Origin of the sequence: Paraburkholderia tropica, from assembly GCF_900109265.1 — a bacterium.
In the GTDB taxonomy this organism is placed as follows: Bacteria; Pseudomonadota; Gammaproteobacteria; order Burkholderiales; family Burkholderiaceae; genus Paraburkholderia; species Paraburkholderia tropica.
This window is the reverse complement of record NZ_FNZM01000005.1, coordinates 112,623-342,829: the sequence shown is the minus strand read 5'-3', so window position 1 is coordinate 342,829 and position 230,207 is coordinate 112,623. Positions and strand designations below refer to the sequence as shown.

The following is a 230,207-nucleotide window of genomic DNA, read 5'->3' as shown; positions in this document are numbered from 1 at the left end:
CGCCGACATGGACTACGGCATGCGCAATTCCACCTTCGTGCCCTTCTTCGGCGTGCCCGCGTGCACGCTCACGGCGGTCGGGCGTCTCGCGAAAGTGGGCCATGCGCAGGTCGTGCCGTTCATCGGCGAGGTGCTGCCCAATTACAAAGGTTATCGGCTGAAAATCTTCAAACCTTGGGACAATTACCCGACCGGCAACGACGAGGAAGACGCGCGCCGCATGAACGCCTTCCTCGAAGAGCAGATTCCGCGCATTCCCGAGCAGTATTACTGGGTGCACAAGCGCTTCAAGACGCGGCCGCCCGGCGAACCGAGCGTCTACTCGTAAGCGTCTCGCCACGACCGAAGGCGCGCGGGCGCGGGTCCGCGCGTCGCTTACAATAACGGCATGAAACTCAAATTCACCAAGATGCACGGCGCGGGCAACGACTTCGTCGTGCTCGACGGCTACAGCGAAGACCTCGCGCTCACGCCCGAGCGCGTGCGCGCGCTCGCCGACCGCCACTTCGGCGTCGGCGCCGATCAGTTGCTGCTGGTCGAAAAGCCGACCGTCGACGGCGTCGACTTCCGCTATCGCATCTTCAATTGCGACGGCGGCGAGGTCGAGCATTGCGGCAACGGCGCGCGCTGCTTCGTGAAATTCGTGCGCGATCGCAAGCTCACCACGGCGGACCGCATCCGCGTGCAGGTGCAGAACGGCATCATCTCGCCCGCCATGCAGCCGAACGGCGAAGTCGTGGTCGACATGGGCAGCCCGGTGTTCGAACCGGCGCGTCTGCCGTTCGACGCGAGCGGTCTCGAAGGCCGCCGCGAAGGCAACGACACGCTCTGGCCGATCGACGTGAACGGCGAGACGCGCTGGATCTCGGCCGTGTCGATGGGCAATCCCCATGCGGTGCAGGTCGTCGATGACGTCGAGGCGTATCCGGTGCTCACGGAAGGTCCGCTCGTCGAAACGCATGCGCGCTTCCCGAACAAGGTCAACGCCGGTTTCATGGAAATCGTGTCGCGCACCGAAGTGCGTCTGCGCGTGTTCGAGCGCAGCGCGGGCGAAACGCTCGCGTGCGGCACGGGTGCGTGCGCGGCGGTGGCGGCGGGCATTCGCCGCGGTCTGCTCGATACGCCCGTGAAGGTGCACACGCACGGCGGCACGCTCACGATCGACTGGGACGGCGCGCGCGACGAAAACGCATCGCTCTTCATGGCCGGTCCGGCCACGACCGTCTTCGAAGGCGAGATCGAGCTGACGGTCTGAGTCGGCTCGGGCCGCCCGAGCCACTGCGGCACACGCAACACCCATCGGCAGTACACATCAGAAGCACCGCAGCATCGCATCACGCATGGCGCGCCGCCGCGCGCCGCTTCTTCACCGAAAGCGTCTACAACATGAACGATCGCGAAGTCGCCGACTACCTGCTCGCCCACCCCGATTTCTTCGTCGAGCACGCCGAACTGCTGGCGACGATCAAGCTCGGCAATCCGCACGGCAAGGCCGCCGTGTCGCTGCAGGAGCGCCAGATGGAAATGCTGCGCGAAAAGAACAAGCACCTCGAACTGCGCCTCGCCGAGCTGCTGCGCTACGGCCACGAGAACGACGGCATCGCCGCGCGCTTCGTGCGCTGGACTTCGCAGGTGGTCGCCGAGCGCGATCCGCATGCGCTGCCGCGCACGATCGCCGGGCAATTGCGCGCCGAATTCGACGTGCCGCTCGCGGCCCTGCGCGTCTGGGACGTCGCCGACGCCTATGCGCAAGCGGACTTCGCGAAGCACACGGGCGAGGAAGTGCGCCTGTTCGCCAACAGCCTCGACGTGCCGTATTGCGGCGCGAACACCGGCTTCGAAGCCGCGCAGTGGCTCGCCGCCGCGCCGGGCGCCGAAGGCGAGGAGCAGCCGACGCAGTCGGTCGCGATCGTCGCGCTGCGCCGCCGCGCGAACGACGAGGAAGGCGACCCGAGCGGCGACGCGTTCGGGCTGATCGTGCTCGGCTCGCCCGATCCGCGCCGCTTCCACGACGGCATGGCCACCGATTTCCTGCGCCAGATCGGCACGCTCGCGAGCGCGGCGCTCTCGCGCCTGCTGCCGCACTGACGCAGCCGCACTGAATTCGCACTGAAGCCGTGAACGCGCCCGATCCGATCGCCGACTACCTTGCCGAGCTCGAGCACGTGCGCCGCCTGTCGGCGCACACGCTGCGCGCCTACGCGCACGAACTCGACGAGCTGAAGAAGCTCGCCAAGGGCCGGCCGCTCGAACGCGTCGAAGCCGCCGAGGTGCGCGGCGCGGTGGCGCGCGCGCACGCGGGCGGCCTCGCGGCGCGCTCGATCGCGCACCGGCTGTCGGCGTGGCGCGCGTTCTATCGCTGGTATGCGGGGCGTGTCGAGCTCGACGCAAATCCCGTCGCCGCCGTGCGTGCGCCCAAGCGCGCGAAGACGCTGCCCAAGGCGCTGTCCGTCGACGACGCCACGCGCCTCATGGAGGCGCCGAATCCCGCGAGCACAGGCGCGGACAGCCTCGAAACGCTGCGTGACCACGCGATGCTCGAACTGTTTTACTCGTCGGGCCTGCGCCTCGCGGAACTGGTCGGACTCGACGTGCGCTACATCCGCCGCGACGGTTACGAGTCGTCGAGCTGGTTCAAGCGCGACGCCGCCGAAGTCGAAGTGCACGGCAAGGGCAACCGCCATCGCGTCGTGCCGGTCGGCAGTAAGGCGCTCGCCGCGCTCGACGCCTGGCTCGCGGTGCGCGACGCCTGGATCAAGCACGACGACGCGCCGCTGTTCGTCTCCGTGCGCGGCAACCGCATGGCGCCGGGCGTGGTGCGCGAGCGCGTCAAGCGCGCGGCGCTCGCGGCGGGCATTCCGGCGAACGTGCATCCGCACGTGCTGCGGCACTCGTTCGCCACGCATCTGCTGCAATCGAGCGGCGATCTGCGCGCCGTGCAGGAACTGCTGGGCCATGCGAGCATTTCGGCCACGCAGGTCTACACGTCGCTCGATTTCCAGCATCTCGCCAAGGTCTACGACAACGCCCATCCACGCGCGAAGAAGCGCGATTAGGGGCAATCAGACGGAGGCAATCAAGCGGCCTCCGCCGCGACCGGCCCGAACACTCCGGCGCGCGCGTGATCCTGAGCGACACGCGGCGCGCCCGCAAGCGGCAGGCGCAACGCCCGCCGCCGCATCACCTTTAGCGAAGCCATCATGAATATCGTCACCCTCAAGCCGTCGAAAGAAAAATCCCTGCTGCGCCGCCATCCCTGGGTCTACGCGAACGCGATCGACCGCGTCGAAGGCAAGCCCGCGTCCGGCGCCACGGTGATCGTGCGCGCCCACGACGGCCGCTTCCTCGCGCGCGCCGCCTACAGCCCGCATTCGCAGATCCGCGCGCGCGTCTGGAGCTTCGACGAAAACGAACCCATCGACCACGCGTTCTTCAAGCGCCGCGTGCAGCGCGCGCTCGCCCATCGTCAGGCGATGGTGCGCGACACCGGCGCCGTGCGTCTGATCTTCGGCGAGGCGGACGGTCTGCCCGGCCTGATCGTCGACTGGTACACCGAAGACGTCGCGCAGAACCCGCGCGGCCAGCTGGTCTGCCAGTTCATGGCGGCGGGCGTCGAGGCGTGGAAGGACGCGATCGTCAACGCGCTGACCTCGGCGACCGGCTGCCCGAACGTCTACGAGCGCTCGGACGTCTCGATCCGCGACAAGGAAGGGCTCGAACAGATCACCGGCCTGCTCGCCGGCGACGAACCGCCCGAAACGATCATCGCGAACGAAAACGGCGTGCGTTATCACGTCGACGTGCGCAACGGCCACAAGACCGGTTTCTATGTCGATCAGCGCGACAACCGCGCGCTCGTGCAGACCTGTGCGCAAGACCGCGACGTGCTCAACTGCTTCTGCTACACGGGCGGCTTCTCGCTCGCGGCGATGAAGGGCGGCGCGAAACGCGTGGTGTCGATCGACTCGTCGGGCGAGGCGCTGAACACCGCGCAGAAGAACGTGCAGGCCAACGGCTTCGACGCCGGGCGCGCCACCTGGCTCGACGCCGACGCGTTCAAGACGCTGCGCCGGCTGCACGAAGAAGGCGAGCGCTTCGACCTCGTGGTGCTCGATCCGCCCAAGTTCGCGGCGTCGCGCGAGCACGTGGACCGCGCCGCGCGTGCCTACAAGGACATCAATCTGACCGGTTTCAAGCTGCTGCGCCCGGGCGGCCTGCTGTTCACGTATTCGTGCTCGGGCGCGATCGACGCGGAGCTGTTCAAGAAGATCGTCGCGGGCGCGGCCGCCGACGCGAAGGTCGATGCGCGCATCATCAAGCGCCTCGGCGCGGGCGTCGATCATCCGCTGCTCACGGCGTTCCCGGAAGGCGAGTATCTGAAGGGCCTGCTGTTGCAAATCGCCTGAAGCGGCCTTATCTGCGGCTGGGTTCGCGAGCGGCGCTGTTCATCGCTATGCACTCGAAGTCGGGATGCGAAGCGCGGATTCGACCCCGAATCGCCTTCGCGTGTCCATTGAATCGAAGCCGCGCCAGCGCCCTCGCCGCAGATATGTTTCAATAGCTGGTTATGTTGTAACACCGCGAGATTCCGGCACGCGGGCGCTTGCGCCGCGCCGCCCATACGAGACACTTACCAGGCAAAGAGCATGGCAAACAGCATGATTCCCGTCACCATCCTGACCGGCTTCCTCGGCAGCGGCAAGACCACGCTGCTCAAGCGCATCCTCGGCGAAAACCACGGCATGAAGATCGCCGTGATCGAGAACGAATTCGGCGAAGAGAATATCGACAACGAAATTCTCGTGCAGGACAGCAACGAGCAGATCATCCAGATGAGCAACGGCTGCATCTGCTGCACGATCCGCGGCGACCTCTCGCGCGTGCTCGCCGACCTCGCGCAGCAAAAGCGCGACGGCAAGCTCGACTTCGAGCGCGTCGTGATCGAGACGACGGGCCTTGCGAATCCGGGTCCGGTCGCGCAGACCTTCTTCATGGATAACGAGATCGCCGACGAATTCCTGCTCGACGCGATCATCACGCTGGTCGACGCCAAGCACGGCAACAAGCAGCTCGACGAGCACGAAGTGGTGCAGCGCCAGGTCGGTTTCGCCGACCGCCTGTTCATCACGAAGGCCGACCTCGTCGACGCGAAGGAAGTCGCCGACCTGCGTCACCGCGTGCTGCACATGAACCCGAAGGCGCAGGTGCGCGAGGTGAATTTCGGCGAAGCGGACATCAAGGAAGTGTTCGATCTGCGCGGCTTCAACCTGAACGCCAAGCTCGAAATCGATCCCGACTTCCTCGCCGAAGACGAGCACGACCACGCGCACGATCATCACGATCACGGCCATGAACACGGCCACGGTCACGATCACGGCGACCACGCCGATTGCGATCACGACCACGGCAAGTGCACGCACGAAGGCCACGACCACGGCCATCACCACCACCACGCGCACCACGACGACAAGATCAAGTCGTTCGTCTACCGCAGCGACAAGCCGTTCGATCCGAACCGCCTCGAGGACTTCCTCGGCGGCATCCTGCAGATTTACGGCGAGCGCCTGCTGCGCTACAAGGGCGTGCTCTACATGAAGGGCGTGGACCGCAAGGTGGTGTTCCAGGGCGTGCACCAGATGATGGGCAGCGACCTCGCGGCCAAGTGGCTGCCGGTCGAGAAGAAGACCAGCAAGATGGTGTTCATCGGCATCGAACTGCCGCAGGACCTGATCACCGACGGCCTCGACGCCTGCCTCGTGAAGTAAGCGACGCGCGCTGAATGCGACGCCCGGCTTCGCGCCGGGCGTTTTTGTTTGTGCGCGCCACGATCGTCTGGCGAACGAAGGCCTGACAGCGCGCGAGTTCACGGCCGGCGCCAGCGAAAACCCGCTCGCAAGTGCGCCTAACGCGCCTCCTGGCGGCCTCAAAAGCGCCTTTCCGGCGCCGATTCACGCATCGAGCGTCAAATAACGTACCCGACCATCGCTTTTTCACGATTGGCGCGTTATATTTTCTGGATATCGACCGGCAGACGAATGCCGCCGACGCAGGGATTTCCCGCTTGCGGCGCGAGTTTGCGGTTCGGTTACAATACGGCCCCACTGGAAGACAGGGCGCCCGCCGGAAATAGCTCGATAAGCTATCCGGAAAAAACGCGCCTCCCCGGCCGCGCATCGCGTCGCAGCGCGCAGCCGGTACGAAATATGCCTCAGGAGCATCTGAAGAACGGTTTCCAGAGGAGTTCGGCCCCGCAGCGGCGCTCAGGCGTCACCGACAATGCACCGTCGTGCCCGCCAGCGCGCAGTTTGGCGCGCGAGCAGCGCGCGCCAAACGTGGTCAAAGCCACTGCGGGCAACACCCAAGTGCAGGCAAGATGTGCCAGTTTTGCCTCACTCATTGAAGAAGCAAGCCAGATGACGACGAAACGACTCTTGACCGAAGCCGAAATCCTGAAGATGAGCGACAAGGATTACATGAACGAGGATCAGCTCGCCTTCTTCAAGAACCGGCTCGAACAGCTGCAGGCGGAAATCCTCCGCAATGCGGGCCAGACCACCGAGAATCTGCGCGAAACCGTGATCGTTCCCGATCCGGCCGACCGCGCGACGATCGAAGAAGAGCACGCGCTCGAACTGCGCACGCGCGACCGCGAGCGCAAGCTGCTGAAGAAGGTGCAGCAGTCGCTCGCGCGCATCGACTCCGGCGACTACGGCTGGTGCGAGGAAACGGGCGAGCCGATCGGCATCCCGCGTATGCTCGCGCGCCCGACCGCCACGCTCTCGCTCGAAGCGCAAGAGCGCCGCGAACTGCGCCAGAAGCTGTTCGGCGACTGATTGGCCGCCGGCGGCGCCGCGTGGCGCGTGCCGGATCGACTGCCTTCTTTCGAAGCGCACGGAGTCCCGTGCGCTTTTTCATTTGCGTTTCGCTTCCTCCCCGCCCGCGCTTTCCCGTTCCCTCCCTCATTGCTTTGCGCCTCGCGAACGACCTGAGCGCCACGCCGGATCGCATGCCGACACGGCTTTTCTGCGCTGTCAGACCTTGAACTGCCCGCTGCCGCCCTAAACTTCTACCGACACGCCCGCTCGCGCGCCTCGCGCCGCGTACGGCGCGTCACCGGATCCGCAAGCGCGGCGCACATGCCGCCGCGCGAAGTCCACGCAACACGCTGGCATCAACGGTAAAAAGGAACGCACATGGAGCAATATCACGGCACGACCATCGTATCGGTGCGACGCGGCGACAAGGTCGCCCTCGGCGGCGACGGTCAGGTCACCCTCGGCAACATCGTCATGAAGGGTGGCGCGAAGAAGGTGCGGCGCATCTACGGCGGCAAGGTCATGGTCGGCTTCGCCGGCGGCACCGCCGACGCGTTCTCGCTGCTCGACCGCTTCGAAGCCAAGCTCGAAAAGCATCAAGGCAATCTCACCCGCGCGGCCGTCGAGCTCGCGAAGGACTGGCGCACCGACCGCATGCTGCGTCGTCTCGAAGCGATGCTGATCGCCGCCGACGCCAGCACCACGCTCGTCATCACCGGCAACGGCGACGTGCTCGATCCCGAAGAAGGCATCTGCGCCATCGGTTCGGGCGGTGCGTATGCGCAGGCCGCGGCCCGCGCGCTCATGCAGAACACCGACCTCTCGCCGCGCGAGATCGTCGAAAAGTCGCTCGAAATCGCCGGCGACATGTGTATCTACACGAATCACAACCGCGTGATCGAGACGATCGAGTAAGCGTACCCAGACCGAACCGACGAGAAGGAATCAGGATGAGCACCATGACCCCCGCCGAGATCGTCTCGGAACTCGACAAGCACATCATCGGCCAGGCGAAAGCGAAGAAGGCCGTGGCCGTCGCGCTGCGCAACCGCTGGCGCCGCCAGCAGGTCGCCGACCCGCTGCGCCAGGAAATCACGCCGAAGAACATTCTCATGATCGGGCCGACGGGCGTCGGCAAGACCGAAATCGCGCGCCGTCTGGCGAAGCTCGCCGACGCGCCCTTCATCAAGATCGAAGCCACCAAGTTCACCGAAGTGGGCTACGTGGGCCGCGACGTCGACAGCATCGTGCGCGACCTGATCGAAATCGCCGTGAAGCAGACGCGCGAAACGGAAATGCGCAAGGTGCGCAGCAAGGCCACCGATCAGGCCGAAGACCGCATTCTCGACATCCTGCTGCCGAGCGCGCGCCCGGTCGGCTTCGGTTCGTCGGATGCGTCGGCGTCGGCGCCGGCCGACGGCGGCGACAACGCCACGCGCCAGACCTTCCGCAAGCGCCTGCGCGAAGGCCAGCTCGACGACAAGGAAATCGAACTCGACGTCGAGATGCCGCAAGCGGGCATGGACATCATGGGGCCGCCGGGCATGGAAGACATGACCGAGCAGATCCGTTCGATGTTCGCCAACCTCGGCGGCGGCAAGAAAACGCGCCGCAAGGTGAAGGTCAAGGAAGCGCTCAAGCTGATCACCGACGAAGAAGCGGCCAAGATGCTCAACGACGAAGAGGTCAAGCAGAAGGCCGTGCAGAACGTCGAGCAGAACGGCATCGTGTTCCTCGACGAAATCGACAAGATCGCCTCGCGCAACAACGAAGGCAGCGGTGGCGGCGAAGTCTCGCGCCAGGGCGTGCAGCGCGATCTGCTGCCGCTCGTGGAAGGCACCACCATCAACACGAAGTACGGGATGATCAAGACCGATCACATCCTGTTCATCGCGAGCGGTGCGTTCCATCTGTCGAAGCCGAGCGATTTGATCCCCGAATTGCAGGGCCGTTTCCCGATTCGCGTGGAACTGGAATCGCTGTCCGTGAAGGACTTCGAAGCGATTCTCGTCTCGACCGACGCCAGCCTCGTGAAGCAGTATCAGGCGCTGCTCGCGACCGAAGACGTGCAGCTCGACTTCGCGGAAGACGGCATTCGCCGCCTCGCGGAAATCGCCTACTCGGTCAACGAGAAGACCGAAAACATCGGCGCGCGCCGCCTCTATACGGTCATCGAAAAGCTGCTGGAAGACGTGTCGTTCGCGGCCGGCAACCACGCGGGCCAGAGCGTGACGGTGGACGCCGCCTACGTCGACAAGGCGCTCGGCGAAGTGGCGCAGGACGAAGATCTGTCGCGCTACGTGCTCTGACCTTCAAGCGTCTCGCCAACGAAAAAAGCCCTGCGATGCAGGGCTTTTTTCATGGCTGCGCCGTGACGCTTACTGCTTGACCGGGCGCTTCGCGAGCTTGCGTTGCAGCGTGCGGCGGTGCATGTTGAGCGCGCGCGCCGTGGCGGAGATGTTGCCGCCGTGCTCGGCCAGCACGCGCTGGATGTGCTCCCATTCGAGGCGCGCAACCGACAGCGGCGTGGGATGCTCGATGGCCGCTTCGGCTTGCAGCGCGCTCGCGTCGCTTTGCAGTGCCGAGAGAATCATTTCGACGTTCGCGGGCTTGGCCAGATAGTTGTCCGCGCCGTCTTTCACCGCCTGCACTGCCGTGGCGATGCTCGCGTAACCCGTGAGCACCAGCATGCGTGCGTCGGGCTGCAGGTCGCGCAGCGGCGCGATCAGCGACAGGCCCGAGTCGTTGCCCAGATGCAGGTCGACGGTGATTTGCGCAAACTTCTGCTGGTTGGCGAAACGCACCGCCTCGTCGGCGTTGTGCGCCTGCTGGACCTGATAACCGCGTCGCGTGAGACCGCGCGTCAGGATGTCGGAGAAGACTTCGTCGTCGTCGATCACCAGAAAATTCATATCGCTCATGCCACTTTCTCCGTGTTGTTTAGGCCGCGTCGGGCCGGGCCGGCCCCTCGCCTGATTCAATATCCGGACCCTTGGCCGCCGCGCCATCGCGCGAGCCCGCAACCTGGTCCGTCTCGCCCGGCGATGCCGGCGCCTGTGCCGGGCCGCCCGTTTTCACAGGCACCCGCAGCACCGCACGCGTGCCGCGCGCCTTGCGCGCGCGCGTGCCGCCGCCCACCGCGGCCGCAGCACTCGCTGCGACTCCTCCACTGCTCCCTTCGGACGCGCCGCCCTCGGACGCCGCGCCCGCCGTCGTCGCGTCGGTCAGTTCGATCGAACCGCCCAGCCGCGCCGCCGACGAAAACGCCAGATAGAGCCCGACGCCGTGACCGCCCTGTGTGCTGTCAACGGGCGCGGCGCCCAGCGAGGCGCGCAGTGAAGCCGGAATGCCCGGCCCCGCGTCGCAGACTTCAAAATCGATAAAGTCGTTCAGGCGCGGCGACGGATACGCGCGCAGCGAAACGAAGTCGCGGCTCGCGCGCGCGGCGTTGTCGAGCAGAATGGTGAGGATCTGGCCGACCGCAACGGTGTCGTCGAGGCTCAGGTCGGCGGGCGGTTCGCCCTGCAGCTCGAACTTCACGTGCGGATGGCGCAGCCGCCATTGCTCGACGAACGGCCCGAGCCATTCGCCCACAAACTGACGGCTGCCCGCCGACGAGGCGCGGCTGCGCAGGCGCGCGAGCGCCGAGGTACAGAGCGTGATCTGCTTGTCGAGCAGTTCGAGGTCGGCGCCGTAGGGCGCGAGGCCCTGGTCGGTGCGCGCGATGTCGCGCAGCTCTTCGGTGAGCATGGAAATGGTGGAGAGCGGCGTGCCGATCTCGTGCGCGACCGTGGCCGCCTGCACGCCGAGCGCGACCGCGCGTTCGTCGCGCAGGAGACGCTGCTGCGCGTCGGCGAGCGCGTATTCGCGCTGGCGCAACGCGCGCGACATCCGCGCGACGAACCAGACGATGAGCGCCACGCTCACCATGAAGTTCACCCACGTGCCGGCGCGGTAGTAATCGAACAGGTTCGACGGGTTGTCGAGATTGAGCGGTACGTTGTCGAAGCCGAGCAGCACATAGCAGGCCACCGCGAAGCACGCGAGCCACGCCGTGAGATACCAGGGCAGCACGGCCGCCGCGATGGCGAGCGAAGGCAGATAGAGCGAGACGAACGGATTGGTCGTGCCGCCCGACAGAAACAGCAGCGCCGAGAGCGCGCCGAGGTCGACCCAGATCTGGCCGAACAGTTCGAGATTGGATTCGGGACGATCCTGCGTGACGCGCAGCCAGGTGACGCCGTTGAACGCCACTTCGAGGGCGATCACGAACAGCATGGCAGGCAGCGGCAATTGCACGCCGAAGAAAAATTGCACGAACGCAATCGTGCAGAGCTGGCCGATGATGGCGAGACTGCGCAGCCAGAACAGATGGCTGAGATTGACGCGAGCACTGACGGTTATTCGATGCATGCTGTCAGTTTACCTGTTCGTACTTGTCCGATTCCTTAACCTGAGCAGCTTTGTTTGAATATTGCTCATAGTCGAATCTGCTCGAAATAGATTTGCCTGAAGCCGCGTTAATCATCTAAGGCCAATAAAACATGCAAACGGATACTCACGATCCGCTTCAGCCGGTAAGGAATCTCTTCCTCGATTTCGTCGATGCCGCCGTGCGGGCGGACCCGGCACAGACGGCTTCCAAAGAAGCCATTGCACTGCTAACCAATACGCGCGCCACGCTGCTCGCGCTCGGCGACGACGCGCTGGTCGGCATCGCCGCCGAGGTGAAGGATCCCGCCAAAGCCCACGCCGCGCTGCGGATTGCGCTGGCCGCGGCCCGTCTCGCACCCGCTCGCGCGGCGGCGCAGTTCGCCGCCGGACTGGCCCTGCAATTCGCGAATCGTCATGCCGATGCCGTCGAACCATACCGCCGCGCGCTTGCAATCGACCAAACGTTTCCAAATCTTCGCAACAATCTTGCAATCTCTTTGATGCTTATCAATTCTGAGAGAAGCGAGATCGATTGGCTTCTCGAAGAAGCCGTCGCGGCCGATCCGAACGACAGTCGGGCATGGGTCAACCTCGCGTTGCTGCGTCCGACCGACATCGATCTTGCGCGACCTCATGACGCAGCCCGGCGGGCCGTCGCGCTCGCGCCGCACGACCCGCTCGCGCTCAACAACTACGCGATGGTATGCAAGGAAGCGCAAGACTGGGACGAAGCGGAACGCATGGCGCGCGCCGCCTGCGAGTATGCGCCCAACGGGGCTTCGTCGCGTTTCAATCTGGCGATTCTGCGGCTCGTGCGCGGCGGGTATGCCGAAGGCTGGGCCGGACACGAACTGCGCTGGCAAGGTTCGCGCGAACTCGCGGCGGGACGGCCCGCGTTTCCGAAACCGCAATGGCGTGGCGAACCGCTCGCCGGGCGCACGCTGCTGCTATGGGGCGAACAGGGCATGGGCGACCTGCTGCAGTTCGCCCGCTACGTGCCGATGCTCGCCGAACGCGTGCATCGCGAAGGCGGCAAACTGGTCTGGAATTCGTTTCCGCAGATGGGCGCGCTGCTCTCGCGCAGCCTCGGCGCCCACTGCGATCTCTATTGCGCGGGCGGTCCGGTCGAAGCGCTGCCGCCGTATGACTGCGAGGTGTCGCTGCTGAGCCTGCCGTTCCTCTTCGAGACGCGCGACGACACCATTCCCGGCCCCGCCGCCTATCTCGCGCCCGATCCGGCGCGCGCCGCTTACTGGCGCAAGCGGCTCGCCGACGATGCCGGCGAGCGCCGCCTGAAAGTCGGCCTCGCCTGGACCGGCAGCCTCACGCATCAACGCAATCCGTTCCGGCGCGTCGGGCTGGAGCGCTTCGCGCAGGCGTTCGCGGGCATGCACGCCGACGTGGCGTTCTACTCGCTGCAGCCGGGCGCGCAAGCCGATGTCGACGCGGCGCGCGCGGCGGGCTTCGAGATCGCCGATTACAGCGCCGAATGGCCGGACTTCGACGACACCGCCGCCTTCGTCGACGGACTCGATCTGGTGATTTCGGTGTGTACGTCGGCGGCGCATCTGGCGGGCGCGCTCGGCAAGCGCGCGTGGGTGCTGCTCGACGTGAATCCGCATTGGGTCTGGCAGCTCGATCGCCGTGACAGCCCGTGGTATCCGAACACCACGCTGTATCGGCAGAAGCAGTTCCGCGACTGGCAGCCCGTGCTCGACGCCGTCAGCGCCGATCTGGCCGGGCTCGCGCGAGCGCATCGCGAGGCGCTCGCTTAGGCCGGGGTCCATTCAGAGGCTCGATTTGGCCCGGTTCGACGAACCGGCGCACGGCGTCAGCGGCGCTGCGCGCCTCCAGACGGCGCCTGCCCCGAGGCGACCGCGGCGGCGAGACATTCGGGACACAGACAGCGGCCGCGCGGATCGAGCTGGCTCGCGGGCAATGCAGGCAGCGACTTGCACCAGCAGTCGAACGGCTCGGCGTGGCGGCCGCAGTCGAAGCGGTTGCCGCAGCGCGGACAGCGGACGCTGCGGGTCGTGTCCGAAGAGGTGTCCCGAGTCGCGGACTGCGTGGCGGCGTGGGGCCTGGAGGCGGTCATGGCGCGCTCCTCGTGTGCCGGCGTCGGCGGTAGGGAAATGATGCCACAGCGCGGCGCGCGTCCGGGCAGCCGCGCGGCCCGTTGGTTCCAGACAACGCATCGCGGACTGTCCGCCGCCCATTCCCCACCGCGACATCGCCGCTCAAAGGAATAAATTTCCCGATATCGACGATGAATTAGTGCATTTTCCCAAAATTACGAGCGCGGCTGTAAGCCTGCCGCACTGCAACGGCGCCTTCTCTAAAACCCGGTCGCAAACCCTGTTGCGCCGCGCCAGTCCTGTACAATTCGGCCTGTTTGACCCGCACAGACCCGCGCGGCCGGTTTCGCCGGATTCTTCGCGCTTTTCGTCTCGTTTTTGTCCCGTTTTCTGTCCAGTCTCCGTCGCCATGTCCGAGCCTCTCGACCTCACGCAGATCGCGCCCACCCTGAAAGCCGAAATTCTGGCCGAAGCGCTGCCCTACATCCGTCAGTACCACGGTAAGACCGTGGTCATCAAATACGGCGGCAACGCCATGACCGAAGAGCGGCTCAAGCAAGGCTTCGCGCGCGACGTGATCCTGCTGAAGCTCGTGGGCATCAACCCGGTCATCGTGCACGGCGGCGGCCCGCAGATCGACACGGCGCTGAAAAAGATCGGCAAGCAAGGCACCTTCATCCAGGGCATGCGCGTCACGGATGAAGAAACCATGGAAGTCGTCGAGTGGGTGCTCGGCGGCGAGGTGCAGCAGGACATCGTCACGCTGATCAACCATTTCGGCGGCCACGCGGTCGGCCTGACCGGCAAGGACGGCGGCCTGATCCACGCGCGCAAGCTGATGATGCCGGACCGCGACAACCCCGGTCAGTACATCGACATCGGCCAGGTGGGCGAGGTCGAGGCGATCAACCCGGCCGTCGTGAAGGCGCTCCAGGACGACGCGTTCATTCCGGTCATTTCGCCGATCGGCTTCGGCGAAGACGGTCTGTCGTACAACATCAACGCCGACCTCGTGGCGGGCAAGCTCGCGGTCGTGCTCAACGCCGAGAAGCTCGTCATGATGACGAACATCCCCGGCGTGATGGACAAGTCGGGCACTCTGCTGACCGATCTTTCGGCGCGCGAGATCGATGCGCTGTTCGAAGACGGCACGATTTCCGGCGGCATGCTGCCGAAGATCTCGTCGGCGCTCGACGCGGCCAAGAGCGGCGTGCGCTCGGTGCACATCATCGACGGCCGCATCGAGCACTCGGTGCTGCTGGAAATCCTGACCGAACAGCCGTTCGGCACGATGATCCGCTCCCACTGACGCCCCTCTGCGTTGGCGGCGCCTCGCGCGCCGCCAACGCTGTCTCCCCCATGAACGTGAATCGCCCGCAGTCCAGGTCGCCCAGGCGGCGGCCGACGCGCGCCGCACACCGCCCCGTCTGGCTGTTCGACCTCGACAACACGCTGCACGGCGCGTCGCGCGCGGTCTTTCCGGCCATCAACCGCGGCATGACGCAGTACATCATCGACTCGCTGGGCGTGAGCCGCGACGTCGCGAACCATCTGCGCACGAGCTACACGCACCGCTACGGCGCGGCGCTGCTCGGCCTGCTGCGCCACCACGCCATCGATCCGCACGATTTCCTCAAGGTCGTCCACACCTTCGACGATCTGAGCGCCATGCTGCACGCGGAGCGCGGCCTCGCGCGCATCCTGCGCGCGTTGCCCGGCCGCAAGATCGTGCTAACCAATGGTCCGACCGGGTACGCCCACGCGGTGCTCGACGCGCTCGGCATCGAGCGGATCTTCGAGCGCGTGCTGGCCATCGAGCACATGCGCACGCGCGAGCGCTGGCGCGCCAAGCCCGATGCGTCGATGCTGCGCAAGACGCTGCGCGACATCGGCGTGGCCTTCGAGGACGCGATTCTCGTCGAGGACACGCGCGGGCATCTGAAGCGCTACCGCCGCCTCGGCATCCAGACGGTGTGGATCACCGGCCACCTTCCCGCAGCGCTCGCACGCGGCGGGCGGCCTCACTATGTCGACCATCGCATTCGTTCGCTAAAATCGCTGGGACGCGGACTGCGGACAGGGCAACTGCGGGGCCAATCGCGCAAGCCACCGCGCAGCTTCACCGGCACGTATCGGCACGTAACAGACTGACCGCGAACGCCAACAGCGAACGCCGACCGCGCCGCGCCCGACGGACCACGGGCGCGTCATGCAGCACGCAGCACACGAATCCGGAGCCGGCGCTGACGCCAGCGCGCATCCGGACGCACACCACACCGCAAGATTCGACGGCCCGGCGGACTCGCCGCGGGCCGCGATCCGGACTCAGGGGCGACATTCATGCAGCCGACCGAAACGCGTGACGCAGTCGTAGCAGCAGAATCACCGGACTCAGCCGACGCACCGCCGCGCCGCGCCAGCCGTCCGAAGCCGGGCGAGCGCCGCGTGCACATTCTCCAGACGCTCGCCGCCATGCTGGAAGCGCCGCGCGGCGAGAAGATCACCACCGCCGCGCTCGCCGCGAAGCTGGGCGTCTCCGAAGCGGCGCTGTATCGCCATTTCGCGAGCAAGGCGCAGATGTACGAAGGGCTGATCGACTTCATCGAGCAGACGCTGTTCGCGCTCGTGAACCAGATCGTCGCGAAGGAGCCGAGCGGCGTTTTGCAGGCGCGCGCCATTGCCTTGATGCTGGTCCAGTTTTCGGCGAAAAATGCCGGCATGACGCGCGTGCTGACCTGCGAAGCGCTGGTGGGCGAGCACGAGCGCCTCGCCGAACGCGTGAACCAGATGCTCGACCGCATCGAGGCCACGCTGCGCCAGTGCCTGCGCGTGGGCATCGCCGAACTCGCGGAGAGCGCGTCGGCCAACCCCGGCGCAGCGGCCGCGCCAAAAGGTTACGATCCGGCGGTGCGCGCGAATCTGGTGGTGCGCTACGTGATCGGCTGCTGGCACCGTTACGCGCAAAGCGGCTTCACACGCTCGCCCAGCGAGCACGCCGACGAGCAGATTCGCGTGATTCTTCAGTAGCGCGGCCGCGCCCGCTCTTTCCGCCTGTTTTGCGGCACGTTCGGCGCGTCTTATCGCCTGTCGCGGCCGTGCGCTTCGTTTCCGCCCGTAAGGAGAAGAACGCATGAACCGTCCCGACACCCGTCCCATTCCTCCCGCCGCCCTGTCCATCCTCGCGGGCCTGTCCGCGCACTGGGGCTGGCTGCTCGCGCGCGGCATCGCCGCCATCGTGTTCGGCGTGCTCGCCTTCATGTGGCCCGGCTTCACCGTCATCACGCTCGCCATCGTCTGGGGCGCCTATGCGATCGTCGACGGCGCGTTCGCGCTGCTCTACGGCGCGCGCGGCGGCGGCACGCGGCGCTGGACCTACGTCGTGGTCGGGCTGATCGGCGTGATCGCGGGTCTCGTGGCGCTCTTCTGGCCCGGCGAGACGGCCATCGTGCTGGTGATGATCATCGGCTTCTGGGCGCTCGCGGTCGGCGTCTTCGAAATCATCTACGCGTTCCAGTACCGCCGCGCGATCGCGCATCCGTGGGCGGTCGGCCTCTCGGGCCTGCTCTCCGCCGCCGTGGGCTTCTTCATCGTCATGTTTCCGGGCGCGGGCGCGCTCTCGCTGATCTGGGTGATCGCCGCCTACGCCGTGCTCTACGGCATCCTGATGATCGTCGCCGCCTTCGGGCTGCGGCGCTGGCGCAACACGCATCCGAACGGCGGCTGAGCTTGCGTTGGGGTTGCGCTGATACAGCGTCGTAAGGGCGGCGGCATCGCACGCCGCCCGCCCGCGCGCCGCTCCAGCGACAACCCGTCCGCCGCATTGACGCCGGCATTTTCCGCTATACTCTGCCTTCACTTGCTTCACCCACGCGCCGATTTGCTGACTCGATTGCGGGCGCGTGAACTCCCACGGCATGGGCCCGGAGTTCGATATAAATGCGGCTAAAGAGGTCGTCAGCTGCGCCAACTCCTTCGCACTCCGCGCTCGCCGACACCGTTTAGCCGCCCGAAAAACACAGGCGGAACGAATGGAATCGATCGGCATCGTCGCTCCTCAAACACTGCATTTCGACGAGCCTCTGCAACTGCAGAACGGCACGGCGCTGGCCGGGTACGACCTCGTGGTCGAAACCTACGGCACGCTCAATGCCGCCCGCAGCAACGCGGTGCTCGTCTGTCACGCGCTCAATGCGTCGCACCACGTCGCGGGCGTCTACGCGGACAACCCCAAAGACGTCGGCTGGTGGGACAACATGGTCGGGCCGGGCAAGCCGCTCGACACCAACCGCTTCTTCGTGATCGGCGTGAACAATCTGGGCTCGTGCTTCGGCTCGACCGGCCCGATGAGCATCGATCCCGCCACCGGCAAGCCCTGGGGCGCGAAATTTCCCGTCGTGACGGTCGAAGACTGGGTCGACGCGCAGGCGCGCGTGGCCGATCGCTTCGGCATCGAGAAGTTCGCGGCGGTGATGGGCGGCAGCCTCGGCGGCATGCAGGCGCTGGCCTGGAGCCTGCGCTATCCGGACCGCCTCGGCCACTGTCTGGTGATCGCCTCCACGCCCAAGCTCTCCGCGCAGAACATCGCGTTCAACGAAGTGGCGCGCTCGTCGATCCTCTCGGACCCGGACTTCCACGGCGGCGACTACTACGCGCACGACGTGAAGCCGAAGCGCGGCCTGCGCGTCGCGCGCATGATCGGGCACATCACCTATCTCTCCGACGACGACATGGCCGAAAAATTCGGCCGCGCGCTGCGCCGCGCCGAGGGCGCGCAGAACGAGTACAACTTCAACTTCGACGTGGAGTTCGAAGTGGAGTCGTATCTGCGCTACCAGGGCGACAAGTTCGCCGACTACTTCGACGCCAACACCTATCTGCTGATCACGCGCGCGCTCGATTACTTCGATCCCGCCCGCACCTTCGACGGCGACCTGACCCGCGCGCTCGCGCACACGAAAGCGAAATATTTCGTGGCGAGCTTCTCGACGGACTGGCGTTTCGCGCCCGCGCGCTCGCGCGAACTCGTGAAGGCGCTGCTCGATCACAATCGTCAGGTGACCTACGCGGAAATCGACGCGCCGCACGGCCACGACGCCTTCCTGCTCGACGACGCGCGCTATCACAACGTGGTGCGCGCCTATTACGAACGCATTGCTGCTGAGGTGGGCGCATGAACCAGAGCGCTTTCGACAGTCTTTCCGCCCGTCCCGACTTCCGCACCATCGCGCGCTGGATCGAACCGCGCTCGAAGGTGCTCGACCTCGGCTGCGGCGACGGCGCGCTGCTTTCGCTGCTCTCCGAAGAGCTCGAATGCACGGGCTACGGCATCGAGATCAACGACGCGGGCGTGCTCGCCTCGACGAAGAACGGCATCAACGTGATCCAGCAGAATCTGGAAGACGGCTTGCGCCTGTTCGAAGACGCGAGTTTCGATTTCGCGATTCTTTCGCAGACGCTGCAGACCATTCACCAGACCGCCGCGATCCTGCGCGAGACGGCGCGCGTGGGCAAGGAATGCATCGTCTCGTTCCCGAATTTCGGTTACTGGCCGCACCGGCTTTCGGTCCTGCGCGGTCGCATGCCGGTCTCGAAGTCGCTGCCCTACCAATGGCACAACACGCCGAACGTGCGCGTGCTCACGGTGAAGGATTTCGAGGCGCTCGCGCCCGAAGTCGGCATCGAAATTCTCGATCGCGCCGTGCTGCATGGGGGCCAGACCGTGCGTTGGGGTGTGAACTGGCGTGGTAGTCTTGCGGTCTATCGCGTGAAGAAACGCTGACGCCGGGACCGGCGCCGCGCGTTTCTCGCCGAATTCATCTCGATACACACGCGCCGCCGCCCGACGACATGCCGAATCCGCCCCAAGAGGCCACCAAGCAGGACGCACACGAGGCGCGCCACGCGCCCGACGCGCACGACACGCACGACGTTGGCGCTCACGACGCGCACGACCTGTCGGCTCACGAAGACCATCCGGGCTGGCGCGCGTACCTGAACACGCACATGCTGATCTGCGTGTTTCTGGGCTTCACCTCGGGGCTGCCGCTCTTCACGCTCGTCTATCTGGTGCAGGCGTGGCTGCGCTCCGAGGGCGTCAATCTCAAGGAAATCGGCCTCTTCGCGCTGATCCAGTTTCCCTATACCTGGAAATTCGTCTGGGCGCCGCTGATGGACCGCTACGTGCCGCGTCTGCCGGGCTGGAAGCCCGGACGCCGCCGCGGCTGGATGCTGGTCACGCAGATACTCGTGGCGGGCGCGATCGCCGCGCTCGGTTTCGTCTCCCCGAAAGAGTCGATCTGGACCGTCGCCGCGCTCACCGCGCTGGTGGCGTTCTTCGGCGCGAGCCAGGACATTTCGGTCGACGCCTACCGGCGCGAACTGCTCAAGGACACCGAACAGGGTCTGGGCAACGCGGTCCACGTGAACGCGTACAAGATCGCGGCGCTCGTGCCCGGCTCGCTCGCGCTGATCCTCTCCGATCACCTGCCGTGGAGCACGGTGTTCGTCGTCACGGCGGCGTTCATGATTCCCGGCATGATCCTCTCGCTGGTCGTGACGGAGCCGGAGATTCACGGCGCGCCGCCGAAGAATCTGCGCGAAGCCATCGTGCAGCCGTTCGCCGAATTCGTGAACCGCGACGGCCTCGCCGCCGCGCTGTTCGTGCTCGCGTTCATCTTCCTTTACAAGCTCGGCGACACGATGGCGACCACGCTCTCGACGTCGTTCTTTCTCGACATCGGCTATTCGCGCACCGAGATCGGCGTGATCGCCAAGATGACCGCGTTCGGCGCGAGTCTCGCGGGCGGCATTCTCGGCGGCATCGCGCTGGTAAAGATCGGCATCGGGCGCGGCTTGTGGATCTTCGGTTTCCTGCAGATGATTTCGACGCTCGGCTTCGCGTGGCTCGCGCAGCTCGGACCGGGCTCGCCGTCGCTCGCGGCGATCTACGACGTCGTGCTCGCAGTGAGCCACGGCGTCACGCAGATCGCGAGCGTGTTCGGCGCGCACACGCAGCTCACGCTCGATCCGCGCGCGGTGGCGCTCGCGCTCGTCTACGGCTTCGAGACCTTCGCGACCGGCCTCACGCTCGCCGCGTTCACCGCCTATATCGCCAGCACCACCGATCCGCGCTACACCGCCACGCAGTTCGCGCTGTTCACGAGCCTCGCCTCGATTCCGCGCACGCTCGCGTCCGCCGCGAGCGGTTATGTCGTCGCTAAAATTGGCTGGTTCGATTACTTCGTCGTCTGCACGCTGCTCGCCGTACCGGGTATGCTCCTGCTCATTCGTATCGCCCCGTGGAGAAACCGGTCGTGACCCCGCCTCAGCCAGCAGTTTTCGCTTTCCGTTCGACGCGACGCCGTCCGGAGGGAAGCGATGCGGGCGGCGCGGCGGGTCGGCAACGTCCGCGCAAAGGCACGCCCGCTCGTCCGCCGCTTCGCACCGCGTTGCGCGCGCTCGCGCTGACCCTCGCCGCCACGCTGCAGGCGGGTGTCGGCCAGATCGCGCACGCCACGGAAAATCCGGCCGCCAACCCGGCCGGCGCCACGTCCACGCCCGCCACCGAGTCGAGCGCCCCGACGGGCGCCGCGTCCAGCGGCGCATCGGGCAGCGCCGCGCCGAACGCCATCTCCGGCAGTGCGCAAACCGGCGTGCAAGGCAGCGGCCCGAGCACCGGCCGCGTGGTGCGCTTCGGCAATATCGCCGTGTTCCGCAGCCTGATTCCGTCGCCGATGCTCGAAGCCCAGGCCACCGCGGAATACAACGAGATCGTGCGCGGCGCCGCGCATTCGAACCGCCTCTATCCCGATAGCGATCCGCACGTGCAGCGCGTGCGCCAGCTCGTCGACAAGCTCGCGCCCTACGCGCTCAAGTGGAGCGACCGCGTGAAATCGTGGAAGTGGGAAGTGGCCGTGGTGCGCTCGCCCGATATCCGCATGTATTGCCTGCCGGGCGGCAAGATCGTCGTCTACGGCGGCCTGCTCGACCGCGTGAAGCTCAACGACAACGAACTCGGCATGCTGCTCGGCCACGAGATCGCGCATGCGGTGCGCGAGCACGTGCGCGAGCGTCTCGGCGAACAGCAGGCCGCGCAGATCGAATCGGGCGCGGTGCCGCAACTGTTCGGTCTCGCCGATCTCGGCATGTTCCCGCTCGGCATCGGCTCGCGGCTCGTGGAGATGCACTATGGCCGCGCCGACGAAACCGAAGCCGACGTGATCGGCAGCGATATCGCCGCGCGCGCGGGCTTCGATCCGCGCGCCGCGCTCACGCTCTGGGACAAGCTCGCGATGGCCACGCGCGCCGATCGCGATCAGGGCTTCATCTACGTGCATCCGTACACGCCCGCGCGGCGCGCCGACATCGCCAAGCGTCTCGCCGACATGATGCCGCTCTACGCGAAAGCGATCGGCAAGCCGCTCGCGCAGTTGCCCGACTACGAGGGCATGCCGGCCGTGCAAAAGCGCAAGGTGGTGGCGTCGCCCTGAAGCACGGCGCGCGGCGCCGAATCGCGAACGAAGCACGAAAAAAATGGGCGCCCGAGCGCCCATTTTTCTGCCTGCGAATTGCGTGGAATTGCGTGGATCGACCTTACTTCTTCATCTTCCAGTCGTAGTCGATCGTCAGCGGCGCGTGGTCGCTGAACTTGATGTCCTTGAACACCGATACGTCTTTCGCCGTCGCCGCAATGCCCGGCGTGGCGATCTGGTAATCGATACGCCAACCCACGTTCTTCGCGTAAGCCTGGCCGCGGTTGCTCCACCACGTGTACTGCTCGGGGCGCTGATCGATCGTGCGGAACACGTCCACGTAACCGACGTCGTCGAACAGTTGCGTGAGCCACGCGCGCTCTTCGGGCAGGCAGCCGGAATTCTTCTGATTGCCCTTCCAGTTCTTGATGTCGATTTCCTTGTGGACGATGTTCACGTCGCCGCACAGCACCACTTCGCGCTCGCGCTTGAGTTCGGCCAGATGCGGCATGAACGCGTCCATGAAGCGATACTTCGCGGCCTGACGCTCTTCGCCGCTCGAACCCGACGGCACGTACACCGAAATGACCGACAGATTGCCGAAACGCACTTCGACGTAGCGGCCTTCGGCATCGAATTCCTCGCTGCCGAAGCCGATGATCACGTCGTCCGGCTCGTGACGCGTGTAGACGCCCGCGCCGCTATAACCCTTCTTCACCGCGTGCTGGAAGTAGCCCTTGAAGTCGTGCGGCGCGAGGAATTCGGGCGTCATGTCGTCCTGCGAGCACTTGATTTCCTGCACGCAGAGCACGTCGGCTTTCTGGTCGCCGAACCATTCGAAGAAGCCCTTCTTCGCCGCCGAACGGATGCCGTTGAGGTTCGCGGTGATCACACGCAGCATGTTGTGTTTCCTTGTGGTTTGCGTTTCAGGGAGCTCGCGGCGACGCGGCGCGCGCGAGCGGCGTGAAGCGAGGCGCTCATCGAGTCTTCACTCGAAGCGTCACTCGATCTTCATGCCGTTGAGTTCGGGTTTGGCGGGCGGAAATTCGAGCTTGAGTCCGTCCATCAGACGCAGCAGCAGCTCGGCCACCATGACGTTGCGATGCGTTTTCGAGTCGGCGGGAATCACGTACCACGGCGCGTAGTCGGTCGACGTGGCCGCGAGCGCGTCCTGATAGGCAAGCTGATACGCGTCCCACTGCTTGCGCGCTTCGAGGTCGGACACATCGAACTTCCAGTGTTTCGTGGGATCGTCGATCCGCGCCTGGATGCGGCGCTTCTGCTCGTCCTTCGAGATGTGCAGCATGCACTTGATGATGGTCGTGCCGGTCTCGGCAAGCATGCGCTCGAAGTCGCGGATCTGCGCATAGCGGCGCTCGCACTCGGCCGCGTCGATCTGGCCCAGCACGCGCGGCACCAGCACGTCTTCGTAATGGCTGCGGTTGAAGACGGCCAGCTCGCCCGCCCCCGGCACCTGCATATGCACGCGCCAGAGAAAGTCGCGCGACGCCTCGATGGGCGTGGGCGCGCGAAACGCCACGATGCGCAGGCCGAGCGGATCGACTTCGTGGAACACGCCGCGAATCGTGCCGTCCTTGCCGCTCGTGTCCATGCCCTGCAGAACCAGCAGCACGCGGTCGTGACGCTGCGCGTGCAGGCGTTCCTGCTGCACATCGATCTTCTGGCCGACTTCCGTGAGATGGTCGCGGTCGCCGTCCTTGCTGCCGGTGGAAAACGGCTTGGCGGACGGATCGACGTCAGCCAACGCAAACTTGCCGGCTTTCTTGTCGCCGAATAGCGGCACGCGGTAATCGTCGAGACTCGGGGACGGGGACTTCGTCATGCTCTGCTCTCCTCCTGGTTCGGGGTAACCGCTGCTGCATGCCAGCGCCGCGCAAAGCGCAGCGTCGAAAACGAGGACGGGCGCAGGGCGATGTCGACTTCGCCCATGCGCCCGCGTTTCAGCCGCCCGTCTGCAAGCCGGTCAGCCGAGCTTCTTCTTGAGCAGCTCGTTGACCTGTTGCGGATTGGCCTTGCCCTTCGTGGCCTTCATCGCCTGGCCGATCAGTGCGTTGAACGCCTTTTCCTTGCCCGCGCGGAATTCCTCGACCGACTTCTGGTTCGCGGCGAGCACCTCGTCGATGATCGCTTCGAGCGCGCCGGTATCCGAAATCTGCTTGAGACCCTTCGCTTCGATGATGCGGTCGGCCGCGCCTTCGTCGGCGGCCTTCTCGTCCCACATCGCCTGGAACACTTCCTTGGCGATCTTGTTCGAGATCGTGCCGTCGGCGATACGCGCGAGCAGCAGCGCGAGTTGCGCCGCCGACACCGGCGACGCGCCGATCTCCAGGTCTTCGCGGTTCAGCTGCGACGACACTTCGCCCATCAGCCAGTTCGCGGCGGCCTTCGCCTGCGCGGCGCCGGCCTTCGCGACCACTGCCTCGAAGTACGCGGCCATCGCCTTGCTCGACGTCAGCACGTTCGCGTCGTACGCGGTCAGACCGTACTGCTCGACGAAGCGCGCCTGCATCGACTCGGGCAGCTCCGGCATTTCGCCCTTCACGCGCTCGACCCACGCCGCGTCGATCACGAGCGGCATCAGGTCGGGATCCGGGAAATAGCGGTAATCGTGCGCGTCTTCCTTGCTGCGCATCGAGCGCGTTTCGCGCTTGTCCGGATCGTAGAGACGCGTTTCCTGCACCACCGTGCCGCCGTCTTCGATCAGCTCGATCTGACGTCGCACTTCGTACTGGATGGCTTCTTCGAGGAAGCGGAACGAGTTCAGGTTCTTGATTTCCGCACGCGTGCCGAACTCTTTCTGACCGACCGGACGCACCGACACGTTCGCGTCGCAACGGAACGAGCCTTCCTGCATGTTGCCGTCGCAGATGCCGAGCCACACGACGAGCGTGTGCAGCGCCTTCGCGTAGGCCACGGCTTCCGCCGCGCTGCGCATTTCAGGTTCCGTGACGATTTCGAGCAGCGGCGTGCCCGCGCGGTTCAGGTCGATGCCCGTCATGCCCGCGAAGTCTTCGTGCAGCGACTTGCCCGCGTCTTCTTCCAGATGCGCGCGCGTCAGGTTGACGGTTTTTTCGTACGCTTCCTTGCCGGCCTTTTCATTGGCGGGCACCTGGATCGTGATCTGGCCGCCCTGCACGACCGGAATCTCGTACTGGCTGATCTGATAGCCCTTCGGCAGATCCGGGTAGAAGTAGTTCTTGCGCGCGAAGATGCTGCGCGGCGCGATCGTCGAGCCGATCGCGAGACCGAACTGGATCGCGCGCTCGACGGCGCCGCGGTTCATCACCGGCAGCACGCCCGGCAGCGCGAGATCGACGGGGCAGGCCTGCGTGTTGGGCGCCGCGCCGAATTGCGTCGATGCGCCCGAGAAGATCTTGGAGACCGTCGACAGCTGCGCGTGCGTCTCAAGACCGATAACGACTTCCCATTGCGTGCTCATGCTTTACACCCCTGCCGGCGCCTTGCGATGCCAGTCGGTCGCGCGCTGGAAAGCGTCGGCGACCTGCAGCATGCGGGCCTCGTTGAAATAGTTGCCGACGATCTGCAGACCGACCGGACGTTGCGCGTTCGCGCCCGCGCCGAAGCCGCACGGCACGCTCATGCCGGGCAGGCCCGCGAGGCTGGTCGACAGCGTGTAGATGTCCGCGAGGTACATCTGCAGGGGATCGTCGCCCTTCGCGCCGATGTCCCACGCCACGCTCGGCGCGACCGGGCCCATGATGACGTCGCACTGCTTGAACGCTTGCTGGAAATCCTGCGCGATGATGCGTCGGATTTTCTGCGCCTGCAGGTAGTACGCGTCGTAGTAGCCGTGAGAAAGCACGTAGGTGCCGACCAGAATGCGTCGCTTCACTTCGGGGCCGAAACCTTCCGCGCGCGACTTCTTGTACATGTCGAGCAGATCGGTGTACTGGTCGGCGCGATGACCGAAGCGCACGCCGTCGAAACGCGAGAGGTTCGACGAGGCTTCCGCCGGCGCGATCACGTAATAGACGGGAATCGACAACTCGGTCTTGGGCAGCGTGACTTCGACGAGCGTCGCGCCGAGCGACTCGTAAGTCTTGAGCGCGGCGTCGATGGCGGCGCGCACGTCGTCGGCGAGGCCCGCGCCGAAGTATTCCTTCGGCAGACCGATGCGCAGACCCGCGAGCGGCTTGTCGGCGCTCGCGTTCGCGCCCCACTGTTCACCCAGATGGCGCGTGTAGTCTTCGTCGTCGCGCGTGAGGCTCGTGGAATCGCGCTCGTCGAAACCGGCCATCGCGTTGAGCAGGAGCGCGCAGTCGGCGGCGCTCTGCGCCATCGGGCCGCCCTGGTCGAGCGACGAGGCGAACGCGATCATGCCGTAGCGCGACACGCGGCCGTACGTGGGCTTGATGCCGGTGATGCCCGAGAACGACGCGGGCTGACGGATCGAGCCGCCCGTGTCGGTGCCCGTTGCGGCGGGCGCGAGGCGCGCGGCCACGGCGGCGGCCGAACCGCCCGACGAGCCGCCCGGCACCGCATTCTTGTCCCACGGGTTTTTCACCGCGCCGAAGTGCGAGTTCTCGTTGGACGAGCCCATCGCGAATTCGTCCATATTGGTCTTGCCGAGCGTCACCATGCCCGCGCGCCCGAGACGCTCGACCACGGTCGCATCGAACGGGCTCACATAGTTTGCAAGCATCTTCGAGCCGGCCGTCGAGCGCCAGCCGCGCGTGACGAACACGTCCTTGTGCGCGAGCGGAATGCCCGCGAGCGGGCCGGCGTGGCCCGAATGCAGCAGCGCGTCGGCGGCCTTGGCCTGCGCGAGCGTCGCTTCGGGATTGACGTCGACGAACGCGTTCAGGTCTTGATGCGCCTCAATCCGACCCAGAAAATGCTGGGCCAGTTCGACTGCGGAGCATTCCTTCGCAGCCAGCGCGGCGCGCAGTTCGGTCAAGCTTTTGTCATGCATTGCGTGATTCCTGGAAGAACGTGACGGCGCTTCGAATTGCGCACGCCGCCGCGAGGGGCGCTGCGCGCCGGTGCGCGAGGCGCCGGCCGTTCGGTCTTGCCGCCGTTCGCGAAATTAAAGTCCGCGAAGTTAAGGTCCGATAACTCGGATTTCTTCGAAAATAACGGTAAATGCGAGCGTGTTTACTCAATCACGCGCGGGACGAGGTACAGTCCGTCCTGTACCGCGGGCGCGGGGCGCTGGAAGGCCTCGCGATCCACGGTTTCGGTCACGGCGTCCTCGCGCAGGCGCAGCGCGACGTCCTCGATCTGCTCGATCGGGTGCGCGAGCGGCGCGATGCCCGTGGTGTCCACGGCCTGCATCTGCTCGACGAGCCCGAAGAAGTTATTCAGGCGCTCGAGCGTATTGCCGGCCTCGGCTTCGGCCAGTTCAAGGCGCGCGAGATGCGCGATGCGCTTCACATCGGTCAGGGTCAGGGCCATGCGGTCACCGGAAAATGAGGCTGAAGCAGTGCAGAAAATCAGTGCTGCAACAGCGGTTTATCGCGCCGGATCCGGGGAGCGAAGAAAGCTTCGACGCGGTCAAAAACTGACCTCCGGATCCTGCAAAACAGGCAAAATTATAAGGTATCATTACGCGTTCGACTCAAACCCGGACCGCCTTGCACCCGCCTTTCAAGCCTGATCGCAGCAATTTGCGTTCAGCAGGCGCGCAACGGGGTTGCCTCCGGTCACCATTCCCGCAGTTTCAGGCTCCTCGCGGCGGCACTTTCCGCCCGTCCTGAGGCTGTTATTTTTTCCGCTGCCGCCCGTGACCCGCTCGTTCCACAGGTCGGCCACCAGCGAGACAGGATTTTTGAATGTTCGGTTTTCTGCGTAGCTACTTCTCCAACGATCTCGCGATCGACCTCGGCACCGCCAACACCCTGATCTACATGCGCGGCAAGGGCATCGTCCTCGACGAACCCTCGGTCGTGTCCATCCGCCAGGAAGGCGGCCCGAACGGCAAAAAGACCATTCAGGCAGTCGGCAAGGAAGCCAAGCAGATGCTCGGCAAGGTGCCGGGCAACATCGAGGCCATCCGCCCGATGAAGGACGGCGTGATCGCCGACTTCACCGTCACCGAGCAGATGATCAAGCAGTTCATCAAGACTGCACACGAATCGCGCATGTTCTCGCCGTCGCCGCGCATCATCATCTGCGTGCCCTGCGGTTCGACCCAGGTCGAGCGCCGCGCGATCAAGGAAGCCGCGCACGGTGCGGGCGCCTCGCAGGTCTACCTGATCGAAGAACCGATGGCCGCGGCAATCGGCGCCGGCCTGCCGGTTTCGGAAGCCACGGGCTCGATGGTCGTCGACATCGGCGGCGGCACGACCGAAGTGGGCGTGATCTCGCTCGGCGGCATCGTCTATAAGGGTTCGGTGCGCGTGGGCGGCGACAAGTTCGACGAAGCCATCGTCAACTACATCCGCCGCAACTACGGCATGCTGATCGGCGAGCAGACCGCCGAAGCCATCAAGAAGGAAATCGGTTCGGCCTTCCCGGGTTCCGAAGTCAAGGAAATGGAAGTCAAGGGCCGCAACCTGTCGGAAGGCATTCCGCGCAGCTTCACGATTTCGAGCAACGAAATTCTCGAAGCGCTCACCGACCCGCTGAACCAGATCGTCTCGTCGGTGAAGATCGCGCTGGAACAAACGCCGCCGGAACTGGGCGCCGACATCGCCGAACGCGGCATGATGCTCACGGGCGGCGGCGCACTGCTGCGCGACCTCGACCGCCTGCTGGCCGAAGAAACCGGTCTGCCGGTGCTGGTGGCGGAAGATCCGCTCACCTGCGTCGTGCGCGGTTCGGGCATGGCGCTCGAGCGCATGGACAAGCTCGGCAGCATCTTCTCGTACGAGTAAGCAGCCCTTCGCTGCGGGCGCAACGGTGCATTTGCAATCCGGCGCCCCAGCTCTGGAACCTGGCGCTGAATGTGGTGTCACATCTGGCGCGACATCTGGTGCGACTTATCGCGCCGCAGTGGGTGAGATTGTCGAACGGTTGACGGTTCGGCGGCGGCAGACGCCGCCCCGCCTCGTCGCCCGCGCCGCTCAGGCCGAATGTGCCGCTCGTGACGTTCGTGCCGCCCATGTCGAGGCGGCGCTCGCGGCGCGCTTCGCGGCCCGGCCCTCGCGCCTCCAGTTTCACCGTTAGTTTCACCGAACCGCACACGCCCCCGGCGCCGACCATGGAATACAGTCCGCCGCCTCTGTTCAAACAAGGCCCATCGGCACTCGCACGACTGCTGTTCTTCGTCGTGCTGTCGATCGCGCTGCTCGTCTCCGACGCCCGCTTCAAGACGCTCGAAGTCGTGCGCGGCGTGCTCGGCGCCGGTCTCTATCCGCTGCAGCGCGCCGCGCTCGTGCCGCGCGACCTCTTCATGGGCGCCGCCGACCTCGCTGTCACGAGCGCCTCGCTGCGCCAGGACAACGCGCAACTGCACACCCGCAATCTCCAGCTCGCCCAGCAGGCCAACGAGGCAGCCTCGCTCGCGGTGGAAAACACGCATCTGCGCGCGCTGCTGCAGCTGTCGCAGCGCATCGGCGCGCAGACCACGCCCGCCGAAATCCAGTACGACACGCGTGATCCGTTCACGCAGAAGGTCGTGATCGGCGGCGGCTCGCAGCAAGGTGTGCAGAACGGCTCGCCCGTCGTGACCGAAGACGGCGTGATCGGCCAGATCACCCGCGTGTTCCCGATGCAGTCCGAAGTCACGCTCGTGACCGACAAGGACCAGGCCGTGCCGGTGGAAATCGTCCGCACGGGTCTGCGCAGTGTGATCTACGGCACGGCGCGCGGCGATCTGCTCGATCTGCGTTTCGTGCCGATCAGCGCCGACGTGCAAGCCGGCGACGAACTCGTCACCAGCGGTCTCGACGGCGTGTATCCGCAAGGTCTGCCAGTCGCGAAGGTGCTGCGCGTCGACAAGCAGGCCGACACGGCTTTCGCGCGCGTGGTGTGCGTGCCGCTCGCGGCCGTGCGCGGCGCGCGTCAGGTGCTGGTGCTGCATTTCACGGCGCAGTTGCCGCCGAATCCGGTGGAGGCCGCCGACGCCGCCGCCGCCGAAGCAGCGAAAGAAGCCAAGGACGCGAAGAAGAAGGCCGCCAAGGGCGGCGACAAGAAGGGCGACAAGAAAGCCGACGCCAAGCCCGCAGCTAATGCGGCAACCAACGCGGCAACCAACGCGGCGCCTGGCGCGGCAGCCCCGGCGGCCAAACCCGCCGCCGCGAGCAGCGCCGCGCCCGCGAAGTCTCCGGCGCCCGCGCCGGCCAAGCCTGCCGCACAAGGGGGCAGCCACTGATGCCGCGTCCGCAATACATTCTTCAACCGGTCAACCCGTACTTCATCGCGTTCAGTCTCGCGGCGGCGTTCCTGCTGAACCTGCTGCCGTGGGGCAAGCTGCCCGGCGTGCCCGACTTCGTCGCGCTCGTGCTGCTGTTCTGGAACATCCACCAGCCGCGCAAGGTCGGCATGGGCATCGCGTTCTGCCTCGGCCTCTTGATGGACGTGCACAACGCGAATCTGCTCGGCGAGCACGCGCTCGCCTACACGCTGCTTTCGTTCGGCGCGATCACGATCCACCGCCGCGTGCTGTGGATGTCGATCGGGCTGCAAATGTTCGCCGTCACGCCGCTGCTCGTGGGCGCGCAGGTCGTGCCCTTCGTGATCCGCCTGTTGATGGGCGCGTCGTTTCCCGGCTGGGGCTATCTGATCAGCGGTTTCGTGGAAGCCGTGCTGTGGCCGGTCACGAGCGTGCTGCTGCTGCTGCCGCAGCGCCGCCCCGTCGATCCCGACGACACGCGGCCCATCTGAGCGGCCGCGCGCCGCTCGCCGTTGCTGGACGCCCGATGACTCACTCTTCCTACCGGCCCGCCGCAGCGCTCGCGCGAGGCGCGGGCCTCGTCGCCTGATCGCATGACCGAATTCAAGGACACCCAGCAGCAGCTCACGAAGTTCCGCCTGCGCGTCGCGGCGGCGGGCCTGTTCGTGTTCGTCTGCTTCGGGCTGATCGCGTTCCGTTTCCTCTATCTGCAGGTCTGGAACCACAGCAAATACTCGCTGCAAGCGGACGAAAACCGCATTTCGGTCGCGCCGATCGTGCCGAATCGCGGCATCATCACCGACCGCAACGGCGTCGTGCTCGCGAAGAACTACTCGGCGTACACGCTTGAAATCACGCCGTCGAAGCTCACCGACACGCTCGACAACACGATCGATCAACTCTCGACCGTGATTCCGATCGACGCGCGCGACCGCCGCCGCTTCAAGAAGCTGCTCGAAGATTCGAAGAACTTCGAGAGCCTGCCGATCCGCACGCGCCTCACCGACGACGAAGTCGCCCGCTTCACCGCGCAGCGCTTCCGCTTCCCCGGCGTGGAAGTGCGCGCGCGTCTGTTCCGCCAGTACCCGCTCGGTCCGACGGCCGCGCACGTGATCGGCTATATCGGCCGCATCTCGCAGCGCGATCAGGAACGGATCGACGACATGAGCGACAAGAATGACAGCGATACCGAGCATTACGATCCGCGTCTCGATGCCAACAACTACAACGGCACCGACTACATCGGCAAGATCGGCGTCGAGCAGAGCTACGAAACCGAGCTGCACGGCCTGACCGGTTTCGAGGAAGTCGAAGTGACGGCGGGCGGCCGTCCGGTGCGCACGCTCTCGCGCACGCAGGCCACGCCGGGCAACAACCTCGTGCTGTCGATCGACATCGGTTTGCAGCAGGTGGCCGAGCAGGCTTTCGCGGGCAAGCGCGGCGCGCTCGTGGCCATCGAGCCGTCGACGGGCGACATTCTCGCCTTCGTTTCCGCGCCGAGCTTCGACCCGAATTCGTTCGTCGACGGCATCGACCAGCAAACCTGGGACGAACTCAACAACTCGCCCGATCACCCGCTGCTCAACCGTCCGCTGCACGGCACCTATCCGCCGGGCTCGACCTACAAGCCGTTCATGGCGCTCGCCGCTCTCACGCTGCACAAGCGCACGCCGCAGTGGGGCTTCTCGGACCCCGGCTACTACATGTTCGGCGGCCACCGCTTCAACAACGACGTGCGCTCCGGCCAGGGCTGGGTCGACATGAACAAGGCGATCATGGTGTCGAACGACACCTACTTCTTCATGCTCGCGCACGATCTGGGCGTGGACGCCATCGCCAACTTCATGAAGCCGCTCGGCTTCGGCCAGCTCACCGGCATCGACATCGCGGGCGAGGCGCGCGGCATCCTGCCCTCGACCGAGTGGAAGAAGAAGGCCTACCGCAAGCCCGAGCAACAGAAGTGGTACGAAGGCGAGACGATCAGCCTCGGGATCGGTCAGGGCTACAACTCGTTCACGATCCTGCAGCTCGCGCACGCCACGGCCACGCTCGCCGACAACGGCGTGCTCATGAAGCCTCACCTCGTGAAGGCCATCGAGAATCCGATCACGAAGGCCGAGCATCTGACCGTGCCGGCCGAAAGCGGACGACTCGACGTGAAGCAGTCCGACATCGACGTCGTGAAACGCGGCATGGAAAACGTGACGATGAATCCGTCGGGCACCGCGTATCAGCTGTTCCGCAACGCGCCGTACACGTCGGCGGGCAAGACCGGCACGGCGCAGGTGTACTCGCTGCAAGGCGCGAAGTATCAGGCGCACGCGGTCGCCGAGCATCTGCGCGACCACGCGCTGTTCACCGCCTTCGCGCCCGCCGACAAGCCCACGATCGCGCTCGCGCTGATCGTCGAAAACGGCGGCTGGGGCGCACAGGCGGCCGGTCCGATCGCGCGCCGCGTGCTCGATTACTGGCTCGTCGACCGTCTGAAGCCGGGCGCGGAACAGGCGGCCGTGGCCGCTGCCGCGTCGGCGACGCAGGATGCGTCCGCGCCCGTGATCGGCGGCGCGCCGCTGGAAGCGTCGGGTGCTGCGGGTGCTGCGGGTGCGTCGGGTGCCGCAGGTGCATCGGCTACGGGCGGCGCTTCGGCGCCCGCGCCCGCCAGCGCGCCCGTATCGAGCGTCAAGGTTGCGGCGGGCTTCACGCCGCTGCCGCTTCCCGGCGCGGCTTCGGCGGCCGAGGCGGCGTCCGCTGCGGCGGCGGCCTCCGCGGCGGCGAACGCCGAAGCGGCGTCGAACGCCTCAGCCGCGAGCGGCGCGCACGCGCCTGCCGCACCGAAAGCCAAACCCGCGAACAACAGCGCCGGCATGAACGCCGACATCGCCGACGCCGTGAACGGCGGCACCGCGATCGGCGACGACGGCGTCCCGGCGCGTCCCGCCGCCGCCTCGCTGCCGCGCCATTTCGGCCCCGGCCCGCATCGTCCGCGCCGCCCCGCGAGCGCGTCCGGCAACGCCACGCTCGCGCCGCCGCCCAAGGCCGCGACGGGCAACGCCGACGAGTAAGGACACACCATGCCTCTCCTCCAGTTCGACAAGATCGACAAGCGCGCCGTGCTCGACACGTTGCGCAAGATGTTCCTGGGCTTCGATCGCCCGCTCGCGCTCACGGTGTTCCTGCTGCTGTGCGTGGGCATCGTCACGCTTTACAGCGCGAGCCTCGACGTGCCGGGCCGCGTCGAAGACCAGCTGCGCAACATCATGCTGACCTTCGTGCTGATGTGGGTGCTCGCCAACGTGCCGCCCAATACGCTGATGCGCTTCGCGGTGCCAATCTACACCTTCGGCATCGCGTTACTGATAGCGGTCGCGCTCTTCGGGCTCACCCGCAAGGGCGCGAAGCGCTGGATCAACGTGGGCGTGGTCATCCAGCCGTCGGAAATTCTCAAGATCGCCACCCCGCTGATGCTCGCGTGGTATTACCAGCGCCGCGAAGGCGTCACGCGCTGGTACGACTTCGTGGTGGGTTTCGCCATCCTGCTCGTGCCGGTCGCCCTGATCGCCAAGCAGCCCGACCTCGGCACCGCCGTGCTGGTGTTCGCCTCGGGCGTGTTCGTGATTTATTTCGCGGGGCTCTCGTTCAAGCTGATCGTGCCGGTGCTGATCGCGGGCGTGATCGCCGTGGCCTCGATCGCGGCGTTCCAGGACAAGATCTGCCAGCCGCAGGTCAACTGGCCGCTCATGCACGACTACCAGAAGCACCGTATCTGCACGCTGCTGGACCCGACGTCCGACCCGCTCGGCAAGGGCTTCCACACAATTCAGGCGGTGATCGCGATCGGCTCCGGCGGGCCGCTCGGCAAGGGCTGGCTCAAGGGCACGCAGTCGCATCTGGAGTTCATCCCCGAAAAGCACACCGACTTCATCTTCGCGGTGTTCTCGGAAGAATTCGGCATGGCGGGCGGCATCGTGCTGCTCACGCTCTACATGTGTCTGATCGCGCGCGGGCTCTATATCGCGGCCAACGGCGCGACCTTGTTCGGGCGATTACTGGCCGGTTCGCTGACGATGGCGTTCTTCACCTACGCGTTCGTCAACATCGGCATGGTGAGCGGGATCCTGCCCGTGGTCGGCGTGCCGTTGCCGTTCATGAGCTACGGCGGCACCGCGCTGACGACGCTCGGCATCGCCATCGGGCTGATCATGAGTGTGGGGCGCCAGAAGCGGCTGATGCAAAGCTGACGGGCATTGCATTAGTACACAGCAGGCCGCACAAAACAAAACGCGCCGGTTTTCACCGGCGCGTTTTTCATTTCGGCACGCGATCTAGCGTGGATTCACCGCGAACTCACTGCGGCTGCGCGGGCGCGGATTTCATCAATTGCGCGCTCAACTGCTGAAACTTGAGGCGCGCCACCGGATCGCCCTGGGCCGCCGCCGCCGCGTAGTACGCGCGCGCGACGTTGAGGTTCTTCGGCACACCGTCGCCGCCGCGTTCGTAGAACGAGCCGGTCACGTATTGCGCGGTCATGTCGCCGCCCTCGGCCGCCTTCTTGTACCAGTAGAACGCCTGCTTGTTGTCGCGCGCGGTGCCGCGTCCGTCGAGGAACTGGTTCGCGAGCGCAAGTTCCGCCTGCACGTGCCCCTGCTTCGCGGCCTTCATAAACCACTGATGCGCTTGCGCCGGATCGCGCCCGACGAAGTCGCCGTCGTCGTACATTTTTCCGTACACGTATTGCGCGTGGGACATGTTCGCGTCGGCGGCCTTGCGCAGCCACTTGCGGCCTTCGGCGACGTCGGCGCCGCCACCCTCGCCGTTCACGAGCATCATCGCGTAATTGAATTCGGCGAGCCGGTTGCCGCGCGCTGCCGCTGCCTCGAACTCCTTGCGCGCGGCCGGGAGATTGCCCGCGTTGTAGTCGGCGACGGCGTTGGCCGTCTGCGGATCGTCCTCGGCGTTCGACGCGGCGGCGCTCGAAGCGGCGACCGTCGTTGCAGGTTTGGTTGCTGGCTTCGCGCCGTTATCGGCTGCGTAAGCCGCGTTGGCGGTGAATGCGACTATGGCGACTACGGCAACCACCGCCGCCACCATCGACGCCATCGTCACGCGCCCAACCTGCGCGCTCCACTCTTGCGGATGCCTCATGACCGCGCCTCCTGCAGCGCCTGGCGCGTGGCGCGCACGAGCCAGATCACGTCGGCGGCCAGCGCGATGAACGAGAAGCCCATCTCGCGATATTGCTTCGCCTGGGCCGCATCCATCGCGAAGATGCCTGCGGCCACGCCCGCGGCGCGCGCGGCGGCAACGATGCGCGTCATCGCCGCCTGAACATCCGGGTGCTTCGAATCGCCAAGATGTCCGAGACTCGCGGCGAGATCCGCAGGCCCGACGAACAGGCAATCGACGCCCGGCACCGCCGCGATCTGCTCGACTTCCGCGAGCGCTGCCGCCGACTCGATCTGCACGAGCGTCGCGATCTGCGCATTCGCGCCGTGCAGATAGTCGCGCCGCATGCCGTAGGCCGCCGCGCGCACCACGCCCGCGACGCCTCGCTGGCCGTCAGGCGACTGCGCATCGGGATAGCGCGTGGTGCTTACCGCGCGCGCCGCTTCGGCCGCCGAGGCGATATTCGGGAACATGACCGTGCGCGCGCCCGCGTCGAGCACGTGCTTGACGAGCCACGGCTCGTTGGCCGCCACGCGCACCACTGGCTCGGTCGGCAGATGCGCCGCCGCGATCGCGCGCAGTTGCGCGATGGTGTCGCCGCTGTCGTTGGGCGTGTGCTCCATGTCGATCAGCAGCCAGTCGAAACCGGCGTGCGCGAGCGCTTCGGCGGCCGTTTCGCTGCCCATCGACAGCCATAGCCCGAACAGCGGCTCGGCGTCCTTGAGGCGTTCCTTGAGGGGATTGGTGAAGGTGCTCATCGCCGTGCTCCCGGCGAGCGTGCGCGATGCGCGTCACGCGCGGGCCGCGTGGCCCGGCGGTGCGGCAGCCGGCAAGTCTCGCTCCGTTGTGTTGTCGGGCCGCGCGAGCTGCGCAGGCCTTGCCGGAGCGATCATACCGCGACAAAAGTTTGCAGGGACGGACGGAAAACCCGTCTTGCGCGGCGCGCGACGGCGCCGGCGGAGATCAGCGGGAGATCAGTCGCGAACGACTTCGGCCCAGCAGTTGGGCGTTTCGTACAGGCGCACCTTGTGCAGCTGCAGGTTCACGCCGTAATGCGCGTCGTACACATTGGCGAGGATCTCGAACGCGATGGCCGCGAGATTTTCCACGGTGGGAATGCGGTCGATCACGACCGTCTTGTGGCCCGGCAGCGTTTCGAGGAAACCGCGCACCTGCGTGTCGCCTTCGAAGACGAGGAACGCGTGGTCCCACAGATCGACGAGATGCTGGTTCGCGAGCGACTTCACGTCGGCGAAATCCATCACCATGCCGCGATCGGGCGCGCCTTCCGTCTCGACGGTATCGCCCTGCAGGGTGATTTCGAGCACGTAGCGATGGCCGTGCAGGTTACGGCACTGGCTGCGGTGGTCGGGGATGCGGTGGCCCGCGTCGAATTCGAGTTTTCGGGTGATCGTCAGCACGGCGCTTCCGGGGCAAATTCAGGGAATGTTCAGGTACTTGTGCGTCTGCATCGAGAGGCGCCATTGCGGATGACGCTTGCACCAGTCGATGGCGAGCTTCGTGTTCAGGTCGCGCGACGGACCATCCATCGGCTGAACGAGAAAATACTCGAAATCGAGCTTCGCGTAGTCGGCCAGACGCTGGTTGTCCTGCGGCACCACGACCTTGAGCTCGTTGCCTTTGGTGACCACGAGCGGCGCGTCGGCCTTCGGGCTCACGCAGATCCAGTCGATGGTGTCGAGCACCGGCAGCGAGCCGTTGGTTTCGATGGCGATCTCGAAGCCCGCCGCGTGCAGTGCATCGACGAAAGGCGGGTCGATCTGCAGCATGGGCTCGCCGCCCGTGCAGACCACGAAGCGGTGGTTCTCGCCCTCGGGCCACAGCGACGCGATCTTCGCGACCAGCTCTTCGGGCGTGCGGAACTTGCCGCCGTTCTCACCGTCGGTGCCGACGAAGTCGGTGTCGCAAAAACGGCATTGTGCCGACTCGCGATCTTCCTCGCGGCCCGACCACAGATTGCAGCCGGCGAACCGGCAGAACACGGCCGGACGCCCGGCGTTCGCGCCTTCGCCCTGCAACGTGTAGAAAATTTCCTTTACCGCGTAAGTCATGCTGCTGCCTGATATCGACTCGGGGCTCGTGGGGAGCCGTCATGATGGCGGGCGCTTGTTGAGCCTTTCGGCTCGCTCGTCGCGTCGCGAAGTGCGCCGCCCGTGCGCCGCTTCGCTCTTGCCGCGTTCCAACGCCGCGCAGTCCTGAGAAGACTGCCTGCGCGGCTGCGCGCCCGTCGTCGGATCAGACCGGCGCTTCCGTTACTTTCTCGCCCGCGAGGTACGCTTCGTAGCCGCGCTTGCGCAGCTTGCACGCCGGGCATTCGCCGCAGCCGAAGCCCCACGCGTGCAGCTCGGCGCGCTCGCCGACGTAACACGTATGCGTTTCCACGCGCACCAGCTCGACGAGCGCTTCGCCGCCGAGCGTTTCGGCCAGACGCCACGTGTCGGCCTTGTCGAGCCACATCAGCGGCGTTTCCAGCACGAAGCGGCTGTCCATGCCGAGATTGAGCGCGACTTGCAGCGCCTTCATGGTGTCGTCGCGGCAGTCGGGATAGCCCGAAAAATCGGTCTCGCACATGCCGCCGACCAGCACCTTGAGCCCGCGCCGATACGCGATGGCCGCGGCGATCTGCATGAACATCAGGTTGCGGCCCGGCACGAAGGTGTTCGGCAGGCCGTTCGCGGCCGTTTCGATCTCGATTTCGCGCGTCATGGCGGTGTCGCTGATCGAACCGAGCACGGAGAGGTCGATCATGTGATCGTCGCCGAGACGCTCGCCCCACTTTGGGAACCGGCTCGCGACAGCGGCGCGAAAGCCCTCACGGCATTCCAGTTCGACGCGATGACGCTGGCCGTAATCGAAGCCGAGCGTCTCGACGGTATCGTAGCGGTCGAGCGCCCAGGCGAGGCACGTTGCCGAGTCCTGGCCGCCGGAAAACAGCACGAGCGCGCCGTTTCTGGTTTCTGTTCGAGTCACCGTGAAACTCCGTGTATGAGGTTCCGCGCGGTCGCAAGCTGTCGAAACCCGCCGGGCGGACCGGCTCGATCCGGCGCCGGCCCAAGCAGTATAGGGCGCGCCCTCCCGGGGGATATCGGCGCCACTTTATACCGCTGATTAGCCCTGATCGCGCGCTGGCGTCTGCCCGAGGCCCATTTTGCGCGCAACACGCTGGGCACTCACGCAGGGCGATCGGCGCCCTCCAACGAAAAAGCCCCAGGAATCGTACGATCTCCTGGGGCTCTCTGCATTCTGGTGGCCTGGGTCGGAATCGAACCAACGACACGCGGATTTTCAATCCGCTGCTCTACCAACTGAGCTACCGGGCCAACGAAGAAGGGAAAGTATAGAGAGCTTTTCCGACTTGCGCAAGCCCTTTCTCAAAAGATTCTGGGAAAGGGCTCGTTCACTCAGTCATTCAGTCATTCGCCCTTGCTCTTGCCGAGGTCGACGCCGAGCTGCTTGAGCTTGCGATACAGATGCGTGCGCTCGAGGCCGGTCTTCTCGGCCACGCGCGTCATGCTGCCGTTCTCGCGCGCGAGGTGATACTCGAAGTACGCGCGCTCGAACGCGTCGCGCGCGTCGCGCAACGGAATGTCGAACGAGATCGAGGCCGTCTGCGCCACGCTGACGCCCGGCGCGCCGTCCGCGCCCAGCACCGGCAGCGCCGCCGCCGACGCCACCACGGCCGGACCGCCCGCCGCCGGCTTCGCGCCAGGCGCACCCGCCGCCGGCACCGGCGCGGCGGTGCCGCGCGCGAGGCCCTGCTCGACTGCCTTCAGCAGCTTTTGCAGCGCGATCGGTTTCTCGAGGAAGTTGAGCGCGCCGATCTTGGTCGCCTCGACCGCCGTGTCGATAGTCGCATGTCCCGACATCATGATGACCGGCATCGAGAGCTGGCCTTGCGCGGCCCACTCCTTGAGCAGCGTGACGCCGTCGGTGTCGGGCATCCAGATATCGAGCAGCACCAGGTCAGGCACCTGACGCTGACGGAATTCGCGCGCCTGTTGCGCGTCCTCCGCGAGCTCCACGACGTGTCCCTCGTCGCTGAGGATCTCCGAGAGCAATTCCCGGATGCCCATTTCATCGTCTACCACCAGGATGGTTGCCATTTACGCTGCCCTTGTCTGCACTGTTGCTTTTGATCCCTGCTCCGCTGTAACGCTTGAACGTGCGTTTGCGTTGGCGTCCGGGTCGACGTCGTCGGCGAGCTGGAGAAAGAGAATCGATATTTGCGCGCCTTCGATCACATCGCCCGCTTTCATGCGGTTGCGAATGTCGATGCGCGCGCCGTGCTCGTCGACGATCTTCTTGACCATCGCAAGCCCGAGTCCTGTTCCTTTGGCCTTGGTCGTCACGTAGGGTTCAAAGGCACGCGTGAGGATGCGTGCCGGAAAACCCGAACCGTTGTCCGAGACCGTGAGACGCACCGCAACGCGCGTGTGACCCTGCGCGTCCGCTTCGCCGTATTCTACGGCCCGCGTTTCGAGCGTTACACGAGGCTGCGCGACATCGGCCACGGCGTCCTGCGCATTCTGCAGGAGGTTGTGGATGACCTGGCGCAATTGCGTCGCGTCGCCACGAATGACGGGCAGCGTCGACAGCTCGACCTTGATCGCGCTCTTGCCTTCTTCCGCGCCGTAGAGCGTGAGCACTTCGCTCACGAGGTCGTTCAACTGCAGGCTCGCGAGCACCGCCGGCGGCGTGCGCGCATAGTCACGGAAGTTGTCGACCATCTGCTTCATGGCCGCGACCTGATTGACGATGGTCGTCGCGCCGCGCTTGAGCACTTCGGCGTCCGAGGGCGCGAGCTTGTCCGAGAGCTTCATCTGCAGACGCTCGGCGGACAGCTGAATGGGCGTGAGCGGATTCTTGATCTCGTGCGCGAGACGCCGCGCGACTTCGCCCCACGCGACCGAGCGCTGTGCCGAGATCACGTCGGAAATGTCGTCGAACACGACGACGTAGCCCGAAGTCTGCATGTCGCCCGCGTCGCGGCCGGTGTCGGAGACGAGACGCGCACCGCGCACGAGCAGCGTCAGCGGATCGGTTTCGCCCGGCACGGGCACCGAGAACTGCTGCTGCCAGTGGCCGCGGTCGACGCCGCCGTTGTCGCCGCCCATGCGCGACGCTTCCTGATCGGCGAAGGCCTTGCGCACCATCGCCGCGAAGTCGCCGAGCGCGGCCACGTGGTCGATCGGCAAGCCCACCTGCGTCTGGAACGGATGACGGAAGATGCGTTCCGCGCCGGGGTTCGCCGTGGTCAGGCGGAACTGCCGGTCGAACACGAACACGCCCGCCGTGAGATTCGCGAGGATGCTTTCGAGATACGCCTTCGAATGTTCGAGCGCGACGCGGTTCTTCTCGACGGCCTGGCGCGCTTCGGAAAGTTGCCGCGTCATCGCGTTGAACGACTGCGTGAGGAAGCCCAGCTCGTCGCGCGACTTGATTTCGCGTTTGGGCGTGTAGTCGCCCTCGGTCACTTCCTTCGTGCCCTGCGCGAGCAGGAACAGCGGCCGCGCGAGCTGGTTGCCGAGCGCGAGCGCGAGCATCATCGCCACGAAGGTCGCGAGGAACAGCGCGAGCGTGAGCGTGCCGATGTACATCTTGCGCAGGCCGGTGCGGCCGAGCGCCTTTTCCTGATATTCGCGATAGGCGCGCTGCACGGCGTCCGCGTTGCGCGCGAGCGCGGCGGGCACGGGCTGTTCGAGTTGCAGGAAGCGTTCGGCGGGCTGCAGGTCCGTGGTGTTGCCGTCGGGAATACGCGTGACGACACGCAACCTCAGCGCGCCCTTCGGTCCATGCAGATGCGGATCGCCGTCGACTTCGCCTTCGATCGCCGCATAACCGCGCCCGCGCGCCTGATCGATCATCAGTGCGGTGGGCAGGTCCGCCGGCATCAGCGAGGAGAAGTTGCTCGACGCCTGCGCGACCACGTGCATGTCCGGCGCCGCGCCCGACATGCTGCGCACCGGCTCGACGATGGTCGCGTCCTGCACGCCGAACTGGTCGCGCGCGCGCAGCAGCGTGAGCGTCGTGCCGGCCGCGTCGCCGCTCGCGATCTGCTCGGCCATCAGGCGCGCCTTGGTCTGCAGATCCGACAGCGAGGCGTCGAGCATGCCGCGCCCGAGATTGAGACCCGCCGTGAGCGCGGTTTCCACGTTCACGTCGAACCACGATTCGATCGAGCGCGAGACGAACTGATACGAGACGATGTAGATGATGCCGCCCGGCACCACGCCCACGAGCGCGAAGAAGAATGCGAGCTTGGCGAGTAATCGCGTGCCGAACTTGCCGCGCCGCAAACGCACGACGATCACGATCACGAGCGCCGTGACCACCGACATGAAGATGATCGCGACGCCGATGTTGGCCGCGTAGAGCCAGCCGTAATAGCGGTCGAAGAATTCCGTGTTCGCGCTCGCGGCGGCGAGCAACACGAGCAGCAGCGCCGCGGTGAACGCGACGGTGGACACCAGCAGCCTCACGACGAAGCTGCTGACACTGCCTCCGGTGGCGCGGCGCACTTTATTTAGCACGTTCGGTCACCGTGAAGCTAAAGCGCTTCCAGTCGGAAGCGAGGTTCCAGTCGCGATTGTTGACCGCGTCGATCTGGAACGGCTTGGGCATGAGCGCGACGTCGAGCTGCATGCGCACCGAGGCCGTGTAGGTCTCGCCCGGATGCACCTGATTGCGCTCGATCACGTGCCACGACGTGACGTGCTTGATGACGGCGAGCGCGTCCGCCAGCGTCGAAAAGCCGAGCTGGAGACCACCGCTCGACACGCGATATTCGCGCGTGAGCGGCTGGAACGAGAGGCGAATGCTTTGCGAGACGCTCACGGGTTGCTCGTCGAACCAGTACCAGCGCGGGCGCGTGAGTTCGAAATCGGTGGTGAAGTAGAGCGGAATGCCCTTGTTGACCGCGTCTTCCAGGCTGCTGTTGAGATCGAAATCGAAGCGGGCGTCGAGGCTCCAGCCGGAGCCGTCGGCCTGCAACGAGGCGCGCTGCACCGAGATCGAATCGGCGCGCGCCGGCGCGGCGGCCATGAAGCCAAAGAACAACGCGACCCAGAGCAGGGCCGCGAAGCGCAGCGGGAAGAAGCGTTTGATGGTCACCGTTTCTGGAAGCGCGCGTAGAAGAATCCGTCGTGATCCGCGGGGCGATCGGCCGGCGCGCCATCGGCCGCGGTGGGCAACAGTTGCCCCGGAGCATCCAATCGTACCGCATCCTCACGGCTGCTTTCAAACCAGGCCGCCTGCGCCTCTCCTTCCTCGGGGAACAGCGAGCAGGTCACGTAGAGCAGTTCGCCGCCCGGCTTGAGCAGGCTCCACAAGGCTTCGACGATACGGCGCTGCTCCTTGGCGAGCGTCGCGATATCGCGCTCGCGGCGCAGCCAGCGAATATCGGGATGACGTCGCACGATGCCCGAGGCCGAGCACGGGACGTCGGCGAGAATGCGGTCGAAGCGCTCTGCGTCGGCTTCGCCTTCAGCTCTGAACCACGCTTGCGGCTCGCCCGCATCGCCGACCACGACGCGCGCGTGGCGCAACGGATGCGCGGCGTCGTCCTGCGCGAAACCCAGACGCGCGAAGTTCTCGCCGATACGCCCCGCGCGCGAGGCGTCGCTCTCCAGCGCGATCAGGTCGATGTCGGCGAGTTCGAGCAGATGGCCGCTCTTGCCTCCGGGCGCCGCGCACGCATCGAGCACGCGCATGCCGTCGCGAACACCGAGGATTTCGGCGGCGATCTGCGCGCCCGCATCCTGCACGGACACGTCGCCCGCGAGAAAGCCCGGAATGCGATCCACCGGCAGCGGCGTGGCCAGCCGCACGGCGTGCGTGCCGATCTGCGTCGCGGCGATGTTCTCGGCGGCGAGGCGCTGCACATAGTCGGCGGCGTTGGCGCGGCGCGCGTTCACGCGCAGCGTCAGCGGACCGTGCGTGTTGCCCGTGGCGAGAATCGCTTCCCATTGCGCGGGCCACGCGCGGCGCACCGCGTCGATCCACCATTGCGGATAGTTCCAGCGCGCGACGTCGTCGGCTTGCGCGGCGGCCAGCGCCTGATCGCGCTCGCGCAGGAAACCGCGCAGCACGGCATTCACGAGGCCCTTCGCAAAAGCGATTTCGCGGCGCGCGCCCACCGTACGCACGACCTGATCGACGACCGTGAACGGCGTGTAGGCGGCGTGCGCTTCGTCGTCGACGAGGAGCGCCAGCGCGCAGGCCAGCAGGTTCGTCACATGGGCGGGCGGCGCCTTGCTCACGCGCTGCTTGATCAGCCAGTCGACCGTGCCGAGGCGACGCATCGTGCGGTACGCGATGTCCTGCACCGCGCCGCGCGCGACCGAAGCAAGCTCATGCGGCAAGGACGCGAACGCGTTCGACAGCGCGGCGGGCAACGCCGCGCCGGCCCGTACCGCGCCAACGGCCTGGGCAGCCTGATCGAGCGCGAAGCCGAGCGAGTCGGGGGCCAGATGCACGGGCGCAAGCGTCGCCGGTGCGCCGGATTGCCGGGCAGGCGAAGCGGATCGTGCGGAACGGCCTGCGCGGGTCTGGCCGGCTTTGCCGGCAGTGCCCGACGGGCGACGGGAATGGCTGGATGTCATGAAAAAACCGGATGCGAGCCGCATGGCGCGGCGTACTGGCATAAGCAAAGCACAAGCGAGCCATTGTAGCGTGGCGTGGGCGCAACGCTGTCCATGCGGCGCAGCAAAGCCGACGCTTCGCCGCGCCGAACCGCCGGCAGACGCGGCGCTCGTGTACTAGAAAACCGCCGATTTCGCCTGAGTTCCCGCTGCAAAATGGCAAACGCCCTGCTACGCCCCGTAAAGGCCGCCATGAAACTGTTCGGAAAAAGATTCGATCTCGTGTTCCTGGTCTTTGTCGCGCTGTTCGCGGTGGCCGCTCAGGGATCTCACAAGCTGCTAGCGCCCTTCTGGGACTACAGCAGTTACACGTCCGCGCTCACGCGCTACCACCTCGGCGTCGATCCGTACGGCATCGCGGCTTCGGACTTTCCGCTGGTCTATCCGCCAATCTTTCTGAATCTGTTCGCGAACGTGCCGTTTCTCGCCGTGTATCTGCTGTTCGCGCTCGCGACGCTTGCCTACGTGGTGTACCGCGTGCGCAGGACGGATTTCGTCTGGGCCGCCAGCGTGGGCTTTCTCGCGGGCGGCGCGGGCGTCGGCGCGCTGCTCACAGCGAATTTCGCGATCTTTTCGCACTTGCTGATTGTCATGCTGCTCTATTCGGCGTCGCGCAGCGAGCGTCGCGCCGCGCTCGGCTACGGCCTCGCCACGCTCGTCATCGTGCTGTTCGCGTCGATCAAGATTTACTTCGCGGCCTATGCGCTCGTCTTTCTATTTCTGCCGAAAGGTATCCGCTACTTTTTCATCATCCCGATTTGCGTCGCGTGCGTGGACGCCGCGCAAATGCTGCTCGAACCGCAGTTGTGGGCCGGTTTCGAGACGCGCCTGCGCTGGCAGGTGCTGACGCAGCACGACTCGGGTCTCGTGCTTTCCGGCATCCTGCAGCAGCGCGTCGCGAGCCTCTCGGCGCTTCAGGACGTGCTGATCCACGAAGCCATCGTCGTCGCGCTATTTCTTTACGGGATCAACCCGTTGCGCGAGCCGCGCACGATCGGCTTCAACGAGGTCTCGGGCAAGCTGTTCTACGTGATCGCGTTCGCGATCATCCTGAATCCGCGCCTGAAGGAATACGATATCGGCGCGTTGTTCGCATGCTGCTATATCTCGCTCTTTCAGAGCACACGGCCCGAGGATCGCGCGCAACGGCTGATCGCCTATGTCGTTCCGGTTGCGTTCGCCGCCGCGTGGATGCTGGCGCGGCTCACGCACGTTTTCCTCTTCCTCGACCTGATGTGGATTGTGAGCGTCTACGGTCTCTTTCTTGCGATTTCGATGCGCCAGCGCGCGTTGCGCAAGGTCGGTCACGCGCGCCCGCCGTCACACATCGGCATCAGGCAGGCATAAAAAAACGCCTCGGAAAGAGGCGTTTTTCGTGATGCGCTCGCGCTGCGTGCGCGACCGTTCCCGGTTTAGCGCTGGCCCGACGCCATCTCCATCAGACGACGGATGCGTTCTTCCGTCGACGGGTGCGTGCTGAACAGATTCTGGATGCCGCCGCCCGAGAGCGGATTCATGATCATCATCTGCGCGGTGGCCGGATGTTGCTCGGCGGCCGCGAACGGGATGCCCTGCGCGTAGCGATGGATCTTGTCGAGCGCCGACGCCAGCGCCTGCGGATCGCCCGAAATCTCCGCGCCGCCCCGATCGGCCTCGAATTCACGCGCGCGCGAAATCGCCATCTGGATGAGCGCGCCCGCGATCGGCGCCAGCAGCGCGACGGCGATGCCCGCGATGGGGTTCGTCGGACGACCGTTTTCGTCGCGGCCGCCGAAGATCATCGCGAAGTTGGCGAGCGCCGAAATCGCACCGGCCATGGTGGCCGAGATCGTGGAAATGAGGATGTCGCGGTGCTTCACGTGCGCGAGCTCGTGCGCCATCACCCCGCGCATCTCGCGCTCGGACAGCACGCGCAGAATGCCCGTGGTGGCCGCCACCGCCGCGTGCTCGGGATTGCGGCCCGTGGCGAATGCGTTGGGCGCATCTTCGTTGATCAGATAGACGCGCGGCATGGGCAGATTCGCGCGCGTGGCCAGATCGCGAACCATCCGGTAGAACTGCGGCGCCGTGGTTTCGTCGACTTCCTGCGCGTTGTACATGCGCAGAACCATCTTGTCCGAGAACCAGTACGAGAAGAAGTTCATGCCAAGCGCGATCACGAGCGCGAACATCATCCCGCTGCGCCCGCCAATCAAACCGCCAATCGCGATGAACAGGGCCGTAATCGCGGCCATCAACATCGCGGTCTTGACCCAGTTGAACATGTGCTGTGCTCCTTAACCCAGTGGGGATCAAATCGTTGGACGCCCGCCGCGCGCCATCCCTCAAAGGGACAGGCCGCGGCAGCGAGCGCATTGTAAGCGATCTGTTAGATAAGGGCGGGTGCGAAAAATTCAATCTCCGCGCGCCGTTTTCGGGTGGCGCGCGGTTTCAGCCCGGCGTTCAGTTCGACGCTCAGCTCGGTATTCAGCGCCAGCTTCAACGCGTGGTGGTCGCGAGCTTCACGCCAAGCCCGACGAACGCGGTACCGACCGTGCGGTCGAGCCATTTCTTGATGCCCGGCTTGCCGGAGAAACGCTGCGTGACGCTGCCCGCGATCCACGCGACGAAGCTGTTCCAGACCCAGCTCATCAGCACGAACACCACGCCGAGCGTGAGGAACGCGATCACCTTGTGCGGGCTCGTTACGCTCACGAACTGCGGGAAAAACGAGACGAAGAACAGCACGACCTTCGGATTCAGCACATTGGTCCAGAAGCCCGACAGGAACAACTGGCGCAGCGGACGCGGCGCGGCGGCGCGCGCTTCGCCGGCTTCGGGCTCACTGGCCTTCGCTTCGCTCTTCGCGAAAATCAGGCGCACGCCGAGATACACCAGGTAGCACGCGCCCACCAGCTTGATGACCGTGAAAGCGGTGGCCGACGCCGCCAGCAGCGCCGTGAGACCGAACGCGCAGGCGAGCGCGTGCACGCAGCAACCCGCCGAGATGCCGAGCGCCGACACCAGACCGGCGCTGCGGCCCTGCGCGACGCTGCGACCGACGATGTACGCGGTGTCCGGGCCGGGCGTGACGTTCAGGAGGAAAACCGCGACCACGAAGAAGCCGAAATGGGTGATGCCGAACATGACTTTCTCTGCAAATACGGTGAAGAAATAGCGCACGAACGCGGTCGCGCGGGGCTCGATCGAGACGCGACCGGGCCTCGAAGCAACCCACCGATTCTAACGCGCCCCGCATGGCGCGCGACACCTGGCCGAACGGATGACTGGCGCGCGAACGCGCCTGGATTTACGCTGCGGATTCGTCGGGCAACGCGAAACGCTGGCCTGCCGAAAGCGGCATGCCGGCCAGGAATTCGCGCGCGGGCAGGCGCTTGCCGCCCGGCTTTTGCAACTGCGTGAGGCGCAATGCGCCCTCGCCGCACGCCACCACCACGCCCGTGGGCGAGACTTCGAGAATCTGGCCCGGCGCGGCGCCTTCGGGCAGCGTCACGCCGGCGGCCGGTTCGGCGGCCCACAGCTTGAGCTGCGCGCCGTCGAGCGTGGCCGCGCCGCCCGGGAACGGATCGAACGCGCGAATCTGGCGCGCGAGCGCGAGGGCGGGGCGGCGGAAATCGAGCGCGGCTTCCTGCTTGCCGATCTTCTCGGCGTAGGTCACGCCGTCGGTGGGCTGCGGCGTGAGCGGCAACTGGCCGGTGCGTTCGAGCTGCGTGAGCCAGTCCACCACGAGTTGCGCGCCCAGATTCGCGAGGCGGTCGTGCAGCGTCGCCGTGGTGTCGGTGGGCGTGATCGGCGTGCGCACTTCCGAGATCATCGGACCGGTGTCGAGGCCCGCGTCCATCTGCATCAGCGTGATGCCGGTTTCGGCGTCGCCGGCCTCGATCGCGCGATGGATCGGCGCGGCGCCGCGCCAGCGCGGCAGGATCGAAGCGTGAATGTTGATGCAGCCGTCCGTCGGAATGTCGAGCACTTCCTGCGGCAGGATCAGGCCGTAAGCCGCCACCACCATGACGTCGTGCGGTGTGGCGCGCAGCAGGTCGATGGCCTCGGCGGCCTCCTGCGGGTACTTGCCCGCGCGGCGCAGCGAAGTGGGCTGTGCCACGGCAATGCCGTGCTCCTGCGCGTAACGCTTGACCGGGCTCGCCTGGAGTTTCATGCCGCGTCCGGCGGGACGATCGGGCTGGGTCAGCACGAGCGGCACGGGAAAGCCCGCCTCGTGAATGGCGGCGAGCGCCGCGGCGGCGAATTCCGGCGTACCGGCGAAGATCACGCGAAGAGAGTGGCTCATGGGCACAAGCGAATACGGGGTGAAACAGTGAGGCGCACGGCTGGCGTGCGCGGCGCTTACATGGCGCGTTCGAGCTTCTTCATCTTGCTCTTGATGCGCGTCTGCTTGAGCGACGAAAGGTATTCCACGAACACCTTGCCCATCAGGTGATCCATTTCGTGCTGGATGCACACGGCGAGCAGGCCTTCGCAGTCGACTTCGTAGCTCTCGCCCTTCTCGTTGAGGGCGCGCACGCGCACTTTCTCCGCGCGCTCGACTTCGTCGTAGATGCCCGGCACCGAGAGGCAGCCCTCTTCGTGCACTTCGCGCTCGTTGCTCGACCAGACGATTTCCGGGTTGATGAACACCTGCAGTTCGTCGTGCGCGTCGGACACGTCGATCACCACGACGCGCTCGTGCACGTCCACCTGGGTGGCGGCGAGGCCAACGCCGGGCGCTGCGTACATCGTCTCGGCCATGTCGGCGACGAGCTTGCGGATGCGGTCGTTGACCGCTTCGACCGGCTTGGCGACCTTGTGCAGGCGCTTGTCCGGGTAATGAAGAATATTCAGTAGAGCCATGATTTCACGGTTTCTCGTTGGGCGGCAGGCCGCGCCGATGTTGCGGATCGCGCGCGGACTGGCCGTTCGGCCAGCTTGCGGGCCCAGTACAGGATACGGAGGATATACGGACAAAACGGCCGGATTCAACGCGCCGGCCGCCTCGGGCAGCCGGCTCCGTGCCACTCGCGCACTCGCACGGGCCAACGCGGCCGCGCAAGGGCAATGCCTCGCTGCGGCGCGTTGCAGCAGCGCCTCGGTGCGTACCTCAACGAGCGCCGCCAACAAATTTCGGATGGTGAAAATTTTAACACGACGGGCTGCGCTTCGCCCGCCCACGGGAGAATCGCCCATGCTCGTTCCGCCGTTGCTTCCGCCGTCGCTTCCCGAGTCACGTCCTCAGTCGCGTCCTCAGTCGCTCGCGCCACCGCCGCCGGCTCCGCTGCCGCTGGCATCGGACGAACTCCACGCCTGGCTGCGCCTCGCCTGTGCGCGCGGCCTGAAGCCCGCCGCGCTGCGCGCATTGCTGGGCGCGTTCGGGTTGCCGCAACAGGTGCTCGCGCAATCGTTCAGTGCGCTTGCAGCCGTCGCGGGCAGCGTGGCGGCGCAAGCCGCGCTCGCCGCACCGCCACCCGGGTTCGCGCAACAGGCCGACGCGGTGCGCGACTGGTGCGCGCAGCCCGGCAACGCGCTCGTGACGCTCGCCGACGCCGCCTATCCGCCGCGCTTGCTGGCGATGACCGATCCACCGCCGCTGCTCTACGTTAAGGGGCGGCTCGACCTGCTGCATGCGCGCAGCGTCGCGGTGGTGGGCAGCCGCAGCGCCACACCGCAGGCCGTCGAGGACGCGGCGCGCTTCGCCCGCACGCTCGCGGCGGCGGGCGTGACCGTCGTCTCGGGCCTCGCACTCGGTGTGGACGGAGCCGCACATCGCGGCGCGCTCGACGAACGCGGCGGCACCGTCGCCGTGATCGGCACGGGCGCCGACCTCGTCTATCCGTCCGCGCACCACGCGCTCGCCACGCAGATCGCCGCGCGCGGCGCGATCGTCTCCGAATGGCCGCTCGGCACGCCCGCGCGCTCGGCCAACTTCCCGCAGCGCAACGGCGTGATCGCGGCGCTCGTCGAAGGCGTGATCGTGATGGAAGCCGCCATGCGCTCGGGCTCGCTCATTACGGCGCGGCTCGCCAACGAGATGGGCCGCGACGTGTTCGCGCTGCCCGGCTCGATTCACGCGCCGCTGGCGCGCGGGTGTCATCGGCTCATCAAGCAGGGAGCGCAACTGGTCGAAACGCCCGAGGAGGTGCTCGAAGCGCTGGGTTTCGCAGCGCCGGCGGCGGCAACAGTCGCGATAGCTCCCGCCCAGAAGCGCGCACGGCACGGAAGGCAAGAACAGCACTCGAACGAAACCACGCATCCGCGAACGGCAAGCGCTGCCAGCCAGATCGCCCTGCCGCTCGACACCCCGCCAGGCCGCCCGCCCGCGCCCAATCGTCTCGACGATAAAGAAGCCCAGGCCGTGCTCGTCGCAATCGGTCACGCGCCCGCCACACTTGAAATTCTCGCGCAGCGCACCGACATGGCCGAAGCGGTGCTCCAGGCCACGCTGCTGCGGCTCGAACTGGCCGGCCACGTGAGCGCGCTGCCCGGCGGCTGGTTCGCCCGGGCGTCCCACTGCTAGCGACGCGCCGTGTTACATTCGCGCCAAATGCACCGCCCCACGCATTGCCTCTATATAGAAGAGAACGCAAGGAACGACCATGCCCGCGCTTGACCTCGACACCGACGCCGACCAGATCGCCGAGCGCGTCGCCGACCGCGAGACGCTGTTCGTCGCGTGTCTGTGCGCCGAGTGGTGCGGCACCTGTCGCGACTATCGGGCGACCTTTGACCGCATCGCCGACGCGCATCCCGACATCTGCTTCGCGTACATCGATATCGAAACCCACGCCGACCGCTTCGACGACCTCGACGTGGAGAATTTCCCGACTATCCTGATCGAAGACGGCAACGCCACGCGCTTCTTCGGCACGGTGCTGCCGCATGGCGCGGTGGTCGAGCGCATGCTCGCCGACCTCACCGCGCTGCCGGGCGTCGCCGACGCGCCGAAGCTGCGCCCGGCGCTGCTCGAAGCGTGACGCGAACGCTGCCGTTCACCCGCAGTCGGCCCGCACACATGTTGATCGCACCCCGCTAGCCGGGCGCTACGCCGCCGGGTCGTGCGCTTGAGCGTGATCTTGAGCTTGCGCCCGCGCAGCTTGACCGCATGCGCCGCGCCGCCGCCTTACTGCCAGCTTGCTCGCCGCCGCGCCGCGCCCTTATGATTGGCGCCCGAAAAAGCCGCAGCCAGCGGCGCGCGGACAGCACGCACCGATGACACGAAAATCGCCACCGCCGCGCCATGTGCTATAAAGCGGTCGTTAACGAGGCGCCCCAAGGGCGCGACGGCCCCGCCACCGCGAGTCACATGGCATAGACGGGGCGCCCACCGGATACACCCACACACAATCAGTCATGTCCAAAGCTCTGATCATCGCCGAGAAGCCATCCGTCGCGAACGACATCGCGCGCGCTCTGGGCGGATTTACCAAGCATGACGAGTACTACGAGAGCGACGACTACGTGCTCTCGTCGGCGGTCGGCCATCTGCTGGAAATCGCCGCACCCGAGGAGTACGAGGTCAAGCGAGGCAAATGGAGCTTCGCGAACCTGCCCGTCATCCCGCCCCATTTCGACCTGAACCCGATCGCCAAGAGCGAATCGCGGCTCAAGGTGCTCACGAAGCTGCTCAAGCGCAAGGACGTCACGAAGCTGATCAACGCCTGCGACGCGGGGCGCGAGGGCGAGCTGATCTTCCGCCTGATCGCGCAACACGCGAAGGCGAAGCAGCCCGTGCAGCGCCTCTGGCTCCAGTCCATGACGCAGCAGGCAATCCGCGACGGCTTCGCGAACCTGCGCAGCGACGACGACATGCTGCCGCTGGCCGACGCCGCGCGCTGCCGCTCGGAAGCCGACTGGCTCGTCGGCATTAACGGCACGCGCGCCATGACGGCCTTCAACAGCAAGGGCGGCGGTTTCTTCCTGACCACGGTCGGTCGCGTTCAGACGCCAACGCTCTCGATCGTCGTCGAACGTGAAGAGAAAATCCGCCGTTTCGTGCCGCGCGATTATTGGGAAGTGCGCGCCGAATTCGTCTGCGCGGGCGGCTTCTACGAAGGCCGCTGGTACGACCCGAAATTCAAGAAGGACGAGCACGATCCGGAAAAGCGCGATTCGCGTCTCTGGAGCGTGCCGGCCGCCGAAACCATCGTCGCCGCCTGCCACGGCCGCGAAGGCACGGTCACGGAAGAATCGAAGCCGTCCACGCAGCTCTCGCCCGCCCTCTTCGACCTGACGAGCCTGCAGCGCGAAGCCAACGGCCGCTTCGGCTTTTCGGCCAAGAACACGCTCGGTCTCGCCCAGGCGCTGTACGAAAAGCACAAGGTGCTCACCTATCCGCGTACCGACTCGCGCGCGCTGCCTGAGGACTACCTCAGCACCGTGAAAGAGACGATGGAGATGCTCAAGGAGAGCAACAACTATCTGCCGTTCGCCAAGCAGGCGCTCGACAAGGGCTGGGTGAAGCCGAACAAGCGCATCTTCGACAATTCGAAGATCAGCGACCACTTTGCAATCATCCCGACGCTGCAGGCGCCGAAGAATCTGTCGGAGCCGGAGCAGAAGCTGTACGACCTCGTCGTCAAGCGCTTCCTCGCCGTGTTCTTCCCGGCGGCCGAGTACCGCGTGACCACGCGTATCACCGAAGTCGCCGGTCATCACTTCAAGACCGAAGGCAAGGTGATGGTCGAGCCGGGCTGGCTGCAGATCTATGGCCGCGACACGAGCGGCGAAGACGCGAACCTCGTGCCGGTGCAGAAGGACGAGAAGGTCAAGACCGACAAGATCGCCGCGCACCAGCTCGTGACCAAGCCGCCCGCGCGCTACAACGAAGCGACGCTGCTCTCGGCGATGGAAGGCGCGGGCAAGCTCGTCGACGACGAAGAACTGCGCGAGGCGATGGCCGCCAAGGGGCTCGGCACGCCGGCCACGCGCGCGGCCATCATCGAAGGTCTGCTCGGCGAAAAGTATCTCGTGCGCGAAGGCCGCGAGCTGATTCCCACGGCCAAGGCATTCCAGCTGATGACGCTGCTGCGCGGCCTCGGCGTGGAAGAACTGACCGCGCCGGAACTCACGGGCGAGTGGGAATACAAGCTTTCGCAGATGGAGCGCGGCAAGCTCCCGCGCGACGCGTTCATGCAGGAAATCGCCCGCATGACGCAGACCATCGTCAAGCGCGCGAAGGAATACGATTCGGACACCATTCCGGGCGACTACGCCACGCTGGAAACGCCGTGTCCGAATTGCGGCGGTCAGGTGAAGGAAAACTACCGACGCTTCGCGTGTACGAAGTGCGAATTCTCGATTTCGAAGATTCCGGGCGGCCGTCAGTTCGAGATTCCCGAAGTCGAGGAACTGCTGCAGAACAAGACGATCGGTCCGCTTTCGGGCTTCCGCAGCAAGATGGGCCGTCCGTTCTCGGCGATCCTCAAGCTGTCGTTCGACGACGAGATCAAGAACTACAAGCTCGAATTCGACTTCGGTCAGGATCAGGGCACGGAAGACGGCGAAGCGCCCGACTTCTCGCAGCAGGAGGCCGTGGGCGCGTGTCCGAAGTGCAAGGGCCGCGTGTTCGAGCACGGCATGAGCTATGTCTGCGAAAACTCGGTGGCGAATCCGAAGACCTGCGACTTCCGTTCGGGCAAGGTGATTCTCCAGCAGGAGATCGCGCGCGAGCAGATGGCCAAGCTGCTGTCCGAAGGCCGCACGGACCTGCTGACGAACTTCAAGTCATCGCGCACGGGGCGTAACTTCAAGGCGTTCCTCGTGAAGCAGCCCGACGGCAAGATCGGCTTCGAGTTCGAGAAGAAGGAACCGAGCGCGAAGACGGCGGCCAAGACCGCGGCGAAGAAGTCCACCGCGAGCGCCGACGCCGCCAACGACGCAGCCGAAGACGCGGAAGCCACTGCGAAGCCGGCACGCAAGACGGCGGCTGCGAAGACCGCGCCTGCGCGCAAGACCGCGGCGAAGAAAACCGCCGCGCGCAAGACGGGTTCTTAAGTCTTAGGCGCGCATCGCGCGCGCCGTGCGCCATTCAGGCAAGCGGCGCGCGGCGTCGTTCGACGCATCGCCCAGCAAAAAAGGCGCAGCTTCTCACGAAGCTGCGCCTTTTTTATCGCCTGAATCGACCGGCGCAATCATGCGACGATCGATCCCAAACGCGGATTAAAGCGGCGAAATCGCCGAAGAACGCGTGCGGCCGGCGGATGCGCGGCCCGCCTTCGGCGCGCGCTCTTCCGCGCCGTTGTGCTCGCCTTCCGCGCCGCGCGAACCGTCGAGCAGATCCGAGATCGGCTCCGCGCCGTCGAACGCCTCGGGCGCGCCGTTGCGGGCGTTAGCCGGGCGCGCGAGACCGTCCTTGACCCACTGTTCGCCGAGCTGGCTGTTCGGCGTCTGACTGAAATGCTCCACCAGATGGTCGATGAACGTACGCACCTTGGCCGGCAGATGGCGGCGGCTCGGGTACGCGACGTTGATCTCGACCTGCGGGAGACGGTAGTCGCCGAGCAGGCGCACGAGGCGTCCGCGCGTCATGTCGCGGCCGATCAGGTAGCTCGGCAGAATCGCGATGCCCATGCCGAGCAGCGCGAACTGACGCAGCATTTCGGTATTGTTCGCGACGATCACGTTGCTCGGGCGCACGCGCACTTCGCCTTCCGGACCGGTGAACACGCGCTCGTCGCCCCAGTATTCCGAAGGCAGCGACAGCGACGGATGCTCCATCAGGTGCTCGGGACGCGTGGGCGTGCCGTGCTTTTCCAGATACGCGGGCGTCGCGCACACCGTCATGCAGCCCGTCGTGAGACGACGCGTCACGATGCTCGCGCTGCGCATCTGGCGCGCGGTCACGACGCCGAGATCGAAGCCTTCTTCGACCAGATCGACCTGGCGGTCGACCAGCGTGACATCGGGAATGACTTGCGGATAGCGCTGCGTGTAGGTCTGCAGCACGGGCGCGAGATTGTGCAGCCCGAACACCACCGGCGCCACGATGCGCAAGGTGCCGACGGGTTCGTGGTTGCGCGCCACCACCATCTGCTCCACATCTTCGAGCTCGTCGAGAATCTGGCGGGCGCGTTCGAGATAGACCTGACCGGACTCGGTGAGGGAAAGACTGCGGGTCGTGCGGTTGAGCAAACGCGTGCCAAGACGACCTTCGAGGTCCGCCACGTGACGCGTCGCAACCGCATTCGAGATATCCATCGCGGAAGCGGCCCGGGCAAAACTGCCGAGGTCGGCCACTTTGACGAAAACTCGCATCGACTGCAAATGATCCATGAGACAACTCCTGCCTGTTACTGTCCGTCGGAATCCGACGGAGGAAACCACGAATTCTCCTACGACATGAGAAATCGTGCAGAAGTTGCCTAAGAAGCACTGAATTTCTTCGAAATTTTCGCTACTGTCACTGTTTACGCAGTATCACAGCCGCTATTGTTTCCCGCTTCGAAACAATTTTCTGCATCGCAGCGAAAAGCCCGGATCATCGTGAACAGAACACGCGTTCTAGAGCAGATTTTTGCCCGCCTTTTTCCACGAACTAAGTACGACCCCAAATAAAAAGATCGCCCGCAGGCGATCTTTTTGTTCAATTCGAGCGCTCATACCCGCTCACACCGATAGTGAGCGCTCACATTCATCGAAAAACGCCGTTCAAAGGCGGCTTTCCAGATCCGCACGCGTGTCGCGCAGCGACGGCGGCAAACCTTGCGCAAGCGTGTCGAACAGCTCCGAATGCAGGGCCAGCTCCGCGCGCCAGGCGTCGGCGTCGACCGAAATCACCTGCGCGAACTGCTCGGGCGTGAAGTTCAGGCCGCGCCAGTCGAGATCGCCATAACGCGGCGACACGCCGAACGCGTGCGCTTCGCCCTCGCCCTGACCTTCGATACGGCGCACCATCCATTCGAGCACGCGCATGTTCTCGCCGAAGCCCGGCCACACGAACTTGCCGTCGTCGCCCTTGCGGAACCAGTTCACGCAGAAGATGCGCGGCAGCGTCGCGCCGAGCTGTTCGAGGCGGCCGCCCACCTTCAGCCAGTGGCCGAAGTAGTCGGCCATGTTGTAGCCGCAGAACGGCAGCATGGCGAACGGATCGCGGCGCACCACGCCCTGCTGCCCTGCCGCCGCCGCCGTGGTTTCCGAGCCCATCGTCGCGGCCATGTAGACGCCTTCGGTCCAGTCGCGCGCCTCGGTCACGAGCGGCACGGTGGTCGAGCGGCGGCCGCCAAACACGAACGCGTCGATGGCGACGCCCTTCGGGTTTTCCCATTCGGCGTCGATCGACGGACATTGCGACGCGGGCGCCGTAAAGCGCGCGTTCGGATGCGCGGCCTTGCGACCCGTTTCCTTCGCAATGGCCGGCGTCCAGTCCTGGCCCTGCCAGTCGATCAGATGCGCGGGCGGCGTGTCGGTCATGCCTTCCCACCAGACGTCGCCGTCATCGGTGAGCGCGACATTCGTGAAGATCACGTTCTCCTTGAGCGTCGCCATGGCGTTGAAGTTGGTCTTCTCGCTCGTGCCCGGCGCCACGCCGAAGTAGCCCGCTTCCGGGTTGATCGCGTAGAGGCGGCCGTCCGCGCCCGGCTTGATCCAGGCGATATCGTCGCCGATCGTGCTGATTTCCCAGCCGTTCATGGCGGCCGGCGGAATCAGCATGGCGAAGTTGGTCTTGCCGCACGCCGACGGGAACGCCGCCGCGACGTGATACTTGCGCCCTTCCGGCGATTTCACGCCGAGAATCAGCATGTGCTCGGCGAGCCAGCCTTCGTCGCGGCCCATCGTCGAAGCGATGCGCAGTGCAAAGCACTTCTTGCCGAGCAGCGCATTGCCGCCATAGCCCGAACCATAACTCCAGATCTCGCGCGTTTCCGGGAAATGGACGATGTACTTGGTCTTGTTGCACGGCCACGGCACGTCCTGCTCGCCCGCCGCCAGCGGCGCGCCCACGGTGTGCACGCAGGGCACGAACGGGCCGTCTTCGCCCAGCACGTCGTACACCGCGCGGCCCATGCGCGTCATGATGCGCATGTTGACGGCCACGTAGGGGCTATCGGAGAGTTCGACGCCGATATGCGCGATCGGCGAGCCGAGCGGGCCCATCGAAAACGGCACGACATACATCGTGCGGCCGCGCATCGAGCCGGCGAACAGGCCGTCGAGTGTCGAGCGCATTTCGGCGGGCGCGATCCAGTTATTGGTCGGGCCGGCGTCTTCCTTCTTCTGCGAGCAGATGAAGGTGCGATCCTCGACGCGCGCCACGTCCGAGGGATCGGAGCAGGCCAGATACGAGTTGGGGCGCTTCTGCGGATTGAGGCGGCGCATCGTGCCCGCGTCGACCATCTGCTGACACAGGCGGTCGTATTCCTCCTGCGAACCGTCGCACCAGACGATGCGTTCGGGCTGCGTGTGCGCGGCGATCTGCTTGACCCATTCCACCAGTTTCCGGTGCCGGACCCAGGACGGCGCCTGCATGGCGGCCTGGGCGGGGAAGTCGGGATGATTCATCGAAAAGTCTCCATAGGGGCTGATAAAAAATCGTTTCAGGCCCCTTTCGACGCTGCGTGCGAGAGGCACTTTTTTTAAGCGATTCAACGGCGAAACCGGGGCTGCGGTCCGCGCAGTTGTGCAGGTCGTCAAGGCCCAATCAGCAGGGGTTCGCAACCGTCTGTAAAGCGGCTTGCATGGCGACCCGACAAGCTGATAAAAGGGGGAAAATTCTCGTTCAAACCTCGTGCAGCCGCATTGAGCGCCATCGAACGAAACAGCAATTGCGGTACCCGCGAGCGCTATTTCTTCGTTGCGGCCGATGCAACGTGAGGCGACCCCGTATTCATACCAGCCTGTCAAACGCTGCATAGTGGGATAACCACCAGATGAACATCGAGTCGCGCCACGTACGGTGCGCTGCCTATCACTTTTGCCGCCATGAAAATTGCCATCCTTGACGACTACCAGGACGCCGTCCGCAAGCTCGACTGCTTCCAGCTGCTTGCCGATCACGAGGTCAAGGTCTTCAACAACACCGTGCGCGGGCTCGGTCAGCTCGCGAGCCGCCTCTCGGAAGTCGAAGCACTCGTGCTGATTCGCGAACGTACGCGCATCTCCTCGCAACTGCTCGACAAACTCCCGCATCTGCGCATGATCAGCCAGACGGGCAAGGCCGGTCCGCACATCGATATCGAAGCCTGTACCGAACGCGGCATCGCCGTGCTCGAAGGCACCGGTTCGCCGGTCGCGCCCGCCGAACTCACCTGGGCGCTGATCATGGCGGCGCAGCGGCGCATTCCGCAGTATGTCGCCAACCTCAAGCAGGGCGCGTGGCAGCAGTCGGGCCTGAAGACCTCGGCGATGCCGCCGAACTTCGGTCTCGGCCAGGTGCTGCGCGGCCAGACGCTCGGCATCTGGGGCTACGGCAAGATCGGCCGCCTGGTCGCCGGTTACGGCAAGGCGTTCGGCATGCGCGTGATCATCTGGGGCCGCGAGCATTCGCTCGAAGCCGCGCGCGCCGACGGCTACGAAGCCGCCGCCAGCCGCGAGGCGCTGTTCGAGGAAAGCGACATCCTCTCGCTGCACCTGCGTCTGCACGACGACACGCGCGGCATCGTCAAGCAGGAAGACCTGTTGCGCATGAAGCCGACGTCGCTGCTCGTCAACACGAGCCGCGCCGAACTGCTCGAAGAGAACGCGCTGCTCGGCGCGCTCGCGCACAACCGGCCGGGCATGGTCGCGATCGACGTGTTCGAGAGCGAGCCGATCCTGCAGGGCTACAGCCTGCTGCGTATGGAAAACGTGATTTGCACGCCGCACATCGGCTATGTGGAGCGCGAAAGCTACGAGCTGTATTTCGGCGCGGCCTTCCGCAACATCCTGTCGTTCGATGCGGGCGATCTCTCGCACGTCGCGAATCCGGAAGCGCTGCAAGGCGGTCGCCGCAAGTAAGGCGGCAAGCTGCGCGCGTAGCCAACAAAAAGGCGGCCATCAGGCCGCCTTTTTTGCGTCGATGCGCGCGCCGCGCGATGCGGCTCAGACGTGCGAGGCCGCCTCGAACATCTCCGGCAGACGCGCGAGAAAACGCTCGCCGTCTTCGGCGCCGAGGTTCCAGGCGTGCTGCATCTGCTGCGGGCTCGTGTAGTCCCAGCTCGAAATCGGCACCTTCGCGGTCGGCTGCACATAGAGGCGCAGTTGCTCGCCGGGCTGGCCGCCGTCGCCGCCCGTGCGGTGCTTCACCACGAACATCTGCGGACGCGGATACAGCCGCGTGACCATCACCAGCACGCGCCCGGGCGTGTCGTCGAGCGCGCCGACGGGCACGTTGTCGACCATGCCGCCGTCGAGCACGGCGCGCCCGTTACGGCGCAGCACCGGCGTAAAAGGCGGCGTGCACGACGATTGCAGCACGAGGTCGGCGAGATCGTCGACGCTCTGGCAAGCCTGCGCCGTCACGAATTCCGGATGAAAACCGAGCTTGCGCCCAAGCATGGGATGCAGCGTCTTGCGGATGTGCTTTTCGATGTTGTACGCGATGAGCCCTGCCGCCACCGCGCTGCGCGCGCCGAGCCAGCGCGGCAGATGCGACACGCCGATGCGGATCTCGGGCGCGTCCTGCAGCTTTTCGAAACGCGGCCCGTAGATGTCGAGCAGCGCCTGACGGTAGATGCGGTAGTGCGGAAACACCGACTCGCCGCGCAGCAGGTTGCCCCAGTACGCGTTGCGCTTGTTGTGCTTGAGCGCTTCCTCGTAATAGCGCATGACCCACTGCGAATCGCGCGTGTAGATCATGCACGCGGTAGCCGCGCCCGCCGAAATGCCCGTGATGACGCGCGGGCGCAGATCCAGCTTCGGCTGAACGACGTCCCAGAAACCCGCCTGCCACCAGCAGCGGTTGCCGCCGCCGGCAAAGACAACCTGATCGAACATGCGCCCTCTTTCCTTCGATTCGTCCTGAATGCGACAGCTTAGTCGAGTAGCGCGTAAGTCGAGGTCGCGTGAACGGCCATCCGGCCGTCTTCGTCATAGAGTTCTATTTCGCCGAACACCAGATTGCGGCCCATGCGCAGCACGCGCGCCGTGATCTTCACGTCGCCCTTGCGCACCGCGCGCATGAAGTTGGTGTTGAGTGCGACCGTGGTCATCGGTTTGAATTCGCCGAGCGCCGCCGAGATCGCCACGATCATCGCCGTGTCGGCGGCCGCCATGAACACCTGGCCGCAGATCACGCCGCCCGCGTGGCGCAGCTCGCCGGAAAACGGCAGCCGCAGCGTGGCGCTGTCTTCCGTCACGTCGAGCGGCTTCAACCCGAGCGCCTTCACCCACGGCGCCAGCACGCGCTCGAGCAGCGCGTCGATTGCCTTGTCGTCCATCGTCTCTCTTGTGCCTTTTATGGAGTGCGTGCCGCGTGGCGGATGTCCTCGTGGCGACGGACCCGGCGGGTAGCGCGCGGCACGCCGGCTCGCGGCCCGAAACGATCGGAAGCGATCCGAAGCGCGGACCCGCCAGCGTGGCCACATGATACCGGGTGGTACCGCGTCCTGTTGATATTGAAGATAAGGCGACCGTGCTGCCGCGACGCGCCAGCTTGCCGTTCCAGGCCGCCAGCAACTTTTTTAGGAAATTTGCGAAAAGGACTTGCCAAGACTCAAAAGGCAGGGCATAATCTTTCTTCTGTTGGGGGCGTTAGCTCAGTTGGTAGAGCAGCGGACTCTTAATCCGTAGGTCGAGTGTTCGAGTCACTCACGCCCCACCAGCCAATTTATGTGAAAAGCCCGGTCTTCTGACCGGGCTTTTTGCTTTCCAGGTTCCACGTAGGCACTATGTAGGCAAATTCGAGCAACATTCGTCCTGCAATGTCGCAGCTTATTCAGTGCGCGAAGTGCATCCACGCGAATCGCAATCTTCGCCACCTCAAAGCGATCTTGCCGCTCCTCCCGCACGCCCCCCCCCTCACAACAGCAGGGCACGCGAAGCGTGGGCCTATGAAAACATGCCTAACCCGCATCTGGGGCTTTCAGTTCCTGCAATCGGCTCTTTGTTATCCGCTCCATGCATCCCCAAAAAACGATGTAACGCATGGATGCCTGCCCCAGTCCATACGTCTCGCCATAGCAGTAGTTGTCTCGATACTGCACCCATGCATCTTGGCTATTTTTGAAATAGGGCCATGCCAATGGATAATTATCAGCCTTCAAAGATTTATCATTTCTCGCTGCTTTTTCAGAAAATAATCGCAATTCCTTATTTAATTTATCATCGGCATCTTCAAATTCACGATGGGCACACTGATCCATATCCTCCTGTGAGGCATTATGCTGCGCTTTGCATAATTCATCAATCCACGCCGTTGACTTCCCCAGAAAATAAGCCGCCGAGGATCGATACAGCTTATAGTCAAATCGCTCCGAATATATGGATTGCGCATTTACGCGCGATGGCGTGAACGAACCCAGCATCAGCAACATTGCGATAAAACATAGCGTCTTAGTGCTCCGCATCATAAACTCCCGAAGCAAAGAGACGCGCCTCGGCATAGCGCCTCGTCCTTAATTTTTTGTTCTTTCCGATTCGATATTCCAATATATAATCAAACATTTCTCCGTAGCGGCCACCGTTAACTTTGTCGATAATATCATCCGCACCGCCATTGGGGCCACAATTGAAAACAATGCTTACAAGCGCATCATATTCAAATTGATATAACTCTACGTTTACATCTCCGTTTAAACGCTGCTCCATTCTTTCAAGATCGCGCCTCTTGAATTCTCTGGCGCGTTCTAGCGAAATAGTTTGCCCCAATGCTATATGATCGGCAGGCAAGATACGATGGCCGCTCGCGACTGTAGGAATTCCAACATTGTCACGGTATGCCTTCAAATAAATCCATCAATAACTTGATGCCCTTGAAAATTTACACCGTTCAACAACCCAGACTCCCACACACTTATAAATGACAAGCCTTCCTTCGATGCCTTCCACGGCTTGCTTATCCTGCCTGCGTAGATTGAAATAGTGGATTTGGTGGATAAGTCCGCCATGTGCCCTCCATTGTTGAGTGTCTAGTAATTAAACGTCAACGATCCAAATTTTCCTTGATATCAAAGCTCGCGGTGACAGTACCTGCACTTGCACCGATATCGCTTTGCAATATATATTCTTGCTTTACCCGAGAAAATGAAAGCGCAACGTGCTCATAGTAACTCTCATCATGTACAATCGGCTTAACAGAGGTTATTATCACGTCTCCCATAATTATTTTTAAGAAATCAAGTGGCACACCACCCGCCTTGCGCACTGACAGGATTGCTTCTGGTATGTGGCGACCCGTCAAACAATAACGCATGAGATTAGGACTGGAGCGATCAATTTGATGAATAAATTTCAAATCCTTAATTGTTGCCTTACCTGCACCGCCGCCAGACCCTAACATCATTGATGATTGCTGAGCCATTTCCCATTGCCAGCTAGAAATTTCGATCTCATCTTGATGGACTGCATCTTTCGCCTCACCTGAAATACCATTTATTTTCAGAAAAATATCGGCCATTTCGCCTCCTGGTTCGTTACGTAAAAATGTTGCCGCAACCGCATGATTGATGCAGGCCCTATTGCACAACCATAGTGATCTGAAATATTGAACGGTGAAAATCAGAACAATCTGATTTTCATTAATTTTTAAAAAATCGAATAATCAATACATCAAAATTTGATGTAGATCACCCCGTATTTTGAATCGGATAAGTTGACAAATGGCGCGGCTCACGTTTGAGCGCGCGCGTCATGTCACTACCTTTGCGATTCGAAAAATTTAAACCGGGCGACAGATGGCGTCTGTCCATTCGTCCCGGCTTACCTCAGGAATACGCGGATTGGCTTTCCCCCGCTTTCCCGGACAGGTAAATTAGCCCGTCATGCGTAGCTCGAACTGAACCGGGCTAAGGAAGTCCAGTGTTGAATGTCGGCGATGCGGGTTGTAGAAGCGCTCGATGTAATCGAACACGTCGGCCCGCGCCGCGTCCCTCGTGCGATAAATGTCATGCAAAAAGCCCGGTCTTCTGACCGGGCTTTTTGCATTTCTCCCGCCGTTTTTCCTGCGCGCGCTTGTCTGCGCAGCGGTGGCGCTGCGCTTTCGCCGCTCAAACCAGCACGTCGGCGCTGCGGTCTCTCACTTTCATCGAAAAACGCACCGCGCGCGGCGGCTGGGGCAGCCAGCGGCCGAGCGACTCGAAACCGTCGAGCTGACGCAGCAGCGTGTCGACCGTAGCGAGCTGAACGTGAGACAAATGGTTTTGCTTGAGCAAGGCGTGCAGCCGTTTGCGCCAGTAGTCGGCGTCCATGATCGGCTCTTCGAAGTCGCTCGATAGCGACGCCGGCATCACGCGCGCGATATGCGCGATTTCCTGTTCAACGAATGTCATGGCGAACTCCCCGTTTCCGACAGTGTTTCTTATCGTATGACGTAACTGTAGGACGACCGGGGCGCGACGCCAGCCTACCCGATTGGATAGGGCGAAAATCCAGCCAGAACGCATCGACGGGCACGCGCGATGCTCAGGCCCGACGCGCCGTGCCGCGCGCGTTTTAAGACTGATCCGATAGGGTTTTTCTGACCTGCATCAGATCATGGAGTGATCGAAAAACACTCCAGAGGTGATTGCCATGCACGGGCATCCAACCGACAAACTCGTCGCCGGCGCGGTCATCGGCGGCATTCTCACCGCCGCGCTCGTCGTGCTGATGGTCTGGCTCGACTTTCCGTCGGACCGGGGCTATGGCGCGGCCGTACGGCTTGCCGTGCCCGCCGCCCTCTCCGCCCTCCTGCTGTTCCCGCGCCCGATTCTGCATCGCACGCTGCTGCGAGAAAGGCGCGATCCGGGCCTGCTCGACGAAGATCTGAACCTGTTGCTCGTGGGCCGCGCGCTGGGTCTCGTCGGCGGCATCATTTTCGGCATTTCGCTGGCCTCGGAAATTCTCTAGGGACTTCTGAGGCGCGCGTCCGCTCACAGGCTCACAGGAACGGCTTGCCGTCGACCTGTTCGTAGACGACGTTGCCTTCGTCGTCCTCGAATTGCTCCAGATAGTTGCGGGCGCCGCACAGCGGGCAACGGAACAACGGACCCTGGCCCTCGTTCTTGATGACCACTTCGCTTTGTTCCCAGGGCGTGCCGCAGGACTGATTGCGGCAGACGAACGATTCAGTTTCAGACATTGCAGATTCTCCTTGCTGTTACGGCTGCAAAGCCTACAGCATGCGGGCCCCGCGCGCCGCAATTCGTCGCGCTTTCCGCCATCCTTTCCTCGCGTTTTCTTCACCCTCGCTCGTTTTCCCGCGCGTTGTTCAGTTTTTGAGCAACGCGTGCGCGTCCTTCTGCGCTTTGCTGTGCCGTGGCGGCGCAATGTGGCCGCACCGGCGCCCTCGCCTGTCTCGCTAAGCCGTTCAGGCTCCGCGCCCCGCACAGACCGGGCCGCATGCGTCCGCGCGCCGCAGCGGCCCTGCACGCCCCTTCGCCTCGCGCCCGCACTCCTCTCGATCCGCGATTGGCACGCTTCTGGCATTGACGAGCACCGGTTGCGCGGTCTCGGCCTGACGCGCCCACCCATATCGACACAGACAAAACGAGGAGCACGTAGATGAATCACGCGGACATGCAGTTCCTGACGACCGAGTTCCCGTACAAGAAGCAATACGGCAACTTCATCGGCGGCGAGTGGGTCGCGCCGCTGGGCGGCGAGTATTTCGACGACATCTCGCCGATCACCGGCCATCCGTTCACGTCGATTCCGCGCTCGCGCGAAGCCGACGTCGAGCTGGCGCTCGACGCCGCACACAAAGCCAAGACCGCCTGGGGCAAGACCTCGTCGACCGAGCGCGCCAACATCCTCAATCGCATCGCCGACCGCATCGAGCAGAACCTGCACAAGCTCGCCGTGGCCGAAACCATCGACAACGGCAAGCCGCTGCGCGAAACGCTGGCCGCCGACATTCCGCTCTCGGCCGATCACTTCCGCTATTTCGCGAGCTGCGTGCGCTCGCAGGAAGGCGGCATCTCCGAAATCGATCACGACACGGTCGCCTATCACTTCCATGAACCGCTCGGCGTGGTCGGCCAGATCATCCCGTGGAATTTCCCGATCCTGATGGCCGCCTGGAAGCTCGCGCCCGCGCTCGCGGCCGGCAACTGCGTCGTGCTCAAACCCGCCGAGCAGACGCCCGCCTCGATGCTCGTGTTCGCCGAGATCATTCAGGATCTGCTGCCGCCGGGCGTGCTCAACATCGTGAACGGCTTCGGCCTCGAAGCAGGCAAGCCGCTCGCCTCGAACAAGCGCATCGCCAAGATCGCGTTCACCGGCGAAACGACGACGGGCCGCCTGATCATGCAGTACGCGAGCCAGAACATCATTCCCGTGACGCTGGAACTGGGCGGCAAGAGCCCGAACATTTTCTTCGCCGACGTGCTCGATCACGACGACAGCTATTTCGACAAGGCGCTCGAAGGCTTCGCGATGTTCGCGCTCAATCAGGGCGAAGTGTGTACCTGCCCGTCGCGCGTGCTGATCGACGAAAAGATCTACGACCGCTTCATGGAGCGCGCGCTCAAGCGCGTGGCGGCGATCCAGCAAGGCCATCCGCTCGACACGAAGACGATGATCGGCGCGCAGGCCTCGCAGGAACAGCTGGAGAAGATCCTCTCGTACATCGACCTCGGCAAGCAGGAAGGCGCGCAATGCCTGATTGGCGGCGAACGCAACGCGCTGGCCGGCGAACTCGGCGCGGGCTACTACGTGAAGCCGACCGTGTTCCGCGGCCACAACAAGATGCGCATCTTCCAGGAGGAAATTTTCGGGCCGGTCGTTTCGGTGACCACGTTCAAGACCGAAGAGGAAGCGCTGGAGATCGCCAACGACACGCTCTACGGCCTCGGCGCGGGCGTGTGGACGCGTGACGGCACGCGCGCATATCGCTTCGGCCGCGAGATCCAGGCCGGGCGCGTGTGGACGAACTGCTATCACGCGTATCCGGCGCACGCGGCGTTCGGCGGCTACAAGCAGTCGGGCATCGGCCGCGAGAACCACAAGATGATGCTCGATCACTATCAGCAGACGAAGAACCTGCTCGTCAGCTATAGCGACCAGCCGCTGGGTTTCTTCTGATGGGCGTGTGATCTTCTTCTAATCGATTGCGGGTGTTGTACCGGCTCGCCGGGCGCCGTGTGGGGCGTTCCGGCGAGCGTCTTTTTCGAGGAGCGCCGCGACATGGTCGAACGCGTTACCGCCACGCCCGCCGCGCTCGCGCTGATCGAGCAACTCGCGCGCGAGCACGGCTCACTGCTGTTTCATCAATCCGGCGGCTGCTGCGACGGCAGCGCGCCGATGTGTTTTCCCGCCGGGGAATTTCTCGTGGGCAACGCCGATGTGCAGCTCGGCGAGATTGGCGGCGTGCCGTTTTATATGACCGCGTCGCAATTCGAGTATTGGCAGCATACGCAGTTGATCATCGATGCGGTGCCGGGCAATGGCGGCATGTTTTCGCTTGAGCGGCCGACGGGGTTGCGGTTTCTCACGCGCTCGCGGCTTTATGACGATGAGGAGAACGCGTGGCTTGAGGCGCATCCGGTGGCGCGGGTGAGTTTGTGACTTTGAGCCGAGACAGGTAGCGGGAGGGATTTCGAGGGCGATGCTATCCTGGCCGGCATCCGCGCATTCGCGCATTCGCGCGCGCCGAACCTGGAGACGACATCATGCAAAACCGCGACGTGAAGCTGCTCAAGCTCGATCCGATGGATCTGCTCGCCGTGAGCCATACCGGCCCGTATATGAAGATCGGCGATGCGTTTTATACGCTCGCACAGTGGCTCGGCGAGCGGAAAGTGCGGACGTCGGGTTCGAGGCTCGTCGGCATTTACTACGACGATCCGAATTCGGTCGAGGAATCGAAGCTGCGCTCGAAGGCGGCGGTGCAGCTTGTGCACGATCGCGATGTGCAGGTTGTGGCGCCGGTGGAGAAGTTTCAGTTGCGCGGCGGTGAGCACGCGATGGTGCTGCACAGCGGGCCGTATCAGGGTCTACAGCAAGCGTGGATGTGGCTTTACAACGAGGGATTGAAGCAGCTCGGGCGGAATGCGGACTTTTCGGTGCCTTCGTTCGAGGTGTATCTGAATACGCCGGATGAGGTCGCGCCTGATGATCTGAAAACCGAGCTTTATATTCCGCTGGCTTGAGGGCTTGTTTCGGGGCTTGCCGGTTTTTTTCGAGGCCGCTGGAGAGGTTGTCCAGCGGCTTTTTCGTTTCCGATGCGCAGTCTCTTAGGGTTTTTCAATCTATGTATACGTAAACGTAGTAATAGTTAACAAGTCCCTGGGTATTCTGTGGATAACCCTGGAAAACTATTGAGTAAACAAGGTTGTGGAAAATTCATAACCCTGCGGGCGTTAACGGGACAATCCCAGGTAGTTGCTGACAACTTTTCCACTGTTTTATCCAGGGGCGGAGTTGTTCAGGTTTCATGCACCGGATGTTCCGGGGGTTGTAAGGGGGTTATCCAGAGGGGGATGTGGATAGATTGCGGAGCTTCGTTTGGGCGAAGAAAAAGCGCCTTGAGGGCGCTTTTTTGTTGAGGGGCTGGGGGAATGGGGTGAGGTGGGTGGCGTAGAGGCTTTGTTATTCGCATTGCGCGGAGGAGGATCGAACTCCCGACCTTCGCATTGTGAACGCGATTGCAATCTGAGCGCCACCCCCACCCATAAACCACAATCAAATCAAATCCCAAAAACAAAAAGACCCACGAGTCTCTCAACTCGTGGGTCTCCCAATCCCAGCCAGATCGCCAACCGCGACCCGACTAAAACCCCTCAAACATCAATATTCCCCGCCCGCAGCGCATTGCTCTCGATAAACGCACGACGCGGCTCCACGTCATCACCCATCAACGTAGTGAAAATCCCATCCGCGGCAATCGCATCCTCGATCTGCACGCGCAACAAACGACGCACAGTCGGATCCATCGTCGTTTCCCAGAGCTGCTCAGGGTTCATCTCGCCGAGCCCCTTATAACGCTGCTTCGAGACATTGCGCTCAGCATCCGCGATCAGCCACTTCATCGCGCTCTTGAAGTCCGTCACGGCCATGCTGCGCTCGCCCCGCTTGATGAGCGCATTCTTGCCGATCAACCCCTTGAACGTATTCGCGGTATTCACGAGTTGCTGATAATCCGCCGTCAGCTGGAACTCCTCATCGATCACGGAAACCTTGACGTTGCCATGATGACGACGCTCCACGCGCAGCGAACGCTGCTCGCGCACCGCGTCATACATCGGCACAACGGACACTTCCGGCTTCAAAGGATCGTCGCGCAGATGCGCCTCAAGCGCACGAGCCGAAGCCTCCGTCGACTCCTCGCTCGACAGATCGATCGCGACGCCATCCATGATGGCTTCGAGCGCCCGCACGTCATACAGACGCGACAAGCGATCCACCACGGCGCGCGCCAACTGATACGACCGCGCCAGCTCGCCCAGCGCATCGCCCGAAATCGGCGTCGCGCCTTCCGTCGGCACCAGTTCCGAACCGTTCAGCGCCAGACGCAGCATATGCGCGTTCAGATCGGCGTCGTCCTTCAGATAACGCTCGTCCTTGCCCGCCTTGAGTTTGTAAAGCGGCGGCTGCGCGATATACACGTAACCGCGCTCGATCATCTCCGGCATCTGGCGATAGAAGAACGTCAGCAGCAGCGTGCGGATGTGCGCGCCGTCCACGTCCGCATCGGTCATGATGATGATGCGGTGATAACGCAGCTTCTCGAGGTTGTAATCTTCCTTGCCGATACCGCAGCCGAGCGCGGTAATCAGCGTGACGATCTGCTCCGACGACAGCAGCTTGTCGTAGCGCGCCTTCTCGACGTTCAGCACCTTGCCGCGCAGCGGCAGGATCGCCTGGAACTTGCGGTCGCGGCCTTGCTTGGCCGAGCCGCCTGCCGAGTCGCCCTCGACGATATACACCTCGGACTTCGCCGGATCCTTCTCCTGGCAGTCCGCGAGCTTGCCCGGCAGGCCCACGCCGTCGAGCACGCCCTTGCGTCGCGTCATTTCACGCGCCTTGCGCGCGGCGTCGCGCGCACGCGCGGCGTCGACGATCTTGCTGCAAATGGTCTTCGCGTCGTTCGGCGTTTCCTGCAGGAAGTCTTCCAGCGCCTTCGCCACGACGTCTTCCACCGGTGCGCGCACTTCCGACGACACCAGCTTGTCCTTCGTCTGCGAGCTGAACTTCGGCTCCGGCACCTTCACGGAGAGCACGCACGACAGACCTTCGCGCATGTCGTCGCCCGAGGTTTCGACCTTGGCCTTCTTGGCGATTTCGTTGTCGGCGATGTACTTGTTGATCACGCGCGTCATCGCCGCGCGCAGACCCGTCAAGTGCGTGCCGCCGTCGCGCTGCGGGATGTTGTTCGTGAAGCACAGCACGCTTTCGTTGTAGCTGTCGTTCCACTGCATGGCGACTTCCACGCCCACGCCGTCCTTCTCGCTCGAGATGTAGAAGATGTTCGGGTGCAGGACCGTCTTCGCCTTGTTGATGTACTCGACGAAGCCCTTCACGCCGCCCGCGAACGCGAAATCGTCTTCCTTGCCCGAGCGCTGGTCGGTCAGGCGGATACGCACGCCGTTGTTCAGGAACGAGAGTTCGCGGATGCGCTTGGCGAGAATGTCGTAGTGATATTCGACGCTGCCGAAGATGGTTTCATCGGCCATGAAGTGCACTTCGGTGCCGCGGTTTTCCGTGTCGCCGAGCAGTTGCATGGGCGAGACCGTCACGCCGTCGCGCTCTTCGAGAATGCGGTTCTGCGGCACGCCACGGTGGAATTCCATGAAGTGCTTCTTGCCGTTGCGGCGCACGGTCAGGCGCAGGAAGCTCGACAGCGCGTTCACGCACGAGACGCCCACGCCGTGCAGGCCGCCCGAGACCTTGTAGCTGTTCTGGTCGAACTTGCCGCCCGCGTGCAGCTCGGTCATCACGATTTCAGCGGCGCTGCGCTTCGGATCGTGCTTGTCGTCCATCTTCACGTCCGTGGGAATGCCGCGGCCGTTGTCGGTGATCGAGATCGAGTTGTCGGCGTGAATGACGACGTGAATGTCGTTGCAATAGCCGGCAAGCGCTTCGTCGATGGAGTTGTCCAGCACTTCGAAGACGAGGTGGTGCAGACCGGTGCCGTCCGACGTGTCGCCGATGTACATCCCGGGACGCTTGCGCACCGCTTCCAGACCTTCGAGGATCTGGATCGACGAGGCGCCGTAGCTGTTGTCGGGTTGCGAGTTGTTCGTATCAGTCATGGAATTTTTCCGGTTCTGCTGTACTGCCAGCGTTACTGCTCGAGACTTTTTGAAAAGCCATAAAACGCCAAAGGGGCGCAGCGCCCCCTGGTGTTCTTCTTCTGTCGCGCTTTTTAAATGCGCATCGGCATCACCACGTACTTGAATTCCTCGTTCTCGGGAATCGTGATGAGCGCGCTGGAACTGGCGTCGCCGAGGCTCACTTCCAGCGTGTCGACCTTCAGGTTCGCGAGGACGTCGAGCAGATACGTGACGTTGAACCCGATGTCGATGGTATCGCCCTGATAGGCGATTTCCAGCTCTTCCTGCGCCTCTTCCTGGTCGGCGTTGGTCGACATGATCTTGAGCTGGCCCGGCTCGATGATGCAGCGCACGCCCTTGAACTTGTCGGACGTGAGAATCGCCGCGCGTTGCAGCGAGCGTTGCAGTTCTTCGCGGCCGATCTGGAAGGTGTTCTTGTGCGCCTTCGGAATCACGCGCTGGAAGTCGGGGAACTTGCCTTCCACGAGCTTCGAAACGAGCTCGACCTGGCCGAACGTGAACTTGACCTGCGTGGAGCCGATGTCGATCTTGAGCGTGTCGTCGATGTCTTCGAGCAGGCGCTGGAGTTCGAGAATGGTCTTGCGCGGGATGATGACTTCCTGGCGCGCGAACGAGCCTTCGATCTTCATCGACGAGAACGCGAGGCGGTGGCCGTCGGTGGCCACGGCCATCAGCTGGTCGCCGTCCACCACCAGCAGCATGCCGTTCAGGTAGTAACGGATGTCCTGCTGCGCCATCGCGAAATAGACCATGCCGAGCAACTGGCGGAAGGTCTTCTGCGGCACCGAGAGGTTCGCGCCGAAGTCCTTGGCCTGCGCCACCGTGGGGAACTCGTCCGCGGCAAGCGTTTGCAGGGCGAAGCGGCTCTTGCCCGATTGCACCGTCAGGCGCTTGTCGGCGAGCGTGAGCGTGACCTGGCCGTCGGGCATCGCGCGCAGGATGTCGAGTAGCTTGCGTGCGGCGACCGTGGTCGCGACCTGCTCGCTGCCGACGCCGAAGTCGGCGGTCGTGGTGATCTGCAGCTCGAGGTCGGTCGACAGGAACGAAACGTCGGAACCGGTTTTGGTGATCAGCAGATTGGCGAGGATCGGCAACGTGTGGCGGCGTTCGACAATGCCGCTCACCGTTTGCAGCGGCCTCAGCAGGTTATCGCGTTCGGTCTTGACCAGTTGCATAGAGTTCCTTCGTTGATGTGACGGTCTGCGCACCCTGTCCGGGCCGGGCGTCGTGCGCCCGATCCCGGCACCGTCCCGCAGCACAGGCCGTGGCGTGGAATCCGCCCGGTCGGCCGGAGCGCCGGACGGTTAAACCCATATTGTGCCTGAAAACGGACCGCTTCCCTAAATTGGGGGCGATCCACGCAATAAACAGGGGGGAACCTCGGGGGCCCGCCCCGTCAGCCCTTGAGCGTTTGCTCCAGAACGTGCAGCTCGTGGTTGAGCTGGGCGTCCTTGGTGCGCTCGTCGGCAATCTTGCGCACGGCGTGCAGCACCGTGGTGTGATCGCGCCCGCCGAACAGCTCGCCGATTTCCGGCAGGCTTTTCTGCGTCAGCTCCTTGGCCAGGTACATCGCGATCTGGCGCGGCCGCGCGATGTTCGCGGGGCGCTTCTTCGAGTACATGTCGGCGACCTTGATGCTGTAGAAGTCCGCCACCGTCTTCTGGATGTTTTCCACCGAGATCTGGCGGTTCTGCACCGTCAGCAGATCCTTGAGCGCTTCCTTGGTCAGCTCGATGGAGATTTCGCGGCCGTGGAACTTCGAGTACGCGAGGATCTTGCGCAGCGCGCCTTCGAGTTCGCGCACGTTCGAGCGCAGATGCTTGGCGACGAAAAACGCCACGTCTTCGTTCAGGCTCACGCCTTCCGACTGCGCCTTGCGCATCAGGATGGCCACGCGCATTTCGAGTTCGGGCGGCTCGATCGCGACCGTCAGGCCCGAGTCGAAGCGTGAGATCAGGCGGTCGTCGATACCCGAGATTTCCTTCGGATACGTGTCGCTCGTGATGATCACCTGCGCCTTGTTGGCGACCAGCGCCTCGAACGCGTAGAAGAACTCTTCCTGCGTGCGCGACTTGCCCGAGAAGAACTGAATATCGTCGATCAGCAGCAGGTCGAGCGAGTGGTAGTAGCGCTTGAAGTCGTCGAACGCCTTGCGCTGATACGCCTTCACCACATCGGACACGTATTGTTCCGCGTGGATGTAGCGGATGCGCGCGCCCGGCTTGTCGATCAGCAGCTGGTTGCCGATCGCGTGGATCAAGTGGGTCTTGCCAAGGCCCACGCCGCCGTACAGGAACAGCGGGTTATACGAGATGCCGGGATTGTCGGCGACCTGGATGGCTGCGGCGCGTGCGAGCTGGTTCGCCTTACCGGTCACGAAATTGTCGAACGTGAGCACCGGGTTGAGCTTCGAGCGCTCGTAGGTCGGGTCCGGCTCGGCGCTGGCCGCGGCGGCCGCGCCCTGACCCGGACGCCAGCTGCGGCGGCCGGCGGCGGCTTCGTTGGCGTCGAGGCTCGGCAGGTCGAGGTCGGCGGCGTCATCGGCCTGGGCGGCCTGGGCCGCATGCGCGGTTTGCGCGGCGGCGAGGCTGTTCATGGCGGCGACGGCCGCGGCGCCCGCGTGGCTCGGCGCGGCGTGGTGAACGGTCGGCGCCGCTTCGGCGGCGGCCAGCGGCGCGCGCGGCGCGGGAGCGGCGACAGGCGCGCGCATGCCCGCCTTCGGGTCGAGGACGAATTGCACGTCGACGGGCGTCTGCCAGAAGTCGCGCGCCAGATCGGTGATCCGGCCCGAGAACTGGCTCTTCACCCAGTCGAGCTTGAAGCGGTTGGGAGCGGCTATCTGCAGCGTGTTCGCCGCAGCGTCGAAGGCAACCGGGGCCAACGGTTTAATCCACGTCACGTACTGCTGGGGCGTCAATTCGCGCTCCAGTAGTGCGGAACAGTGTTGCCAGAATTCGTTCATCGAGATGCTGTGGTCGTTTTGTTTGCGTGCAAATGCGTTCGCGCCGCGCGTGTCGCACAAATGCAACAAGGCCCTGGCGGGGCGAAAACAAATGCTCCGGACGCCCGCGCGGCAAGGAGTTGCGGCAAGCAGGCGGGCCGGAGCGGCAAGCAGGATTCTTGGGATAGGCGAGATTCTAACGCCGAAAAGGCCTGGCCAGGAAGTTATCCACAGGGACGGATCAAGGTGCCGTATCTTCTCTCATACTGTGGATGAGCGTGGCGCAACAAGGCTCCGCACGAATGCGGGACGGAACGGTTTGCTGCCTTCGAGCACACTTTGCGCGCGCTTCGACGCCCTAACCTATTGACGGCCAACGAAAAACCGGATTAAATAGCGGGTTCCGCGAAAACCAATCCCTTGTACCACCGGCCATTGCTTTTTTCCGCGATGCTCGCCGCGGTCATTTCTCAATAAGTGAGAGCAACATGAAACGTACTTACCAACCTTCCGTTACCCGTCGCAAGCGTACCCATGGCTTTCGCGTGCGCATGAAGACCGCCGGTGGTCGCAAAGTGATCAACGCACGCCGTGCGAAGGGTCGCAAGCGTCTCGCCATCTAAGCGCGCCGCTTACCAGTTTTGTCGATAGCACCGCTATCAGCACAATCGACCACGATCGACGATAGCGGGCCAGACGTGAAACTGTCGGACGAAGCGGACAACGCGAACGAGGTGCCTCACGGCACGTCGCGAACGCAGGCCGCTTTCCCGAAAGCCGCAAGGCTACTGAAAACGGATGAGTTCTCATCCGTTTTTCGTTTGCGCCCCTGGCGCCGCGCCGCGCACTTCGTCGTGTACGGCCGCGCCACCGGCAACGAGGCGCGGCTCGGGCTCGTGATCGGCAAGAAGTACGCGCCGCGCGCGGTCACGCGCAACCTGGTGCGCCGCATCGCCCGCGAGGCGTTTCGCGTGCGCCGCGCGCAGTTCGAAGGCTTCGACCTGCTGCTGCGCCTGCACACGAAATTCGACCGAAAGGCCATGCCGTGCGCTTCGTCGCCGCCGCTGAAGACACTTTGTCGCACCGAAATCGAGATGTTGCTCGACAAGGCCGCGCGCGAAGTCGCCAGGCGGCGCGCCGCGCCCGAGACGGGCGCTGCCTCGTGAGGGCCGCGCGCCGGTCCGTCGCGATTGCTGTGCAGGCCGCGCCCGCTGGCCGGGCACGACGTTCGTCTTTCCTAGCGGCGCTGTCCGGTCGCCACGCCATGCAAACGGTACTGATCGCTTTACTGCGCTTCTACAAGCTTGCCGTGAGTCCCCTGCTCGGCAACCGCTGCCGTTTTTACCCTTCCTGTTCGGATTACGCGCGCGAGGCAATCCAGTATCATGGCGCCGCGCGCGGGACTTACCTCGCCGCGCGGCGGCTTTGCCGCTGCCACCCGTTTTCGGCGGGCGGCGTCGACCTGGTCCCGCCTGCATCTCCGAAAAAGCGCTGACGCGCCTTCCATCGACACTGAGACAACGCATGGATATCAAACGCACCGTCCTATGGGTCATCTTCTTCATGTCAGCGGTCATGCTGTACGACAACTGGCAGCGCGACCACGGACGTCAGTCGATGTTCTTCCCGAGCGCGACGCAAACGCAGCAGAACGCCGCAAGCGGCGCGACGCCCGCGAGCGCGGCTAACGCCGCCTCCGATCTGCCGGCCACGGCCGCAGGCACGGCGCCCACCGGCACGGCCCAGCCCGCCGAAGCCGCCGCGCAGCTCGTGCACTTCCGCACCGATGTCTACGACGGCGTGATCGACACGCGCGGCGGCACGCTCACGAAGCTCTCGCTCGTGAAGGAAGGCGACGGCAAGCAGCCTGACCAGTTCATCACGCTGTTCGACCACACCAACGACCACACGTACCTCGCGCGTACGGGTCTGCTGGGTGGCGACTTCCCGAATCACACCGACGTCTTCACGGTCGCCAACGGTACGGGTCCGCGCGACCTGAGCGGCGACGCCACGTCGTTCCAGATCTCGCTCGAGTCGCCCGAAAAAGGCGGCGTGAAGGTCACCAAGACCTACACGTTCACGAAGGGCAGCTATGTGATCGGCGTCGACACGAAGGTGCAGAACGTCGGCAGCACGCCGGTCTCGCCCACGCTCTACATGGAGCTCGTGCGCGACAGCCAGCCGGTCGAAACGCCGCGTTTCTCGCACACCTTCATCGGCCCGGCGGTGTACTCGAACGAGCATCACTTCCAGAAGATCACGTTCGGCGACATCGACAAGAACAAGGCGGACTACGTGAACCAGGCCGACAACGGCTGGGTCGCGATGGTGCAGCATTACTTCGCCACGGCGTGGATTCCGCAGCAGGGCGTCAAGCGTGACATCTACGTCGAGAAGTTCGACAACAACCTCTACCGCGTCGGCGTGAAGCAGCCGCTCGGCACGATCGCGCCGGGCGCGACCGACAACGTGCAGGCGCGCCTGTTCGCGGGTCCGGAAGAAGAGCGCATGCTCGAAGGCGTCGCGCCGGGTCTGGAGCTCGTGAAGGACTATGGCTGGGTGACGATCATCGCCAAGCCGCTGTTCTGGCTGCTGGAGAAGATCCACGGCTACGTGGGCAACTGGGGCTGGGCGATCGTGCTGCTCACGCTGCTGATCAAGGCCGTGTTCTTCCCGCTGTCCGCCGCGAGCTACAAGTCGATGGCGCGCATGAAGGAAATCACGCCGCGCATGCAGGCGCTGCGCGAACGCTTCAAGAGCGACCCGCAGAAGATGAACGCGGCGCTCATGGAGCTCTACAAGACCGAGAAGGTGAATCCGTTCGGCGGCTGTCTGCCGGTGGTGATCCAGATTCCGGTGTTCATCTCGCTGTACTGGGTGCTGCTGTCGTCGGTGGAAATGCGCGGCGCGCCGTGGATTCTCTGGATTCACGACCTCTCGCAGCAAGACCCGTTCTTCATCCTGCCGGTGCTGATGGCCGTCTCGATGTTCGTGCAGACCAAGCTGAACCCGACGCCGCCGGACCCCGTCCAGGCCAAGATGATGATGTTCATGCCGATCGCGTTCTCGGTCATGTTCTTCTTCTTCCCGGCGGGTCTCGTGCTGTACTACGTCGTGAACAACGTGCTGTCGATCGCGCAGCAGTACTACATCACGCGCATGATGGGCAAGGGCAAGAAGAAGGAAGCCGCGTAAGCGCGGGTTCCGGTCTCTCAGGCCATCACCAGAAAAAAAGCCGCCCGGTGCAAACCGGGCGGCTTTTTTATTGTCCGTGGCCAAGGTCGGCGCGTTCTTCGCTTGCAGCCGCAAAGCGCGCTCAGGCGATACTGGGCGCTCAGCGTTTCTCGGGGCCGCCGTAGAACTGCGTCACGAGTTCTTCCAGCAAATACCGATGATGCGGGCTCAGCGACTCGATCTTCGAAGCGAGTTCGAGCGTTTCCTCGGAAAGCGGGTAGCGCTCGTCGGGTTTGCGCGGCTTCGGCGTGGCGCCCGCCGGCGGCGTATGCGGCGAGGGTCCGTAGTGCAGCCAGTGCACATCCACGTCGAGCCAGTTGGCCAGCGTTTGCAGTTTGTCGTGCGTGGGAATGGTGCGGCCGCTCAGCCATTTGTGAGCGGTTTGCGGCGAGACCGGGTGCTCGCCGTGGTGGCGCAGGTTGAACTTGTTCGCCAGGTCGGTGCTGCCGCGCGGTTTGTCGGGCGAGCGCCGCATCGCCAGTTGCAGGCGGTCGGCGAAAGCGGCTTTTTCTTCGGGCGTTGGCATGGGCCAGATTGTGCAATCGGCTTTTGTCGAAGTTGACAACCAGTTGAGCTAGATCTAGCTCAACGAAGCTACACTTCGCCCGAATCCGCAGGTAGCGCAATAAAATGGTTGCGAATTGGGGCGCGATTCGCCGCGGCCTGTTAATGCGGCGTTTTGGCCAGGTTTTTCGGTCGCATAGTCCGAATGTCGCAACCTGGCTATCAGATCAATCTTAGCTAATTCGAGATAAATTGAGATAAGTCTCGAGAATGGGGAGGCCCGAGGCGCGTGTGCGCGTCGCGTTACAATCCACGCACTTTCTTTCCGGCGTCCGTCGCGGCGCCGGCCTGCCCGTTGCGGCTTAGTCCACGTCCCGTTATCCCGCCATGCTCGCCACCGATTCCGATCCCATCGTCGCCATTGCCACTGCGCCCGGACGCGGCGGGATCGGCGTCGTGCGGGTCTCGTTCGGGCGCGCGGGCGCACCGGCCGCCGAGGCGCTGATGCAGGCGCTCACCGGCCAGGCGCTCGCGCCGCGTCATGCGAGCTACGTGCCGTTTCTCGACGGCGCCCACACCGCGCTCGACCGCGGCATCGCCCTATATTTCCCGGCGCCGCATTCGTACACCGGCGAGCATGTGCTCGAACTGCAGGGGCACGGCGGCCCGATCGTGCTGCAACTCGTCTTGCAGCGCTGCATCGAGGCGGGGCGCGCGTTCGGCCTGCGGCTTGCCGAGCCGGGCGAATTCACGCGTCGCGCGTTCCTCAACGACAAGCTCGACCTCGCGCAGGCCGAAGCCGTCGCCGACCTGATCGAAGCCAGCACGGAGGCGGCGGTGCGTTCGGCGGGCCGCTCGCTCGACGGCGCGTTCTCGCGCGACATCCACGCGCTCGTCGACGACGTCGTCACGCTGCGCATGCTCGTGGAAGCCACGCTCGATTTCCCCGAAGAGGAAATCGATTTCCTCGAAGCCGCCGATGCGCGCGGCAAGCTCACGCACATTCGCGCCCAGCTCGACCACGTGCTGGCCGAAGCGCGTCAGGGCGCGCTGCTGCGCGAGGGTCTCGCGGTCGTGCTCGCGGGGCAGCCGAACGTCGGCAAGTCGTCGCTGCTCAATGCGCTCGCGGGCGCGGAGCTCGCGATCGTCACGCCGGTGGCGGGCACCACGCGCGACAAGATTTCGCAAACCATCCAGATCGAAGGCATTCCGCTGCATGTGATCGACACGGCGGGGCTGCGCGACACCGAGGACGAAGTCGAGAAGATCGGCATCGAGCGTACGTGGAACGAGATCGACCGCGCCGATGTGGTGCTGCATCTGCTCGACGCGCGCGTGGGCATGACGCCCGAAGACGAGATCATCGCGGCGCGCTTTCCGGCGGGCGTGCCGGTCGTGCGCGTGCTCAACAAGACGGATCTCACGGGCGTGGCGCCCGAAGTCGCCACGCGTGATGCGAACAACGGCACGCAGGTCTGCGAAGTCCGGCTCTCGGCGAAACAAAACGACGGCGTGGCGCTGCTGCGTGGCGAGTTGCTGCGTATCGCGGGCTGGCAGGCCGACGCGCAAAGCGTCTATCTCGCGCGCGAGCGTCACCTGATCGCGCTGCGTGCGGCGCGCGAGCAACTCGCGAACGCCGCGGCGCACGCCGATCAAAACGCGCAGGCGCTCGATCTGTTCGCCGAAGAATTGCGGCTCGCGCAGGAATTGCTTAATTCAATTACGGGCGAGTTCACGTCCGACGACTTGCTCGGCGTGATTTTCAGCCGGTTCTGCATCGGCAAATAAGGCGTGAAATAGCGCGCCTGCGCGCTTTCATCGCCCGACCACGATTGCGAATTCCGCATAAACGTAAGGATTCGCAACACGTCCCGCGCGCCGACGCCGCGCCGCCTGTGCGCGGTAATCCATCGTCACACATCGTTTCGTTTTCAAACGAAATGCACGCCGACAATACGTGCATCAGGAGAAAACGATGAAGACGATCAAACTCTTTTGCGCGATTGCACTGGCCGCCGGGTTGGCCAGCCTCACGGGTTGTGTCGTGGCGCCGCCGTATGCCTACGCGCCCGCACCGGCTTACGGTTACGGCTACGCGCCGGGCTATTACGCGGCGCCTACGGTCGATGTCGGCGTCGGCTTCGGCGGCTATTACGGGCGCGGCTGGCGACATTAAGCACTCCCGTAGAACCGCGTGAAAATCCCGCGAAATGCGCGTGTACGGCGTGCACGCAACACCAGGATGTCCCCCGATCCGCGCCTGTCAACCGAACGGCAGGATGGCTGAAACGCCCGCCTGACAAGGCTTCGCGTCGGGAGCGGGCACGTCCTCCCAGCGCCCTATCAGATGTGATAGCTATACACCTCTTAGTGGCGAATTACAGTGCTTACACGAGATCCAGTTAATGAGATTTCGACGATTTCCGGGGGCAGAAACGTGAAGTTCATCGATCAGGAAATTGCGCACATCATGCGCGTTATGGTGCCGTCGCTGCTGACTGAGGGCGCGATACCCATTCTCACATTCGAGTACTGGCATAAGCGCCTCTCGAATCTGCTCGATACGGCACAACTCTCCCACGCCCAGTTTCGTACGATCGACTCGCTCATGACGCAACTCGAGCGCCTGCAAGCGCACGCTGCCGCCTGAACGGTCTGGTCGTCCCGGTCGATGCCGCATTCGGACAAGCGGCACGTCCCGCCGATTTACCTCGCCATGTAACCCGAGCATGGATTAGCCCGCCTTCGCGCGGGCTTCTTTCTTTCTAAGGATTCCGCAGCATCGTGCGGACGCCGTGCGCGACGGCTTTTGAATGCACGCTTCAATTCGCGCGGACAAAAAAAGCCGCGGCAGGGGCCGCGGCGAAGAGCTTGCCACTACTGACAACACGGCGCCGAGGGGACGTCGCCGCCGAACCATTGTCACGGCTGATTCCGGCCGCTTCAATGGCCGCGAGTCCGATCTGACAATCGTTAACCATCCACGGATTCCGCGTTCCCGCCGTGCGGTATGTCCCTTTATCCAGCGCGTTCCTCGCTGACGAAACCATCTTGAAATCTCGCCGGCCTCCCTGCATGTAGGGCCCACTTTCATCGGAGAACACCGATCGTGGGAAGCCGACCTGCCTTCATCGACGATCTGGCCCGGGATCTCTCGCCCGACGGCGCTCACGTGCGCGCGCCCGGCGACGACGCGATTCTCGACGCCTATTCGCACACTGTCATCGGGGCGCTCGAACGCGTGCAGCACGCCGTCGCCCATATTGCCGTCGAGCATCGCCCGAGCGGCCAGGCTGCCGCGCGCGGCGGCACCGGCTCGGGCTTTCTGTTCACGCCCGACGGTTATCTGCTCACCAACAGCCACGTCGTGCACGGCGCGAACGCGCTGCGCGTCACGCTCGCCGACGGTTCGACGCACGACGCCGACTTGATCGGCGACGACCCGAGCACCGACCTCGCCGTGCTGCGTATCGGCGCGTCCGAGGCCTTGCCGCACGCCACGCTCGGCGAATCGGCGAAACTGCGCGTCGGACAGATCGCGATTGCCGTCGGCAGTCCGCTCGGACTCGCGCAGACGGTTACGACGGGCGTGGTGTCGGCGCTCGGACGTTCGCTGCGCTCGGCCTCCGGACGCATGATCTACGACGTCATCCAGACCGACGCGGCGCTCAATCCGGGCAACTCGGGCGGCCCGCTCGTCAATTCGGCGGGCCAGGTGATCGGCGTGAACACGGCGATCATTCCGGGCGCGCAGGCGATCTGTTTTTCGACGGCGATCGATACGGCGAAGTGGGTCATCACGCAGTTGTTCATGCACGGACGCGTGCGCCGCGCCTACGTCGGCATCGCCGGGACCAATGTGCCGATCGCGCGCAAGGTGCAGCGTTATTTCGAACTGGCGACGACGACCGGCGTGCGCGTGATGGAGAGCGCGAAGGGCAGTCCGGCGGCGCAAGGCGGTCTGCGCGCGGACGACACCATCGTGGCGATCGACGGCCTGCCCGTGGACAGCATCGACGCGCTGCAACGGCTGCTGGACGCCTCGCGTATCGATCGCGTCGTCGAATTCACGGTGATCCGTTTGACGCAGAAGTTGAATCTGCAGATCACGCCCGTGGAGCAGACGTCCTGAAAGTGGTCGCGGCGCACAAAAGCGCGCGCCCATAAGACTAACGGCCGCCTCCGGGAAACCGGAGCGCGGCCGCTTCGATCGACAGAACCGTGCTTAAACCGTGCTTACCAGCCCGGCTGCTGCTCATACGCGCCATACGGCGGCGGGGGCGGCGCCGGTTGCGGCGGGCCGCAGGGCACGTAGCGGCCCGAATACTGGTCGTAGCACCCGCCCGGCGCGGGCGCTGCGGCATAAACCGGTGCGGGCTCGGCGTACACGGGCGCGGCCACGACCGGAGCCGGCTCGGCATAAACCGGCGGCGCCTGATAGACAGCCGGACCGCTGACAGCCGCACCCACCACGGCGCCGATCAGCGCGCCGCCCACGAGCGCGCCTACCACGTCGCCACCTCGATCATGGGCGCTGGCCGGACCTGCCGCCACCACGCAACCCGCCAGCACCAATACAGCAGCAATCTTACGCATGTCGTTCTCCTCGAGAACTGTATGAAAACATGCAAGCGATTGTGGCCCTGATACGCGGATACAGGTGCAGCAAAGGGTAACGACTAATTACGCGGATGATGAATTAACGCGATCAGTGACCGCGCTCACCGGGAGACTGCGCAAGAGCCCGCGCAAGAGACGGCGCGCCCGCCAGCAGACGGATGCGTTCCGCCCGGACCCTTGGCCCGGGCGGAACGGCAGCGTGCTTCGTCAATGATGAAGAATGCTGCGTAACGGATGACGCCAGTCGATGTGATGATCCCCGGCGAGGACTCGCTGCCGGTGCTCCTCGAGAATCTCGTCCGAGAAGAGGAAAACGACAATGACGAGGGGGATGACCAGAAACGCGCCCAGTATTACGTGCTCGATCACGATTACCTCCTGGCTGTCAAGCGGTAGCAATTGCATTGTAGCTGGAACGCTACAGTTTGCACGCCGGACGACTACTTATTCAGAAACAAACGTGATCCGCCGTACGCAAGCGCTTGAGCAGCGCGCGTGCCCGCCCTCGCAAGCCGGGAAAACACCGAGCAAATCGACCGCGCGCACGCCGATTCCGCTGCCGAATCCGCCACTAATCAAGCCGCCGACCTCTTCCAGACGGCGGCGAACAGACCCGCGCCGATCAATAGCGACCCACCCGTGCGATTGACCGCCCGCTGCACGCGCGGGCTGCGCACGGCCTTGCGCGCCGCGGCGGCCAGCAGCGCGTAACCGAAGGCATTGAGCGTGGCGAGCACGAGGAACGTCGCCTCGAAAACGACGATCTGCGGCAGCGCGCGCATATGCGGATCGATGAACTGCGGCACGAACGCGACGAAGAAAATGATGCTCTTGGGGTTCAGCGCGGTGACGGCAAACGCGTGCGCGAAGATGCGCCCGGTGCGGGTTTCGCTGGTGTCGGGCGCTTCGGGGTTCGCGATGGGCGCGCGCCAGAGCTTGATGCCCAGATAGATCAGGTACGCGGCGCCGACCCACTTGAGCGCCGAAAACAGCGTGGCGGAAGCCGCCAGAATCACGCCGAGGCCGAGCATGGACGCCGTCATCGCCGTGAAGTCGCCGAGCGCGACGCCCGCGGTGGTGGCCAGCGCATAGCGGCGGCCGTGACCGAGCGCGTAGGAAACGACGAGCAGCACGGTCGGCCCGGGAATGGCGACGAGGATGGCCGAGGCGATCGCGAACGGCAGCCAGTGAGCGAGAGTCATGGAATTTCTCCAAAAGGGATGCCCGATTTATCCACGAAGACGGCGTGCGCGCAAGTCGGTTTGATGCGGTCTGGAAAAGGGCGGCGACGGCATGCCTGGCATCGTTTTTATTCTGCGGCCTGCGAATTGTCGGGCGCGCGATGAAGGCGGCGCGACGCTTCCTTATGTGCGGCGCGGCATCATGCTCGCACGCCGCATCGGCGCTTGCGCAAGCATCGTGCGACCAGGCCGGTGACAACGCCTGTTGCGCCCGCACACAAGTTGTTCTTGCACTCTATTCGCGCTCTTCTACATTGAAAAATGCGGGTCGATCGTGGCCGTTAAATACATAGCTAACCGAAGACAACCCACCCGCCGAGGAGGCAGAACCATGCGAAGGCTATCCGCAACCGCCGTGGCCGTTCTTGCCGTCTGCTCGGCGAGTCTCGTTGGCGTGGCATCGGCGCAAGAGGCACAAGAGGCGCAAGAGGCGCAAGCGGTCTCGGTCAAGCCGCAACAGACCGTGCAGCTCAAACCCGGCTCCTACGGCTGCCTCTCCAGGGACAAGCTCGACGCCGTCTCCCAGCACGAGCAGGCGGGCGAGCATCAGCAGATGCAGGAATATTTCGCCGATTTCCGCTGCCTCTCGACGCCCGAGAACCAGTCGTATCGCGTGGTGCGCGTGGTGGGCCACGACGTCGAGTTCGTGAACGCCGCGAACGCCGACGACCAGGGCCTCTGGACCAGCGACCGCTCCATCAAGCAATAAGCCCAGCCGCAAGACGCGCGCTCACCGCCGGCGCGCGGTGTGTGCGTACGCTTGCGCGTCACGATTGTCGGCTTGAGCTTCCTGTTTTGCCCCCTTCATCGCCGCGTCATTTTCGCTTCCGATCATCGACATGACCGGCGCTCGACTTGCGTCGCCGTCTGATGAAACCGGCACAGCCCGTGCTGGAAACTCGCTATCATGTGCGGCTTTTACGCCGCGACGCAGCACGTTGCACGACTGACAGCACAACTGACAGCGGCGGGTATCGAGGGGCGGAAATCGGCATGGCACTTAAATCGACCATCTTCAAGGCAGAGCTTCAGATCGCGGACATGGACCGGCACTACTATGCCGACCATGCGCTGACGATCGCCTGCCATCCGTCGGAAACCAATGAGCGGATGATGGTGCGCATCACCGCCTTCGCGTTGTTCGCGGGCGAGCGTCTCGAATTCTGCAAGGGCCTGTCGGACACCGACGAGCCCGATCTGTGGAGCAAGGACTACACGGGCGCAATCCAGACGTGGATCGAAGTCGGCCAGCCCGACGAGCGCCGCATCGCCAAGGCGGCGGGGCGCGCGGACGAGGTAATCGTGATCGCCTACGGCGGCCGCACCTCGGATATCTGGTGGCAAGGCGTGCGCGGCAAGGTCGAACGGCTGCGCAACGTCACTGTCTGGTCGCTCGGCGAAGACGTGGCTGCGGCGCTCGGCAAGCTGGCCGAACGGACGATGCGCCTGCAATGCACGGTGCAGGACGGCGCGGCGTGGATCGGCAGCACGACGAGCGAGCCGGTCGCGGTCGAATGGACCGTGCTCAAGGCGCCCGAGAACGTCTGAGCGCCGGTTCTACTTTTTCTGAACGCGCCCAGGGCTAGCCGTTCGGCGGCCCTTTCAGTTCCACCATGTTCCCCTCGGGATCGAACAGATACAGCGACGGCCCGAAGCCTTCCGCGCCGTAGCGCTCGACCACGTCGCCGGGACGCGCGCCCAGCGCGGCGAGATGCGCCTTGAGCGCCGCGCCGTCGAACGGCTCCACGCGCAGACACAGATGATCCATGTTGCGGCCCGCGCCCGTCGGCGTCGCGCCGCCGTTGCCCGGTTTCTCGCGATCGAGCGGACCGCCCATCGACACCAGATCGATCAGCGAACGGCCCGCGCGCAGTTGCACGAGTCCGAGCTGCGTTTCCTCGCGTTCGACGCGGCAGCCGAGCACGTCGCAGTAAAAGCGCGTCATCGCGGCCGGATGGGCGGCGCGAATGACGACATGATCGATTTCGCGAATCTGGATCTGCATGACGGTCCCCGCCGATTGGCGTGTGCGAACAAAGTCATTGCAGTGTAGGAGGGAAGTTGGGCGGAGAATGACGTCTTGTCATCTCGCGAGGCGTGCGGCCGGGCCGCAGAAGATGCGCCCCCAAAACGCTGGACGAAAAAAAGCCCGCTGCTGTGAGCGGGCTTAATCCATATCAGGAGGAGACATGGAGGAGACAGGAACCACTATACACAGCGGTCTGACGCGACGCAACAAGTTTTTAAGGGAAAACCCGCAATGGTGCCATTTTGTCGCAGTCGCACATTGACAGGGCATCGGCGCGCATGAATGGTGCTCGCAACAGGCTCGCGTGGCCGTCGTTCCGGGCGATTCCACGGGCCCGAACGACAGCGCAAGATCCGGCACGCCGTACCGCGGCGCGGCCTTTACAGTGAGGCCATCGAGTCAAGCACGCGCACCCTGCGGGAGTCCTCATATGAACGCCATTCCGAACGCCGACCGCCAAGCCTCGTCGGATCCTGTCGACACGAACGCCGACGCCGGACGCTGGGCCGCCGTCGCAGCACGCGACGCGAGCGCCGACGGCCAGTTCTTCTACGCCGTGCGCACGACCGGCGTGTTCTGCCGTCCGTCCTGCGCGTCGCGGCTGCCGCGCCGCGAGAACGTCGAATTTTTCGCCAATGCGGACGCCGCGCGCGCCGCCGGCTACCGCGAATGCAAGCGTTGCCGTCCCGGCGGCCTGCCGCGCGAGCTGGACATCGTGCGCCGCGCCTGCGACGCGCTCGACGCCGATCCGCAATCGCGCCTCACGCTCGCCCAGCTCGGCGAGGCCGTGCATCTGAGCCCGTTCCACCTGCAGCGCCTGTTCAAGCGCGTGCTCGGCGTGTCGCCGCGCCAGTATCAGGCCGCGCGCCGCGGCGCCGTGCTGCGCGACGCGCTGGCTCAGGGCGCCGACGTCACGCGCGCCAGCGCCGATGCGGGCTTCAACTCGTCGTCGCGGCTGTACGAGAGCGTGGCGGGCGAGCTGGGCATGAAGCCGTCGGCGTTCCGGCGCAAGGGCGCGGGCCTGACGATCCGCTTCGCGAACGCGGCCACGCCGCTCGGCCGCGTGCTGATCGCGGCCACCGAAAAAGGCATCTGCCGCATCGCATTCGGCGACGACGGCGACGCGCTCACGGCCAGCCTGCGCGCCGACTTCGAAAACGCACGCTGCGTGGAAGACGTCGCCGCGCTCGCGCCCTTCGTCGCGCAGATCGACGCCTATTTGCACGGCCGACGCGAGCGCTTCGAGCTGCCGCTCGACGTCGCGCCGACGGCGTTCCAGCAGCGCGTCTGGGATGCGCTCCAGCACATTCCCTACGGCGAAACGCGCAGCTACACGCAGATCGCCGAAGCGCTGGGCGCGCCGCGCGCGGTGCGTGCCGTGGCGAGCGCCTGCGCGTCGAACCCGGTGGCGCTGGCGATTCCGTGTCATCGCGTCGTGCAGAAGGGCGGCTCGCTCGCGGGTTATCGCTGGGGGATCACGCGCAAGGCCGCGCTGCTCGATGCGGAAGCGCGCGCGGGCGAAGTGCGCGCCGATCCGGCACAATCGAGCGCGAAATCGCCCGAAAAGGCCGATCGAAAGCCCCGCGCGAAACGCGCCCCCGCCACGCCGGAGACCGCTGCTTGAGCGCCGTCCAGTCGACCTCGAAAAAAGCCCCGCCGACGCCGCCCAAAACGGCGGCCGGCATCGAATCCGCCACGCAAACCGCCACGCTCGAACTGCCGTTTCGCGCGCCCTACGACTGGCCGCGCGTGCTGCGCTTTTTCGGCGGCCGCGCGACGCCGGGCGTCGAAGCCGTCGAGGACGGCGCGTGGCTGCGCGCCATCGACTTCCAGGGCGCGAGCGGCACGCTCGCCGTGCGCCGTCACGCGCGCAAGCGCTGCCTCGTCGTGCAGATCGACGGGCCGGTGAGCGCGCACGCGCAGGCGCTCGCCGCGCCGCTCTCGCGCATGTTCGATCTTCAGGCCGATACGGCGGCGATCGGCGCGCATCTCGCGCAAGATCCCTGGCTCGCGCCGCTGGTCGAAGCCGTGCCGGGTCTGCGCGTGCCCGGCGCGTGGTCGGGATTCGAACTCGTGGTGCGCGCGATCGTCGGGCAACAGGTGAGCGTGAAGGCGGCGACGACCATCATCGGGCGACTGGTGCAACGCGTGGGCGAGCGTATCGATGGGCATCCGCACGCCCACACCGCGTGGCGTTTTCCGACGCCCGCCGCACTCGGCGCCGCCGATCTCGCCGGAATCGGCATGCCGGGCAAGCGCGTCGCGGCGCTGCAAGGCTTCGCGCGCGCGGTGGCGAGCGGCGAAGTCGCGATCGAACGCAGCGATCTGCCGGGCGCGGCCCAGGCGGGCGACGTCGCCGAACTCGACGCCATGCGCGCCGCGCTGCTCGCACTGCCCGGCATCGGCCCGTGGACGGTCGAATACGTGGCGATGCGCGCATGGCGCGATCCGAACGCCTGGCCCGCGACCGATCTCGTGCTGATGCAGGCGATCGCCGCACGCGATCCGTCGCTCGAGCGTGCGACGCAACAGCGCGCGCGCACCGACACCTGGCGCCCGTGGCGCGCGTATGCGGCGATGCATCTGTGGAACGAAATCGCCGATCGGGCGGGTGGGGCGCGCGGTGGTTGAAGCGTCGTTCAACGCCTGATCGAACGCGCGGCGAAACGCCTCGCAAACGCATCTCTGCAACCGCATAAAAACCGCCGCGATTACGGCAATTCGACGTCGATACACCATCGAAACCGCGCTACGTCAGTACCGAAGCGCACACTGCGGCGCAGCCGCCGAAACCGCCTCACAGGCCGCAAAACCCCGCCCGAGGCGGCCTCAAGCAGGTCTTCCGGCGAGATGTTAAAGTGCCCGCTACCGAAAATATCCCTGTCGGCGGCGCGCGCAGCACCGTCTCGCCGGCCAGAGCCCGACCTGCCTTCAATGCCAGACACGACCTCCACACGCACGAACGACGTTCTCGCGCAGCGCCTTTCCGTGCTGAGCGCCGGACCGCAACGCGACGCGCTCACGCGCGGTCTGCGCGGCATCGAGAAGGAAAGCCTGCGGGTGACGCGCGACGGCCATCTGGCCACGACGCCGCATGCCGCGGCGCTCGGTGCTGCGCTCACGCATCCGTCGCTCACGACCGATTATTCGGAAGCGTTGATCGAGATCATCACGCCCGCCGAGCACGACGCCTCCATCACGCTCGACAAGCTCGACGAACTGCATCGCTTCGTCTACGCCGTGCTCGCGCGCGACGGCGAAATGCTGTGGAACGAATCGATGCCGGGCCTGCTGCCCGCAAGCGACGAAGGCATTCCCATCGCGCGTTACGGCAACTCGAACATCGGCCGTCTGAAATATGTCTACCGGATGGGTCTCGCGCTGCGTTACGGGCGCACGATGCAGTGCATCGCGGGGATCCACTACAACTATTCGCTGAACGAAGACGTGTGGCGCGCGCTGCACGCGCACGATCAGTCCACGGCCTCGCAGACCGACTATCAGTCGGAGCGTTATCTCGCGCTGATCCGCAACTTCCGCCGCACGAGCTGGCTGCTGATGTATCTGTTCGGCGCGTCGCCCGCGCTCGACGCGCGCTTCCTGCGCGGCCGCGCGCACACGCTCGACAGCTTCGACGCTGACACGCTCTATCTGCCGTACGCGACCAGCCTGCGCATGAGCGATCTCGGCTATTCGAACACCACGGGTCAATCCGCGCTGCACGCCGATTACGACACGCTGCCCGGTTATCTCGAAGCGCTCGCGCAGGCGGTGAGCCAGCCGTATCCGCCCTACGAGGCGATCGGCACGCATCGCGATGGCGAGTGGGTGCAGATCAACACCAACGTGCTGCAGATCGAAAACGAGTTCTACTCGACGATCCGCCCGAAGCGCGTGACGTATCCGGGCGAGCGCCCGCTGCATGCGCTTGCCGCGCGCGGCGTGCAGTACGTCGAGGTGCGCTGCATGGACATCGATCCGTTCGAGCCGACCGGCATCTCGCTCGAAGCGGCGCGTTTTCTCGACGCCTATCTGCTCGCATGCGCGCTCGACGAAAGCGCACAACTGCCGGAAGCCGATTACGCGGAAGCGAACGAGAACTTCGGCATCGTCACGAAGGAAGGGCGCAAGCCCGGGCTCGAACTCACGCGTGACGGCCAGCGCGTCGCGATGCAAGACTGGGCCGCCGAACTGTTCGCGAAGATCGAGCAGGCGGCCGCGCTGCTCGACGCGGCGAAGGGTGGCGACGAACATGCGCGCTCGCTCGCCGCACAGCGCGCGAAGCTTGCCGATGCGTCGCTCACGCCGTCCGCGCGCGTGTTGCAGACGATGCGCGAGCAGCAGCAATCCTTCCTGCAATTTGCGCTTGCGCAGAGCGAGCGCCACGCGGCGCACTTCCTCTCGCGTCCGCTCGACGCGCAAGTCACGGCGCAGTTCGAAGCGCTCGCGCGCGAGTCGCTCGACCAGCAGGCGAAGCTCGAACGCGAGGAAATCGGCTCGTTCGACGCCTTCGTCGCCGCTTATCGCGCCTACACGCTCAATCGCTACAGCGTTTGATCGCCCCGATGACGGCTGCGGCCGGTACGCGGACGCTCCGCCGTCCGCGTACCCGCGCCCGAGACGCCGGGTATTGCATTTGCTCGAAACACTGGCGCGCACACGCAGTCCAATGTCATATTGGCGCCGCGCGCGTCTCGTCTCGTCTCGCATCGAAGCGCGCCGCCCTGCCACACGAACCTGACACCAACGACAACGACCGGAGCGCGCACGGCGCGCGCCCATTCTGCGAGGAACCCACGCGATGAAACGAATCCTGCCGATCCTGCTCTGCGTGACGGCGGCGGCCTGCGCGCCGCGCGGTCAGGTCAATCCCGACGTGATGCAGATCGCCACCGCGCCGCTCACCTGCGGCGACCAGAACGAGTGCGACGCATGGTGGCAACGCGCCCAGGACTGGGTGCGCGGCCATTCGAAGTATGAAGTGCAGACGGCGACCGACACGCTGATCCAGACCGCCGGTCCCGGCGGCGGCAAGCGCGCGCTCGCCTACGAGATCACGAAGACGAAGAACGCCGACGGCACGGCCACGATCGGTTTCGCGGCACACTGCGACAGTTCGATCGGCTGCAAGCCCGATCCGTGGGCCGCGGGCGCGGCCTTCAAGCAGTACGTGCGCACCGGCGTCGAGCAGCCGGTCCGCGATCAGGCCGACGACTCGGCCGGCACGGACGACTCCGGCAAGACCACCGCGACCTCGCCAGCTTCTGCGCCCGCAGCAGCGGCGCAATAAGGCCGCCGCCGACATTTCACGCCCCCACGTTCGATCGACCCGCCGTCAGGCCGCGAGATCGAACGCAGTCCGAATCGATTGTCGCGATTCTCGTCATTCCGAGTACGCATTTCAGCACTTTCTGATGGAGCAGCAGCGCCAAGGACTCGTATCTTGGCGCTGCTTCGGCACGCGCCGGGCAGTTCACTCCTCTTCCATCACTCGAATCGACAATGAAAATGCGACTTCTGCCTGCTAGTGCGCTGGCCGTCCCGCTGGCCGCTCTCTTCGTCGCGGCCGCCGGCTGCACCACGGCATCGGGGCCCCTGCACAATCTCGACATCGTCACGCTCGCCAACGGCACGCAAGCCTATCGCGTCCAATGTCTGGGCCTGCTCGAAAGCTCGAAGGTCTGTATGAAGAAGGTCAACGAGATCTGCGGCGACAAGCAGCCGCTGCGCGTCTCGTCGGTGGACCGTGCAGCCTCGGGTTTCCTGCCCGAAAACGACCCGCGCGAAATCCTGTTCATCTGCCAGACGCCGCAACCGGCCGCGCAGCCCGCTCCGCCGCCGCCTCCGCCGCCCCCGGTCGTCAACACGCAGCCGCAAACCATCACGCTGAACGCCGACGCCAACTTCGCGTTCGACAAGTCCGACCTGCTGCCCGCCGGCAAGCAGGCGCTCGACCAGTTCATCCAGCAGAGCGACGGCGTGAACATCGGCACCATCGTGATCAGCGGCCATACCGACTCGAAGGGCTCGAAAACCTACAACGACCGCCTCTCGATGCGCCGCGCGCAAGCGGTGCGCAACTATCTGCAGTCGCACGGCCTGCACGCCGGCCAGTACGACGTGAAGGGCTATGGCTTCTCGAAGCCGGTCGCGTCGAACGCCACGGCAGAAGGCCGCGCGAAGAACCGCCGCGTCGAAATCGAAACGAGCGGCATCACGGCGCGCTGACCGTTCATCACGCGCGAGGCGCGGGGCCGGACCTCAATGGCCCATCGACGCGCCCGCGCCTTTTCTCGGCTTCGTCGCCCACACCAGCAGCGCCAGCACCACGAACACCGCGCACGAAATGCGGAAGAAGTCGTTGGTCGCCATCATGTAGCCCTGCGACGTCACCACGTCGTTCAATTTCGCGGTCACGCTCTGGCCCGCGTAGCCCAGCGACTTCAGTGCGTCCTGGTACGCAATCGTGTTCGCCGCATACGGATTCACCGACTCCGACAGCACCGCGTGGTGATAGATCGCGTCGTCCTCCCAGAATGTCGTGCTCACCGCCGTGCCGATCGCGCCCGAGAGCGTGCGCAGGAAGTTCGAGAGACCGGACGCGCTCGCGAGCCGCTCGTCGGAAACACTCGATAGCGTGATCGTCGTCATCGGCACGAAGAAACAGGCCACGCCGATCCCCTGCACGAGGCGCGGCAGGATCACGTGATTGAAGGGCACGTCGAGCGTGAAAGTCGAATTCCAGATCGACACCAGCGCGAACACGACGAACGCAAAACTCGCGACCATACGCAAATCGAGCTTGTGCATATTGCGGCCGATCAGCGGCGACAACACGAGCGCGAGCAGCCCGACGGGCGCCGTCGCCAGCCCGGCAATGCCGGCCGTGTAGCCCATCACCGTCTGCAGCCAGAGCGGGAAGATCACGACCGAGCCGAAAAACGCCATGAAGCCGAACGAGATGATGGTCGCGCCGAGTGCGAAGTTGCGGTCGCGGAACAGCGAGAGATCGACCACCGGGTCTTTTTCCGTCGCCTCCCACACGAGCATGAACGCGATCGACACCACCGCAATGATCGCGAGCGCGACGATGAACTTCGAGCTGAACCAGTCGCGGTCCTTGCCGAGGTCCAGCATCATCTGCAGGCACGACACGCCGATCACCAGCAGCGCGAGACCCACGGCGTCGATGCGCTGTTTCGTGGTCTTCGTTTCGCGGCCGCGCAGCAGCAGGAACGCGCACACGCCGGAAAATATCCCGATCGGCACGTTGATGTAGAAGATCCACGGCCACGTGTAGTTGTCGGTGATATAGCCGCCCATCACGGGGCCGAAGATCGGCGCGACGATCACCGTCATCGCCCAGAGACCGAGCGCGAGCCCACGTTTCTCGGGCGGATAGGAGCGCATGAGAATAGTCTGCGAGAGCGGCACCATCGGGCCGGAGACGAGCCCCTGCACGAGCCGGAAGGCGATCAGCGTCTCGAAGTTCGAAGCGAAGCCGCAGGCCGCCGACGCGATCGTGAACAGCAGCACCGAGAGCGTGAAGAGGCGCACTTCGCCCACGCGGCGCGCGAGCCAGCCCGTGAGCGGCACGGCGATGGCAGACGCCACCGAGTACGAGGAAATGACCCACGTACCCTCGCTGTTGGCCACACCGAGGTTGCCCGAGATCGTCGGCACGGCGACGTTGGCGATCGAGGTGTCCAGCACCTCCATGAAGGTGCCGAGGGCGAGGCCCACGGTGAGCAATGCGAGCGTGCCGCCCGAGAGCGGTTTGGGCGGCGCGTCGGCGGGTGCTGCGGGCGCTGCGGTGGAGGCGTCCATCTTCAGTGTCCTTGCGGTGCTTTCGGTGCTTCTGTGCTTTCGGTTAGGCAGACCGTTGCCGCGTGCAAGCAGCCTGGCGGAGCGTGCGGCTGGGGATTTCGTGTCGCGGCATTCTCTGCCCAGACAGGTATTTGGTTGTAGTGCGGGCTTGAGTTCGCGCGGTCGGCCTGCCCGAAAGGCAGCCGCCGGGTCGATTCGCCCTTAGTCGTTGCCAGTGTTGCTGTCGTTACTGTCCTTGCCCGACGAGCCGTCCGCCGCGCCGCCCGGGCATTCGCCGCCGGTGCAAACCGCCCCGGTTTCGGCATCGTTGGCGATAAAGCGCTGCAGCAGATGCACGAGCGTCGTCACTTCCTCGGCGCTGAAGCCGCGCAACTGGTCGTCCATCACCGCGGCAATCGCAGCGGGCAATTGCTGCGCTGCGTCGCGCCCCAGCGGCGTGAGCACCAGTTCGACGACGCGGCGATCCGCCTGACTGCGCTGGCGCAACAGGAAACCCTTGCGCTCGAGGCGGTCGAGCATACGCGTCATGGAGCCGGTGTCGTACGAGAGCACGCGCGACATTTCGTTGGGCGTGCGCGCGCGTTCGTACCAGAGCAGCAGAATCACGCCGATCTGCGACGAGGTCAGCCCGAGCGGCGCGACGGCGCGGTCCATGCGCGCGGCCAGCACGTTACGGGCGGTCGACAGAAAGTAGCCGAGACTCGGCACGACGCCGACCTTGCTGGACACGTTGGAGCCGTCGTTCATGGGAAAAGCACTCTCATCGCTGGCAAATCGAAACACGGGCAAAACAGGGCGAATTCTAGCCTGAGAATTTTCTGCCTGGGCAGGAAATTCGGTCAGTGCGTCGCAGCATTCGTCATCGATTCGTCGCTATCGCGGCGTAAAAACAACAACGGGATTGATGCGCCGCAAAGTATGTTGTGATTTGATTGCATAGTCAATATTATTACAGGCAACCACTTACACTCCACGCACTTCACTTTTTTCGACGTAGGTCGCGCCATGCTGTACCTCAAACACGCGCTCGGCGGCATCGGCCGCTCGGTGAGCAGCACTGCCCGGATTGCCTTTGCGCAGGCCGGCGGCGCGTTGGCGCAAGGCGGCGCTCTACGCAGGCATGTTCCTGCTGCCCGGCGGCTCGGTCGCGGTCGTGCTGATGCTGTGGGCCGACCGTCGTCGCGCACGCAGCGGCGCTGCTTCAAAGCCTGCTTCAAAGGCCGCCGCAGCCAGCGCGAAAAGCGAGGCCGCACCGGCTTCGGCGACCGGCCGTCTGCTCTGCGCGGCAGGCTGCCGTAACGACGCGTAATCTGCACCTCACACGCCGTAACACATCCGTCCCTGTTCCCGGCTTAACCTTACAGATTGCGCGCGACGCGCGGCCTGTGCGCTACCATGGCCGCACCGCTCGAACGTCGCGCGCGCCGTGTGCCTGCGCCCGTTCCGCCTGATCCACCGCGCTGCGGCCACGTCGCCATAACGATTACACCGTTCATCGCCGCGCGCGCCTGCACGCCAGCCGCATCGACAGGAATTTCTTGCATGTCCCGCCGTATCGATCGTCACGCCTCTCATGCCGCCCGCGACGCCACGTTCGCGGCTCATCTGCACAGTGCGCGCCGCACGCCGAAGCTCGCGCTGCTGGGCGCGGCGGCGGCGCTCGCGTTTGCCCTGAGCGGCTGCGCGGTCGGGCCTGACTATCACCGGCCGGACAGCGCCGTGCCCGCGGCCTACAAGGAAGCGCCGGAGGGCTGGAAGGTCGCGCAACCTGCCGACGCCGCCGATCGCGGCCCGTGGTGGCTGATCTACGATGACGCGCAGCTCAACGGCCTGATGGATCAGCTCAACGCGAACAACCAGACCGTCGCGCAGTACGCCGCCGCATATCGCCAGGCGCAGGCGCTGGTCGGCGAGGCGCGCGCCGCATACTTTCCAGTCGTGAGCGCCTCGTTCGCGGGCACGCGTTCGCGCACGCCCACGCGCGTCTCGAACGCGAGCGGCAGCTTCCCGAGCGGCACCATCACGAACAACGTCAATCTGGGCCTCGACGCCACCTGGGAACCCGACCTCTGGGGCAAGGTGAGCCGCACGGTCAGCTCGGAAGAGGCGAGCCAACAGGGCGCGGCCGCCGACCTCGCGAACGCACGCCTGTCCGCGCAGGCCACGCTCGCGCAGACGTACTTCACGCTGCGCGCGCTCGACGCGCAGCAAAAGCTGCTCGACGACACCGTCGCGGCGTACGAGAAGTCGCTGAAGCTCACGCAGAACCAGTACGCGCAGGGCGTAGCGGGGCGCGCCGACGTGATCCAGGCGCAGACGCAGCTGCAATCCGCGCAGGCGTCGGCCATCGACAACGGCGTGGCGCGCGCGCAGGACGAGCACGCGATCGCCGTGCTGGTCGGCCAGCCGGCCTCGTCGTTCTCGATTCCGGTATCGCCGCTCACGGCCACGCCGCCGGTCGTGCCGGTCACCATGCCGTCGGCGCTGCTGGAGCGGCGTCCCGACATCGCCTCGGCCGAGCGCAAGGCGGCCTCGGCCAACGAGCAGATCGGCGTGGCGATCGCGGCGTTTTTCCCGACGCTCACGCTTTCGGCGAGCGGCGGCTTCGAAAGCTCGGTGTTCTCGCAACTGCTGCAAATGCCGTCGCGCTTCTGGACGCTCGGACCGTCGCTCGCGGCCACGGTGTTCGACGCGGGCCTGCGCCGCGCGCAGACCGAAGCGGCGCGCGCCGCCTACGACCAGCAGGTGGCCACCTACCGGCAAACTGTGCTGGCCGCGTTCCAGGACGTCGAGGACAACCTCGCTTCGCAGCGCATCCTCGCGCAGGAAATCGTCGTGCAGCAGCAGGCGGTGGATTCGGCGGTGCATGCGCAGGCCATCGTCACGAACGAGTACAAGGCGGGCACGGTCGATTACGTCAACGTGCTGACCGCGCAGACCACGGCGTTCACCGCGCAGCAGAAGCTCGCGAGCCTCGCGGGGCAGCGCATGGTGTCGTCGGTGGGACTCGTGAAGGCGCTCGGCGGCGGCTGGGACGCCACGCAGATGGATCGCGAGACCGGCAGCGTCAGCGCGCCCGCAGCGGTGCCGGCGTCGGGCGCGGCGGCGGCGGCTTCTGCCTCCGCTTCCGCCTCACCGCAGCAAACCGCCACCGAAGCGGCCACGCAGGGCGCCGCGAGCACGCGGGCGCAGTAACGTCATCAAGCGCGCTACAACGAGAAACGGCGGCCTGAGCCGCCGTTTTTTCTTGTGCGCGAGGTTTAGCGCATGAAGTTCAGCGCCACCGTGCCGGGCCCGACCGGCCGTCCCAGCAGATTCAGCAGACCGGCGAGATTCTCGCGCTGATCGGGCGTCGCGCTCGCGGTGCCGTTGAACATCGACGCGTTGCGCGAGAAGGTGCCGTGGCCGTCGAGCAGCAGCGGCCCTTTCTGCGTCTTCAGATCGAGCGTCGACGACGCGCCCTGCGCCTGCAACACCGCCTCATACGACCCCAGCGGCTTGACCAGCGAGACGCGCGAACTCATGTCGCCGAGCGTGACCGTGAGCCGCCCGAAGGCGTCGGTGCCGAACACGCGCCACGGCGTCCAGGCGAGCCGCACGTTGCCGTCGAGATCGAGCGTGTTGAACGGCGCGCCGAGACCGGCGAGCAGCGACGCCGGCACCGCGATCGCGCCCGCGGTGATGTTCGCGCCGCGCAGCGTCGCTTCCACGTCGACGGGGTCGGGCATCGCCTCCGTCTGACGCATCTGCAGACGCACGCGGCCCGTGAGCAGCGCCCAGAACGAGGCGCGCCATTCGATCCGGCCGGGCAGCAGCGTCGCGCCCTGCACGTCGTGGCCGGCCGCGAGCATCAGCGTGGCGGAACCGTGCCACAGCGAACCTTGCGGATCGACGAGATTGACATGGCCCTGAGTCGCGCGCGCGAACTGCGGCGCGATCCACGCCGCGGGCAGGCGCACGAGCAGCACGACGGCCACCGAAACGAGGGCGACGAACAGCCAGGGCAGCGCGGCGCGCGCGCGTCGCATCCAGTAAGACATGAAGCGGTTCTCCCGGCCGTGCTCAGTGTGCATTCGCGCTTTGCAGCGACGCGGTCAGATCGACCTGGCCGTCGGTCTTGAGCGCCGTGATGTGCGCCTCGACCACCTGCACCTTGAACTGTTTGCGCACGTCGTCGAGCCAGGCCGACCACGCGGGAAACGACGCGTTCTTCAACTGCACCTGCACCGACGAACCGATGATCTGCACCTGCGCGCCCGGCATGCCGTGATCGGACAGCGACGCGGTCAGCGCGTCCTTGAGCGCCTGTCCGCCCGGCGCGACGCTCGCCGCCGCGCCCGCGAGCGAGCGCGCTTCGTCAGCCTGCGCGGTCATCAGCGCAAGCTGACGCTGCATCGCGGGCAGGTTGGCGCGCAGCCTCGCGCGGCCGTCGGCGGCCGGCGCCCACAGCACCGAATAGCCGATCGCCACGGCCAGCAGTGCGCCGCCCCATGTGAGCATGGTCTTCTCGCGCACCGTGCGCGCGTCCCAGAAATTGCTCCACTGCTCCTGCAGCATGTCGGCCCAAGCGCCGCCCACAGCCGATGTCTTCACGATGCGCTCCTGATGGTCCACTTGCCGCTGCTGCTGTCCTGCGTGCCCGAGAGACCGTTGCGCGCGAGGCGTTTGTTCAGATCGGCGTCGATGTTCACGCCGGGTTTGAAGGTCACGTCGAGACGCCGGTCGTGATAGTCGAGCGCCGCGATGCCGTTGACCGGCACGGGGCCGAGCGAACGCGCGAGGCCGTCGGCGAGCGCGAGGAAATCGTCGGGCGACGGCTCGCCCGCCGCCACGCGCAGTTGCGAGAGCTGACGCGCCATCTGGCCCGCCGGGTCCAGCACCACGGTCGTCTTGGGAAACGCGTTGAGCAGCAGCTCGGTCATCTGCGCGTTCATGGCGTCCTGCTGGCGCGAGAGCATCAGCCACTGCACATTCGCACCGACGATCGCCACCACCAGCGCCGCCGCCACCAGCGCGATCGGCACGCGCAGACGGCGCAGCGTCGCGCGGTCGAGACGCCACGGCTGCGCGGCGAACTCGAACTGGCACAGATCGAACTTGCAGGCGAGCGCGCGCTTGGCGAGCGTCTCGAAGGCGAGCGGCTGCGCGCCGGGGAAAACAGCCAGCGCCGCGGCCTTGCTGGCCGCGCTCGCGGGCTCGCCGGGCAAACCGGTCAGCACATAGCGCGTCACGGGCGCGTCGCCGGCCAGCGCCGAAACGGTGGCCGCGAGGCTCCCCGCCGGCACCGCGAAGCCCTCGGCCGCCGCGCCGCGCACGATCGCGAGTTCGAGCAGGCCGCTCGCGCCCATGGCCGCGGACACCGGCAGCGCCGCATCGGGCAGCAGCGTGGGCGCGGTGGACATCACCGGGCCGAATACGCAGGCCGTCACCGGGACGATCTCGGGCGCGGCAGCGGCAGTGGCAGCGGGAGCGGCTGAAGCGGGTGCTTCCTTGACGCTTTCAGCAGTCTCAGCCGCCTCGGCCGTCGCGACTTCCGCCACGACGCTCTGCGCCACGGGCAGGCAGCGCGCCACCGGCACCGCACGCACGTTGCGATGGCCCGCGCCCGTGAAGCCTTCGACGAGGAAGCGGAACCAGCCGCGATCGATCGCGGCCACGGTCTGCCGGCCGTCGGGCTGACGCGCGGGATCGAGCGCCAGATGGCAGGTCTGCGCGTCCTGGATCAGATGATCCTCGACGACGTTCGGCAACGCCTGGCGCAGCCGCGGCCCCTTCAGCGGCGGCACGGTGGCGGAGACGGTCAGCAGGTCGCGCGCGGCGATCAGCAGCACGGTGGCCGTCGCTTTCGGCAACAGGCCGAGCGCCGAGCGGCCCGCGCGCTGCGTGTTGCCCGCCTTGTCGAGCAGCAGGAACGGCAGTTCCGGCAACTGCCATTCCTGCGAGTGAACCGCCGGATCGCGCGGCGGCATCAGGACGATCAGCGTGCTCAAACGCACCTCTTTTCGATGTTGGACTGGTACGGTTTCATGGTTCGTCGCGCACGCGCACGATGCGCGTCGTATGGGTCAGCGTATCGCGCCAGACGAGCGTGGTCCGGTCCACCACGGCGCGTTCGTGCTGCACGCGCCCATGAACCAGAAAATAGCTCGAATTGACGTCGCAGAGCGAGGTATCGATGCCTGTTTGCGGGACACCGGAGCCCTCCAGCGCGAGCTGCACGTCGCTGAGATTGCGGAAAAACACGGTCTGCCGGCGCGCCACCAAGGCCTGCGCGCTCGACAGGCTCATGCCTTGAACAGTCGCGGCCACGACTTCGGCGGGCGCGGTGTTCATGTTCACGGGCGTGGTGGTCGGCAGGATCGTCACGAACGGACGCAGCCTCGCGACGATGTCGGGCGTGAAGCCCGGCACGTCCTGCAGCGCGTCGACGCTTGTCATGACGATCGGCGCGTTGCCGCTGTTGCCGTCCGATTCCGAGAGGCCGGGATTGTTGGTGAAATTGCTGCCGCCGCCACCGCCGCCCACTTGCTGCGTGGACGTGGTGCTGCCCGGCGTCGAACTGGTCTGAAAGCGCGTGACCGAATAGTTCAGGCCCGAGCGCAGATAGACGGCGGCGTTCTTGGCGAGCTGGCCGTCGATGCCGAGCAGTTGCAGCAGCCGCGCGAACACCTGGATCTGCGTGAGATTGAGCTGCAGCGCGCCCGGCGCCGGCGACGACACGAGGTTGCGCAGATTGAAGCGCGCCTGCGCATCTTCGATCGAGCCCGACACCCACGTGTCCTGGCCCTGTTCGGAGCGCACGTCGCCGATCTGGCCAAGGAAGTCGGAGAGCCGCGTCTTCGCGACCGGCATGCCCCACGCGCCGCCGAGATAGGTCACGCCCGCCGAGGTGTCTGCTTCGGAGCGCAGCACGAGGCGCGTCCAGTCGAGCGCGCCGCGCGAGATCCACTGCGCCTGCGCGAGCAGCCGTTGGTTCTCGATGCGCCGCAATTGCACCTGCTGCCGCCACAGCATGCCCGAGACGAGGATCGCCGACAGCGCCACCACGAGCAGCGCGCTGATGATCGCCGCGCCGCGCTGTTTGCGGCGAAGCCGCAACGAAGATAACGAAGACAACGCAGGCGAAGAACGAGGAGAACGAAGAGAACGAAAGCGGCGCACGTTCATTCTCCGATCACGAAAACGCGCGTCACGGGCCGCGCGAGCGAGCGCGAGCCGATGCTCACCTGCAGCCCCGTGACCGCGCGCGGCACGGGTGCGTTGCCGAGCTGCGGCACCTTCACGTTGTTGTTGTTCGCGTTGAGCTGGCCGCGCACGTCGCCCATGTTCGTCGTCCAGCCGACCTTCGGCACGTAGAGGCGCGCGTCGATCGAGCCGACGCCCTGCATCATCGGCAGGGCGCTCCAGGCGTCCGATTCGCCGCCGCGCTGCGCGCGCCGCAGCGCGCCCACGGTCGCCAGCGGCGGCGACGCATAGCGCACCACGCGGCCATTCGACACGCGATAACGCACGACCTGCAGACGCGGCGGCGCGCCCGGCGGCACCGCGAAGGCGCGCACGATCTGCAGGGCGCCGCCGTCGACCGAGACGGCCGGACCGCCCGCTTCGTCGTCGCTGGCGGCCATGCGCACGTCGATGCGCATCTGGTCGAAGGTCTGCGCGAACACGCGCTCCTCGGCCATCGACTGGCTGATGATGTTGCGCCCGCGCACGATCTGGTCGAGCCCGCGCCACGCGAGGATCGCGACCACGGCGAGGATCGCGATGGCGACCAGCAGTTCGATCAGCGTGAAGCCGCCGGCGCGGCGCGGCGCGCGATCACAGCGACCGGTTCGTTTCATTGCCGATCACCGTGACGAGTTGCGCGAGATTGCCGGCGCGGCCCGGCGTCGTCACCGACACCTCCACGCGGCGGAATACGGGATTGGGCGTGGACGCCACGCGCTGCGTGCACATGAGCGTCAGATTGCCCTGCGAGCAGTCGAAACTGCGCTGGCCGACATCGGGCCAGACATGCGCGAGATGCAGCTGCGCGAGCGCGTTGTCGGCGCTCCAGCCGGCCAGCAGGCGATCGTGCAGATCGGCTTCGCTGGCGGCGAGGCTGCCGACCGCGCGCAACGACGCCGCGAGCGCAATGGCGACGATCGCAAGCGCGACCAGCACTTCGATCATCGTGAAGCCGCGCGCGGCGCGCGACGCACGCGAGCGCGGCGAGGAACAGCCGGAGTGAGCGGGGCGGCGCATCTCAGCGCACCTCGAAGCGGCCGGTGCCCGTGCCGACGATGGTCGCGCGGCCCACGGCCGAAAACAGCGTGATCTGCACGGGTTGATCGACGGCTTCGGTGCCGAACACGAGACGGCTCGCCTGCGAGTCGTCGTCGGCGCCCGGATAGTTGATCGCCACGCCCGTCACGCCGCCTTCCCAGCGGCGCGGACCGAGCAGATCGTCACGCAGCGGACGCCAGCCGTCCTCGGTGCGCACGTCGAAGCGAAAACCGCCCGAGAGCGGCTGCCACGCGATGGGCTGCGCGCGCACCTGCGCCTCGTCGCCCGCCGATTCGAGCAGCAGCGCGACGCGTTGCGCTTCCTCGTTGAGATCGGTGCGCGGATTGCGCGTGAGCGAAATCGACGCGAGCGAGATCAGCAAGCCCGCGATCATCAGCACGACGAGCATTTCCAGCAGCGTGAAGCCCGCCGCGCGCGCACGCGGCGACATGCGCGACGGCATGCCGGACGACGCACGAAGCGGCGCGCGGACACAGCGGCGGGAAGGGCTTGAGCTCATGGGGCTGGAGAAAGACGGGCTGGAAAAAGCGGGCTGGATGAGACAGGATTCGCGTAGTCGAAGGAGCCGCCGACGCGCCACGCATGCCTGAAAAAAGGGCGCGTGGCGCGGCGACGCTTACTGCCAGGAGCCGACGTCGGCGTCGTTACCTTCGCCGCCGGGCTTGCCGTCGGCGCCGTAACTGAACACGTCGATTTCGCCGTGCACGCCCGGATTCAGGTACTGGTACGGATTGCCCCACGGATCGTTGGGCAGGCGCTCGAGGTAGCCGCCGTCCTTCCAGTTGTTCGGCACCGGGTCGGTGGTGGGCTTCTGGATCAGCGATTGCAAACCCTGGTCCTGCGTCGGATAGCGGCCGTTGTCGAGGCGATAGAGCTTCATCGCCTGCATGATCGTGCCGATGTCCTGCTTCGCCGCCACACGGCGCGCTTCGTCGGGACGGCTCATAATCTTCGGCACGATCAGCGCGGCCAGAATGCCGAGGATCGCGATCACGACCATGATTTCGATCAGCGTGAAACCGCGCTGGCGGCGCCCCTCGAGTTGTGCACGGCCGAGCTGCATCCGTTTTTGGGCCCACATGGACATGACTTCTTTCCCTCCTCGCTAAAAATCGTCGCGGCGCACAGCGTGCGCCACATTCCGTCCTGCGCGCGAACACGACGTTCGCGCCACTGTGACGGGTCATTGTAATGTCACACGATGACGCCTTCGCGACCTGATTCCGGCGTCCCTTTCGGCACCTTTCGCGCCGCGCTTGCCCGGCGTGACCGAGGAGCGCCTCAGGTTGCGGGAACGGCCCTCGCGGTGCCATCAAAACGCCCACAATACTCCGTACAATGGTGCGCATGAACCCACTGCAAATCCGCCTCCTGTCACTCGCCGCCTTCGCGGCTTTTTGCGCCACGGCTGCGTGGTGGACGCTCGAAATCGCCACCACGCGCGCCACGCCCGCGCAGGCCGCGGCGGCGCAGGCGCCGGTGTCGCTCGATCAGGCCGGCACGCTGTTCGGCGGCAAGCTCGACCGCAGCGCCGTGCAGGACATTCACCTGTTCGGCATCCTCGCGCTGCAACAGGGCGCGGCGGCCATCCTGAGCATCGGCGGCGAACCGGCCAAGGCCGTCTCGCTCGGCGGTCCGATCGGCCAGGACACGAAGCTCGCCGAAGTGCGCGCGCGCTCGATCATCATCGACCGCCACGGCGTGCGCTCGGAAGTCGCGCTGCCCGCCAACGCCGCCGGTCCCACCATCTACGTGCGCTGAGGCGCATCCCGAAGGCGGACGCCGCGGCGTCGCGCCTTCGTTATGTGGCGCGCGTTCGTCTCGTCCGCTACTGCACCAGATTATTCAACTCGATGATCGGCAGCATCACCGCGAGCACGATCACCAGCACCACGCCGCCCATCGCCAGAATCAGCAGCGGCTCCAGCAGACTCGTCAGGAACATCGTGCGGCGTTCGAGTTCGCGCGCTTCGCCTTCGGCCGCGCGGTCGAGCATCGTCGTGACGTCGCCGGTCGCTTCGCCCGAGCGGATCAGATGCACCAGCACCGGCGGAAACGTCTTCGTATTGCCGAGTGCGCGTGACAGCGACGTGCCTTCGCGCACGCGCACGATGGCTTCGTCGATGTTGTTGCGCATCGCCTTGTTCGAAAGCGTTTCGCCCGCCGCCTGCAACGCGCGCAGGATCGGCACGCCCGCCGCGCTCAGAATTCCCAGCGTGCTCGCGAAGCGCACGGTGTTGTAGCCGCGCACGAGCTTGCCGGCGAGCGGCGCCGTCAGCATCCAGCGGTCGAAGGCGAGGCGCGGACCGGGACGCCTGAGCGTGGCGCGCACGATCCACGCGACGATCAGCACCGCGATCAGCACCGCCCACCACCACTGACGCACGAAACCCGACAGCGCCATCATCACGATGGTCAGAAACGGCAGTTGCTGCTTCGTGCTCGCGAACACGTTCACGACTTGCGGCACCACGTAACTCAACAGAAACGTGACAATGCCGAACGCGATGATCGTCACGATCGTCGGGTACGTGAACGCCAGCACGATCTTCTGTTTGAGCGCGTTGCGCTGCTCGATGTAATCGGCCAGACGCGAAAGCACGATGCCGAGTTTGCCGGTGTGCTCGCCCGCCGCCACGAGCGCGCGATAGATATCCGGAAAGTCGCGCGGATGCTGCGTGAGCGCGTTCGCGAGCGAGTGGCCGCCGAGCACTTCGGCACGGATCGCGGCCATCAGTTCGCGGATGTAATCGCGTTCGGCCTGTTCCGTGAGCACCGCAAGCGCTTCGCCGAGCGGCAGACCGGCAATCAGCAGGCTCGCGAGCTGCCGCGTGAGAATGGCCTGCTCGCGCTGCGAGAGCTTGCGTCCGAGCGCGAGACGCTGCTGGCGCGCGCCGCGCGTACGCGTGGCCGCCGGTTCGACGACGAGCGGCGTGAGTCCCTGGCCGCGCAATTGCGCACGCGCACTGCGCGCGCTGTCGGCATCGAGTACGCCTTTTTGCGCCTTGCCCGCGGCGTCGATCGCTTCAAAGCGAAATGCTGGCATGTTGCTGATCGCCTCCGCTTAAGCGCCGCCGGTCACGCGCAGCACTTCTTCGAGCGACGTGCGGCCCGCATCGAGCCAGCGTTCGCCGTCCTCGCGCAACGTGCGCATGCCCTGTTCGCGGCCCGCGCTGAAGATCTCCGCGTCGGCGGCGTTGCGGTGAATCAGGTTGCGGATCGGTTCGTCGATCAGCAGCAGTTCGTACACGCCGCGTCGGCCGGAATAGCCCGATTGTCCGCAGCGCTCGCAGCCGACCGGATGCCAGCGCTTGCGGCCGTCGTCCTCGACGCGCTCTTCCTTGCAGTGCGGGCAAAGCTGACGCACGAGCCGCTGCGCCAGCACGCCGAGCAGCGACGAAGCGAGCAGATACGGCTCGACGCCCATGTCGGTCAGACGCGTCACGGCCGATGCCGCGTCGTTGGTGTGCAGCGTCGCGAGCACGAGGTGGCCCGTGAGCGAAGCCTGCACGGCAATTTGCGCGGTCTCCAGATCGCGGATTTCACCGATCATGATGATGTCCGGATCCTGACGCAGAATCGAGCGCAACGCGCGCGCGAACGTCATGCCGATACGCTCGTTCACCTGCGTCTGACCGATGCCCGAGAGGTCGTACTCGATCGGGTCTTCCACGGTCATGATGTTGGTCGTGGCCGTTTCGAGCCGCGACATCGACGCGTAGAGCGTGGTCGTTTTACCCGAGCCGGTCGGTCCCGTGACCAGCACGATGCCGTGCGGTTTCGCGATCAACTGGTCGAACTTGCCGAGCGTGTCCGCGGCCATGCCGAGCGCTTCGAGATTCAGGCGCTGCGCGTCTTTTTCGAGCAGACGCAGCACGGCGCGTTCGCCGTGACCGGTGGGCAAGGTCGACACGCGCACGTCGACCGGACGCCCGCCCACGCGCAGCGTGATGCGGCCGTCCTGCGGCAGACGTTTTTCGGCGATGTCGAGCTGCGCCATGATCTTGATACGCGAGATCAGCGCACCGTGCAGGGCCTTTTTCGGACGCACGACGTCGCGCAGCGTGCCGTCGACGCGAAAGCGCACCACCGAGGCATTTTCGAACGGCTCGATGTGAATATCGGACGCCTGCTCGCGCGCCGCCTGGGTGAGCAGCGCGTTGATCATGCGGATGATCGGCGCGTCGTCTTCGGATTCGAGCAGGTCTTCCACTTCGGGAATGTCCTGCATGAGACGCGAAAGATCGACTTCGCCTTCGACTTCGCCCACAACCTGCGCGGCGCTGCCGTCCTGGCGCGCATACGCCTGATTGATCGCCAGCGCGAGTTCGTCGGCCGGCAAGCGGACCAGCGAAAACGCGCCGAAGTTACGCGCGACTTCGGCGATCGCCGCGCCCGACGTGCGCTCGCTGATCCACACTTCGAGGCCGTCCGCGCGTTGCTGCGCAACGAGCAGTTGCCCGCTCCTGGCAAAGCTGTACGGCACGAGACGCGCGGCGAGCGGCGAGGGCGCCTCGCGCGCGGCCGTGGTCGCCGAAGCCGGTTGAGGCGTATCCGGCATGCTCAAGGCTGCACCTGCTGCGGGCTGGTGAGCGGCTGTTGCTGCTGCTGCACCGGCGCGGTCTGCACCGGCACCGTTTGAACCGGGATCGTCTGGACCGGCACGGCGGGCTGCATCTGCGTGGCGCTCGCGGGCTGCGCGCCCTGGATCGTGCGCACTGCCTGCTCGCGACGCATCTTGTCGAGATCGAACAGATTGAGCGCCGAACCGCCTTCGGCCGGGCCCACCGGCATCGGCGGCACGACCGGATCGTCGTTATCCTTGATCAGGTTGTTGTCGGACTTGTACGCGCCCGTCACGCCCTGGATGTAGTCGTAGCGATTCGACGTGACCGCCTGCGCCGTATTGCGATCGCTGATGATCACCGGACGCAGGAACACCATCAGATTGGTCTTCGCGCGCGTCTTGTTTTCCGAACGGAACAGCTGGCCGATCCACGGAATGTCGCCGAGCAGCGGCACCTTGCTGTTGCTGACCTGGTAGTTGTCCTGCATCAGGCCGCCGAGCACGATGATCTCGCCGTTGTCGGCCAGCACGGTCGACTGGATCGAACGCTTCGTGAATTCCGGACCGGCCGGATTCGTCGAGGCGTTGGTCGTGCCGTTCACGATCGCCGAATCTTCCGTGTAAAGCTGCAGCTTCAGGATGCCGCCTTCGGTGATCTGCGGCTTGATGTGCAGCGTGAGACCCACGTCGACGCGATCGTAGGTATTGAACGCCGAACTCGTCGAGCCGCTCGTGAGGTTCGAATACGAACCCGTCTGGATCGGCACGTTGGTGCCGACCACGATCTTCGCTTCCTGGTTGTCGAGCGTGATGAGATTCGGCGTGGAGAGCACGTTCGCGTCGCTCGTCTGGGAGAGCGCCTGCAGCAGCGCGCCCAGACCCTGCACGCCGAACAGGTTGTGCACCCAGCCCACGTTCAGACCTTGCTGGAGCGCACCCAGCGAGCTCACGAGGCCGCCGCCCGTCACGGCGTCCGCCGTGAGGTTGATGATGCTGTTGCCGCTGCCGGTGGCGAGATTGGTGCCGGCCAGCACGTTGCCGCTGCCGATCTGCCACTGGATGCCGAGGTTGGCGTTGGTGTTCGAGTTCAGTTCGACGATCAGCGCTTCGATATAGACCTGCGCGCGGCGGGCGTCGAGCTGGTCGATCACGGAGCGCAGGTTGCGATACACCGCGTCCGGCGCCGTGATGATGAGCGAGTTGGTCGCGGCGTCGGCCTGGATCATGCCGCCGCCCGAGTTGTCGTCGCCCTTGTCCTTGTTGTTGTCGCCGAGGAAGTCGTTGTTATTGCCCGACGACGAACCGCCCGACATCGGATTGCTCGACGCGCTGTTGCCGCCGCCCAGCGAACTCGGCAGCGGCGGCGTGCCCGACATGCCGGTCGAGCCGCTGCCATTGCTGCCCGAGCCGCCGCTGTTGCCGTTCTGGTTGAACGAATTCGCACCGCTGCCCGACGACGACGAATCGTTGCCGCCCTTGCCCAGCATGCCGCGCAGCGTCTTCGCGAGCGTCACCGCGTCGGCGTTGCGCAGCGAGACGACGTGCATGTTGCCCGGCATGCTCGTGGGCGCGTCGAGCTGCTGCGCGAGCTGCTTCGCCGCGGCGAGGCGCTGCGCATTCGAGGCGCGCAGCATGATCGAATTGGTGCGCGCGTCGGCGAGCACCGTGACCTTGAGCGTGGGATCGGAACCGCCGATCGCACCCGGATCGAGCATCTTTTGCAGCGTGGGCGCGATGTCGATGGCGTTGGCGTTGCGCAGCGGCACCACCTGCACCTGCTGACCGGCGGCCGTGTCCACACCGGCGATGATCGCAGCGATGCGGCGCACGTTGTCCGCGTAATCGGTCACGACGAGCGCGTTGTTGCCCGGATAGGCCGCGATGGTGTTGTTCGGCGAAATGAGCGGACGCAGCACCGGCAGCAGGTTGTTCGCCGACTCGTTGCGGAGCTGGAAAACCTGCGTGATGACCTGGTCGCCGCGCGCGCCGGGCGTGTTGCCCACGAAAGTGGGCACGCCTTGCAGCTTGGCGTCGGCTTCGGGCACGACCTTCAGTACGCCATGATCCTGCACGAGCGCGAAGCCCTGCATGCGCAGCGCCGATTGCAGCGTCTTGAGCGCCTGGTCCTCGGGAACGGCGTTCTCGGACACGAGATTGAGCTGCCCCTTCACGCGCGGATCGACGATGATCGTTTTGCCCGTGGCCGCCCCGATCGCCTTGGCGACCTGGTCGATGTCGGCATTGACGAAGTTGAGCGTGACCTGGGCATGCGCGAGCTGCGCCGAAATGAGCCCGCTCACGAGCAGCGCCGTGGCGAGGCGACGCAAAGCCATACGATTTCTTCTCATGGATGTCATATCGAAGCCGGCAGCGGACGCCGCCGGCTAGTCGTGCTTATCGTGCTCAACGTGTGCATCGTGCCCGAACGGTCGGCCCGCGCGTGGCGATTGCCGTATACGCGAAAGCCGCAGACCCCTTCGATCGACCCGCCTCGAACTGCCGACGCTCCTCCCCCCGGCAACCGATGCACACCAAAAGGAGAAACAGTAGCAGCTTTTCGTGTCGAATTTGTCACAAAGAAAGGCGGTCCGGGGATTTCTTCTAAAGAAGCAGCGATTTGAAGGATTTTGTAAGGATCGGGCAATCGCACGGTCGACAAATCGTGTTGAGCCGGGACGCATAGCCCGTCCGGCTGGCTTGACGCGTCATCGACTGCCGGTATGATACGGGCGGTCCGCAAGCTCGAAAATGAGCCAAAGACACGGGTTTTCCCCAGATTCGCCTGCGATTTTTTCCTCGCCACCGAGGAAACTTCGGCTAGCATGCCGTCTCCGGCCCTCGCTCAGCATCAGAATGAAAAAGGTTGCGTCCGCTACGATCTCCGCTCTTGCGCTCGCGCTGGCCTGCGCCAGCACGGGCGCGCGCGCCGATTGTTTCGACGAGGCGGCGCGCTACCAGAAGGTGAATCCGCTGATCCTGCGCGCGATCGCGTGGCAGGAATCGCACAACACACCCGAAGCACTGCACAGGAATGCGAACGGATCGGTCGATTACGGCGTCATGCAGATCAACTCGATCCATCTGCCGGCGCTCGCGCAATACGGCATTTCGCAGAGCACGCTGATGGAGCCGTGCAAGAACGTCTACATCGCGGCCTGGCATCTGCGCCAGAAGATGAACAAGTACGGCAATACCTGGGCCGCCGTGGGCGCGTACCACTCGGAAACGCCCACGCTGCGCGACCAGTATGCGCAGCAGATCGCCGCCATCCTGCGCAAGTGGAAGCTGATGCAGTAACGGAACGCCGTTCGGGCGCGGACTGAGCGGCTCATCCGGCCCCGTCATCGCTTCCGTTGCCGTATTCAACTCCGCGCCCACGCCTGCAGCGCCCCTCGCGCGCATGGTGCACAATTGAGCCTTGCGCCGCGCCGCCGCGCGCGGCCCGCTTCTTCCCGTCTTCTCTTACTGCTCACTGCGATGAACCAGCCGCCACTGCCCGTCACCGTGCTCTCCGGGTTTCTGGGCGCGGGCAAAACCACGCTGCTCAACCACGTCCTCGCCAACCGCGCCGGACTGCGCGTAGCCGTGATCGTCAACGATCTGGCCGCCGTCAACATCGACGCCGCACTGGTGCGCGACGCTTCCGCGCTCGCACACGTCGAGGAACGGCTCGTCGAGCTGTCGAACGGCTGCATCTGCTGCACGCTGCGCGACGACCTGCTCACCGAAGTCCGCCGTCTCGCCGATCCGGCGCGCGCGGGCCAGCGCTTCGACGCCATCCTGATCGAATCGACGGGCGTGGCCGAACCGCTGCCGGTCGCGGAAAGCTTCGCGTTCGCCGACGAAGAAGGCCACGCGCTGGCCGATTTCGCGCGCCTCGACACGCTCGTCACGGTCGTCGACGCCTTCAATTTTCTGCGCGACTACGCGAGCGCCGACCCGCTCGCCGAGCGCGGCCTGACGGTGGGCGAGGGCGACGACCGCACGATCGTCGAACTGCTGATCGAGCAGGTGGAGTTCTGCGACGTGCTGGTGCTGAACAAGGCCGATCTCGTGAGCGCCGAAGATCTCGCGCATCTGCAGCAGATTCTCAAGCAGATCAATCCGCGCGCCGTGCAGGTGGTGAGCCGCTTCGGCGACGTGCCGCTCGACATCGTGCTGAACACGGGTCGCTTCGATTTCGACGACGCGGCGAGCGCGCCGGGCTGGCAGGCGTCTTTGCGCGAGCATCGCCACGCGCACGACCACGATCATGCTCACGACCACGACCACGACCACGATCACGGCGCATGCGGCGACCCCGACTGCCAGCACGCGCACCACGAGCAGAGCGGCGCTTACGGCATCGGCAGCTTCGTGTATCGCGCCCGCCGGCCGTTTCATCCGGCGCGGCTGTGGGCGCTGCTGAATCAGGAATGGCCGGGCGTGCTGCGCTCGAAGGGCTTCTTCTGGCTCGCCACGCGCAACGACATCACCGGCTCGCTTTCGCAGGCGGGCGGCGTGTGCCGACACGGCCCGGCGGGCACGTGGTGGGCGGCGCTGCCGCGCGACGAATGGCCGGAAGACGCCGGCCTCGAAGCGGAAATCGCCGCCGACTGGTACGGCGACGCCAACGACGCGACCATCGGCGACCGTCGCCAGGAACTGGTGCTGATCGGCGTGAATCTCGACCACGCCACGTGGCAGACGAAGCTCGACGCCTGCCTGCTGACCGACGAGGAATACGCGGGCGGCCCGAACGCCTGGCAAGCCTTCGACGACCCGTTCCCGGAATGGGATTTCGACGACGACGAACACGATCACGACCACGAAGACGAGATCGTTCATCGCCATTGAGCGCGCTGTAAAAGCGCTCGATTCACCGCGTCGATGACGAAAAAACGGCGCCGCGTCGATATCCATTCGACGCGGCGCCGTTGTCTTTTTCAGGCGAAAAAAAACCCGCCAGGGGCGGGTGTCAACTTAAAGCGGTAATGCCTTAGCGCTTGTTGACGGCGTCCTTGAACGCCTTGCCAGCCGTGAACTTGACGGTCTTGGCAGCCGGAATCTTGATGGTTTCGCCCGTCTTCGGGTTACGACCGGTGCGCGCAGCGCGCTTGCCCGAGCCGAAGCTGCCGAAGCCGATCAGTTGAACTGCGTCGCCTTTCGACACAGCCTTCTTGACCACTTCGAGGAGCGTGTCCAGCGTTTCGCCGGTTTGTGCCTTGCTAGCGCCCGTCTGTGCTGCGACGGCGTCGATCAGTTCCTGTTTATTCATTGAGAAGTTCCTTTCTGTGTTTAGGTTGACACGAACAGCGCGAACGCGCCGATTATACGGTCGCGTGCCGCGCCGTCGAGCAGCGACGGACCCGGAGCACCCCGGGGATTTGCGTGCGGTGGCAAGCGTATGGCTCGACCCGCGACGTCCGTGCTGCCGCTTCCCTGGGCGGCGCTTGCTATGATAGCGCAGCGCAAACCCAATAACGACAAGGGTTTCGTAGATTTCGAGGGGTAAGCCCGGGTTTTTTCGCATCGCCGTGCGCTTTTGATGCGCGCAGCACGGCGAACACCCCGCGCGAACGCGTTTTTGCTGCACACCGCGTTGCGCCGAGCCAACGGTTTTTGCCCGCAAACCCAGCGTGGGCGGGCGTTTACCCCGCTTCAAAAGCAACGACACAAGCAACGTCGCGCGCCTTCATACGCCACGCCGCCCGGCCGACACCTCCCGATCGTTACGATTGCCCTCGCAGCCAGCCTTCGCGTAAGTCATGACCGCCACCCTGATTCCCGCCACGCTCGCCTTTCGCGACGACGGCACGCCGTTCTCGCCGCGTTTCGACGACGTCTATCACAGCCCGCAAGGCGCGCTCGAACAATCCGAATACGTGTTTTTACGCGGCAACCGGCTGCCCGAACGCTGGCAAAGCCAGCGCGTGTTCACCGTACTGGAAACGGGCTTCGGACTCGGCGTGAACTTCCTCGCGACCTGGGCCGCCTGGCGCGCCGATCCCACACGTTGCGAGCGCCTGCATTTCGTTTCGACGGAGATGCACCCGTTTTCGCGCGACGATCTGCGCGCCGCACTGGCCGTCGTGATGGAGCGCACGGCACGCGCGGACCTCGCGGCGCTCGCCCGGCAACTCACCGACGCCTGGCCGATGCTCATGCCCGGCACGCATCGGCTCGAATTCGAAGGCGGCCGCGTGACGCTCACGCTCGCGTTCGGCGACGCGCTCGAAACGCTGCCCAAACTGTGGTTACGCGCCGACGCGATCTATCTCGACGGTTTCGCGCCCGCGAAAAATCCCGAACTGTGGTCGCTGCCCATCTTCAAGGCGCTCGCGCGCGTGGCGGGCGAAGACTGCACGATTGCCACCTGGAGCAGCGCGGGCGACGTCAAACGCGCGCTGGAGCAAAGCGGTTTCGAATACCGCCGGGAAGCGGGCTTCGCGGGCAAATGGACGATGCTGACGGGCCGCTTCGCGCCGCGCTGGCGCGTGCGTCGACACGAACCGCCGCTGCCCGTCACGGTCGGCGAACGTCATGCGGTGGTGATCGGCGCGGGCCTCGCGGGCAGCGCGCTCGTCGAACGGCTCGCCGCGCGCGGCTGGCGCGTCACGCTGATCGAGCGGCACGCCGAACCTGCGCGCGAAGCGTCGGGCAATCCCGCCGGCGTGTTCCATCCGCTCATTTCGCGCGACGACAGCAGCGCCTCGCGCATCACGCGCGCGGGCTTTTTCTACGCGCTGCAACGCTGGGCCGCGCTCGACGCCGCGGGTCATGCGCCGACGCGCTCGCACACCGGCTTGCTGCATCTGGCCACCGACGACGAAGCGCAAGCCGTGGCCGCGGCGCTCGAATCGTTTGGTTATCCCGATCAATTCGTGCGCGGCGTTTCGCAAGCCGAAGCCGAAGCGATCGCCGGCACGCCGCTCGCGCAGGGCGGCTGGTTTTATCCGCTGGCCGGCGCAATCGATCCGGCTTCGCTGTGCCGCGCGCAGATCGCCGCCGCGCGCGCGCTGCCGGGCGCGCAGATCGACGTGCGTTATGGCGTGTCCGTCGGGCGCATCGAGCGGGATAACGACGCGGGTCTCTGGCGCATCTACGACGATGCCGATGCGCTCGTTACGCAGGCAGGCGTCGTCGTGTTCGCCAATGCGCACGACGCCTCGCGCGCCGCCGCGCTCGACTTCGCACCGACGCGCCCAGTGCGCGGCCAGCTCACGCTGCTCGACGCCAGCCCGCTCGCGTCCCTGCGCGTGCCCGTGATCGGCGACGGTTATGCCGTGCCGCTGCCCGACGACGTGACGCTCATCGGCGCCACCTACGAAGTCGACGATACCGATACGGCGCTGCGCGCGGACGGCCACACGGAAAACATCGAGCGCGTCGCGCAGATGCTGCCCGCGCTCGACGCCTTGCGCGCCGCCGAGGCCACGAAACCCGGCACGTCGGCATCGGATGATCGAGCCTGGCGCGGCCGCGTCGCGCTGCGCTGCGTGACCAGCGACCGCCTGCCGATGATCGGCCAGCTCGGCGACGAATACGCCGCCCGCCACGACGCCCAACGTCTCTCGGGCGCCTGGCCGCTCGATCTGCCGCGCACGCCTGGGCTTTACGGCGCCTTCGCGTTCGGTTCGCGCGGACTCGTCTGGGCGGCGCTCGGTGCGGAACTGATCGCGTCGCAGATCGAAGGCGAACCCTGGCCGATCGAGCGCGAACTGGCCGAGCACCTCGATCCGGCACGCTTTCTTCAGCGCGCCTTGCGTCAGCGCGCGCTCTGATCGACGCCAACACAGCGCGCGTGCTCACTGCTTAGGCGACCAATACAGTTATTCACGCCAGCCTGTGGATAAGCGCGCGGATTGTGGGTAAGTTCCGCAGGGACACGATGTGGACGTAAACGGGGTAACTCGGCGACTTTTTCGCGACCCCAAAAAGTTGTTCTTTGTTGCCGGTCGTCACCGCACAAGCTGTGCATCCGGTTGTGCGGACGCCAAGCCAATGATTCACATAGGTATACAGGGGTTATCCACAGGAAAATGCCCCCTTTGTTAACTTCTACTACGTATACATACGGTAAACCGTAAACCCGAGGCTAGCTCCATCGCCATCGGACGAGCCGGACGCCTGCGGCGCTTGCGCGCCGTCTGGGCCGTTCCGGCCGCGACGGTCATTTTTTCCTTATCGTCGTGAAAGCTCGGCGATTACGGACGCAATTACCGCCTTCGTGATCCTTTGCCGCCAGGCGGGGACAATTGCAAAAAAGCTATGGCACAATCGCCGTTCATTTCCGCGTTACACGCCGCGCAAGACGGCCGACGCTTTCCACGGAACGGATGCCGCCCCGCCTGAATCTGAGTTCAGGCAGGCCCGCAGCGTCCGGTCCATCCAACGCGGGCGCTGACTTCCACACGAATGCGCCCGTACCGGCTGTTCGCCGCGCAAGCGGCACCGGTGCTGAGTTTCCCGTCGCCGTTCGTCGTCCCTGGCCGCTGCCTCGTCTGGCTGCGCGCCTGCGCGCCCCGTGCAGGAGTCGGTGCCGCCGGGCATGATGGCGTGGGCGCGGCGCTCGCCCGCAATGCGTCGCGCATGGCTGCCGCCGGGCCATGCGAGGTGCGGCACGCGGCTTGCCTGTCTGCCTGGCCGCACGCGCCAGTCGCAGTCGCGCCCTGTGCAGCATCGAGCGGATGCGTTGATGCATCTCGACGTCGGACAGCCGGTTTGTCTTCTGCCAAAGGAGAAGCCTCCACGATGAAGTCGGCGTTTTCGTTCTTTCCCGACTGGCCCTTGCAGCCAGACGGCATTTTCTGGGCAGGCCTCGCGCTGCTCGCTGCCGGGCTGTGCGGCGAACTCTGCTATCGCGCCTGGCGGCTCCCGCGCATTTCGGGCTACGCGATCATTGGCCTGATCGCGGGCGCGGCGGGTTTTGGCGTCATCGACGTCGATACGGCCATGGCCGCGCGGCCGCTGCTCGATGTCGCGCTCGGTCTGCTGCTGTTCGAACTCGGCAGCCGTCTCGACCTGCGCTGGATCCGCCGCAATCCCTGGATCATTCTGTCGAGTCTCGCCGAAGCCTCGCTCACGTTCGTGCTCGTGCTCGTCGTGCTGCTGTTTCTTTCGGTGCCGGCGATGGTGGCGATCGTGGTGGCGTCGATCGCCATGGCGACGTCGCCCGCGATGGTGATCCAGCTGAAAACCGAACTGCGCGCCGAAGGCCAGGTCACGCAGCGTCTGCTCACGCTCACGGCGCTCAACAGCATGTACGCCGTGGTGGTCGAAAAGCTCGCGTCGAGCTGGCTGCATCAGGAGATCTACGGCAACGTGTTCGCCACGATCATCCAGCCGCTGTATCTGCTGATCGGCTCGATCGTGGTCGCGTATGTGCTCGCGCGCGCCTGCACGTTGTTCTATCGACGCCTGAGTCCGCAGGACGAGCATTCGTTCGTCGCGCTGTTCGGCCTCGTGCTGCTCGCGATCGCGGTCGCGCATCTGCTCAAGCTCTCGACGATCCTGAGCCTGCTGGCCGCCGGCATCATCGTGAAGAATCTCGAAGTGCGGCCGCAATTGTGGCCGCAGCATTTCGGCACGGCCGGATGGCTGCTCACCGTGATTCTGTTCGTGCTGACGATGACCACCTTCGAGTGGCACGACATTCTCGTGGGCGGCGCGGCCGCGGCCGGGCTGATCGTCGCGCGCTTCGTCGGCAAAATGATCGGTGTGCTGATCTTTGCGCGGCCGAGCGGACTCGAATGGAAGCAGGGGGTGGCGCTCGGCGTGGCGCTGACGCCGATGTCGGCGCTCGCGCTGCTGCTGGTCGAGGACACCTACGATCTGTATCCGTCGTTCGATCCGCGCCTGCGCGCGATCATGATGTGCGCAATCGTCGTGCTGCAACTGGTCGGGCCGTGGCTCGTCTATCGCGCGCTCGCGCTCGTCGGCGAACGCGGCGAAGAATGATTCGAGCGGCGTGGCCGCCGCGCGCGCCGGATTTCAAACGTCTGAACGATCCGGAGCGCCGGCTCGCCGCCGCACCGTAACACCGCCCGCCGCGCGCGCCTCGCCAGTCGAGACGCGCAGCGCGGCGTGGCCGAAAGAGGGGACGTCATGTCACTGGAAACTTTTGTCGATTCGAAGCCGTTCACCTTCGGCATCGAACTCGAAATGCAGATCGTCAACACGCACGATTACGATCTGACCAAGGCGGGCAGCGATCTCATGCGCCTCATCAAGGATCAGGAGATTCCGGGCAATATCACGCCCGAAATCACCGAAAGCATGATCGAGCTGTCGACCGGCATCTGCACGTCGCACGAGCAGGCGGTCGCCGATCTGCGCCGCATCCGCGACGTGCTCGTCACGGCCGCCGACCGGCTGAACGTCGGCCTGTGCGGCGGCGGCACGCACGCGTTCCAGCAATGGAGCGATCGCCGCATCGTCGATACGCCGCGCTTTCAATACCTTTCGGAGCTCTACGGATATCTGGCGAAGCAGTTCACGGTGTTCGGCCAGCACGTGCACATCGGCTGCCCGGACGCGGACAGCGCGCTGTTCCTGCTGCATTCGCTGTCGCGCTACATCCCGCATTTCATTGCGCTGTCGGCTTCGTCGCCGTACGTGCAGGGCGTCGATACCGGATTTCACTCGGCACGCCTGAATTCCGTGTTCGCGTTTCCGCTGTCGGGCCGCGCGCCGTTCGTGCTGAGCTGGGAGGAGTTCAAGGAGTACTTCTCGAAGATGGTGCACACGGGCGTCGTCAACAGCATGAAAGACTTCTACTGGGACATCCGCCCGAAGCCCGGTTTCGGCACGATCGAGGTGCGCGTGATGGACACGCCGCTGTCGGTCGAGCGCGCGGCCGCGATTGCCTGCTACATCCAGACGCTCGCGCGCCATCTGCTGACCGACCGGCCGATCCAGCCGCTCGAGGACGATTACCTCGTCTACACGTTCAACCGTTTCCAGGCATGCCGTTTCGGTCTGGGCGGCACCTGCGTCGATCCGCAGACGGGCGAGCGCCGCACCATCTCCGAGGACATCCTCGCGACGCTGGAGACCATCGCGCCGCACGGCGAGGCACTGGGCTCGATGCGCGCGCTGACCGAAATCGGCACCATCGCGCGGGCGCAGACCAATGACGCGACCTGGCTGCGCGGTGTGGTCGCCGAAGAGAAGTCCCTGCACGAAGCGGTGCGGCAGCAGTGTCTGCGCTGGCGAGCGTAAGCGAAGCCGCACTCGCGCCTGACGCGCTCAACGCATGCGACGCGTGTCAGGCGCGAAAAAAAGGGCAGCCCACGGGCTGCCCTTTTTGCTTTCCGGTCAGACGTAGCGTGATTCGGCCGATATAGGGCGAATGCGCAGGCCGTGAGTTCCCGCGTTCGGAACGGTTAGTCGGCATGGCGTTAGACGCCGTAAAAATTTTTTTTGCTCGTTGCAAGATACCAGGGGGTTCTTACTTTTTTTTGATCTTTGCCGCTGAATGGCCGATAGTAGTTGACGTGTGAGGGCGCGGCCTGTGGGTAACGTGAAAAATGCCTGAAAACTCAACGGCCTGCGGAAAGGAAAAGTCGGGGAAAAGTCGGGGAAAACCTGACCGGGAGCGACGAATTCCACTGGCGCGCAGCCGCTAAATTCAGGTGAACCAGGCCTTGAATTCAGAGGTATTGCGCGTTATCAAGAATTCACCCACATAGTATTGGCGCAGTTACCAACGGGTTATCCACAATTCGCGTTGGATAAGTTAGCTGTGCGATTCGCCACTCTCGCATAGAATGTCGGTTTGCCGCGCTGGACCGGGGATACGAAGGATGCCTGGGAGAGCGATTGGTGAGAACGAATGACTGTGTGCGATGTGGCTTGGTCTGATTCCAGCGCATGCGAAGCAGGAAATTTTTGAGATGGTGTGCTCGATTCCTCGGGATCGAACGCAAAGTTCCCACAAGGCCGTCGGCATGATCGACGGCTGACGATGCAGCGCAAGCTGCCTATAACCAGCGAAAGACTATGAGCGAAGGCGTATACGGAGAGCAGGCAGCCGGGCGGGTGACCCATAGCCTGCTGCGACTTAGCACGGCTATGCGGAGCCAGGCGTGGGACTGGGCCGAAGGGGCAGGACTCACGCCGACCCAGGGCGAAATTCTCGTGCTGCTGATGCAGCGTAAAGGGCCGATGCGCCTCGGCGAGATCGCCCGTGAAACGGCGCTGACCGCAGCGACCACCAGCGATGCGGTCAGCACGCTCGAAACCAAGGGTCTCGTCGAAAAGCGCCGTGCGCTCGACGACGGCCGTGCACTCGCAGTGCGCTTGACCTCGCGTGGCCGTACGGCTGCGAAGAAGGCCGCGCAATGGCCTGATTTTCTCTCGAAGGCAGTCGGCGGCCTCAAGGCCGAAGAGCAGTCGGCGCTCTACCGCACGCTGCTGAAGACGGTCTATGTGCTCGAAGCCCAGGACACCATGCCGCAGCACCGCATGTGCCTCTCGTGCTCGCACTTCGAGCCGAGCAAGAACCCGAAGAAGACGCCGCATCACTGCACGGCACTGAACATCGACATGTCGGACACGGATCTGCGTCTCGATTGCTCGGTGTACGAACAGGCGGACGCGACGACCCAGAAGAAAAACTGGAAGATCTTCGCGGCTTGATGCCGGATGGCCGCCCGAGCGAGGGCGGCCCGTGGCGGGTGCGGGCTCGACCGTACCGGCCGCCTCGATTGCGGCGGCCGCACGGCGCGTCCGCGATCGGCGCCGGGCCTTCGGCCTCGCGCTTTTCTGCCTGTCCCCCTTCACCTTGTCACGCCGCGTGTGTACGCTTGTGCGTTCATGCGTGTGGTGCTGGCGTGTCCCGGCGTTCGCGCTGCGGAGACGCCGCGCGCCGCGCACCGGATTGTGTAGCTGACCCAGGGATTTGTCGATGAATCGCGAGGTTTTGGCCGTACGTCACGTCTATTTCGAAGACCTCGGCAGCTTCGAGCGCGTGTTCGGCGACCGCGGGCGTCCCGTGCGTTACGTCGATGTCGGCTTCGCCCGCGTGGCCGCGCTCAATCCCGTTTCGCCGTCGCTGATGGTGATACTCGGCGGCCCGATCAACGCGTGCGACGACGCACGCTATCCCACCCTCGCTCCTCTTGCCGCGCTGATCGAAAGGCGCATTGCCGCCGGTTTGCCGACGCTCGGCATCTGCCTCGGCGCGCAACTGATTGCGCGCGTGCTCGGCGCGCGCGTCTACGCTTCGGGTCAGCAGGAAATCGGCTGGACACCGCTCACGCTGACCGACGCCGGCCGCGCTTCGCCGCTGCGTCATCTGGACGGCGCGGCGACCTCGATGCTGCACTGGCACGGCGACACCTTCGACCTGCCGCTGGGTGCGACGCGTCTCGCCTCCACGCCGCTGTGCGAGAACCAGGCGTTCGCGTGGGGCGATCACGTGCTGGGTTTGCAATGTCACCCCGAAGTGCGCGCCGACCGCTTCGAGCCCTGGTTGATCGGTCATGCCGCCGAGATCGCTTCGGCGGGCGTCGACGTCAATGCGCTGCGCGCGCAAACGGCGCAGCACGCGCCGACGCTCGAAACGCAAGCGAGCCGCATGCTGCACGAGTGGCTCGACGCCGTCGACAAACTGGCCGCCACGAAGCAGCCCTGATCCGCAAGACTTGATTCACGCCATCCAGGCCGTCACGGCCGCGGGATTCGCACGGGCTGACTGACGCGCCGCCGCGTCCGGTGGCTTGCCGCGCCCGCTTTTTGCTCGCGCATCCGTTTCGGCAGGACAAGCGGTTCGCCCCGCGCAAGCGTTTTGCAGTAGCCAGCGCCGAAAAAACACGCGTGCTATTCTCGATCGCTCCTCATCCTCCTGCGCGCCATCCCCATGAGCAAGCTCTTTACACCGTTCGCGCTGCGTGGCGTGACGCTCGCGAACCGCATCGTCGTGTCGCCGATGTGTCAGTACTCCGCCGAGCGCGGCGAAGCCACCGACTGGCACATGATTCATCTTGGCCATCTCGCGCTCTCGGGCGCGGGCATGCTGTGCATCGAAGCCACCGCCGTCGAACCGGTCGGGCGCATCACGCCCGGCGATCTCGGACTCTGGGACGATGCCACCGAAGCCGCACTCGAACCGGTGATCGCCGCCATCCGTCGTCATTCGCCGATTCGCATCGCCATGCAGATCTCGCACGCGGGCCGCAAGGCGTCGAGTCATGTGCCCTGGGAAGGCGGCCAGCTGATTTCGGTCGCCGATGGCGGATGGTTGCCGCATGCGCCCTCGGCGCTGCCGCACAAGGCCGATGAAACGCCGCCGCTCGCGCTCGACGTCGCGGGCCTGCTGCGCGTAAAGGAAGCCTTCGTGGCGACGGCGCGCCGTGCCGCGCGACTGGGTATCGACGCGCTCGAAGTGCACGCGGCGCACGGCTATTTGCTGCATCAATTCCTCTCGCCGATCGCGAATCAGCGCAACGACGAATACGGCGGCTCGCTCGAAAACCGCATGCGCTTTCCGCTTGAAGTCTTCGACGCGGTGCGCGCGGTGTTTCCGGAGGATCGTCCGGTGGGCGTGCGCGTGTCGGCGACCGATTGGGTCGAAGGCGGCTGGACGCCGGAAGAAACGGTCGTGTTCGCACAGGCGCTCAAGGCGCGCGGCTGCGACTGGATCGACGTGTCGACGGGCGGCGTGTCGCCGTTGCAGAAGATCCCGCTCGAGCCCGGTTATCAGGTGCCGTTTGCGCGCAAGGTGAAGCAGGAGACCGGCATGAATACGATTGCCGTGGGTCTCATCACCGATCCGTTGCAGGCGAACCAGATCGTCGAAGATGGCGAAGCCGACATGATCGCGATGGCGCGCGCGATGCTTTACGATCCGCGCTGGCCGTGGCACGCCGCCGCGCAACTCGGCGCAACGGTGAGCGCGCCGCCGCAGTACTGGCGCTCGCAGCCGCGCGACCAGAAACACCTGTTCGGCGAGACGACGCTCGGTCAACGTTGAGTCTCTATGCGGCGTACGGGTTGAACGAAGGCGCCGCGAACGTGTACGATTCCAGATGTGACGCGCCAGGCGACCCGGATCGAGGTTCGAGATCCACGCAGCGTGTTCACGAGCGCGGCGCCGACAAGGCGCCGCATTCACGTTGAAGCGCACATTGCTTTGCCTGGCGTTGCATGTCGATTGCCTTGAATCGCACGCGCGCTTCAACGCAGGACGCACGCGCCGGGCAGCGAATGCCGCGAGCGGGAAACGTCTCCCCAGTACTTCACAAGGATTTATCAATGAGTGTACGCAGGATCGTCGTGCGCCAGTCGGGCGTACACGGCAAGGGCGTATTTGCGGTTGGTCCGATCGCGGCTGGCGAACGTCTGATCGAATACAAGGGCGAGCGCATTTCGTGGAAAGAGGCGCTGCGCCGTCATCCGCACAATCCCGACGAGCCGAATCACACCTTCTATTTCGCGCTCGATGACGGCGACGTGATCGACGGCAAGGTGAACGGCAACAGCGCGCGCTGGATCAATCATTCGTGCGCGCCGAACTGCGAAGCCGAGGAAATCGACGGGCACGTGTACATTCACGCGCTGCGCGAAATCGACGGCGGCGAAGAGCTGTTCTACGACTATGGTCTCGTGATCGACGCGAAGCAGACCAAGAAGCTCAAGCGCGAATACGAATGCCGCTGCGGCGCGCGCAAATGTCGCGGCACGATGCTCGCGCCGCCCGAAGAAGAGAAGGGCGGCAAGAAGTCGAAGGGCAAGAAAAAGAAGTGAGCGTGAATTCAGCGTAGCCGCGCGCAACGCATCTTCGCGACACGACGCAATGAACAAGGGCCGCTTATGCGGCCCTTGTTATTTTCGATGCGCGATGTGCGCGGTGCTCCGCTTGCGCCGCCGTCTACAGATCGACCGGCGCGTCGTGCGCGGGTTTGTTCGCGGGCGTCGGCGTGGTCTCGTTCGCGATGTCGTTCGCGGCGCGGTCGTCGGCGAGTGCGGACGGCTGCGGCGCATTCAGGCGCTGCGCGGGGTCGCCACTCACGATGCGGCGATTCACGAGCGGCACGCGCACGATGAACCGCGCGCCGCCTTCGGGCGCATCTTCGTAATGCACGCTGCCGCGATGCAGCGCCATGATGTCGTGCACGATCGCGAGGCCGAGGCCCGCGCCGCTATCGACGCCGCTCTCGCTCTGACCGTCGCCGCGGAAGAAGCGCTTGAACAGATCGGCTTGCTGCGCGTGCGGCACGCCGCGGCCATTGTCCTCGACGATGATTTCGGCCATCGGCAAACCTTCGGCGAGCGTCTGCGAAACGGTGACCGTGATGCGGCCGCCGTCGGGGCGCGCGGGCGGCAGATACTTGAGCGCGTTGTCGAGCAGATTGGCGATCACTTCGTGCAGCAGCACGGGATTGCCGCGCACCATCAGCGGCGTGTCGTTCTCCGGATCGTCGAGACGCTGGAAGCCCAGGTCGACGTGGCTCGCGAGCGCGCGCGGCACCCACTCGGCGCCCGTTTCGAACGCGAGCGCAGCCATGTCGATATCGACGAAACGCGCCGCCTGTTCGCCCGGCTCCGCGCGAGCGAGCGAGAGCAGCTGATTCGAGAGCCGCACCGCTCGGTCGGCGGCGGCGCGCAGCTCGCGCACGGCGTCGCTGACCTTTTGCGGCTCGCGTGCGTTGACGGCCTGTTCGGCGTGCAGCTTCACGGCGGTCAGCGGCGTGCGCAACTGATGCGCGGCGTCGGCGATGAATTTGCGCTGACCTTCGAGCGCGGTTTTCAGGCGGCCGAGCAGGGCGTTCAGCGCGCCCGTGAGCGGACGGATCTCGACGGGCACGAAGGTCTCGTCGACGGGTTCGAGCGAGGTGTGCGTCTGGCGGTTGAGCGAATCGGCGAGATCGGTCAGCGGATTGAGCTGCTGGTTCACCACGCGCCACACGATCACCCAGCCCGCGAGCAGCAGGAGCAGCAGCGGCATCATGATCGCGACGAGGAACTCGGCGGCGATGCGGAAGCGATGATGCACGGGCTGGCCGACTTCGACCACGATGGGGTTGCCGGTGGGCTGCGGCACGCGCACCTGCGCGACGCGCACGCTCACGCCGTGATAAATGGTCTCGAACACGTACGCGTAGTGCATGCGGCGCACGTTGGTGCCTTGCAGCGGCAGATCGTGGTCGCCGGCGATTTCGGTTTCACCGTTGCTGATGCGGTAGACGAGGTGCTCGACCGGATCGGAGAACATGGCCTGCGCGAGCGGCGGCACCGTGACGGGCGCTTCGGGACCGGCGATCTGGATCTGTTTGGAGATCGCAGTGGCCAGGTCGGCGAGCGAGCGGTCGACCACGTGCTGCGTGTACTGCCACGCGAGCCAATAGGCGATCAGGCCGCTCATCAACGCGAGCAGCGAAAGTGGGGCGGCGAGGCGCCGCAGCAGCGTACGCCGCAGGCTCGTTGCGGCCGGAAGGGACATGATCGGTTCGGGCGAAAGGGGTCTCACAGGCGCGGCGCGTGGGGCGCGCCGGGCAGACCCGGACCATTTTACGCGGGTGCGGCGGCAAGCGGCAGAGTCGGGCCGGCGCGCCCAATTACCGGGCATGCGGCGGGCACTGACGGGACGTGCGCGAGTCGCGGCGCACCAGGTTCACAAGGCGCGGCGCCGGCCGGTGCGCAGACCGAAACAATCAGGAGACCTGCCGATTCCGGCCGTAAAAAAACGCGGTGCGCAAGGATGTGCGGCGCCGCGTTTTTCGGGGGCTGGCCTCAGGCGGCCTGGCGAATTTCCTGCAGCAGATAGCCGAAACCGCGCACCGTGACGATTTCGACACGGCAGTTTTCGAGCTTCTTGCGCACGCGGTGCACGTAGACTTCGATCGCGGTATCGCCGAGATCGCCGCCGAAGTGCGTGAGGTGATCCTGTAGTTGCGCCTTGCTCACGACGCGGCCATGACGCAGCAGCAGCATTTCGAGCACGGCGAATTCGCGCGGCGAGAGTTCGAGCGGCTTGTCGTCGTTGAAGATGCGGCGGTCGACGCCCGAGAGGCGCACGCCGCCGAGCGACACTTCAGGACGCGGCACGTCGCCGTGCGGGCCGCTGCGACGCATCACGGCGCGAATGCGCGCTTCGAGTTCGGCGGGCTCGAACGGCTTGAGCATGTAGTCGTCGGCGCCCGAATTGAGGCCTTGCACGCGGTCGTTCAGCTCGTCGCGCGCGGTGAGGACGATCACCGGCGTGTGACGGTTGCTTTGACGGAAGCGCGAGAGCAGCGTCATGCCGTCGATGCCGGGCAAGCCCAGATCGAGGATCACGAGCTCATGGCGATTCTGCGTGAGTGCCTGTTCGGCGAAGATGCCGTCGTGGACCATGTCGACCGTGAAGCCGGCTTGTTCGAGGCTGGACTGGATGCCGCGTGCGATGGGGCGGTCGTCTTCGATCAGAAGGAGTCGCATGGATTTCGCTCAAGTACAATGGGTTTAGCGTTCAGGCACGCAGTTCGCAAAGCGCCGCTTGGTTCAAAAGCACAGCGATTGAGCGGCACCGCGTGCGACGATTGCACGGTCACGACTCCATGTCCGATATTTCGATCACCGAACTCGAAGCCGCAATCAACTTCTGGCGCAACCGTTCGCCTTCGAGCGGCGACGAACTCGCGTTGTGCAAGGAGGCAAGCGCGCTCTCCAGGCCGTATGCGCTGCTGATTGTACAGCGTCAGAACGTCTTCTCACCGGAACGTTTGGACCCCATCGCGCGTGCTGCCTGGGAGTCTTACGTGTCCCTCAAGAATGGCCTTCAAAGCTGAAGGTTTGGACGCCTGATACCCTGCATTATGCTTTCATTGCAGTGGTTTTGCCTGGTGCGCGTCGTGCTCACCTCTTACTAACGCGCGATACGCACAATGCGTTTACCTGATTCGTATCCGGGACTTTCCCTGGACGATTACACACGCTGCGCGCAGCGAACGTTGCGAAGGTGGCGAACGCGCTTAAGCGGCGCGCGCCGAACGCGCGGGCTTCACGCCGACAGCGGCCCCGGCGCGATCGAATCGATGAAGCGCGCGAGCGCAATGTCGCGTTCGGTGAGGCCGTCGGCCTCGTGCGTCGAGAGCGTGATTTCCACGCGGTTATAGACGTTGAACCATTCGGGATGGTGATCCATCTCCTGCGCCTTGATCGCGACGCGCGTCATGAAGCCGAAAGCCTCGTTGAAGTCGGCGAAACGAAATTGGCGCTGGATGGCGTCGCGGCCCGCGACGGCCTGCCAGCCATGCAGTCCGGCGAGTTGCGTGGCGCGCTCTTCGGATGTGAGTCGGTTGATCATCGTGGCACCTGTTTGAGCTGTGTTGTGCGGAAATGCGCCAATCCATTTTTCCACGGATGCGCGGCGCGTGCGAGCGAGCCCGGCAGCGTGCGAGCGCGCGCGGATGCCGGGACAAGAAAGCGTGGGGCGGTGCGCGCCGCGCGTCATGCGGCGCCGCACACTCAGACGTCGCCGTCGTCGAGCCAGCCTTCGCGCGTGCCGCGCGTATAGATCGTGTCGCTTTGCAGCACGTCGCCGGCCGCGTGAGGAACGGTAGCGATCAGCGCGGCCGGGTCGGCCAGACGCGCCGCAATGCCGGCGCCCAGCGCGTCGAACAACTGCGCGAACGAATCGATCACGAAGTAGGTCTTCTGGAACGTGTCGATGCGATAGCGCGTGCGCAGCACCCGGTCGAGATCGAAGCCGAGCCGGTTGGGCGCCGCGCTTTCCACGCTGTAGAGCGATTCGCCCTTGCTGGAGACGATGCCCGCGCCGTAGATCTTCACGCCGTGCGGCGCGCTCGCGTCGCGCATCAGGCCGAATTCGACCGTGTACCAGTAGAGGCGCGCGAGCAGCGGCAGCGCGCGTTCGTCGACGGCGAGCGCGGCGCGTCCGTAGGCCTCGATCGCATCGGCGAAAACCGGGTCGGTGAGCAGCGGCACGTGGCCGAACAGATCGTGAAAGCAGTCCGGTTCCTGCAGATAGTCGAGCTGATCGGGGCGGCGCATCCACCACGTCACCGGAAAGCGGCGGTTGGCGAGATGCTCGAAGAAAATGCGATCCGGCACCAGACCCGGCACGGCGACGATGCGCCAGCCCGTGGCGGCCATCAGGCGCTCGCTGACGGACTCGAACGACGGCACCTGCGCCACGTTCAGGCCGATACGCCGCGCGCCCTCGATGAAGGCGTCGGCGGCGCGACCCTCGAGCAGCGCCATTTGCCGCCGATAAAGCTGGTCCCACACCGCGTGATCGACCGAGCCGTAGCGTTCGAGCGGCTGGTCGATGGTGAAATCGGGGCGGGTTTCCAGGCCCGCGTCGAACTGCTCCTGCAGTTTCGCGGTTGCGGCGGCGGCCATCTGCGTGATGCTCCTTTCAATGCGCTTGCTGACGCACCAGTGTAAAGCGAAGCACACGGGGCATGCGCGCAAAATCGGTGTTGTTTCGCTTTGATATGCAATAATCCTGCATCAATCAGTCAATCAATGCAGGATTCATTCATGCTGGAACTCGATCACTTCGATCTCGCGCTACTCGACGTCTTGCAGCGCTTCGGCCGCGCCACGCATCAGCAACTGGGCGAGCAGGTGCCGTTGTCGCCGTCGCAGATCGGCCGGCGTCTGCAGCGGCTGGAGGCGTCGGGCGTGATCGACGGCTATCGGGTCGTGCTGCGGCCCGAGAAGCTCGGGCTGGGCGTGACGGCGTTCACGAGCCTGAAGCTCAAGCACCACGGCGATTCGATCATCGAGCAGTTCCAGCAGCAGATCGATGTGCTGCCGGAAGTGCTCGAATGTCACGCGGTGGTGGGCGACGCCGATTATCTGCTGCGGATCGTGGCGCCGGATCTGAACGCGCTGTCGTCGTTCGTGATGAAGAAGCTGATGCGCGTGCCCGGTGTGGACAGCGTGCGCTCGAACATCGTGCTCACGACGTTCAAGCGCAATGGCCCGTTGCCGCTCGGGCATCTGGAGCCGGGTGCGGCGGCGCCTTGATGGGCGTCCGCGCGCGGCGTGCATCGACGCGCGTCAGGCCGCCTGCGCAGGCGTATTGAGCAGATCGACGTAGGCCACGGCCACGAGGTCGCTCTCGTCCACGCCCAGTTGCTTGAACACGGCGTGCGCTTCGGCTTCGCCGCCTTGCTCGTCGTCGTCGGGCGCGAGCACCACTTCCAGCTCGACGAAGTCGCCGAGACCGTCCACGCGGTCCAGATGAATGCGCGTGCGCCCCGCGAGATAGACGTGGCGCTCCTTCGACACGATGCCGCGCGTGGTCAGCGCCGTGGCCAGCAGCGAGTGCATGGCTTCGGCGTTCGTCACGGGGCTGCGCGTGTAGTACGAGGCCTTGGGGCCGTCGCGGTCGTCGCGCTGGTAGAAGATCAGCTCGGGCGGCGTGCCGTCGTCGAACTGGCGCAGCTTCAGGCGGCCGCGCGGCACGTCGTAGAAGAAGTCCTGCTGGCGAAAGATCAGCGGCGCATCGGTGGCGAGCTGGGCGGCGCGCTCGCGCAGGGCGTCGAACTGACGGGCGCGGGCTTTGATTTCGATGTTGCGGGCCATGCAAGCTCCTGTGGAACGAGGGAACGATGGGCGAGGCTCGAACGCCTCGCGTCGAGTGCAAAAACGCGGGCGAACATCGAATCTAGCAAAACTTGCGTGACGGCGCTGTTACATCCGCTCAAGTCGGCGCGCGTCGATGCGTCTTCGATCGATTCGTCGGATGAACCGGCTGTGTGAAACCTCGCTCGTCATGAGCGCGGCTCATATCGCATTGCGGCGTACGTCGTGCACGCTTACACACCCCACTGCGTTTCGATCGACTTGAGCGCCGCCGCGATGACCGGCTCGTCGCGGCGCGCCGCGAGCGTGATGAAGGTAAGTTCGGTCGGCACCGTCACGCCTTCGACGATGGTCAGCCCGTGCGCATGCGCTTCGGCGATGGCGGTCGCGTCGCGCGCGAGCGTGAGACCCACGCCCGACTTCACGAGATCGAGCATCGACGGCTCCTGATCCACTTCCGCGACCTTGACCGGCTTCGCCTGCGCGGCTTCGAACAGGCCCGAGAGCAGCCGGTTATGCGCCGATGCGGGCGGCGTCCAGATCCACGGCAACGCGGCGAGCGCGCGCCAGTCGCGCGCATCCTTCACGCGCTCTTTCCAGCCCGCCGGCGCGAGCACGCGATACTGAAAATGCGTCAGCGTGAGCGTGTGGAAGGTGTCGGAATCGGCGCCGGCTTGCGACGTGGATTGCGGCGTGGGCTGGCCGATGTAATAGCCCACGTCGAGTTCGCGCGCGCGCACCTGATCGAGCACCCAGCCCGACATGCCATGCCGCAGCGCCGTTTCGATCTGCGGCCAGGTTTCCACGAGTTGCCGCAGAAAGCCGCCCAGACGCAGGAACGCGGGATCGAGAATGGTGCCGATGCGCAAGCGCCCGCGCACTTCATGCCGCAATGCAGCAGCGGCGCGCTGCACGTCGCCGGCCGCGTTGAGCGCGCGTTCCGCGTGCGGCAGCAGCGCCTGACCGTCGCGCGTGAGCGCGAGGCCGTGCGAGGTGCGCGTGAACAGCGTGACGCCGAGCGTCTCCTGCAGATGCTTGATCTGCAAGCTCACCGCGGGCTGCGTGAGATGCAGATGCGTGGCCGCGCGCGTGAGGTTGCCCTCGCGCGCGACCGTCACGAATGCCCGCAACAAGGTCAGGTCCATCCACTGATATTAACTCGCCTTATATCGCTGTTGAGGATTAATCATTGGATCGGCGCGGCCTCGCGCGATTACGCTAAATGCCGGCATTCCAGCCGCCGTGCGCGAAACACCGACACGGCGCGCAGACAACAACCTCCACCGAAGAGGCAAACATGGGCGAGACACATCGAAGCGAGGCCGGCGTCAGCACGCCCGCCACCTTGACGCACTACGTGAACGGCAAGCCGCTCGACGCCACCAGCGGGCGTTATGCGGACGTGTTCAATCCAGCCGCCGGCGAGGTCGCCGCGCGCGTGCCGCTTGCAAGCGTGGCCGAAGTCGATGCGGCCGTGGCCGCCGCGCACGCCGCGTTTCCCGCGTGGAGCGAGATGGCGCCCATCAAGCGCGCGCGCATTCTCTTCAAGTTCAAGGATCTGCTCGACCAGCATCACGACGAACTGGCCGCACTCATCACGCGCGAGCACGGCAAGGTGTTCTCCGATGCGAAAGGCGAGGTGATGCGCGGCATCGAGATCGTCGAATTCGCGTGCGGCATTCCGAACCTGCTGAAGACCGATTTCACCGACCAGATCGGCGGCGGCATCGACAACTGGAATCTGCGCCAGCCGCTCGGCGTGGTCGCGGGCGTCACGCCGTTCAACTTTCCGATGATGGTGCCGTGCTGGATGTTTCCGATCGCGCTCGCGTGCGGCAACACCTTCGTGTTGAAGCCTTCGGAGCGCGATCCGTCGGCGTCGCTGCGGCTCGCCGAACTGCTGCACGAAGCGGGCTTGCCCGAGGGCGTGTTCAACGTCGTGCACGGCGACAAGGTGGCCGTCGACGCGCTGCTCGCGCATCCGGACATCGCCGCGCTGTCGTTCGTCGGCTCCACGCCGATCGCGGAATACATCTACACGGAAGGCACGAAACACGGCAAGCGCGTGCAGGCGCTCGGCGGCGCGAAGAATCATCTCGTCGTGATGCCCGACGCCGATCTCGATCAGGCCGTCGATGCGCTGATCGGCGCGGCCTACGGTTCGGCGGGCGAGCGCTGCATGGCGATTTCGGTGGCGGTGGCCGTGGGTCATATCGCCGACGAACTGATCGAGCGTCTCACGCCTCGCGTGAAGGCGCTCAAGATCGGCGACGGCATGAACGAGGCCTCGGAAATGGGGCCGCTCGTGACCGCCGCGCATCGCGCGAAAGTGCAGGGCTATATCGATGCGGGCGTGGCCGCGGGCGCGAAGCTCGTGGTGGACGGACGCGGTCACGAAGTGCAGCAGCGCGAGCGCGGTTTCTTCCTCGGCGGCACGCTGTTCGACGACGTGAAAACCGATATGTCGATCTATCGCGAGGAGATTTTCGGGCCGGTGCTGAGCGTGGTGCGCGTGCCCGATTTCGCGAGCGCGGTCGAGCTCATCAATGCGCACGAGTTCGCGAACGGCGTGTCGTGCTTCACCTCGGACGGCGGCGTGGCGCGCGCGTTCTCGCGGCAGATCAAGGTGGGCATGGTCGGCATCAACGTGCCGATTCCGGTGCCGATGGCGTGGCATTCGTTCGGCGGCTGGAAGCGTTCGCTGTTCGGCGATCATCACGCCTATGGCGAAGAGGGCGTGCGCTTCTACACGCGCTACAAGAGCATCATGCAGCGCTGGCCGGACAGCATCGCGAAGGGCGCGGAATTCACCATGCCCGTGGCGAAGTGAGGCGGTCATGGCGGCATTGAGCGACACGCCGGGCGCAACATCGACTGCGCGCCGGCTCGAAGGCGAGTTCGATTACGTGATCGTCGGCGCGGGCACGGCGGGCTGCGTGCTCGCCAACCGGCTCTCGCAGGACGCGGACGTCTCGGTGTTGCTGATCGAGGCGGGCGGCAAGGACGACTATCACTGGATACACATTCCGGTCGGCTATCTGCATTGCATCGGCAATCCGCGCACGGATTGGCTCTACAAAACCGTCGAGGAAAAAGGGCTCAACGGGCGCGCGCTGTCGTATCCGCGCGGGCGCGTGCTCGGCGGTTCGTCGTCGATCAACGGCATGATCTACATGCGCGGCCAGCGCGAGGATTACGACGGCTGGGCGCGCGAAACCGGCGACTCGGGCTGGTCGTGGGACGCCGTGCTGCCCGTCTTCAAACGCAGCGAGGATTACCACGGCGGCGCGAACGCATTTCACGGCGCGGGCGGCGAATGGCGCGTCGAGAAACAGCGCCTCAAATGGAAGATTCTCGAAACCTTCGCGCAGGCGGCGCAAGAGCAGGGCATTCCGGCGACGAGCGATTTCAATCGCGGCAACAACGAAGGCGTCGGTTATTTCGATGTGAACCAGAAGCGCGGCGTGCGCTGGAATGCGTCGAAAGCGTTCCTGCGTGCGGCGATGAAGCGGCCCAACCTCACGGTGGTCACGGGCGCGCTGACCGAGCGCGTGATCTTCGAGGGCAAGCGTTGCGTAGGCGTGGAGTATCGCGGCGACGTGCCGTATCGCGCGCGGGCGCGCTGCGAGGTGATTCTGTGTTCGGGCGCGGTGAATTCGCCGCAATTGCTCGAACGTTCGGGCATCGGTCAGGCGGCGCGGCTCGCGCAACTGGGCGTGGACGTGGTGCAGGATCTGCGCGGCGTCGGTGAGAATCTCCAGGACCATCTGCAACTGCGCATGGCGTATCGCGTGAACGGCGTGCGCACGCTCAACACCGCATCGGCGCACTGGTGGGGCAAGCTGATGATCGGCGTGGAATATGCGCTGATGCAAAGCGGGCCGATGTCGATGGCGCCCTCGCAACTCGGCGTGTTCGCGAAGTCGGACGCCGGCGATCCTGGCATCACGCGGCCCGATCTGCAGTATCACGTGCAACCTTTGTCGCTCGATCGCTTCGGCGAGCCGCTGCATCGCTTCAATGCGTTCACGGCTTCCGTGTGCAATCTGCGGCCCACGTCGCGCGGCAGCATTCACGCGGCGTCGGCGGACCCGACGGTTGCGCCCGTGATCGCGCCGAACTATCTCTCGACGGAACACGACCTGCGCGTGGCGGCGAACGCGTTGCGGCTCACGCGGCGCATCGCGGCGTCGCCGGCGCTCGCGCACTATCAGCCGCACGAGATCTTGCCGGGGCTCGCGTTTCAGAGTGAAAGCGAATTGCGTGAAGCGGCGGGCAATATCGGCACGACGATCTTTCATCCGGTGGGCACTTGCCGAATGGGCCGCGCCGACGATGACGACGCCGTCGTCGACGCGCGTTTGCGCGTGCGTGGCGTCGAAGGTCTGCGCGTGGCCGACGCATCGGTGATGCCGTTCATCACCTCGGGCAACACGAATTCGCCGACGCTGATGATCGCGGAGCGCGCCGCCGAAATGGTGCGCGAGGATCGTCGCGCGGGCGCGCGCTCGTCGGTGCGAACGGAGGTGCATGCGCCGGTCGCGGCAGCGTGAAAGCGTTAGCGTAAAAAGGTTCGAAACACCGACTTCAGTGCGTGCTTAATTGCGTCGCGCAACGTCGTGAGAACGTGTTTCGGACCACTATCCAGGACGCACGCCGCATTCGCGGCGTGCGTGTTTTTGCACGTCCGGCGCATGCGCGTCGTGCGCGCAACGTGCGCGTATCGTGCTGTCAACGGCCGCGTATCGGCTGCTAAATGGCGCATGTCCGATCGGTGCACATCGTCATTCCCCCGTAAGTGCAAATCCCAATGATTGCGCTGCATCATTGGCGAGACAATGGCGCTCACTGACTACAGCGGGCAACGACAGCAGGCGACGCGCGCGCCGCAACATGGCGCGCGAAAGACGAGTCGCGCGGGACGTCGTGCGGGGCCTCGCAATCTGAAGTGTTACGCCTTACTTCACGTGGAAGGGGACATGATTCTCGGCGACACGATTCTGGAAACGCGCGGCCTCACGAAACAGTTCAAAGGCTTCACGGCCGTGAACGGCGTGAACCTGCGCGTGTGCCGCGGCTCCATCCACGCGCTGATCGGACCGAACGGCGCGGGCAAGACCACCTGCTTCAATCTGCTCACCAAATTCCTCGTGCCGAGCGCGGGGCGCATCGTCTTCAACGGCATCGACATCACGCACGAGCGGCCCGCGCAGATCGCGCGGCGCGGCATCATCCGTTCGTTCCAGATTTCGGCGGTGTTTCCGCATTTGACGGCCTTGCAGAACGTGCGCATCGGCTTGCAGCGTTCGCTCGGCAGCGCGTATCACTTCTGGAAAAGCGAGCGCACGCTCGCCGAACTCAACGACCGCGCGATGGATCTGCTCACGCAGGTGGGCCTGACCGATTTCGCCGACGTGCCCACCGTCGAACTCGCGTACGGCCGCAAGCGCGCGCTCGAAATCGCGACCACGCTCGCGATGGAGCCCGAACTGATGCTGCTCGACGAGCCCACGCAAGGCATGGGTCACGAAGACGTGGACCGCGTGACGGCGCTCATCAAGAAGGTCTCGGCGGGCCGCACGATCCTGATGGTCGAGCACAACATGAACGTGATCGCGGGCATCTCGGACACCATCACCGTGCTTCAGCGCGGCGAGGTGCTGGCCGAGGGCAGCTACGCGGAAGTGTCGAAAAATCCGCTCGTTGCCGAAGCCTATATGGGCAGCGCCGATGCCGCGCTCGCGGGAGCGCACGCATGAGCACGGTGACCGAACAACGCGGCCAGGACGCCAGCCTCGCCGCGCCGGCGGGCGAGAGCGCGCTGGACATCGCGGGCCTGCAGACGTGGTACGGCGAATCGCACATCCTGCATGGCGTCGATCTCAACGTGGCGCGCGGCGAAGTCGTCACGCTGCTCGGGCGCAACGGCGCGGGGCGCACGACCACGCTGCGCGCGATCATGGGCCTCACGGGGCGGCGCACGGGCTCCATTCGCATCGGCGGACGCGAGACCATCAACATGCCGACGTATCGCATCGCGCATTGCGGCGTCGGTTATTGCCCCGAGGAACGCGGCATCTTCGCGAGCCTCTCGTGCGAGGAAAACCTGCTGTTGCCGCCCGCCATCGGTGCAAAAAGCGGCTCATCAAAGAGTGACGCGCAGGGCATGTCGCTCGACGAGATCTACACGATGTTTCCCAATCTCGCGGAACGTCGTCACAGCCAGGGCACGCGGCTCTCGGGCGGCGAGCAGCAGATGCTCGCGGTCGCGCGCATCCTGCGCACCGGCGCGAATCTGCTGTTGCTCGACGAGATCTCCGAAGGTCTCGCGCCCGTGATCGTGCAGACGCTCGCGCGCATGATCGTCACGCTGAAATCGCGCGGCTACACCATCGTGATGGTGGAGCAGAACTTCCGTTTCGCGGCGCCGCTCGCGGACCGCTTCTACGTGATGGAGCACGGACGCATCGTCGAGCGCTTCGGCGTTGCCGAGCTCGAAGGCAAGATGCCCGTGCTGCACGACCTGTTGGGAGTCTGACCGTTTCAATCCGCCTCGCGCGCGCGTGTCGAACGCGCCGTGCGGTGCGTTTGCCTTGTCCCTTGTTTGATCCGCAGCGCTGAATAACAACGCAACCCAGGAAGGAGACTGCAATGAAGAAGACCCCGTTCGCGCGGCTCGCGGCGCTCTTTGCCGCCACGGCGGCCGCAGCGGTGCTTGGCGCAGGCAGCGCGCACGCTGCCGACGACGCGGTGAAGATCGGCTTCATCACCGACATGTCGGGCCTCTATGCGGACGATGACGGCCAGGGCGGCCTCACGGCGATCAAGATGGCGATCGCCGACTTCGGCGGCAAGGTCAACGGCAAGCCGATCCAGATCATGTACGCGGATCACCAGAACAAGGCCGACATCGCCGCCTCGAAGGCACGCGAATGGATGGACCGTGACGGGCTCGACATGCTGCTCGGCGGCACGAACTCGGCCACGGCGCTGTCGATGAATCAGGTCGCGCTGGAGAAGAAGCGCGTCTACTTCAACACCGGCGCGGGCACCGATGCGCTCACCAACGAGCAGTGCACGCCGTACACGGTGCACTACGGCTACGACACGGTCGCGCTCGCCAAGGGCACGGGCCTCGCGGTGCTCAAGCAGGGCGGCAAGACGTGGTTCTTCCTGACCGCCGACTACGCGTTCGGCAAGTCGCTGGAAAAGAACACCGCCGACGTCGTGAAGGCGAACGGCGGCCAGGTGCTCGGCGAAGTGCGTCATCCGCTCTCGGCCTCGGACTTCTCGTCGTTCCTGTTGCAGGCGCAAGCGTCGAAGGCGCAGATCCTCGGTCTCGCGAACGCGGGCGGCGACACGGTCAACGCGATCAAGGCATCGAAGGAATTCGGCATCACCAAGACGATGAAGATCGCGGCGCTGCTGATGTTCCTGCCCGACGTGCACAGCCTCGGGCTCGACACCACGCAAGGCCTCGTGCTCACGACGGGCTGGTACTGGGATCAGAACGACGCGACGCGCAAGTGGGCGCAGCGCTATTTCGACCAGACGAAGAAGATGCCGTCCGAGCTTCAGGCCGCCGATTACTCGGCCGTCACGAACTACCTGAAGGCGGTGCAGGCGGTTGGGTCGACGGATGCCGACAAGGTCATGGCGCAGCTCAAGAAGACCAAGATCGACGACTTCTACACGAAGGGCGGTTATATCCGCCAGGACGGCGTGCTGATTCACGACATGTATCTCGTCGAGGTGAAGAAGCCGTCCGAGTCGAAGAAGCCGTGGGATTACTACAAGATCGTGCAGACGATTCCGGGCGAACAGGCTTACACGACGAAGCAGGAAAGCCGCTGCGCGCTCTGGAAGTGAGTCAGTGCGGCGACGCTTGAGCGGCAGGCGGCGCGGTGGCCCCGATGGGTGAGGGCCGCCGCGCCGCGCGCCGTATGAATGCGATCTTGAGGAGATGGCGGCTTTCATGACGATCTTTGGCATTCCGCTGCCGGCCATGCTGAGCCAGTTGCTGCTCGGACTCGTGAACGGATCGTTCTACGCGATCCTGAGTCTCGGCCTCGCGGTGATTTTCGGCATGCTCAACGTGATCAACTTCGCGCATGGCGCGTTGTTCATGCTGGGCGCGATGCTCACGTGGATGGGCCTCGCGTATTTCAACCTGCCGTACTGGGCGATGATCGTGATTGCGCCCATCGTGGTGGGTCTGTTCGGCATGGTGATCGAACGTTCGATGCTGCGCTGGTTGTATCGGCTCGATCATTTGTACGGACTCCTGCTGACTTTTGGCCTGACGCTGGTGGTCGAAGGCGTGTTCCGCTCGATCTATGGCGCGTCGGGTCAGCCTTACGACGTGCCCGATCTGCTTTCTGGCGCGACCAATCTCGGCTTCATGTATCTGCCGAACTATCGCGCGTGGGTCGTGGTGGCGTCGCTCGCGGTGTGCTTCGCCACGTGGTTCGTGATCGAGAAAACGCGGCTGGGCGCGTATCTGCGTGCGGGCACGGAAAACCCGAAACTCGTCGAAGCGTTCGGCATCAACGTGCCGCTGATGATCACGCTGACCTACGGCTTCGGCGTGGCGCTCGCGGCGTTCGCGGGCGTGCTGGCCGCGCCGGTCATTCAGGTGTCGCCGCTCATGGGGCAGCCGATGATCATCACCGTGTTCGCCGTGGTCGTGATCGGCGGCATGGGCTCGATCATGGGTTCGATCCTCACGGGCCTGCTGCTTGGCGTGATCGAGGGCCTCACGCGCGTGTTCTGGCCGGAAGCCTCCGCAACCGTGGTGTTCGTCATCATGGCGATCGTGCTGCTGATCCGCCCCGCAGGCCTCTTCGGCAAGGAACGATGATGCAAAGAAAAGCGCTCTATTTGCTGTTGCTGATCGGGTTGATCGTTGCGCCGTTCGCGGGCGCGTATCCGCTCTTCGTGATGAAGGTGCTGTGCTTCGCGCTGTTCGCCGCCGCGTTCAATCTGCTGATCGGTTATACGGGGCTGCTGTCGTTCGGCCACGCGATGTTCCTCGCGAGCGCGGGCTACACCACCGGTTACGCGATCCAGTCGCTCGGCTTCACGCCCGAACTCGGCGTAGCGGCGGGCACGGCGGTGGCCACGCTGCTCGGCGTGATCGTCGGCATCTTCGCGATCCGGCGCCAGGGCATCTACTTCGCGATGGTCACGCTCGCGCTCGCGCAGATGGTCTACTTCGTGTTTCTGCAGGCGCCGTTCACGCACGGCGAGGACGGCCTGCAAGGCGTGCCGCGCGGCAAGCTGTTCGGCGTGCTGTCGCTCGATTCCGACCTCACGCTCTACTACGTCGTGCTCGTGGTGATGGTGCTGGCGTTCGCGCTGATCGTGCGCATCGTGCATTCGCCGTTCGGCCAGGTGCTGGTGGCGATCAAGGAGAACGAGCCGCGCGCGATTTCGCTCGGCTACGACACCGACCGCTTCAAGCTACTCGCGTTCGTGCTCTCGGCGGGACTCGCGGGGTTGGCCGGCTCGCTCAAGGTGCTCGTGCTCGGTTTCGAGACGCTCGGCGACGCCTACTGGACCATGTCCGGCCTGGTGATCCTGATGACGCTCGTGGGCGGCATGGGCACGCTGTTCGGGCCGCTGCTGGGCGCTGCGCTGATCGTCGCGCTTGAGGATCGTCTGGGCGATATCGGCACGGCGCTCGCGCAGGTCACGGGCGTCGACTGGTTCCGCTCGTTAGGTGAGTCCGCAACGATCGTCACGGGGCTCATTTTCATCGCCTGCGTGCTGGCGTTCCGGCGCGGTATCGTCGGCGAGATCGTGGCGCGTGTGCGGCCGCTCAGGGCGTAAATTACGGCGCCAAATCCTGCCTGAAGAACGCGTCAAATGCAGTAGGCGAGGCGTCGCCGCGATGGTATGCTGCAAGCCTTGCTCAGATGCTGAAACCGAGCTTCCGGAAGCCGCTTGAAACGCGCGTATCGTGCGACAAAGCTGTGATAGTGCGCCCCAAATCGGTGCCGCACTGCACCACTAGGGTAAATGCTAGTTGGCAGCCAGGGGGCCGAAGTTTAAAGTTTCACTTAGTTCTGATGCACCGAATTTGCAGGTGGAGAACGAGGAGACAACTGAGGCACAAAGTGCCCGGACAAGAAAGCGCTGTTGGATGGGAATCCAACAGCGCTTTTTATTTGTACTTTCGGTTTTCATCAATCACCGTTAATGCGTTTGCATCCTGCATCGCATTGCGCGTTTTATCCCCCTCCTTTGTGTGCTGCGTCGCGTGTTAATCGGCGTGCGCAAGTCTGTTTTACCCCTCACTGAATTACGCAAATAACGCCCGAAATGCGTCGGAAGCCCGCGCCACAAGGCTGCGCGCGTTACGCATTTTCTGGCCATTTCTGCGCGTGTTGCGTCGACGTTGTAAGCCGATGGAAAGCGCTTGCCGCGCCAAACGTCACTCCGTTACACTCGCCATTCGCCGACCATGCGGTCAGCATTAATCGCCGATGCAGCCTGCGTGGGGCCAGCGCCGATTATGTGTGGTCCGGCGGCAGCACTACCGAATTCGAATCCGGAAAACGCCTGAAAATCCGGAGCAATAAAGAAAACGATGATCGAAGGAGTGGAGATGCGGTTGGTTTGGCGTTGGATGAACGCGGCATGCGTCGCGACCGGAGTGCTCGCCGCCACGGCGGGCGTCGCGCACGCGGATGTGAAGATCGGCGTGACGCTCTCGGCCACGGGCCCGGCGGCTTCGCTCGGCATTCCCGAGAAGAACACCATCGCGCTGCTGCCCAAGGAGATTGGGGGCCAGAAAGTCGACTATCTCGTGCTCGACGACGCGACCGATTCCACGCAAGCCGTAAAGAACGCGCGCAAGCTCACGAGCGAGGATCACGTCGATGCGCTGATCGGTTCCACGGTCGTGCCCAACTCGCTCGCGATGATCGACGTCGCCGCGGAAAGCAGCACGCCGATGATCTCGATGGCCGCCGCGGCCTCGATCGTCGAGCCGATGGATGCGAAGCGCGCGTGGGTCTTCAAGACGCCGCAGAACGATCAGCTAATGGCCGGCGCGATCGCGCAGCACATGGCCGCGCACGGCGTGAAGACCGTCGCCTTCATCGGCTTCTCGGATGCGTATGGCGAGAGCTGGTACAAGGAGTTCGGCGCTGCGGCGGCGAAGCAGGGCATCAAGATCGTCGCGAACGAGCGCTTTGCGCGCAACGACGCGTCCGTTACCGGGCAGGTGCTCAAGATGATCTCGCAGCACCCGGACGCCGTGCTGATCGCCGGCGCGGGCACGCCGGCCGCGTTGCCGCAGAAGACGCTCAAGGAGCGCGGTTACGCGGGCAAGTACTACCAGACGCATGGCGTCGCCAACAATGACTTCCTGCGCGTCTGCGGCAAGGATTGCGACGGCACCTGGCTGCCCGCCGGGCCGCTGCTGGTCGCCGATCAATTGCCCGATTCGAATCCCGTGAAGCAGTCGGCGCTCGCGTACAAGAGCGCGTACGAAAAGGCCTATGGCGCGGGCTCGATCTCGACGTTCGGCGGCCACGCGTGGGACGCCGGTTTGTTGCTGCAACACGCGATTCCCGTCGCGCTGAAGGCCGGTCAACCGGGTACGAAGGCGTTCCGCGACGCGTTGCGCAAGGCGCTCGAAGACTCGCACGACGTCGCGGGCGCGCACGGCATCTTCAACATGAGCGCAACCGATCACGCGGGACTCGATCAGCGGGCGCGGGTGATGGTGCAGATCGTCGGCGGCAAGTGGAAGCTGGCCGGCGACTGAGTTCCACGGGAAATGACGCGATATCGGCTCATCGACATAACAAGGCACGTTCAATCGACGTGCCTTTTTTGTTGCAGGTGCAACGGCTTCGCAGCGTCGTTGTATTGGCGAGGCGCGTGGTGGTGAGTCGTGCGGTGAGCAGGGCAGGGAGCAGTGAAGCAGGCAGCGGATAAAGCGGACGCGCGGACAAGGGAAAACCATGCATCACACGCGCGATCCCGATTACTACACTCGAAGGCCGGCGTTAGCGAACCGAACACACGGCGCGGCGCCGGGATATAAATCGACACGCAGACAAAGCGTTTGGAGACGCGCAATGAAAACGAAGTTGGCGATGAAGAAGTGGTCCACGAGAGCCTTCCATGCCGGACTCGCAGCGGCATGGATGGGCGTGGCGGGTGTGGCCGTCGCGCAGGTGAAGATCGGCGTGACGCTCTCGGCGACGGGGCCGGCGGCCTCGCTCGGCATTCCCGAGAAGAACACGATCGCGCTGCTGCCCAAGGAGATCGGCGGCAAGAGCGTGCAATACATCGTGCTCGATGATGCGTCGGACACGAGCAAGGCCGTGCAGAACACGCACAAGCTGATCGACGAGGATCACGTGGACGCGATCATCGGTTCGTCGGTCACGCCGAACTCGCTCGCGATGCTCGACGTCGTCGCGCAGGGCAAGACGCCGATGATTTCGCTCGCGGCATCGGCGGCGATCGTGCAGCCCGTGGACGACAAGCGCAAGTGGGCCTTCAAGCCGCCGCAGAACGACAGCCTGATGGCTGACGCGATCGCGGGCTACATGGAGAAGCACGGCGTGAAAACGGTGGGCTTCATCGGTTTCACGGATGCCTACGGCGACAGCTGGTTCAAGGAGTTCAGCGCGGCGGCGGCGAAGCACAACGTCAAGATTGTCGCGAGCGAGCGCTATAACCGCACGGATTCGTCGGTGACGGGGCAGGCGCTCAAGCTGATGTCGGCGAACCCGGACGCGGTGCTGATCGCCGGTTCGGGCACGCCGTCGGCGCTGCCGGCGACCACGCTGAAGGATCGCGGCTACAAGGGCAAGATTTATCAGACGCACGGTGTCGCGAATAACGACTTCCTGCGCGTCTGCGGCAAGGACTGCGAAGGCGAGTTGCTGCCCGCCGGGCCGATTCTCGTCGCCGATCAATTGCCCGATTCGAATCCGGTCAAGAAGTCGGCGCTCGCCTACAAGGCCGCTTACGAGAAAGCCTACGGCGCGGGTTCGGTCGCGACCTTCGGCGGTCACGCCTGGGACGCGGGCCAGATGCTTCAGCGCGCCATTCCGGTCGCGCTCAAGTCGGCGCAGCCCGGCACCGAGGCGTTCCGTGTTTCGCTGCGCGACGCGCTCGAGAACATCAAGGATCTGCCGGTCTCGCACGGCATCATGAACACGACGCCCACCGATCACAACGGTCTCGACGACCGCGCACGTGTGATCGTGGAGGTCGTCAACGGCAAGTGGAAGCTGCAAGGCGACTAAGCGCGCCCGACGCGTGATGCCGCGCCGCGCGCGGTGTCACGTGAAACGCTGTGGGCGTTCCGTTGCGTTGCGTGTCGCCGCCGCGGCTTCATTTCGGCCACCGACAATGTCCGCTGGTCGCTCGCCTTGCGTGCCCGACTCACGTCCTCTCGTCGATCGGGCACGCCGATTCGACGCGGCGTGGCCTTCGCGGCCGCGCCGCGTGCTTGCCCCGCACGATCCCGCATCGCCGTTTTTCCGACACCACCGCAGACGTTCCGAGTTTCACGCGTTCCAGAAAGAGAGGTTGGAAGGGTATGGATTTATCGATTGCCGCAATCCTCGCGCAGGACGGCATCACCACCGGGGCGATCTATGCGCTGCTCGCGCTCGCGCTGGTGCTGGTGTTCTCCGTCACGCGCGTGATCTTCATTCCGCAGGGCGAATTCGTTTCCTACGGCGCTCTCACGCTCGCCGCGCTGCAATCGCAGAAATTTCCGGCGACGTGCTGGCTGCTGGTCGCGCTGGGCGCGGCCTGCTTCGTCGTGGAGACGGCGGGGCTCGTGCGGCACGCCGAGCGTCGCAAGCACGCGCCGCGCACGCTGGTCACGCTCGCGGGCAAGTATCTGCTGTTTCCGCTCGCGCTCTACGCGCTCACGCGCGGCGTGGCTGGGCAGCCCTTGCCGATGCTCGCGCAGATCGCGCTGACGCTGGCGATCGTCGTGCCGATGGGGCCGTTCGTCTACCGTCTCGCCTATGAGCCGATCGCCGAAGCCACCACGCTGCTGCTGCTGATCGTGGCCGTGGCCGTGCACTTCGCGATGGTCGGCCTCGGACTCGTGATGTTCGGCGCCGAAGGCTCGCGCACGACCGCGTTCTCGGACGCCACGTTCAACCTCGGCGCGCTGTCGATCTCGGGGCAGAGCCTCTGGGTGGTCGGCACGGCGGCGGTGCTGATCGTCGCGCTGTACTTCTATTTCGACCGCACGATCTCGGGCAAGGCGCTGCGCGCGACGTCGGTGAACCGGCTGGGCGCGCGCCTCGTCGGCATCGGCACGACGCAGGCCGGGCGGCTCGCGTTCACGCTGGCCGCTGGGCTCGGTGCGCTGTGCGGCGTGCTCGTCGCGCCGCTCACGACGATCTATTACGACTCGGGCTTCCTGATCGGCCTCAAGGGCTTCGTCGGCGCGATTATCGGCGGTCTGGTGAGCTATCCGCTGGCTGCTGCGGGCTCCGTGCTTGTGGGCCTGCTGGAGTCGTATTCGTCGTTCTGGGCGAGTGCGTACAAGGAAGTGATCGTGTTCACGCTGATCATCCCCGTGCTGCTGTGGCGCAGTCTTTCCACGCCGCACGCCGAAGAGGAAGAGGAGTGACGCGATGAAACGACTCGTTCTGCATAACCGCTTCTTCTGGCTGTTCCTCGTGGTGATGTTCGCGCTGCCGGTGCTGCCGGGTATGGTGCGCGTGCCCGAATACTGGATCACGCTGCTCAACTACATCGGCCTCTATTCGATCGTCGCGATCGGGCTCGTGCTGCTCACCGGTATCGGCGGGATGACGAGCTTCGGGCAGGCGGCGTTCGTCGGGCTCGGCGCCTATGCGACCGCGTATCTGACGACGCAGTACGGCGTCTCGCCGTGGCTCGCCTTGATCGTCGGCGTGCTGATCACGGCGCTCGTGGCGCTCGCGCTGGGCCTCGTGACCATGCGTCTGTCGGGCCACTTCCTGCCGCTTGGGACGATCGCCTGGGGTCTCGCGCTGTTCTTCCTGTTCGGCAATCTCGACATGCTCGGCAAGTACGACGGCATCAACGGCATTCCGGTACTCAATGTGTTCGGCGTCGAGCTGGAGTCGGGGCGACATATCTATTACCTGATCTGGGCGGTGGTGCTGGCGTCGGTCGTCTCGGTGCAGAACCTGCTCAACAGCCGCACCGGGCGAGCGATACGCGCGCTGCGCGGCGGCGGCTTGATGGCCGAGGCGATGGGCGTCAACACGGCCTGGATGCGCGTGGTGATCTTCGTCTATGCCGCGGTTCTGGCGGCCGTCTCGGGCTTCTTGTACGCCCATTTGCAGCGTGCGGTGAACCCGACGCCGTTCGGCCTGAATCACGGCATCGAGTATCTGTTCATGGCCGTCGTGGGCGGCGTGGCGCACGTCTGGGGCGCGGTGCTGGGCGCGGCGATTCTCACGGTGCTGCAGGACTGGCTGCAGGCGCTGTTGCCGAAGCTGCTCGGCGAGAACGGCAATTTCGAAATCATCGTGTTCGGGATTCTGATGGTGCTGCTGCTGCAATACGCGCGGCGTGGCGTCTGGCCGTTCGTGGCGCGCTTTTTCCCGCGCGGGCCGCAGGCGCATGTGCCTGAGCATGCCGAGCCTTTGCCGCAGCGCAGCAAGCCCGAGGCGGGCGAGATGCTGCTGACGGTCGACAAGGCGCGCAAGCAGTTCGGCGGTCTGGTCGCCGTCAACGACGTGAGTTTCGAGGTGAAAGCGGGGCAGATCATCGGTTTGATCGGCCCGAACGGTGCGGGGAAATCGACCACCTTCAACCTCGTGACGGGCGTGCTTCAGCCGACAAGCGGCGCGATCACGTTCCGCGGCGAGCGCATCGACCGGCTCACTTCACGTGAAATCGTCGCGCGCGGCATCGGTCGCACTTTCCAGCACGTCAAACTCTTGCCGACGATGACGGTACTGGAGAACGTCGCGATCGGCGCGCATCTGCGCGGTCACTCGGGCGTGCTGCGCAGCGTGGTGAAGCTCAATGCGTCGGAGGAAGGTCGGCTGATGAGCGAGGCGGCGAAGCAACTGCGCCGCGTGGGCCTCGAGCAGCACATGTACGACGAGGCGGGCAGTCTCGCGCTTGGCCAGCAGCGGATCCTGGAAATCGCGCGAGCGCTGTGCTGCGATCCGACCTTGTTGCTGCTCGACGAGCCGGCGGCGGGCCTGCGTTATCAGGAGAAGCAGCAGTTGGCCGCTTTGCTGCGCAAGTTGAGAGAAGAGGGGATGAGCGTGCTGCTGGTCGAACACGACATGGATTTCGTGATGAATCTCACCGACCGGCTGGTCGTGATGGAGTTCGGCACGCGCATTGCCGAGGGTTTGCCGGAAGAAGTGCAGAAAGATCCGGCCGTGCTCGAAGCCTACCTGGGCGGGGTGGAATGATGACGTCGCCCGTACTTGAAGTCTCCAATCTCGCGGTGCGCTACGGCAAGATCGAGGCGCTGCATCAGGCCGCCATCGAGGTGGGCGCGGGGCAGATCGTCTCGGTGATCGGCCCGAACGGCGCCGGGAAGTCGACGTTGCTGAACGCCATCATGGGTGCATTGCCGCAGACCGGGCACGCGAGCGGCCGCATTGCCTACCTCGGCGAGGAAATTGGCGTGTTGCCTATCGAGCGCCGTGTCGCGCGCGGCATGTGTCTCGTGCCGGAGAAGCGCGAGTTGTTCGCGTCGATGACGGTTGAGGACAACCTCGTGCTCGGTGCGTATCGGCGCAAGCGGGCAGGGGAGCGCAACTTCCTCGATCAGCTCGATCATGTCTTTCAGCTGTTTCCGCGCCTCAAGGAAAGGCGTGCGCAGGCGGCCGGTACGTTGTCGGGCGGCGAGCGGCAGATGCTGGCCGTCGGTCGGGCGCTGATGGGCAAACCCGATCTGTTGATGCTCGACGAACCTAGCTTGGGCCTCGCACCGCTGATCGTGAAGGAAATCTTTCACATCATCAGCGCGCTGCGCCAGACGGGCGTTGCGACGCTGCTGATCGAGCAGAACGCGCGGGCGGCACTGCAAATTTCGGATTACGGCTACGTGCTGGAAACTGGCGATCTCGCGCTCGAAGGGCCGGCGAGCGAGCTGGCGGAGAATCCGCGCGTGATCGAAACGTATTTGGGTTTGGCCAAGAAGCCCGTCTGATCTCGTCAGTTTCTGCAGAACTCGGCGGCGTGTTTCACGTGAAACACGCCGTTTTTTTTCGACAAAGCGTGGAACGAAATTCGGGCGTGAACGGCCCAAAACCTGAAACCGTTATAATTCGCGCATACCACTTTTTCTGAGAAGGCTCACGCGGTCAAATTGTCCGTGCGTGAGGTCCCGCCATGCTTTTCCCAACAGAGTTTGACGTAATTGTCGTCGGCGGCGGTCACGCCGGCACCGAGGCCGCGCTTGCCGCTGCCCGCATGGGCGTGAAGACGCTCCTGCTCACGCACAACATCGAGACGCTTGGTCAGATGAGCTGCAATCCGTCGATTGGCGGTATTGGCAAAGGCCATCTGGTTAAGGAGGTCGATGCGCTCGGCGGCGCAATGGCCGCTGCGACGGACGAGGGCGGCATTCAGTTCCGCATCCTCAACTCGTCGAAGGGCCCCGCTGTGCGTGCGACGCGCGCCCAGGCTGACCGTATTCTGTACAAGGCCGCGATCCGCCATCGCCTGGAGAATCAGCCGAATCTGTGGCTGTTCCAGCAGGCCGTGGAAGATCTGATGGTCGAAGGCGACCGCGTGGTCGGCGCCGTGACGCAGGTCGGCCTGCGCTTCCGCGCACGCGCGGTGGTGCTCACGGCCGGTACGTTCCTCGACGGCAAGATCCACGTGGGCCTCAATAACTACACGGGCGGTCGCGCAGGCGACCCCGCCGCAGTGACGTTGTCGGCGCGCCTGAAGGAACTGAAGCTGCCGCAAGGCCGCCTCAAAACGGGCACGCCGCCGCGTATCGACGGCCGCACGATCGATTTTTCGGTGCTCGAAGAGCAGCCGGGCGACCTCGATCCGGTACCGGTGTTCTCGTTCCTTGGCCGCGCGGAGCAGCATCCGCGGCAGATTCCGTGCTGGGTCACGCATACCAACGAGCGCACGCACGACATCATTCGCGGCGGTCTCGACCGTTCGCCGATGTACACGGGCGTGATCGAAGGGGTGGGGCCGCGCTATTGCCCGTCGATCGAAGACAAGATTCATCGCTTCGCGTCGAAGGAATCGCACCAGATCTATCTGGAGCCGGAAGGCCTGACGACGAACGAGTTCTACCCGAATGGAATCTCGACGAGCCTGCCGTTCGACGTGCAGTTGGAACTGGTGCACTCGATGCGCGGCCTCGAGCACGCGCACATCCTGCGCCCCGGCTATGCGATCGAATACGATTATTTCGACCCGCGCGGCCTGAAGGCGTCGCTGGAAACGAAGGTCATCAACGGGCTGTTTTTTGCGGGCCAGATCAACGGCACCACGGGCTATGAAGAAGCGGCTGCGCAAGGCCTGCTCGCCGGTATCAACGCCGGTCTGCAAGTGCAGGGCAAGGATGCATGGTGCCCGCGCCGCGATCAGGCTTATCTCGGCGTGCTGGTCGACGATCTGGTGACGCGCGGCGTGTCGGAGCCGTATCGTATGTTCACGAGCCGTGCGGAGTATCGTCTGAGTCTGCGTGAAGACAATGCCGATATGCGCCTGACTGAAATCGGCCGCGAACTCGGTGTTGTCGATGACGTGCGTTGGGATGCATTCAGCCGCAAACGCGACGCTGTTTCACGTGAAACCGAACGCCTGAAGTCGACATGGGTGAATCCGAAGACATTGGGCGCGGAAGAAGCGACTGCGCTGCTCGGCAAGCCCATCGACCACGAATACAATCTCGCAGACTTGCTGCGACGTCCGGGTGTCAGCTACGACGGTGTGTGCGGTCTGCGCGGCGGTACATGCGGTCCTGAAGCGCCGCTGGCCGACGACGAAGTCCTGCTCGCGCAGATCAAGGAGCAGATCGAGATCGGTGTTAAATATCAGGGCTATATCGATCGTCAAGCGGACGAGATCGAGCGCAATGGCACGCACGAGAACACGCGTTTGCCCGAGGGCATCGATTACGCGGAAGTGCGTGGTCTGTCGTTCGAGGCGCGCCAGAAGCTCAATCAGTTCCGTCCGGAAACCATCGGTCAGGCCTCGCGCATTTCGGGCATCACGCCCGCCGCGATCTCGCTGCTGATGGTGCATCTGAAGCGCGGCCTCGGCCGTCGCCGCCAGAAGCCCGCCGACGCGGGTAACGACACGACGCCGGTGGCTCAATGAGCGGCCGCGCACGTCAACCCGGTATCGCCGATCGCGGCGCACTTTCGCAGATGCTGAAGGAGGGCGCTCAGGCGCTCTCCGTCGAATTGAGCGAGCGTCAACACGAACAACTGCTGGACTACGTCGCATTGCTCGCGAAGTGGAACGCCGTCTACAACCTGACGGCCATTCGCGATCCGCGCCAGATGCTGATCCAGCACATCCTCGATTCGCTTTCGATCCTGCCGCATCTGCCTTCACGTGAAAACACGGCGGTGCTCGACGTGGGGTCGGGCGGTGGTTTGCCGGGCATCGTTCTCGCGATCGTGCGTCCCGACTGGCAAGTCACGCTGAACGACATCGTGCACAAGAAGTCGGCGTTTCAGTCGCAAGCGAAGGCCGAACTCGGCCTCGCGAATCTCTCGGTCGTGACCGGACGAGTCGAATCGCTGCGACCTGGTGTCGAAGTCCCTAAAAAATTCGACTTGATCGTCTCGCGGGCATTCGCGGAACTGTCCGATTTCGTTACACTGGCCCGTCACCTCGTTGCGGACGGCGGCGCGATCTGGGCGATGAAGGGTGTGCGCCCCGAAGGCGAGATCGAGCGCTTGCCGGAAGGCGCGAAGGCAATCCAGACGATTCGCCTCACCGTGCCGATGCTCGATGCGGAACGTCACCTGACGGAAGTCACGGTCGAACCGGTTGCCGCCGCCTGAGTCGGCCGCACACAGGATCGTTGGCCGATCGGTCGAATAGCGCGGCTGCGTTGCTCGCGCTATAACGTATGCAAACTTTTTAAGGCAGTAAAGGGACACATAAAAGATGGCAAAAATCTTCTGCGTTGCGAACCAGAAGGGCGGCGTCGGCAAGACGACGACAACGGTCAATCTCGCCGCGAGCCTCGCATCGCAGGGACAGCGTGTCCTTCTCATCGACCTCGACCCGCAAGGCAATGCCACGATGGGCAGCGGCATCGACAAGGCGGCGTGTGAATACACCGTCTATGAAGTGCTGGTCGACGGTATTACCGTGCCGCAGGCGCGTACGAGCCCGGAGCAGGTGGGCTACGACGTGCTGCCGGCCAATCGCGAACTCGCCGGCGCCGAAGTGGAGCTGGTCTCCGTGGAACAGCGCGAGCGCCGTCTGAAGAACGCACTGGCGCAAGTGGACGATGAATACGACTTCGTGCTGATCGACTGCCCGCCCGCGCTCTCGCTGCTCACGCTCAATGGCCTGTGCGCGGCGCATGGCGTGGTGATTCCGATGCAGTGCGAGTACTTCGCGCTCGAAGGTCTGTCAGACCTCGTGAACACCATCAAGCAGGTGCACGCGAACATGAATCGCGACCTGAAGGTGATCGGCCTTCTGCGCGTGATGTTCGATCCGCGCATCACGTTGCAGCAGCAGGTTTCGGAGCAACTCAAGGAGCACTTTGGCGACAAGGTGTTCGACGCCGTGATCCCGCGCAATGTGCGGCTTGCGGAAGCGCCCAGCTACGGTTTGCCGGGCGTGGTGTTCGATCGCGCCTCGCGCGGCGCGCAGGCCTATGTGCAATTCGGCGCGGAAATGATCGAGCGCGTACGCGCACTCTGACGCAGACTGGAGAAGCACGATGAACGCAGTAGCACGAAAAAAGGGGCTGGGTCGAGGACTGGAAGCACTGCTCGGCGGTAGCGCGGACATCACCGAAGCAGTGAAGATCGAGGGCGCGCCCAACACGCTGCCGCTCACGCAGATGCAGGCGGGCAAGTATCAGCCACGCACGCGCATGGACGAAGGCGCGCTGCAGGAACTGGCGGCGAGCATTCGCGCGCAGGGTTTGATGCAGCCGATTCTCGTGCGTCTGGTCAGCGCGAATCGCTACGAAATCATCGCGGGCGAGCGACGTTTTCGCGCGGCGCACATTGCCGGCCTGACCGAGGTTCCGGTGCTCGTGAAGGATGTGCCCGATCAGGCCGCCGCCGCGATGGCGCTGATCGAGAACATCCAGCGCGAAGACCTGAATCCGCTCGAAGAGGCGCAGGGCATCCAGCGGCTGCTCGACGAGTTCAGTTTCACGCATGAGCAGGCGGCGGAGTCGGTGGGGCGCTCGCGCAGCGCGGTGTCGAATCTGCTGCGTCTGCTGAACCTGGCCGCGCCGGTGCAGACCATGCTGCTCGCGGGCGATCTCGATATGGGCCACGCGCGCGCGCTGCTCGCCGTTGACGCCGCCACGCAGATCACGCTCGCGAACCAGGTGGTCAACAAGCGTATGTCGGTGCGTGAAACCGAAAAGCTCGTTTCGGCGACGACCAAAGCCGCACCGGCGGTGAAGGCGAAGGCTGCGCACGATGGCGGGCGCGACACGCGCCGCCTCGAAGAAGAGTTGTCGGATCTGCTGTCCGCGACGGTGAAGATCAAGCTCGGCCGACGCGGCCGCGGCCAACTCACCGTCGATTTCGGTGATCTCGATGCACTTGACGGCATTTTGCTGCGTTTGCGCGGCGAAGCTGCGGTTTAACGCACGTTTCCGTACACGGTGCAGGAATCTGATGCCGCGCAACGCGGCCCCCTGAGTCTGCTGCGCCGGATCGGCGCGTTTGCGGCGGGCGAGCCGGTGCTGACGATACTCGTCGCCGCGCTCGTGCTGCTGCAGATCTTCGCGCCGCGCGCGTGGAGCACGCTGCCCGGGCTCGTCGACTGGCAAACGGTGATGACGCTGGCCGGCCTGCTCATCCTCACGAAGGCGATCGAATATTCAGGATTCCTGACCTGGGTCGCGCACAAGCTGGTCCATCGAATTCGCTCCGAGCGCGCGTTGGCGTTTCTGCTGATCGGTCTGGCGGCGGCCTTGTCGACGGTCGTGACGAACGACGTTGCGCTATTCGTCGTCGTGCCGCTGGTGTTGTCGCTGCACAAGCTCACGCCGTTGCCGCTCAAGCGCCTCGTGATTTTCATCGCGCTGGCCGTGAACGCCGGTTCCATCCTGACGCCGCTCGGCAATCCGCAAAACCTGTTTCTCTGGCAGTTGAGTGGTGCGGCATTTGGTCGCTTCGTTGTCGCACTGGCGCCGCTCTGCGCGCTGCTGATGGCGATGCTGTTTGCGCTCGCAGCGCTGCTTTTCCGGCCGACCGCGCTCGATCTGAGCCGCGACGCAGAGGCGCATGGCGTCGATCGCACGCTCGCGGGCGTGGCCGCCGTGCTGTTTGTCGCGTTCGTGCTGCTCGCCGATGCGCACCGCGCCGGCCTTGCGCTCGCGGGCGTGGCTGCCGGGTTCCTGATCTGGCGCGCGCGCATCGTGCTGAAGATCGACTGGCTGTTGCTGCTGATTTTCGTGCTGATGTTCATCGTCCTGCGCAGCGCGGCGGCGCTGCCGTGGATTCATCACGCGCTGGAGGGCCTCGCGCTGCAGACACCGGTACGCGCCTATCTGGCGGGCGCCGTGCTCTCTCAGGCCATCAGCAACGTGCCGGCGGCCATCGTGCTCGCGGGTTTCACGCACGACTGGCGCGCGCTGGCGTACGGTGTGAGCGTCGGCGGCTTCGGCCTCGCGATCGGCTCACTGGCGAATCTGATCGCCGTGCGTCTGTCGGGCGAGCGGGGCGTCTGGCTGCAGTTCCACCTCATCGCGATCCCGTTCTGGGTGGCTGCGACAATATGCGGCGGTCTCGTGTTGTATTTTTCCTGACAGAAATGAGACAGGTCAGCGACATAAACGTGGTTACAAGGTAAAATCGCGCCCCGTTTTGCCTGGCTCTCCTGAGTGCAGAACGTGCGGCGAACGCTCCCTTACATTTTCCGTTACCCCTCGGGTAATGGTGCGTTTTCCGCATGATGAAGTAGCATTTCACGGGGGTTATTGAGCGGGCTAAAGTCTTGAATTGGCTGCAACTATCGCTTACAATCGCCCGGATTTATTTGGTTGGCGATGCCGTAAGCACGTTGTAATAAAGCGCGCGAAAGGCAAATATCCGGAATAACGCGATGGTGGGTCACAGGCCAGACGAAGCGCCGCAGGCGCATGAAGGGCCCGATGGTCCGCGTAGCGCGATCGAAGCATCCCGCCGGGGGCAGGATGCGGGAACGGAGAAAGCAGGAGCCGCGGGTTCGCGTGTCGATCACAACGATCGCTGGGACCAGCTGGACGCCGATCAGCAAGATAACAACGACATCGTTCCGCTCACCCGGACTGAAGCCGAGCAGCTGTTCGGTGCGCAGGTGAGTCGCCCATCGCGCGTCACGCCGTTTCGTGTCGTGGCGGCGCAAGTGGTTTTGTCCCTGGTTGCTACGCTGTTGTGGTGGCTGTTTTATACGCCACCGGGTGCGGCTGCGCCGAGCAGTGTGCCGATCTCGGCGCTGCTGGGAGGAGCGATCTGCTGGGTGCCCGGCGCGTTGTTCGCCGCGCGGCTCAAGCAGTTGAGCGGCGCCGGCACCGTAATGAACTGGATGCTCGGTGAAGCATTCAAGATGGGGGCGACGATTGCGATGTTCGTCGCCATCGCGTTCTGGTATCGCGACGTGCAGTGGATTCCCCTGCTCATCACGTACCTGATCGCACTGAAGACATACTGGATCGCGCTCGCGTGGCGCTGAATCCCGCCAACATCGCGCCGCCTTCGGGCGTAGAGGCGATGGAGGCGAAGATCAGCTGGCCCATGCGGAGCAAATAAGACACGATCCGCGGCGGTGCGTTCCCGCAATCTGGTTGGCGCGGGAACGGCCGGAAACGATTTTCGACAATTTGGGTGGTTTTAACGATATGGCAGCCAGCGAAGGAACGCGCGCTCTGGATCCGTCCGAGTACATTGCGCACCACTTGCAGAATTTTTCCACCTCGCATCAGACGTCGATCGTCGATTTCCACGTCTGGAACATCGACACGCTGTTCTGGTCGATCCTGTGTGGTGTCGTCACCATCCTGCTGCTGTTCGTCGCCGCACGCAAGGCAACGTCGGGCGTGCCGGGCCGCTTCCAGTGCGCCATCGAAATGCTGGTCGAAATGGTCGAAGACCAGTCGAAGTCCATCATTCACGGCAACCGTAAATTCATCGCTCCGCTGGCCCTGACGGTGTTCGTCTGGGTGGCGCTGATGAACTCCCTCGACTTCATCCCCGTCGACCTGCCGGGCCGCGTGATCGGCTGGCTGGGTCTGTCCGAAGCACTCCCGCATCAGCGCATCGTCCCGACGGCCGACCTCAACGGCACGTTCGGCATCGCGCTCGGCGTGTTCGTGCTGATGATCTATTACAACCTCAAGATCAAGGGCCCCGGCGGCTTCGCCCACGAGCTGCTGTCGGCGCCGTTCGGCTCGCATCCGCTGCTGTGGATCCCGAACCTTGCACTCAACATCATCGAGTTCGTCGCCAAGACGGTTTCGCTCGCCCTGCGGTTGTTCGGCAACATGTATGCAGGCGAACTGCTGTTCCTGCTGATCGCCCTGCTGGGCAGTCTGTGGACCTTCGGCGCGGATTCGACGGTGCTTGGCTTCATCGGCCACGTGATTGCAGGCAGCGTCTGGGCGATCTTCCACATCCTGATCGTTCTGCTGCAAGCGTTCATTTTCATGATGCTGACGCTGGTGTACATCGGCCAGGCACACGACAGCCACTAAACGGCGGTCGGACCAGATTTGCAGTTTTAAGTTTTAAATCCCCAGTTCCAGAAAATCTCACAAAGGAGTGATCATGCAAGCTTTCATCGCCAACATCCAGGGTTTCACGGCCATCGGTATCGGCATCATCATCGGCCTGGGTGCAATCGGCGCCTGTATCGGTATCGGCCTGATGGGCGGCAAGTACATCGAAGCCTGCGCACGTCAGCCTGAACTGATGAACCCGCTGCAGACGAAGATGTTCCTGCTGGCTGGTCTGATCGATGCAGCGTTCCTGATTGGCGTGGGTGTTGCAATGCTGTTCGCGTTCGCTAACCCGCTGCTCTCGAAGCTCGCGGGCTAAGTTCCCTGGAAGGTTGCGCCTGACCTATAACGGTTAAGGGCGCATGGCGGAACGGGAGACGAGGCGCTGATCGAGTTTCACAACCGATGAGCGCCTTGCCGTTTCAATTCCCCGGAATAGCAACGTTTAAGGAAACACCGTGAATCTCAACGCAACCCTGTTTGCGCAAATGGTCGTGTTCCTGATCCTCGCGTGGTTCACGATGAAGTTCGTGTGGCCGCCGTTGATCAACGCCCTCGACGAGCGCTCGAAGAAGATCGCGGACGGCCTCGCCGCTGCGGAAAAGGGCAAGGCGGAACTCGAAGCCGCGCACAAGCGCGTAGGCGAGGAACTCGCTACGGCCCGTAACGAGGGCCAAAACCGTATCGCCGATGCGGAAAAGCGCGCTCTCGCCGTCGCTGAAGAAATCAAGGCCCAGGCCCACGCCGAAGCAGCGCGCATCATCGCGCAAGCCAAGGCTGACGCGGACCAGCAAGTCGTCAAGGCACGCGAAGTCCTGCGCGCCGAAGTCGCCGCGCTCGCCGTGCAAGGCGCCGAGCAGATCCTGAAGCGCGAAGTCGATCAGTCGGCGCATGCCGATCTGCTGAATCAACTGAAAGCCGAGCTCTGATCATGGCCGAACTTGCAACCATCGCCCGCCCGTACGCAGAAGCCCTGTTTGGCGTGGCCGAAGCTGGTGACACCGCCACCTGGTCCACGCTCGTTACGGAGCTGGCACAGGTTGCGGCCATGCCCGACGTGCTGTCGGTCGCGTCGAGCCCGAAAGTGAGCCATGCCCAGGTCGTCGAGCTGCTGCTGTCGGCGGTGAAGTCCCCGCTCAAGGATTCGGCCGAGGCCAAGAACCTCGTGCAGATGCTGGTCGCGAATCACCGCCTGGAACTGCTGCCGGAAATCCACGCACAGTTCGAAGCGCTCAAGAACGCGAAGGCCGGTGCGGCCGATGCGCTGATCGTCAGCGCGTTCCCGCTCGAAGGCACCCAGTTGAACGACCTCGTCGCCAGCCTCGAACGCAAGTTCAAATGCAAGCTGAAGCCCACCGTTGAAATCGACAAGTCGCTGATCGGCGGCGTGCGTGTCACGGTCGGCGACGAAGTGCTCGATACCTCGGTCCGCGCGCGGCTCGCCAGCATGCAGGTGGCTCTGACCGCTTGAGCGTCCCGGTGAACGCACCGAACGCAGCGGCTGGCACGCAACAGAATTGAACATCAGGAGCGAATAATGCAACTCAATCCCTCTGAGATCAGCGAGCTGATCAAGAGCCGGATCCAGGGCCTTGAAGCGAGCGCAGACGTTCGCAACCAGGGCACCGTGATCTCCGTGACCGACGGCATCGTGCGCATCCACGGCCTGTCGGACGTGATGCAGGGCGAAATGCTCGAATTCCCGGGCAACACCTTCGGTCTCGCGCTGAACCTCGAGCGTGACTCGGTCGGTGCCGTGATTCTGGGTGAATACGAACACATTTCGGAAGGCGACGTCGTCAAGACGACGGGCCGCATTCTGGAAGTGCCGGTGGGTCCGGAACTGATCGGCCGCGTGGTCGATCCGCTCGGCAACCCGATCGACGGCAAGGGCCCGGTCAACGCCAAGATGACCGACGCGATCGAAAAGATCGCTCCGGGCGTGATCTGGCGTGAAGGCGTCTCGCAGCCGGTGCAAACCGGTCTGAAGTCGATCGACGCAATGGTGCCGATCGGCCGTGGCCAGCGTGAGCTGATCATCGGCGACCGTCAGTGCGGCAAGACCGCGGTGGCCGTCGACACGATCATCAACCAGAAGGGCAAGGACCTGATCTGTATCTACGTCGCCATCGGCCAGAAGGCGTCGTCGATCCAGAACGTGCTGCGCAAGCTCGAAGAAACCGGCGCGATCGACTACACGATCGTCGTGGCCGCTTCGGCTTCGGAATCGGCTGCGCTGCAGTACCTCGCACCGTACGCCGGCTGCACGATGGGCGAATACTTCCGCGACCGCGGTCAAGACGCCCTGATCATTTATGACGATCTGACCAAGCAAGCTTGGGCATACCGCCAGATCTCGCTGCTGCTGCGCCGCCCGCCGGGCCGCGAAGCTTACCCCGGCGACGTGTTCTATCTCCACTCGCGTCTGCTCGAGCGCGCTGCACGCGTGTCGGCCGACTACGTCGAGAAGTTCACGAACGGCGAAGTCAAGGGCAAGACGGGTTCGCTGACGGCACTGCCGATCATCGAAACGCAGGCAGGCGACGTCACGGCATTCGTTCCGACGAACGTGATCTCGATTACCGACGGCCAGATCTTCCTGGAAACCGACCTGTTCAACGCAGGCATCCGCCCGGCAATCAACGCCGGCGTGTCGGTGTCGCGTGTTGGCGGTGCGGCTCAGACGAAGGTCGTGAAGAAGCTGTCGGGCGGTATCCGTACCGACCTCGCGCAGTACCGTGAACTGGCGGCATTCGCCCAGTTCGCCTCGGACCTCGACGAAGCGACCCGCAAGCAGCTCGAGCGCGGCCGCCGCGTGACGGAACTGCTCAAGCAGCCCCAGTACCAGCCGCTGCAAGTCTGGGAACTGGCTGTGGCGCTGTTCTCGGCCAACAACGGCTACCTCGACGACATCGATGTCGCCGAAGTCCTGCCGTTCGAAAAGGGCCTGCGCGAATACCTGAAGTCGAAGCACGCTGACCTCGTCGCGCGCATCGAGGACAAGAAGGACCTGTCGAAGGACGACGAGAACGCGCTCCACGCGGCTCTCAAGGACTTCAAAAAGTCCGGCGCATATTGATCCGTCCGGGAATCAATCTAGATAAACGGACTGGGATCCGGGTTGGCGCGAGCGCCGACCCGGATCGACAAAGGAGCAAGCAATGGCTGGAATGAAGGAAATTCGCGGCAAGATCAAGAGCGTGCAAAACACGCGCAAGATCACCAAGGCGATGGAAATGGTTGCGGCGTCGAAAATGCGCCGTGCCCAGGAGCGCATGCGCGCCGCCCGCCCGTACGCCGATAAGGTCCGCGACATCGCTGCGCACATGAGCCGTGCGAACCCCGAGTATCGTCATCCGTTCATGACGGAGAACAACGATGCGAAGGTCGCCGGCGTGATTCTCGTCACGACCGACAAGGGTCTGTGCGGCGGGATGAACACCAACGTGCTGCGCGCGACGCTGCAGAAGTTCAAGGATCTGGAAGCGTCCGGCACGTCGGTCGAAGCTACGGCGATCGGCAGCAAGGGCCTCGGTTTCCTGAACCGTCTGCGCGCGAAAGTCGTGTCGAATGTCGTGCAACTCGGCGACACGCCGCATCTGGAAAAGCTGATCGGCGCCATCAAGGTGCAGCTCGACCAGTACTCGGAAGGCAAGCTCTCGGCCGTGTATCTCGCATACACGCGCTTCGTCAATACGATGAAGCAGGAGCCGGTCATCGAGCAGCTGCTGCCGCTGTCGAACGAGCGCCTCGAAGGCGGTCAGGACGATGGCGCAACGCCGAAGTCGCAGTGGGACTACATCTACGAGCCGGACGCGCAAACCGTCGTGGACGAGTTGCTGGTCCGCTATGTCGAAGCGCTGGTCTATCAGGCCGTCGCGGAAAACATGGCGTCGGAGCAATCGGCACGTATGGTCGCGATGAAGGCGGCGTCGGACAACGCGAAGACGGTCATCAACGAACTGCAGCTCTCGTACAACAAGAGCCGCCAGGCCGCGATTACGAAGGAACTGTCGGAAATCGTGGGCGGCGCAGCAGCCGTCTGACCCGAATAGCGAACGCGAATCCGCGCCGGCGTACCCGGTGTGTGCCGCCAGGCGAGTGAAGAATTCAGGTATCTAAAGGAAAATCGATGAGTACAACTGCTTTGCCGGAAGGCAAGATCGTACAGTGCATCGGCGCGGTGATCGACGTGGAATTCCCGCGCGAGAGCATGCCGAAGATCTACGACGCGCTCATTCTCGACGGGTCGGAACTGACCCTCGAAGTGCAGCAGCAGCTCGGTGACGGCGTCGTGCGCACCATCTGTCTGGGTGCGTCGGACGGCCTGCGCCGCGGCACCGTGGTGAAGAACACGGGCAAGCCCATCAGCGTGCCGGTCGGCAAGCCGACGCTCGGCCGTATCATGGACGTGCTCGGCCGTCCGATCGACGAAGCCGGCCCGATCGTCAGCGAAACGACGCGCGCGATCCACCAGAAGGCTCCGGCGTTCGACGAGCTGTCGCCGTCGGCGGAACTGCTCGAAACCGGCATCAAGGTTATCGACCTGATCTGCCCGTTCGCAAAGGGCGGCAAGGTCGGTCTGTTCGGTGGCGCCGGTGTGGGCAAGACCGTCAACATGATGGAACTGATCAACAACATCGCTAAGGAACACGGTGGTTTCTCCGTGTTCGCCGGTGTTGGCGAGCGTACCCGCGAAGGGAACGACTTCTATCACGAAATGAAGGACTCGAACGTTCTCGACAAGGTCGCGCTGGTCTACGGCCAGATGAACGAGCCGCCGGGCAACCGTCTGCGCGTCGCGCTGACCGGTCTGACGATGGCCGAGCACTTCCGTGACGAAGGCCTCGACGTGCTGTTCTTCGTCGACAACATCTACCGTTTCACGCTGGCTGGCACGGAAGTGTCGGCACTGCTCGGCCGTATGCCGTCGGCAGTGGGCTATCAGCCGACGCTGGCTGAAGAAATGGGCAAGCTGCAAGAGCGCATCACGTCGACCAAGAAGGGCTCGATTACGTCGGTTCAGGCCGTGTACGTCCCTGCGGACGACTTGACCGACCCGTCGCCGGCTACGACCTTCGGCCACCTGGACGCAACCGTCGTGCTGTCGCGTGACATCGCCTCGCTGGGTATCTACCCGGCAGTCGACCCGCTCGACTCGACCTCGCGCCAGATCGACCCGAACGTGATCGGTGAAGAGCACTACTCGATCACGCGCCGCGTGCAACAGACGCTCCAGCGCTACAAGGAACTGCGTGACATCATCGCAATTCTGGGCATGGACGAACTGTCGCCGGACGACAAGCTGTCGGTCGCTCGCGCACGTAAGATCCAGCGTTTCCTGTCGCAGCCGTTCCACGTCGCGGAAGTCTTCACGGGCTCGCCGGGCAAGTACGTGCCGCTGAAGGAAACCATCCGCGGCTTCAAGATGATCGTGGAAGGTGAGTGCGATCACCTGCCGGAGCAGGCGTTCTACATGGTCGGCACGATCGACGAAGCCTTCGAAAAGGCCAAGAAGATCCAGTAAGGGTCGCGTTGCAGGCAACGAGGCGAGATGTGTCGCGCTGGTTTTATCGGCATTGACGGATCTCGCCGCCGCAACCCCTTGACCCCAGGAGTTCGACACATATGGCAGCAACCATCAAGGTAGACGTCGTCAGCGCCGAAGAGAGCATCTATGACGGCCAGGCGAAGTTCGTCGCGCTTCCGGGCGAGGCGGGCGAGCTGGGCATTCTGCCGGGCCACACGCCGCTCATCACGCGGATTCGTCCGGGTGCGGTGCGTATCGTGGGCGCGGACGGCAATGAAGAGTTCGTGTTCGTCGCAGGCGGCATTCTCGAAGTGCAGCCGGGCGCCGTGACGGTGCTCGCCGACACCGCGATCCGCGGCAAGGATCTCGACGAAGCGAAGGCCGCCGAAGCGCGCAAGCGCGCCGAAGAGGCGCTGCAGAACGCCGGCTCGAACCTCGAGTACGCCACCGCGCAGGCCGAACTGGCCTACGCCGTCGCGCAACTCGCGGCGATCCAGCGTCTGCGCAAGCAACACCAGCATTGATTCCCGCACGCGCCTTCGCGGCGCGTGTGACCGAATCGAAAAAGCTCCCCGGCGATCGTGCCGGGGAGCTTTTTTTATGGGCCGACGCGAGCGGGCAGCTTAGCCGCGGCCGCTGTCGTTCAGCACTTCGACGCGCAGCACGCCCTGACGCTCCGAGAAGTAATTCACGTTCGAGAACAGGTAGTCGCCGGCGCGGACGTGTTCGAGGATCAGTGCGCGGCCCGCACGCGTGAGCTTGGGTTCGGCGAGCAGGGCGTCGAGATCCGCCTGGGTGAGGCGGCGCTGATGCTCGTCGTCGCGCCAGTTCTCGCCCTCGCGCAGCGCGCCCTGAAGCTTGAATTCGGACGTGAAGACGCGCGTGCCGTCGAGTCCGTAGACGCTCATGCTGACGGGCATGATGCCCGCGTCGTAGGCATCCTGCGGCACGATTTCGTGGATGAAGACGTTATTGCCCGACGTGAAGCCGTCGAGCCGCACCGAGCCGTTCGGACCCGTCACGCCGAGGCGCAAGATCGCCGTGCTATTGCTGGAGCCGATGGCGTCTCTCACGATCGGCAAGACGCCGAGATACGAGCTGGTGGCGAGGAGCAGCACGCCTGCCTTCTCCTTGTCCTGCGCGCCCGGCGTGAAGCGCTTGTCGATCTGCACGCTCACCGATTTGTTGATGCCGACGATCTCGACCTGCGCCGTTTGCGCGCCGATCTCGAAGGCCACCGCGCCGTCGATGTCGTCCACGGGGGCGCGTCGCTCGCCGTCGATCAAGGCGGTGAAGTCCCAGCCGGTGCGCTGGAAATAGCGCAGCGAGACGCCATCGGCATCGCGGCCAATCACGAACTCGTAGAGCCAGTATTGGCCGGGCTCCAGCATCAGTTCGACGACGTTCGCGCCGACCACCGTCAACACGCCGCCGATCAGTTTGCTCGTATCGACCGCACCGTCGGCCAGCGCGAAGTCGCCGTAATGCGTGCCCGCCGGCACGACGCCGAACGCGTACTGAATCGTGTCGTCGGGATTCGAATAGCCGTTGGCATCGGCGCCCGGCACGCCCGCCCAGATCTTCTTCGACAGACGCAGCTTGCCCTTCTTGCCGGTGTTGTTCGTCACCTCGACGCGCATCAGTCCCTGGCGCTCGTAGAAGTAGTTCTGGTTCGTGAACAGCCAGTCGCCCACGCGCAGATTCGTGTGGATCAGCGCGCGTCCCGCTTCGGTGAACTTGGGATTGCGCAGCAGCGCGTCGAGTTCGTCCTGCGTGACTTCGTGCGCGTCGGGGAATCCGGCGCTATACCAGAGCGTTCCGTCGAGCCGGTACACGTCCATCTTCTGTGGCCGCACGCCCGCGTCGTAGCTCGCCTTGGGCACGACTTCGTGGATGAAGACGTTGTTGCCCGACGTGAAGCCGTCGAGGCGCACCTTGCCATCCATGCCGGTGATGCCGACGCGGACCACCGCGTTACCGTCGAAATTCGCGGAGCCCAGTTGCGTGAGGCCGAGATAGGAACTCGTGCCGAAGAACAGCACGCCGTTCGTGCGCCCGGTGCCGCTGCTCAAGCGCTTGTCGAGTTCGACGCACACGGCCTTGTTGATGGCGACGATGCTCATCTCGCGCGTTTGTGCGCCGACTTCGAAGAGCACGGCGCCGTCGTTGTCGTCGACGGGCGAACGCCGTTCGCCGTCCACCACGGCGGTGAAATCCCAGCCGGTGCGCTGGTAATAGCGCGGCGTGACGCCATCCGCATCGCGCCCGATCACGAACTCGTACAGCCAGTAGCGCCCCGGTGCGAGCGCAACGTCGGTCGTGTTGTCGCCCGTCACCATGAGGATGCCGCCGGTCAGCCGATGCGTGTCGACCGAGCCGTCCGCACGGGCGAAATCGCGGAAATGCGTGCCTTCGGGCACGACGCCGAACGCGTACTGGATCGTATCGGCGGGATCGGAATAGCCGTTGGCATCGGATCCGGGCACGCCGGCCCAGATTTTTTTCGAGAGTTTCAGACGGCAGGTAGCGGTGGGGTTCATCAGGACTCCAGGTTGGGAGATTTCCTACGCGACAAGTTGATAAGAACTACGAATCAATAGGCGGAAGTCAAAACTTCGTTAGACGGCTGTAAGGCAGCGGCGATTGCATTACGAATCGGTGCCGAAGTCCATCAGACGCTTGAGAGTGCGCGACGCGATGTCGCGATGCGGCGCGGGAAAAGCGCCAAAGCTTGCGCGCGAATAAAGCCGCCGCCGCGACCTGCTGCGGGCGAGACGGCGTCGGGCCGCCTTCCGCGCCCCGCACAAACCTGGGTTCAAACTACTTGACGTTTACGGAAAGGTAATGCGAAATCATGCCTTCGAGCGTGCCGCCCCAAGCGGCGCGAGCGGTCCTGCCCGCGTGCGCTGCGGGTAAAACTTGATGCCGCCGCTGCGCATCGCGGTGGAGAATAGATTTCAAAATCATTTCAACCGGGAGCGCGGCTCCCGCAGGAGACAGCCACCATGGCAATCGACGCAGCAGGCGCGGCGGCCGCGCGCGAAGCGCTCATCGCGCCGCAGGACGGTCTTTCCTACGTGCGCGGGACAGCCGCCACGCCGCTCTCCGACGCCACCATCGGTGAATTCCTGCACGAGACCGTCAGCCGCTTTCCGGAGCGGCCCGCCGTCGTGTTCCGCGAGCAGGGCATACGCTGGAACTGGCGCGAGTTCGCGGCCGAAGTCGACGTGATGGCGGCCGGTCTCGCGGAACTGGGCATCGAGAAGGGCGACCGCGTGGGCATCTGGTCGCCCAATCGCGTCGAATGGCTGCTCACGCAGTTCGCAACGGCGCGCATCGGCGCGGTGCTGGTCAACATCAACCCGGCTTACCGGCTCGCAGAGCTCGAATACGCACTGAACAAGGTCGGCTGCAAGGCCATCGTGGCGGCGGAGCGCTTCAAGACCTCGCAGTATCTGGAGATGCTGCAAACGCTCGCGCCCGAACTCGCGAGCGCGCAGCCCGGCGATCTGCATGCGGCGCGCCTGCCTGCGTTGCGCACGGTGATCCGCATGTGCGATACCGCGACGCCCGGCATGCTCAATTTCAGCGAGCTGATCGAGATGGGCCGCGTTCGGCTCGCGCGCGACGGTTCGGCCTGGCTCGACGCGCTCGGCGCGACGCTCTCGCCCGACGATCCGATCAATATTCAGTTCACGAGTGGCACGACCGGCAATCCGAAGGGCGCGACGCTCACGCATCGCAACGTCGTCAACAACGGGCGCTTCATCGCGATGGCCATGCGTTTGAGCGAGGACGATTCGCTCTGCATCCCGGTGCCGCTGTATCACTGCTTCGGCATGGTGCTCGCGGTGCTGGCGTGCGTGTCGGTCGGCGCGAACATGGTGTTTCCGGGCGAGGCCTTCGATCCGCGCGCGACGCTCGAAGCCGTGTCCGAGGAAGGCTGCACGGCGCTGCATGGCGTGCCGACGATGTTCATCGCCGAGCTCGATCATCCTGATTTCGCGAGCTTCGATCTCTCGCGATTGCGCACGGGCATCATGGCGGGCTCGCCGTGTCCGATCGAAACGATGAAGCGCGTGGTCTCGAAGATGCATCTGGCCGAGATCACCATCGCGTACGGCATGACGGAAACGAGTCCGGTCTCGTTCCAGAGCGCGACCACCGATCCGCTCGACAAGCGCACGACCACGGTGGGCCGCATCCAGCCGCATCTCGAAGTGAAGATCGTCGATCCGCTCGGCAACGTCGTGCCAGTGGGCGAGACGGGTGAGCTGTGCACGCGCGGCTATTCGGTGATGTGCGGCTACTGGGGCGACGAAGCGAAGACGGCGGAGTCGATCATCGACGGCTGGATGCATACGGGCGACCTCGCGACGCTCGACGCCGAAGGCTACTGCAACATCGTGGGCCGCCTGAAGGACATGCTGATACGCGGCGGCGAAAACATTTACCCGCGCGAGATCGAGGAGTTTCTGTTCCGCCATCCGAAGGTGCAGACCGTGCAGGTGTTCGGCGTGCCGGACGCGAAATATGGCGAGGAGGTGTGCGCGTGGATCGTGCTGCGTCCGGGCGAAGGTGCGACGGCCGAGGAGATCCAGACCTTCTGTCAGGGGCAGATAGCGCACTACAAGATCCCGAAGTACATCCGTTTCGTCGACGAACTGCCGATGACGGTGACGGGCAAGGTGCAGAAGTTCGTGATGCGCGCGCAGATGATCGACGAGTTGAAGATCGACGAACAGAAGACGGCCTGAACCTGCAAGACGTGCGGGCGTGCGCGACAGGGCGAGTCGCGCCGTCGCGCGCCAGGCGCATGGCCGCGGGCGATTGAATCATCCGGATGCCGAAGTAATTGAATCCGGACGATGCGCGTGCGGCGACGCAAATAGTCGAACGCTCAGCGAAAAATCAGGAAAAAGCGCGAGGAAAACCGGAAGAAAAACGCGAGGAAGGAAAAACGCGAGGAAGGAAAAACGCGAGGAAGGAAAAACGCGGACGAAAAAAAAGCGGGCCTGGAGCCCGCTAAAAACCACACGCTACGGGGTTAGCGCGAGGAGACCAAAGGAGGAGCCGGCTGATGAAACGTACGAGACGCCGGTCACGGCTCCAGCAAGGATGCCCCTAAGGAGGGCTTCGGCATAAAGCCGACCGGCTGGTGTATCGTGTCCGCTCACACTGGCACCAAGCCACATCCGTGTTGAAACCGTTGAAGGCATTGTGGGCGAATTAATGAACCTTGGCGGTAACAAAGTGTTTCAGGTTGTAACGCCCGCCAGATAAGGCTCCGAGGGATTTTTTGCCATCCGGAGCGGTTTTCGACCGTCATTTTTACCGGCATTTTCCTGTGCTGTCAGCGCGCGCGCAAACGTTAGCGTGAAGCAAAATTCTTATCGCATGAAGAAAGTCCCGCCATGCGGGCGATACGCCGTTTTCGTCACATGAATGCCGCGCGCGGCCACGTGAATGCATGCAGCATCCGCACAGGGCCGTGTATGCGCGGTTCACGGACGGAACATGTTGAAATGCAACGTGTCGTTGCAACTCGTCATATCGTTTAACGAATGTTCGCGCGGAGCGCGCGGCATCGAATGATGCGGATGCAGCAAATCACGCAAGCTGCATCGATCCATCGTGCGCGCGCGACGCGATCTGCGTGTGACCTGCGCATCACTTGCGTTTCACTTCAGCCACTTGTCCGAGATCGACTGATACTCGCCGCTTGCACGCGCAAGATGCAGCCATTGATCGACGTACTGTTGAAACACCACGTCGCCGCGCGGGACCATCCACGCTTTCTCGCCGTATTGAAACGGCTTGTCCGGATGCACCGAGCACAGGCCCGGATTGAGCTTCTGTTGCAGGAGCGTTTCGGAAGCATCGGTGACCATCACGTCGGCCTTGCCCGCGAGGATCTGCTTGAAGATCGTCACGTTGTCGGGATAGACGGTGAGGTTCGCGTGCGGGAAGAACTGCTTCGCGAAGCGCTCGTTCGTGCCGCCCGGATTCACGATCACACGCGTGGATGGCTGATCGATCTGCGCGACGGTCTGATACTTGTTCACATCGTCGCAACGCACGATGGGCGTCTTGCCGTCGACCTGATAGGCCTCGGTGAAGAACGCGCGCTTCTGACGTTCGAGCGTGGTCGAGACACCGCCCACGGCCACGTCGCACTTCGCGAGGAAGTCGGTCATCAGATTGGACCACGTGGTCTTCACGAACTCCGCTTTCACGCCGAGCGACTTCGCGAGCGACTCGGTCATGTCGATGTCGATGCCTTCGAAGGTGCCGTCCGGTTTGTAGAACGAATAGGGCTTGTAGTCGCCGGTCGTGCAGGCGCGCAGCGTGCCGCGCGCGAGCACCTCGTCGAGACGCGAGGGCGCGGCGGCCGTGTTCGGATTCACATTCGGATTCGCGTTCGATTGTGCGAATGCGCAGGGCGTGCCCGCGAGCGCGGCGAGCAAGGCGGCGACGAGTGCGCCGGCGGCGGCGAGCGCCTTGTTGTTCTTCATGCTGCGTGTCTCCTCGTCCTTTGATGGATGCGATGTCATGATCCGGAAAGCCGGTCGATCATAGCCCGCTCGCCATCACGCGTTAAGCATGGACAGACCTGGTAGCGCGCCGCATCGCGCGCGGCAAACCGCGAGCGGCGGCCCGATGCACGCATGCCGCGTCGCGCTGAACATGGTGCCGATGCCGCCCCTGATGCCGCCCCTGAGTCCTCGCGTCGCACTTATGCCGACCATCGGCGCCATGCCGTACGCGTCGGTCCGGTAAAATAGCGGTCTGCTTCCGAATCTCGCGCGCAAGCGCCTCCGCACGTGGCCCACACCCTTCTGAACGACACCTTCCTGCGCGCATTGCTGCGTCAGCCGACCGAGTACACGCCGATCTGGCTGATGCGCCAGGCGGGCCGTTATCTGCCGGAATACAACGCGACGCGCAGCCGCGCGGGCAGTTTCCTCGGCCTGGCGAAGAATCCCGATTACGCGACCGAAGTCACGCTGCAGCCGCTCGAGCGCTATCCGCTCGACGCCGCGATCCTCTTTTCGGACATCCTCACGATTCCGGACGCGATGGGTCTTGGCCTGTCGTTCCAGGCGGGCGAGGGTCCGAAATTCGCGCATCCGGTGCGCACCGAGGAAGACGTGGCGAAGCTCGCCGTGCCCGATATCGGCGCGACGCTCGGTTACGTGACCGACGCCGTGCGCGAGATCCGCCGCGCGCTCACCGACGGCGAGGGTCGTCAGCGCGTGCCGCTGATCGGCTTCTCGGGCAGCCCGTGGACGCTCGCGTGCTATATGGTCGAAGGCGGCGGCTCGGACGATTTCCGCACCGTGAAGTCGATGCTGTACGCGCGCCCGGACCTCATGGAGCGCATTCTCGAGATCAACGCGCAGGCCGTGGCCGCGTATCTGAACGCGCAGATCGAAGCGGGCGCGCAGGCCGTGATGATCTTCGACACCTGGGGCGGCGCGCTCGCCGACGGCATTTATCAGCGTTTCTCGCTGGCCTATATCCAGCGCGTGGTCGACCAGCTCAAGCGCGAGCACGACGGCGAACGCGTGCCGGTGATCACCTTCACAAAGGGCGGCGGGCTGTGGCTCGACGAGATCGCCAATACGGGCGTCGACGCGGTCGGTCTCGACTGGACCGTGAACCTCGGCCGCGCGCGCGAGCGCGTGGGCGATCGCGTGGCGCTGCAAGGCAATCTGGACCCGACCGTGCTGTTCGCGTCGCCGGCGGCGATCCGCGAACAGGCGCGCGCGGTGCTCGACAGTTTCGGCGCGCATCCGGGTCACGTCTTCAATCTCGGCCACGGCATTTCGCAGTTCACGCCGCCTGAAAGTGTCGCCGAACTCGTCGACGAAGTGCATCGTCATAGCCGCGCGCTGCACGCCGCGTCCGCGTGACGTTTTTGTTGCAACGCAGCGCGCAGGGCGGGGCCTGGGCTCCGGGCATCAGGGTAAGACCGGGCTAAAGAGGCCAGCCAGACGCCCTTCGGGGTCTGTCAAGCGTTGACTTATGCACACTTGTCTCGTTGCGGCGCGCAAGAGGGAAAAATTGCCGCAGCGAGCGAGAACGGTCTCGAAAGAATCAATCAGACCCTTGACAGATAAGGCTTTCGCCGCTCCATGGCGTTTTGTGCGGTTTCCCACATAGGCACGCCAAAATGGCTGGCGCGGCGCGTCGACATCGAGTTCTCAACAAAGTTATCCACAGGCGAGACGGCGGGGAGCGCGATTGTTCTGCGGAATCCAAAACTTAGCGCGCAAAGTGAAGTTTTACTTTAAGTTCGGGCGTCGGTGCGCCAGCACACGTAGCGCTGCCGCCGCGAGCGGGTGCGCTGCATGAGCACGCGTTTCGCGCGTGTCGCGCTCGATCACCCGCTGGACGCGCTCTACGACTACCGCTACCCGGACGGCTGGCCCGAGCCGCGTCCGGGCATGCTGGTGCGCGTGCCATTCGGACGACGCGAGTCCGTGGGCCTCATCGTGGAAGTGAGTGCTCACAGCGAGGTGCCCGCGAACAAGCTGCGCGACGTCATCGAGGTCTGCGCGTCGTGCCCGCCGCTGTCGGAAAAATGGCTCGCGCTGGTGGAATTCGCCGCCGATTACTACCAGCGTGGACTGGGCGAAGTCGCATTGCCGGCGTTGCCGCAAGCGTTGCGCGATCCGCCGCGCTGGCCGCGCCTGCTGGCGCCCGAGGAGCGTTACCGCTTGCTGCCCGCGGGCCGCGAAGCGCTGCCCGAAGCCCTGCCCGCCCGCGCGGCGGCGCTGCGCCGTCTGGCTGAGGCGCTCGTGGCCGCCGGTGAGCTCGATCTCGCCGACGCGCGCGCGCTGCATCCGAAGGCCGCCGCGACGCTCGAATCGTGGCGCGATGCGGGTTGGGTCGAGTACGAATGCGTCGAGTTCGGCGCCGCGCCGCGCGCATCCGGGCAAATCCCGACCGTAAAAAATACCGACGACGCCGACAGTGCCGATTTGTCCGTCGGCACGAATGGAAGCGTCGATGCCCGCGCAACAAACGGGGCTAACGGCGCGAACGGAGCGAAAGAACCGGTCGCGCTGCACCGCCTGAGCGACGAGCAGCAAACGGCCGTCGAGGCGATTGTCGAATCGAGCGGCTTCGCGCCGTTCCTGCTGCATGGCGTGACGGGCAGCGGCAAGACCGAGGTCTATCTGCGCGCGCTGGCCGCGCGGCTCGAACGCGAGCCCGAGACGCAGGCGCTGGTGCTCGTCCCCGAAATCAATCTCACGCCGCAGTTCGAGGCGGCGTTCCGCACGCGCTTCGCGGGCGTGCTGCCCGACGGCGCCATTGTCACGATGCACAGCGGTCTCGCCGAGGGCGAACGCGCGCGCCACTGGCTCGCCGCGCACACGGGCCGCGCGCGCATCGTGCTGGGCACGCGGCTGGCCGTGATGGCGTCGCTGCCGCATCTGGCGATGATCGTCGTCGACGAGGAGCACGATCCCGCTTACAAGCAGCAGGAAGGGCTGCGCTACTCGGCGCGCGATCTGGCCGTGTGGCGCGCCAAACAGCTCGCGATTCCGGTCGTGCTGGGTTCGGCCACGCCGTCGCTGGAAAGCTGGTGGCAGGCCGATCAGGGCCGCTATACGCGCCTCACGCTGTCACGCCGCGCGATGGCCGACGCCGTGCTGCCGACGGTCAAGCTGATCGATCTGGAAGAGGAGCGGCGGCGCGGGCGCGCGTCGTTCGAGGGCTTGTCCGGCCCGCTGATCGCGGCCATGAAGGCGCGCCTGGAGCGCGGCGAGCAGAGCCTGATTTTTCTGAACCGGCGCGGCTATGCGCCGACGCTCGCCTGCGACGCCTGCGGCTGGGTTGCCGGCTGTCCGCGCTGCAGCGCCTACGTCGTGCTGCACAAGCCCGAACGCGCGCTGCGCTGCCACCACTGCGGCTGGGAATCGCGCATTCCGCATTCGTGTCCGGAGTGCGGCAACGTCGATATCGCGCCGATGGGACGCGGCACGCAGCGGATCGAGGAAGCGCTCGCGAGCGCGGTGCCGGGCGCGCGCGTGCTGCGCATCGACGCCGACAGCACGCGTCGCAAAGGCAGCGCGCAGGCGCTTTTCTCCGATGTGCACGCGGGCGAAGTCGACATCCTCGTGGGCACGCAGATGGTCGCGAAGGGCCACGACTTCCAGCGCGTCTCGCTGGTGGGCGTGCTGAACGCCGACAACGCGCTGTTCTCGCACGATTTTCGCGCGAGCGAGCGCCTGTTCGCGCAACTGATGCAGGTGAGCGGCCGCGCCGGCCGCGCCGGGCTGCCCGGCGAGGTGCTGGTGCAGACGCGTTATCCGCGCCACGCGATTTATCACGCGCTCGCGCGCCACGATTACGTGGGTTTCGCGAATTCGCAGGTCAAGGAGCGTCGCGACGCGCATCTTCCGCCGTTCGTCTATCAGGCCTTGCTGCGCGCCGAGGGGCGCACGCTCGAAGCGGCGCTGGCGTTTCTCGCCGAAGCGGCCGCGGCGCTCACGGCCATTCCGGCCGCCTCGCGCGTGATGGCCTACGACGCCGTGCCGCTGACGATCGTGAAGGTCATGAACGTGCACCGCGCGCAGTTGCTCATCGAGAGCCAGTCGCGCGCGGCCCTGCAGGCCACGCTGCACGCGTGGCAACCCGCGCTGCGCGCGCTACGCGGCGTGCTGCGCTGGAATCTCGAAGTCGATCCGCTCGATATTTGAGGGCAACCCCCGCCGCCCGATCGCGATGTCGATACGACGCCGCGAAGTCTTATCGCTGCGTTCCGCCCGCCGCGTCGCCCTGACTGGCGCGCACGACGCGCAGCTTGCGCGTTTCCGGCGCCGTCGCGCCACGGATGAACAGCACGGCGCACAGCGCGCACATGCTCCAGACACCTGCCACCACCAGCCACTTTTCCATTTTTTGGTCCTCGCGCCGGTTCGAACGTCCGGCTCCCCGTTGTTCTTTGTATAACGGCACGGCGACAGAAACGATTAGGGTTACCCAGAAAGTGTGGGCCAGGGAAAATACCGAGTGCAGACGCGCCGCCACGGCTGGCGGGCATCTGGCGCAAACCCAGGCCCCACGGGCCTTCTCGCGGGGTGCAACCAGGCATTTTGAATGGTTGCACCTTTTTAATTGGAGGGGTACGATTCGCCAACTTTTTTAGTCTTGGCCGGTGCGGGTCAGCCGGCATACGAAGGAAACATGGCTAGCACCACCCTTGGCGTCAAGGTCGACGACCTCCTCCGCTCGCGGCTCAAAGATGCCGCCACGCGCCTCGAGCGCACCCCGCACTGGCTCATCAAGCAGGCCATCTTCGCTTACCTCGAAAAAATCGAGCACGGCCAGCTGCCGCCGGAGCTGAATGGCCACGTCGGCGCTACCGATCTGGGCGACGGTTCCACCGACGGCCCCGACGAGTACGCCTCACATCCGTTCCTCGAGTTCGCCCAGAACGTGCAACCGCAGTCGGTGCTGCGCGCGGCGATCACGGCGGCGTACCGTCGTCCGGAGCCGGAGTGCGTGCCGTTCCTGATCGGCGAGGCGCGTCTGCCCGCCAATCTCACCGGCGACGTCACCAAGCTCGCCACGAAGCTCGTCGAAACGCTGCGCGCCAAGCGCACGGGCGGCGGCGTCGAAGGCCTGATCCACGAGTTTTCGCTGTCGAGCCAGGAAGGCGTGGCGCTGATGTGTCTCGCCGAAGCGCTGCTGCGTATTCCCGACCGCGCCACGCGCGACGCGCTGATCCGCGACAAGATCAGCAAGGGCGACTGGAAATCGCACGTCGGCCACGCGCCGTCGCTGTTCGTGAACGCCGCGACCTGGGGCCTCATGATCACCGGCAAGCTGGTGACGACGAATAGCGAAACGGGTCTGTCGTCGGCGCTCACGCGCATGATCGGCAAGGGCGGCGAGCCGCTGATCCGCAAGGGCGTCGACATGGCGATGCGCCTGATGGGCGAGCAGTTCGTCACCGGCGAGAACATCTCGGAAGCGCTCGCGAACAGCCGCAAGTTCGAAGCACGCGGCTTCCGCTATTCGTACGACATGCTCGGCGAAGCGGCGACGACCGAAGCCGACGCGCAGCGCTACTACGCCTCGTACGAACAGGCGATCCACGCAATCGGCAAGGCAGCGGGCGGACGCGGCATCTACGAAGGCCCCGGCATTTCGATCAAGCTCTCCGCGCTGCATCCGCGCTACTCGCGCGCGCAGCAGGAACGCACGATGAACGAGCTGCTGCCGCGCGTGCGTGCACTCGCCGTGCTCGCGCGCCGCTACGACATCGGCCTCAATATCGACGCCGAAGAAGCCGACCGCCTCGAACTCTCGCTCGACCTGCTCGAAGCGCTCTGTTTCGACTCGGAACTCGCGGGCTGGAACGGCATCGGTTTCGTGGTGCAGGCTTACCAGAAGCGCTGCCCGTTCGTGATCGACTACATCGTCGATCTCGCGCGCCGCAGCCGTCACCGCATCATGGTGCGCCTCGTGAAGGGCGCGTACTGGGACACGGAAATCAAGCGTGCGCAGGTGGACGGCCTCGAAGGCTATCCGGTCTACACGCGCAAGATCTACACCGACGTGTCGTACCTCGCGTGCGCGAAGAAGCTGCTCGGCGCGCCCGACGCGGTGTACCCGCAGTTCGCCACGCACAACGCGTACACGCTGGCCGCGATCTATCACCTCGCGGGCAACAATTACTATCCTGGCCAGTACGAATTCCAGTGCCTGCACGGCATGGGCGAGCCGCTGTACGAAGAAGTCACCGGCCCGCTCGCGCAAGGCAAGCTGAACCGTCCGTGCCGCGTCTACGCGCCGGTCGGCACGCACGAAACGCTGCTCGCGTACCTCGTGCGCCGTCTGCTCGAAAACGGCGCGAACACCTCGTTCGTGAACCGTATCGCCGATGAAACCGTGCCGGTCGCCGAACTCGTGACGAACCCCGTCGACGATGCCGCGAAGGTCGTGCCGCCGGGCGCGCCGCACACGAAGATTCCGCTGCCGCGCGAACTGTTCGGCAGCGAGCGTCTGAATTCGATGGGCCTCGATCTGTCGAACGAACATCGCCTCGCGTCGCTGTCGTCGGCGCTGCTGGCGAGCGCGCATCATCCGTGGCGCGCCGCGCCGATGCTCGCCGATATCGACCTCGCCGAAGGCACCGCACGTGATGTACGCAATCCGGCCGATCATCGCGATCTGGTCGGCACCGTGGTGGAAGCGACGAGCGAGCACGTGAGCGCCGCGCTCTCGCACGCCGTGGCCGCCGCGCCGATCTGGCAGGCGACGCCCGTCGATGCGCGCGCCGACTGCCTCGCGCGCGCCGCCGATCTGCTCGAAGCGCAGATGCACACGCTGATGGGCCTGATCGTGCGCGAAGCGGGCAAGTCGCTGCCGAACGCGGTGGCGGAAATCCGCGAAGCGATCGATTTCCTGCGGTATTACTCGACGCAGATCCGCGAGGAATTCTCGAACGACACGCATCGTCCGCTCGGTCCGGTCGTGTGTATCAGCCCGTGGAATTTCCCGCTGGCGATCTTCATGGGCCAGGTTGCCGCCGCGCTCGCCGCCGGCAACACGGTGCTCGCGAAGCCCGCGGAACAAACGCCGCTGATCGCCGCGCAAGCCGTGCGCATCCTGCGCGAAGCGGGCGTGCCCGCCGGCGCGGTGCAACTGCTGCCGGGCGACGGCGAAACCGTGGGCGCGGCGCTGGTCGCCGATCACCGCACGCGCGCCGTCATGTTCACGGGCTCGACCGAAGTCGCGCGCCTCATCAACAAGCAGCTTTCGCAGCGTCTGGATTCGGAGGGCCGTCCGATTCCGCTGATCGCCGAAACGGGCGGCCAGAACGCGATGATCGTCGATTCGTCGGCGCTCGCGGAACAGGTCGTCGCCGACGTGCTGCAAAGCGCGTTCGACTCGGCGGGCCAGCGCTGCTCGGCGCTGCGCGTGCTGTGTCTGCAGGACGACGTGGCCGAGCGCACGCTCGAAATGCTCACGGGCGCGATGAAGGAACTGGCGATTGGCAATCCTGATCGTCTGTCCGCCGACGTCGGTCCGGTGATCGACGTGGAAGCCAAGCGCGGCATCGACACGCACGTCGCGATGATGCGCGAGAAGGGCCGCAAGGTCACGCAGATGCCGATGGCCGACAGCTGCGGCGCAGGCACCTTCGTGCCGCCGACGCTGATCGAAATCGACAGCCTCGACGAACTCAAGCGCGAAGTGTTCGGCCCGGTGCTGCACGTGATCCGCTATCGCCGCAGCCAGCTCGACAAGCTGCTCGAACAGATCCGCGCGACCGGTTACGGCCTCACGCTCGGCATCCACACGCGTATCGATGAAACGATCGCGCACGTCGTGGGCCGCGCGCATGTCGGCAACATTTATGTGAACCGCAACGTGATCGGCGCGGTGGTCGGCGTGCAGCCGTTCGGCGGCGAAGGTCTGTCGGGCACGGGTCCGAAGGCGGGTGGCGCGCTGTATCTGTCGCGTCTGCTGGCCAAGCGTCCGGCGGGTCTGCCGCAATCGCTCACGAAGGCGCTGGTGGTCGACATGCCGCAAGGCGAGAACGGCGAGCGTCCGCAGTCGGCGCAAGGCAATCTCGCGGTGCTGCGCGACTGGCTGATCGCCGAACGTCAACCGGCGCTCGCGGCGCGTTGCGAAGGCTATCTGGAATACGTGCTCGCAGGCGCCACGGCGGTGCTGCCGGGCCCGACGGGCGAGCGCAATACGTACACGTTGTCCGCGCGCGGCACGGTGCTGTGCGTGGCCTCGACGCCGACCGGCGCGCGCGCGCAACTCGCGGTCGTGCTGGCGACGGGCAACCGCGCGCTGTTCCAGGGCGCGGCCGGTGAAGCGCTGGTGAACGCGCTGCCCGCGTCGCTGAAGGCGCACGTTGCGATCAAGAAGACGGCCGATGCCGAATTCGACGCCGTGCTGTTCGAAGGTGACAGCGACGAACTGCTCGGCCTCGTGAAGGAAGTGGCGAAGCGCGGCGGTCCGATCGTCTCGGTGCAGGGCGTGGCGGCGCATGCGCTCGCCAACGGCGACGAAGATTACGCGCTCGAACGACTGCTCACGGAGCGCTCGGTGAGCGTGAATACCGCAGCGGCAGGCGGTAATGCAAATCTGATGACGATCGGCTAAGCACAGTCCATACTGTCGGTCGTCTCAAGACAAGGAAGCGGCAAGGCTCGCGCCGAAGCCGCTCATTTGATACCTGGTACCAAGGAGAAGCTATGCAACACACGATGAAGCAGCTGGCAGGCGCAGCGCTGGTTGCGGCCCTGTCGCTGGCGGGGACCGCGCAGGCGCAGCAGGCGGAGGACGTCAAGATTGGTTTCGCAGGTCCGATGACGGGTGCGCAGGCGCACTACGGCAAGGACTTCCAGAACGGCATCACGCTCGCCGTCGAGGAAATGAATGCGACCAAGCCGGTGATCGGCGGCAAGCCGGTTCACTTCGTGCTGGATTCGGCCGATGACCAGGCCGACCCGCGCACGGGCACGACGGTCGCGCAAAAGCTCGTCGACGACGGCATCAAGGGCATGCTCGGCCACTTCAACTCGGGCACGACGATCCCGGCTTCGCGCATCTACGCGAACGCAGGCATCCCGCAGATCGCCATGGCGACCGCGCCCGAGTACACGCAGCAAGGCTTCAAGACCACGTTCCGCATGATGACCTCGGACACGCAGCAAGGCTCGGTGGCCGGCGCGTTCGCGGTGAAGAACCTGGGCCTGAAGAAGATCGTCGTGATCGACGACCGCACGGCTTACGGCCAGGGTCTCGCCGACGAATTCGCGAAGGCTGCGAAGGCGGCGGGCGGCAACATCATCGACCGTGAATACACCAACGACAAGGCCGTCGACTTCAAGTCGGTCCTGACGAAGGCCAAGGCGATGAACCCCGACCTCGTCTACTTCGGCGGCGCCGATTCGCAAGCCGCGCCGATGGTCAAGCAGATGAAGTCGCTGGGCATCAAGGCGCCGCTGATGGGCGGCGAAATGGTCCACACGCCGACGTTCCTGAAGATCGCGGGCGACGCAGCCAACGGCACCGTGGCCTCGCTGGCGGGCCTGCCGCTCGAGGAAATGCCTGGCGGCAAGGACTACGTCGAGAAGTACAAGAAGCGCTTCGGTGAAGACGTCCAGACGTACTCGCCGTACGCTTACGACGGCGCGATGGCCATGTTCGCAGCCATGAAGAAGGCCAACTCGACGGATCCGGCGAAGTACCTGCCGTTCCTCGCGAAGACCAGCATGCCTGCTGTGACCTCGGCCGACCTCGCGTACGACGCGAAGGGCGACCTGAAGAACGGCGGCATCACGCTGTACAAGGTCGTCGACGGCAAGTGGACGACGCTGCAAAGCGTGGGCGGCAAGTAATCGCTGCCTGACCGCTTCGCGCGGTTCGACGCTGTAAAAAAAGCCCCGCAGGCTTTAAACCTGCGGGGCTTTTTCTTTGCATTTGAATCGCGTCGCGCGAAAGGTGAGGCTATTCAGGATCGCTAACGATATCCCGGCGTGTTACTGCGCACGCGCCTTGCGTCCCTGTTCGCGAACCTGTTCGAGCGTGGCGGCGGGCGTGCTCGCTTCCTTCGTCACGCGAATCTCGATCAGCGCCGGCTTGCCCGCATTCAGCGCGCGATCGAGCGCGCCCGCGAACTGCGCCGTGCTCGTGACCGTTTCGCCGTGCGCGCCGAACGACTGCGCGAAGGCCGCGAAATCTGGATTGGTGAGCTGCGTGCCGTGGACGCGGTTCGGATAATTGCGCTCCTGATGCATGCGGATCGTGCCGTAGTGGCTGTTGTTCACGACGATGAACACCACGTTGAGCCCGTATTGCATGGCGGTCGCGAGTTCGGACGACGCCATCATGAAGCAGCCGTCGCCCGCGAGCGCGACCACGGCGCGTTGCGGATAAAGCGACTTCGCCGCGATGGCCGCGGGCACGCCGTAACCCATCGCGCCGCTGGTGGGCGCAAGCTGCGAGCGGAAATGCCGATACGCGAAATGCCGATGCAGCCACGTCGCGTAATTGCCCGCGCCGTTGGTGACGATGGCGTCGTCGGGCAGGCGCGCGCGTAGTTGCTGCATCACTTCGCCGAGCTGCACGTCGCCAGGCATCGGGCGCGGCGTGCGCCACGCGAGATACGCCTCGTGCGCCTGCGTCGCGCTGCCGGTCCAGGCCACCGAATCCGGCGCGGGCAACGCGGCCAGTTGCGCGGTGAATTCCGCGAGACCGGAGACGATCGGCAGATCGGCGGCATAGACGCGGCCGAGTTCTTCCGCGCCCTGATGCACGTGAATCAGCGTCTGCTTCGTCTTCGGAATGTCGAGCAGCGCGTAGCCCGCCGTGGTGGCTTCGCCCAGACGCGGCCCGAGCGCGAGCAGCACGTCGGCTTCGCGGATGCGCGCGCTCAGCGCCGGATTCGCGCCGAGCCCCACGTCGCCCGCGTAGTTCGGATGATCGTTGTCGAGCGTGTCCTGAAAGCGGAACGCGAGCCCGATCGGCAACTGCCAGTTTTCGACGAAGCGTTGCAGATCGGCGCACGCCTGCGGCGTCCAGCCGTGACCACCCGCGATCACGAACGGCTGCTTCGCGTTCGCGAGCAGCTCGCGCACGCGCTCGATCTGCGCCTGCGAGGGCGACGCCTGCACGCGCTGCGCGGCGGGCGCGGTGGGCTGCGCCGTGGCGGCGGGAATCGCGTCGCTCAACATGTCCTCGGGCAGCGCGAGCACGACCGGACCGGGACGCCCCGACATCGCCACATGAAAGGCGTGGCTCAGGTATTCGGGCACGCGCCGCGCGTCGTCGATCTGCGTGACCCACTTCGCCATCTGGCCGAACATGCGCCGATAGTCGATTTCTTGAAACGCCTCGCGGTCCATCTGCTCGCGCGCGACCTGGCCGATCAGCAGGATCATCGGTGACGAATCCTGAAACGCGGTGTGCACGCCGATCGAGGCATGCGTCGCGCCCGGACCGCGCGTGACGAGCGCGACGCCCGGTTTGCCCGTGAGCTTGCCGACCGCTTCGGCCATGTTGGCGGCGGCGGCTTCGTGACGGCACACGAGCGTGTCGATGCGCGCGGTTTCGTCGGCGAGCGCGTCGAGCACGGCAAGATAGCTCTCGCCGGGCACGCAAAACACGCGCTCGACGCCATTGGCGACGAGCGCATCGACGACGAGGCGCGCGCCGGTCACGCTCGCCGGTTTGTCGTGATCGTGGTCGTGATCGCTGCGGGTCGTTTCGTTCGGCTGCTGCATGGCGATGCCCTCTCCTTCGTTCTTTTCGTGAATCAGGTGGATCGTTTCGAGTCGCTTCGGGTGACGTCAGCAGCCGCGCACGCTCACATCAGCATTCGACGATGTTGACCGCGAGTCCGCCGCGCGACGTTTCCTTGTATTTGGTCTTCATGTCGGCGCCGGTTTCGCGCATCGTCTTGATGACCGAATCGAGCGAGACGTAGTGCGCGCCGTCGCCGCGCAGCGCCATGCGCGCGGCGTTCACGGCTTTCACCGAAGCCATCGCGTTGCGCTCGATGCAGGGAATCTGCACCATGCCGCCGACCGGATCGCAGGTGAGGCCGAGGTTGTGTTCCATGCCGATTTCGGCGGCGTTTTCCACTTGCAGCGGCGTGCCGCCGAGCACGGCGGCGAGCGCGCCCGCCGCCATCGAGCAGGCCACGCCCACTTCGCCCTGGCAGCCGACTTCCGCGCCCGAGATCGACGCGTTGAGCTTGTAGAGAATGCCGATCGCGGCGGCCGTGAGCAGGAAATCGATCACGCCTTGCTCGTTCGCGCCCGGCGTGAAGCGCACGTAGTAGTGCAGCACGGCGGGAATGATGCCGGCCGCGCCGTTGGTCGGCGCAGTGACGACGCGGCCGCCCGCCGCGTTTTCCTCGTTCACGGCGATCGCGTAGAGGTTGATCCAGTCGATCATCGAGAGCGGGTCTTGCAGCGCGCGTTCGGGATGCGCGGTCAGCGCGCGATAAAGCTGCGGCGCGCGGCGCTTGACCTGGAACGGGCCGGGCAGCGTGCCGTCGGCATCGGGATTGTTGATGCCGCAGCCGCGCGACACGCACGCCTGCATCACGTCCCAGATACGCAGAAGGCCGGTGCGGATTTCCTCGTCGCTATGCCAGATGCGCTCGTTTTCGAGCATCAGTTGCGCGATGCTTTTGCCGGTCGAGGCGCACAGCGCGAGCAGTTCGGCGCCCGAGGTGAACGCATGCGGCATCTGCTGCGCGGCGGCCAGCACCTTGGTGTTCGGCGCGCCCGCCGTCACGACGAAACCGCCGCCGACCGAGAGATAAGTGCTTTCGCGCAGCGTCTCGCCGTTGGCGTCGAGCGCGCGCAGCTTCATGCCGTTCGGATGCTCGGGCAGCGCCTGGCGATAAAAGGCGATGTGCTCCTTCATCACGAACGGAATCGTGTGATGGCCGAGCAGCGCGAGCAGGCGCGAGGCGCGCACGGCTTCGAGACGCGCGTTGATGGTCTCGGGATCGACCGTGTCGGGCGCGTCGCCCATCAGGCCGAGCATCACGCCGCGGTCGGTGCCGTGGCCTTTGCCGGTCGCGCCGAGCGAGCCGTACAGTTCGACCTTCACGGAGGCGGTGGGCGCGAGCAGCCCGTCGCGCTCGAGTCCCTCGGCGAACATCAGGGCCGCGCGCATCGGTCCGACCGTATGCGAACTGGACGGCCCGATGCCGATTTTGAAAAGGTCGAAAACGCTGACTGCCATGGGTACTGCTCCTGCTTGATCGTGTCGGTTTCAGGGGATGCTGCGCGGTGTGGTGCGCGACATCGAATTCATGCGCCACCGCTGCAACCCGTCACGCGCGATCAGCGCGCCGGCAACGGCAGGCAGACGGCAAGCCACGCGGGCGGCGTGGGTGCCAGTTTCAGGGCGATCGGCGCATAGCGGCCATCGAGCCGCGCGGCCAGGTGAAACAGTTCGGCGGCGTTCTTCGGATCCCATGCGCCGGTGTAGCCGGGCAAACCGGCCTCGCGGCGTTTGGCGTCGAACGGCACGCTCGAATGCACGAACTCCTCGTGCGTCTTCTCGCCGAGCGCGTACGGCGTGAGCCAGTCGAGCGCGCTCGCCAGCGTGGCGCCGTTGGCCGCGCGTTCGGGCAGCCAGTTGCGGTTGTGGCGGCGCGCGGCGAGCGCGGCCGTCACGAGCGGCTGCAGATCGTAGGTCACGTAGTGCAGCGCGTCGCGCTCGGTGAAATCGAGCGTGGAGCCGTCGGGCGCGACGTTGTCGCCGATATGCTCGACGAACAGACGCTGCGCCGTCGCGATCATCTTGCGGTTGTCGAGCGTGAACGCCGTCATCGCAATGAGCTTGACCCGATGGCTCTGCCAGTTGTTCGCGAACGTGCCCTTGAGCGGGCGCGGCTGCGCGTCCACCTGCTGGATGTAGCCGTTCGCGAACTTGTTCAGAAACAGCATGGTCGCGTTGCGCGTTTTCACCGGCAGCGCGCTCGCGGTCATGTCGTACGCGAGGATCAGCGCTTCGAAGCGCGTTTCGTCGATCGGATTGAAGCTCGGCTGATAGGTCGTGACCCACGCGTACAGAAAGCGGTCGACGAGCTTCAGGAAGCGGTCGTCGCTCGTGGCGCGCCAGGCGAGCGCCGCGTTGCGCATCAGGTCGAGTTCCTTCTCGGCCTCGACGCTCTGGTCGTAGATGCCCTCGTGCGGCAGCGTGCCTTCCGTGTGCAGCCGCGCGAGCGGATGCGGCACGTCGTTCACGTGCGCCTGCACTTCGGCCACCAGCGCTTTCACGCCGGGGTCCGAATTGGTGCGTTCGCTGGTCTGCAGGGCCGGTGCCGCGCAGAAGTTCATCGCCGCGCGCGCCGGTTGCGCCGCGCTCAGGGCCGCGAGGCCCGCACTCACGAAACAGGCCGCCGCGAGCGTGCGCGCGCCGCCGCGCGCCAAGCGGCCCTTGGCCTGCGTGATCGCCGGATTTCCGGCCAAGGCCGTTCCCACCTTCCGCGCCATGCGCGACTCCCTGGTTCAAGGCTGACAGGTGTGTGATGTTAACGGTTTGGCGAGCTTTGGCGAAGTTTCGCGGCGGCAAATGTAACGAAAGTAACGTCGCAGGGCGGGGCGCACGCCGGGTCGCCGGGCCGGCCGCACGGCGCCGCCGCGTCGACCGGAGGTCGTGCGGCGGCATGGCGGCGGTCATGGCCGGTTACCCGACGGTTACGCTCATTCGCCGGCGGTCCCGTCGGCCTGATCGTCGTAAGCGTCGATCGGCACGCACGAGCAGAACAGATTGCGGTCGCCGTAGACGTTGTCGGCGCGGCCGACCGGCGGCCAGTACTTGCGCGCGACCAGCGACGCGAGCGGATACGCCGCCTGCTCGCGCGAGTAGGCGTGCGCCCAGCCGTCGGCGACCACCACGGCGGCCGTGTGCGGCGCGTGACGCAGCGGGTTGTCCTCGGCGTCGGCGCGACCGTCTTCCACGGCGCGGATTTCCTCGCGGATCGCGATCATGGCGTCGATAAAGCGGTCCAGCTCCTCCTTCGACTCCGACTCGGTCGGCTCGACCATCAGCGTGCCCGGCACCGGGAAGCTCATGGTCGGCGCGTGGAAGCCGTAGTCCATCAGGCGCTTGGCCACGTCGTCGACGGTGATGCCGCTCGCATCCTTGATGGGGCGCAGGTCGAGAATGCACTCGTGCGCCACGAGGCCGCCGGGGCCGCTGTACAGCACCGGGAAGTGCGGCGCGAGCTTGTTCGCCACGTAGTTCGCGTTGAGGATCGCGGTTTCGGTCGCGGCGGTGAGGTTCGCCGCGCCCATCATCGCGATGTACATCCACGAAATCGGCAGGATCGAGGCCGAGCCGTACGGCGCCGCGCTGACCGCGCCGATGCCGTGACCCTGATCGGTCGAGCGCTTGTAGCCCGACGAAAGCTGGTTCGGCAGGAACTGCGCGAGGTGCGCGCCGACCGCGACCGGACCGACGCCCGGGCCGCCGCCGCCGTGCGGAATGCAGAAGGTCTTGTGCAGGTTCAGGTGCGAGACGTCGCCGCCGAACTGGCCCGGCGCCGCGAGACCGACCATCGCGTTCATGTTGGCGCCGTCCACGTAGACCTGGCCGCCTGCCGCGTGCACGATTTCGCAGACTTCGCGCACGTTTTCCTCGAACACGCCGTGCGTGGACGGGTAGGTGATCATGATCGCCGCGAGCTTCGCCGCGTGCTGTTCGGCCTTGGCCTTGAGGTCGGCGAGATCGATGTTGCCTTGCGCGTCGCACGCGACCACCACGACCTGCATGCCCGCCATCTGCGCGGAAGCCGGGTTCGTGCCGTGCGCCGAAGCGGGAATCAGGCAGACGTTGCGGTGCGCATCGCCGCGCGAGGCGTGATACGCCTGAATGATCAGCAGACCGGCGTACTCGCCCTGCGAGCCGGCGTTCGGTTGCAGCGAGACGGCGGCGTAGCCGGTCGCGGCCACGAGCATCTGTTCGAGCTGATCGACCATTTCGCGGTAGCCGACGGTTTGCTCGGCGGGCGCGAACGGGTGAATCTGGCCGAACTCGGGCCACGTCACCGGCAGCATTTCCGAGGTGGCGTTGAGCTTCATCGTGCACGAACCGAGCGGAATCATCGAACGGTCGAGCGCCAGGTCCTTGTCCGAGAGGCTGCGCAGATAGCGCAGCATTTCCGTTTCCGAATGGTGACGGTTGAAGACCGGATGCGTGAGGTAAGCGCTTTCGCGCGCGAGCGCGGCCGGGAAGGTGGCGGCGTTGGCGGCGGCGAGTTCGGCGTCGAGCGCGTCGACCGACGGCGTCTCGCCCGCGAACGCGGCTTGCGCGAACACGGCGAGCAGATCGGCCAGATCGCCGCGCGTGGTGGTTTCGTCGACGGAGACGCCCACGCGCGTTTCGCTCACGCGGCGCAGGTTCATGCCGCGCGCGAGCGCCGCGTCATGCAGCGCCTGGGTGCGCGCGCCCGCTTCGAACGTGATGGTGTCGAAGAACGACGCGTTGACGAGCGTATAGCCGAGCTTCTGCGCGCCCGCGGCCAGAATGGCGGCCACGCGGTTCACGCGTTGCGCGATTCGCTTCAGACCCTGCGGACCGTGATAGACCGCGTACATGCTGGCCATGATCGCGAGCAGCGCCTGCGCCGTGCAGACGTTCGAGGTGGCCTTTTCGCGGCGGATATGCTGTTCGCGCGTTTGCAGCGCGAGGCGCAGCGCCGGGTTGCCCTGCGCGTCGACGGTCACGCCGACGAGACGGCCCGGCATCTGGCGCTTGAAGTCGTCCTTCACCGCGAGGTAGGCGGCGTGCGGGCCGCCGAAGCCCATCGGCACGCCGAAGCGCTGCGAGTTGCCCACGGCCACGTCCGCGCCCCATTCGCCGGGCGGCGTGAGCAGCGTGAGCGCGAGCAGGTCGGCGGCGGCGATCACCGCGCCGCCTGCGGCGTGCACGGCCTGGGCGAGTTCGCGGTAGTCGCGCACGTCGCCGTTCACGCCCGGATATTGCAGCAGCACGCCGAAGGCGTTCGCCTGCGCGGCCTCGGCGGCGGGGCCGACCTTCACTTCGATGCCGATCGGTTTGGCGCGCGTCTGCACGACTTCGAGCGTTTGCGGCAGCACGTCGTCGGCGACGAAGAACACGTTCGACTTCGACTTGCCCACGCGCTGCACGAGCGTCATCGCTTCGGCGGCGGCGGTGCCTTCGTCGAGCAGCGATGCGTTGGAAATGGCGAGGCCCGTCAGGTCGACGATCATCTGCTGATAGTTCAGCAGCGCCTCCAGACGGCCTTGCGAGATTTCCGGCTGGTACGGCGTGTAGGCCGTGTACCACGCCGGATTTTCGAGCACGTTGCGCAGGATGACGGCCGGCGTGTGCGTGTCGAAATAGCCCTGCCCGATGTACGAGCGGAACACCTGGTTCTTGTCCGCGAGCGCGCGCAGCGCGGCCAGCGCCTCGGCTTCCGAGCGCGGCTGCGAGAACGGCCCGAGCGGCAGCGTCTCGGTGCGGCGGATCTTCGCCGGAATCACCGCGTCGATCAGCGCCGCGCGCGACGCGAAGCCGAGCGCGTCGAGCATCGCTTGCTGGTCGGCCGTGTCGGGGCCGATGTGGCGGGCGGCGAAGGCGTCGTGCGCTTCGAGCGCCGCGAGCGAGAGAGCCGTGGGCGAGGTGTTCATCAGACGATCCGGGTGTTCGAGCTTCATGAGGTTTCCTGCCGGCGCGGGCGGCGCGTCGCGTAGTGCCGCGATGCCGCCGCGCCTGTGCGTTGGGACGGGCCTTCTGCGAAAGCCGTCCCGGGGTTTAGGCGCCGATGGCCTTCTCGTAGGCGGCGGCGTCGATCAGCGCGTCGAGCTTGGCGTCGGCGGCCGGCTTGATCTTGAAGAGCCACGACTCGTAGGGCGCGCCGTTCACGCCTTCGGGGGCGTCGACGAGCGCCGAGTTCGATTCGACGATCTCGCCCGAGACCGGCGCGTAGATGTCCGAGGCGGCCTTGACCGATTCGATCACGGCGATGGCGTCGCCCGCCGTGACGGCGCGGCCGGCTTCGGGCAGTTCGAGGAAGACGATGTCACCGAGCGCTTCCTGCGCGTGATCGGTGATGCCGACGGTCAGCGTGCCGTCGGCTTCGGTGCGGATCCACTCGTGCGATTCGGTGTATTTCAGATCGGCCGGGATGCTCATGGTTGCTCCAGTGCGTGGTTCGTTTATGACTTGAAAAGAGGGTGGGCGTGCGCGCCGGAATCCTTGCGGATCAGGCGACCAGCACCTTGCCGTTGCGCACGAACGGCAGTTTTACCACGCTTGCGGGAAGGGCTTTGTCGCGGATCTGCACCTGCACGACGTCGCCCGGCTGCACGCCCTCGGGCACGCGCGCGAAGGCGATGGATTCCTGCATCGTCGGCGAGAAGGTGCCGCTCGTGATCTCGCCGTCGCCGTGCGGCGTCAGCACTTTCTGGTGAGCGCGCAGCACGCCGCCGGCCTTGCCGTTTTCCTTCTGCAGGATCAAGCCGACGAAGGTCGAGCGCGTGCCGTTCGCTTCGAGCGCGGCGCGGCCGACGAACTCGCGCGGCGTCTTCAGGTCGACGGTCCAGGCGAGGCCCGCGTCGAGCGGCGAGACGCTGTCGTCCATGTCCTGGCCGTAGAGGTTCATGCCCGCTTCGAGGCGCAGCGTGTCGCGCGCGCCGAGGCCGCAGGGCTTCACGCCCTGGCGTTGCAGCGCGTCCCAGAACTCGCAGACGGCGGCGGCGGGCAGCACGATTTCGAAGCCGTCTTCACCGGTGTAGCCGGTGCGCGCGATCATCAGCTCGCCGAACGGCGTGGCGTCGATCTTCGCGGCGTTGAAGGGCTTGAGGATTTCGGTGGCGCTGCGCGAGGAGGGCGCGACGGCCCAGACTTTCTCGCGCGCGTTCGGGCCTTGCACGGCGACGATCGCGAGATCGCGGCGCGGCGTGATGGTGAGGCCGAAGCCGCCTTCGGCGTTGAGCTTCTCGAACCAGGCGATGTCTTTGTCGGCGGTGCCCGCGTTGACGACGGTGCGGAACGCGTCGTCGGCGAAGTAATAGACGATCAGGTCGTCGATCACGCCGCCTTCGGGGTTGAGCATGCAGGAATAGAGCGCCTTGCCGGGCGTCGTCAGCTTGGCGACGTTGTTGGCGAGCGCGCGGGCGAAGAATTCGCGCGCCTTCGCGCCCGAGAAGTCGACGACGCACATGTGCGAGACATCGAACATGCCGGCGTCGGTGCGCACGGCGCGATGTTCGTCGATCTGCGAGCCGTAGTTGACGGGCATGTCCCAGCCGCCGAAATCGACCATGCGGGCGTTCAGCGCGCGGTGCGTGTCGTTCAGCGGAGTGCGTTTGAGTTCGGTCATGAGGCCTCAGGCGGTCGCGAGGGTTTTCGTGCGACTCCGGGGGAATGTCCCGCCGGAATTCGAGCGAAAACGAAAAAGGCCATGCAGGACTCGCCGCAGGCACGATGCCCGTGGTCGGTTCTTGCATGGCCCCTCTGTCCTCGGTACCTGAGAGATTGCGTCGAACGACGCGCGCCCCTTCGGTGGGCAGCCTGAACGCCAGGGTTACGATCCCTCCGCCGTTCTACTGCCGCTCTCCAGAGTTGCGGACCTGAGTGCCGTCTCGCGCGTCTCGCACGCGGGTGCGAAACAGGCGAAGCAGCGGTCCGGCGCGCACGGTCCTTTTGCCTGAGAGTTTGTGGGTTGCCCCTTCGGCGGCGGCGTTGCGATTCGAAATTGACTCGACTCGCGAACGTCGCGCTCTCCCGGCGCGCGCAGCGATTGTGCTGGACGCCGGCGGGCTGTGTCAATGCGGAAAAATTAGGCGCACCGTGGCGGCGGAACGGGAGTGGAACCTGCGCCAGCCGGCCGCGCGTGCTGGCGGGCCATGCGCCGAACGCCGCCCGGCAAGGCTTGCGCGCATGCGGCCCCGAAAGAACCGCTCGCGCGCGACCGCGCATGCGCGCCAAAAAAAGAAACGGGCCGCGCGAGGCGGCCCATGTGATCGCGGTGGTTTTGCGCGGGCTTATTCGCCGATGGCGCGCGCCGCCGTATCGAGCTCCTGGTTGAGCACGTGCTGCTCGTCGCCGGAGATGCCGCCGCCGTGCTGCGCAGCCATGTCGTGCGCCTCGCCGCGGATCGTGTCGAGGCGGTGATGCAGCGCGGCGCCCTGCGGCGGCGGATAGTAGCCCTGGTTCACGCGCGCGTCGATGCGGCGGCCCAAGGTGTCGATGCGGGCGTCGACCTGATGCAGGCGGTCGACGGCCAGTTCATGCGGATTCGAGCCGGAATGCTGCGCGGGCGGGGTGACGACGCATGCGGCGAGCGTCGAGATCAGCGCGGCGGCGCAGCTCAGGCGGATGGCACGGTTCATACAATTCAATCGGGTCATTGAGACTCTCCTTGTTGTCGGTCCGGGGCGGGCTGGCGCGCGCCACGAACCCTGCACCCCGGAAGATGCAGAACGTTATCGCTCTGTTTCTGGCGTTGTTCGTCGGCAAACGCGTCGCGCGCGCCGTGCGATGACCGCACGGCGGCGCAGACTTGTAACCGTTTGTATGGACCTTTCAGACGCGTCGGCGGTTTGCAAGCCGCGCGGCCTCGCCGGGCAGTCGGTTCGCGCGAGGTTCGCGCGCTCAGCGCGCGCTCACTGAGCGCGCGTGAAGGCGATCGTGCGGCCTTCCTCGGCGCTGCGCATCGCCAGCTCGACGATCGTCATCACATCGACGGCGTCCTGCGGACTCACCGGGAACGGCGTGCCCTCGCGGATCGCGGCGGCGAGCGCGCGGTACAGGTCGGCGTAATTGCCCGCGGCGTTGGGCACGTCGCGGTCGGACTCCTGGCCGTCGTCGGCCATGACGTGCAGTCGGCCCGCTTCGTTGCCGTCGCCGAAACCGGGCTGGCCGGGGCGCAGGCCCGCCTTCAGCTGGTCCTCCTGGGTATCGAGCCCGTTTTTCAGGTAGCTGCCGCGCGTGCCGTGAATCGCGAAACGCGGCGCGTACGCGGCCAGCGCGCTCGCGTGCAGCACGGCGTCGAGGCCGTCGTAGCGCAGCACGAGGTGCGCGTAGTCGGGCGCGCTGGCGTGGTCGCGGCGCGTGTGCACGAAGGCCGTGACCGACTCGGGCGCGCCGAACAGCGCGAGCGTCTGGTCGATCAGATGCGGCCCGAGGTCGTAGAGCAGGCCGCCGCCGCGCGTCGCGTCCTCGCGCCAGCGCTGGCGCACCTGCGGACGGAAGCGGTCGAAGTGCGATTCGTAATGCGTGACGCGGCCCAGCTCGCCGTTCGCGATCAGCTGCTTGACGGTGAGGAAGTCGCCGTCCCAGCGACGGTTGTGGAACGGCGCGAACACGAGGCCGCGCTGCTTCGCGATGGCCGCGAGCGTGCGCGCTTCCTCGGCGGTGAGCGTGACCGGTTTGTCGACGAGCACGTGCTTGCCGCGCTCCAGCGTGCGGCGCGCGAGTTCGTAGTGCGTGTCGTTGGGCGTGGCGATCACGACGCATTCGATCGCGTCGAGCGAGAGCAGCGCGTCGAGATCGGGGACGATTGCGGCGTCCGGATAGTCGGCCTGCGCACGCTCGGCCTGGCTCGTGGCGATGGCGGCAAGCGTGACGGGCAGATTCGCCGTGCCGCTATGGGCGATCACGGGTGCATGGAAGGTCTGGCCGGCGAAGCCATAGCCCATCAGGCCGATTTGCAGCGGTGCTGTCATGTAAGCGCGTCCTCTTTCCAGCGTGGGAGCGGCACGGCGGGTAGCGATGCCGCGGGTGGCGGGAGCCCGTTATTGTGGCACGCACGACGGCGCGCGTGGCGGGGCGCTGCGGGGACGGATCGGCGTGCGGCTGGATCGGCTGGTCGACGCGGCGTGTCGTTGTGACACGACGCTGTGACCTGATGCGCGCGGGATGCGGCGTCGCGCCGTTAGCGGGGCGGCATCGGCGCGACACCGCATCGTGTTAACATCGCGGCTCTCGCGTGAAGGGCCGCCGCGCCATGAGCATCGTCTGCATCATGCGCAGGTCTTGCGCCGCACGCTACCCGGCAGTACCACCCGTTTTTCCAATCCAGCAACGATGTCCGCAGGCCTGAATCCCGCCCAGAACGAAGCGGTGCGCTATCTCGACGGTCCCTGTCTCGTGCTCGCCGGCGCGGGCAGCGGCAAGACGCGCGTCATTACGCAGAAGATCGCCCATCTGATCGAAGCGAAAGGCTTCGAGCCGCGCCATATCGCCGCCGTCACCTTCACCAACAAGGCCGCCGCCGAAATGCGCGAGCGCGTGGGCAAACTGCTCGAAGGCAAGACGCTCACGACGCCCGGCAAGGAAGGCCGCAAGGTGCCGGCGAACCAGTTGACCGTCTGTACGTTCCACTCGCTGGGCGTGCAGATCCTGCGCCAGGAAGCCGAGCATCTGGGACTCAAGCCCCAGTTCTCGATCATGGATTCGGACGACTGCTTCGCCATGATCCAGGAGCAGGTGGGCTCGACCGACAAGGGTTTCATCCGCAAGATCCAGTCGATCATCTCGCTCTGGAAGAACGGTCTCGTCATGCCCGAGCAGGCGCTCGCGACGGCGTCGAACGAGGACGAGCATCAGGCGGCCATCGTCTACCGCAACTACATGGCGACGCTGCACGCCTATCAGGCCGTCGATTTCGACGATCTGATCCGCCTGCCCGCCGAGCTGTTCGCGAAGAACGAGCCGGTGCGCGAGCGCTGGCAGAACAAGCTGCGCTATCTGCTGGTCGACGAATACCAGGACACCAACACTTGCCAGTACGAGCTGCTCAAGCTGCTGGCGGGCCCGCGCGCGGCGTTCACGGCCGTGGGCGACGACGACCAGGCGATCTACGGCTGGCGCGGCGCGACCATCGAAAATCTCGCGCAACTCGGCAAGGATTATCCGAAGCTGCACGTGGTCAAGCTGGAGCAGAACTATCGCTCGACCGTGCGCATTCTCACGGCGGCGAACAACGTGATCGCCAATAACCCGAAGCTGTTCGAGAAGAAGCTCTGGTCCGAGCACGGCATGGGCGACACGATCACCGTCACGCCCTGCAACGACGAGGAGCACGAAGCCGAATCGGTCGTGTTCCGTCTCTCGGCGCACAAGTTCGAGCGCCGCGCGCAGTTCCGCGACTACGCCATTCTTTATCGCGGCAATTTCCAGGCGCGCATCTTCGAGCAGGTGCTGCGCCGCGAGCGCATTCCGTACGTGCTGTCGGGCGGGCAGTCGTTCTTCGACAAGGCCGAAATCAAGGACATCTGCGCGTATCTGCGTCTGATCGCCAATCACGACGACGATCCCGCGTTCATCCGCGCGATCACGACGCCGCGCCGCGGCGTGGGCAACACCACGCTCGAAGCGCTCGGCTCGTTCGCGGGGCAGGCGAAGGTGTCGCTGTTCGAAGCGGTGTACATGGGCGGCATCGAGGCGCGGCTGTCCGCGCGCCAGGTCGAGCCGATGCGCGTGTTCTGCGACTTCATGCAGCGCCTGGCCGAGCGCGCCGTGAAGGATCCGGCGACCGTCGTGCTCGACGAGCTGATGGACGCGATCCACTACGAGGCGTATCTCTACGACGCCTTCGACGAGCGCCAGGCGCAGTCGAAGTGGCAGAACGTGCTCGAATTCCTCGAATGGCTCAAGCGCAAGGGCACCAAGCCCGAGCAGGAGATCGGCGAAGACAGCGAGGCGACGGGTTACGACAACACCGACGGTCTCGCCGACACCGGCAAGAATCTGATGGGCCTGATCCAGACCGTCGCGCTGATGTCGATGCTTGAAGGCAAGGAAGAGGACCCGGACGCGGTGCGCCTGTCGACCGTGCACGCGTCGAAGGGGCTGGAGTATCCGCACGTGTTCCTGGTGGGCGTCGAGGAAGGCATCATGCCGCATCGCGGCGGCTCGGAAGACGACATCGTCGACGATTCGCGCATCGAGGAAGAGCGCCGCCTGATGTATGTGGCGATCACGCGCGCGCAGCGCAGCCTGCATCTGAACTGGTGCAAGAAGCGCAAGCGGGCGCGCGAGACGGTGGTGTGCGAGCCGTCGCGCTTCATCCCCGAAATGGGACTCGACGAAGCGCCGCCGCCGACCGCCGAGGAAGCGCCGATGTCGCCGAAAGACCGGCTCGCGAGTTTGAAGGCGCTGTTGCAGAAGGGCTGATCTGATCGCCCGCGCGCACGCGTCCGGCTGAAAGGGAAAGGGCCGCATCGAGTGTCGATGCGGCCCTTTGTTTTTGTTACGCAGTTTGCGGCGCGCGGCTTACTTCGCGGCGCTCACCATGTAATCGACGGCGGCCTTCACGTCGGCGTCCGAGGCGTTCGAGCCGCCCTTGGGCGGCATCGCGCCCTTGCCGTGCAGCGCGTAGTTGTAGACCGTGTCCATCGGGTCCTTGAGGCGCGGCGCCCAGTCGTCCTTGTTGCCGAACTTCGGCGCGCCCAGCACGCCCGCGGCGTGACACGCCTGGCAGACCTGCGTGTAGAGCGCCTTGCCGGCCTGCGCGGCGTCGGCGCTTTGCGTCGCGCCGCCTGCCGCAGGGTTGCCCGAAGCGGCCTGCGGGATCGCGGCGATGGCGGCCGCGGCGGCGGAGGCCTGGGCAGCGTTCGCATCGGCGCCCGATGCGGCCGGCGCTGCCGCCGCTGCGCCCGACGCCGCGTTCGCCGCGCCCGGCGCGGGCTTGGGCGGATCCTGGAAGTTCGCGCCGCCGTGATTGGCCATGTAGGCCACGGCGAGGCCGATTTCGTAGTCGCTGTAGTCGTCGGGGCTGGTGCCGCCGCGCGGCGGCATCGCGCCCTTGCCGGAGAGCGCGGTGTGCCAGAGCGTGTCGTAGCCCTGGGCGATGCGCGGCGCCCAGTCGCCGGCGTTGCCGAACTTCGGCGCGCCCGCCGCGCCGCTCGCGTGGCAGGCGGAACAGACGGCCTGGTAGACCTGCTCGCCGGTCTTGTAGACGCGCGGCGCGTTGGCGTCGCGGATCGACACTTGGGCGATCGGCGCGATGCGCGAGGCGACTTGCTGGGCGGAGAGTTCGTCGGTGCCCGCGCCGGTGCGCGTCGTGTTGTCGACGTAGTAGGCGAGCAGAACGATGATGACGATAGGGACGGCAAACCCGGCGATGACAGCGGCGATCAACTGGCCGGGCGTTTTGATCGGGGCTCCGTGGGGTGCTTCGCTCATGCTTGTCTCGACTCCCGTTGGTATTGTGGTGAGCGGTACAGCAGGACGGCAACGGCCTTGCGAATGATCAAACAGGAACGATTATAGACGCAAGGTTTCGCGCCCGGTGGCGGTGCGCGGGGGCGCTTAAGCGGGCGTTTACCCGCATCTTTGCGCTTGTCTTGCCTGCTTTACCGGGGGTTGGGCGCGGTGGGGCGTTGGCCTTGGTACGCGGCTGCTGCTTAAAAAGCGTCGGATCATAGCGCATCGGGCGCGGGTGTCGTCGCATGGGTTTGCGCGTGTGGGTGCGTTTGCCTGGGGGTGCGCGTACACCGCTGCCGGCCCGGTCCCGGCGGCCCGCGCGCGGTGGACGTTGTCATCGAAACCGGGTATCCTCTCGGTCTCTACGGCGCTGCTATCCCCGTATTTTGCGGTCTGGCTGGCAGCGCTTTCGCACGAATGAGCCTGGGTGTTTCTCCTCCACGCCAGTTCGCGCGAGTCACGCGCCCGTAGCTCAATGGATAGAGTACTGCCCTCCGAAGGCAGGGGTTGCTGGTTCGATCCCAGCCGGGCGCGCCAGAATTTGCGTATCACGTCGGAGTAGCAGATCAAACTGCACAAAGCCGCACCGACCCGCATCAAGCAAGGCCCTATGGCGCAAGCCTGGGGCCTTTGTTTTTTGCGCTCCCCTCACACACCCAGCCACTGCGCACACGCCGCGCGCATGCGCTCCACCACCGCGGGCCACGGCTCCTCGCGTCCTCGTCTGAACAGCCGCACCGTCTCGGGATACCACGGCGAGTCGTCGCGGCCATGCATCCAGCGCCAGTCGACGTCGTACGACGGCAGCAGCACCCAGCACGGTTTGCCGAGCGAGGCCGCGAGATGAGCGGTCGACGTATCCACGCAGATCACGAGATCGAGTTGCGAAATGAGCGCGGCCGTGTCGGTGAAATCGTCGAGATCGGCGCCGAGCGGCAGAATCGGAAAGCAGGCGGGCAGCGACAGCGCCTCGTCTTCTCCCGCGCCTTTTTGCAGACTCACGAACTTGGCGCCCGGCAGCCCCCAGAGCGGCGCGAGTGCGTTGAGCATCGGCAACGAGCGGTGCGCGTCGTTGTGATGTTTCGGATTGCCTTTCCAGACCAGACCGATGCGATGTCCCGTGCCGAGATCGGCGAGGCGCGCGCGCCAATGTTCGACGCGTGACGGACACTGCGCGATGCGCAGCGGCGGCGGAATCGTGTCGAGTGTGGTGCCGAGTCGCAGCGGCGCGCTCAGCGGACTGATCCAGCAATCGAATTCGTTCGCGCGCGCGAGCGCGGCTTCGTGGCTGAGCACGACGTCGACGCCTTCGACTTCCGCGAACAGGCGATGCAGCGGCGCAACGCACGCAAAGGCCACGCGCGCCGTGCCGCGTGCCTTCAGCGCGTGCAGATATCGGCCGAACTGCAACATGTCGCCGAGTCCGTCTTCCTGCCAGACCAGCAGCGTCTTGCCGGTCAGCGGCTCGCCTTGCCAGCGCGGGCAAGGCAGCATCGACTGCGTGGCGTGCGGCGCGAAGCCGGGCATGCCATAGCGACATTCGTATAGCAGAAAGCCTTCCTCGAAACGCCCCACGCTGATGAGCAGCGTGGCGAGCCGGAACATCGCATCGCCGTAATCGGGGCGCAGCACGAGCGCGCGGCGATAGGCGCTTTCGGCGTGATCGAGCTCGCCGAGCTCCTTCATGATGCTGCCGATGTTGAAGTGCGTTTCGGCCATGTCGGCGCGCAGCGTGAGCGCGTGATGAAACGCGGCGAGCGCGTCATGCAGACGTCCGAGCGCGAGCAGCGTGCAGCCGAGATTGTTGGCCGCTTCGACGCGGTTCGGCGCGAGCCGCAGCGCTTCTCGATAGGCCGATTCCGCTTCGGCCACGCGCTCGGTCGTGTGCAGCACGCAACCGAGGTTGTAGTGCGCGTCGGCGAAATCGGGGCGCAGCGCGAGCGTTTGCCGGAAGGCGTTTTCCGCTTCGGGCAGACGCTTGAGCGCCGTGAGCACGCAGCCGAGATTGTTGAGTGCATCGGCGAAGTCGGGGCGCATCTGCAATGCGAGGCGGCAGGCCAGTTCGGCTTCGGGCAGACGGCCGCGCGCCTTGAACAGCGCGGCCAGATTGTTCAGCGCCTCGGGGAACTGTGGTTGCGCGAGCAGCGCCTGACGATACGCTTCTTCGGCCTCGTCGAACCGCCCGCGCTCGCACAGCAGATTGCCGAGGCTGTTGCTCGCCATCGCGCACTGTGGATCGGCGGCGAGCGCTTCGCGATACGCCGCTTCGGCCTCGTCGAGCCGGCGCTGGTCGTGCAGCACCGCGCCGAGGTGGTAGCGCGCGCCGACGTGTCCCGGTTCCAGTGCGAGCGCCGCGCGTTGCGAGGCCTCCGCCGAGGCGTAGCGGCCAAGACGCTGTAACACGAGGCCGCGATGATGGTGAGCGTCGATGTCGTCGGGGCGCAGCTCGGTCAGGCGTCCATAGGCGGCTTCCGCTTCGGCAAGCTGGCCGAGTTGCGCCAGCGTCGCGCCCAGTCCGCGATAGCCCTCGGCGAAATCCGGCGCCGCTTCACTACAACGCACCCAGAACGCTTTCGCCCGTTCGGGCTCGCCCGCGCCCGACGCGCAGGTGGCGGCGAGCTGGAGCGCGTGCGCGAGCGCGGCGTCATTGGCGCTTGCCGTTTCGCCGACGATCGGGGCGAGCAGGGCCAGGGCATCGGCGAATTGCTGGCCGGCGCAGAGCGTCGTGGCGTCGCGCAGGATGGCGTCGTGCGAGCGGAGGGGCGTGCGTGTTGCGGTCACGGTGGTCGAGGCAGGAGCAGGACGCCCAGATTAAGCGAAGCGCGCGTGCCGCGGCGGCCGGAATTGAGCGCGGAGCACCGCCCAATTCCGGCAATCGCGCGGGCGCATTAATCACTTTTCAGGCTGTAAGGTGAATGCCGTCGCAATGCCGGAGCAATGGCGTTTCAAATACGCAATTCGCATTGCCGCATATAAAACCGTATCAGGAAGCCATCGGCGCGCATCTTCGTCGAGCACGGTGCGATCGCCGGGAAAGCCCGCCACGCGGCGCATCGGCGGGGATGGCGCGGCTCCCCTGCAAGCAAGATTCAGGAAGGTGCTAAAGATTTTCCGGCCAGGGTCGTTATCACAAACAAGGCGGCCGGCCATCGCACCGCTGCCGTTACCAGGGCTGACTGGCCCCATCTGGAGAATATCCATGCTTGGAATCAATACCAACATCAACTCGCTCGTCTCGCAGCAGAATCTGACGGGCTCGGGTAGCGCACTTTCGCAGGCGATCACGCGCCTCTCGTCGGGCAAGCGCATCAACAGCGCAGCGGACGATGCAGCAGGTCTGGCGATCTCGAACATCATGCAGACCCAGATCAACGGTCTGAATCAAGGCGTGTCGAACTCGAACGACGGTACGTCGATGGTCCAAACCGCATCGAGCGGTCTGGCTTCGCTGACGAGCAGCCTGCAACGTATCCGCCAGCTCGCTACGCAAGCAGCGAACGGTTCGATGACGGACGACGATCGCGCGGCACTCCAGAAGGAAGTGACGCAGCAGATCTCGGAAGTGAACCGTATTGCGTCGCAAACGACGTACAACGGCATGAACCTGCTCGACGGCTCGATGGGCACGGTCACGTTCCAGGTCGGCGCAAACGTCGGTCAGTCGATCACGCTGAACCTGTCGCAAGACATGTCGTCGGCCAACCTCGGCACGGGCGTTCCGCAAGCTGGCAACACGCTGGGTTCGTTCACGAACCTGTCGCTCGACTCGACCGGCGCGCTGAGCTCGGACGCTGGCGGCGCAACGACGGCTGGCCCGGCAACGATCACGACGATCAACGTTCTGTCGGACGGCAGCGGCGGCTTCACCCTGACGGACCAGAACAACCAGGCTGTCAGCTACGCGGACGTCTCGGCTGCCTTCTCGGGCGCAGGCGTCACGTCGGATGCGAACGGCAACGCCGTCATCGATTCGAGCGCAGCTTCGGCAGGTGCAGCAGGTTCGACGTTCGCTTCGGCTATCGACACCGCCATGTCGGGTGCGAGCACCAGCGTCGGCTTCACGTCGGCAGCTGACGACGCAGTCGGCGCACAGATCGACTACCTCAACACGACGTCGAAGGTTTCGGACATCAACATCAGCACCGCTAGCGGCGCAAGCATGGCGATGGAATCGATCGACAACGCGCTGACCACGCTGAACAACCTGCAGGCAACGCTCGGCGCGGCACAAAACCGCTTCAGCGCGATCGGCTCGACGCAGCAAGCTCAGTCGACCGACCTGGCAAGCGCACAGTCGTCGATCCAGGATGCGGACTTCGCACAGGAAACCGCCAACCTGAGCAAGGCACAGGTTCTGCAACAAGCTGGTATCTCGGTGCTGGCACAAGCGAACTCGCAGCCGCAGCAGATCCTGAAGCTCCTCCAGTAAGGCGCTTCCGGCTGCAGGCACCCGGCGCGCGGTTTGATGCGCGCCGGCCGTGCACCCGTCGGGAGGCTCGCCTCCCGATTGTCGTTTCCAGCATTACCGTTTTCAAACCGCACGTTAAACCGCGCTAACCCGCCTTGCCGACGCACGGAGCCTTTTCATGTCCACCGTAACCGGATCCACCACCAGCGCGATCGCGAGTGCCGTCGCTACCACGACAGCCGCCGCCAACGCAACGGTGCAGTCAGCCGCCCAGTCGATCATCAGCGGCTCGACCAATTCGTCGATGGACACCAATTCGCTCGTGACCGCGCTCGTCAATGCGAAGACTGCGGGGCAGGCTGCGACCATCGCCGCCACGCAGACGCAGGACAACACGCTGATCTCGGCCTACGGCACGCTCTCCGCGGCACTTTCCGCGTTGCAGGCAGCCGTCGAACCGCTCAGCGACGGCGCGACGCTCGGCACGTTCTCCACCACGCTGAGCGGCACCGGCGTGACCGCCTCGGCGACCACCGGCGCCATCGCGGGTTCGTACTCGCTCAACGTTTCGCAGGTCGCCACGACCCAGGTGCTCACCTCGGCGGGCTACACCGCGACCACGAGCCTCGCATCCGGCCCGGCGACGATGACGCTCTCCGTCAACGGCAAGTCGAGCACGATCAACCTGACCAGCTCGAACAGCACGATCGCGGGCATCGCGTCGGCGATCAATTCGGCCAGCGACAATCCTGGCGTGATCGCCACCGTGGTGACCGGCTCGGACGGCGCCCACCTGGTGCTGCAATCGTCCTCGACCGGCGCGTCGAACGGCATCAGCATCAAGGTCAACGACACCAATACCGATTCGAGCGGCAACGCCGACGCGCTGAACAACCTCGCCGTGACGACGACCGCCGGCGGAACGATTTCGAGCGCCAGCGACCTCACCGCGACGGACGGCAGCGGCAAGACGTACAACCCCAGCCAGTCGACCATTTCCGGTTCGGGCTGGACCCAGACGCAGGCCGCCCAGAGCGCGTACTTCACGCTGGGCGGCGTGGGCGTGACCAGCGACACCAATGCCGTGAAGTCCGCCCTGACCGGCGTGACGGTGAATCTCACGTCGGCGGCGGTCGGCACGACGCAGACGCTGACGATCGCGCAGGACACCAGCGCGGAATCCGCGGCGATCGACAATTTCGTCACGCTCTACAACACGCTCGTCACGACGGTGAACTCGCTGACGGCGTACTCGTCGACCTCGACTTCGCAGGGCGTGCTGCTCGGCGATTCGACGGTCAACATGATCCAGAATCAGCTCGCGAAGATCGTGGGCAGCGGCGTGGGCACCGGCACGGCGAAGTCGACGCTGGCCGCGATCGGCATCACGCTGCAGGCGGACGGCACGCTGTCGGTCGACGACACGACGCTCAGCGACGCGCTGCAGAACAACCAGTCGGTCGTGGCGTCGCTGTTCAATCCGACGACCGGCATCGCCGCGCAGCTCGACGACAGCATCACGAACTACACCTCGGCCGGCGGTATCATCCAGAACCGGACGGACGCCATCAACTCCGATCTGACGAGCCTCACGAACCAGCAGACGCAGCTCACCTCGTGGCAGGCCCAGCTCACCAGCATGTACACGGAGAAGTTCTCCGCGCTCGACACGCTGATGGCGACGATGAACAACAACTCGCAGTACCTCACGCAATTGTTCGGCGGCACCAACAGCGCAGGTGCGCTGGCCACCAACAAGAGCTAATGCCCGGCAGGGAGCGAACCATGCAGAACGCAAGCACGATCGAGCGCATCTGGGCGATGACGAAAGACCTCGAGCAGGCGGCCGCCGTCGGCGAGTGGGAACGTGCAACGCAGCTTGCGATGGAACGCTCCCCGTTGCTGATGTCGCTCGGTGCGCAGCCGCCGCAGGAATTCATGGCGCGTCTGCGGATGATCCACGAGATCGACGCACGCATCGTCGAAGCCGCGCGTTCCGCGCAGGTCGCGCTCGGCAGCGAGTACCAGGCGAGCATGCAGGCAAGCCGCAATGCGGGGCGTTATCTGAGCATGGCGCGCTACTGACATTACTGAAGCGCTGCCCGCTGCGTCCTTCGCGGCGCACGCATCGTCATCGAGCCCGCCTTGCGCGGGCTTTTTTGCGTCCGTCGTGAATGGGCGGGTCTTTCGTGCCGTCCGGGAGCCGCCCGCACGCGCGCCTGGCGCGGCAGAAAAGCGGGTCGCGACTGCCCGCCATCTGGCGTTCCCCAATTCTCTTCGGTCTCCGCGTGTTTTCGCCGGATTTCTCGCGCGAAACGCGCCTGGAGGGCAAATTAGCGCCCGTTTTGGCGCTAGCTCGGCCCATCGACGCGCGAACCCCCGCCTCATAATTTGACGGTTCCGACTTTCCGACGCACGTGCGCCTTTTGTCATGACCGCCTTCCTTACTCCGGATCGCCCGGCCTCGCCTGCGGCCGAAGCGCAGCACAATCGCGACGTGGCGCTCGCCATGCAGAGCGCGATCGAACATCATCGCCAGCAGCAGTACGACGCGGCCGCCGCGCTCTATCGCTCCGTGCTGCAAATCGCGGGCGATTACGCCGACGCGCACTATCACCTCGGCGTGCTGCTCATGCAAACGGGGCGCCCCGCCGATGCCGTGCCGCATTTCGAGGCGGCGCTCGGCCAGGTGCCGAAGAACGGTCAAATCTGGGTCTATTACATCAACGCCCTGGTGGCCAGCGAGCAGACCGAGGCGGCGCGCATGGCGCTCGAACTCGCGCGGCAGCACGGTTTGCCCGAGCCGGCCGTGCAGACGCTGCGCGCGCGCATCGAAGGGGAAGACGAAGCGCCGGTCGCGGCTGCGCCTGCGCCGGATACCGCCGTCGAGGCCGAGGCGAGCGCCGACGATGAGGGCGCGCCCGAGGCGGTGGCCGAAAGCGCATCCGAAGAAGCCGCGCCTGAGTCCGACGAAGCGGACAAGCGCGTGAAACTCGACGTTCGCCGCGCGAGCGCCAAGGAAATTCGCCAGTTCCAGCAACTCGTCAGCAGCGGCAAGCTCGACGCGGCGCTGAAGGCCGGACGTCGCCTGACGCAGCAATACCCGTCGCACGGCGATTGCTGGATCGAACTGGGGCGCGTCCTGCAGAGCACGGGCCACTATGGCGAGGCCGTCGAGGCGGCCGAACACGCCGCCCGCCTGCTGCCGAATCATCTCGCCGCGCAGCTGGTGCTGGCCGACCGGCTGGTGGTGGCGCGTCAGTACGGCCGCGCCGCGGCGCACTGTGAGCGGGTGCTCGAAAAGCATCCCGAGAACGCGGCGCTGCATCGCAACCTGGGTTCCGCGTTGCTGGAACTGGGCCGGATCGACGAAGGCTTCGCCGAACTGCGGCGCGCCGTCGAGCTTGCGCCGAACAATGCCATCGAAATCGACGCGCTCGCGACCGCGCTGGGCAAGCACGGCTTGTTCGACGAAGCGGAAGCCACCTATCGCCGCGCGCTCGAACTGGCGCCGATGCAGGCGTCGACGCACAGCAACCTGCTGTTCTATCTGATGCACAAGCCCGACTTCGACGCGGCCAGCCTGTTTGCGGAGTTCCGCGAATTCGCCGCGCGTCACGAAGCGCCGCTGCTCGGCAAGCGCGTCCCGCACGCCAACGATCGCGATCCGGCGCGGCAACTCCGGATCGGCTTCGTGTCGGGCGACCTGATCAACCACCCCGTTGCGTATTTTTTCCTGTCGGTGCTGGAGCATCTGGCGCGCGATTCGAGCCTGTCGCTGCACATCTACTCGAATTACCTGATGACGGATGCGTTTACGGACCGGATTCGCCGCCACGCGCAGACGTGGACCGAAGTGTTCGGCATGAACGATCAGGCGGTGGCGCAAAAAATCCGCGACGATCGCATCGATATCCTGATCGATCTGTCCGGCCATACCGGACGCAACCGGCTGGTCGCCTTCGCGCACAAGCCGGCACCGGTGCAGGCAAGCTGGATCGGCAATCCGTCGACGACGGGTCTGGATTCCGTCGACTACTATCTGTCGGACCGCTTCGTCACGCCGTTCGAGTCGTTCGAGCGTTGTTTCTCGGAAAAGCTCGTGTTCCTGCCGGCGCTCGCGCCGTTCAAGCCGCACCCTGACGCGCCGGACGTCAATGAACTGCCGGCCCTGAAAAATGGCTACATCACGTTCGGCAGCTTCAGCCGGATCGTCAAGATCAGCAATGACGTCGTGGCGCTCTGGGCGCGCGTGCTGCGCGAAGTGCCGGATTCGCGCATGATCATCGGCGCGGTGGCGGCCAAGGATCAGATGATCAAACTGACGCAGATGTTCGCCGACGAAGGCATCGAGGTGAGCCGCATCAGCTTCCTGAAGCGCGCGGGTGTCACGACCTATCTGCAGCAGCACAATCTGATCGACGTCAGTCTCGACACGTTCCCGTTCGGCAATTCGACCACGACCATGCAGGCGCTGTGGATGGGCGTGCCTACCATGACGCTGCCTGGCGACTCGATGGCGAGCCGCAGCAGCACCGGCTGGCTGTCGCTGCTCGGTCTCGATGCGGCGTTCGTCGCGCAGGACAAGGACGACTTCGTGCGCAAGTGCGCCGCGCTGGCCGCGGACCCGACCGCGCTCGCGATCGTGCGCAGCGAGCTGCGCGAATATTGCCGCCAGTCCGTGCTGATCGACGCGGAGGCGATCGCCCATGCCGCGTCGCGGGCGTTCCGCATCATGTGGCAGCGCTGGTGCGATGGCCTCGCGCCGGAGCACTTCGAGGTGGAGGCGCAAGTCGACCGGACATCGGCTGCGATGGTGGTCGAGGCGGTGCCGGCCGAACTGGCCCCGGCGCCGACCGCCGTCCCCGCACCCGCGCGCGAAGCGCGTCCGACGTCCACCGAGGGCGTGCAGGCCGCTGCCGTCGCCGAAGCGATTGCCGCGACGTCGGCCATCGCTCAGGCGGGCGCCGTTCCGGCCAGCCAGCCAGCGGCGCTGCGACCGTGCTACGAGCAGGTCGTGGTGCTGTGCCCCGTCGTGACCACGGGCGGCCCGGAAGCGCTGCACCAGTTGGCCCATGTCATCAACGCCAACGGCGGCAACGCGGAGATGGCGTACTACGGTCAGGGCTCGAGCCTGATCGAGGACGGCAGCGTCTTGCGCGCGGCCTATGCGCCCAACGCCGAATTCGAGGCCGCTTACGCGCGCTATGCGCCGACTCCGCTGAAACAGGCGCCGCTGACGCCCAGCACGCTGATCATCTTCCCCGAGGTCCAGGCCGCGCGCGCGCGCAAGTTCCCCGGCGCGAAGCGTGCCGTCTGGTGGCTGTCGGTGGATAACGCGATCGGCTCGATACCTGAACTGGCCGACCCGGCCTATGCCGCGGAGCTGCTGAGCGAGCCGGGCATCCTCCACCTTTACCAGTCGGATTACGCGCGCCGCTTCCTCGAACGCCACGGCGCACGCGAAATTCTTCCGCTGTTCGACTTCATCAATCGCGACTATCTGGACGCGGACCTGAGCGCGTCGGCGCCCCCGCGAAAACTCATCGGGCTCTTTCCGCGCAAAGGCGGCGCGCTGGCATCGCGGTTCGTCGGCAAGCATCCCGATCTGCCGTTTGCGCTGATCCAGAACATGTCGCGCGAGCAGGTCCGCGCGACGCTCGCGCAGTGCGCCGTTTATATCGACTTCGGCCACCATCCGGGCAAGGATCGCGTGCCGCGCGAAGCGGCCGTTTCCGGCGCGGTGGTGTTCCTGCACGAACGCGGCGCCGCGAGCTGCTATGCGGATCATCCGCTCGATTCGTTCTATCTGTTCCGCGAACAGGACATCGAAAGCGGGCTGCTGCACGCGAAGATCACCACGGTGCTGGCCCGCCATGCCGAGCATTTCGCGAAGCAGCGGCTGTATCGACAGCGCGTCCTGCTGGAAGTGGACGAGTTCGCACTGCAGGTCAAGACGGCCTTCTTCGAAAAACAGTCACGCACCTGAAGCACCTCGTCAGATGAATATTCTTATCGTTGGCGCCGGCCTGTATGGATCGATTTGCGCGTATGAGCTGGGTCGGCGAGGCCATACGTGCAAGGTGATCGAGAAGCGCGAGCACATTGGCGGCAATGTCTTCACGCGATACGAAGAAGCCGCCGATTGCCATGAGCACGTTTATGGCGCGCACATCTTTCACACCAATTCCGAGAAGATCTGGAATTACGTGCGTCAGTTCGCGGACTTCAATCATTACGTCAATCGCGTCAAGGTTGCGCATGGCGACGCGCTGTACAGCTTTCCGATCAATCTGCTGACGCTGTACCAGGTGTTCGGCACGCGTACGCCGGAAGCGGCGCGCGAGCGCCTCGCGGCCGAGCTCGTGGCGAACGACAACCCTGCGAATATGGAGGAGTTCTGTCTTTCCGCGATCGGGCCGACGCTCTACACGCTGTTCATCGAAGGCTACACGGCAAAGCAGTGGGGGCGGCATCCGCGCGACATGCCGGCCGCCGCGGTGAAGCGGCTTCCGGTGCGCTTCACGTTCGACGACAACTACTTCAATGACCGGTATCAGGGCATTCCTGTCGGCGGCTATACGGCCATCATCGAAAAGATGCTCGAACGTGCCGAGGTGGAAACCGGCGTCGACTTCAACGCCGATCGCGACGCGTGGATGCGCGCGTATGACCTGGTCATCTACACCGGCGCACTCGATGCGTTCTTCGACTATCGATTGGGCACGCTCGAGTATCGCTCGTTGCGTTTCGAGCGCGAGATTCTCCCTGTGCGCGACTTTCAGGGCAACGCTGTCATCAACTACACGGAGCAGTCCGTGCCGTGGACACGTGTCATCGAACACAAGCATTTCGATCTGAGCCTGAAGGCCGACAAGACGCTGGTGACGCGCGAATATCCTGCGGCCTGGGAGCGCGGCCAGATCGAGTACTACCCCGTGAACAACGACACGAACGATGGGCTCTACCAACGCTATCGTGCGCTGGCGGACGCGCTGGGTCACAAGGTCCATTTCGGCGGACGACTCGCGGAGTATCGCTACTACGACATGCACCAGATCGTCGGGGCCGCGCTGGCGTTTTGCAGCCGGGTTTCGGCTTGATGGGACGCGCGGCGGTGCGCGTGTTGAGGTGTGAGGACGCAAGGCGCGGCTAGCGCACGGGCGGCGCGCATCGACGCGGGCGCGGACGGTCATGACCTCCGCGCGACGGTGCCAGGCGTTGTGCGACGGCTCGCTGCAAGCCGACACAAGGCGGCGTATGCTCAGCCGTCTCGGGTCCGCCCGCGCGGCTGGCCCGCAGCCGTTTGCCCACCTCAATCTGGAGCCACCATGGAACAACGCAGGATCGGCACTTCCGCCTTGCAGGTCGCACCGCTCATGTTCGGCGGCAACGTGTTCGGCTGGACCGCCGACGAAGCCACCTCGTTCTCGATTCTCGACGCGTTCACCGACGCGGGCCTGAATTTCATCGATACCGCCGACGTCTACTCCGCCTGGGTGCCGGGCAACGAGGGCGGCGAGTCGGAGACGATCATCGGCAAATGGCTCGCGCGCAGCGGCAAGCGCGACAAGGTCGTGATCGCCACCAAGGTTGCCAAGTGGCCGCGTCATCCGGGGCTTTCGGCCGCAAATATCGAAGCCGCCGTTGAAGATTCGCTGCGTCGCCTTCAGACCGATTACATCGACGTGTATTTCTCGCACGAAGACGACCAGAAGGTGCCGCTCGAAGAAACGCTGGGCGCGTATCAGCGGCTGATCGAGGCCGGCAAGATTCGGGTGGCGGGCGCGTCGAACTACACGGGCGCGCGCATCGAGGAAGCCCTCGCCATCGCGCAGAAACACAATCTGCCCAAGTATCAGATCATGCAGCCGGAGTACAACCTGTACGACCGCGCCGCCTATGAGGCCGATCTGGAGCCCGTTGCGCTGGCCCAGCAGGTTGCGGTCGTGCCCTATTACAGCCTCGCAAGCGGCTTTCTGTCGGGCAAGTACCGGTCGCGCGAGGATCTGTCGAAAAGCGCGCGCGGCTCGCGCGTGGAGAAGTATCTGGATCATCGCGGCATCCGCATTCTCGCGGCGCTCGATTTCGTGGCGGAACGCCACGGCAGCACGCTCGCGGCCGTGGCGCTCGCGTGGCTGATCGCGCGCCCGAGCATTACGGCGCCGATCGCCAGCGCGACGTCGCTCGAGCAACTGGAGAGCCTCGTGGCCGCCGTGCGCCTGAAGCTGGATCCGGCGGATATCCAGGCGCTCAACGAAGCGAGCGCCTGACGGCCGTCCAGTGCCGAGCCGAAAGCCGCGCGCGCCGCGCCGGCCGCGCCGGCCGGTTAATCCAGGTGTCCTAACGGACATGGCGGGCGCGCCCGAGGCCGCCCGCCACGCAAGTCACTGAGTAGAATCAAGAAAGTGTGGTCTGCTGGATATTTTCCTGATATCATTGAGAGTGAATTGAGATCTTTGCCTGTTTTGTTGCCGTGTTCGTTACTGTTGGCGGCCGCAAACCGGCGGTCAGGTGTGTTGCAGCAAGGTCAACCTGATCGCGTTCCGCTGTGAACCCCCTACTTCTCTTTTCCGGCCTCCGTGGCCGCCTTGCCTCTCGTTCCGCCCCAGCGTGGCGAACGACCGGAGGGCCGGCGCGCGAAACGTCATTCGACATTCGCGCCTTTGAACATATCAAGTGTTTTGAGTTAGGAAATACATGACGACGATTCTTCTGAAGGAAAACGAGCCGTTTGAAGTGGCGATCCGCCGCTTCCGCCGCGCAATCGAAAAGAACGGCCTGATCGCTGAACTGCGTGAGCGCCAATCGTACGAAAAGCCGACGGCCGTGCGTAAGCGCAAGAAGGCAGCTGCAGTCAAGCGCCTGCACAAGCGCCTGCGCAGCCAGATGCTGCCGAAGAAGCTCCACTAAGAGCTTTTTCAACGCTTCGGCGTTCCGCCAGACGGCGGCGCATGCTTCGCAAGAAGCTGCGCCGCCGTTTGCATTTCTGCGCGGTTTTTCTCGCGCTGTCACGCCGCCGCTTTATCTGCCCCGCTAGTTAACCGTCACGCCCGGAATTCGCTCAGGTGCCGGCTTGCGCGCGCGATTTCGCGGGTGTGGTCTTGCTCTTGGCCTTCGCTTTGCTCTTTACGCCGCCAAGCGCGGCGCAGGCGTCCCGACAACAGCAATCGCGTTCGTGGTCGTTCACCATGCCCACTGCCTGCATGAACGCATAGCAGATGGTCGTGCCGATGAACTTGCAGCCGTACTTCTTGAGCGCCTTGCTGAGCGCGTCCGAAACATCCGTGGACGTGGGCGCGTCGCGATACGACGCGAGATCGTTCTGAATGGGTGTGTCGTCGACGAATGACCAGATGAACTGCGCGAGCGAACCGTGCTCCGCGCGAATCTGCTGCACGGCGCGCGCGTTGAGGATGGCCGACTCGATCTTGGCGCGATTGCGCACGATCGAGGCGTCCTGCATGAGCGTTTCGACGTGCTTCGGCGTGAAGCGCGCAACCTTGTCGACATCGAATCCGGCGAACGCACGGCGATAGCCCTCGCGCTTGTTGAGGATCGTGGACCACGACAGCCCGGCCTGCGCGCCTTCGAGGATGAGCATTTCGTAGAGGTGCTGGTCGTCGCGCGAGGGCACGCCCCACTCTTCGTCGTGGTATTGCGCGAGTGCGTCGCTCGTCACCCAGTTGCAGCGGTGTGTCACGGTGAATTCTCCTGGCCGGTGGCGCGTGCGGTGATATCCGATCGCGCCAAGCATAGCGGATCGGGCTCGCCGCGCCACCTGGCCATCCGGCTAATTGTGCGAACCGCGCCAAGCCGTTAGTCTCTGCGGCACGGCGGGATTTTGCGGCGACGCGGTCCATCGCTTCACCCTTGATTCGACATTCAACGGCGCGCGCGGCGCGGCAAACACTATGCAGACAGATACCTGGTTGATCGGCGTGGACGGCGGGGGCACCGGCACGCGCGTCGCGCTCGGCAACGCACAAGGCGTGGAGGTCGCGCGTGCATCGGCGGGACCGTCGGGACTGGGCCTCGGCATCGCGCGCGCGTGGGAGTCGATCGAGGAAGGCGCGCGCGGTGCGTTTGCGCAGGCCGGTGCCGCATTCGACTGGTCGCATTGCGTGCTCGGTTGTGGCCTCGCGGGCGTAAACAATCCCGACTGGCTCGCCGCGTTTCTCGGCTCGGCGCCGCCGGTTGCGGGCCTCGCTGTCGAGAGCGACGCCTACACCACGCTGCTCGGCGCACACGGCGGCGAGCCGGGCGTGGTGGTCGCGCTCGGCACCGGCAGCATCGCGGCGGCGCTCGACGCGTGCGGCGATTGCCGTATCGCGGGCGGTTTCGGCTTTCCTTCGGGCGACGAGGCGAGCGGCGCGTGGTTCGGTCTGCGCGCGATCGTCTGGGCGCAGCAGTCGCTCGACGGACGCGTCGAGCCCGACGCGCTGTCGCAGGCGCTGCTCGCGCAGACGCAATCGCGCGACCGCGAGAGTCTGATCGTCTGGCAGTGCGCGGCCAACCAGACCGCCTACGCGAGTCTCGCGCCCGTCGTGCTCGCGCATCGCGAGCATCCTTTCGTGCGCAAACTGCTCGCTGAAGCCGGCGAAGCCATCGCGCGCCTGATCGGTGCGCTCGATCCTGCCGCGTCGCTGCCCGCCGCGCTTGCGGGCGGTCTCGGTCAGCCGTTGCGCGAATGGGTGCCGCAAGCCGTGCGCGAGCGTCTGCGTGCGCCGCTGGCCGACTCCGCGAGCGGCGCGTTGCGGCTTGCGCAGCGCGAAGCGGTTCGGCTCGGGCGTGCCTGAATGCGCCGGAATGCGCCTGAATCGGGTCGAATCCGCTCGATCCGGGTTCAGCGCGCGGCGCGTGCAGCGTGCCGGTCCTCGCCGGGCCGCTGCCACGCCGCCAGGCACAAGGTGCTAGCATTCAGGGTTTCCCCGCTCACCGCCAGAATCGCCATGTACAAGGTCATCGCAACCGATCTCGACGGAACGCTGCTCAACGCCGACCATCAGGTCGATCCGTTCACGGTTGCCACGCTGCAAACGCTCGACGCCCAGGGCATCCGGTTCATCATCGCGACCGGCCGCCATTATTGCGATGTCGCGGCCATTCGCGGCGTGCTGGGCGTGCCCGCGTACCTGATCACCTCGAACGGCGCGCGCGTGCACGCTCCCGACGACGCGCTGATTCACGCAAGCAATCTGCCGGAACCGATGATCCGCCGCCTCGTCGCGCCGGACACCGTCGGCGCGCATGGCCGCGTGATCGTGAGCCTCTACACCGACAAGGAATGGTTCATCGACCGCGACGCGCGCGAGCTGCTCGCATTCCATCAGGACTCGGGTTTCACGTACCGCGTGACGGACGACCTGGCCACGCTCGGCAGCGCGGGCATCGCGAAGGCCTTGTATATCGGCGAGCCGGCCGATCTCGCGCATGTGCGCAGCCGCCTCGAGCGCGAGTTCGGCGACGCGCTCTACATCACCTACTCGCTGCCCGACTGTCTCGAAGTGATGGTGGCCGGCGTGTCGAAGGGCCGTGCGCTGCGCGTGGTGCTCGAGCGTCTCAATGAGCAGGCCGCGCGTTGTGTGGCGTTCGGCGACAACATGAACGACATCGACATGCTCGAAACGGCGGGTCATCCGTTCATGATGAACAACGCGAATCCCGATCTGATCACGCGCCTGCCGCAGGTGCCGCGCATCGGCAATAACTTCGAAGCGGGCGTGGCGCATCATCTGCGCAAGCTGTTCGCAATCGAAGACGAAATCGCGCGCTGATTCCGGCGCGCATTTCAGCGTTCATTCCGCGTTATTTTTTACGCGATTTCCGCGGGTGTCGGCATTGCCGAGGTAAAGGCGCGGCGTTGAAGAATGCGGCGCCTTTACAGCCGTTATTGCGACGCGGGCAGCATCGCGCAGGGACAGTCGTCGGCGCGTCCATCGAGACCTTCGCGGTCGTGCGAGAAACTCGCTCGCGGCTGCTCACCGCTCCAGTCGATACGCACGACGTAGATGCTGTCGAAATCGGCGCTCTTCCATTTCGGCACGTCGGCCGCCTCGCCGCCGTGCTCCGCCACGATCTTGCGCACGAGTGATTCGATCTCGCGATGTTCCCAGCCGATCAGCACGGTGCGTTTGTTCCACGCCGGATCGAGCAGCGTCTTTTCGAGCGCGTCGGTGTGCGAATGGCCGTAGGGCGTTTGAATCGGCAAGCCGAACTGGATGGCGGTTGGCTCGACGGTCGCGAGCGGGCGCACGTAGTAATAAGCGTGGCCGCGATCGTCTTTCTGCTCGCCCGGATCGGGCGCGAACACGGCGTCGGGCTTGCCGTATTTCGCGGCGATCACCGCGGGCAGCGCGAGCGCCCGATTCAATCCTTTGCAATTGAGCTGGCCGAGCCCCGCGTCGGGCTTCTCGCCGTGACGCACGAAAATCAGCGTCTCGACGTCCTGGCCGGTTTTTGCCTCGGCGCTGCTTGCGCCCGAGAGCGCGGTCACAGCCAGGGCCGCGACGATCGCGCAGTTTTTCGCACGGTGCGCCAGCGTCGAATATCGTAAATGCGTCATGCTGGCGCCTTGATTTCGGGGTGATCGGGTCGTCCGATTCTAGCCGAGCCAACGAAAACGGGCGCCGCAGCGCCCGTGATTGTCGCGTGCGGGCGTAGGCTCGCACGTAGCGTGACAGCGTTCGATCAGGCGTCGCGGCGACCCGCGATCAGCGGATACACCACGCCCGCGATCACCGCGCCGATGATCGGTGCGATCCAGAACAGCCAGAGTTGCGAGATGGCTTCGCCGCCCACGAAGAGCGCCGGGCCGGTCGAGCGCGCCGGATTCACCGAGGTATTCGTGACGGGAATCGAAATCAGGTGGATGAGCGTGAGGCACAGGCCGATCGCGATCGGTGCGAAGCCGGCGGGCGCGCGCTTGTCGGTCGCGCCGAGAATCACGAACAGGAAAAACGCGGTCATCACGACTTCGCAGACGAAGGCGGCGGTGAGCGAGTAATGACCCGGCGAGTGATCGCCGTAACCGTTGGTGGCGAAACCGCTGGCGACGAGGTCGAAGCCCGGCTTGCCGGAGGCGATGCACGCGATGACCGCCGCACCGATGGTCGCGCCGATGACCTGTGCGACGATGTACGGCACGAGGTCGCGTACCGGAAAGCGGCCCGCAACCGTGAGGCCGACGCTGACGGCCGGGTTCAGGTGGCAGCCCGAGATATGACCGATGGCGAATGCCATTGTGAGCACCGTGAGGCCGAACGCGAGTGCGACGCCCACGAAGCCGATGCCGAGACCGTGAACCGGGCCGGCGAAGCTGGCGGCGAGCACCGCGCTGCCGCAGCCGCCGAGTACGAGCCAGAACGTGCCGAACATCTCGGCGAAAAGCCGTTTGGATAAGTGCATTGTGTGACGCCTCAATAAGTCATTTGATGGGGCCGCTTATTGCACCGGCTCCAGGAAATGCCAGATTCTAGGCAGTCGCGTAAAGTGTGGGTGTCAAGGATTGTCAATTCTGATGTAATTGTTCTCATTATTGCGACAGATGCGTTCCGAATTTCATCGACAGTGCCAAATGGCTATTTATCGAATATCGCTATAAAACAGTATTAATAGCGATTGCTAATTCGCCGCATTGCGTCTAATCTCCGTTCGAGTCGGTTACATTGACAAAGAAGGGGGGAGGGAAAAATGTCGCAATATTCAGAACTCAAAGCCCAGATCGCACGTCTGCAGGAGCAGGCAGACGAGGCGCGGCGCACCGAAATCTCGGACGTCATCACCATGATCCGGGAGAAGATCGCGGAGTACGGCCTGTCCGCGCAGGACCTCGGCTTCGCCGTGGCCGCCCGGCGCGGACGCCCGCCCAAGAAGGCGCCGCTGCCGCCGCGCTATCAGGACCCGAAGTCCGGCGCCACGTGGAGCGGGCGCGGCAAGCCGCCGAAATGGATCGCGGGCAAGAACCGCGAGCGATATCTGATCGCTTGATCGCGAGGGCGTCCGGTCGCCCGCGCGCGCGTCGTTTTCGTCGCATCGCGTATTTGCTTATCCAATAAAAAGAGCCGCATGATTCATGCGGCTCTTTTTTCGACTGACGGCAAAGCAATGCTAATGCTCGTTGGCAATCGTTGATGCAAATCGCAATTACGCTGCGCGCAAACGATTCACTTTGCGGTTTCTTCCCCTTTCCGGGCATTTATCTCAGAAAGGGGCATGCAGCCTGATTAGCCTCCCGCGGCGACACGGCGCAACATCGGACGGCGAGCCGCTTCGATCAGCGTCGAATAGCTTTCGAGATAATTACTGGCCATGGTGTGCGAAGTGAAACGACGTTCGAATTCCGCGCGAATGGTGTCGCGCGAGAGCGAGTCGATGTTTTGCAGCGCGGCCACGGCGCCCTGCGCGTCTTCGCAGATAAAACCGGTCACGCCCGGCTCGATCACCTCGGGCACCGAGCCGCGGTTGAACGCGATCACCGGCGTGCCGCACGCCATTGCTTCGATCATCACCAGACCGAACGGCTCCGACCAGTCGATCGGGAACAGCAGCGCCTTGGCGCCGGACAGGAACTCGGGCTTCTGCGCTTCGTTGATTTCGCCGACGAACTCCACGTGCGCCTGCGAAAGCAGCGGCTCGATTTCCGTCTTGAAGTAGTCCTGGTCGACCTTGTCCACCTTCGCGGCGATCTTCAGCGGCAGGCCGGAGAGCGCGGCGATCTTGATAGCCGTGTCCACGCGCTTTTCCGGGCAGATGCGGCCGAGAAACGCGAGGTACTCGGGCTTCTTGTCGGTGCGCGGCGTGAGCAGATCCTTCGGCAGGCCGTGATAGATCGTGTTCAGCCAGTTAGCCTGGTGCAGCGGCTGGCGCTGCGAGTCCGAGATCGAAATCACCGGCGCTTGCGGGAACGAGTCGAACACCGGCTGCAATTCGGGCAGGTCGAGACGGCCGTGCAGCGTGGTGACGAACGGCGTGTCGAGCGTCGAGAACAGCGGGAACGGCAGGTAGTCGAGGTGGAAGTGCAGCACGTCGAACTCGTGGGCCATGCGGCGCACGCGTTCGAGCAGCACGATGTGCGGCGCGAGCGCGTCGCGCACGGTCGGGTCGAGGCGCAGCGCGCGCGGCCAGGCGGCCTCCAGCTTTGCCGAGGTGACCGAATCGCCGCTGGCGAACAGCGTCACGTCGTGGCCGAGGTCGACGAGCGCTTCGGTCAGATAGGACACGACGCGCTCGGTGCCGCCGTAGAGCTTCGGCGGAACGGCTTCGTAAAGTGGCGCAATTTGGGCGATTCGCATAGGTCTGATCTCCTTGGCAAAGACCGCGTGGAAGGCGTTTGATGAACGCGGTCACTGCGGTGGTCATGCGGTTTGGGGTTATCCCTGAGTCCGATTATGAAGATTTGAGAACGCGTGACGAGTTGTTTTGCAATCCCTTAATGTTGTTACAGCGGGAAACACCGGCTGTAAGGACGCGTTGCAAAGCGTGACGCGCGAGGCGCAGCGAATGAGCAAACCGCATTCCCGAAAAATCAATAGGTTCCGGCCCTCTGAAATAAAGGCGAATGACCGTGCACATCTCTGTTACGCGTCAATGAATTCGCTTTTATAATCTCCAGAGGAATGCGGCGGTTATGCCAATAACATCGTTAGTTGCCCTTCCTCTCGCCCCTTTTGCTTCTTTGTCAGAAAAACACCTACACATTAAGCGGTGTTTTTCTTGCATCGCGTCGCGGCATCCTTCCGATTTTCATTTGGGGCCACCCTAGCCACAATGCGGGGACGACCACTAAACGGGCCGTTCGCCTCGCCTTGCGCTGTTCGCGCTGCGTCGAACGAGCAAACGTTTCCGCACCAGGCCTGACCAGCCGCTACGTTTCGAATTCGGGGGTATCCATGAGCGCGACGACGCAAAGCGACATGCTCAGCGAGATCAAGGAAGTGAATCTGTCGTACCTGTTGCTCGCGCAACGTCTGTTGCGCGAAGACCGGCCGACGGGCATGTTCCGTATGGGCATCTCGGAGCAGCTGGCCGACGTGCTGGCCAATCTCACCTTCGCGCAGACGGTGCGCCTCGCCGCATCGAATCAACTGCTGTGCCGCTTCCGCTTCGACGATCACGCCATCCTTGGCGCACTCGCCGACAAGGGCAAAGCCGCGCAAACGCATTCCGCCATCCTCATGGCCGGCCAGGGCGTCGAGCAGGTCAACTGACCTGCCGCCCGGCTCACCTCGCGGCCCGCTGGTGCCGCGCCCATCCAGGATCCACGCGTGATCCATTCGGGGGTCTATGGCGACACTAACGGCGACGCATGCCGCGGCAGGCGCAGTCTCTCAGGCTGCGCCCTGCGCCCTGCTGGATTCCGCGGCCGGTTCCGCGGATACGAACATCAGCACCGGCGACACCCTGCAGGACAGCGGCACACCCGCGGCGAAGCCGTCCACCCAACCCGCGACGAAGGGCGCAGCGAAGGGCACCACTAAGGGCGCAAGCCGCGGCGCGCCGCGCAGTGTCGTGCTCGAGGTCAAGGAAATCGCACTGGCGATCGAAATGATCGAACTCGGTGCACGCCTGCAGATGCTCGAAGCGGAAACCTCGCTGTCGCGCGACCGCCTGATCCGTCTTTATAAGGAAGTGAAGGGCGAATCGCCGCCCAAGGGCATGCTGCCGTTCTCGACCGACTGGTTCATGACGTGGCAGCCCAACGTGCATTCCTCGCTGTTCTACAACACGTTTCTGTTCATGAGCGGACAGGGACGCTGCGACACCGTGCGCGCGATCGTGAAGAGCTACCGGCTCTATCTCGAACACATGCGTCTGCACGACGAAGAGCCCGCGCTGAGCCTGACGCGCGCCTGGACGCTGGTGCGCTACTTCGCCTCCGGCCTGTTGCAGCTGACGTCGTGTTCGCGCTGCGGCGGCCGTTTCGTCGCGCACGCGCACGATCCGCAACGCGGCTTCGTCTGCGGACTGTGCCAGCCGCCTTCGCGCGCAGGGCGCACGCGCCGCAACGCCGAAGCGGTCCACGCTTCCTGATTGCGGGTGCGCGCGTGCTTCGGCCCGATCCCGCGCATCCAGAAAGGGCGACAGATTGCCGCTGTACGCCACGTCCGGCATCGTCGCGGTTTGCGTCCTGCTTTTCACCGCGCCTTTCACCCCGCCGCCTTGCGCCGTATTGCCCCTCGCCGCCCGCGCCGCGCGGCGCGCTCCGGCGATCCGGCCCTCCAACGTTTGCGTCTGCGAGGGTCGCGTGCGGATCCAATCCCAAAGTTTTTCGCACTGGTGCCGTAAACCCAACTAAGGGCGCGGGCCAATGACGGTCCGCGGCGCATTCTTCCAGTGAGGGTCCGGCAGTGCTGATTATCGTGGGAACACTCGTGACGTTGTTGTCGGTCTTCGGCGGCTATGCGATGGAGGGCGGCCATCTCGGCGCGCTCATGCAGCCCGTGGAAGTGCTGATGATCGCCGGTGCGGGCGTCGGCGCGTTCATTCTCGGCAACGGCATCAAGACCATCAAGGCCACGCTCGGCGTCCTTCCGACGCTCTTCAAGGGCGCGAAGTACAACAAGGACGTCTACATGGAGCTGCTCGCGCTGCTCTATGTCCTGCTCGCGAAGGCGCGCAAGGAAGGGACGCTCACGCTCGAAGCGGATATCGACGATCCGCAGAAGAGCCCGATCTTCACGCAGTACCCGAAGATCCTGGCCGACAAGCACATCGTCGAATTCCTGAGCGATTACCTGCGTCTGATGGTCGGCGGCAACATGAATGCTTTCGAGATCGAAAGCCTCATGGACGAGGAAATCGAAACGCATCACGCCGAAGGCGAAGCGCCCGCGCACGCGCTCTCGAAGGTGGGCGACGCGATGCCGGCGTTCGGTATCGTGGCGGCGGTGATGGGCGTGGTGCACACGATGGCGTCGGCCGACAAGCCGCCCGCGGTGCTCGGCGAGATGATCGCCCAGGCGCTCGTCGGCACCTTCCTCGGCATTCTGCTTTCGTACGGTCTGATCGGCCCGCTCGCCTCGCTCGCCGAGCAGCGCGTGACCGAGTCGACCAAGATGTTCCAGTGCATCAAGGTGACGATTCTCGCGAGCCTGAACGGCTACGCTCCGGCGATCGCCGTGGAATTCGGCCGCAAGGTGCTGTTCTCGACCGAGCGCCCGTCGTTCTCCGAACTGGAAGAACACGTGCGCCGCGTCAAGGCGAAATAAGGCGGGCGGCCCGATGAGCAACAACAAGGACCGCGCCATTGTCGTGAAGCGCGTCGCCCCGAAAAAGGGCGGCCACCACGGCGGTGCATGGAAGCTGGCCTACGCGGACTTCATGACCGCGATGATGGCGTTCTTCCTGCTGATGTGGCTGCTCAGCTCGGCCTCGACGGTGCAGTTGAAGGGCATTGCCGACTACTTCAACCAGCCGCTCAAGGTCACGCTGTGGGGCGGCGATCGCAGCGCGGAAGACTCGTCGATCGTGAAGGGCGGCGGGCGCGACATCTCCTCGCAGGACGACGGCGTCACGCGCCGCAGCGACGGCATGACCGCGCGCACCGACCGCAGCACGGTCAAGCACAACGACGACGAAGCCTCGAAGACGCAGCAAGGCTCGCTCGAGCGCCAGGAACAGGTGCGCCTGCACGATCTGCAGGTGAAGCTGATGGCGGCGATCGAGGCGAATCCGGTGCTGCGCCAGTTCAAGCAGCAGATCCGCATCGATTCGACGCTGCAGGGCCTGCGCATCGAGATCGTCGACTCGCAGAAGCGGCCGATGTTCGCGACGGCGCGCGACGTGGTCGAGCCGTACATGCGCGACATCCTGCAGGCGATCGGCAAGACGCTCAACGACGTGCCCAACCGCATCGTCGTGCAAGGCCACACCGACGCCGTGCCGTACGCGGGCGGCGAGAAGGGCTATAGCAACTGGGAACTGTCGGCGGACCGCGCGAACGCGTCGCGCCGCGAGCTGATCGCGGGCGGCATGGACGAGGCGAAGGTGCTGCGCGTGCTGGGTCTTGCGTCGACGCAGAACCTGAACAAGGCCGATCCGCTCGATCCCGAGAACCGGCGCATCAGCATCATTGTGTTGAACAAGAAGTCGGAAGAGGCGTTGATGCACGACGACTCGACCACGACCACGCTGTCCGACGACGCGGCGGGCTCCGGCAAGGCGCTGTCTGCGGGCGCGCTGATGTCGGGCGGCCCGGCTGGCGGCGCGGCCGGTTCGGCAAACAGCAGCGCGCCGGCGATGCAGAAGCTGCCGCCGCTGCTGTCGGCCGCGCCTGCGGCGAGGCCGGCGGCGGCCGTCGCACCGCCCGCGCCGAATGTAGCACCGGCGGTCGCACCCGAGCTGGCGCCTGCGTTGCCCGCCAGGTCGGAGGCGCCGTGAGGCCGGGGAACGACAGCAACGGGACAACGGCGGCGTGGCAAGCGCGAACGAGGAACGGATGATCCGAAATATTCTGGCGATCGACGATTCGGCGTCCATGCGGGAGATCCTGCGTGCGGCGTTCGGCTCGGCGGGTTACGAGGTCACGGTGGCCAACGACGGCGAGGACGGTCTCGAGCATGCGCTCGCGCAGCGTTTCGACCTCGTGCTCACCGACCTGTACATGCCGCGCATGGGCGGGCTCGACCTGATCAAGCGCTTGCGCGACAACCCGTCGTACCAGGAAACGCCGATCCTCGTCTTGACCACGGAGTCGGATGAAGGCTTCAAGGCGGCCGTTCGCGAGGCAGGCGCGACCGGCTGGATCGAAAAACCGGTGGACCCGGAGCTGCTCGTCGATCTGGCGAGCGCGCTCGGCGAACCGAACACATGACATGAGGCGCGCTGCGGCGGTCGGTTTGCACTGCCAACGGCAGACGCAGCGGCCACCCACGCATTAATCGCGGTGAAAGAGCAATGACTCTCGACATCACTCAGTTCTATCAGACGTTTTTCGACGAGGCGGACGAGCTGCTCGCGCAGATGGAGCAGCTTCTCCTGAACCTGAACGTCGGCCGCCCCGATCCCGAAGATCTGGCGGCGATCTTCCGCGCGGCGCACTCGATCAAGGGTGGCGCGGCGACGTTCGGCTTCACGGCGCTCACCGAGACGACCCACATCCTGGAGTCGCTGCTCGATCGCGCGCGCAACAACGAACTCGTCCTGCGCAAGGACATGATCGACACGTTCCTTGAAACCAAGGACGTGCTTTCCGACCAGCTCGCCGCGTACCGCGCGAGCGCCGAGCCCGACGCGGCGGCCGCAGCGGCCGTGTGCGCGAAGCTCGAGCGTCTCTACGCGGAAAGCCGCGGTCTGCCCGCCGCCGAGGCGGCGCCGGCGCCCGTGGTGGCCGCGCCCGCGCCGATCGCGCCGCCGCCCGCACCGGCGATGGACAGCGAAGAAGATCTCGACGCGGCGTTCGAAGCGAACCTGCCGTCGGCGCTGGCTGCCGCCGCGCCGGCCGCGGCTGTCGCGGCCGGCGGCGCGCCCGAGCACGTCGTCGACGAGGCGATGCAGGCGACGCCGACCGCGCCTGCGGCACCCGCAGCGCCTGCGGCACCGGCCGCTGCCGGCGCCGAAGGCCCGCATCTGCGCATCACGCTGCGCAAGGTCGACGCGAAGGATCAGGAACTGCTCGCCGAAGAACTGGGCAACCTGGGCCGCATCGTCGGTCAGCTCAAGACCGGCGACGACATCACGCTCTGGCTCGAAACCGACGTGCCGTCCGACGACATCGTCGCGGTCTGCTGCTTCGTGATCGACGAAAGCCAGATCTCGATCGGCCGGGGTTCCGCGCCGCAGGACGACGCGCCCGCCGAACCGGCGCCGCTCGCCCAGATTCCCCCGGCGCCCGCCATGCCGGCCGCGCCCGCACCTGTCGCCCCCGTCGCAGCCGCGCCGGCGGCTCCGGCAGTCGCGGCTGCGCCCGTGGCCGCACCGGCTGCGCCTGTCGCCGCGCCCGCTCCGGCGGCACCGGCCGCCGCCGCGCACGCCGACCACGAACGCAAGGCGCGTCCGGCCGCCGCCGCATCGGCGGAAGGCAGCTCGATCCGCGTCGGCGTGGAGAAGGTCGACCAGTTGATCAACCTCGTCGGCGAGCTCGTGATCACCCAGGCGATGCTGGCGGAAACCAGCAGCGCCTTCGATCCGGCGCTGCACGACCGCCTCTTCAACGGCATGGCGCAGCTCGAGCGCAACGCGCGCGATCTGCAGGAAGCGGTGATGTCGATCCGCATGATGCCGATGGATTACGTGTTCAGCCGCTTCCCGCGTCTCGTGCGCGACCTCGCCGCGAAACTGGGCAAGGAAGTGGAACTGGTCACGTTCGGCCAGGCGACCGAACTCGACAAGAGCCTGATCGAGCGCATCATCGATCCGCTGACCCACCTCGTGCGCAACTCGCTCGACCACGGCATCGAAACCGTGGAAGCGCGCCGCGCGGCAGGCAAGGACGCGACCGGCCAGCTGGTGCTGTCCGCCGCGCACCACGGCGGCAACATCGTCATCGAAGTGAGCGACGACGGCGCGGGTCTGCGTCGCGACAAGATTCTCGCCAAGGCGGTCAAGCAGGGCATGACGGTCAGCGACACGATGACCGACGAGGAAGTCTGGAACCTGATCTTCCTGCCGGGCTTCTCGACGGCCGAACAGGTCACCGACGTCTCGGGCCGCGGCGTGGGCATGGACGTGGTCAAGCGAAACATCCAGGCGATGGGCGGCCACGTGGAGATCAGCTCGCACGCGGGCAAGGGCAGCACGACGCGCATCGTCCTGCCGCTCACGCTGGCGATTCTCGACGGCATGTCCGTGAAGGTCGGCAACGAGATCTTCATCCTGCCGCTGAACTTCGTGATGGAGTCGCTGCAACCGCGCCACGAAGACATCTACACCGTCACCAACGGCGACCGCGTGGTGCGCGTGCGCGGCGAATATCTGCCGCTCGTCGCGCTGCACCAGTGCTTCAACGTCGATGGCGCGCGCACGGATCCGACGCAGGGCATCGTCACCATCATGGAGACGGAAGGCCGCCGCTTCGCGATGCTGATCGACGAACTCGTCGGCCAGCAGCAGGTCGTGGTGAAGAACCTCGAAACGAACTACCGCAAGGTGCACGGCATTTCGGCGGCGACCATTCTGGGCGACGGCAGCGTCGCGCTGATTGTCGACGTGGCCGCGCTGAACCGCGAAACGCGTGCGTCGCACGGCGTGGGGGCGGGCATGAAGGGCGGCGCCAACGCGGGTTCGTTCCAGGAATTCGCCTGAGAGCGTGCGTGCGATTGATAGCCGATCGAAACACAACGCATCAACCAACCATTTCCCAACCGTTCAGGGGCTAACGTGGCAGAAGTCCAATCCATCCAGGGCGGCGGCGCGCAGGGCGCAGTCGCTGGCGCGCACCGCCGCGACGCGCAACAGGCCGACGCAGGCGGTCAGGAGTTCCTCGTCTTCACGCTGGGCGCGGAAGAGTACGGCATCGACATTCTCAAGGTCCAGGAAATCCGCGGCTACGAGAGCGTCACGCGCATCGCCAACGCGCCCGATTTCATCAAGGGCGTGATCAATCTGCGCGGCATCATCGTGCCGATCGTGGACATGCGCATCAAGTTTCACCTGGGCCGTGTCGAGTACGACCACCAGACCGTCGTGATCATCCTGAACGTCGCGCATCGCGTGGTGGGCATGGTGGTGGACGGCGTGTCCGACGTGCTCACGCTGCAGGCCGACCAGATCATGCCCGCGCCGGAGTTCGGCGCGACGCTCACGACCGAGTACCTCACGGGTCTCGGCACCGTGGACGGCCGCATGCTGATCCTGATGGACATCGAGAAGCTCATGACGAGCCGCGAGATGGAACTCATCGAGGCGCTCAGCGCTTAAGCGGTCGCGAGCGATCGCAGGCAGTCGCAGGCAGTCGCAGGCAGTCGCAAGCGGGCACGGTTGATACAGGCACGGACAGGTACGACAGGGCAACAAGGCGAGGTAGCTTCGGGGGTGAGGCCGCAAGGCCCGCGTTAGAGGAAGAGCGGAAAGCCGCCGGCATCAGACCGGTCAGAGCGGCGCACCGCCATGACCTTCGACGCGCCCGCGGCACCACGGCGAAACGGCCCGCCAACGTCGCACAGGACAGGAGCAAACGATGTTGCACAGATGGTCGATCCGCACGACGCTCACGGGCGTCGGGGTCATTCTCCTGGCGCTGACCGTGCTGGTCGGCGCGCTCGGACTCGTCGCGCTCGGCAACGCGGGCGATTCGCTCGCGACGATTGCGCGCGGCGATCTCGTCGCGATGCATTCGCTCAACGACGCGTCGTCGTATCTGCTGCGCTCGCGCGTGTCGCTCGACCGCGCGAATTCGCTCTACGCGGCGGGGCAGAACGACGAGGCGAAGAAGGTCATCGACCGCGCCGACGTGCTGCTCGGCAAGTCGAACGACGCGTGGAAGGTCTTCCAGTCCGCGCCGAAGGCCGGCATCGACGCCGCCACGCTCGACACGCTCAACACCAAACGCGCGTCGCTCCTCAGCGACGGCGTGCAGCCCGAATTCACGGCGCTGCGGGCCAACGATCTGGCGGCGTATCACGCGATCGCCGACACGAAGATCAGCCCGATGTTCGTCGATTACGACAACTCGGCGGCGCCGATCGCGCAGCAGTTGCAGGACGGCGCGCAGGCGCGCGAAGAAAGCGCGCGCTCGCAGATTTCGCTGATGCGCACGCTGATCGGCGCGGTGATTCTGGTCGCGCTGGTGCTCGTGGTGGCGATCCGCTTCGCGATGCGCGGCCTGATCGTGCAGCCGCTCGAAGACGCGGTGAAGAGCTTCGAGCGCATCGCGCAGGGCGATCTCACCGAACGCATCGAGGTCTACAGCAACAACGAGATCGGCCGTCTGTTCGCGGGCGTCAAGCGCATGCAGGACAGCCTTGTTTCGCTCGTCTCCGCCGTGCATAACGGCGCGGGTTCGATCGACGTGGGCGCGCGCGAAATCGCGATGGGCAACACCGATCTCTCGCAGCGCACCGAGCAGCAGGCCGCATCGCTGCAGGAGACGGCGTCGAGCATGGAGCAGCTCACCGGCACCGTGCGCCAGAACGCCGAGAACGCGCGCCAGGCGAGCCAGCTGGCCGTGAACGCGTCCGATATCGCGACGCGCGGCGGCGAGGTGGTCGGCGAAGTGGTGCACACGATGCAGGACATCGCCGCGAGTTCGGCGAAGGTCGTCGACATCATCAGCGTGATCGAGGGCATTGCGTTCCAGACCAATATTCTGGCGCTCAACGCGGCCGTGGAAGCGGCGCGCGCGGGCGAGCAGGGCCGCGGTTTCGCGGTCGTGGCCGGCGAAGTGCGCACGCTCGCGCAGCGCAGCGCGGGCGCGGCCAAGGAAATCAAGGAACTCATCAACGATTCCGCCCAGAAGGTGCAGAGCGGCTCGCAACTGGTGGGCCGCGCGGGCACGACGATGGACGACATCCTTCAGGCCGTGCGTCGCGTGACCGACATCATGGGTGAGATCAGCGCGGCGTCCGAGGAGCAGTCGAGCGGCATCGAGCAGGTCAATCGCGCCGTCACGCAGATGGATACGGTCACGCAGCAGAACGCGGCGCTGGTCGAGCAAGCGGCGGCGGCAGCAGCTTCGCTCGAAGAGCAGACGCGCAATCTGCAAGGCGTGCTGGGGACGTGGCGCACGAACGGGGCCGATCGTGGCGATCGTGCGGATCGTGCCGATCGCGGCGCGTCGAACGGCGTCTCGCGCGCACATAACGTAACAAAGCCTTCAGTTTCCGCCGCGCCTGCCGTTGCTGCAAAGACGGATGCGCAGTTTGCAGCGGCGCCCGCGAAGCGTGTGACGCCGACGGCGTCCGCCGCCGCCAAACCCGCAGCCGCAGCCGCTGCCACGGCGACGGGTGCGAAGGCGGCACCGGCCGCGAAGGCGGCGGTACGCGCCGAGCCGCAGGCGGCGCCGGTCAGGGTGGCGGCTTCCGCGAAGGACGATTCCGACTGGGAAACGTTCTGAGCGTGAGCAGGGTCGGCGGCAGAGGCAACGGTTAAAGCAGCAGAGCAGCAAAAACGCATCACGGCAATCATCCACGCAACAACCAAGAAGTAGACACACGCAGACGAGAACGGCAATGCAACTGAGCGCATCATCACGGCAAGAATCGCCCCGCGCCGCTGCCCGCAAGGCAGCGCCCGCGCCGCGCGCCGCGCTTGCGCACGCATTGCAGGCGCTCGGAAGTGCGCAGACACTCGCGGCAATGCGCGCAGCGCGCGTAGGGGCAAGATCATGAAGTCGCTGCGGTTTTCCCGCACCGGAAGCACTACCCAGGCCGATCGCGGCGAGCGTGGCGACGCAACGCGTCTCGCGTCCGGCGCATCGGGCGAAGGCGCCGCGCGCGACTTCGACTTCACGACGGCGGACTTCGAGCGCATCCGCTCGTTGATCCATCGCCGCGCGGGCATTTCGCTCTCGGACCACAAGCGCGACATGGCCTACAGCCGACTCGCGCGGCGTCTGCGCGCGCTCGGTCTCGACAGCTTCCGCGAGTATCTCGACGAACTCGAAAAGCGCAACGACGCGGGCGAGTGGGAAGCGTTCACCAACGCGCTCACGACCAACCTCACGGCGTTCTTCCGCGAGGCGCATCACTTCCCGATCCTCGCGGATTTCGTGAAGCGCCGCCCGCAGCCGGTTTCGGTGTGGTGCTCGGCGGCGTCGACGGGCGAGGAACCGTACTCGATCGCGATGACGCTGATCGAGGCGCTCGGCGACCGCGCCGCCCGCGAGGCGCGCGTGCTGGCCACCGATCTGGACACCCAGGTGCTCGCGAAAGCGGACGCGGGCGTCTACGCCTACGACCAGGTCAAGCACCTCACGCCCGAACGTCTGAAGCGCTTCTTCCTGAAGGGCACGGGCTCGCATGCGGGCCTCGTGAAGGTGCGCCCGGAACTGCGTCAGATGATCAAGTTCGAGCAGCTCAATCTCACCGACGCGGACTACGGCCTGCGCCAGAACTTCGACGCGATCTTCTGCCGCAACGTGATGATCTACTTCGACAAGCCGACCCAGGCGCAGGTGCTCACGCGCTTCGAGCCGCTGATGAAGCCGGACGGCCTGCTGTTCGCGGGGCATTCGGAGAACTTCACCTACGTGACGCAGGCCTTCCGCCTGCGCGGCCAGACCGTCTACGAACTCACGCGTGGACGCGGCGCGGCGACGTCCGCCGCAAGCGCGACGGGTAGCACGGCAAGCAGCGCGACCGGCAGCGCGAAAGCGCCCGCGAAGTCCGAAGCAGGAGCGAGCGTATGAGCACACGCCTGCCGATCGCGACCAATCGCTACTTCGACGCGCACTTCCAGCGCCCCGGCGTGAAGCTGCTGCCGAACGAATTCTTCACCACGAACGAAGACATGGTGCTCGTCACCGTGCTCGGTTCGTGCGTGGCGGCCTGCATCCAGGACCGCACCGCGGGCATCGGCGGCATGAATCACTTCATGCTCCCCGACGACGGCGCCGACGCGGGCACCGCGCCCGTGGGCTCCGACGCGATGCGCTACGGCGCCTACGCGATGGAAGTGCTGATCAACGAACTGATCAAGGCAGGCGGCCGCCGCGAGCGCTTCGAAGCCAAGGTGTTCGGCGGCGCGGCCGTGCTGGCGGGCATGACGACGATGAATATCGGCGACCGCAACGCCGCGTTCGTGCGCCGTTATCTGGCGACGGAAAGCATCCGCATCGTCGCCGAGGATCTGCAGGGCTCGCATCCGCGCAAGGTCGCGTTTTTGCCGCGCACGGGTCAGGTGATGGTCAAGAAGCTGCGTCTGTCGCAGGACACGGGCGTGGCCGAGCGCGAACAGGCGCTCGCCCAGCAGACGGCCGAAGCGCGCGCCGAGCGTCTTGCACGCGCGCGCGCCCGCGTCGAGCTGTTCGGACTCAATGGCGCGGCGCGCCCGGGCGCGCCTGGCGCGGCGGGCGGCGCTGCCGGCAACCACTTTTCAACATCCACGCCGCAGCCGGCGCGGCCGCGCGTCGAGCTGTTCGGCGCGGGCTCGACCCCGGCCACGCGGCTTCCCGGTCATGACAACGCCCGGACAGTAGAGGAGGCGTGAACGCTGTGCAAAAAATCAAGGTTCTCTGCGTCGACGATTCGGCGCTGATCCGCAGCCTGATGACGGAGATCATCAACAGTCAGCCGGATATGACCGTCGTCGCGACCGCGCCCGACCCGCTCGTGGCGCGCGAGCTGATCAAGCAGCACAACCCCGACGTGCTCACGCTCGACGTGGAAATGCCGCGCATGGATGGTCTCGACTTCCTCGAGAAGCTCATGCGCCTGCGCCCGATGCCGGTCGTGATGGTCTCGTCGCTGACCGAGCGCGGCAATGAAATCACGCTGCGCGCGCTGGAACTGGGCGCGGTCGATTTCGTGACCAAGCCGAAGGTCGGTATCCGCGACGGCATGCTCGACTACGCCGAAAAGCTCGCCGACAAGGTGCGCGCCGCCGCCCGCGCCCGCGTGCGTCCGGCCGCGCCCGCGCGTGCCCACGCCGCGCCGGCCGCCGGTCATCCGGTCGCCGCGCATGGCGCCGCGCACGCCCCGGCCGCCGCCGCGCCGATGATCAACAATCCGCTCGTGTCGACCGAAAAGCTGATCATCGTCGGCGCGTCGACGGGCGGTACCGAGGCGATCCGCGAAGTGCTGCAACCGCTGCCGCCCGACGCGCCCGCGGTGCTGATCGCGCAGCACATGCCGCCCGGTTTCACGAAGTCGTTCGCGCAGCGCCTGAACGGGCTGTGCCGCATCACCGTGAAGGAAGCGGAGCACGGCGAACGCGTGCTGCCCGGCCACGCCTACATCGCGCCGGGTCACGCGCATCTGCTGCTCGCGCGTAGCGGTGCGAACTACATCGCGCATCTGTCCGACGACCCGCCGGTGAACCGGCATCGTCCGTCGGTGGACGTGCTGTTCCGCTCGGCCGCGCAGCACGCGGGCAAGAACGCGATCGGCGTGATTCTGACCGGCATGGGCCGCGACGGCGCGGCCGGTCTGCTGGAAATGCGCAAGGCCGGCGCGTTCACGCTCGCGCAGGACGAGGCGAGCTGCATCGTGTTCGGCATGCCGCGCGAAGCCATCGCACTCGGGGCCGCCGACGAGGTCGCTTCGCTCGCCGACATGAGCCGCCGCGTGATGACGCGTCTCGCTTCGATGGGCGATCGCGTCCAGCGCGTGTAATATGCCCGCCCGCACCGGGCGCGTACTTTTACGAGAGATCGTGTGGCTTTATAAGGCTTACACGATCGATCACGATTAATTTATCTGGATAGGCGTCGCGCTTGTCTGGATAATTGCCCAGGTTTTAGCCTGGAGGAATGGAACCGAGATGGACAAGGGAATGAAGATTCTGGTGGTGGACGACTTTCCGACGATGCGCCGGATCGTCCGCAACCTGCTCAAGGAACTGGGCTATGCGAACGTCGACGAAGCCGAAGACGGCGCAGCGGGCCTCGCGCGCCTGCGCGGCGGCAACTACGAGTTCGTGATTTCCGACTGGAACATGCCGAACCTCGACGGCCTCGCGATGCTCAAGGAAATCCGCGCCGACGCTTCGCTGTCGCACCTGCCGGTGCTGATGGTGACGGCCGAGTCGAAGAAGGAAAACATCATCGCCGCGGCCCAGGCTGGCGCGAGCGGCTACGTCGTCAAGCCGTTCACGGCTGCGACGCTCGACGAGAAGCTCAACAAGATTCTCGAAAAGATGGCGAAGACCGGGAGCTGACGTGAACGAGCCCATTGATGCGGCGCACGACGGCGCTGCGGAGTCGGGCGATCTCGCGACGGACCGCATCCTCGCGCGCATCGGCCAGCTGACGCGCACGTTGCGCGATTCGATGCGCGAGCTCGGTCTCGACAAGCACGTGGAGCGCGCCGCCGAAGCGGTGCCCGACGCGCGGGACCGGCTGCGCTACGTCGCCAACATGACGGAGCAGGCCGCCGAGCGCGTGTTGTCGGCCATCGAGGTCGCCAAACCGATGCAGGAACAGGTCGAAGCCGACGCCAAGGTGCTGTCGTCGCGCTGGGCGACCTGGTACGACGCGCCGATCGGCCGCGAGGAAGTCCGCTCGCTGATGGACGACACGCGCCAGTTCCTCGACGGCGTGCCGCAAGTCACCACGGCGACGAATCAGCAACTGCTCGAAATCATGCTCGCGCAGGATTTCCAGGATCTGACCGGCCAGGTGATCAAGAAGATCATGGACGTGGTCTATGTGATCGAGCAGCAACTGCTGACGGTGCTGGTCGAGAACATCGCGCCCGAGCGGCGCGAGCAGTTCGCGGCCACGGCCGCGCTGCTGGCGGAGGCGCAGGCTAGCAGCACGGGCAGCCCGGAAGGCCTGCTCAACGGCCCGCAGATCAATCCGGAAGGCAAGACCGACGTCGTGCAGGACCAGGCGCAGGTCGACGATCTGCTCGCAAGCCTCGGTTTCTAAGCCGGGGCAGGAAGGACAGGCAGTACAGGCTGAACAAATCGGAACAAGCGGGAAAGCAGGGCTGGCGCAACAGAACGGAATACACAGGCAGCCGGACGCGGCGGTGAGGTGGGGAACGCCCGCCGCCATGCACGAGACCATGTCGGCGCGCTGCGCCGCAACATGGCTGCGTCTGGCCAAACAGCCATCTGTCGTGTGTAATCTTCGACAGGCATACTAGACAACGAACGCTGTTGTCCCGCCGCGGCGCGTGTCGCGGTGGAGTCAGACAGCGCAGCCAGCCGCTTCCCGTTTTGCCGTCGCCCCGGTTCGACTGCTCGACTTTTCGGCCGGGACGTCGCGCCACAGGCGGGAGCGTGCCACCGAGAGAAAGGGAGGGCCGCCTTGTATCCGCAAGCCTCGTCCGTCGCCTCCGTCGCGACCCGCCGTGCCGGTTCGTCCGGCTCGCGTCTGTCTGTTTGTTCTTCGGTTTTTCAACGCGGGCTTAAGTCCGGGTTCAAGCCCGGGTTCAAGCCGACCGCGAATTCGGCTTCCGCTTCGCATTCCCATTCCGCATTAACGGTTTTTGGCGCACTGCAACACGCCATGGCAGCGCTCGTCTGCGCGGCGGGTGTGCTGTTTGTTGCCCAGCCGGCCAGCGCCGCGCTCGGCGGCGCGCCCATGGCCACGCCGGCCGGCGCGACCGTCGGCGCGCCCAGCGCCGCGAATACGGCCGTGTCCGCCGTCAAGCGCCAGGCCGTGCTGGCGAGCGCCGCGGCGGCGTCCACCACCTCGACGACTTCCGGTACGTCGGCCTACACGGTGCGCGAAACCACGCTCGCCAACGGCACCGTCGTGCGCGAGTATCTTTCGTCGGCGGGCACCGTGTTCGGCGTCGCGTGGAACGGGCCGCAGCCGCCTGATCTCGCCTCGCTGCTCGGCAGCTACTTTCCGCAATATGTCGCCGGCGTGAAGGCCAATCGCGCGGCGGGCGTGCGCGGGCCGGGCGCGGTCGACAGCAGCGCGCTCGTGGTCCATTCGGGCGGCCACATGGGCGCGTTCTCGGGCGAGGCGTGGCTGCCGCAGGCGCTGCCGTCGGGCGTCAGCGCCTCCGACATTCAATGACGAACGGGAGACGACGCGTGTACACCATCGGCATCTCCAAGGCAGTCGGACGCGCCCTGCGCGAAAGTCCCGTCATCGTCCGCGGCGCGTTGCTGGCCGCGTGTTTCGCGCTCGCGGCGGACCTCGCGGCCTGCGGCGGCGGCGGCGGATCGGACAGCAACTCGAGCAGCAGCAGCGCCGGCAACACCTCGCAACTGCCCGCCGGCCCCACGCAGCAGCCCATCGCCGTCGGCGCCGCCAATACCGTGGGCGTCACGGTCAATGCCGGCATCACCGGCAACATGCCGAACATTCCCACCATCAGCGTGACGGTGTGCGCGGCCGGCACGAGCACCTGCCAGACCATCAACAACGTTCAGGTCGATACGGCGTCGTACGGGCTGCGCATCGCCGCTTCCGCGCTCAACAACACGATGACGAGCGCGCTGCCGCTCACGACCGCGTCCTCGGGCGGCACGCTCGCCGAGTGCACGGCGTTCGCCGACGGCTACACGTGGGGCACGGTGCGCAACGCCGACGTGACGATCGGCGGCGAAAAAGCCAGCAACATTGCGATCCAGGTGATCGGCGACCTCAGCACGAGCAGCGTGCCGCAAGCCTGCGCGAGCTACGGCAGTTCGCAGAACTCGACGCAGGATCTGGGCGCGAACGGGCTGATCGGCATCGGCGTGGCGCCGTGGGATTGCGGCTCGCGCTGCGCGACCAACATCAGCAACAGCAGCAGCTACTACAGTTGCCCGGGCGGCACCAATTGCAGCACCGTCGCGGTCGCGACCAGCGCGCAGGTCGCCAATCCCGTCGCGCACTTCGCGACCGACAACAACGGCGTGATCCTGCAGATGGCCCCCGTGTCGCAGACGGGCCAGGCCAGCGCGACCGGCACGCTGGTGTTCGGCATCGGCACGCAGTCGAACAACACGATGAGCGCCAGCCAGAGCTTCGCGACCGACCAGTGGGGCGATGTCGTCGGCAACTACAAGGGGCGCTCGCTCGCGGCGTTCCTCGATTCGGGTTCGAACGGCCTGTTCTTCAACGACAGCTCGATCGCGCAGTGCGGCGGCAATCTCGGCACCTTCTATTGCCCGTCCACGCCGCTCGCGCTCTCGGCGACGCTGACCGATCTCAACAACAAGTCGGCGACCGTGAACTTCAACGTGGTGAGCGCCCAGGTCCTGCTCGGCAGCGGCAGCAATTTCGTCGCGAACGATCTCGCGGGCGAGTTCGGCTCGAACGCGAACCTCGACCTCGGTCTGCCGTTCTTCTACGGCCGCTACGTCTATTACGGATACGACCAGACCGCCACCGGCGGCACGCAAACGCCTTACTTTGCGTTCTGAGCGCTCTGAACGCCTGAGCGCCCTGAATGCCTGAACGCCCGAATGCCTCGCGCCGCCCCCACGCGGCGTGAGGCGATTCCGTTCATTCCCTCATTATTGCGACGACCCACCACGCCCGCGTCAAACCCGCGCTAAACCCGCCCGCGCGCCTTCCCGCGCCGGTTCCGGCCGCCCATCCGGCGAAATACCCCGGTTTCACCGCCTTACTCCGCCAATCGCCGCTTGCTCCGCGCGGCAATAATCGCTCTCACTGAAAAAGGCTGTGCGCCGTCACCGTTGGGGTGGCGGACCGCGCGCGGCGCCGACCGGAGCATCCGTGGCAGAGGACAGCGACCTCGAAAAAACCGAATCAGCCACTCCCAAGCGCCTCGAAAAGGCGCGTGAGGAGGGGCAGGTTGCGCGTTCGCGGGAGCTTTCCACGTTCGCGTTGCTGTCGGCGGGATTCTTCGGCATCTGGCTGCTGTCGGGCACGATCGGCGAGCATTTGCAGGCGATGCTGCGCGGCGCGCTGACGTTCAACCACGACAGCGCTTTCGAAACCAAACGCATGCTCACGGGCGCCGGCGTGGCCTCGCGCGAGGGCTTGATGGCGCTGTTCCCGGTGCTCGCGCTCACGGGCGCGGCCGCGCTGCTCGCGCCGATGGCGCTCGGCGGCTGGCTCTTTTCCACCAAGTCGCTCGAATTGAAGTTCGACCGGCTGAACCCGATTTCGGGTCTCGGCCGCATCTTCTCGATCAACGGTCCGATCCAGCTCGGCATGTCGATGGTGAAGACGATCATGGTCGGCGCGATCGGCGGCTCGGCCGTCTGGAATCGCCGCGACGAGATTCTCGGCCTCGCGATGCAGCCCGCGCCGCGCGCGTTCGCCGATGCGTTTCACCTGATCGCCGTGTGCTGCGGCACGACCGTCGCGGGTATGTTCGTGGTGGCCGCCCTCGACGTGCCGTATCAGCTCTGGTCGTATCACCGCAAGCTGCGCATGACGAAGGAAGAAGTGAAGCGCGAGCATCGCGAGAACGAAGGCGATCCGCACGTGAAGGGCCGCATTCGCCAGCAGCAGCGCGCGATGGCGCGCCGCCGCATGATGGCGCAGATTCCGAAGGCCGACGTGGTGGTGACCAACCCGACGCACTTCGCGGTCGCGATCCAGTACACCGACGGCGAAATGCGCGCCCCGAAGGTCATCGCCAAGGGCGTTAACCTCGTGGCCGCGCGCATCCGCGACCTGGCCACCGAGCACAATGTGCCGCTGCTCGAAGCGCCGCCGCTGGCGCGCGCGCTCTATTACAACGTCGATCTGAACCGCGAGATTCCCGGCCCGCTCTACGGCGCGGTCGCGCAGGTGCTCGCGTGGGTCTATCAGCTCAAACGCTTCCGCGAACACGGCGGCGACGTGCCGATGGCGCCGACCGATCTCGACGTGCCGGCCGACCTCGACAAGGGCGCCGTGAGCGACGACGACGCCGCCGAAGAGGCCGACGACGCGCTCTCGCCCGAGGATCGCGCAGCCGCCGACGCCGCGCGCAACGCCAACACCACCGCATCGAACCCCGCAGGCCGCGCCGACACCGCGCGCGGCGGCAATGAAGGAGCAACAGAATGAACGCCCGCACCGGTTTCCTGTCGCGGCGCCCGGAGGTGCTGCAAAGCACGAATCTGCGCGCGCTGGCAGGGCCGATCCTGATCTGCATGATCCTCGGCATGATGATCCTGCCGTTGCCGCCGTTCCTGCTGGATCTGCTGTTCACCTTCAATATCGCGCTTTCGGTGATGGTGCTGCTCGTCAGCATGTACACCATGAAGCCGCTCGATTTCGCGGCGTTCCCGAGCGTGCTGCTGTTCTCCACGCTGCTGCGCCTGTCGCTGAACGTGGCGTCCACGCGCGTCGTGCTGCTCGAAGGCCACACCGGCCCCGGCGCGGCCGGTCAGGTGATCGAGTCGTTCGGCCACTTCCTCGTCGGCGGCAACTTCGCCGTGGGTATCGTGGTGTTCGTGATCCTGATGGTGATCAACTTCATGGTGATCACGAAGGGCGCGGGCCGTATCGCGGAAGTGTCGGCGCGCTTCACGCTCGACGCGATGCCCGGCAAGCAGATGGCGATCGACGCCGATCTGAACGCCGGTCTCATCAACGAAGAAGCCGCCCGCAAGCGCCGTACGGAAATCGCCCAGGAAGCCGAGTTCTACGGCTCGATGGACGGTGCGAGCAAGTTCGTGCGCGGCGATGCGATCGCCGGTCTGCTGATCATGGCGATCAACATCATCGGCGGCCTGATCGTCGGCGTGGTGCAGCACGGCATGCCGTTCGCGGCGGCGGGCGAGACCTACACGCTGCTGACGATCGGTGACGGTCTCGTCGCGCAGATCCCGTCGCTCGTGATCTCGACGGCCGCCGGCGTGATCGTCTCGCGCGTGGCGACCAACGAAGACATCGGCACGCAGCTGACCGGCCAGCTCTTCACGAATCCGCGCGTGCTGTTGATCACGGGTTCGATCATCCTGATGATGGGCCTGATTCCGGGCATGCCGCACTTCGCGTTCTTGCTGCTGGGCGGCGGCGCGATCCAGCTTGGCCGCGTGATGAAGAAGGCCGCCGAGGCGAAGAAGGCGAGCAGCGTGCTCGCGGATATCGCGCCGGCCGCCGTCGCGCCGGTCGAGAACACCGAGGCGAGCTGGGACGACGTCACGCTCATCGATACGCTCGGTCTCGAAGTGGGCTATCGCATCATTCCGCTCGTCGACAAGAACACCGACGGCGAACTGCTCAAGCGCATCAAGAGCATCCGCAAGAAGTTCGCGCAGGAAATCGGTTTCCTGCCGCCGGTCATTCATATTCGCGACAACCTGGAACTGCGTCCGAACGCTTACCGCATCGCGCTCAAGGGCGTGGAAGTGGGCACCGGTGAGGCGTTCCCGGGCCAGTGGCTCGCGATCAATCCGGGTCAGGTGAGCGCGGTGCTGCCGGGCATGCCGACCACCGATCCGGCGTTCGGGCTGCCCGCCATCTGGATCGATTCGAACATGCGCGAACAGGCGCAGGTGTTCGGCTACACGGTGGTCGATTCGAGCACCGTGGTGGCGACTCACCTGAACCACCTCGTGGTGACGCATGCCGCCGAACTGCTCGGCCGCCGCGAAGTGCAGTCGCTGCTCGAACGCGTGCAGAAAGACACGCCGTCGCTCGTGGACGACCTCGTGCCGAAGGTGCTGTCGATCACGACGCTGCAGAAAGTGCTGCAGAATCTGCTGGAAGAAGGCGTGCCGATCCGCGACATGCGCACGATCATGGAATCGCTTTCCGAGCACACGCCGCGCTTGACCGACGCGCACGATCTCACGGCGGCGGTGCGCATCTCGCTGGGCCGCGCGATCACGCAGCAGTGGTTCCCGGGCAGCGGCGACATGCAGGTGATGGGGCTCGATGCGAATCTGGAGCGCGTGCTCTCGCAGACGCTGACCTCGGGCCCGAATCCGGGCCTGGAACCGGGCCTCGCGCACACGCTGCTTACGCAGACCGAAGCGGCGATGCAGCGTCAGCAGGCGATGGGCTTGTCGCCGGTGCTGCTGGTGCAGCATGCGCTGCGTCCGATGCTCTCGCGCTTCCTGCGCCGCAGCTTGCCGCAGCTCAAGGTGCTCTCGTATGCCGAGGTGCCCGATACGCGCAACGTGCGCGTGGTGAACGTGGTGGGGACGAACTGAGGGTGAGTTTGCAGTGAATTTCTGGAAAGCCCGCCGGGAGGTTTCTGGCGGGCTTTTTTGCGTCATGGCTGCGGTTCAGCGCAGACGCGTATGCGCCTTGCGGTACGCCTCGCGCGCTTCACGCCTGCCGACGGCAATCACGAGCACGACGAGTTCGCCCTCTATCACGCGATACACGAGCCGGTAGCCCGAGGCCACGAGCTTGATCTTGTAGCAATCCGGCAGCCCGGCGAGACGCGCCGATTCAACGTGCGGCGCGCGCAGACGCTCCGCCAGTTTCTTGCGGAACTGCTCGCGCACGGTGGCGTCGAGATGCTGCCATTCCTTGAGCGCGGACTTGAAGAACTTCAGGTCATAGATCGTCAAGCTTGACGCTCACGATTTCGTCGCCGCTGCGTGAGCGGACGAGTTCGGCCAGCTCGATGTCTTCGAGCCGGTCGCAGATGGCTTCCCACTCGCTCGCGGGGATCAGGTAGGCCACCGGCTTGTTGCGGTTGAGGATGGCGACGGGGCCGTCGGCTTTCTCGATTGCAGCCATGGGATTCATCTTCAGTTCGCTGATACCTATCGAGGCTCTTGCCAGAATGCTTTCCATCGTACGGACTCCTGAAGCGCGGCGAATAAAATGCTCCCGGCGCCCAGTGACGCCGATCAATCGACCAGATTATAGGTCAAATGGTTAGTCGCTTATTTGGTCGATCCATCCGTGCGGCGACGCCCCCGCTGCGAGTCGGCAAGCTTCTCGCCACGTTCGGCGCGCGCTCGACGCCGCGCTCGCCCCCTCGACCGCCGTCGTCCGATGCACCGCGCACCCCGCCGTGCGCCGCGCCCGCGGCCCATCCCCCGAATTACCCACATTTCCCCGTCCTGATCCACCGATCGTAGAAGGCTCACCTTCGAAATAATTCCAACATCGGAGAAGGGCATGCGCGACGCGCGGCTCGCAGTGATCCAGTGCAATCGACCGGCGGCGCCAGGCCGCTCACCTCAATCAGGGGCATAGCTTGAACATTCGCAAATTCATCGGTGGCAA

General features: G+C 65.2%; 199 protein-coding genes, 3 tRNA genes, 2 pseudogenes and 2 riboswitches (2 of these 206 cut by a window edge). Of the genes and pseudogenes, 124 read left to right on the top strand and 80 right to left on the bottom strand.

Going from position 1 to position 230,207, the window contains the following annotated elements:
- From BMY06_RS10370 to hslU, 9 genes are all read left to right on the top strand, one after another.
- Window positions 1-328: the final stretch of a lipid A biosynthesis lauroyl acyltransferase gene (locus tag BMY06_RS10370; protein WP_065061889.1), read on the top strand. The gene continues 560 nt to the left of window position 1, outside the view; the window shows 328 of its 888 coding nt (coding positions 561-888); the start codon falls outside the window, past its left edge; it ends in the stop codon at window positions 326-328.
- A gap of 60 nt (window positions 329-388) precedes the next feature.
- The gene (gene dapF, locus BMY06_RS10365) at window positions 389-1,255 is read left to right on the top strand and encodes a diaminopimelate epimerase (protein WP_065061887.1); all 867 of its coding nucleotides are present in this window, start codon (window positions 389-391) and stop codon (window positions 1,253-1,255) included.
- A gap of 131 nt (window positions 1,256-1,386) precedes the next feature.
- Window positions 1,387-2,088, top strand: a complete 702-nt coding sequence (locus tag BMY06_RS10360) for a DUF484 family protein (RefSeq protein ID WP_074982938.1) — start codon at window positions 1,387-1,389, stop codon at window positions 2,086-2,088.
- A gap of 29 nt (window positions 2,089-2,117) precedes the next feature.
- On the top strand, window positions 2,118-3,056 hold the full coding sequence (gene xerC / locus BMY06_RS10355; protein ID WP_065061883.1) for a tyrosine recombinase XerC: 939 nt from the start codon (window positions 2,118-2,120) through the stop codon (window positions 3,054-3,056).
- A gap of 144 nt (window positions 3,057-3,200) precedes the next feature.
- Window positions 3,201-4,406 (top strand): class I SAM-dependent rRNA methyltransferase, encoded by a 1,206-nt coding sequence (locus tag BMY06_RS10350; RefSeq protein WP_074982936.1) that lies wholly within the window; start codon window positions 3,201-3,203, stop codon window positions 4,404-4,406.
- 252 nt (window positions 4,407-4,658) lie between these two features.
- On the top strand, window positions 4,659-5,765 hold the full coding sequence (locus BMY06_RS10345) for a CobW family GTP-binding protein (protein ID WP_173816885.1): 1,107 nt from the start codon (window positions 4,659-4,661) through the stop codon (window positions 5,763-5,765).
- 648 nt (window positions 5,766-6,413) lie between these two features.
- Window positions 6,414-6,833, top strand: coding sequence for an RNA polymerase-binding protein DksA (gene dksA, locus BMY06_RS10340; protein ID WP_065061877.1), 420 nt, complete (start codon window positions 6,414-6,416; stop codon window positions 6,831-6,833).
- A gap of 360 nt (window positions 6,834-7,193) precedes the next feature.
- Complete coding sequence (gene hslV / locus BMY06_RS10335) at window positions 7,194-7,730, top strand: ATP-dependent protease subunit HslV (protein ID WP_065061875.1); 537 nt, start codon at window positions 7,194-7,196, stop codon at window positions 7,728-7,730.
- A 35-nt stretch (window positions 7,731-7,765) separates the two neighbouring features.
- Window positions 7,766-9,124 carry an ATP-dependent protease ATPase subunit HslU gene (hslU, locus tag BMY06_RS10330; protein ID WP_065061873.1) on the top strand — a complete coding sequence of 453 codons (1,359 nt, stop codon included), beginning with the start codon at window positions 7,766-7,768 and terminating at the stop codon, window positions 9,122-9,124.
- Between the two features lie 69 nt (window positions 9,125-9,193).
- On the opposite strand, the gene BMY06_RS10325 is transcribed toward hslU, so the two are convergent.
- Together BMY06_RS10325 and BMY06_RS10320 are read right to left on the bottom strand one after the other, a co-directional pair.
- Complete coding sequence (locus tag BMY06_RS10325) at window positions 9,194-9,736, bottom strand: response regulator transcription factor (protein WP_065061871.1); 543 nt, start codon at window positions 9,734-9,736, stop codon at window positions 9,194-9,196.
- 157 nt (window positions 9,737-9,893) lie between these two features.
- Window positions 9,894-11,228: pseudogene (locus tag BMY06_RS10320) on the bottom strand (ATP-binding protein); the annotation flags it as partial.
- A gap of 131 nt (window positions 11,229-11,359) precedes the next feature.
- On the opposite strand from BMY06_RS10320, the gene BMY06_RS10315 reads away from it, so the two are divergent.
- Entirely contained in the window at window positions 11,360-13,024 is a 1,665-nt protein-coding gene (locus BMY06_RS10315) for a hypothetical protein (RefSeq protein ID WP_074982933.1), read from the top strand.
- Window positions 13,025-13,080: 56 nt separating this feature from the next.
- Here the strand turns inward: BMY06_RS10315 and BMY06_RS10310 are convergent, their stop codons facing one another.
- Window positions 13,081-13,344: a cysteine-rich CWC family protein gene (locus BMY06_RS10310; protein WP_074982931.1), complete on the bottom strand. Its 264-nt coding sequence runs from the start codon at window positions 13,342-13,344 to the stop codon at window positions 13,081-13,083.
- 389 nt (window positions 13,345-13,733) lie between these two features.
- Between BMY06_RS10310 and argB the strand changes: the two genes are divergently transcribed.
- The 8 genes from argB to BMY06_RS40115 all read left to right on the top strand — a co-directional run bounded on the left by argB (window position 13,734) and on the right by BMY06_RS40115 (window position 21,813).
- On the top strand, window positions 13,734-14,633 hold the full coding sequence (gene argB, locus BMY06_RS10305) for an acetylglutamate kinase (protein WP_065061865.1): 900 nt from the start codon (window positions 13,734-13,736) through the stop codon (window positions 14,631-14,633).
- A 50-nt stretch (window positions 14,634-14,683) separates the two neighbouring features.
- Window positions 14,684-15,475, top strand: a complete 792-nt coding sequence (locus tag BMY06_RS10300) for a pyrimidine 5'-nucleotidase (protein ID WP_065061863.1) — start codon at window positions 14,684-14,686, stop codon at window positions 15,473-15,475.
- Window positions 15,476-15,664: 189 nt separating this feature from the next.
- Complete coding sequence (gene slmA / locus BMY06_RS10295) at window positions 15,665-16,351, top strand: nucleoid occlusion factor SlmA (RefSeq protein ID WP_065061861.1); 687 nt, start codon at window positions 15,665-15,667, stop codon at window positions 16,349-16,351.
- A 103-nt stretch (window positions 16,352-16,454) separates the two neighbouring features.
- Entirely contained in the window at window positions 16,455-17,048 is a 594-nt protein-coding gene (locus tag BMY06_RS10290) for an HdeD family acid-resistance protein (protein WP_074982929.1), read from the top strand.
- Between the two features lie 304 nt (window positions 17,049-17,352).
- The gene (gene metX, locus BMY06_RS10285) at window positions 17,353-18,498 is read left to right on the top strand and encodes a homoserine O-succinyltransferase MetX (protein WP_065061857.1); all 1,146 of its coding nucleotides are present in this window, start codon (window positions 17,353-17,355) and stop codon (window positions 18,496-18,498) included.
- Window positions 18,495-19,103 carry a methionine biosynthesis protein MetW gene (gene metW / locus BMY06_RS10280; protein ID WP_065061855.1) on the top strand — a complete coding sequence of 203 codons (609 nt, stop codon included), beginning with the start codon at window positions 18,495-18,497 and terminating at the stop codon, window positions 19,101-19,103. Before metX ends, metW begins: the two co-directional genes overlap by 4 nt.
- Window positions 19,104-19,171: 68 nt before the next feature.
- Window positions 19,172-20,641 (top strand): AmpG family muropeptide MFS transporter, encoded by a 1,470-nt coding sequence (locus BMY06_RS10275; protein WP_080180597.1) that lies wholly within the window; start codon window positions 19,172-19,174, stop codon window positions 20,639-20,641.
- Complete coding sequence (locus BMY06_RS40115) at window positions 20,638-21,813, top strand: M48 family metallopeptidase (protein WP_237181302.1); 1,176 nt, start codon at window positions 20,638-20,640, stop codon at window positions 21,811-21,813. The genes BMY06_RS10275 and BMY06_RS40115 overlap by 4 nt, the downstream gene beginning before the upstream one ends.
- 103 nt (window positions 21,814-21,916) lie before the next feature.
- Here the strand turns inward: BMY06_RS40115 and BMY06_RS10265 are convergent, their stop codons facing one another.
- From BMY06_RS10265 to gatC, 5 genes are all read right to left on the bottom strand, one after another.
- Entirely contained in the window at window positions 21,917-22,696 is a 780-nt protein-coding gene (locus BMY06_RS10265; RefSeq protein WP_065061851.1) for an exodeoxyribonuclease III, read from the bottom strand.
- 99 nt (window positions 22,697-22,795) lie between these two features.
- Window positions 22,796-23,638: a PPK2 family polyphosphate kinase gene (locus tag BMY06_RS10260; RefSeq protein WP_074982927.1), complete on the bottom strand. Its 843-nt coding sequence runs from the start codon at window positions 23,636-23,638 to the stop codon at window positions 22,796-22,798.
- Window positions 23,639-23,779: 141 nt separating this feature from the next.
- Window positions 23,780-25,255, bottom strand: coding sequence for an Asp-tRNA(Asn)/Glu-tRNA(Gln) amidotransferase subunit GatB (gatB, locus tag BMY06_RS10255; protein WP_065061849.1), 1,476 nt, complete (start codon window positions 25,253-25,255; stop codon window positions 23,780-23,782).
- Window positions 25,256-25,258: 3 nt separating this feature from the next.
- A complete protein-coding gene (gene gatA / locus BMY06_RS10250) occupies window positions 25,259-26,749 on the bottom strand; it encodes an Asp-tRNA(Asn)/Glu-tRNA(Gln) amidotransferase subunit GatA (RefSeq protein ID WP_065061847.1) in 1,491 nt (496 codons plus the stop codon).
- A gap of 182 nt (window positions 26,750-26,931) precedes the next feature.
- The gene (gene gatC / locus BMY06_RS10245) at window positions 26,932-27,231 is read right to left on the bottom strand and encodes an Asp-tRNA(Asn)/Glu-tRNA(Gln) amidotransferase subunit GatC (protein WP_065061845.1); all 300 of its coding nucleotides are present in this window, start codon (window positions 27,229-27,231) and stop codon (window positions 26,932-26,934) included.
- A gap of 377 nt (window positions 27,232-27,608) precedes the next feature.
- Here gatC and BMY06_RS10240 point away from each other — a divergent pair, with 377 nt between their 5' ends.
- From BMY06_RS10240 to rodA, 5 genes are all read left to right on the top strand, one after another.
- Window positions 27,609-28,652 (top strand): rod shape-determining protein, encoded by a 1,044-nt coding sequence (locus BMY06_RS10240; protein WP_004189550.1) that lies wholly within the window; start codon window positions 27,609-27,611, stop codon window positions 28,650-28,652.
- A 326-nt stretch (window positions 28,653-28,978) separates the two neighbouring features.
- The gene (gene mreC, locus BMY06_RS10235) at window positions 28,979-30,091 is read left to right on the top strand and encodes a rod shape-determining protein MreC (protein WP_074982926.1); all 1,113 of its coding nucleotides are present in this window, start codon (window positions 28,979-28,981) and stop codon (window positions 30,089-30,091) included.
- Window positions 30,091-30,603: a rod shape-determining protein MreD gene (mreD, locus tag BMY06_RS10230; protein WP_065061841.1), complete on the top strand. Its 513-nt coding sequence runs from the start codon at window positions 30,091-30,093 to the stop codon at window positions 30,601-30,603. Before mreC ends, mreD begins: the two co-directional genes overlap by 1 nt.
- A 102-nt stretch (window positions 30,604-30,705) precedes the next feature.
- Complete coding sequence (gene mrdA / locus BMY06_RS10225; RefSeq protein ID WP_074982924.1) at window positions 30,706-33,174, top strand: penicillin-binding protein 2; 2,469 nt, start codon at window positions 30,706-30,708, stop codon at window positions 33,172-33,174.
- A 9-nt stretch (window positions 33,175-33,183) separates the two neighbouring features.
- The gene (gene rodA / locus BMY06_RS10220; RefSeq protein WP_065061839.1) at window positions 33,184-34,350 is read left to right on the top strand and encodes a rod shape-determining protein RodA; all 1,167 of its coding nucleotides are present in this window, start codon (window positions 33,184-33,186) and stop codon (window positions 34,348-34,350) included.
- A 106-nt stretch (window positions 34,351-34,456) separates the two neighbouring features.
- Here rodA and BMY06_RS10215 read toward each other — a convergent pair whose 3' ends face one another.
- From BMY06_RS10215 to rsmB, 10 genes are all read right to left on the bottom strand, one after another.
- Window positions 34,457-35,209, bottom strand: coding sequence for a tetratricopeptide repeat protein (locus tag BMY06_RS10215; protein WP_074983019.1), 753 nt, complete (start codon window positions 35,207-35,209; stop codon window positions 34,457-34,459).
- Window positions 35,210-35,250: 41 nt separating this feature from the next.
- On the bottom strand, window positions 35,251-36,033 hold the full coding sequence (locus BMY06_RS10210) for an HpcH/HpaI aldolase family protein (RefSeq protein ID WP_065061837.1): 783 nt from the start codon (window positions 36,031-36,033) through the stop codon (window positions 35,251-35,253).
- A gap of 216 nt (window positions 36,034-36,249) precedes the next feature.
- On the bottom strand, window positions 36,250-36,693 hold the full coding sequence (gene queD, locus BMY06_RS10205; protein ID WP_110325590.1) for a 6-carboxytetrahydropterin synthase QueD: 444 nt from the start codon (window positions 36,691-36,693) through the stop codon (window positions 36,250-36,252).
- Window positions 36,694-36,714: 21 nt separating this feature from the next.
- A complete protein-coding gene (queE, locus tag BMY06_RS10200; RefSeq protein ID WP_065061835.1) occupies window positions 36,715-37,347 on the bottom strand; it encodes a 7-carboxy-7-deazaguanine synthase in 633 nt (210 codons plus the stop codon).
- Between the two features lie 184 nt (window positions 37,348-37,531).
- Complete coding sequence (gene queC, locus BMY06_RS10195) at window positions 37,532-38,266, bottom strand: 7-cyano-7-deazaguanine synthase QueC (protein WP_074982923.1); 735 nt, start codon at window positions 38,264-38,266, stop codon at window positions 37,532-37,534.
- A gap of 274 nt (window positions 38,267-38,540) precedes the next feature.
- Window positions 38,541-38,616, bottom strand: a tRNA-Phe gene (locus BMY06_RS10190).
- Window positions 38,617-38,709: 93 nt separating this feature from the next.
- A complete protein-coding gene (gene esaR / locus BMY06_RS10185) occupies window positions 38,710-39,399 on the bottom strand; it encodes a response regulator transcription factor EsaR (RefSeq protein WP_065061833.1) in 690 nt (229 codons plus the stop codon).
- Window positions 39,400-41,826 carry a sensor histidine kinase gene (locus BMY06_RS10180; protein ID WP_065061832.1) on the bottom strand — a complete coding sequence of 809 codons (2,427 nt, stop codon included), beginning with the start codon at window positions 41,824-41,826 and terminating at the stop codon, window positions 39,400-39,402.
- A complete protein-coding gene (locus BMY06_RS10175) occupies window positions 41,816-42,406 on the bottom strand; it encodes a DUF4390 domain-containing protein (RefSeq protein WP_065061831.1) in 591 nt (196 codons plus the stop codon). The genes BMY06_RS10180 and BMY06_RS10175 overlap by 11 nt, the downstream gene beginning before the upstream one ends.
- Window positions 42,403-43,896: a 16S rRNA (cytosine(967)-C(5))-methyltransferase RsmB gene (gene rsmB, locus BMY06_RS10170; protein ID WP_080180623.1), complete on the bottom strand. Its 1,494-nt coding sequence runs from the start codon at window positions 43,894-43,896 to the stop codon at window positions 42,403-42,405. The genes BMY06_RS10175 and rsmB overlap by 4 nt, the downstream gene beginning before the upstream one ends.
- Window positions 43,897-44,157: 261 nt before the next feature.
- Between rsmB and BMY06_RS10165 the strand changes: the two genes are divergently transcribed.
- Window positions 44,158-45,282 carry a hypothetical protein gene (locus tag BMY06_RS10165; protein WP_124263286.1) on the top strand — a complete coding sequence of 375 codons (1,125 nt, stop codon included), beginning with the start codon at window positions 44,158-44,160 and terminating at the stop codon, window positions 45,280-45,282.
- 65 nt (window positions 45,283-45,347) lie between these two features.
- On the opposite strand, the gene htpX is transcribed toward BMY06_RS10165, so the two are convergent.
- The 4 genes from htpX to def all read right to left on the bottom strand — a co-directional run bounded on the left by htpX (window position 45,348) and on the right by def (window position 48,783).
- Complete coding sequence (gene htpX / locus BMY06_RS10160; RefSeq protein WP_065061828.1) at window positions 45,348-46,199, bottom strand: zinc metalloprotease HtpX; 852 nt, start codon at window positions 46,197-46,199, stop codon at window positions 45,348-45,350.
- 214 nt (window positions 46,200-46,413) lie between these two features.
- On the bottom strand, window positions 46,414-47,061 hold the full coding sequence (locus BMY06_RS10155) for a LysE family translocator (RefSeq protein WP_065061827.1): 648 nt from the start codon (window positions 47,059-47,061) through the stop codon (window positions 46,414-46,416).
- A 163-nt stretch (window positions 47,062-47,224) separates the two neighbouring features.
- Window positions 47,225-48,223, bottom strand: a complete 999-nt coding sequence (gene fmt / locus BMY06_RS10150; RefSeq protein ID WP_065061826.1) for a methionyl-tRNA formyltransferase — start codon at window positions 48,221-48,223, stop codon at window positions 47,225-47,227.
- A 56-nt stretch (window positions 48,224-48,279) separates the two neighbouring features.
- A complete protein-coding gene (def, locus tag BMY06_RS10145; RefSeq protein ID WP_065061825.1) occupies window positions 48,280-48,783 on the bottom strand; it encodes a peptide deformylase in 504 nt (167 codons plus the stop codon).
- A gap of 331 nt (window positions 48,784-49,114) precedes the next feature.
- Here def and dprA point away from each other — a divergent pair, with 331 nt between their 5' ends.
- The 3 genes from dprA to BMY06_RS10130 all read left to right on the top strand — a co-directional run bounded on the left by dprA (window position 49,115) and on the right by BMY06_RS10130 (window position 53,919).
- On the top strand, window positions 49,115-50,443 hold the full coding sequence (gene dprA, locus BMY06_RS10140; protein ID WP_080180599.1) for a DNA-processing protein DprA: 1,329 nt from the start codon (window positions 49,115-49,117) through the stop codon (window positions 50,441-50,443).
- Between the two features lie 79 nt (window positions 50,444-50,522).
- Window positions 50,523-50,900 carry a thioredoxin family protein gene (locus BMY06_RS10135; RefSeq protein WP_065061824.1) on the top strand — a complete coding sequence of 126 codons (378 nt, stop codon included), beginning with the start codon at window positions 50,523-50,525 and terminating at the stop codon, window positions 50,898-50,900.
- A 376-nt stretch (window positions 50,901-51,276) separates the two neighbouring features.
- Window positions 51,277-53,919, top strand: coding sequence for a DNA topoisomerase III (locus BMY06_RS10130; RefSeq protein ID WP_074982918.1), 2,643 nt, complete (start codon window positions 51,277-51,279; stop codon window positions 53,917-53,919).
- A 165-nt stretch (window positions 53,920-54,084) separates the two neighbouring features.
- Here BMY06_RS10130 and BMY06_RS10125 read toward each other — a convergent pair whose 3' ends face one another.
- Window positions 54,085-55,197, bottom strand: a complete 1,113-nt coding sequence (locus tag BMY06_RS10125; RefSeq protein ID WP_065061822.1) for a LysR family transcriptional regulator — start codon at window positions 55,195-55,197, stop codon at window positions 54,085-54,087.
- Between the two features lie 375 nt (window positions 55,198-55,572).
- Window positions 55,573-57,423: a phosphoenolpyruvate carboxykinase (GTP) gene (locus BMY06_RS10120; RefSeq protein ID WP_074982917.1), complete on the bottom strand. Its 1,851-nt coding sequence runs from the start codon at window positions 57,421-57,423 to the stop codon at window positions 55,573-55,575.
- Window positions 57,424-57,843: 420 nt separating this feature from the next.
- On the opposite strand from BMY06_RS10120, the gene BMY06_RS10115 reads away from it, so the two are divergent.
- Window positions 57,844-58,857: a D-2-hydroxyacid dehydrogenase family protein gene (locus BMY06_RS10115; RefSeq protein WP_065061820.1), complete on the top strand. Its 1,014-nt coding sequence runs from the start codon at window positions 57,844-57,846 to the stop codon at window positions 58,855-58,857.
- 84 nt (window positions 58,858-58,941) lie between these two features.
- Here BMY06_RS10115 and BMY06_RS10110 read toward each other — a convergent pair whose 3' ends face one another.
- Both BMY06_RS10110 and BMY06_RS10105 read right to left on the bottom strand, forming a co-directional pair.
- On the bottom strand, window positions 58,942-59,835 hold the full coding sequence (locus tag BMY06_RS10110) for a patatin-like phospholipase family protein (protein ID WP_074982915.1): 894 nt from the start codon (window positions 59,833-59,835) through the stop codon (window positions 58,942-58,944).
- A gap of 38 nt (window positions 59,836-59,873) precedes the next feature.
- Window positions 59,874-60,278, bottom strand: coding sequence for a PaaI family thioesterase (locus tag BMY06_RS10105; protein WP_065061818.1), 405 nt, complete (start codon window positions 60,276-60,278; stop codon window positions 59,874-59,876).
- 307 nt (window positions 60,279-60,585) lie between these two features.
- On the opposite strand from BMY06_RS10105, the gene BMY06_RS10100 reads away from it, so the two are divergent.
- Window positions 60,586-60,661 (top strand) — tRNA-Lys (locus BMY06_RS10100).
- 241 nt (window positions 60,662-60,902) lie between these two features.
- On the opposite strand, the gene BMY06_RS10095 is transcribed toward BMY06_RS10100, so the two are convergent.
- From BMY06_RS10095 to BMY06_RS10075, 5 genes and pseudogenes are all read right to left on the bottom strand, one after another.
- Window positions 60,903-61,373 (bottom strand): lysozyme inhibitor LprI family protein, encoded by a 471-nt coding sequence (locus BMY06_RS10095; RefSeq protein ID WP_161495579.1) that lies wholly within the window; start codon window positions 61,371-61,373, stop codon window positions 60,903-60,905.
- 19 nt (window positions 61,374-61,392) lie between these two features.
- Window positions 61,393-61,785 carry a lysozyme gene (locus BMY06_RS10090; RefSeq protein WP_161495580.1) on the bottom strand — a complete coding sequence of 131 codons (393 nt, stop codon included), beginning with the start codon at window positions 61,783-61,785 and terminating at the stop codon, window positions 61,393-61,395.
- Between the two features lie 196 nt (window positions 61,786-61,981).
- On the bottom strand, window positions 61,982-62,455 hold the full coding sequence (locus tag BMY06_RS10085) for an Hcp family type VI secretion system effector (RefSeq protein ID WP_074982910.1): 474 nt from the start codon (window positions 62,453-62,455) through the stop codon (window positions 61,982-61,984).
- Between the two features lie 354 nt (window positions 62,456-62,809).
- Window positions 62,810-62,941, bottom strand: a pseudogene (locus BMY06_RS10080) (IS3 family transposase); the annotation flags it as partial.
- 103 nt (window positions 62,942-63,044) lie between these two features.
- Window positions 63,045-63,326: a hypothetical protein gene (locus tag BMY06_RS10075; protein ID WP_065061817.1), complete on the bottom strand. Its 282-nt coding sequence runs from the start codon at window positions 63,324-63,326 to the stop codon at window positions 63,045-63,047.
- A 241-nt stretch (window positions 63,327-63,567) separates the two neighbouring features.
- On the opposite strand from BMY06_RS10075, the gene BMY06_RS10070 reads away from it, so the two are divergent.
- Window positions 63,568-63,885 carry a hypothetical protein gene (locus tag BMY06_RS10070; RefSeq protein WP_074982909.1) on the top strand — a complete coding sequence of 106 codons (318 nt, stop codon included), beginning with the start codon at window positions 63,568-63,570 and terminating at the stop codon, window positions 63,883-63,885.
- A gap of 31 nt (window positions 63,886-63,916) precedes the next feature.
- Here BMY06_RS10070 and BMY06_RS10065 read toward each other — a convergent pair whose 3' ends face one another.
- Window positions 63,917-64,117, bottom strand: a complete 201-nt coding sequence (locus BMY06_RS10065) for a hypothetical protein (protein ID WP_065061815.1) — start codon at window positions 64,115-64,117, stop codon at window positions 63,917-63,919.
- Between the two features lie 422 nt (window positions 64,118-64,539).
- On the opposite strand from BMY06_RS10065, the gene adh reads away from it, so the two are divergent.
- From adh to BMY06_RS10050, 3 genes are all read left to right on the top strand, one after another.
- Window positions 64,540-66,060: an aldehyde dehydrogenase gene (adh, locus tag BMY06_RS10060; RefSeq protein WP_074982907.1), complete on the top strand. Its 1,521-nt coding sequence runs from the start codon at window positions 64,540-64,542 to the stop codon at window positions 66,058-66,060.
- A 102-nt stretch (window positions 66,061-66,162) separates the two neighbouring features.
- The gene (locus tag BMY06_RS10055; protein ID WP_074983015.1) at window positions 66,163-66,543 is read left to right on the top strand and encodes a DUF779 domain-containing protein; all 381 of its coding nucleotides are present in this window, start codon (window positions 66,163-66,165) and stop codon (window positions 66,541-66,543) included.
- A gap of 104 nt (window positions 66,544-66,647) precedes the next feature.
- Complete coding sequence (locus BMY06_RS10050) at window positions 66,648-67,127, top strand: AraC family transcriptional regulator (protein WP_074982905.1); 480 nt, start codon at window positions 66,648-66,650, stop codon at window positions 67,125-67,127.
- A gap of 630 nt (window positions 67,128-67,757) precedes the next feature.
- Here the strand turns inward: BMY06_RS10050 and gyrB are convergent.
- The 3 genes from gyrB to dnaA all read right to left on the bottom strand — a co-directional run bounded on the left by gyrB (window position 67,758) and on the right by dnaA (window position 73,233).
- The gene (gene gyrB / locus BMY06_RS10045; protein WP_074982903.1) at window positions 67,758-70,229 is read right to left on the bottom strand and encodes a DNA topoisomerase (ATP-hydrolyzing) subunit B; all 2,472 of its coding nucleotides are present in this window, start codon (window positions 70,227-70,229) and stop codon (window positions 67,758-67,760) included.
- A 113-nt stretch (window positions 70,230-70,342) separates the two neighbouring features.
- Window positions 70,343-71,446: a DNA polymerase III subunit beta gene (dnaN, locus tag BMY06_RS10040; protein ID WP_065061811.1), complete on the bottom strand. Its 1,104-nt coding sequence runs from the start codon at window positions 71,444-71,446 to the stop codon at window positions 70,343-70,345.
- A 221-nt stretch (window positions 71,447-71,667) separates the two neighbouring features.
- A complete protein-coding gene (gene dnaA / locus BMY06_RS10035) occupies window positions 71,668-73,233 on the bottom strand; it encodes a chromosomal replication initiator protein DnaA (RefSeq protein WP_065062272.1) in 1,566 nt (521 codons plus the stop codon).
- 467 nt (window positions 73,234-73,700) lie between these two features.
- Here dnaA and rpmH point away from each other — a divergent pair, with 467 nt between their 5' ends.
- The 4 genes from rpmH (at window position 73,701) to yidC (ending at window position 76,410) form a co-directional block, all read left to right on the top strand.
- A complete protein-coding gene (gene rpmH / locus BMY06_RS10030; RefSeq protein ID WP_004198824.1) occupies window positions 73,701-73,835 on the top strand; it encodes a 50S ribosomal protein L34 in 135 nt (44 codons plus the stop codon).
- 75 nt (window positions 73,836-73,910) lie between these two features.
- Window positions 73,911-74,378 carry a ribonuclease P protein component gene (gene rnpA / locus BMY06_RS10025; RefSeq protein ID WP_074982900.1) on the top strand — a complete coding sequence of 156 codons (468 nt, stop codon included), beginning with the start codon at window positions 73,911-73,913 and terminating at the stop codon, window positions 74,376-74,378.
- Window positions 74,379-74,476: 98 nt separating this feature from the next.
- Window positions 74,477-74,707 (top strand): membrane protein insertion efficiency factor YidD, encoded by a 231-nt coding sequence (gene yidD, locus BMY06_RS10020; protein ID WP_028211944.1) that lies wholly within the window; start codon window positions 74,477-74,479, stop codon window positions 74,705-74,707.
- Window positions 74,708-74,736: 29 nt separating this feature from the next.
- On the top strand, window positions 74,737-76,410 hold the full coding sequence (gene yidC, locus BMY06_RS10015) for a membrane protein insertase YidC (protein ID WP_065061809.1): 1,674 nt from the start codon (window positions 74,737-74,739) through the stop codon (window positions 76,408-76,410).
- 139 nt (window positions 76,411-76,549) lie between these two features.
- Here the strand turns inward: yidC and BMY06_RS10010 are convergent, their stop codons facing one another.
- A complete protein-coding gene (locus tag BMY06_RS10010; RefSeq protein ID WP_065061808.1) occupies window positions 76,550-76,975 on the bottom strand; it encodes a transcriptional regulator in 426 nt (141 codons plus the stop codon).
- Between the two features lie 365 nt (window positions 76,976-77,340).
- Here BMY06_RS10010 and mnmE point away from each other — a divergent pair, with 365 nt between their 5' ends.
- The 4 genes from mnmE (at window position 77,341) to BMY06_RS09990 (ending at window position 81,085) form a co-directional block, all read left to right on the top strand.
- On the top strand, window positions 77,341-78,741 hold the full coding sequence (mnmE, locus tag BMY06_RS10005; RefSeq protein ID WP_074982898.1) for a tRNA uridine-5-carboxymethylaminomethyl(34) synthesis GTPase MnmE: 1,401 nt from the start codon (window positions 77,341-77,343) through the stop codon (window positions 78,739-78,741).
- A 187-nt stretch (window positions 78,742-78,928) separates the two neighbouring features.
- The gene (locus tag BMY06_RS10000) at window positions 78,929-79,129 is read left to right on the top strand and encodes a hypothetical protein (protein WP_065062270.1); all 201 of its coding nucleotides are present in this window, start codon (window positions 78,929-78,931) and stop codon (window positions 79,127-79,129) included.
- Window positions 79,130-79,390: 261 nt separating this feature from the next.
- Window positions 79,391-79,603 carry a hypothetical protein gene (locus BMY06_RS09995; protein WP_231957654.1) on the top strand — a complete coding sequence of 71 codons (213 nt, stop codon included), beginning with the start codon at window positions 79,391-79,393 and terminating at the stop codon, window positions 79,601-79,603.
- 459 nt (window positions 79,604-80,062) lie between these two features.
- Window positions 80,063-81,085 carry a S1C family serine protease gene (locus BMY06_RS09990; protein ID WP_065061806.1) on the top strand — a complete coding sequence of 341 codons (1,023 nt, stop codon included), beginning with the start codon at window positions 80,063-80,065 and terminating at the stop codon, window positions 81,083-81,085.
- A gap of 104 nt (window positions 81,086-81,189) precedes the next feature.
- On the opposite strand, the gene BMY06_RS09985 is transcribed toward BMY06_RS09990, so the two are convergent.
- From BMY06_RS09985 to BMY06_RS09975, 3 genes are all read right to left on the bottom strand, one after another.
- Window positions 81,190-81,549, bottom strand: a complete 360-nt coding sequence (locus BMY06_RS09985; RefSeq protein WP_074982896.1) for a hypothetical protein — start codon at window positions 81,547-81,549, stop codon at window positions 81,190-81,192.
- Window positions 81,550-81,780: 231 nt separating this feature from the next.
- Window positions 81,781-81,942: a hypothetical protein gene (locus BMY06_RS39560; RefSeq protein WP_167371405.1), complete on the bottom strand. Its 162-nt coding sequence runs from the start codon at window positions 81,940-81,942 to the stop codon at window positions 81,781-81,783.
- Between the two features lie 206 nt (window positions 81,943-82,148).
- Window positions 82,149-82,775, bottom strand: coding sequence for a LysE family translocator (locus BMY06_RS09975; RefSeq protein ID WP_065061804.1), 627 nt, complete (start codon window positions 82,773-82,775; stop codon window positions 82,149-82,151).
- 370 nt (window positions 82,776-83,145) lie between these two features.
- Here BMY06_RS09975 and sap1 point away from each other — a divergent pair, with 370 nt between their 5' ends.
- Window positions 83,146-83,523 (top strand): surface attachment protein Sap1, encoded by a 378-nt coding sequence (gene sap1, locus BMY06_RS09970; protein ID WP_244144293.1) that lies wholly within the window; start codon window positions 83,146-83,148, stop codon window positions 83,521-83,523.
- 284 nt (window positions 83,524-83,807) lie between these two features.
- Window positions 83,808-84,362: a YaeQ family protein gene (locus BMY06_RS09965; protein ID WP_074982891.1), complete on the top strand. Its 555-nt coding sequence runs from the start codon at window positions 83,808-83,810 to the stop codon at window positions 84,360-84,362.
- Window positions 84,363-84,396: 34 nt separating this feature from the next.
- Here the strand turns inward: BMY06_RS09965 and BMY06_RS09960 are convergent, their stop codons facing one another.
- The gene (locus tag BMY06_RS09960) at window positions 84,397-84,819 is read right to left on the bottom strand and encodes a VOC family protein (RefSeq protein ID WP_074982889.1); all 423 of its coding nucleotides are present in this window, start codon (window positions 84,817-84,819) and stop codon (window positions 84,397-84,399) included.
- Between the two features lie 454 nt (window positions 84,820-85,273).
- Here BMY06_RS09960 and ada point away from each other — a divergent pair, with 454 nt between their 5' ends.
- The 5 genes from ada (at window position 85,274) to BMY06_RS09935 (ending at window position 91,071) form a co-directional block, all read left to right on the top strand.
- Entirely contained in the window at window positions 85,274-86,467 is a 1,194-nt protein-coding gene (gene ada, locus BMY06_RS09955) for a bifunctional DNA-binding transcriptional regulator/O6-methylguanine-DNA methyltransferase Ada (RefSeq protein ID WP_074982887.1), read from the top strand.
- Between the two features lie 59 nt (window positions 86,468-86,526).
- Window positions 86,527-87,474 carry a DNA-3-methyladenine glycosylase family protein gene (locus BMY06_RS09950; protein WP_065062266.1) on the top strand — a complete coding sequence of 316 codons (948 nt, stop codon included), beginning with the start codon at window positions 86,527-86,529 and terminating at the stop codon, window positions 87,472-87,474.
- A gap of 303 nt (window positions 87,475-87,777) precedes the next feature.
- A complete protein-coding gene (gene gshA / locus BMY06_RS09945) occupies window positions 87,778-89,400 on the top strand; it encodes a glutamate--cysteine ligase (RefSeq protein ID WP_074982885.1) in 1,623 nt (540 codons plus the stop codon).
- 244 nt (window positions 89,401-89,644) lie between these two features.
- Window positions 89,645-90,133, top strand: a complete 489-nt coding sequence (locus tag BMY06_RS09940; protein ID WP_074982884.1) for a hypothetical protein — start codon at window positions 89,645-89,647, stop codon at window positions 90,131-90,133.
- 212 nt (window positions 90,134-90,345) lie between these two features.
- Window positions 90,346-91,071, top strand: coding sequence for an OmpA family protein (locus BMY06_RS09935; RefSeq protein WP_080180602.1), 726 nt, complete (start codon window positions 90,346-90,348; stop codon window positions 91,069-91,071).
- Between the two features lie 33 nt (window positions 91,072-91,104).
- On the opposite strand, the gene BMY06_RS09930 is transcribed toward BMY06_RS09935, so the two are convergent.
- A complete protein-coding gene (locus tag BMY06_RS09930; RefSeq protein WP_074982881.1) occupies window positions 91,105-92,670 on the bottom strand; it encodes a DHA2 family efflux MFS transporter permease subunit in 1,566 nt (521 codons plus the stop codon).
- A 201-nt stretch (window positions 92,671-92,871) separates the two neighbouring features.
- Window positions 92,872-93,417 (bottom strand): MarR family winged helix-turn-helix transcriptional regulator, encoded by a 546-nt coding sequence (locus BMY06_RS09925; protein ID WP_074982879.1) that lies wholly within the window; start codon window positions 93,415-93,417, stop codon window positions 92,872-92,874.
- 258 nt (window positions 93,418-93,675) lie between these two features.
- Between BMY06_RS09925 and BMY06_RS09920 the strand changes: the two genes are divergently transcribed.
- Window positions 93,676-93,969 (top strand): hypothetical protein, encoded by a 294-nt coding sequence (locus BMY06_RS09920; RefSeq protein WP_143064413.1) that lies wholly within the window; start codon window positions 93,676-93,678, stop codon window positions 93,967-93,969.
- Between the two features lie 243 nt (window positions 93,970-94,212).
- Window positions 94,213-95,865 (top strand): efflux transporter outer membrane subunit, encoded by a 1,653-nt coding sequence (locus BMY06_RS09915; protein WP_080180603.1) that lies wholly within the window; start codon window positions 94,213-94,215, stop codon window positions 95,863-95,865.
- A 65-nt stretch (window positions 95,866-95,930) separates the two neighbouring features.
- Here the strand turns inward: BMY06_RS09915 and BMY06_RS09910 are convergent, their stop codons facing one another.
- The 8 genes from BMY06_RS09910 to gspG all read right to left on the bottom strand — a co-directional run bounded on the left by BMY06_RS09910 (window position 95,931) and on the right by gspG (window position 102,019).
- A complete protein-coding gene (locus tag BMY06_RS09910; protein WP_065061794.1) occupies window positions 95,931-96,710 on the bottom strand; it encodes a type II secretion system protein N in 780 nt (259 codons plus the stop codon).
- A 22-nt stretch (window positions 96,711-96,732) separates the two neighbouring features.
- On the bottom strand, window positions 96,733-97,227 hold the full coding sequence (locus BMY06_RS09905) for a type II secretion system protein M (RefSeq protein ID WP_065061793.1): 495 nt from the start codon (window positions 97,225-97,227) through the stop codon (window positions 96,733-96,735).
- A 32-nt stretch (window positions 97,228-97,259) separates the two neighbouring features.
- Complete coding sequence (gspL, locus tag BMY06_RS09900; protein ID WP_074983009.1) at window positions 97,260-98,660, bottom strand: type II secretion system protein GspL; 1,401 nt, start codon at window positions 98,658-98,660, stop codon at window positions 97,260-97,262.
- 34 nt (window positions 98,661-98,694) lie between these two features.
- Window positions 98,695-99,837, bottom strand: coding sequence for a type II secretion system minor pseudopilin GspK (gene gspK / locus BMY06_RS09895; RefSeq protein ID WP_074982875.1), 1,143 nt, complete (start codon window positions 99,835-99,837; stop codon window positions 98,695-98,697).
- Window positions 99,834-100,511, bottom strand: a complete 678-nt coding sequence (locus BMY06_RS09890; protein ID WP_074982873.1) for a PulJ/GspJ family protein — start codon at window positions 100,509-100,511, stop codon at window positions 99,834-99,836. The genes gspK and BMY06_RS09890 overlap by 4 nt, the downstream gene beginning before the upstream one ends.
- The gene (gene gspI / locus BMY06_RS09885) at window positions 100,489-100,914 is read right to left on the bottom strand and encodes a type II secretion system minor pseudopilin GspI (protein WP_065061789.1); all 426 of its coding nucleotides are present in this window, start codon (window positions 100,912-100,914) and stop codon (window positions 100,489-100,491) included. The genes BMY06_RS09890 and gspI overlap by 23 nt, the downstream gene beginning before the upstream one ends.
- 1 nt (window position 100,915) lies before the next feature.
- Window positions 100,916-101,398 (bottom strand): GspH/FimT family pseudopilin, encoded by a 483-nt coding sequence (locus BMY06_RS09880; protein WP_390969565.1) that lies wholly within the window; start codon window positions 101,396-101,398, stop codon window positions 100,916-100,918.
- Window positions 101,399-101,572: 174 nt separating this feature from the next.
- The gene (gspG, locus tag BMY06_RS09875; protein WP_124262028.1) at window positions 101,573-102,019 is read right to left on the bottom strand and encodes a type II secretion system major pseudopilin GspG; all 447 of its coding nucleotides are present in this window, start codon (window positions 102,017-102,019) and stop codon (window positions 101,573-101,575) included.
- Between the two features lie 284 nt (window positions 102,020-102,303).
- Here gspG and BMY06_RS09870 point away from each other — a divergent pair, with 284 nt between their 5' ends.
- A complete protein-coding gene (locus tag BMY06_RS09870) occupies window positions 102,304-102,717 on the top strand; it encodes a general secretion pathway protein GspC (protein ID WP_074983007.1) in 414 nt (137 codons plus the stop codon).
- A gap of 67 nt (window positions 102,718-102,784) precedes the next feature.
- Here BMY06_RS09870 and gspF read toward each other — a convergent pair whose 3' ends face one another.
- Genes gspF through gspD form a run of 3 tightly spaced genes read right to left on the bottom strand, consistent with a single transcriptional unit; the run spans window position 102,785 to window position 107,856 of the window.
- Entirely contained in the window at window positions 102,785-104,002 is a 1,218-nt protein-coding gene (gene gspF / locus BMY06_RS09865; RefSeq protein ID WP_065061786.1) for a type II secretion system inner membrane protein GspF, read from the bottom strand.
- 18 nt (window positions 104,003-104,020) lie between these two features.
- Window positions 104,021-105,517 (bottom strand): type II secretion system ATPase GspE, encoded by a 1,497-nt coding sequence (gspE, locus tag BMY06_RS09860; protein WP_065061785.1) that lies wholly within the window; start codon window positions 105,515-105,517, stop codon window positions 104,021-104,023.
- A gap of 2 nt (window positions 105,518-105,519) precedes the next feature.
- Complete coding sequence (gene gspD / locus BMY06_RS09855; RefSeq protein ID WP_074982869.1) at window positions 105,520-107,856, bottom strand: type II secretion system secretin GspD; 2,337 nt, start codon at window positions 107,854-107,856, stop codon at window positions 105,520-105,522.
- A 520-nt stretch (window positions 107,857-108,376) separates the two neighbouring features.
- Here gspD and BMY06_RS09850 point away from each other — a divergent pair.
- Both BMY06_RS09850 and BMY06_RS09845 read left to right on the top strand, forming a co-directional pair.
- Window positions 108,377-108,820 (top strand): lytic transglycosylase domain-containing protein, encoded by a 444-nt coding sequence (locus BMY06_RS09850; RefSeq protein ID WP_065061783.1) that lies wholly within the window; start codon window positions 108,377-108,379, stop codon window positions 108,818-108,820.
- 180 nt (window positions 108,821-109,000) lie between these two features.
- Entirely contained in the window at window positions 109,001-110,359 is a 1,359-nt protein-coding gene (locus BMY06_RS09845; protein ID WP_074982867.1) for a GTP-binding protein, read from the top strand.
- A 142-nt stretch (window positions 110,360-110,501) separates the two neighbouring features.
- Here the strand turns inward: BMY06_RS09845 and BMY06_RS09840 are convergent, their stop codons facing one another.
- Window positions 110,502-110,780: an HU family DNA-binding protein gene (locus tag BMY06_RS09840; RefSeq protein ID WP_027815965.1), complete on the bottom strand. Its 279-nt coding sequence runs from the start codon at window positions 110,778-110,780 to the stop codon at window positions 110,502-110,504.
- A gap of 490 nt (window positions 110,781-111,270) precedes the next feature.
- Here BMY06_RS09840 and mnmC point away from each other — a divergent pair, with 490 nt between their 5' ends.
- The 7 genes from mnmC to BMY06_RS09805 all read left to right on the top strand — a co-directional run bounded on the left by mnmC (window position 111,271) and on the right by BMY06_RS09805 (window position 121,252).
- Window positions 111,271-113,286, top strand: coding sequence for a bifunctional tRNA (5-methylaminomethyl-2-thiouridine)(34)-methyltransferase MnmC2/FAD-dependent 5-carboxymethylaminomethyl-2-thiouridine(34) oxidoreductase MnmC1 (gene mnmC, locus BMY06_RS09835; protein WP_074982865.1), 2,016 nt, complete (start codon window positions 111,271-111,273; stop codon window positions 113,284-113,286).
- Window positions 113,287-114,256: 970 nt separating this feature from the next.
- A complete protein-coding gene (locus BMY06_RS09830) occupies window positions 114,257-115,462 on the top strand; it encodes a cation:proton antiporter (RefSeq protein ID WP_074982863.1) in 1,206 nt (401 codons plus the stop codon).
- Between the two features lie 147 nt (window positions 115,463-115,609).
- Entirely contained in the window at window positions 115,610-116,725 is a 1,116-nt protein-coding gene (locus tag BMY06_RS09825; RefSeq protein ID WP_065061779.1) for a YbdK family carboxylate-amine ligase, read from the top strand.
- A 780-nt stretch (window positions 116,726-117,505) separates the two neighbouring features.
- Window positions 117,506-118,144 carry a MarR family winged helix-turn-helix transcriptional regulator gene (locus BMY06_RS09820; RefSeq protein ID WP_065061778.1) on the top strand — a complete coding sequence of 213 codons (639 nt, stop codon included), beginning with the start codon at window positions 117,506-117,508 and terminating at the stop codon, window positions 118,142-118,144.
- Between the two features lie 268 nt (window positions 118,145-118,412).
- A complete protein-coding gene (locus BMY06_RS09815; RefSeq protein ID WP_074982861.1) occupies window positions 118,413-119,141 on the top strand; it encodes a glutamine amidotransferase in 729 nt (242 codons plus the stop codon).
- 225 nt (window positions 119,142-119,366) lie between these two features.
- Window positions 119,367-120,479, top strand: a complete 1,113-nt coding sequence (locus BMY06_RS09810) for an NADH:flavin oxidoreductase/NADH oxidase (protein WP_065061776.1) — start codon at window positions 119,367-119,369, stop codon at window positions 120,477-120,479.
- Window positions 120,480-120,760: 281 nt separating this feature from the next.
- Window positions 120,761-121,252 (top strand): SET domain-containing protein, encoded by a 492-nt coding sequence (locus BMY06_RS09805; protein WP_065061775.1) that lies wholly within the window; start codon window positions 120,761-120,763, stop codon window positions 121,250-121,252.
- A 124-nt stretch (window positions 121,253-121,376) separates the two neighbouring features.
- On the opposite strand, the gene BMY06_RS09800 is transcribed toward BMY06_RS09805, so the two are convergent.
- Together BMY06_RS09800 and BMY06_RS09795 are read right to left on the bottom strand one after the other, a co-directional pair.
- Window positions 121,377-122,948, bottom strand: a complete 1,572-nt coding sequence (locus BMY06_RS09800) for a sensor histidine kinase (RefSeq protein ID WP_065061774.1) — start codon at window positions 122,946-122,948, stop codon at window positions 121,377-121,379.
- Window positions 122,949-123,238: 290 nt separating this feature from the next.
- Window positions 123,239-123,925, bottom strand: coding sequence for a response regulator transcription factor (locus BMY06_RS09795; RefSeq protein WP_027815974.1), 687 nt, complete (start codon window positions 123,923-123,925; stop codon window positions 123,239-123,241).
- Window positions 123,926-124,044: 119 nt separating this feature from the next.
- Here BMY06_RS09795 and BMY06_RS09790 point away from each other — a divergent pair, with 119 nt between their 5' ends.
- Window positions 124,045-124,275: a DUF3717 domain-containing protein gene (locus BMY06_RS09790; RefSeq protein WP_065061773.1), complete on the top strand. Its 231-nt coding sequence runs from the start codon at window positions 124,045-124,047 to the stop codon at window positions 124,273-124,275.
- Window positions 124,276-124,487: 212 nt separating this feature from the next.
- On the opposite strand, the gene BMY06_RS09785 is transcribed toward BMY06_RS09790, so the two are convergent.
- On the bottom strand, window positions 124,488-124,835 hold the full coding sequence (locus BMY06_RS09785) for a 4a-hydroxytetrahydrobiopterin dehydratase (RefSeq protein WP_321854503.1): 348 nt from the start codon (window positions 124,833-124,835) through the stop codon (window positions 124,488-124,490).
- 119 nt (window positions 124,836-124,954) lie between these two features.
- Entirely contained in the window at window positions 124,955-125,851 is an 897-nt protein-coding gene (gene phhA, locus BMY06_RS09780; RefSeq protein WP_080180605.1) for a phenylalanine 4-monooxygenase, read from the bottom strand.
- Between the two features lie 141 nt (window positions 125,852-125,992).
- Here phhA and BMY06_RS09775 point away from each other — a divergent pair, with 141 nt between their 5' ends.
- Window positions 125,993-126,484, top strand: a complete 492-nt coding sequence (locus BMY06_RS09775) for an Lrp/AsnC family transcriptional regulator (RefSeq protein WP_065062258.1) — start codon at window positions 125,993-125,995, stop codon at window positions 126,482-126,484.
- 33 nt (window positions 126,485-126,517) lie between these two features.
- Here BMY06_RS09775 and BMY06_RS09770 read toward each other — a convergent pair whose 3' ends face one another.
- Together BMY06_RS09770 and BMY06_RS09765 are read right to left on the bottom strand one after the other, a co-directional pair.
- Window positions 126,518-127,045 carry a class IV adenylate cyclase gene (locus BMY06_RS09770; RefSeq protein WP_065061770.1) on the bottom strand — a complete coding sequence of 176 codons (528 nt, stop codon included), beginning with the start codon at window positions 127,043-127,045 and terminating at the stop codon, window positions 126,518-126,520.
- A 233-nt stretch (window positions 127,046-127,278) separates the two neighbouring features.
- The gene (locus BMY06_RS09765; RefSeq protein ID WP_074982860.1) at window positions 127,279-128,190 is read right to left on the bottom strand and encodes a LysR family transcriptional regulator; all 912 of its coding nucleotides are present in this window, start codon (window positions 128,188-128,190) and stop codon (window positions 127,279-127,281) included.
- A gap of 152 nt (window positions 128,191-128,342) precedes the next feature.
- Between BMY06_RS09765 and BMY06_RS09760 the strand changes: the two genes are divergently transcribed.
- From BMY06_RS09760 to BMY06_RS09635, 26 genes are all read left to right on the top strand, one after another.
- Window positions 128,343-129,875 (top strand): CoA-acylating methylmalonate-semialdehyde dehydrogenase, encoded by a 1,533-nt coding sequence (locus BMY06_RS09760; protein WP_074982858.1) that lies wholly within the window; start codon window positions 128,343-128,345, stop codon window positions 129,873-129,875.
- Window positions 129,876-129,882: 7 nt separating this feature from the next.
- The gene (locus tag BMY06_RS09755; RefSeq protein WP_074982856.1) at window positions 129,883-131,598 is read left to right on the top strand and encodes a GMC family oxidoreductase; all 1,716 of its coding nucleotides are present in this window, start codon (window positions 129,883-129,885) and stop codon (window positions 131,596-131,598) included.
- Between the two features lie 426 nt (window positions 131,599-132,024).
- On the top strand, window positions 132,025-132,804 hold the full coding sequence (locus BMY06_RS09750; protein ID WP_065061766.1) for an ABC transporter ATP-binding protein: 780 nt from the start codon (window positions 132,025-132,027) through the stop codon (window positions 132,802-132,804).
- Complete coding sequence (locus BMY06_RS09745) at window positions 132,801-133,583, top strand: ABC transporter ATP-binding protein (protein ID WP_074982855.1); 783 nt, start codon at window positions 132,801-132,803, stop codon at window positions 133,581-133,583. The genes BMY06_RS09750 and BMY06_RS09745 overlap by 4 nt, the downstream gene beginning before the upstream one ends.
- 113 nt (window positions 133,584-133,696) lie before the next feature.
- Window positions 133,697-134,914 carry an ABC transporter substrate-binding protein gene (locus BMY06_RS09740; RefSeq protein WP_065061764.1) on the top strand — a complete coding sequence of 406 codons (1,218 nt, stop codon included), beginning with the start codon at window positions 133,697-133,699 and terminating at the stop codon, window positions 134,912-134,914.
- Between the two features lie 106 nt (window positions 134,915-135,020).
- Entirely contained in the window at window positions 135,021-135,905 is an 885-nt protein-coding gene (locus tag BMY06_RS09735) for a branched-chain amino acid ABC transporter permease (RefSeq protein WP_065062254.1), read from the top strand.
- The gene (locus BMY06_RS09730; RefSeq protein ID WP_065062256.1) at window positions 135,905-136,876 is read left to right on the top strand and encodes a branched-chain amino acid ABC transporter permease; all 972 of its coding nucleotides are present in this window, start codon (window positions 135,905-135,907) and stop codon (window positions 136,874-136,876) included. Before BMY06_RS09735 ends, BMY06_RS09730 begins: the two co-directional genes overlap by 1 nt.
- 799 nt (window positions 136,877-137,675) lie before the next feature.
- Complete coding sequence (locus BMY06_RS09725; protein WP_390969579.1) at window positions 137,676-138,821, top strand: ABC transporter substrate-binding protein; 1,146 nt, start codon at window positions 137,676-137,678, stop codon at window positions 138,819-138,821.
- A gap of 328 nt (window positions 138,822-139,149) precedes the next feature.
- Complete coding sequence (locus BMY06_RS09720) at window positions 139,150-140,319, top strand: ABC transporter substrate-binding protein (protein ID WP_390969691.1); 1,170 nt, start codon at window positions 139,150-139,152, stop codon at window positions 140,317-140,319.
- 296 nt (window positions 140,320-140,615) lie between these two features.
- Window positions 140,616-141,671: a branched-chain amino acid ABC transporter permease gene (locus BMY06_RS09715; RefSeq protein ID WP_065061763.1), complete on the top strand. Its 1,056-nt coding sequence runs from the start codon at window positions 140,616-140,618 to the stop codon at window positions 141,669-141,671.
- Window positions 141,672-141,675: 4 nt separating this feature from the next.
- Window positions 141,676-143,463, top strand: coding sequence for a branched-chain amino acid ABC transporter ATP-binding protein/permease (locus BMY06_RS09710; RefSeq protein ID WP_074982851.1), 1,788 nt, complete (start codon window positions 141,676-141,678; stop codon window positions 143,461-143,463).
- Complete coding sequence (locus BMY06_RS09705) at window positions 143,460-144,209, top strand: ABC transporter ATP-binding protein (RefSeq protein WP_124263246.1); 750 nt, start codon at window positions 143,460-143,462, stop codon at window positions 144,207-144,209. Before BMY06_RS09710 ends, BMY06_RS09705 begins: the two co-directional genes overlap by 4 nt.
- A 182-nt stretch (window positions 144,210-144,391) precedes the next feature.
- On the top strand, window positions 144,392-146,350 hold the full coding sequence (mnmG, locus tag BMY06_RS09700; protein ID WP_074982847.1) for a tRNA uridine-5-carboxymethylaminomethyl(34) synthesis enzyme MnmG: 1,959 nt from the start codon (window positions 144,392-144,394) through the stop codon (window positions 146,348-146,350).
- Window positions 146,347-147,045, top strand: a complete 699-nt coding sequence (rsmG, locus tag BMY06_RS09695; RefSeq protein WP_074982845.1) for a 16S rRNA (guanine(527)-N(7))-methyltransferase RsmG — start codon at window positions 146,347-146,349, stop codon at window positions 147,043-147,045. The genes mnmG and rsmG overlap by 4 nt, the downstream gene beginning before the upstream one ends.
- 106 nt (window positions 147,046-147,151) lie before the next feature.
- Complete coding sequence (locus BMY06_RS09690; RefSeq protein ID WP_065061758.1) at window positions 147,152-147,922, top strand: ParA family protein; 771 nt, start codon at window positions 147,152-147,154, stop codon at window positions 147,920-147,922.
- Between the two features lie 19 nt (window positions 147,923-147,941).
- Window positions 147,942-148,829 carry a ParB/RepB/Spo0J family partition protein gene (locus BMY06_RS09685; protein WP_074982843.1) on the top strand — a complete coding sequence of 296 codons (888 nt, stop codon included), beginning with the start codon at window positions 147,942-147,944 and terminating at the stop codon, window positions 148,827-148,829.
- A gap of 51 nt (window positions 148,830-148,880) precedes the next feature.
- Window positions 148,881-149,996, top strand: a complete 1,116-nt coding sequence (locus BMY06_RS09680; RefSeq protein ID WP_074983003.1) for an SLC13 family permease — start codon at window positions 148,881-148,883, stop codon at window positions 149,994-149,996.
- 296 nt (window positions 149,997-150,292) lie between these two features.
- Window positions 150,293-150,901: an ATP synthase subunit I gene (locus tag BMY06_RS09675; RefSeq protein WP_080180607.1), complete on the top strand. Its 609-nt coding sequence runs from the start codon at window positions 150,293-150,295 to the stop codon at window positions 150,899-150,901.
- Between the two features lie 166 nt (window positions 150,902-151,067).
- The gene (gene atpB, locus BMY06_RS09670) at window positions 151,068-151,919 is read left to right on the top strand and encodes a F0F1 ATP synthase subunit A (protein WP_065061756.1); all 852 of its coding nucleotides are present in this window, start codon (window positions 151,068-151,070) and stop codon (window positions 151,917-151,919) included.
- Window positions 151,920-151,992: 73 nt separating this feature from the next.
- Window positions 151,993-152,262, top strand: coding sequence for a F0F1 ATP synthase subunit C (gene atpE, locus BMY06_RS09665; protein WP_028203308.1), 270 nt, complete (start codon window positions 151,993-151,995; stop codon window positions 152,260-152,262).
- 139 nt (window positions 152,263-152,401) lie between these two features.
- Window positions 152,402-152,872 (top strand): F0F1 ATP synthase subunit B, encoded by a 471-nt coding sequence (locus BMY06_RS09660; RefSeq protein WP_065061755.1) that lies wholly within the window; start codon window positions 152,402-152,404, stop codon window positions 152,870-152,872.
- Window positions 152,873-152,874: 2 nt separating this feature from the next.
- A complete protein-coding gene (locus BMY06_RS09655) occupies window positions 152,875-153,414 on the top strand; it encodes a F0F1 ATP synthase subunit delta (RefSeq protein WP_074982842.1) in 540 nt (179 codons plus the stop codon).
- A 66-nt stretch (window positions 153,415-153,480) separates the two neighbouring features.
- Entirely contained in the window at window positions 153,481-155,022 is a 1,542-nt protein-coding gene (atpA, locus tag BMY06_RS09650; protein WP_065061753.1) for a F0F1 ATP synthase subunit alpha, read from the top strand.
- A gap of 82 nt (window positions 155,023-155,104) precedes the next feature.
- Window positions 155,105-155,989: a F0F1 ATP synthase subunit gamma gene (gene atpG, locus BMY06_RS09645; protein ID WP_065061752.1), complete on the top strand. Its 885-nt coding sequence runs from the start codon at window positions 155,105-155,107 to the stop codon at window positions 155,987-155,989.
- Between the two features lie 86 nt (window positions 155,990-156,075).
- The gene (atpD, locus tag BMY06_RS09640) at window positions 156,076-157,470 is read left to right on the top strand and encodes a F0F1 ATP synthase subunit beta (RefSeq protein WP_065061751.1); all 1,395 of its coding nucleotides are present in this window, start codon (window positions 156,076-156,078) and stop codon (window positions 157,468-157,470) included.
- Between the two features lie 101 nt (window positions 157,471-157,571).
- Complete coding sequence (locus BMY06_RS09635; protein ID WP_065061750.1) at window positions 157,572-157,997, top strand: F0F1 ATP synthase subunit epsilon; 426 nt, start codon at window positions 157,572-157,574, stop codon at window positions 157,995-157,997.
- Window positions 157,998-158,096: 99 nt separating this feature from the next.
- Here the strand turns inward: BMY06_RS09635 and BMY06_RS09630 are convergent, their stop codons facing one another.
- Window positions 158,097-160,013: a hypothetical protein gene (locus tag BMY06_RS09630; RefSeq protein WP_074982840.1), complete on the bottom strand. Its 1,917-nt coding sequence runs from the start codon at window positions 160,011-160,013 to the stop codon at window positions 158,097-158,099.
- 465 nt (window positions 160,014-160,478) lie between these two features.
- On the opposite strand from BMY06_RS09630, the gene BMY06_RS09625 reads away from it, so the two are divergent.
- Window positions 160,479-162,230: an AMP-binding protein gene (locus tag BMY06_RS09625; RefSeq protein ID WP_074982838.1), complete on the top strand. Its 1,752-nt coding sequence runs from the start codon at window positions 160,479-160,481 to the stop codon at window positions 162,228-162,230.
- Window positions 162,231-162,328: 98 nt separating this feature from the next.
- On the top strand, window positions 162,329-162,502 hold the full coding sequence (locus BMY06_RS39555) for a hypothetical protein (RefSeq protein WP_167371404.1): 174 nt from the start codon (window positions 162,329-162,331) through the stop codon (window positions 162,500-162,502).
- A gap of 652 nt (window positions 162,503-163,154) precedes the next feature.
- Here the strand turns inward: BMY06_RS39555 and BMY06_RS09620 are convergent.
- The gene (locus tag BMY06_RS09620) at window positions 163,155-163,988 is read right to left on the bottom strand and encodes a transporter substrate-binding domain-containing protein (RefSeq protein WP_110327861.1); all 834 of its coding nucleotides are present in this window, start codon (window positions 163,986-163,988) and stop codon (window positions 163,155-163,157) included.
- Window positions 163,989-164,297: 309 nt separating this feature from the next.
- On the opposite strand from BMY06_RS09620, the gene hemE reads away from it, so the two are divergent.
- Window positions 164,298-165,389, top strand: coding sequence for a uroporphyrinogen decarboxylase (gene hemE / locus BMY06_RS09615; RefSeq protein WP_065061747.1), 1,092 nt, complete (start codon window positions 164,298-164,300; stop codon window positions 165,387-165,389).
- 438 nt (window positions 165,390-165,827) lie between these two features.
- The gene (locus BMY06_RS09610; protein WP_074982836.1) at window positions 165,828-168,185 is read left to right on the top strand and encodes a primosomal protein N'; all 2,358 of its coding nucleotides are present in this window, start codon (window positions 165,828-165,830) and stop codon (window positions 168,183-168,185) included.
- A 49-nt stretch (window positions 168,186-168,234) separates the two neighbouring features.
- Here BMY06_RS09610 and BMY06_RS39550 read toward each other — a convergent pair whose 3' ends face one another.
- The gene (locus BMY06_RS39550; protein WP_167371403.1) at window positions 168,235-168,384 is read right to left on the bottom strand and encodes a hypothetical protein; all 150 of its coding nucleotides are present in this window, start codon (window positions 168,382-168,384) and stop codon (window positions 168,235-168,237) included.
- Window positions 168,385-168,672: 288 nt separating this feature from the next.
- Here BMY06_RS39550 and putA point away from each other — a divergent pair, with 288 nt between their 5' ends.
- Window positions 168,673-172,614 (top strand): trifunctional transcriptional regulator/proline dehydrogenase/L-glutamate gamma-semialdehyde dehydrogenase, encoded by a 3,942-nt coding sequence (gene putA / locus BMY06_RS09605; protein ID WP_074982834.1) that lies wholly within the window; start codon window positions 168,673-168,675, stop codon window positions 172,612-172,614.
- Window positions 172,615-172,706: 92 nt separating this feature from the next.
- Window positions 172,707-173,855 carry a branched-chain amino acid ABC transporter substrate-binding protein gene (locus BMY06_RS09600; RefSeq protein WP_065061745.1) on the top strand — a complete coding sequence of 383 codons (1,149 nt, stop codon included), beginning with the start codon at window positions 172,707-172,709 and terminating at the stop codon, window positions 173,853-173,855.
- A gap of 141 nt (window positions 173,856-173,996) precedes the next feature.
- Here the strand turns inward: BMY06_RS09600 and BMY06_RS09595 are convergent, their stop codons facing one another.
- The 8 genes from BMY06_RS09595 to BMY06_RS09560 all read right to left on the bottom strand — a co-directional run bounded on the left by BMY06_RS09595 (window position 173,997) and on the right by BMY06_RS09560 (window position 185,678).
- Complete coding sequence (locus BMY06_RS09595; protein ID WP_080180608.1) at window positions 173,997-175,739, bottom strand: thiamine pyrophosphate-binding protein; 1,743 nt, start codon at window positions 175,737-175,739, stop codon at window positions 173,997-173,999.
- 88 nt (window positions 175,740-175,827) lie between these two features.
- Complete coding sequence (locus BMY06_RS09590; protein WP_074982832.1) at window positions 175,828-177,216, bottom strand: L-serine ammonia-lyase; 1,389 nt, start codon at window positions 177,214-177,216, stop codon at window positions 175,828-175,830.
- 101 nt (window positions 177,217-177,317) lie between these two features.
- The gene (locus BMY06_RS09585) at window positions 177,318-178,319 is read right to left on the bottom strand and encodes an alginate lyase family protein (RefSeq protein ID WP_231957661.1); all 1,002 of its coding nucleotides are present in this window, start codon (window positions 178,317-178,319) and stop codon (window positions 177,318-177,320) included.
- 366 nt (window positions 178,320-178,685) lie between these two features.
- Window positions 178,686-181,664, bottom strand: a complete 2,979-nt coding sequence (gene gcvP, locus BMY06_RS09580) for an aminomethyl-transferring glycine dehydrogenase (RefSeq protein WP_074982829.1) — start codon at window positions 181,662-181,664, stop codon at window positions 178,686-178,688.
- Between the two features lie 97 nt (window positions 181,665-181,761).
- Window positions 181,762-182,142 (bottom strand): glycine cleavage system protein GcvH, encoded by a 381-nt coding sequence (gene gcvH / locus BMY06_RS09575; RefSeq protein WP_065061741.1) that lies wholly within the window; start codon window positions 182,140-182,142, stop codon window positions 181,762-181,764.
- Between the two features lie 70 nt (window positions 182,143-182,212).
- Window positions 182,213-183,331 (bottom strand): glycine cleavage system aminomethyltransferase GcvT, encoded by a 1,119-nt coding sequence (gene gcvT / locus BMY06_RS09570; protein WP_065061740.1) that lies wholly within the window; start codon window positions 183,329-183,331, stop codon window positions 182,213-182,215.
- 124 nt (window positions 183,332-183,455) lie between these two features.
- Window positions 183,456-183,581: riboswitch (glycine riboswitch) on the bottom strand.
- 56 nt (window positions 183,582-183,637) lie between these two features.
- Window positions 183,638-183,748: riboswitch (glycine riboswitch) on the bottom strand.
- A 247-nt stretch (window positions 183,749-183,995) separates the two neighbouring features.
- On the bottom strand, window positions 183,996-184,343 hold the full coding sequence (locus BMY06_RS09565) for a hypothetical protein (RefSeq protein ID WP_065061739.1): 348 nt from the start codon (window positions 184,341-184,343) through the stop codon (window positions 183,996-183,998).
- A gap of 273 nt (window positions 184,344-184,616) precedes the next feature.
- Window positions 184,617-185,678 carry an oxidoreductase gene (locus tag BMY06_RS09560; RefSeq protein WP_074982827.1) on the bottom strand — a complete coding sequence of 354 codons (1,062 nt, stop codon included), beginning with the start codon at window positions 185,676-185,678 and terminating at the stop codon, window positions 184,617-184,619.
- A 361-nt stretch (window positions 185,679-186,039) separates the two neighbouring features.
- Here BMY06_RS09560 and BMY06_RS09555 point away from each other — a divergent pair, with 361 nt between their 5' ends.
- Window positions 186,040-188,130: a UvrD-helicase domain-containing protein gene (locus tag BMY06_RS09555; protein ID WP_065061737.1), complete on the top strand. Its 2,091-nt coding sequence runs from the start codon at window positions 186,040-186,042 to the stop codon at window positions 188,128-188,130.
- Between the two features lie 99 nt (window positions 188,131-188,229).
- Here the strand turns inward: BMY06_RS09555 and BMY06_RS09550 are convergent, their stop codons facing one another.
- On the bottom strand, window positions 188,230-189,141 hold the full coding sequence (locus tag BMY06_RS09550; protein WP_074982825.1) for a c-type cytochrome: 912 nt from the start codon (window positions 189,139-189,141) through the stop codon (window positions 188,230-188,232).
- A gap of 482 nt (window positions 189,142-189,623) precedes the next feature.
- Between BMY06_RS09550 and BMY06_RS09545 the strand changes: the two genes are divergently transcribed.
- Window positions 189,624-189,699: transfer RNA gene (locus BMY06_RS09545), tRNA-Arg, on the top strand.
- Between the two features lie 111 nt (window positions 189,700-189,810).
- Here the strand turns inward: BMY06_RS09545 and BMY06_RS09540 are convergent.
- The gene (locus tag BMY06_RS09540; protein ID WP_074982823.1) at window positions 189,811-191,943 is read right to left on the bottom strand and encodes a tetratricopeptide repeat protein; all 2,133 of its coding nucleotides are present in this window, start codon (window positions 191,941-191,943) and stop codon (window positions 189,811-189,813) included.
- Window positions 191,944-192,054: 111 nt separating this feature from the next.
- On the bottom strand, window positions 192,055-192,363 hold the full coding sequence (locus BMY06_RS38560) for a hypothetical protein (protein WP_143064412.1): 309 nt from the start codon (window positions 192,361-192,363) through the stop codon (window positions 192,055-192,057).
- Here BMY06_RS38560 and BMY06_RS09535 point away from each other — a divergent pair.
- The 7 genes from BMY06_RS09535 to rpsU all read left to right on the top strand — a co-directional run bounded on the left by BMY06_RS09535 (window position 192,362) and on the right by rpsU (window position 202,483).
- A complete protein-coding gene (locus tag BMY06_RS09535; protein ID WP_065065261.1) occupies window positions 192,362-193,591 on the top strand; it encodes a flagellin in 1,230 nt (409 codons plus the stop codon). The two genes, BMY06_RS38560 and BMY06_RS09535, sit on opposite strands and share 2 nt — an antisense overlap.
- A 157-nt stretch (window positions 193,592-193,748) precedes the next feature.
- Window positions 193,749-195,335 (top strand): flagellar filament capping protein FliD, encoded by a 1,587-nt coding sequence (gene fliD / locus BMY06_RS09530; RefSeq protein WP_065065260.1) that lies wholly within the window; start codon window positions 193,749-193,751, stop codon window positions 195,333-195,335.
- Window positions 195,336-195,355: 20 nt separating this feature from the next.
- The gene (gene fliT / locus BMY06_RS09525) at window positions 195,356-195,655 is read left to right on the top strand and encodes a flagellar protein FliT (RefSeq protein WP_065065259.1); all 300 of its coding nucleotides are present in this window, start codon (window positions 195,356-195,358) and stop codon (window positions 195,653-195,655) included.
- Window positions 195,656-196,001: 346 nt separating this feature from the next.
- Entirely contained in the window at window positions 196,002-199,559 is a 3,558-nt protein-coding gene (locus tag BMY06_RS09520; RefSeq protein WP_074982821.1) for a tetratricopeptide repeat protein, read from the top strand.
- A 13-nt stretch (window positions 199,560-199,572) separates the two neighbouring features.
- Window positions 199,573-200,673, top strand: a complete 1,101-nt coding sequence (gene glf / locus BMY06_RS09515; RefSeq protein WP_074982819.1) for a UDP-galactopyranose mutase — start codon at window positions 199,573-199,575, stop codon at window positions 200,671-200,673.
- A gap of 228 nt (window positions 200,674-200,901) precedes the next feature.
- Complete coding sequence (locus BMY06_RS09510) at window positions 200,902-201,843, top strand: aldo/keto reductase (protein ID WP_074982817.1); 942 nt, start codon at window positions 200,902-200,904, stop codon at window positions 201,841-201,843.
- Between the two features lie 427 nt (window positions 201,844-202,270).
- Entirely contained in the window at window positions 202,271-202,483 is a 213-nt protein-coding gene (rpsU, locus tag BMY06_RS09505) for a 30S ribosomal protein S21 (protein ID WP_006401410.1), read from the top strand.
- 151 nt (window positions 202,484-202,634) lie between these two features.
- Here rpsU and BMY06_RS09500 read toward each other — a convergent pair whose 3' ends face one another.
- Window positions 202,635-203,273, bottom strand: coding sequence for a DNA-3-methyladenine glycosylase I (locus BMY06_RS09500; RefSeq protein ID WP_074983000.1), 639 nt, complete (start codon window positions 203,271-203,273; stop codon window positions 202,635-202,637).
- Window positions 203,274-203,484: 211 nt separating this feature from the next.
- Here BMY06_RS09500 and BMY06_RS09495 point away from each other — a divergent pair, with 211 nt between their 5' ends.
- Both BMY06_RS09495 and BMY06_RS09490 read left to right on the top strand, forming a co-directional pair.
- Window positions 203,485-204,369 (top strand): glucosamine kinase nucleotide-binding domain-containing protein, encoded by an 885-nt coding sequence (locus tag BMY06_RS09495; protein WP_074982815.1) that lies wholly within the window; start codon window positions 203,485-203,487, stop codon window positions 204,367-204,369.
- Between the two features lie 153 nt (window positions 204,370-204,522).
- Entirely contained in the window at window positions 204,523-205,347 is an 825-nt protein-coding gene (locus tag BMY06_RS09490) for a Cof-type HAD-IIB family hydrolase (RefSeq protein WP_065065253.1), read from the top strand.
- Between the two features lie 113 nt (window positions 205,348-205,460).
- Here the strand turns inward: BMY06_RS09490 and BMY06_RS09485 are convergent, their stop codons facing one another.
- Window positions 205,461-206,135, bottom strand: coding sequence for a histidine phosphatase family protein (locus tag BMY06_RS09485; protein ID WP_124262282.1), 675 nt, complete (start codon window positions 206,133-206,135; stop codon window positions 205,461-205,463).
- Between the two features lie 125 nt (window positions 206,136-206,260).
- Entirely contained in the window at window positions 206,261-206,977 is a 717-nt protein-coding gene (gene aqpZ, locus BMY06_RS09480; RefSeq protein WP_074982813.1) for an aquaporin Z, read from the bottom strand.
- 285 nt (window positions 206,978-207,262) lie between these two features.
- Here aqpZ and BMY06_RS09475 point away from each other — a divergent pair, with 285 nt between their 5' ends.
- Complete coding sequence (locus tag BMY06_RS09475) at window positions 207,263-207,559, top strand: H-NS histone family protein (RefSeq protein WP_065065251.1); 297 nt, start codon at window positions 207,263-207,265, stop codon at window positions 207,557-207,559.
- Between the two features lie 236 nt (window positions 207,560-207,795).
- Here the strand turns inward: BMY06_RS09475 and BMY06_RS09470 are convergent, their stop codons facing one another.
- Window positions 207,796-208,863, bottom strand: coding sequence for a glycosyltransferase family 4 protein (locus tag BMY06_RS09470; protein ID WP_065065250.1), 1,068 nt, complete (start codon window positions 208,861-208,863; stop codon window positions 207,796-207,798).
- 597 nt (window positions 208,864-209,460) lie between these two features.
- Between BMY06_RS09470 and flhD the strand changes: the two genes are divergently transcribed.
- The 17 genes from flhD to flhA all read left to right on the top strand — a co-directional run bounded on the left by flhD (window position 209,461) and on the right by flhA (window position 229,174).
- On the top strand, window positions 209,461-209,778 hold the full coding sequence (flhD, locus tag BMY06_RS09465) for a flagellar transcriptional regulator FlhD (RefSeq protein WP_065065249.1): 318 nt from the start codon (window positions 209,461-209,463) through the stop codon (window positions 209,776-209,778).
- Window positions 209,779-210,079: 301 nt separating this feature from the next.
- Window positions 210,080-210,601: a flagellar transcriptional regulator FlhC gene (flhC, locus tag BMY06_RS09460; RefSeq protein WP_258365493.1), complete on the top strand. Its 522-nt coding sequence runs from the start codon at window positions 210,080-210,082 to the stop codon at window positions 210,599-210,601.
- 317 nt (window positions 210,602-210,918) lie between these two features.
- Entirely contained in the window at window positions 210,919-211,779 is an 861-nt protein-coding gene (motA, locus tag BMY06_RS09455) for a flagellar motor stator protein MotA (protein WP_074982811.1), read from the top strand.
- Window positions 211,780-211,792: 13 nt separating this feature from the next.
- Window positions 211,793-212,950, top strand: a complete 1,158-nt coding sequence (motB, locus tag BMY06_RS09450) for a flagellar motor protein MotB (protein WP_080180611.1) — start codon at window positions 211,793-211,795, stop codon at window positions 212,948-212,950.
- 58 nt (window positions 212,951-213,008) lie between these two features.
- Window positions 213,009-213,383 (top strand): response regulator, encoded by a 375-nt coding sequence (locus BMY06_RS09445; protein WP_065065597.1) that lies wholly within the window; start codon window positions 213,009-213,011, stop codon window positions 213,381-213,383.
- Window positions 213,384-213,466: 83 nt separating this feature from the next.
- A complete protein-coding gene (cheA, locus tag BMY06_RS09440) occupies window positions 213,467-215,812 on the top strand; it encodes a chemotaxis protein CheA (protein ID WP_074982809.1) in 2,346 nt (781 codons plus the stop codon).
- A 75-nt stretch (window positions 215,813-215,887) separates the two neighbouring features.
- Window positions 215,888-216,427 carry a chemotaxis protein CheW gene (locus BMY06_RS09435; protein ID WP_065065599.1) on the top strand — a complete coding sequence of 180 codons (540 nt, stop codon included), beginning with the start codon at window positions 215,888-215,890 and terminating at the stop codon, window positions 216,425-216,427.
- Window positions 216,428-216,686: 259 nt separating this feature from the next.
- Window positions 216,687-218,561: a methyl-accepting chemotaxis protein gene (locus BMY06_RS09430; RefSeq protein WP_074982807.1), complete on the top strand. Its 1,875-nt coding sequence runs from the start codon at window positions 216,687-216,689 to the stop codon at window positions 218,559-218,561.
- A gap of 270 nt (window positions 218,562-218,831) precedes the next feature.
- Window positions 218,832-219,854 (top strand): CheR family methyltransferase, encoded by a 1,023-nt coding sequence (locus BMY06_RS09425; RefSeq protein WP_074982805.1) that lies wholly within the window; start codon window positions 218,832-218,834, stop codon window positions 219,852-219,854.
- Complete coding sequence (gene cheD, locus BMY06_RS09420; protein WP_065065603.1) at window positions 219,851-220,654, top strand: chemoreceptor glutamine deamidase CheD; 804 nt, start codon at window positions 219,851-219,853, stop codon at window positions 220,652-220,654. Before BMY06_RS09425 ends, cheD begins: the two co-directional genes overlap by 4 nt.
- Before the next feature lie 5 nt (window positions 220,655-220,659).
- The gene (locus tag BMY06_RS09415) at window positions 220,660-221,778 is read left to right on the top strand and encodes a protein-glutamate methylesterase/protein-glutamine glutaminase (protein WP_065065659.1); all 1,119 of its coding nucleotides are present in this window, start codon (window positions 220,660-220,662) and stop codon (window positions 221,776-221,778) included.
- 148 nt (window positions 221,779-221,926) lie between these two features.
- Window positions 221,927-222,322 carry a chemotaxis response regulator CheY gene (gene cheY / locus BMY06_RS09410; protein WP_065065604.1) on the top strand — a complete coding sequence of 132 codons (396 nt, stop codon included), beginning with the start codon at window positions 221,927-221,929 and terminating at the stop codon, window positions 222,320-222,322.
- 1 nt (window position 222,323) lies between these two features.
- Window positions 222,324-223,034, top strand: a complete 711-nt coding sequence (gene cheZ / locus BMY06_RS09405) for a protein phosphatase CheZ (RefSeq protein WP_065065605.1) — start codon at window positions 222,324-222,326, stop codon at window positions 223,032-223,034.
- Between the two features lie 585 nt (window positions 223,035-223,619).
- Complete coding sequence (locus BMY06_RS09400; protein ID WP_065065606.1) at window positions 223,620-224,138, top strand: DUF2844 domain-containing protein; 519 nt, start codon at window positions 223,620-223,622, stop codon at window positions 224,136-224,138.
- Between the two features lie 17 nt (window positions 224,139-224,155).
- Window positions 224,156-225,475: a DUF3443 domain-containing protein gene (locus tag BMY06_RS09395; protein ID WP_237181297.1), complete on the top strand. Its 1,320-nt coding sequence runs from the start codon at window positions 224,156-224,158 to the stop codon at window positions 225,473-225,475.
- 316 nt (window positions 225,476-225,791) lie between these two features.
- Window positions 225,792-227,078 carry a flagellar biosynthesis protein FlhB gene (gene flhB / locus BMY06_RS09390; RefSeq protein ID WP_065065661.1) on the top strand — a complete coding sequence of 429 codons (1,287 nt, stop codon included), beginning with the start codon at window positions 225,792-225,794 and terminating at the stop codon, window positions 227,076-227,078.
- Window positions 227,075-229,174 (top strand): flagellar biosynthesis protein FlhA, encoded by a 2,100-nt coding sequence (flhA, locus tag BMY06_RS09385; protein WP_065065607.1) that lies wholly within the window; start codon window positions 227,075-227,077, stop codon window positions 229,172-229,174. Before flhB ends, flhA begins: the two co-directional genes overlap by 4 nt.
- Before the next feature lie 75 nt (window positions 229,175-229,249).
- Here flhA and BMY06_RS09380 read toward each other — a convergent pair whose 3' ends face one another.
- Both BMY06_RS09380 and BMY06_RS09375 read right to left on the bottom strand, forming a co-directional pair.
- Window positions 229,250-229,540, bottom strand: coding sequence for a type II toxin-antitoxin system RelE family toxin (locus BMY06_RS09380; protein WP_065065608.1), 291 nt, complete (start codon window positions 229,538-229,540; stop codon window positions 229,250-229,252).
- Entirely contained in the window at window positions 229,527-229,769 is a 243-nt protein-coding gene (locus BMY06_RS09375) for a type II toxin-antitoxin system Phd/YefM family antitoxin (protein ID WP_074982803.1), read from the bottom strand. The genes BMY06_RS09380 and BMY06_RS09375 overlap by 14 nt, the downstream gene beginning before the upstream one ends.
- Window positions 229,770-230,178: 409 nt before the next feature.
- On the opposite strand from BMY06_RS09375, the gene flhF reads away from it, so the two are divergent.
- On the top strand, window positions 230,179-230,207 hold the 5' portion of the coding sequence (gene flhF, locus BMY06_RS09370) for a flagellar biosynthesis GTPase FlhF (RefSeq protein ID WP_074982801.1). The gene runs 2,032 nt beyond the window's last position; 29 of the gene's 2,061 nt are visible here — the first part of the coding sequence; its start codon is at window positions 230,179-230,181; its stop codon lies beyond the right edge, outside the window.

What these genes read in the sequence shown, in the direction of transcription:
- dapF (WP_065061887.1), top strand. Translation starts at nt 389, where the DNA reads ATGAAACTCAAATTCACCAAGATGCACGGCGCGGGCAACGACTTCGTC.
- BMY06_RS10360 (WP_074982938.1), top strand. Translation starts at nt 1,387, where the DNA reads ATGAACGATCGCGAAGTCGCCGACTACCTGCTCGCCCACCCCGATTTC.
- BMY06_RS10350 (WP_074982936.1), top strand. Translation starts at nt 3,201, where the DNA reads ATGAATATCGTCACCCTCAAGCCGTCGAAAGAAAAATCCCTGCTGCGC.
- BMY06_RS10345 (WP_173816885.1), top strand. Translation starts at nt 4,659, where the DNA reads ATGATTCCCGTCACCATCCTGACCGGCTTCCTCGGCAGCGGCAAGACC.
- dksA (WP_065061877.1), top strand. Translation starts at nt 6,414, where the DNA reads ATGACGACGAAACGACTCTTGACCGAAGCCGAAATCCTGAAGATGAGC.
- hslV (WP_065061875.1), top strand. Translation starts at nt 7,194, where the DNA reads ATGGAGCAATATCACGGCACGACCATCGTATCGGTGCGACGCGGCGAC.
- hslU (WP_065061873.1), top strand. Translation starts at nt 7,766, where the DNA reads ATGAGCACCATGACCCCCGCCGAGATCGTCTCGGAACTCGACAAGCAC.
- BMY06_RS10325 (WP_065061871.1), bottom strand. Translation starts at nt 9,736, where the DNA reads ATGAGCGATATGAATTTTCTGGTGATCGACGACGACGAAGTCTTCTCC.
- BMY06_RS10315 (WP_074982933.1), top strand. Translation starts at nt 11,360, where the DNA reads ATGCAAACGGATACTCACGATCCGCTTCAGCCGGTAAGGAATCTCTTC.
- BMY06_RS10310 (WP_074982931.1), bottom strand. Translation starts at nt 13,344, where the DNA reads ATGACCGCCTCCAGGCCCCACGCCGCCACGCAGTCCGCGACTCGGGAC.
- argB (WP_065061865.1), top strand. Translation starts at nt 13,734, where the DNA reads ATGTCCGAGCCTCTCGACCTCACGCAGATCGCGCCCACCCTGAAAGCC.
- BMY06_RS10300 (WP_065061863.1), top strand. Translation starts at nt 14,684, where the DNA reads ATGAACGTGAATCGCCCGCAGTCCAGGTCGCCCAGGCGGCGGCCGACG.
- slmA (WP_065061861.1), top strand. Translation starts at nt 15,665, where the DNA reads ATGCAGCCGACCGAAACGCGTGACGCAGTCGTAGCAGCAGAATCACCG.
- BMY06_RS10290 (WP_074982929.1), top strand. Translation starts at nt 16,455, where the DNA reads ATGAACCGTCCCGACACCCGTCCCATTCCTCCCGCCGCCCTGTCCATC.
- metX (WP_065061857.1), top strand. Translation starts at nt 17,353, where the DNA reads ATGGAATCGATCGGCATCGTCGCTCCTCAAACACTGCATTTCGACGAG.
- metW (WP_065061855.1), top strand. Translation starts at nt 18,495, where the DNA reads ATGAACCAGAGCGCTTTCGACAGTCTTTCCGCCCGTCCCGACTTCCGC.
- BMY06_RS10275 (WP_080180597.1), top strand. Translation starts at nt 19,172, where the DNA reads ATGCCGAATCCGCCCCAAGAGGCCACCAAGCAGGACGCACACGAGGCG.
- BMY06_RS10265 (WP_065061851.1), bottom strand. Translation starts at nt 22,696, where the DNA reads ATGCTGCGTGTGATCACCGCGAACCTCAACGGCATCCGTTCGGCGGCG.
- BMY06_RS10260 (WP_074982927.1), bottom strand. Translation starts at nt 23,638, where the DNA reads ATGACGAAGTCCCCGTCCCCGAGTCTCGACGATTACCGCGTGCCGCTA.
- gatB (WP_065061849.1), bottom strand. Translation starts at nt 25,255, where the DNA reads ATGAGCACGCAATGGGAAGTCGTTATCGGTCTTGAGACGCACGCGCAG.
- gatA (WP_065061847.1), bottom strand. Translation starts at nt 26,749, where the DNA reads ATGCATGACAAAAGCTTGACCGAACTGCGCGCCGCGCTGGCTGCGAAG.
- gatC (WP_065061845.1), bottom strand. Translation starts at nt 27,231, where the DNA reads ATGGCCCTGACCCTGACCGATGTGAAGCGCATCGCGCATCTCGCGCGC.
- BMY06_RS10240 (WP_004189550.1), top strand. Translation starts at nt 27,609, where the DNA reads ATGTTCGGTTTTCTGCGTAGCTACTTCTCCAACGATCTCGCGATCGAC.
- mreC (WP_074982926.1), top strand. Translation starts at nt 28,979, where the DNA reads ATGGAATACAGTCCGCCGCCTCTGTTCAAACAAGGCCCATCGGCACTC.
- mreD (WP_065061841.1), top strand. Translation starts at nt 30,091, where the DNA reads ATGCCGCGTCCGCAATACATTCTTCAACCGGTCAACCCGTACTTCATC.
- mrdA (WP_074982924.1), top strand. Translation starts at nt 30,706, where the DNA reads ATGACCGAATTCAAGGACACCCAGCAGCAGCTCACGAAGTTCCGCCTG.
- rodA (WP_065061839.1), top strand. Translation starts at nt 33,184, where the DNA reads ATGCCTCTCCTCCAGTTCGACAAGATCGACAAGCGCGCCGTGCTCGAC.
- BMY06_RS10215 (WP_074983019.1), bottom strand. Translation starts at nt 35,209, where the DNA reads ATGGCGTCGATGGTGGCGGCGGTGGTTGCCGTAGTCGCCATAGTCGCA.
- BMY06_RS10210 (WP_065061837.1), bottom strand. Translation starts at nt 36,033, where the DNA reads ATGAGCACCTTCACCAATCCCCTCAAGGAACGCCTCAAGGACGCCGAG.
- queE (WP_065061835.1), bottom strand. Translation starts at nt 37,347, where the DNA reads ATGACTTACGCGGTAAAGGAAATTTTCTACACGTTGCAGGGCGAAGGC.
- esaR (WP_065061833.1), bottom strand. Translation starts at nt 39,399, where the DNA reads ATGGCAACCATCCTGGTGGTAGACGATGAAATGGGCATCCGGGAATTG.
- rsmB (WP_080180623.1), bottom strand. Translation starts at nt 43,896, where the DNA reads ATGACATCCAGCCATTCCCGTCGCCCGTCGGGCACTGCCGGCAAAGCC.
- htpX (WP_065061828.1), bottom strand. Translation starts at nt 46,199, where the DNA reads ATGTTCAACTGGGTCAAGACCGCGATGTTGATGGCCGCGATTACGGCC.
- BMY06_RS10155 (WP_065061827.1), bottom strand. Translation starts at nt 47,061, where the DNA reads ATGTTCGGCATCACCCATTTCGGCTTCTTCGTGGTCGCGGTTTTCCTC.
- fmt (WP_065061826.1), bottom strand. Translation starts at nt 48,223, where the DNA reads ATGAGCCACTCTCTTCGCGTGATCTTCGCCGGTACGCCGGAATTCGCC.
- def (WP_065061825.1), bottom strand. Translation starts at nt 48,783, where the DNA reads ATGGCTCTACTGAATATTCTTCATTACCCGGACAAGCGCCTGCACAAG.
- dprA (WP_080180599.1), top strand. Translation starts at nt 49,115, where the DNA reads ATGCTCGTTCCGCCGTTGCTTCCGCCGTCGCTTCCCGAGTCACGTCCT.
- BMY06_RS10135 (WP_065061824.1), top strand. Translation starts at nt 50,523, where the DNA reads ATGCCCGCGCTTGACCTCGACACCGACGCCGACCAGATCGCCGAGCGC.
- BMY06_RS10130 (WP_074982918.1), top strand. Translation starts at nt 51,277, where the DNA reads ATGTCCAAAGCTCTGATCATCGCCGAGAAGCCATCCGTCGCGAACGAC.
- BMY06_RS10125 (WP_065061822.1), bottom strand. Translation starts at nt 55,197, where the DNA reads ATGGATCATTTGCAGTCGATGCGAGTTTTCGTCAAAGTGGCCGACCTC.
- BMY06_RS10120 (WP_074982917.1), bottom strand. Translation starts at nt 57,423, where the DNA reads ATGAATCATCCCGACTTCCCCGCCCAGGCCGCCATGCAGGCGCCGTCC.
- BMY06_RS10115 (WP_065061820.1), top strand. Translation starts at nt 57,844, where the DNA reads ATGAAAATTGCCATCCTTGACGACTACCAGGACGCCGTCCGCAAGCTC.
- BMY06_RS10110 (WP_074982915.1), bottom strand. Translation starts at nt 59,835, where the DNA reads ATGTTCGATCAGGTTGTCTTTGCCGGCGGCGGCAACCGCTGCTGGTGG.
- BMY06_RS10105 (WP_065061818.1), bottom strand. Translation starts at nt 60,278, where the DNA reads ATGGACGACAAGGCAATCGACGCGCTGCTCGAGCGCGTGCTGGCGCCG.
- BMY06_RS10095 (WP_161495579.1), bottom strand. Translation starts at nt 61,373, where the DNA reads ATGTTGCTGATGCTGGGTTCGTTCACGCCATCGCGCGTAAATGCGCAA.
- BMY06_RS10085 (WP_074982910.1), bottom strand. Translation starts at nt 62,455, where the DNA reads ATGGCCGATATTTTTCTGAAAATAAATGGTATTTCAGGTGAGGCGAAA.
- BMY06_RS10075 (WP_065061817.1), bottom strand. Translation starts at nt 63,326, where the DNA reads ATGACATTCGTTGAACAGGAAATCGCGCATATCGCGCGCGTGATGCCG.
- BMY06_RS10070 (WP_074982909.1), top strand. Translation starts at nt 63,568, where the DNA reads ATGCACGGGCATCCAACCGACAAACTCGTCGCCGGCGCGGTCATCGGC.
- BMY06_RS10065 (WP_065061815.1), bottom strand. Translation starts at nt 64,117, where the DNA reads ATGTCTGAAACTGAATCGTTCGTCTGCCGCAATCAGTCCTGCGGCACG.
- adh (WP_074982907.1), top strand. Translation starts at nt 64,540, where the DNA reads ATGAATCACGCGGACATGCAGTTCCTGACGACCGAGTTCCCGTACAAG.
- BMY06_RS10055 (WP_074983015.1), top strand. Translation starts at nt 66,163, where the DNA reads ATGGTCGAACGCGTTACCGCCACGCCCGCCGCGCTCGCGCTGATCGAG.
- BMY06_RS10050 (WP_074982905.1), top strand. Translation starts at nt 66,648, where the DNA reads ATGCAAAACCGCGACGTGAAGCTGCTCAAGCTCGATCCGATGGATCTG.
- gyrB (WP_074982903.1), bottom strand. Translation starts at nt 70,229, where the DNA reads ATGACTGATACGAACAACTCGCAACCCGACAACAGCTACGGCGCCTCG.
- dnaN (WP_065061811.1), bottom strand. Translation starts at nt 71,446, where the DNA reads ATGCAACTGGTCAAGACCGAACGCGATAACCTGCTGAGGCCGCTGCAA.
- dnaA (WP_065062272.1), bottom strand. Translation starts at nt 73,233, where the DNA reads ATGAACGAATTCTGGCAACACTGTTCCGCACTACTGGAGCGCGAATTG.
- rpmH (WP_004198824.1), top strand. Translation starts at nt 73,701, where the DNA reads ATGAAACGTACTTACCAACCTTCCGTTACCCGTCGCAAGCGTACCCAT.
- yidD (WP_028211944.1), top strand. Translation starts at nt 74,477, where the DNA reads ATGCAAACGGTACTGATCGCTTTACTGCGCTTCTACAAGCTTGCCGTG.
- yidC (WP_065061809.1), top strand. Translation starts at nt 74,737, where the DNA reads ATGGATATCAAACGCACCGTCCTATGGGTCATCTTCTTCATGTCAGCG.
- BMY06_RS10010 (WP_065061808.1), bottom strand. Translation starts at nt 76,975, where the DNA reads ATGCCAACGCCCGAAGAAAAAGCCGCTTTCGCCGACCGCCTGCAACTG.
- mnmE (WP_074982898.1), top strand. Translation starts at nt 77,341, where the DNA reads ATGCTCGCCACCGATTCCGATCCCATCGTCGCCATTGCCACTGCGCCC.
- BMY06_RS10000 (WP_065062270.1), top strand. Translation starts at nt 78,929, where the DNA reads ATGAAGACGATCAAACTCTTTTGCGCGATTGCACTGGCCGCCGGGTTG.
- BMY06_RS09985 (WP_074982896.1), bottom strand. Translation starts at nt 81,549, where the DNA reads ATGCGTAAGATTGCTGCTGTATTGGTGCTGGCGGGTTGCGTGGTGGCG.
- BMY06_RS09975 (WP_065061804.1), bottom strand. Translation starts at nt 82,775, where the DNA reads ATGACTCTCGCTCACTGGCTGCCGTTCGCGATCGCCTCGGCCATCCTC.
- sap1 (WP_244144293.1), top strand. Translation starts at nt 83,146, where the DNA reads ATGCGAAGGCTATCCGCAACCGCCGTGGCCGTTCTTGCCGTCTGCTCG.
- BMY06_RS09965 (WP_074982891.1), top strand. Translation starts at nt 83,808, where the DNA reads ATGGCACTTAAATCGACCATCTTCAAGGCAGAGCTTCAGATCGCGGAC.
- BMY06_RS09960 (WP_074982889.1), bottom strand. Translation starts at nt 84,819, where the DNA reads ATGCAGATCCAGATTCGCGAAATCGATCATGTCGTCATTCGCGCCGCC.
- ada (WP_074982887.1), top strand. Translation starts at nt 85,274, where the DNA reads ATGAACGCCATTCCGAACGCCGACCGCCAAGCCTCGTCGGATCCTGTC.
- gshA (WP_074982885.1), top strand. Translation starts at nt 87,778, where the DNA reads ATGCCAGACACGACCTCCACACGCACGAACGACGTTCTCGCGCAGCGC.
- BMY06_RS09940 (WP_074982884.1), top strand. Translation starts at nt 89,645, where the DNA reads ATGAAACGAATCCTGCCGATCCTGCTCTGCGTGACGGCGGCGGCCTGC.
- BMY06_RS09935 (WP_080180602.1), top strand. Translation starts at nt 90,346, where the DNA reads ATGAAAATGCGACTTCTGCCTGCTAGTGCGCTGGCCGTCCCGCTGGCC.
- BMY06_RS09930 (WP_074982881.1), bottom strand. Translation starts at nt 92,670, where the DNA reads ATGGACGCCTCCACCGCAGCGCCCGCAGCACCCGCCGACGCGCCGCCC.
- BMY06_RS09925 (WP_074982879.1), bottom strand. Translation starts at nt 93,417, where the DNA reads ATGAACGACGGCTCCAACGTGTCCAGCAAGGTCGGCGTCGTGCCGAGT.
- BMY06_RS09920 (WP_143064413.1), top strand. Translation starts at nt 93,676, where the DNA reads ATGCTGTACCTCAAACACGCGCTCGGCGGCATCGGCCGCTCGGTGAGC.
- BMY06_RS09915 (WP_080180603.1), top strand. Translation starts at nt 94,213, where the DNA reads ATGTCCCGCCGTATCGATCGTCACGCCTCTCATGCCGCCCGCGACGCC.
- BMY06_RS09910 (WP_065061794.1), bottom strand. Translation starts at nt 96,710, where the DNA reads ATGTCTTACTGGATGCGACGCGCGCGCGCCGCGCTGCCCTGGCTGTTC.
- BMY06_RS09905 (WP_065061793.1), bottom strand. Translation starts at nt 97,227, where the DNA reads ATGCTGCAGGAGCAGTGGAGCAATTTCTGGGACGCGCGCACGGTGCGC.
- gspK (WP_074982875.1), bottom strand. Translation starts at nt 99,837, where the DNA reads ATGAACGTGCGCCGCTTTCGTTCTCTTCGTTCTCCTCGTTCTTCGCCT.
- BMY06_RS09890 (WP_074982873.1), bottom strand. Translation starts at nt 100,511, where the DNA reads ATGAAACGAACCGGTCGCTGTGATCGCGCGCCGCGCCGCGCCGGCGGC.
- gspI (WP_065061789.1), bottom strand. Translation starts at nt 100,914, where the DNA reads ATGCGCCGCCCCGCTCACTCCGGCTGTTCCTCGCCGCGCTCGCGTGCG.
- BMY06_RS09880 (WP_390969565.1), bottom strand. Translation starts at nt 101,398, where the DNA reads ATGCCGTCGCGCATGTCGCCGCGTGCGCGCGCGGCGGGCTTCACGCTG.
- gspG (WP_124262028.1), bottom strand. Translation starts at nt 102,019, where the DNA reads ATGCAGCTCGGCCGTGCACAACTCGAGGGGCGCCGCCAGCGCGGTTTC.
- BMY06_RS09870 (WP_074983007.1), top strand. Translation starts at nt 102,304, where the DNA reads ATGAACCCACTGCAAATCCGCCTCCTGTCACTCGCCGCCTTCGCGGCT.
- gspF (WP_065061786.1), bottom strand. Translation starts at nt 104,002, where the DNA reads ATGCCAGCATTTCGCTTTGAAGCGATCGACGCCGCGGGCAAGGCGCAA.
- gspE (WP_065061785.1), bottom strand. Translation starts at nt 105,517, where the DNA reads ATGCCGGATACGCCTCAACCGGCTTCGGCGACCACGGCCGCGCGCGAG.
- gspD (WP_074982869.1), bottom strand. Translation starts at nt 107,856, where the DNA reads ATGGCTTTGCGTCGCCTCGCCACGGCGCTGCTCGTGAGCGGGCTCATT.
- BMY06_RS09850 (WP_065061783.1), top strand. Translation starts at nt 108,377, where the DNA reads ATGAAAAAGGTTGCGTCCGCTACGATCTCCGCTCTTGCGCTCGCGCTG.
- BMY06_RS09845 (WP_074982867.1), top strand. Translation starts at nt 109,001, where the DNA reads ATGAACCAGCCGCCACTGCCCGTCACCGTGCTCTCCGGGTTTCTGGGC.
- BMY06_RS09840 (WP_027815965.1), bottom strand. Translation starts at nt 110,780, where the DNA reads ATGAATAAACAGGAACTGATCGACGCCGTCGCAGCACAGACGGGCGCT.
- mnmC (WP_074982865.1), top strand. Translation starts at nt 111,271, where the DNA reads ATGACCGCCACCCTGATTCCCGCCACGCTCGCCTTTCGCGACGACGGC.
- BMY06_RS09830 (WP_074982863.1), top strand. Translation starts at nt 114,257, where the DNA reads ATGAAGTCGGCGTTTTCGTTCTTTCCCGACTGGCCCTTGCAGCCAGAC.
- BMY06_RS09825 (WP_065061779.1), top strand. Translation starts at nt 115,610, where the DNA reads ATGTCACTGGAAACTTTTGTCGATTCGAAGCCGTTCACCTTCGGCATC.
- BMY06_RS09820 (WP_065061778.1), top strand. Translation starts at nt 117,506, where the DNA reads ATGAGCGAAGGCGTATACGGAGAGCAGGCAGCCGGGCGGGTGACCCAT.
- BMY06_RS09815 (WP_074982861.1), top strand. Translation starts at nt 118,413, where the DNA reads ATGAATCGCGAGGTTTTGGCCGTACGTCACGTCTATTTCGAAGACCTC.
- BMY06_RS09810 (WP_065061776.1), top strand. Translation starts at nt 119,367, where the DNA reads ATGAGCAAGCTCTTTACACCGTTCGCGCTGCGTGGCGTGACGCTCGCG.
- BMY06_RS09805 (WP_065061775.1), top strand. Translation starts at nt 120,761, where the DNA reads ATGAGTGTACGCAGGATCGTCGTGCGCCAGTCGGGCGTACACGGCAAG.
- BMY06_RS09800 (WP_065061774.1), bottom strand. Translation starts at nt 122,948, where the DNA reads ATGTCCCTTCCGGCCGCAACGAGCCTGCGGCGTACGCTGCTGCGGCGC.
- BMY06_RS09795 (WP_027815974.1), bottom strand. Translation starts at nt 123,925, where the DNA reads ATGCGACTCCTTCTGATCGAAGACGACCGCCCCATCGCACGCGGCATC.
- BMY06_RS09790 (WP_065061773.1), top strand. Translation starts at nt 124,045, where the DNA reads ATGTCCGATATTTCGATCACCGAACTCGAAGCCGCAATCAACTTCTGG.
- phhA (WP_080180605.1), bottom strand. Translation starts at nt 125,851, where the DNA reads ATGGCCGCCGCCGCAACCGCGAAACTGCAGGAGCAGTTCGACGCGGGC.
- BMY06_RS09775 (WP_065062258.1), top strand. Translation starts at nt 125,993, where the DNA reads ATGCTGGAACTCGATCACTTCGATCTCGCGCTACTCGACGTCTTGCAG.
- BMY06_RS09770 (WP_065061770.1), bottom strand. Translation starts at nt 127,045, where the DNA reads ATGGCCCGCAACATCGAAATCAAAGCCCGCGCCCGTCAGTTCGACGCC.
- BMY06_RS09765 (WP_074982860.1), bottom strand. Translation starts at nt 128,190, where the DNA reads ATGGACCTGACCTTGTTGCGGGCATTCGTGACGGTCGCGCGCGAGGGC.
- BMY06_RS09760 (WP_074982858.1), top strand. Translation starts at nt 128,343, where the DNA reads ATGGGCGAGACACATCGAAGCGAGGCCGGCGTCAGCACGCCCGCCACC.
- BMY06_RS09755 (WP_074982856.1), top strand. Translation starts at nt 129,883, where the DNA reads ATGGCGGCATTGAGCGACACGCCGGGCGCAACATCGACTGCGCGCCGG.
- BMY06_RS09750 (WP_065061766.1), top strand. Translation starts at nt 132,025, where the DNA reads ATGATTCTCGGCGACACGATTCTGGAAACGCGCGGCCTCACGAAACAG.
- BMY06_RS09745 (WP_074982855.1), top strand. Translation starts at nt 132,801, where the DNA reads ATGAGCACGGTGACCGAACAACGCGGCCAGGACGCCAGCCTCGCCGCG.
- BMY06_RS09740 (WP_065061764.1), top strand. Translation starts at nt 133,697, where the DNA reads ATGAAGAAGACCCCGTTCGCGCGGCTCGCGGCGCTCTTTGCCGCCACG.
- BMY06_RS09735 (WP_065062254.1), top strand. Translation starts at nt 135,021, where the DNA reads ATGACGATCTTTGGCATTCCGCTGCCGGCCATGCTGAGCCAGTTGCTG.
- BMY06_RS09730 (WP_065062256.1), top strand. Translation starts at nt 135,905, where the DNA reads ATGCAAAGAAAAGCGCTCTATTTGCTGTTGCTGATCGGGTTGATCGTT.
- BMY06_RS09725 (WP_390969579.1), top strand. Translation starts at nt 137,676, where the DNA reads ATGAACGCGGCATGCGTCGCGACCGGAGTGCTCGCCGCCACGGCGGGC.
- BMY06_RS09715 (WP_065061763.1), top strand. Translation starts at nt 140,616, where the DNA reads ATGGATTTATCGATTGCCGCAATCCTCGCGCAGGACGGCATCACCACC.
- BMY06_RS09710 (WP_074982851.1), top strand. Translation starts at nt 141,676, where the DNA reads ATGAAACGACTCGTTCTGCATAACCGCTTCTTCTGGCTGTTCCTCGTG.
- BMY06_RS09705 (WP_124263246.1), top strand. Translation starts at nt 143,460, where the DNA reads ATGATGACGTCGCCCGTACTTGAAGTCTCCAATCTCGCGGTGCGCTAC.
- mnmG (WP_074982847.1), top strand. Translation starts at nt 144,392, where the DNA reads ATGCTTTTCCCAACAGAGTTTGACGTAATTGTCGTCGGCGGCGGTCAC.
- rsmG (WP_074982845.1), top strand. Translation starts at nt 146,347, where the DNA reads ATGAGCGGCCGCGCACGTCAACCCGGTATCGCCGATCGCGGCGCACTT.
- BMY06_RS09690 (WP_065061758.1), top strand. Translation starts at nt 147,152, where the DNA reads ATGGCAAAAATCTTCTGCGTTGCGAACCAGAAGGGCGGCGTCGGCAAG.
- BMY06_RS09685 (WP_074982843.1), top strand. Translation starts at nt 147,942, where the DNA reads ATGAACGCAGTAGCACGAAAAAAGGGGCTGGGTCGAGGACTGGAAGCA.
- BMY06_RS09675 (WP_080180607.1), top strand. Translation starts at nt 150,293, where the DNA reads ATGGTGGGTCACAGGCCAGACGAAGCGCCGCAGGCGCATGAAGGGCCC.
- atpB (WP_065061756.1), top strand. Translation starts at nt 151,068, where the DNA reads ATGGCAGCCAGCGAAGGAACGCGCGCTCTGGATCCGTCCGAGTACATT.
- atpE (WP_028203308.1), top strand. Translation starts at nt 151,993, where the DNA reads ATGCAAGCTTTCATCGCCAACATCCAGGGTTTCACGGCCATCGGTATC.
- BMY06_RS09655 (WP_074982842.1), top strand. Translation starts at nt 152,875, where the DNA reads ATGGCCGAACTTGCAACCATCGCCCGCCCGTACGCAGAAGCCCTGTTT.
- atpA (WP_065061753.1), top strand. Translation starts at nt 153,481, where the DNA reads ATGCAACTCAATCCCTCTGAGATCAGCGAGCTGATCAAGAGCCGGATC.
- atpG (WP_065061752.1), top strand. Translation starts at nt 155,105, where the DNA reads ATGGCTGGAATGAAGGAAATTCGCGGCAAGATCAAGAGCGTGCAAAAC.
- atpD (WP_065061751.1), top strand. Translation starts at nt 156,076, where the DNA reads ATGAGTACAACTGCTTTGCCGGAAGGCAAGATCGTACAGTGCATCGGC.
- BMY06_RS09635 (WP_065061750.1), top strand. Translation starts at nt 157,572, where the DNA reads ATGGCAGCAACCATCAAGGTAGACGTCGTCAGCGCCGAAGAGAGCATC.
- BMY06_RS09630 (WP_074982840.1), bottom strand. Translation starts at nt 160,013, where the DNA reads ATGAACCCCACCGCTACCTGCCGTCTGAAACTCTCGAAAAAAATCTGG.
- BMY06_RS09625 (WP_074982838.1), top strand. Translation starts at nt 160,479, where the DNA reads ATGGCAATCGACGCAGCAGGCGCGGCGGCCGCGCGCGAAGCGCTCATC.
- BMY06_RS09620 (WP_110327861.1), bottom strand. Translation starts at nt 163,988, where the DNA reads ATGAAGAACAACAAGGCGCTCGCCGCCGCCGGCGCACTCGTCGCCGCC.
- BMY06_RS09610 (WP_074982836.1), top strand. Translation starts at nt 165,828, where the DNA reads ATGAGCACGCGTTTCGCGCGTGTCGCGCTCGATCACCCGCTGGACGCG.
- BMY06_RS39550 (WP_167371403.1), bottom strand. Translation starts at nt 168,384, where the DNA reads ATGGAAAAGTGGCTGGTGGTGGCAGGTGTCTGGAGCATGTGCGCGCTG.
- putA (WP_074982834.1), top strand. Translation starts at nt 168,673, where the DNA reads ATGGCTAGCACCACCCTTGGCGTCAAGGTCGACGACCTCCTCCGCTCG.
- BMY06_RS09600 (WP_065061745.1), top strand. Translation starts at nt 172,707, where the DNA reads ATGCAACACACGATGAAGCAGCTGGCAGGCGCAGCGCTGGTTGCGGCC.
- BMY06_RS09595 (WP_080180608.1), bottom strand. Translation starts at nt 175,739, where the DNA reads ATGCAGCAGCCGAACGAAACGACCCGCAGCGATCACGACCACGATCAC.
- BMY06_RS09590 (WP_074982832.1), bottom strand. Translation starts at nt 177,216, where the DNA reads ATGGCAGTCAGCGTTTTCGACCTTTTCAAAATCGGCATCGGGCCGTCC.
- BMY06_RS09585 (WP_231957661.1), bottom strand. Translation starts at nt 178,319, where the DNA reads ATGAACTTCTGCGCGGCACCGGCCCTGCAGACCAGCGAACGCACCAAT.
- gcvP (WP_074982829.1), bottom strand. Translation starts at nt 181,664, where the DNA reads ATGAAGCTCGAACACCCGGATCGTCTGATGAACACCTCGCCCACGGCT.
- gcvH (WP_065061741.1), bottom strand. Translation starts at nt 182,142, where the DNA reads ATGAGCATCCCGGCCGATCTGAAATACACCGAATCGCACGAGTGGATC.
- gcvT (WP_065061740.1), bottom strand. Translation starts at nt 183,331, where the DNA reads ATGACCGAACTCAAACGCACTCCGCTGAACGACACGCACCGCGCGCTG.
- BMY06_RS09565 (WP_065061739.1), bottom strand. Translation starts at nt 184,343, where the DNA reads ATGAACCGTGCCATCCGCCTGAGCTGCGCCGCCGCGCTGATCTCGACG.
- BMY06_RS09560 (WP_074982827.1), bottom strand. Translation starts at nt 185,678, where the DNA reads ATGACAGCACCGCTGCAAATCGGCCTGATGGGCTATGGCTTCGCCGGC.
- BMY06_RS09555 (WP_065061737.1), top strand. Translation starts at nt 186,040, where the DNA reads ATGTCCGCAGGCCTGAATCCCGCCCAGAACGAAGCGGTGCGCTATCTC.
- BMY06_RS09550 (WP_074982825.1), bottom strand. Translation starts at nt 189,141, where the DNA reads ATGAGCGAAGCACCCCACGGAGCCCCGATCAAAACGCCCGGCCAGTTG.
- BMY06_RS09535 (WP_065065261.1), top strand. Translation starts at nt 192,362, where the DNA reads ATGCTTGGAATCAATACCAACATCAACTCGCTCGTCTCGCAGCAGAAT.
- BMY06_RS38560 (WP_143064412.1), bottom strand. Translation starts at nt 192,363, where the DNA reads ATGGATATTCTCCAGATGGGGCCAGTCAGCCCTGGTAACGGCAGCGGT.
- fliD (WP_065065260.1), top strand. Translation starts at nt 193,749, where the DNA reads ATGTCCACCGTAACCGGATCCACCACCAGCGCGATCGCGAGTGCCGTC.
- fliT (WP_065065259.1), top strand. Translation starts at nt 195,356, where the DNA reads ATGCAGAACGCAAGCACGATCGAGCGCATCTGGGCGATGACGAAAGAC.
- BMY06_RS09520 (WP_074982821.1), top strand. Translation starts at nt 196,002, where the DNA reads ATGACCGCCTTCCTTACTCCGGATCGCCCGGCCTCGCCTGCGGCCGAA.
- glf (WP_074982819.1), top strand. Translation starts at nt 199,573, where the DNA reads ATGAATATTCTTATCGTTGGCGCCGGCCTGTATGGATCGATTTGCGCG.
- BMY06_RS09510 (WP_074982817.1), top strand. Translation starts at nt 200,902, where the DNA reads ATGGAACAACGCAGGATCGGCACTTCCGCCTTGCAGGTCGCACCGCTC.
- rpsU (WP_006401410.1), top strand. Translation starts at nt 202,271, where the DNA reads ATGACGACGATTCTTCTGAAGGAAAACGAGCCGTTTGAAGTGGCGATC.
- BMY06_RS09495 (WP_074982815.1), top strand. Translation starts at nt 203,485, where the DNA reads ATGCAGACAGATACCTGGTTGATCGGCGTGGACGGCGGGGGCACCGGC.
- BMY06_RS09490 (WP_065065253.1), top strand. Translation starts at nt 204,523, where the DNA reads ATGTACAAGGTCATCGCAACCGATCTCGACGGAACGCTGCTCAACGCC.
- BMY06_RS09485 (WP_124262282.1), bottom strand. Translation starts at nt 206,135, where the DNA reads ATGACGCATTTACGATATTCGACGCTGGCGCACCGTGCGAAAAACTGC.
- aqpZ (WP_074982813.1), bottom strand. Translation starts at nt 206,977, where the DNA reads ATGCACTTATCCAAACGGCTTTTCGCCGAGATGTTCGGCACGTTCTGG.
- BMY06_RS09475 (WP_065065251.1), top strand. Translation starts at nt 207,263, where the DNA reads ATGTCGCAATATTCAGAACTCAAAGCCCAGATCGCACGTCTGCAGGAG.
- BMY06_RS09470 (WP_065065250.1), bottom strand. Translation starts at nt 208,863, where the DNA reads ATGCGAATCGCCCAAATTGCGCCACTTTACGAAGCCGTTCCGCCGAAG.
- flhD (WP_065065249.1), top strand. Translation starts at nt 209,461, where the DNA reads ATGAGCGCGACGACGCAAAGCGACATGCTCAGCGAGATCAAGGAAGTG.
- motB (WP_080180611.1), top strand. Translation starts at nt 211,793, where the DNA reads ATGAGCAACAACAAGGACCGCGCCATTGTCGTGAAGCGCGTCGCCCCG.
- BMY06_RS09445 (WP_065065597.1), top strand. Translation starts at nt 213,009, where the DNA reads ATGATCCGAAATATTCTGGCGATCGACGATTCGGCGTCCATGCGGGAG.
- cheA (WP_074982809.1), top strand. Translation starts at nt 213,467, where the DNA reads ATGACTCTCGACATCACTCAGTTCTATCAGACGTTTTTCGACGAGGCG.
- BMY06_RS09430 (WP_074982807.1), top strand. Translation starts at nt 216,687, where the DNA reads ATGTTGCACAGATGGTCGATCCGCACGACGCTCACGGGCGTCGGGGTC.
- BMY06_RS09425 (WP_074982805.1), top strand. Translation starts at nt 218,832, where the DNA reads ATGAAGTCGCTGCGGTTTTCCCGCACCGGAAGCACTACCCAGGCCGAT.
- cheD (WP_065065603.1), top strand. Translation starts at nt 219,851, where the DNA reads ATGAGCACACGCCTGCCGATCGCGACCAATCGCTACTTCGACGCGCAC.
- cheY (WP_065065604.1), top strand. Translation starts at nt 221,927, where the DNA reads ATGGACAAGGGAATGAAGATTCTGGTGGTGGACGACTTTCCGACGATG.
- BMY06_RS09400 (WP_065065606.1), top strand. Translation starts at nt 223,620, where the DNA reads ATGGCAGCGCTCGTCTGCGCGGCGGGTGTGCTGTTTGTTGCCCAGCCG.
- flhA (WP_065065607.1), top strand. Translation starts at nt 227,075, where the DNA reads ATGAACGCCCGCACCGGTTTCCTGTCGCGGCGCCCGGAGGTGCTGCAA.
- BMY06_RS09375 (WP_074982803.1), bottom strand. Translation starts at nt 229,769, where the DNA reads ATGGAAAGCATTCTGGCAAGAGCCTCGATAGGTATCAGCGAACTGAAG.